The 219,225-nt window shown below is 68.8% G+C and carries 217 protein-coding genes, 3 tRNA genes and 1 pseudogene (1 of these 221 running past the window's edge); 109 read left to right on the plus strand and 112 right to left on the minus strand.

Annotated features, from left to right (window positions below):
* Window positions 1-94 precede the first annotated feature (94 nt).
* The 4 genes from N177_RS20710 (at window position 95) to N177_RS15155 (ending at window position 5,826) form a co-directional block, all read left to right on the plus strand.
* Window positions 95-1,852 (plus strand): right-handed parallel beta-helix repeat-containing protein, encoded by a 1,758-nt coding sequence (locus N177_RS20710; RefSeq protein ID WP_023433255.1) that lies wholly within the window; start codon window positions 95-97, stop codon window positions 1,850-1,852.
* 272 nt (window positions 1,853-2,124) lie between these two features.
* Entirely contained in the window at window positions 2,125-3,906 is a 1,782-nt protein-coding gene (locus tag N177_RS15145; RefSeq protein WP_023433256.1) for a type I secretion system permease/ATPase, read from the plus strand.
* 26 nt (window positions 3,907-3,932) lie between these two features.
* Window positions 3,933-5,234, plus strand: a complete 1,302-nt coding sequence (locus N177_RS15150) for an HlyD family type I secretion periplasmic adaptor subunit (RefSeq protein ID WP_023433257.1) — start codon at window positions 3,933-3,935, stop codon at window positions 5,232-5,234.
* A 187-nt stretch (window positions 5,235-5,421) separates the two neighbouring features.
* Window positions 5,422-5,826, plus strand: a complete 405-nt coding sequence (locus N177_RS15155; protein ID WP_023433258.1) for a GFA family protein — start codon at window positions 5,422-5,424, stop codon at window positions 5,824-5,826.
* Window positions 5,827-5,839: 13 nt separating this feature from the next.
* Here N177_RS15155 and N177_RS15160 read toward each other — a convergent pair.
* From N177_RS15160 to N177_RS15210, 11 genes and pseudogenes are all read right to left on the minus strand, one after another.
* Window positions 5,840-6,295: pseudogene (locus tag N177_RS15160) on the minus strand (adenylate/guanylate cyclase domain-containing protein); the annotation flags it as partial.
* 47 nt (window positions 6,296-6,342) lie between these two features.
* The gene (locus tag N177_RS15165; RefSeq protein ID WP_023433260.1) at window positions 6,343-7,608 is read right to left on the minus strand and encodes a DUF763 domain-containing protein; all 1,266 of its coding nucleotides are present in this window, start codon (window positions 7,606-7,608) and stop codon (window positions 6,343-6,345) included.
* Between the two features lie 81 nt (window positions 7,609-7,689).
* A complete protein-coding gene (gene ppsA, locus N177_RS15170; RefSeq protein ID WP_023433261.1) occupies window positions 7,690-10,200 on the minus strand; it encodes a phosphoenolpyruvate synthase in 2,511 nt (836 codons plus the stop codon).
* A gap of 144 nt (window positions 10,201-10,344) precedes the next feature.
* A complete protein-coding gene (locus tag N177_RS15175; protein ID WP_023433262.1) occupies window positions 10,345-13,824 on the minus strand; it encodes a molybdopterin cofactor-binding domain-containing protein in 3,480 nt (1,159 codons plus the stop codon).
* Window positions 13,821-14,312: a (2Fe-2S)-binding protein gene (locus tag N177_RS15180; protein WP_023433263.1), complete on the minus strand. Its 492-nt coding sequence runs from the start codon at window positions 14,310-14,312 to the stop codon at window positions 13,821-13,823. The genes N177_RS15175 and N177_RS15180 overlap by 4 nt, the downstream gene beginning before the upstream one ends.
* Window positions 14,313-14,318: 6 nt before the next feature.
* The gene (locus tag N177_RS15185; protein WP_023433264.1) at window positions 14,319-15,032 is read right to left on the minus strand and encodes an ABC transporter ATP-binding protein; all 714 of its coding nucleotides are present in this window, start codon (window positions 15,030-15,032) and stop codon (window positions 14,319-14,321) included.
* On the minus strand, window positions 15,029-15,811 hold the full coding sequence (locus N177_RS15190; protein WP_023433265.1) for an ABC transporter ATP-binding protein: 783 nt from the start codon (window positions 15,809-15,811) through the stop codon (window positions 15,029-15,031). The genes N177_RS15185 and N177_RS15190 overlap by 4 nt, the downstream gene beginning before the upstream one ends.
* Window positions 15,811-17,709 carry an ABC transporter permease gene (locus N177_RS15195; protein WP_023433266.1) on the minus strand — a complete coding sequence of 633 codons (1,899 nt, stop codon included), beginning with the start codon at window positions 17,707-17,709 and terminating at the stop codon, window positions 15,811-15,813. The genes N177_RS15190 and N177_RS15195 overlap by 1 nt, the downstream gene beginning before the upstream one ends.
* A gap of 45 nt (window positions 17,710-17,754) precedes the next feature.
* Entirely contained in the window at window positions 17,755-18,954 is a 1,200-nt protein-coding gene (locus N177_RS15200) for an ABC transporter substrate-binding protein (protein WP_040486019.1), read from the minus strand.
* A 241-nt stretch (window positions 18,955-19,195) separates the two neighbouring features.
* Window positions 19,196-19,666 (minus strand): MarR family winged helix-turn-helix transcriptional regulator, encoded by a 471-nt coding sequence (locus N177_RS15205; RefSeq protein ID WP_023433268.1) that lies wholly within the window; start codon window positions 19,664-19,666, stop codon window positions 19,196-19,198.
* A 49-nt stretch (window positions 19,667-19,715) separates the two neighbouring features.
* Complete coding sequence (locus N177_RS15210) at window positions 19,716-20,489, minus strand: ferredoxin--NADP reductase (protein WP_040486020.1); 774 nt, start codon at window positions 20,487-20,489, stop codon at window positions 19,716-19,718.
* A gap of 215 nt (window positions 20,490-20,704) precedes the next feature.
* On the opposite strand from N177_RS15210, the gene N177_RS15215 reads away from it, so the two are divergent.
* Window positions 20,705-21,904 (plus strand): amidohydrolase family protein, encoded by a 1,200-nt coding sequence (locus tag N177_RS15215; protein WP_023433270.1) that lies wholly within the window; start codon window positions 20,705-20,707, stop codon window positions 21,902-21,904.
* 36 nt (window positions 21,905-21,940) lie between these two features.
* Here N177_RS15215 and N177_RS15220 read toward each other — a convergent pair whose 3' ends face one another.
* The 4 genes from N177_RS15220 to N177_RS15235 are packed head-to-tail and all read right to left on the minus strand — an operon-like array spanning window position 21,941 to window position 25,476.
* Window positions 21,941-22,525, minus strand: a complete 585-nt coding sequence (locus N177_RS15220; protein WP_023433271.1) for an amino acid synthesis family protein — start codon at window positions 22,523-22,525, stop codon at window positions 21,941-21,943.
* Entirely contained in the window at window positions 22,522-23,103 is a 582-nt protein-coding gene (locus tag N177_RS15225) for an amino acid synthesis family protein (protein ID WP_023433272.1), read from the minus strand. Before N177_RS15225 ends, N177_RS15220 begins: the two co-directional genes overlap by 4 nt.
* Before the next feature lie 17 nt (window positions 23,104-23,120).
* Complete coding sequence (locus N177_RS15230) at window positions 23,121-23,993, minus strand: UPF0280 family protein (protein ID WP_023433273.1); 873 nt, start codon at window positions 23,991-23,993, stop codon at window positions 23,121-23,123.
* Window positions 23,986-25,476: a hypothetical protein gene (locus N177_RS15235; RefSeq protein ID WP_023433274.1), complete on the minus strand. Its 1,491-nt coding sequence runs from the start codon at window positions 25,474-25,476 to the stop codon at window positions 23,986-23,988. Before N177_RS15235 ends, N177_RS15230 begins: the two co-directional genes overlap by 8 nt.
* A gap of 235 nt (window positions 25,477-25,711) precedes the next feature.
* Here N177_RS15235 and N177_RS15240 point away from each other — a divergent pair, with 235 nt between their 5' ends.
* From N177_RS15240 to N177_RS15250, 3 genes are all read left to right on the plus strand, one after another.
* Entirely contained in the window at window positions 25,712-26,116 is a 405-nt protein-coding gene (locus tag N177_RS15240) for an Hsp20/alpha crystallin family protein (RefSeq protein ID WP_023433275.1), read from the plus strand.
* Between the two features lie 11 nt (window positions 26,117-26,127).
* Complete coding sequence (gene lon / locus N177_RS15245; protein ID WP_023433276.1) at window positions 26,128-28,527, plus strand: endopeptidase La; 2,400 nt, start codon at window positions 26,128-26,130, stop codon at window positions 28,525-28,527.
* Between the two features lie 269 nt (window positions 28,528-28,796).
* Window positions 28,797-28,871 (plus strand) — tRNA-Val (locus tag N177_RS15250).
* 125 nt (window positions 28,872-28,996) lie between these two features.
* Here N177_RS15250 and N177_RS15255 read toward each other — a convergent pair.
* The 4 genes from N177_RS15255 to N177_RS15270 form a co-directional block, all read right to left on the minus strand.
* A complete protein-coding gene (locus N177_RS15255; protein ID WP_023433277.1) occupies window positions 28,997-30,667 on the minus strand; it encodes an amidohydrolase in 1,671 nt (556 codons plus the stop codon).
* Window positions 30,668-30,725: 58 nt separating this feature from the next.
* Complete coding sequence (locus N177_RS15260; protein ID WP_023433278.1) at window positions 30,726-31,115, minus strand: DUF423 domain-containing protein; 390 nt, start codon at window positions 31,113-31,115, stop codon at window positions 30,726-30,728.
* Between the two features lie 67 nt (window positions 31,116-31,182).
* Complete coding sequence (locus N177_RS15265) at window positions 31,183-34,317, minus strand: efflux RND transporter permease subunit (RefSeq protein ID WP_023433279.1); 3,135 nt, start codon at window positions 34,315-34,317, stop codon at window positions 31,183-31,185.
* Window positions 34,314-35,468, minus strand: a complete 1,155-nt coding sequence (locus tag N177_RS15270; protein WP_023433280.1) for an efflux RND transporter periplasmic adaptor subunit — start codon at window positions 35,466-35,468, stop codon at window positions 34,314-34,316. The genes N177_RS15265 and N177_RS15270 overlap by 4 nt, the downstream gene beginning before the upstream one ends.
* A gap of 301 nt (window positions 35,469-35,769) precedes the next feature.
* Between N177_RS15270 and N177_RS15275 the strand changes: the two genes are divergently transcribed.
* Together N177_RS15275 and N177_RS15280 are read left to right on the plus strand one after the other, a co-directional pair.
* Window positions 35,770-36,300, plus strand: a complete 531-nt coding sequence (locus N177_RS15275; protein WP_023433281.1) for a putative pterin-binding protein — start codon at window positions 35,770-35,772, stop codon at window positions 36,298-36,300.
* Between the two features lie 230 nt (window positions 36,301-36,530).
* On the plus strand, window positions 36,531-38,684 hold the full coding sequence (locus tag N177_RS15280) for a putative bifunctional diguanylate cyclase/phosphodiesterase (protein WP_160170937.1): 2,154 nt from the start codon (window positions 36,531-36,533) through the stop codon (window positions 38,682-38,684).
* Between the two features lie 3 nt (window positions 38,685-38,687).
* Here N177_RS15280 and N177_RS15285 read toward each other — a convergent pair whose 3' ends face one another.
* On the minus strand, window positions 38,688-39,863 hold the full coding sequence (locus N177_RS15285; RefSeq protein ID WP_023433283.1) for a putative sulfate/molybdate transporter: 1,176 nt from the start codon (window positions 39,861-39,863) through the stop codon (window positions 38,688-38,690).
* Window positions 39,864-40,061: 198 nt separating this feature from the next.
* Complete coding sequence (locus tag N177_RS15290) at window positions 40,062-40,466, minus strand: response regulator (RefSeq protein ID WP_023433284.1); 405 nt, start codon at window positions 40,464-40,466, stop codon at window positions 40,062-40,064.
* 266 nt (window positions 40,467-40,732) lie between these two features.
* Here N177_RS15290 and ykgO point away from each other — a divergent pair, with 266 nt between their 5' ends.
* The 3 genes from ykgO to N177_RS15305 all read left to right on the plus strand — a co-directional run bounded on the left by ykgO (window position 40,733) and on the right by N177_RS15305 (window position 42,596).
* A complete protein-coding gene (ykgO, locus tag N177_RS15295; protein ID WP_040486026.1) occupies window positions 40,733-40,858 on the plus strand; it encodes a type B 50S ribosomal protein L36 in 126 nt (41 codons plus the stop codon).
* A 123-nt stretch (window positions 40,859-40,981) separates the two neighbouring features.
* Complete coding sequence (locus tag N177_RS21455; RefSeq protein ID WP_023433286.1) at window positions 40,982-41,590, plus strand: tetratricopeptide repeat protein; 609 nt, start codon at window positions 40,982-40,984, stop codon at window positions 41,588-41,590.
* A 13-nt stretch (window positions 41,591-41,603) separates the two neighbouring features.
* The gene (locus tag N177_RS15305; RefSeq protein WP_023433287.1) at window positions 41,604-42,596 is read left to right on the plus strand and encodes an alpha/beta fold hydrolase; all 993 of its coding nucleotides are present in this window, start codon (window positions 41,604-41,606) and stop codon (window positions 42,594-42,596) included.
* A 3-nt stretch (window positions 42,597-42,599) separates the two neighbouring features.
* Here the strand turns inward: N177_RS15305 and pyk are convergent, their stop codons facing one another.
* From pyk to N177_RS15325, 4 genes are read right to left on the minus strand one after another with little or no spacing between them, the layout of a single operon-like run.
* The gene (gene pyk / locus N177_RS15310) at window positions 42,600-44,030 is read right to left on the minus strand and encodes a pyruvate kinase (protein WP_023433288.1); all 1,431 of its coding nucleotides are present in this window, start codon (window positions 44,028-44,030) and stop codon (window positions 42,600-42,602) included.
* Entirely contained in the window at window positions 44,027-44,497 is a 471-nt protein-coding gene (locus N177_RS15315; protein WP_051402419.1) for a DUF1036 domain-containing protein, read from the minus strand. The genes pyk and N177_RS15315 overlap by 4 nt, the downstream gene beginning before the upstream one ends.
* A complete protein-coding gene (locus tag N177_RS15320) occupies window positions 44,494-45,834 on the minus strand; it encodes a glycerate kinase type-2 family protein (RefSeq protein ID WP_023433290.1) in 1,341 nt (446 codons plus the stop codon). The genes N177_RS15315 and N177_RS15320 overlap by 4 nt, the downstream gene beginning before the upstream one ends.
* Entirely contained in the window at window positions 45,831-46,778 is a 948-nt protein-coding gene (locus N177_RS15325) for a DMT family transporter (protein ID WP_023433291.1), read from the minus strand. The genes N177_RS15320 and N177_RS15325 overlap by 4 nt, the downstream gene beginning before the upstream one ends.
* A gap of 109 nt (window positions 46,779-46,887) precedes the next feature.
* On the opposite strand from N177_RS15325, the gene N177_RS15330 reads away from it, so the two are divergent.
* The 3 genes from N177_RS15330 to N177_RS15340 all read left to right on the plus strand — a co-directional run bounded on the left by N177_RS15330 (window position 46,888) and on the right by N177_RS15340 (window position 48,428).
* Window positions 46,888-47,715, plus strand: coding sequence for an N-formylglutamate amidohydrolase (locus N177_RS15330; RefSeq protein WP_023433292.1), 828 nt, complete (start codon window positions 46,888-46,890; stop codon window positions 47,713-47,715).
* Between the two features lie 17 nt (window positions 47,716-47,732).
* Window positions 47,733-48,038: a DUF1244 domain-containing protein gene (locus tag N177_RS15335; RefSeq protein ID WP_023433293.1), complete on the plus strand. Its 306-nt coding sequence runs from the start codon at window positions 47,733-47,735 to the stop codon at window positions 48,036-48,038.
* A 135-nt stretch (window positions 48,039-48,173) separates the two neighbouring features.
* The gene (locus tag N177_RS15340) at window positions 48,174-48,428 is read left to right on the plus strand and encodes a DUF2312 domain-containing protein (protein WP_023433294.1); all 255 of its coding nucleotides are present in this window, start codon (window positions 48,174-48,176) and stop codon (window positions 48,426-48,428) included.
* 108 nt (window positions 48,429-48,536) lie between these two features.
* On the opposite strand, the gene mepK is transcribed toward N177_RS15340, so the two are convergent.
* From mepK to N177_RS15355, 3 genes are all read right to left on the minus strand, one after another.
* Entirely contained in the window at window positions 48,537-50,138 is a 1,602-nt protein-coding gene (mepK, locus tag N177_RS15345; RefSeq protein ID WP_051402420.1) for a peptidoglycan L,D-endopeptidase MepK, read from the minus strand.
* Between the two features lie 194 nt (window positions 50,139-50,332).
* The gene (locus N177_RS15350; protein ID WP_023433296.1) at window positions 50,333-51,985 is read right to left on the minus strand and encodes a L,D-transpeptidase family protein; all 1,653 of its coding nucleotides are present in this window, start codon (window positions 51,983-51,985) and stop codon (window positions 50,333-50,335) included.
* An 80-nt stretch (window positions 51,986-52,065) separates the two neighbouring features.
* Window positions 52,066-53,556 carry a sigma-54-dependent transcriptional regulator gene (locus N177_RS15355; protein WP_023433297.1) on the minus strand — a complete coding sequence of 497 codons (1,491 nt, stop codon included), beginning with the start codon at window positions 53,554-53,556 and terminating at the stop codon, window positions 52,066-52,068.
* Window positions 53,557-53,744: 188 nt separating this feature from the next.
* Here N177_RS15355 and N177_RS15360 point away from each other — a divergent pair, with 188 nt between their 5' ends.
* The 4 genes from N177_RS15360 to N177_RS15375 all read left to right on the plus strand — a co-directional run bounded on the left by N177_RS15360 (window position 53,745) and on the right by N177_RS15375 (window position 58,565).
* Complete coding sequence (locus N177_RS15360; RefSeq protein ID WP_425280800.1) at window positions 53,745-55,583, plus strand: M3 family oligoendopeptidase; 1,839 nt, start codon at window positions 53,745-53,747, stop codon at window positions 55,581-55,583.
* Window positions 55,584-55,653: 70 nt separating this feature from the next.
* Complete coding sequence (locus tag N177_RS15365; RefSeq protein ID WP_023433299.1) at window positions 55,654-56,595, plus strand: heme-dependent oxidative N-demethylase family protein; 942 nt, start codon at window positions 55,654-55,656, stop codon at window positions 56,593-56,595.
* Window positions 56,596-56,629: 34 nt separating this feature from the next.
* Complete coding sequence (locus N177_RS15370) at window positions 56,630-58,012, plus strand: ABC1 kinase family protein (RefSeq protein WP_040486036.1); 1,383 nt, start codon at window positions 56,630-56,632, stop codon at window positions 58,010-58,012.
* A gap of 82 nt (window positions 58,013-58,094) precedes the next feature.
* Window positions 58,095-58,565: a pyridoxamine 5'-phosphate oxidase family protein gene (locus N177_RS15375; protein ID WP_023433301.1), complete on the plus strand. Its 471-nt coding sequence runs from the start codon at window positions 58,095-58,097 to the stop codon at window positions 58,563-58,565.
* Between the two features lie 6 nt (window positions 58,566-58,571).
* Here the strand turns inward: N177_RS15375 and N177_RS15380 are convergent, their stop codons facing one another.
* Window positions 58,572-59,189, minus strand: coding sequence for a glutathione S-transferase family protein (locus tag N177_RS15380; protein ID WP_023433302.1), 618 nt, complete (start codon window positions 59,187-59,189; stop codon window positions 58,572-58,574).
* A gap of 199 nt (window positions 59,190-59,388) precedes the next feature.
* On the opposite strand from N177_RS15380, the gene N177_RS21125 reads away from it, so the two are divergent.
* From N177_RS21125 to N177_RS15400, 5 genes are all read left to right on the plus strand, one after another.
* Window positions 59,389-59,523: an aa3-type cytochrome c oxidase subunit IV gene (locus N177_RS21125; RefSeq protein ID WP_023433304.1), complete on the plus strand. Its 135-nt coding sequence runs from the start codon at window positions 59,389-59,391 to the stop codon at window positions 59,521-59,523.
* A gap of 93 nt (window positions 59,524-59,616) precedes the next feature.
* Window positions 59,617-60,759, plus strand: coding sequence for a Re/Si-specific NAD(P)(+) transhydrogenase subunit alpha (locus N177_RS15385; protein ID WP_023433305.1), 1,143 nt, complete (start codon window positions 59,617-59,619; stop codon window positions 60,757-60,759).
* On the plus strand, window positions 60,759-61,208 hold the full coding sequence (locus N177_RS15390) for an NAD(P) transhydrogenase subunit alpha part 2 (protein ID WP_040485931.1): 450 nt from the start codon (window positions 60,759-60,761) through the stop codon (window positions 61,206-61,208). Before N177_RS15385 ends, N177_RS15390 begins: the two co-directional genes overlap by 1 nt.
* A gap of 12 nt (window positions 61,209-61,220) precedes the next feature.
* The gene (locus N177_RS15395) at window positions 61,221-62,621 is read left to right on the plus strand and encodes an NAD(P)(+) transhydrogenase (Re/Si-specific) subunit beta (RefSeq protein WP_023433307.1); all 1,401 of its coding nucleotides are present in this window, start codon (window positions 61,221-61,223) and stop codon (window positions 62,619-62,621) included.
* Window positions 62,618-63,439: a hypothetical protein gene (locus N177_RS15400; RefSeq protein WP_023433308.1), complete on the plus strand. Its 822-nt coding sequence runs from the start codon at window positions 62,618-62,620 to the stop codon at window positions 63,437-63,439. The genes N177_RS15395 and N177_RS15400 overlap by 4 nt, the downstream gene beginning before the upstream one ends.
* Window positions 63,440-63,448: 9 nt before the next feature.
* On the opposite strand, the gene N177_RS15405 is transcribed toward N177_RS15400, so the two are convergent.
* The 4 genes from N177_RS15405 to purE form a co-directional block, all read right to left on the minus strand.
* Window positions 63,449-64,306 (minus strand): tetratricopeptide repeat protein, encoded by an 858-nt coding sequence (locus N177_RS15405; protein ID WP_023433309.1) that lies wholly within the window; start codon window positions 64,304-64,306, stop codon window positions 63,449-63,451.
* A gap of 201 nt (window positions 64,307-64,507) precedes the next feature.
* Window positions 64,508-64,780, minus strand: a complete 273-nt coding sequence (rpsU, locus tag N177_RS15410; RefSeq protein ID WP_244444303.1) for a 30S ribosomal protein S21 — start codon at window positions 64,778-64,780, stop codon at window positions 64,508-64,510.
* Between the two features lie 122 nt (window positions 64,781-64,902).
* Window positions 64,903-66,009 (minus strand): 5-(carboxyamino)imidazole ribonucleotide synthase, encoded by a 1,107-nt coding sequence (locus N177_RS15415; RefSeq protein ID WP_023433311.1) that lies wholly within the window; start codon window positions 66,007-66,009, stop codon window positions 64,903-64,905.
* A 6-nt stretch (window positions 66,010-66,015) separates the two neighbouring features.
* Window positions 66,016-66,480, minus strand: a complete 465-nt coding sequence (gene purE, locus N177_RS15420) for a 5-(carboxyamino)imidazole ribonucleotide mutase (RefSeq protein ID WP_040486038.1) — start codon at window positions 66,478-66,480, stop codon at window positions 66,016-66,018.
* Window positions 66,481-66,613: 133 nt separating this feature from the next.
* Between purE and N177_RS15425 the strand changes: the two genes are divergently transcribed.
* Window positions 66,614-67,234, plus strand: coding sequence for a GGDEF domain-containing protein (locus tag N177_RS15425; protein ID WP_023433313.1), 621 nt, complete (start codon window positions 66,614-66,616; stop codon window positions 67,232-67,234).
* 42 nt (window positions 67,235-67,276) lie between these two features.
* Here the strand turns inward: N177_RS15425 and N177_RS15430 are convergent, their stop codons facing one another.
* The gene (locus N177_RS15430) at window positions 67,277-67,495 is read right to left on the minus strand and encodes a YdcH family protein (protein ID WP_023433314.1); all 219 of its coding nucleotides are present in this window, start codon (window positions 67,493-67,495) and stop codon (window positions 67,277-67,279) included.
* 172 nt (window positions 67,496-67,667) lie between these two features.
* On the opposite strand from N177_RS15430, the gene N177_RS15435 reads away from it, so the two are divergent.
* Both N177_RS15435 and N177_RS15440 read left to right on the plus strand, forming a co-directional pair.
* Window positions 67,668-67,850 (plus strand): YdcH family protein, encoded by a 183-nt coding sequence (locus N177_RS15435; protein WP_040485932.1) that lies wholly within the window; start codon window positions 67,668-67,670, stop codon window positions 67,848-67,850.
* Between the two features lie 82 nt (window positions 67,851-67,932).
* Complete coding sequence (locus N177_RS15440) at window positions 67,933-68,787, plus strand: class I SAM-dependent methyltransferase (protein WP_023433316.1); 855 nt, start codon at window positions 67,933-67,935, stop codon at window positions 68,785-68,787.
* Window positions 68,788-68,834: 47 nt separating this feature from the next.
* Here the strand turns inward: N177_RS15440 and N177_RS15445 are convergent, their stop codons facing one another.
* Complete coding sequence (locus tag N177_RS15445; RefSeq protein ID WP_023433317.1) at window positions 68,835-70,457, minus strand: acyl-CoA synthetase; 1,623 nt, start codon at window positions 70,455-70,457, stop codon at window positions 68,835-68,837.
* Between the two features lie 177 nt (window positions 70,458-70,634).
* Here N177_RS15445 and N177_RS15450 point away from each other — a divergent pair, with 177 nt between their 5' ends.
* Complete coding sequence (locus tag N177_RS15450) at window positions 70,635-71,243, plus strand: carbonic anhydrase (RefSeq protein ID WP_023433318.1); 609 nt, start codon at window positions 70,635-70,637, stop codon at window positions 71,241-71,243.
* Between the two features lie 13 nt (window positions 71,244-71,256).
* On the opposite strand, the gene N177_RS15455 is transcribed toward N177_RS15450, so the two are convergent.
* Together N177_RS15455 and N177_RS15460 are read right to left on the minus strand one after the other, a co-directional pair.
* A complete protein-coding gene (locus N177_RS15455; protein WP_023433319.1) occupies window positions 71,257-72,009 on the minus strand; it encodes a sulfite exporter TauE/SafE family protein in 753 nt (250 codons plus the stop codon).
* A 166-nt stretch (window positions 72,010-72,175) separates the two neighbouring features.
* Window positions 72,176-72,856 carry a FadR/GntR family transcriptional regulator gene (locus tag N177_RS15460; protein WP_023433320.1) on the minus strand — a complete coding sequence of 227 codons (681 nt, stop codon included), beginning with the start codon at window positions 72,854-72,856 and terminating at the stop codon, window positions 72,176-72,178.
* A 198-nt stretch (window positions 72,857-73,054) separates the two neighbouring features.
* Between N177_RS15460 and N177_RS15465 the strand changes: the two genes are divergently transcribed.
* The 7 genes from N177_RS15465 (at window position 73,055) to cysN (ending at window position 80,425) form a co-directional block, all read left to right on the plus strand.
* The gene (locus tag N177_RS15465; protein WP_040485933.1) at window positions 73,055-74,059 is read left to right on the plus strand and encodes an ABC transporter substrate-binding protein; all 1,005 of its coding nucleotides are present in this window, start codon (window positions 73,055-73,057) and stop codon (window positions 74,057-74,059) included.
* Window positions 74,060-74,127: 68 nt separating this feature from the next.
* Entirely contained in the window at window positions 74,128-74,964 is an 837-nt protein-coding gene (locus N177_RS15470) for an ABC transporter permease (RefSeq protein ID WP_051402421.1), read from the plus strand.
* Window positions 74,965-74,966: 2 nt separating this feature from the next.
* On the plus strand, window positions 74,967-75,776 hold the full coding sequence (locus N177_RS15475) for an ABC transporter ATP-binding protein (RefSeq protein WP_023433323.1): 810 nt from the start codon (window positions 74,967-74,969) through the stop codon (window positions 75,774-75,776).
* Between the two features lie 4 nt (window positions 75,777-75,780).
* Window positions 75,781-76,536 (plus strand): ABC transporter permease, encoded by a 756-nt coding sequence (locus tag N177_RS15480; RefSeq protein ID WP_023433324.1) that lies wholly within the window; start codon window positions 75,781-75,783, stop codon window positions 76,534-76,536.
* Entirely contained in the window at window positions 76,536-77,270 is a 735-nt protein-coding gene (locus N177_RS15485) for a fumarylacetoacetate hydrolase family protein (protein ID WP_023433325.1), read from the plus strand. Before N177_RS15480 ends, N177_RS15485 begins: the two co-directional genes overlap by 1 nt.
* A gap of 345 nt (window positions 77,271-77,615) precedes the next feature.
* A complete protein-coding gene (cysD, locus tag N177_RS15490) occupies window positions 77,616-78,524 on the plus strand; it encodes a sulfate adenylyltransferase subunit CysD (protein ID WP_023433326.1) in 909 nt (302 codons plus the stop codon).
* Window positions 78,524-80,425 (plus strand): sulfate adenylyltransferase subunit CysN, encoded by a 1,902-nt coding sequence (gene cysN, locus N177_RS15495; protein ID WP_040485935.1) that lies wholly within the window; start codon window positions 78,524-78,526, stop codon window positions 80,423-80,425. The genes cysD and cysN overlap by 1 nt, the downstream gene beginning before the upstream one ends.
* A 90-nt stretch (window positions 80,426-80,515) precedes the next feature.
* Here cysN and N177_RS15500 read toward each other — a convergent pair whose 3' ends face one another.
* The 7 genes from N177_RS15500 to N177_RS15520 all read right to left on the minus strand — a co-directional run bounded on the left by N177_RS15500 (window position 80,516) and on the right by N177_RS15520 (window position 86,649).
* Complete coding sequence (locus N177_RS15500; RefSeq protein WP_425280801.1) at window positions 80,516-81,763, minus strand: DUF1501 domain-containing protein; 1,248 nt, start codon at window positions 81,761-81,763, stop codon at window positions 80,516-80,518.
* Entirely contained in the window at window positions 81,763-83,103 is a 1,341-nt protein-coding gene (locus N177_RS15505) for a DUF1800 domain-containing protein (RefSeq protein WP_040485936.1), read from the minus strand. Before N177_RS15505 ends, N177_RS15500 begins: the two co-directional genes overlap by 1 nt.
* 135 nt (window positions 83,104-83,238) lie before the next feature.
* Window positions 83,239-83,315, minus strand: a tRNA-Ile gene (locus N177_RS21460).
* Window positions 83,316-83,398: 83 nt separating this feature from the next.
* Complete coding sequence (locus N177_RS15510; RefSeq protein ID WP_023433330.1) at window positions 83,399-84,835, minus strand: TrkH family potassium uptake protein; 1,437 nt, start codon at window positions 84,833-84,835, stop codon at window positions 83,399-83,401.
* A 115-nt stretch (window positions 84,836-84,950) separates the two neighbouring features.
* Entirely contained in the window at window positions 84,951-85,109 is a 159-nt protein-coding gene (locus N177_RS21465; RefSeq protein WP_023433331.1) for a hypothetical protein, read from the minus strand.
* An 82-nt stretch (window positions 85,110-85,191) separates the two neighbouring features.
* Window positions 85,192-86,157 (minus strand): lytic transglycosylase domain-containing protein, encoded by a 966-nt coding sequence (locus N177_RS15515; protein ID WP_023433332.1) that lies wholly within the window; start codon window positions 86,155-86,157, stop codon window positions 85,192-85,194.
* Between the two features lie 12 nt (window positions 86,158-86,169).
* Window positions 86,170-86,649: a YbaK/EbsC family protein gene (locus N177_RS15520; protein ID WP_051402452.1), complete on the minus strand. Its 480-nt coding sequence runs from the start codon at window positions 86,647-86,649 to the stop codon at window positions 86,170-86,172.
* Between the two features lie 104 nt (window positions 86,650-86,753).
* Here N177_RS15520 and N177_RS15525 point away from each other — a divergent pair, with 104 nt between their 5' ends.
* Entirely contained in the window at window positions 86,754-87,419 is a 666-nt protein-coding gene (locus tag N177_RS15525) for a hypothetical protein (protein ID WP_023433335.1), read from the plus strand.
* On the opposite strand, the gene pdxR is transcribed toward N177_RS15525, so the two are convergent.
* A complete protein-coding gene (gene pdxR / locus N177_RS15530; RefSeq protein WP_023433336.1) occupies window positions 87,398-88,888 on the minus strand; it encodes a MocR-like pyridoxine biosynthesis transcription factor PdxR in 1,491 nt (496 codons plus the stop codon). The two genes, N177_RS15525 and pdxR, sit on opposite strands and share 22 nt — an antisense overlap.
* Before the next feature lie 81 nt (window positions 88,889-88,969).
* Here pdxR and N177_RS15535 point away from each other — a divergent pair, with 81 nt between their 5' ends.
* Entirely contained in the window at window positions 88,970-89,644 is a 675-nt protein-coding gene (locus N177_RS15535) for a pyridoxamine 5'-phosphate oxidase family protein (protein WP_040486046.1), read from the plus strand.
* 25 nt (window positions 89,645-89,669) lie between these two features.
* Here the strand turns inward: N177_RS15535 and N177_RS15540 are convergent, their stop codons facing one another.
* Window positions 89,670-90,602 (minus strand): metallophosphoesterase family protein, encoded by a 933-nt coding sequence (locus tag N177_RS15540; protein ID WP_023433338.1) that lies wholly within the window; start codon window positions 90,600-90,602, stop codon window positions 89,670-89,672.
* A gap of 385 nt (window positions 90,603-90,987) precedes the next feature.
* On the opposite strand from N177_RS15540, the gene N177_RS15545 reads away from it, so the two are divergent.
* On the plus strand, window positions 90,988-91,440 hold the full coding sequence (locus tag N177_RS15545) for an NUDIX domain-containing protein (RefSeq protein ID WP_341872337.1): 453 nt from the start codon (window positions 90,988-90,990) through the stop codon (window positions 91,438-91,440).
* 2 nt (window positions 91,441-91,442) lie between these two features.
* Here the strand turns inward: N177_RS15545 and N177_RS15550 are convergent, their stop codons facing one another.
* Window positions 91,443-92,423, minus strand: a complete 981-nt coding sequence (locus N177_RS15550; protein ID WP_023433340.1) for a glutathione S-transferase family protein — start codon at window positions 92,421-92,423, stop codon at window positions 91,443-91,445.
* Between the two features lie 38 nt (window positions 92,424-92,461).
* Window positions 92,462-93,061 (minus strand): NAD(P)H:quinone oxidoreductase, encoded by a 600-nt coding sequence (gene wrbA / locus N177_RS15555; RefSeq protein ID WP_023433341.1) that lies wholly within the window; start codon window positions 93,059-93,061, stop codon window positions 92,462-92,464.
* Between the two features lie 119 nt (window positions 93,062-93,180).
* Between wrbA and N177_RS15560 the strand changes: the two genes are divergently transcribed.
* Both N177_RS15560 and N177_RS15565 read left to right on the plus strand, forming a co-directional pair.
* The gene (locus N177_RS15560; RefSeq protein ID WP_040485939.1) at window positions 93,181-94,116 is read left to right on the plus strand and encodes a LysR family transcriptional regulator; all 936 of its coding nucleotides are present in this window, start codon (window positions 93,181-93,183) and stop codon (window positions 94,114-94,116) included.
* A 273-nt stretch (window positions 94,117-94,389) separates the two neighbouring features.
* On the plus strand, window positions 94,390-94,992 hold the full coding sequence (locus N177_RS15565; protein WP_081718591.1) for a GNAT family N-acetyltransferase: 603 nt from the start codon (window positions 94,390-94,392) through the stop codon (window positions 94,990-94,992).
* Here the strand turns inward: N177_RS15565 and N177_RS15570 are convergent.
* From N177_RS15570 to N177_RS15585, 4 genes are read right to left on the minus strand one after another with little or no spacing between them, the layout of a single operon-like run.
* Window positions 94,894-96,981, minus strand: coding sequence for a threonine dehydrogenase (locus tag N177_RS15570; protein WP_023433343.1), 2,088 nt, complete (start codon window positions 96,979-96,981; stop codon window positions 94,894-94,896). The two genes, N177_RS15565 and N177_RS15570, sit on opposite strands and share 99 nt — an antisense overlap.
* 9 nt (window positions 96,982-96,990) lie before the next feature.
* Window positions 96,991-99,792, minus strand: coding sequence for a DUF4159 domain-containing protein (locus N177_RS15575; RefSeq protein WP_023433344.1), 2,802 nt, complete (start codon window positions 99,790-99,792; stop codon window positions 96,991-96,993).
* On the minus strand, window positions 99,789-100,706 hold the full coding sequence (locus N177_RS15580) for a DUF58 domain-containing protein (RefSeq protein ID WP_023433345.1): 918 nt from the start codon (window positions 100,704-100,706) through the stop codon (window positions 99,789-99,791). Before N177_RS15580 ends, N177_RS15575 begins: the two co-directional genes overlap by 4 nt.
* A gap of 5 nt (window positions 100,707-100,711) precedes the next feature.
* Window positions 100,712-101,707: an AAA family ATPase gene (locus tag N177_RS15585; RefSeq protein ID WP_023433346.1), complete on the minus strand. Its 996-nt coding sequence runs from the start codon at window positions 101,705-101,707 to the stop codon at window positions 100,712-100,714.
* 158 nt (window positions 101,708-101,865) lie between these two features.
* Here N177_RS15585 and N177_RS15590 point away from each other — a divergent pair, with 158 nt between their 5' ends.
* From N177_RS15590 to N177_RS15605, 4 genes are read left to right on the plus strand one after another with little or no spacing between them, the layout of a single operon-like run.
* Window positions 101,866-102,471 carry a DUF1285 domain-containing protein gene (locus tag N177_RS15590; RefSeq protein WP_023433347.1) on the plus strand — a complete coding sequence of 202 codons (606 nt, stop codon included), beginning with the start codon at window positions 101,866-101,868 and terminating at the stop codon, window positions 102,469-102,471.
* Entirely contained in the window at window positions 102,468-103,154 is a 687-nt protein-coding gene (locus tag N177_RS15595; RefSeq protein ID WP_023433348.1) for a CoA pyrophosphatase, read from the plus strand. Before N177_RS15590 ends, N177_RS15595 begins: the two co-directional genes overlap by 4 nt.
* Window positions 103,151-103,414: a DUF6111 family protein gene (locus N177_RS15600; RefSeq protein ID WP_040485940.1), complete on the plus strand. Its 264-nt coding sequence runs from the start codon at window positions 103,151-103,153 to the stop codon at window positions 103,412-103,414. Before N177_RS15595 ends, N177_RS15600 begins: the two co-directional genes overlap by 4 nt.
* A complete protein-coding gene (locus N177_RS15605) occupies window positions 103,411-104,646 on the plus strand; it encodes a CCA tRNA nucleotidyltransferase (RefSeq protein WP_023433350.1) in 1,236 nt (411 codons plus the stop codon). The genes N177_RS15600 and N177_RS15605 overlap by 4 nt, the downstream gene beginning before the upstream one ends.
* Before the next feature lie 4 nt (window positions 104,647-104,650).
* Here the strand turns inward: N177_RS15605 and hemF are convergent, their stop codons facing one another.
* Window positions 104,651-105,532: an oxygen-dependent coproporphyrinogen oxidase gene (gene hemF / locus N177_RS15610; RefSeq protein WP_023433351.1), complete on the minus strand. Its 882-nt coding sequence runs from the start codon at window positions 105,530-105,532 to the stop codon at window positions 104,651-104,653.
* A gap of 131 nt (window positions 105,533-105,663) precedes the next feature.
* On the opposite strand from hemF, the gene N177_RS15615 reads away from it, so the two are divergent.
* The 3 genes from N177_RS15615 to N177_RS15625 all read left to right on the plus strand — a co-directional run bounded on the left by N177_RS15615 (window position 105,664) and on the right by N177_RS15625 (window position 109,333).
* The gene (locus N177_RS15615; RefSeq protein WP_023433352.1) at window positions 105,664-107,517 is read left to right on the plus strand and encodes an ABC transporter ATP-binding protein; all 1,854 of its coding nucleotides are present in this window, start codon (window positions 105,664-105,666) and stop codon (window positions 107,515-107,517) included.
* 74 nt (window positions 107,518-107,591) lie between these two features.
* Window positions 107,592-108,530 (plus strand): diacylglycerol/lipid kinase family protein, encoded by a 939-nt coding sequence (locus N177_RS15620; protein ID WP_023433353.1) that lies wholly within the window; start codon window positions 107,592-107,594, stop codon window positions 108,528-108,530.
* Complete coding sequence (locus N177_RS15625) at window positions 108,527-109,333, plus strand: metallophosphoesterase family protein (protein WP_023433354.1); 807 nt, start codon at window positions 108,527-108,529, stop codon at window positions 109,331-109,333. Before N177_RS15620 ends, N177_RS15625 begins: the two co-directional genes overlap by 4 nt.
* Here N177_RS15625 and N177_RS15630 read toward each other — a convergent pair.
* Entirely contained in the window at window positions 109,267-109,767 is a 501-nt protein-coding gene (locus N177_RS15630) for a tRNA (cytidine(34)-2'-O)-methyltransferase (RefSeq protein WP_051402422.1), read from the minus strand. The two genes, N177_RS15625 and N177_RS15630, sit on opposite strands and share 67 nt — an antisense overlap.
* 179 nt (window positions 109,768-109,946) lie before the next feature.
* Here N177_RS15630 and petA point away from each other — a divergent pair, with 179 nt between their 5' ends.
* From petA to N177_RS15655, 5 genes are all read left to right on the plus strand, one after another.
* Window positions 109,947-110,513, plus strand: coding sequence for a ubiquinol-cytochrome c reductase iron-sulfur subunit (gene petA, locus N177_RS15635; RefSeq protein ID WP_200863417.1), 567 nt, complete (start codon window positions 109,947-109,949; stop codon window positions 110,511-110,513).
* An 18-nt stretch (window positions 110,514-110,531) separates the two neighbouring features.
* Window positions 110,532-111,812 carry a cytochrome b gene (locus tag N177_RS15640; RefSeq protein ID WP_023433356.1) on the plus strand — a complete coding sequence of 427 codons (1,281 nt, stop codon included), beginning with the start codon at window positions 110,532-110,534 and terminating at the stop codon, window positions 111,810-111,812.
* 14 nt (window positions 111,813-111,826) lie between these two features.
* A complete protein-coding gene (locus N177_RS15645) occupies window positions 111,827-112,621 on the plus strand; it encodes a cytochrome c1 (RefSeq protein WP_023433357.1) in 795 nt (264 codons plus the stop codon).
* Between the two features lie 80 nt (window positions 112,622-112,701).
* On the plus strand, window positions 112,702-113,577 hold the full coding sequence (locus tag N177_RS15650; protein ID WP_023433358.1) for an S-methyl-5'-thioadenosine phosphorylase: 876 nt from the start codon (window positions 112,702-112,704) through the stop codon (window positions 113,575-113,577).
* A 53-nt stretch (window positions 113,578-113,630) separates the two neighbouring features.
* Window positions 113,631-114,653: a sodium:calcium antiporter gene (locus tag N177_RS15655; protein ID WP_023433359.1), complete on the plus strand. Its 1,023-nt coding sequence runs from the start codon at window positions 113,631-113,633 to the stop codon at window positions 114,651-114,653.
* A 6-nt stretch (window positions 114,654-114,659) separates the two neighbouring features.
* On the opposite strand, the gene N177_RS15660 is transcribed toward N177_RS15655, so the two are convergent.
* A complete protein-coding gene (locus N177_RS15660; RefSeq protein WP_023433360.1) occupies window positions 114,660-114,866 on the minus strand; it encodes a hypothetical protein in 207 nt (68 codons plus the stop codon).
* 149 nt (window positions 114,867-115,015) lie between these two features.
* On the opposite strand from N177_RS15660, the gene N177_RS15665 reads away from it, so the two are divergent.
* Window positions 115,016-115,882, plus strand: a complete 867-nt coding sequence (locus N177_RS15665; protein WP_051402423.1) for a VOC family protein — start codon at window positions 115,016-115,018, stop codon at window positions 115,880-115,882.
* Here N177_RS15665 and N177_RS15670 read toward each other — a convergent pair.
* The 5 genes from N177_RS15670 to N177_RS15690 all read right to left on the minus strand — a co-directional run bounded on the left by N177_RS15670 (window position 115,877) and on the right by N177_RS15690 (window position 119,438).
* Window positions 115,877-116,368, minus strand: coding sequence for a hotdog family protein (locus tag N177_RS15670; protein WP_023433362.1), 492 nt, complete (start codon window positions 116,366-116,368; stop codon window positions 115,877-115,879). The genes N177_RS15665 and N177_RS15670 overlap by 6 nt on opposite strands.
* Window positions 116,365-116,823 carry a MaoC family dehydratase gene (locus tag N177_RS15675; RefSeq protein WP_023433363.1) on the minus strand — a complete coding sequence of 153 codons (459 nt, stop codon included), beginning with the start codon at window positions 116,821-116,823 and terminating at the stop codon, window positions 116,365-116,367. Before N177_RS15675 ends, N177_RS15670 begins: the two co-directional genes overlap by 4 nt.
* 14 nt (window positions 116,824-116,837) lie before the next feature.
* Window positions 116,838-117,935: a redox-regulated ATPase YchF gene (gene ychF / locus N177_RS15680; RefSeq protein WP_023433364.1), complete on the minus strand. Its 1,098-nt coding sequence runs from the start codon at window positions 117,933-117,935 to the stop codon at window positions 116,838-116,840.
* A gap of 83 nt (window positions 117,936-118,018) precedes the next feature.
* A complete protein-coding gene (pth, locus tag N177_RS15685; RefSeq protein ID WP_023433365.1) occupies window positions 118,019-118,729 on the minus strand; it encodes an aminoacyl-tRNA hydrolase in 711 nt (236 codons plus the stop codon).
* Between the two features lie 31 nt (window positions 118,730-118,760).
* Window positions 118,761-119,438: a 50S ribosomal protein L25/general stress protein Ctc gene (locus tag N177_RS15690; RefSeq protein ID WP_023433366.1), complete on the minus strand. Its 678-nt coding sequence runs from the start codon at window positions 119,436-119,438 to the stop codon at window positions 118,761-118,763.
* A gap of 168 nt (window positions 119,439-119,606) precedes the next feature.
* On the opposite strand from N177_RS15690, the gene N177_RS15695 reads away from it, so the two are divergent.
* Window positions 119,607-120,227: a glutathione S-transferase family protein gene (locus tag N177_RS15695; RefSeq protein WP_023433367.1), complete on the plus strand. Its 621-nt coding sequence runs from the start codon at window positions 119,607-119,609 to the stop codon at window positions 120,225-120,227.
* Here the strand turns inward: N177_RS15695 and N177_RS15700 are convergent.
* From N177_RS15700 to N177_RS15715, 4 genes are all read right to left on the minus strand, one after another.
* Window positions 120,224-120,832 (minus strand): hemerythrin domain-containing protein, encoded by a 609-nt coding sequence (locus N177_RS15700; RefSeq protein ID WP_023433368.1) that lies wholly within the window; start codon window positions 120,830-120,832, stop codon window positions 120,224-120,226. The two genes, N177_RS15695 and N177_RS15700, sit on opposite strands and share 4 nt — an antisense overlap.
* A 9-nt stretch (window positions 120,833-120,841) precedes the next feature.
* Window positions 120,842-121,066: a dodecin gene (locus N177_RS15705; protein WP_023433369.1), complete on the minus strand. Its 225-nt coding sequence runs from the start codon at window positions 121,064-121,066 to the stop codon at window positions 120,842-120,844.
* 78 nt (window positions 121,067-121,144) lie between these two features.
* Entirely contained in the window at window positions 121,145-122,032 is an 888-nt protein-coding gene (locus N177_RS15710; protein WP_040486054.1) for a cation diffusion facilitator family transporter, read from the minus strand.
* Between the two features lie 96 nt (window positions 122,033-122,128).
* Window positions 122,129-123,061, minus strand: coding sequence for a ribose-phosphate pyrophosphokinase (locus tag N177_RS15715; RefSeq protein ID WP_023433371.1), 933 nt, complete (start codon window positions 123,059-123,061; stop codon window positions 122,129-122,131).
* Between the two features lie 250 nt (window positions 123,062-123,311).
* Here N177_RS15715 and N177_RS20715 point away from each other — a divergent pair, with 250 nt between their 5' ends.
* Window positions 123,312-123,800: a hypothetical protein gene (locus N177_RS20715; protein ID WP_023433372.1), complete on the plus strand. Its 489-nt coding sequence runs from the start codon at window positions 123,312-123,314 to the stop codon at window positions 123,798-123,800.
* Here the strand turns inward: N177_RS20715 and N177_RS20720 are convergent.
* The 8 genes from N177_RS20720 to N177_RS15755 form a co-directional block, all read right to left on the minus strand.
* On the minus strand, window positions 123,790-124,851 hold the full coding sequence (locus tag N177_RS20720; protein ID WP_152527943.1) for a hypothetical protein: 1,062 nt from the start codon (window positions 124,849-124,851) through the stop codon (window positions 123,790-123,792). The genes N177_RS20715 and N177_RS20720 overlap by 11 nt on opposite strands.
* 71 nt (window positions 124,852-124,922) lie before the next feature.
* Entirely contained in the window at window positions 124,923-126,074 is a 1,152-nt protein-coding gene (locus N177_RS15730; protein ID WP_023433374.1) for a M24 family metallopeptidase, read from the minus strand.
* A gap of 8 nt (window positions 126,075-126,082) precedes the next feature.
* Window positions 126,083-126,871 carry a peptidoglycan editing factor PgeF gene (pgeF, locus tag N177_RS15735; RefSeq protein ID WP_023433375.1) on the minus strand — a complete coding sequence of 263 codons (789 nt, stop codon included), beginning with the start codon at window positions 126,869-126,871 and terminating at the stop codon, window positions 126,083-126,085.
* A 60-nt stretch (window positions 126,872-126,931) separates the two neighbouring features.
* Window positions 126,932-128,002 (minus strand): class I SAM-dependent methyltransferase, encoded by a 1,071-nt coding sequence (locus tag N177_RS15740; RefSeq protein ID WP_023433376.1) that lies wholly within the window; start codon window positions 128,000-128,002, stop codon window positions 126,932-126,934.
* Entirely contained in the window at window positions 127,999-128,853 is an 855-nt protein-coding gene (gene lgt / locus N177_RS15745; RefSeq protein WP_023433377.1) for a prolipoprotein diacylglyceryl transferase, read from the minus strand. Before lgt ends, N177_RS15740 begins: the two co-directional genes overlap by 4 nt.
* Window positions 128,854-128,934: 81 nt before the next feature.
* Window positions 128,935-129,813: an aldose 1-epimerase family protein gene (locus N177_RS15750; protein WP_023433378.1), complete on the minus strand. Its 879-nt coding sequence runs from the start codon at window positions 129,811-129,813 to the stop codon at window positions 128,935-128,937.
* Window positions 129,814-129,844: 31 nt separating this feature from the next.
* Complete coding sequence (locus N177_RS22260; protein ID WP_023433379.1) at window positions 129,845-129,979, minus strand: hypothetical protein; 135 nt, start codon at window positions 129,977-129,979, stop codon at window positions 129,845-129,847.
* 84 nt (window positions 129,980-130,063) lie between these two features.
* Window positions 130,064-130,720, minus strand: a complete 657-nt coding sequence (locus tag N177_RS15755) for an MBL fold metallo-hydrolase (RefSeq protein WP_023433380.1) — start codon at window positions 130,718-130,720, stop codon at window positions 130,064-130,066.
* Window positions 130,721-130,836: 116 nt separating this feature from the next.
* On the opposite strand from N177_RS15755, the gene N177_RS15760 reads away from it, so the two are divergent.
* Together N177_RS15760 and N177_RS15765 are read left to right on the plus strand one after the other, a co-directional pair.
* Entirely contained in the window at window positions 130,837-131,187 is a 351-nt protein-coding gene (locus N177_RS15760) for a cupin domain-containing protein (RefSeq protein WP_023433381.1), read from the plus strand.
* Window positions 131,188-131,224: 37 nt separating this feature from the next.
* A complete protein-coding gene (locus N177_RS15765; RefSeq protein WP_023433382.1) occupies window positions 131,225-131,440 on the plus strand; it encodes a cold-shock protein in 216 nt (71 codons plus the stop codon).
* 349 nt (window positions 131,441-131,789) lie between these two features.
* Here N177_RS15765 and N177_RS15770 read toward each other — a convergent pair whose 3' ends face one another.
* The 4 genes from N177_RS15770 to N177_RS15785 all read right to left on the minus strand — a co-directional run bounded on the left by N177_RS15770 (window position 131,790) and on the right by N177_RS15785 (window position 135,071).
* Window positions 131,790-132,980 carry a type III PLP-dependent enzyme domain-containing protein gene (locus N177_RS15770; RefSeq protein WP_425280804.1) on the minus strand — a complete coding sequence of 397 codons (1,191 nt, stop codon included), beginning with the start codon at window positions 132,978-132,980 and terminating at the stop codon, window positions 131,790-131,792.
* Window positions 132,981-133,183: 203 nt separating this feature from the next.
* A complete protein-coding gene (locus N177_RS15775; RefSeq protein WP_040486059.1) occupies window positions 133,184-133,843 on the minus strand; it encodes a ribonuclease T2 family protein in 660 nt (219 codons plus the stop codon).
* Window positions 133,844-133,851: 8 nt separating this feature from the next.
* A complete protein-coding gene (locus N177_RS15780) occupies window positions 133,852-134,313 on the minus strand; it encodes a hypothetical protein (protein WP_152527944.1) in 462 nt (153 codons plus the stop codon).
* A gap of 89 nt (window positions 134,314-134,402) precedes the next feature.
* Window positions 134,403-135,071, minus strand: coding sequence for an outer membrane protein (locus tag N177_RS15785; protein ID WP_023433386.1), 669 nt, complete (start codon window positions 135,069-135,071; stop codon window positions 134,403-134,405).
* Between the two features lie 363 nt (window positions 135,072-135,434).
* Here N177_RS15785 and uvrC point away from each other — a divergent pair, with 363 nt between their 5' ends.
* From uvrC to N177_RS15810, 5 genes are all read left to right on the plus strand, one after another.
* Complete coding sequence (gene uvrC, locus N177_RS15790) at window positions 135,435-137,336, plus strand: excinuclease ABC subunit UvrC (RefSeq protein ID WP_040485941.1); 1,902 nt, start codon at window positions 135,435-135,437, stop codon at window positions 137,334-137,336.
* A 72-nt stretch (window positions 137,337-137,408) separates the two neighbouring features.
* Entirely contained in the window at window positions 137,409-138,020 is a 612-nt protein-coding gene (gene pgsA, locus N177_RS15795; protein ID WP_023433388.1) for a CDP-diacylglycerol--glycerol-3-phosphate 3-phosphatidyltransferase, read from the plus strand.
* Window positions 138,017-138,268 carry a molybdopterin converting factor subunit 1 gene (gene moaD / locus N177_RS15800; protein WP_023433389.1) on the plus strand — a complete coding sequence of 84 codons (252 nt, stop codon included), beginning with the start codon at window positions 138,017-138,019 and terminating at the stop codon, window positions 138,266-138,268. Before pgsA ends, moaD begins: the two co-directional genes overlap by 4 nt.
* 1 nt (window position 138,269) lies before the next feature.
* Window positions 138,270-138,740, plus strand: a complete 471-nt coding sequence (locus tag N177_RS15805; protein ID WP_023433390.1) for a molybdenum cofactor biosynthesis protein MoaE — start codon at window positions 138,270-138,272, stop codon at window positions 138,738-138,740.
* Window positions 138,741-138,888: 148 nt separating this feature from the next.
* Window positions 138,889-140,100: a multidrug effflux MFS transporter gene (locus N177_RS15810; protein WP_040485942.1), complete on the plus strand. Its 1,212-nt coding sequence runs from the start codon at window positions 138,889-138,891 to the stop codon at window positions 140,098-140,100.
* 58 nt (window positions 140,101-140,158) lie between these two features.
* Here the strand turns inward: N177_RS15810 and N177_RS15815 are convergent, their stop codons facing one another.
* Window positions 140,159-141,064 carry a branched-chain amino acid aminotransferase gene (locus N177_RS15815; protein WP_023433392.1) on the minus strand — a complete coding sequence of 302 codons (906 nt, stop codon included), beginning with the start codon at window positions 141,062-141,064 and terminating at the stop codon, window positions 140,159-140,161.
* Between the two features lie 191 nt (window positions 141,065-141,255).
* On the opposite strand from N177_RS15815, the gene N177_RS15820 reads away from it, so the two are divergent.
* The 4 genes from N177_RS15820 to N177_RS15835 all read left to right on the plus strand — a co-directional run bounded on the left by N177_RS15820 (window position 141,256) and on the right by N177_RS15835 (window position 145,176).
* Window positions 141,256-141,816: a MarR family winged helix-turn-helix transcriptional regulator gene (locus N177_RS15820; protein WP_023433393.1), complete on the plus strand. Its 561-nt coding sequence runs from the start codon at window positions 141,256-141,258 to the stop codon at window positions 141,814-141,816.
* Window positions 141,813-142,535 carry a response regulator gene (locus tag N177_RS15825; RefSeq protein ID WP_023433394.1) on the plus strand — a complete coding sequence of 241 codons (723 nt, stop codon included), beginning with the start codon at window positions 141,813-141,815 and terminating at the stop codon, window positions 142,533-142,535. Before N177_RS15820 ends, N177_RS15825 begins: the two co-directional genes overlap by 4 nt.
* Window positions 142,535-143,911, plus strand: a complete 1,377-nt coding sequence (locus tag N177_RS15830; protein ID WP_023433395.1) for an ATP-binding protein — start codon at window positions 142,535-142,537, stop codon at window positions 143,909-143,911. The genes N177_RS15825 and N177_RS15830 overlap by 1 nt, the downstream gene beginning before the upstream one ends.
* 77 nt (window positions 143,912-143,988) lie before the next feature.
* Window positions 143,989-145,176, plus strand: coding sequence for an MFS transporter (locus tag N177_RS15835; RefSeq protein ID WP_023433396.1), 1,188 nt, complete (start codon window positions 143,989-143,991; stop codon window positions 145,174-145,176).
* A gap of 7 nt (window positions 145,177-145,183) precedes the next feature.
* On the opposite strand, the gene N177_RS15840 is transcribed toward N177_RS15835, so the two are convergent.
* The 7 genes from N177_RS15840 to N177_RS15870 all read right to left on the minus strand — a co-directional run bounded on the left by N177_RS15840 (window position 145,184) and on the right by N177_RS15870 (window position 149,812).
* Complete coding sequence (locus N177_RS15840) at window positions 145,184-145,540, minus strand: tRNA-binding protein (RefSeq protein WP_023433397.1); 357 nt, start codon at window positions 145,538-145,540, stop codon at window positions 145,184-145,186.
* 38 nt (window positions 145,541-145,578) lie between these two features.
* Window positions 145,579-146,292: a TetR family transcriptional regulator gene (locus N177_RS15845; protein WP_051402425.1), complete on the minus strand. Its 714-nt coding sequence runs from the start codon at window positions 146,290-146,292 to the stop codon at window positions 145,579-145,581.
* A 44-nt stretch (window positions 146,293-146,336) separates the two neighbouring features.
* Window positions 146,337-147,161 (minus strand): pyrroline-5-carboxylate reductase, encoded by an 825-nt coding sequence (gene proC / locus N177_RS15850; protein WP_023433399.1) that lies wholly within the window; start codon window positions 147,159-147,161, stop codon window positions 146,337-146,339.
* Window positions 147,158-147,655, minus strand: coding sequence for a type III secretion system chaperone family protein (locus tag N177_RS15855; protein ID WP_023433400.1), 498 nt, complete (start codon window positions 147,653-147,655; stop codon window positions 147,158-147,160). Before N177_RS15855 ends, proC begins: the two co-directional genes overlap by 4 nt.
* Before the next feature lie 300 nt (window positions 147,656-147,955).
* The gene (locus N177_RS15860; RefSeq protein WP_040485943.1) at window positions 147,956-148,249 is read right to left on the minus strand and encodes an accessory factor UbiK family protein; all 294 of its coding nucleotides are present in this window, start codon (window positions 148,247-148,249) and stop codon (window positions 147,956-147,958) included.
* Between the two features lie 131 nt (window positions 148,250-148,380).
* A complete protein-coding gene (locus N177_RS15865; protein ID WP_040485944.1) occupies window positions 148,381-148,812 on the minus strand; it encodes a hypothetical protein in 432 nt (143 codons plus the stop codon).
* Between the two features lie 79 nt (window positions 148,813-148,891).
* Window positions 148,892-149,812, minus strand: a complete 921-nt coding sequence (locus tag N177_RS15870) for a DUF305 domain-containing protein (RefSeq protein WP_023433403.1) — start codon at window positions 149,810-149,812, stop codon at window positions 148,892-148,894.
* 254 nt (window positions 149,813-150,066) lie between these two features.
* Between N177_RS15870 and N177_RS15875 the strand changes: the two genes are divergently transcribed.
* A complete protein-coding gene (locus tag N177_RS15875) occupies window positions 150,067-151,194 on the plus strand; it encodes an S-(hydroxymethyl)glutathione dehydrogenase/class III alcohol dehydrogenase (RefSeq protein ID WP_023430621.1) in 1,128 nt (375 codons plus the stop codon).
* A 50-nt stretch (window positions 151,195-151,244) separates the two neighbouring features.
* Here the strand turns inward: N177_RS15875 and N177_RS15880 are convergent, their stop codons facing one another.
* The 5 genes from N177_RS15880 to pcaH all read right to left on the minus strand — a co-directional run bounded on the left by N177_RS15880 (window position 151,245) and on the right by pcaH (window position 156,761).
* Window positions 151,245-152,216 (minus strand): 2-hydroxyacid dehydrogenase, encoded by a 972-nt coding sequence (locus N177_RS15880; protein ID WP_023433404.1) that lies wholly within the window; start codon window positions 152,214-152,216, stop codon window positions 151,245-151,247.
* Window positions 152,217-152,262: 46 nt separating this feature from the next.
* Complete coding sequence (ggt, locus tag N177_RS15885) at window positions 152,263-154,014, minus strand: gamma-glutamyltransferase (RefSeq protein WP_023433405.1); 1,752 nt, start codon at window positions 154,012-154,014, stop codon at window positions 152,263-152,265.
* Window positions 154,015-154,262: 248 nt separating this feature from the next.
* Entirely contained in the window at window positions 154,263-155,333 is a 1,071-nt protein-coding gene (locus N177_RS15890) for an FUSC family protein (protein WP_023433406.1), read from the minus strand.
* Between the two features lie 113 nt (window positions 155,334-155,446).
* Window positions 155,447-156,034 carry a protocatechuate 3,4-dioxygenase subunit alpha gene (gene pcaG / locus N177_RS15895; protein ID WP_023433407.1) on the minus strand — a complete coding sequence of 196 codons (588 nt, stop codon included), beginning with the start codon at window positions 156,032-156,034 and terminating at the stop codon, window positions 155,447-155,449.
* Window position 156,035: 1 nt separating this feature from the next.
* Entirely contained in the window at window positions 156,036-156,761 is a 726-nt protein-coding gene (gene pcaH, locus N177_RS15900; protein ID WP_023433408.1) for a protocatechuate 3,4-dioxygenase subunit beta, read from the minus strand.
* A 607-nt stretch (window positions 156,762-157,368) separates the two neighbouring features.
* On the opposite strand from pcaH, the gene N177_RS15905 reads away from it, so the two are divergent.
* Complete coding sequence (locus tag N177_RS15905; protein WP_023433410.1) at window positions 157,369-158,670, plus strand: porin; 1,302 nt, start codon at window positions 157,369-157,371, stop codon at window positions 158,668-158,670.
* Between the two features lie 186 nt (window positions 158,671-158,856).
* On the opposite strand, the gene N177_RS15910 is transcribed toward N177_RS15905, so the two are convergent.
* A complete protein-coding gene (locus tag N177_RS15910; protein WP_023433411.1) occupies window positions 158,857-159,756 on the minus strand; it encodes an alpha/beta fold hydrolase in 900 nt (299 codons plus the stop codon).
* A complete protein-coding gene (locus tag N177_RS15915; protein WP_023433412.1) occupies window positions 159,756-162,185 on the minus strand; it encodes a lytic transglycosylase domain-containing protein in 2,430 nt (809 codons plus the stop codon). The genes N177_RS15910 and N177_RS15915 overlap by 1 nt, the downstream gene beginning before the upstream one ends.
* Before the next feature lie 186 nt (window positions 162,186-162,371).
* Here N177_RS15915 and dapA point away from each other — a divergent pair, with 186 nt between their 5' ends.
* Together dapA and smpB are read left to right on the plus strand one after the other, a co-directional pair.
* Window positions 162,372-163,253: a 4-hydroxy-tetrahydrodipicolinate synthase gene (dapA, locus tag N177_RS15920; protein ID WP_023433413.1), complete on the plus strand. Its 882-nt coding sequence runs from the start codon at window positions 162,372-162,374 to the stop codon at window positions 163,251-163,253.
* Between the two features lie 14 nt (window positions 163,254-163,267).
* Complete coding sequence (smpB, locus tag N177_RS15925) at window positions 163,268-163,741, plus strand: SsrA-binding protein SmpB (protein ID WP_023433414.1); 474 nt, start codon at window positions 163,268-163,270, stop codon at window positions 163,739-163,741.
* A gap of 54 nt (window positions 163,742-163,795) precedes the next feature.
* Here smpB and map read toward each other — a convergent pair whose 3' ends face one another.
* From map to N177_RS15945, 4 genes are all read right to left on the minus strand, one after another.
* Window positions 163,796-164,545, minus strand: coding sequence for a type I methionyl aminopeptidase (gene map, locus N177_RS15930; RefSeq protein WP_023433415.1), 750 nt, complete (start codon window positions 164,543-164,545; stop codon window positions 163,796-163,798).
* Between the two features lie 13 nt (window positions 164,546-164,558).
* Window positions 164,559-165,209, minus strand: coding sequence for a uracil-DNA glycosylase (locus N177_RS15935; RefSeq protein ID WP_023433416.1), 651 nt, complete (start codon window positions 165,207-165,209; stop codon window positions 164,559-164,561).
* Window positions 165,210-165,217: 8 nt separating this feature from the next.
* Window positions 165,218-165,835: a LabA-like NYN domain-containing protein gene (locus N177_RS15940; protein ID WP_023433417.1), complete on the minus strand. Its 618-nt coding sequence runs from the start codon at window positions 165,833-165,835 to the stop codon at window positions 165,218-165,220.
* A 126-nt stretch (window positions 165,836-165,961) separates the two neighbouring features.
* Complete coding sequence (locus tag N177_RS15945; protein ID WP_023433418.1) at window positions 165,962-166,813, minus strand: DUF2189 domain-containing protein; 852 nt, start codon at window positions 166,811-166,813, stop codon at window positions 165,962-165,964.
* A 117-nt stretch (window positions 166,814-166,930) separates the two neighbouring features.
* Here N177_RS15945 and rpoZ point away from each other — a divergent pair, with 117 nt between their 5' ends.
* The 11 genes from rpoZ to N177_RS16000 all read left to right on the plus strand — a co-directional run bounded on the left by rpoZ (window position 166,931) and on the right by N177_RS16000 (window position 176,158).
* Window positions 166,931-167,308, plus strand: coding sequence for a DNA-directed RNA polymerase subunit omega (gene rpoZ / locus N177_RS15950; protein ID WP_023433419.1), 378 nt, complete (start codon window positions 166,931-166,933; stop codon window positions 167,306-167,308).
* Window positions 167,309-167,398: 90 nt separating this feature from the next.
* On the plus strand, window positions 167,399-169,606 hold the full coding sequence (locus N177_RS15955) for a RelA/SpoT family protein (RefSeq protein WP_023433420.1): 2,208 nt from the start codon (window positions 167,399-167,401) through the stop codon (window positions 169,604-169,606).
* Between the two features lie 10 nt (window positions 169,607-169,616).
* Window positions 169,617-170,204 carry an orotate phosphoribosyltransferase gene (gene pyrE, locus N177_RS15960; protein WP_023433421.1) on the plus strand — a complete coding sequence of 196 codons (588 nt, stop codon included), beginning with the start codon at window positions 169,617-169,619 and terminating at the stop codon, window positions 170,202-170,204.
* A 169-nt stretch (window positions 170,205-170,373) separates the two neighbouring features.
* On the plus strand, window positions 170,374-170,874 hold the full coding sequence (locus N177_RS15965; RefSeq protein ID WP_023433422.1) for a DUF2062 domain-containing protein: 501 nt from the start codon (window positions 170,374-170,376) through the stop codon (window positions 170,872-170,874).
* Window positions 170,871-171,644, plus strand: a complete 774-nt coding sequence (locus N177_RS15970; RefSeq protein ID WP_040485947.1) for a pyridoxine 5'-phosphate synthase — start codon at window positions 170,871-170,873, stop codon at window positions 171,642-171,644. The genes N177_RS15965 and N177_RS15970 overlap by 4 nt, the downstream gene beginning before the upstream one ends.
* A 16-nt stretch (window positions 171,645-171,660) precedes the next feature.
* A complete protein-coding gene (gene acpS, locus N177_RS15975) occupies window positions 171,661-172,062 on the plus strand; it encodes a holo-ACP synthase (RefSeq protein WP_023433424.1) in 402 nt (133 codons plus the stop codon).
* Window positions 172,063-172,161: 99 nt separating this feature from the next.
* The gene (gene lepB, locus N177_RS15980; protein ID WP_040486067.1) at window positions 172,162-172,920 is read left to right on the plus strand and encodes a signal peptidase I; all 759 of its coding nucleotides are present in this window, start codon (window positions 172,162-172,164) and stop codon (window positions 172,918-172,920) included.
* A complete protein-coding gene (rnc, locus tag N177_RS15985) occupies window positions 172,917-173,615 on the plus strand; it encodes a ribonuclease III (protein ID WP_040485948.1) in 699 nt (232 codons plus the stop codon). Before lepB ends, rnc begins: the two co-directional genes overlap by 4 nt.
* Window positions 173,612-174,568, plus strand: a complete 957-nt coding sequence (gene era / locus N177_RS15990) for a GTPase Era (RefSeq protein WP_040485949.1) — start codon at window positions 173,612-173,614, stop codon at window positions 174,566-174,568. The genes rnc and era overlap by 4 nt, the downstream gene beginning before the upstream one ends.
* A gap of 21 nt (window positions 174,569-174,589) precedes the next feature.
* Complete coding sequence (gene recO, locus N177_RS15995) at window positions 174,590-175,306, plus strand: DNA repair protein RecO (protein WP_023433428.1); 717 nt, start codon at window positions 174,590-174,592, stop codon at window positions 175,304-175,306.
* A 114-nt stretch (window positions 175,307-175,420) separates the two neighbouring features.
* On the plus strand, window positions 175,421-176,158 hold the full coding sequence (locus tag N177_RS16000; RefSeq protein ID WP_023433430.1) for a DUF1236 domain-containing protein: 738 nt from the start codon (window positions 175,421-175,423) through the stop codon (window positions 176,156-176,158).
* A gap of 210 nt (window positions 176,159-176,368) precedes the next feature.
* On the opposite strand, the gene N177_RS16005 is transcribed toward N177_RS16000, so the two are convergent.
* Window positions 176,369-176,581, minus strand: a complete 213-nt coding sequence (locus N177_RS16005; protein WP_040485950.1) for a cold-shock protein — start codon at window positions 176,579-176,581, stop codon at window positions 176,369-176,371.
* Window positions 176,582-177,326: 745 nt separating this feature from the next.
* On the opposite strand from N177_RS16005, the gene parC reads away from it, so the two are divergent.
* Window positions 177,327-179,579 carry a DNA topoisomerase IV subunit A gene (parC, locus tag N177_RS16010; protein ID WP_023433432.1) on the plus strand — a complete coding sequence of 751 codons (2,253 nt, stop codon included), beginning with the start codon at window positions 177,327-177,329 and terminating at the stop codon, window positions 179,577-179,579.
* A gap of 56 nt (window positions 179,580-179,635) precedes the next feature.
* On the opposite strand, the gene N177_RS16015 is transcribed toward parC, so the two are convergent.
* Window positions 179,636-180,244, minus strand: a complete 609-nt coding sequence (locus N177_RS16015) for a GNAT family N-acetyltransferase (RefSeq protein WP_040485951.1) — start codon at window positions 180,242-180,244, stop codon at window positions 179,636-179,638.
* 233 nt (window positions 180,245-180,477) lie between these two features.
* Here N177_RS16015 and N177_RS16020 point away from each other — a divergent pair, with 233 nt between their 5' ends.
* Window positions 180,478-180,900 carry an EamA family transporter gene (locus tag N177_RS16020; protein ID WP_023433435.1) on the plus strand — a complete coding sequence of 141 codons (423 nt, stop codon included), beginning with the start codon at window positions 180,478-180,480 and terminating at the stop codon, window positions 180,898-180,900.
* Between the two features lie 38 nt (window positions 180,901-180,938).
* On the opposite strand, the gene N177_RS16025 is transcribed toward N177_RS16020, so the two are convergent.
* The 3 genes from N177_RS16025 to hemB form a co-directional block, all read right to left on the minus strand.
* Window positions 180,939-181,700 (minus strand): arginyltransferase, encoded by a 762-nt coding sequence (locus tag N177_RS16025; protein WP_023433436.1) that lies wholly within the window; start codon window positions 181,698-181,700, stop codon window positions 180,939-180,941.
* 70 nt (window positions 181,701-181,770) lie between these two features.
* Window positions 181,771-183,021 (minus strand): threonine ammonia-lyase, encoded by a 1,251-nt coding sequence (locus N177_RS16030; protein ID WP_023433437.1) that lies wholly within the window; start codon window positions 183,019-183,021, stop codon window positions 181,771-181,773.
* 4 nt (window positions 183,022-183,025) lie between these two features.
* Window positions 183,026-184,081, minus strand: coding sequence for a porphobilinogen synthase (gene hemB / locus N177_RS16035; protein WP_023433438.1), 1,056 nt, complete (start codon window positions 184,079-184,081; stop codon window positions 183,026-183,028).
* 163 nt (window positions 184,082-184,244) lie between these two features.
* Between hemB and N177_RS16040 the strand changes: the two genes are divergently transcribed.
* The 3 genes from N177_RS16040 to ldtR all read left to right on the plus strand — a co-directional run bounded on the left by N177_RS16040 (window position 184,245) and on the right by ldtR (window position 186,455).
* Window positions 184,245-185,285, plus strand: coding sequence for an enoyl-CoA hydratase/isomerase family protein (locus tag N177_RS16040; RefSeq protein WP_023433440.1), 1,041 nt, complete (start codon window positions 184,245-184,247; stop codon window positions 185,283-185,285).
* Entirely contained in the window at window positions 185,285-185,713 is a 429-nt protein-coding gene (locus tag N177_RS16045) for a DUF6163 family protein (RefSeq protein ID WP_023433441.1), read from the plus strand. Before N177_RS16040 ends, N177_RS16045 begins: the two co-directional genes overlap by 1 nt.
* Window positions 185,714-185,948: 235 nt before the next feature.
* Window positions 185,949-186,455, plus strand: coding sequence for a transcriptional regulator LdtR (gene ldtR, locus N177_RS16050; RefSeq protein ID WP_051402458.1), 507 nt, complete (start codon window positions 185,949-185,951; stop codon window positions 186,453-186,455).
* Window positions 186,456-186,539: 84 nt separating this feature from the next.
* Here the strand turns inward: ldtR and N177_RS16055 are convergent, their stop codons facing one another.
* From N177_RS16055 to N177_RS16070, 4 genes are read right to left on the minus strand one after another with little or no spacing between them, the layout of a single operon-like run.
* Window positions 186,540-187,442: a cytochrome c oxidase assembly protein gene (locus N177_RS16055; protein ID WP_081718596.1), complete on the minus strand. Its 903-nt coding sequence runs from the start codon at window positions 187,440-187,442 to the stop codon at window positions 186,540-186,542.
* Window positions 187,443-187,481: 39 nt separating this feature from the next.
* Window positions 187,482-187,841, minus strand: a complete 360-nt coding sequence (locus N177_RS16060) for a hypothetical protein (RefSeq protein WP_023433444.1) — start codon at window positions 187,839-187,841, stop codon at window positions 187,482-187,484.
* Window positions 187,838-190,348 (minus strand): cytochrome c oxidase subunit I, encoded by a 2,511-nt coding sequence (gene ctaD / locus N177_RS16065; RefSeq protein ID WP_023433445.1) that lies wholly within the window; start codon window positions 190,346-190,348, stop codon window positions 187,838-187,840. The genes N177_RS16060 and ctaD overlap by 4 nt, the downstream gene beginning before the upstream one ends.
* Window positions 190,345-191,265, minus strand: coding sequence for a cytochrome c oxidase subunit II (locus N177_RS16070; protein WP_023433446.1), 921 nt, complete (start codon window positions 191,263-191,265; stop codon window positions 190,345-190,347). The genes ctaD and N177_RS16070 overlap by 4 nt, the downstream gene beginning before the upstream one ends.
* 111 nt (window positions 191,266-191,376) lie before the next feature.
* Between N177_RS16070 and N177_RS16075 the strand changes: the two genes are divergently transcribed.
* On the plus strand, window positions 191,377-191,895 hold the full coding sequence (locus tag N177_RS16075; protein ID WP_023433447.1) for a DUF2231 domain-containing protein: 519 nt from the start codon (window positions 191,377-191,379) through the stop codon (window positions 191,893-191,895).
* Between the two features lie 2 nt (window positions 191,896-191,897).
* On the opposite strand, the gene N177_RS16080 is transcribed toward N177_RS16075, so the two are convergent.
* The gene (locus N177_RS16080; RefSeq protein ID WP_023433448.1) at window positions 191,898-192,320 is read right to left on the minus strand and encodes a CopD family protein; all 423 of its coding nucleotides are present in this window, start codon (window positions 192,318-192,320) and stop codon (window positions 191,898-191,900) included.
* Window positions 192,321-192,732: 412 nt separating this feature from the next.
* On the opposite strand from N177_RS16080, the gene N177_RS16085 reads away from it, so the two are divergent.
* The 12 genes from N177_RS16085 (at window position 192,733) to N177_RS16135 (ending at window position 203,820) form a co-directional block, all read left to right on the plus strand.
* Window positions 192,733-193,992, plus strand: a complete 1,260-nt coding sequence (locus tag N177_RS16085; RefSeq protein WP_425280805.1) for a L,D-transpeptidase family protein — start codon at window positions 192,733-192,735, stop codon at window positions 193,990-193,992.
* A complete protein-coding gene (locus N177_RS16090; protein WP_023433450.1) occupies window positions 193,992-194,255 on the plus strand; it encodes a DUF6898 family protein in 264 nt (87 codons plus the stop codon). The genes N177_RS16085 and N177_RS16090 overlap by 1 nt, the downstream gene beginning before the upstream one ends.
* 221 nt (window positions 194,256-194,476) lie before the next feature.
* Window positions 194,477-195,781 carry a serine hydroxymethyltransferase gene (glyA, locus tag N177_RS16095; RefSeq protein ID WP_023433451.1) on the plus strand — a complete coding sequence of 435 codons (1,305 nt, stop codon included), beginning with the start codon at window positions 194,477-194,479 and terminating at the stop codon, window positions 195,779-195,781.
* Between the two features lie 33 nt (window positions 195,782-195,814).
* Window positions 195,815-196,297: a transcriptional regulator NrdR gene (nrdR, locus tag N177_RS16100; RefSeq protein ID WP_023433452.1), complete on the plus strand. Its 483-nt coding sequence runs from the start codon at window positions 195,815-195,817 to the stop codon at window positions 196,295-196,297.
* 14 nt (window positions 196,298-196,311) lie between these two features.
* Window positions 196,312-197,457 (plus strand): bifunctional diaminohydroxyphosphoribosylaminopyrimidine deaminase/5-amino-6-(5-phosphoribosylamino)uracil reductase RibD, encoded by a 1,146-nt coding sequence (gene ribD / locus N177_RS16105; RefSeq protein ID WP_023433453.1) that lies wholly within the window; start codon window positions 196,312-196,314, stop codon window positions 197,455-197,457.
* A gap of 6 nt (window positions 197,458-197,463) precedes the next feature.
* On the plus strand, window positions 197,464-198,069 hold the full coding sequence (locus N177_RS16110) for a riboflavin synthase (RefSeq protein ID WP_023433454.1): 606 nt from the start codon (window positions 197,464-197,466) through the stop codon (window positions 198,067-198,069).
* Window positions 198,070-198,071: 2 nt separating this feature from the next.
* A complete protein-coding gene (ribH, locus tag N177_RS16115; protein ID WP_023433455.1) occupies window positions 198,072-198,533 on the plus strand; it encodes a 6,7-dimethyl-8-ribityllumazine synthase in 462 nt (153 codons plus the stop codon).
* The gene (gene nusB, locus N177_RS16120; RefSeq protein ID WP_040485952.1) at window positions 198,533-199,036 is read left to right on the plus strand and encodes a transcription antitermination factor NusB; all 504 of its coding nucleotides are present in this window, start codon (window positions 198,533-198,535) and stop codon (window positions 199,034-199,036) included. Before ribH ends, nusB begins: the two co-directional genes overlap by 1 nt.
* 2 nt (window positions 199,037-199,038) lie before the next feature.
* Complete coding sequence (gene thiL / locus N177_RS16125; RefSeq protein ID WP_023433457.1) at window positions 199,039-200,022, plus strand: thiamine-phosphate kinase; 984 nt, start codon at window positions 199,039-199,041, stop codon at window positions 200,020-200,022.
* 89 nt (window positions 200,023-200,111) lie between these two features.
* Window positions 200,112-200,288 (plus strand): hypothetical protein, encoded by a 177-nt coding sequence (locus N177_RS21920; protein ID WP_023433458.1) that lies wholly within the window; start codon window positions 200,112-200,114, stop codon window positions 200,286-200,288.
* A 16-nt stretch (window positions 200,289-200,304) separates the two neighbouring features.
* A complete protein-coding gene (locus tag N177_RS16130) occupies window positions 200,305-201,519 on the plus strand; it encodes an MFS transporter (protein WP_023433459.1) in 1,215 nt (404 codons plus the stop codon).
* A 180-nt stretch (window positions 201,520-201,699) separates the two neighbouring features.
* Window positions 201,700-203,820 carry a sodium-translocating pyrophosphatase gene (locus N177_RS16135; RefSeq protein WP_023433460.1) on the plus strand — a complete coding sequence of 707 codons (2,121 nt, stop codon included), beginning with the start codon at window positions 201,700-201,702 and terminating at the stop codon, window positions 203,818-203,820.
* Between the two features lie 79 nt (window positions 203,821-203,899).
* Here the strand turns inward: N177_RS16135 and N177_RS16140 are convergent, their stop codons facing one another.
* Entirely contained in the window at window positions 203,900-204,367 is a 468-nt protein-coding gene (locus N177_RS16140) for an outer membrane protein assembly factor BamE (RefSeq protein ID WP_023433461.1), read from the minus strand.
* A gap of 123 nt (window positions 204,368-204,490) precedes the next feature.
* On the opposite strand from N177_RS16140, the gene N177_RS16145 reads away from it, so the two are divergent.
* The 6 genes from N177_RS16145 to N177_RS21130 all read left to right on the plus strand — a co-directional run bounded on the left by N177_RS16145 (window position 204,491) and on the right by N177_RS21130 (window position 208,827).
* The gene (locus N177_RS16145) at window positions 204,491-205,012 is read left to right on the plus strand and encodes a ubiquinol-cytochrome C chaperone family protein (protein WP_023433462.1); all 522 of its coding nucleotides are present in this window, start codon (window positions 204,491-204,493) and stop codon (window positions 205,010-205,012) included.
* A gap of 10 nt (window positions 205,013-205,022) precedes the next feature.
* Complete coding sequence (locus N177_RS16150) at window positions 205,023-205,568, plus strand: YceD family protein (protein WP_023433463.1); 546 nt, start codon at window positions 205,023-205,025, stop codon at window positions 205,566-205,568.
* A 126-nt stretch (window positions 205,569-205,694) separates the two neighbouring features.
* A complete protein-coding gene (plsX, locus tag N177_RS16155; protein WP_023433464.1) occupies window positions 205,695-206,762 on the plus strand; it encodes a phosphate acyltransferase PlsX in 1,068 nt (355 codons plus the stop codon).
* Window positions 206,759-207,736 carry a beta-ketoacyl-ACP synthase III gene (locus N177_RS16160; protein ID WP_023433465.1) on the plus strand — a complete coding sequence of 326 codons (978 nt, stop codon included), beginning with the start codon at window positions 206,759-206,761 and terminating at the stop codon, window positions 207,734-207,736. Before plsX ends, N177_RS16160 begins: the two co-directional genes overlap by 4 nt.
* A gap of 102 nt (window positions 207,737-207,838) precedes the next feature.
* Window positions 207,839-208,168 carry an integration host factor subunit alpha gene (locus tag N177_RS16165; RefSeq protein WP_023433466.1) on the plus strand — a complete coding sequence of 110 codons (330 nt, stop codon included), beginning with the start codon at window positions 207,839-207,841 and terminating at the stop codon, window positions 208,166-208,168.
* Window positions 208,165-208,827 (plus strand): MerR family transcriptional regulator, encoded by a 663-nt coding sequence (locus N177_RS21130; RefSeq protein ID WP_023433467.1) that lies wholly within the window; start codon window positions 208,165-208,167, stop codon window positions 208,825-208,827. Before N177_RS16165 ends, N177_RS21130 begins: the two co-directional genes overlap by 4 nt.
* Before the next feature lie 147 nt (window positions 208,828-208,974).
* Here N177_RS21130 and N177_RS16175 read toward each other — a convergent pair whose 3' ends face one another.
* Complete coding sequence (locus N177_RS16175; RefSeq protein WP_023433468.1) at window positions 208,975-210,867, minus strand: methyl-accepting chemotaxis protein; 1,893 nt, start codon at window positions 210,865-210,867, stop codon at window positions 208,975-208,977.
* A gap of 227 nt (window positions 210,868-211,094) precedes the next feature.
* Between N177_RS16175 and N177_RS16180 the strand changes: the two genes are divergently transcribed.
* Together N177_RS16180 and N177_RS16185 are read left to right on the plus strand one after the other, a co-directional pair.
* Window positions 211,095-211,172, plus strand: a tRNA-Pro gene (locus N177_RS16180).
* A 172-nt stretch (window positions 211,173-211,344) separates the two neighbouring features.
* Window positions 211,345-211,578 carry a hypothetical protein gene (locus tag N177_RS16185; RefSeq protein WP_023433469.1) on the plus strand — a complete coding sequence of 78 codons (234 nt, stop codon included), beginning with the start codon at window positions 211,345-211,347 and terminating at the stop codon, window positions 211,576-211,578.
* Here the strand turns inward: N177_RS16185 and N177_RS16190 are convergent, their stop codons facing one another.
* The 4 genes from N177_RS16190 to N177_RS16205 all read right to left on the minus strand — a co-directional run bounded on the left by N177_RS16190 (window position 211,579) and on the right by N177_RS16205 (window position 216,120).
* Entirely contained in the window at window positions 211,579-212,799 is a 1,221-nt protein-coding gene (locus tag N177_RS16190; RefSeq protein WP_023433470.1) for an O-antigen ligase family protein, read from the minus strand.
* Window positions 212,796-214,343, minus strand: coding sequence for an undecaprenyl-phosphate glucose phosphotransferase (locus N177_RS16195; protein ID WP_023433471.1), 1,548 nt, complete (start codon window positions 214,341-214,343; stop codon window positions 212,796-212,798). The genes N177_RS16190 and N177_RS16195 overlap by 4 nt, the downstream gene beginning before the upstream one ends.
* A gap of 78 nt (window positions 214,344-214,421) precedes the next feature.
* The gene (locus N177_RS16200) at window positions 214,422-215,534 is read right to left on the minus strand and encodes a glycosyltransferase family 4 protein (protein WP_244444293.1); all 1,113 of its coding nucleotides are present in this window, start codon (window positions 215,532-215,534) and stop codon (window positions 214,422-214,424) included.
* 25 nt (window positions 215,535-215,559) lie between these two features.
* Window positions 215,560-216,120, minus strand: a complete 561-nt coding sequence (locus N177_RS16205) for a polysaccharide biosynthesis/export family protein (RefSeq protein WP_023433473.1) — start codon at window positions 216,118-216,120, stop codon at window positions 215,560-215,562.
* A 133-nt stretch (window positions 216,121-216,253) separates the two neighbouring features.
* On the opposite strand from N177_RS16205, the gene N177_RS16210 reads away from it, so the two are divergent.
* Window positions 216,254-218,386 carry a GumC family protein gene (locus tag N177_RS16210; RefSeq protein WP_023433474.1) on the plus strand — a complete coding sequence of 711 codons (2,133 nt, stop codon included), beginning with the start codon at window positions 216,254-216,256 and terminating at the stop codon, window positions 218,384-218,386.
* A 9-nt stretch (window positions 218,387-218,395) separates the two neighbouring features.
* On the opposite strand, the gene N177_RS16215 is transcribed toward N177_RS16210, so the two are convergent.
* Window positions 218,396-219,225, minus strand: the 3' portion of a protein-coding gene (locus N177_RS16215) for a GNAT family N-acetyltransferase (protein ID WP_160170938.1). 331 nt of this gene lie beyond the right edge of the window; the window shows 830 of its 1,161 coding nt (coding positions 332-1,161); the start codon falls outside the window, past its right edge; it ends in the stop codon at window positions 218,396-218,398.

Below are 219,225 nucleotides of genomic sequence, written 5' to 3' on the forward strand. Positions count from 1 at the left end.
TATTGAAGGTCTTGACATTGACGGGCCTGTATACATCAACGGAGACAATGTAACACTGCAGAATTGCCGAATCACCTCCACCGATTTCTATGTTGTGAAGGTCGGGTCGGGTGCGAGCGGCGTCGTCGTTCAAGACTGTGAAATCAACGGTGTCGGCACCGGCAACGACGGATCGAGCGGCATCGCCGGCCAGGGAACTTTTCTCCGCAACAACATCTACAACGTGGAGAACGGCATCTCGGTCCAGGGCGACGGCTCGGTGATCGAAGGCAACTACATCCACGACCTGAAGGCTTCCGGATCACCCCACTACGACGGAATCCAGATCCACGGTGCGTCAGACACCGAGATCCGCGGCAACACGATCATCAACGATCACGGGCAGACGTCGGCCGTCTTCATCCAGAACGAGTTCGGACCCGTCGACGGCGTCACGGTCGATGGGAACCTGCTCGTCGGCGGAGGCTACACCGTCTACTCCGACGGCACGCGAGACGGCGGCCCCATCACGAACGTCTCGTTCACGAACAACCACATGGGCGAGGGCCAGTGGGGCTACACCTACTTCTACGAGAACCGGCCGGTCTACGAGGGCAACACGAACGACGGCCATGAACTCGTCAGCACGCTGGACGATCAGCCGACCCCGAGACCGGAGCCGGAGCCGGAGCCGGAGCCCGAGCCGCGACCGGAGCCGGAGCCGGAGCCGGAGCCCGAGCCGAGGCCGGAGCCCGAGCCGGAACCGGAGCCGAGGGACGGCTACCCGCACGCCGGGAACACGGGAGTTCCGGACGGCGTGACGCTCACCCCTTCCGGCGACATCAGCGTCAACGAGCCGGGGGTCGTGCTCGACGGTCTCGACATCCGCGGCACCGTCTACATCAACGCCGACAACGTGACGCTGCAGAACAGCAAGGTCACGTCCAGCGACTTCTACGTCGTCAAGATCGCCGACGGGGTCACCGGTGCGGTGGTCCAGGACTGCGAGATCGACGGTACCGGAACGGGTAACGGGGGATCGAGCGGCATCGGGGGGCAGGGGACGTTCCTGCGCAACAACATCCACAACGTGGAGAACGGCATCTCCGTCCAGGGCGACGGCGCGGTCATTCAGGGCAACTACATCCACGACCTGAAGGCGTCGGGATCTCCCCACTACGACGGCATCCAGATCCACGGCGCGTCGGACATCGACATCAGCGGCAACACGATCATCAACGATCACGGGCAGACGGCCGCGGTGTTCATCCAGAACCACTTCGGTCCCGTGGACAACGTATCGGTCGACGACAACATCCTCGTCGGCGGAGGCTACACCGTCTACTCCGACGGCACGCGCGACGGCGGCCCCATCACGAACGTCTCGTTCACGAACAACCATATGGGCGAGGGGCAGTGGGGCTACACCTACTTCTACGAAAACGATCCCGTGTACGAGGGCAACACGAACGACGGGCACGACCTTGTCGCTCGTTTGGGCAGCGATCCGCTGACGGAGCCGGATGTGCAACCCGGACCCCAGCCCGATTTCCCCGAGCACAGGCCCGAGCCGGAGCCTGAGCCCGAATCGGAGCCGGACTTGCAGCCGACGCCCGACGTGGAAGTCAGTGATCGCGACACCGGAAGATCGTGGTGGGAGAACTGGCAGCGGGGCGACGATGCCTTCTGGCGGGACGGCAAGCACGGCCGCTGGAGCAACGACGACGCCGACACGGCATCCACGACGGAAACGGCCGACGTGTCGAGCCGAACGTTGGCGGACAGCCTGGAAGGTTACCGCTCCGACTGGTGGGAAGACTACAGCACGTGGGTCGGCGACCAGGGCAGCCACGGCGACTTCGGGCACGCGTGACCTGAACGTCGCGCCCCTTGTGGCGCAAGGTTGAAGCAGCGCTGCCGCGGCAAGCCGCGGCAGCGCACGACAATCCGGATTCGTCGCGAGACGTGGAAGCACTCGCCACTGCGGGTGTGACAGGAAAGACGGGTATGGCAAAGCCGCACAGCATGCTCATCAGGGGGACGGCGTGGCTCCCTGCTCCGTGGAAGACCTCGCTTCTGCAACACAGTCTTTCGGCCTTCGACACCATGACAAGAGGGACCCGTCGTGGACTGGCGGCGGGGCCGGTGGCCGGCGATCAGGACCCGCTGGCAGGGTGTCGGCGCGGGCTTCTCGCCGCGGGGGGCTTCTCGCTCGCCCTCAATCTGCTGATGCTCACGGTGCCGCTCTACATGACCTCGGTCTATGACCGCGTCCTGTCGTCGAGGAGCGGAGAGACGTTGCTGATGCTGACCCTTGTGGCGGTCGGTGCACTCGCTCTCGCCGGCCTCCTGGAGGCGGTTCGCCAAATCGTGCTCATGCGGACCGGGGCCCGGCTCGAAGCCGCGCTCGGCGAGCGGCTCCTGCACATCTCGCTGAGTTCTCCTGCCGGCAACGAAAGCGAGCCCCAGGGGCTTCGCGACCTGTCGCAGCTTCGGCAATTCCTTTCCTCTCCGACCGTCTGTGCCGTCTTCGACGCGCCGGTCGCGCCATTGTTCATGGCGCTCCTGTTCATCATCCATCCCCATCTGGGTTGGATCACCCTCGCCGCTTCCGTCCTGTTGCTCGCGGTGTCCTATGCGAACCGGCAACTCACGAAGCATCCCCTCTCCGAAGCGGCACAGTCCGGCTCGGCGGCCCTGCAGCGAGCGCAGGTGCAAGCACGCAACGCTGACGTCATCCGTGCCATGGGGATGACCGGCAGCAGCGTCGGCTCCTGGTGGCGGGAGAATGCGGTCTCCCTGAGCTCGGCGGACCGGGCCGGCGTGACGAATGCGAGCCTGAGCGGCCTCTCGCGCTTCCTGCGCCTGATCCTGCAGATCTCGATCCTGGGTTACGGGGCGCTGCTCGTCCTCACGCACAGCACGATGAGCGCCGGCATCATCTTCGCGGCCTCGATCATATCGGCGAGGGCGCTCGCGCCGGTCGACCAGATCGTCGGCGGATGGAAGAGCTTCGTTGCCGCCGGCCATTCATGGCGCCGGATCAAGGCAATTCTCGAGGGGACACCCGAGCCCGAGGCCCGAATGAAGCTGCCGGTTCCCGACGGCAGCGTCGCCGTCGAGAAGCTGATCCATGCTCCCGCGACCGGTGGCGAGCCCATCATCAAGGGCATCTCCTTCGAGATCGAGCCCGGGGAGGTCGTCGGCGTGATCGGCCCGAGCGGTGCAGGCAAGTCGACCCTCGCACGCCTCCTCGTCGGCGCGCTGCAGCCGACCCAGGGGCTCGTGAGGATCGGTGGCGACGACCTGCGTCATTGGGCGCCTGACGCATTAGGCCCCCATGTCGGCTACGTGCCGCAGGACGTCGAGCTCTTCCCGACCACGATCGCCTGCAACATCGCTCGCATGGATCCCAATCCTGATGCCGACGAGGTTGTCACGGCTGCGCGGCTGGCGGGATGCCACAAGCTGATCCAGCGCATGCGCGATGGATATGAGACCGTGATCGGGCCATCCGGGCAGGTGCTTTCGGGGGGGCAACGCCAGCGGGTCGCGCTGGCGAGGGCGCTATACGGCCGCCCCCGCGTCGTCGTTCTCGACGAGCCGAACGCGTCACTGGACGGGGAGGGGGAGCATGCCCTCGTCACCGCCCTGCAGGCGTGTCGCGAGGCCGGCATCACCTGCATCGTCATCACGCAACGACCCAATGTCGTACCGGCGCTTACCCAGCTTCTGGTCCTTCGCGAGGGCCGTATCGAGGATTTTGGTCCGAAGGAGGACGTGCTGAGGCGGCAGATGCGGCGCAAGGCGACGGACGGTGCGGGAACCGGGGCAAGAGTGGAGCCCCGGGCAGCCAGCAACCTGTCTCCTGTTCCCGCCGAGGCGGCCCCGCCCGTCATGGGGCGGCCGGCGGCCTCCGCATCATGAAGCATTCAGGAAAGGGACCATCGCGGATGAGGGCCGACAGTGTGAGCACCGGGATCGTGCGGCCGGTGATGGTCGGAGCAGTGGCGCTCGTCGTCGGGTTCGGCGGGTTCGGCACATGGGCGGCGGTTGCCCCGATCGAGGGAGCAGTGATGGCTTCGGGCAAGGTGACCGCGGCCGGCCGGAACAAGGTCATCCAGCATCTCGAGGGCGGAATCGTCGAGGAGATCGTCACAGAGGAAGGCATGCGCGTCGAAGCGGGGGATCCGCTGGTGGTCCTCGACCGCACGGCGGCCGAGGCAACGAAGAACCGTCTGCAGGCGCAACTCGACGTCCTCGCCGCTCTCGAGGCGCGCGCCCTCGCGGAGCGCGACGGGCTCGAAGAGATACGCTTCCCCGAGGCGCTGCTCGAGCGGGGACGATCGGGCGAGGTCGAGCAGGTCATAGCCGACCAGAGCGCCGAGTTTCTCGCGCGGCTCGAGAAGTACACGGCGGAGCTGAACATCCTCGGCCAGCAGGTTGCGGCACTCGGGGAGCAGATCGCCGGCCTGGAGGCGCAGAAGGAGGCGGTCGGCATCCAGCTGACCCTGATCCAGGAAGAGAAGTCGGACACCGAGGGACTGCTTGAGAAGGGGCTCGCTCGCAAGACGCGGGTTCTCGAACTCAAGCGCGCGGAAGCGGAGCTGATCGGGCGCCGGGGTCAGCTGATCTCGGGGATGGCCGAGGCGCGCCAGAAGGTCGCCGAAAGCGAACAGGAGATACAGCGCCTCAAGGTCTCGCGGCTGGAGGAGGCGACCAGGAGCTTGGGCGAAGTGCGCCTGCAGCGCGCGGACCTTTCGGAGCGACTGCGGGCAGCGCAGGCCGTGCTCGACCGTATCGTGCTGCGCGCTCCGGTGGCCGGAACCGTCATGAACGTGACGAAGTACAACCCCGGTGCCGTGATCACTCCCGGGGAGGCGGTCATGGAACTGGTGCCCCGCAGCCGGGATCTCGTGGTGGAGGCTCGCGTCCGTCCAAGCGACATCGACCAGATCGGTATCGGACAGGCGGCCCGCCTCTCCTTCTCTGCGCTCGACCGCCGGGAGGTGCCGCCGGCGCCCGGGGAGGTCATTCATATCTCGGCCGACAGCCTGACGGACGACCGCACCGGGGAGCCGTATTATCTCGTTCGCCTCCGGCTCGATCCTCAGCCGTTGCCGGGGTTCGACCCGGAGAAGGTCGGCCCGGGGCAGCCCGTCGAAGTGTTCATCACGACCAGCCCCCGCACCTTCCTCGCCTACATCGCCGAACCGATCACGAAGACCATCAGGCGAGCGATGCGCGAAAGCTGACGATCCGGGTTCCAAGAGCCGCCCCGGTCGGCCGGCTCAGCCGGGAGCGGCTCTTCGCCTACCAGTCGGCCGGTTGAGCGGCACCCGCCGTCCTTCCGCATCTCGTGCGGCCTGCCCCCGGCCGATCCTGACGGGATGCTGGCAGGAGGACTGGCGTAGATGTCCTCGATCGACCGGGAGACGCGCCATGAGGAAGACCTATCGCGGCAGCTGCCACTGCGGGGCGGTGCGCTACGAGGCCGAGATCGACCTCGAGGCGGGCACCAGCCGGTGCAACTGCTCGATCTGCACGAAGACCCGCGAGTGGGCCGCGATCGTGAAGCCCGCGGATTTCCGGCTGCTGTCGGGGGAGGAGATGCTCACCTCCTACACCTTCGCGACGATGAGCAACCACCACCTCTTCTGCGCCCGCTGCGGCGTCCATCCGTTCGGGCGCGGCCATGTCGAGGAGATCGTCGGCGACTACGTCGCGGTCCAGGTCGCGACGCTCGACGACGTGACGCCCGAGGAGCTGGCGGCGCTGCCGATCCGCTACATGAACGGCCGCGACGACGCCTGGTGGGAGCCTCCGAAGGTCACGGCCCATCTCTGAGGCGACATCAGGATTCCCGGGAAGTCGGCGCCCGGCCGCCCGCCGCGGTGAAGACCGGGACCGGCTCCCGCCGGCCCTTCACGGTCACGGAGCCGAGCTCCACGAGCGCGAACCGGTCCTTCACGCGATGCGCCGTCTCCTCGCCGAGGATCAGGTCGACCCCGTGGAGACGCGTCTGCCCCTCGAGCCTCGCGGCGAGGTTCACCGCGTCGCCGAGCGCGGTGTAGTCGAAGCGCATGTCGGAGCCCATGTTGCCGACGACGCAGGTGCCGGTGTTGATGCCGACGCCGATCGCGATCCGCGGCGCCGGCACGCCCGTCGTCTCCGCCTCCGCGGCCAGCTCCTCGTTCAGGCGGCCGACGGCGGCCACCATGGCGAGGCCCGCCTCGACGGCGTGCGCCGCGTGGTCGGGGTCGTCGAGCGGGGCGTTCCAGAAGGCCATCACGCAGTCGCCGATATATTTGTCGATCGGCTCGTGCGGATCGCCTTCATCGCCCTGCTCGTCGCGATCGCGGCCTACCTGCCGCTTCTCATCGCCTCCTGAGCCTCGTCCGAAGCCCAGCCGAAGACCGTTCGGCCGCCATAGGCGGGAGAGTTCGCCCGCTCCTCGGCGATGTGGGCCTGAAGCGAGGGCCCCCTCGCGTGCCGCTCGAGCCGTCGCGCCTCGGCGTCGAGCCGGCGGATCGCGGAGAGCTCCTCGCTCTCGCCGAGCTTCGCCTTTCTCACGGCCTGCTTCATGACCGTGATCGTCTGGTCGTAGACCTTCAGCGGCACGGGGTAGGGGTGGCCGTCCTTGCCGCCATGGGCGAGCGAGAAGCGGGCGGGGTCGCTGAACCGGCACGGCGTCCCGTGCACCACCTCCGCGACCATCGCCAGCGCCCGCACCGTGCGCGCGCCGACGCCGCCGGTCATCAGGAGGTCGGGGAAGTCGACGGGGCCCCGCTCGGCGGCGGCCGCGAGCGCGCCGTGCAGGCGCCGCAGCACCACGTCGCCCTCCCTGAGGTCGTGGCGGTCCGGCATCACGAGGTGGGGCAACAGCTCCTGCTGTGGCGGCTCCGGCGCGGCGGCGGCGCGACCGTCGAGCCGGGCGAATTCCGCGGCTATGCCGTCGGGCCCTATCCCCCCGAGAAGGTCGAGCTGCGCCTTCCGCGACGCCGCGGCCCTCCGGTCGGTGAGGTTGATCACCTCGCCGCCGCTCCGCCCCTCGATCGCGCTGTGCGGCTGGTCGACGAAGTCCGTCAGGCCCTCCGACAGCCAGTGGTAGCGCCGTGCCTGGCGCCTCGCGTCGCTCATGCCCTGCTGGATCACGACCCATTTGCCGTCATCCGCCACGACGAAGCCGTGGAGATAGAGGTCGAACCCGTCCTGCACCGCCGCGCTGTCGACCTTCGCGACGAGCCGGCTCGCCTTCGCCAGCGCGTCGCCGTCGACGCCGGTGCGCTGGCCGACGGAAGCGAGCTCCGCCGGCGTCTGCCGCGAGTGCCTGCCGCGGCCGCCGCAGACATGGATGCCGAGCTCCCTCTCCAGCGGCTTCAGGCCCTTCTTCAGGGCCGAGATCACCGTGGTGGTCACACCGGAAGAGTGCCAGTCCATGCCGATCACGGCGCCGAAGGACTGGAACCAGAAGGGGTGCGACAGGCGGCGCAGGAACTCGTCGCGGCCATATTCGAGGACGATCGCCTCCGTCATCACGCCGGCAAGCCGGTTCATCCGGCCCGCGAGCCACGCGGGCACGCGACCGCCATGCAGCGGCAGGTCGGCGCTGCCGGATCTCTGCGCCATGTCTCGCGCTCCCAGTGCCTCGGAACGCCGATGTTCTACCTATGTTCGGTGGGCGGTCAACCCGAAGCCGGCAGGCTCCCCTCAGACGCGCTCGTCCCAGTGGACGGCCGGCGGGTCGCTCGCCGGGAAGCTCTCCTCGATCGCCTCGTCGAGCATCTCCTCGCGGTGCTTCAGCACCTCCTCCGGCACGGTCCCCGCGCCGCGCCGCCCGTCGGCCTCCGCCTTGGCGACCCGGCGCTTCACCTCCACGAAGCTGTCCGGGCTCACCGACATGGAGTCGATGCCGCACTCGACGAGGAACTCGGCGAACTCGGGATGGTCGCTCGGCGCCTGGCCGCACAGGCCCACCTTCGCGCCTGCCTCGTGGGCGGCTGCGATGACGTTGCGGATCATCCATTTCACCGCCTCGTCCTGCTCGTCGAAGAGGTCGGCGAGCTCGCCCGAGTCGCGGTCGACGCCGAGCGTCAGCTGCGTCAGGTCGTTCGAGCCGATCGAGAAGCCGTCGAAGCGCTTCGCGAACTCCTTCGCCAGGATCACGTTCGACGGGATCTCGCACATCACGTAGACCTTGAGGCCGTCGGTTCCGCGGGCGAGGCCGTTCTCGGCCATCACCTCGAGCACCCGGTCGGCCTCCTTCGTCGAGCGGCAGAACGGGATCATGACGACCACGTTCGTGAAGCCCATCTCCTTGCGCACCCGCTCGATTGCTCGGCATTCGAGCGCGAAGCCCTCCCGGTAGCGCGGCGAGTAATATCGCGACGCGCCGCGGAAGCCGAGCATCGGGTTCTCTTCCTTCGGCTCGAACTCGGCGCCGCCGACCAGGTTCGCGTACTCGTTCGTCTTGAAGTCGCTCATCCGCACTATGACGTCGCTCGGGTGCTGCGAGGCGGCGATGCTTGCGAGCGCGCGCGCCAGCCGGTCGACGAAATATTCCGTCTTGTCGGCATATCCTGCCGTCAGCTCGGCGATCTCCGCCTTCGCGGCCTCGTCCTTCAGGCTCCCGAAGCGCACGAGCGCCATCGGGTGGACCTTGATGTGGTTGTTGACGACGAACTCCATCCGCGCGAGCCCGACGCCGTCGGCCGGCAATTGCCACCAGCGGAAGCAGGCCGCGGGGTTCGCGAGGTTGAGCATCACCCTCGTGCGGGTCTCCGGCACCCCGGTCAGGTCGACGTCCTCGACCGTGACATCCGCCGTGCCCTCGTAGACGAAGCCCTCGTCTCCTTCCGCGCAGGAGACCGTCACCTCCTGCTCGTCGGCGAGGAGCTCGGTCGCGTTGCCGGTGCCGACGACGGCCGGCAGTCCGAGCTCGCGGCTGACGATGGCGGCATGAGAGGTCCGCCCGCCATGGTCGGTCACGATCGCGGTGGCCCGCTTCATGATCGGCACCCAGTCCGGATCGGTGGTCGAGGTCACCAGCACCGAGCCGTCGACGAAGCGGCCGATGTCCCTCGCGTGGTCGATCACGCAGACCCGGCCGGAGACGATCGCATCGCCGATCGAATGGCCGGTGACGAGCGTCCGCCCCTTGCCGGAGATCGTGTAGCTCTTCAATGCGCCGGCCTCGCGGCGCGACTGCACCGTCTCGGGCCGCGCCTGCACGATGAAGAGCTCGCCCGTCTCGCCGTCCTTCGCCCACTCCATGTCCATGGGCAGGCCGTAATGCGCCTCGATCGTCACCGCCCAGCGGGCGAGCGTCAGGATGTCCTCGTCCTCGAGCACGAAGGCGGCGCGCTCGGCCTTCGAGGTCGGCACGTTCTTCGTCGGGCCCTCGCCACCGGTCGCGTAGACCATCTTGATCGCCTTCGCGCCCTTCTTCTTGCCGACGATGGGCTTCAGGGCCGGATCGGCGAGGAGGGGCTTGAACACGACGTATTCGTCCGGGTCGACGGCGCCCTGCACCACGTTCTCGCCGAGGCCGAAGGCGGCGTTGATGAGCACGACCTTGTCGAAGCCCGTCTCGGTGTCGAGCGAGAACATGACGCCCGAGCCGCCGAGATCGGAGCGCACCATGAGCTGCACGCCGACCGAGAGCGCGACCTTCATGTGGTCGAAGCCCTTCGCCACGCGGTAGCTGATCGCGCGGTCGGTGAAGAGCGAGGCGTAGCAGCGGCGGCAGGCGTCGAGAAGCTGCGCTTCGCCGCGGATGTTCAGATAGGTCTCCTGCTGGCCCGCGAAGCTCGCGTCAGGCAGGTCCTCGGCCGTCGCCGACGAGCGCACGGCGACGTCGGCCTGCGGCTTGTCCGCGCGCCGGCAGAGCTCCCGGTAGGACGCGGCGATCTCCTCGGCGATGTCGGCGGGAAACTCGCCGCGCAATATGGCGCGGCGGATCGTCTGGCCGGCCTCCTGCAGCGTGACCCGGCCCTTCGAGAAGTCGTCGAGCTCCGCACCGATCGTCTCGACGAGGCCGTTTTCGGCGAGGTAGCGGCGGAAGGCGTCGGCCGTCGTCGCGAAGCCGTCCGGCACCTTCACGCCCTTCGCCTGCAGGTTCGCCACCATCTCGCCGAGCGAGGAGTTCTTGCCGCCGACGCTCGCGACGTCGCCGCGCTTCAGCTTCTCGAACCAGATCACGGAAGGAGTGTGGGTCGCCATGTCGAGCCTCCTGCGGCCATGTCTCGCGGGATCTGGCGAGCGGCTTCGCCGCCCGGGCCGTGAAGACGAGGGATAATCGGGCGGGACGGAGGGGGCATTGACCGCGATCAAGCTCGAGCGGGCCCAGCTCCATTCGGCCCTCGACTAACCGCCGCGAATGTGCCCCACCGCGTCTTCCAGCCCCTCCCAGGCGGGCCTGTCCGGCGCGAAACGGGCGCGGACATAGGCCGCGATCTCGGCGATCTGGCCGTTCGAGTAGGCGCCCGCATAGGACGGCATCGAGCCCGACAGGGGGCGCGGCGGCAGGGGAATGCCCTCGAGCAGCACGCGGATCAGGTTGTCCGGGCGGTCCGAATGGACGCTCGAGTTGAGCGCGAGCGGGATCGCCGGGGCGTCCGGCGCGGCGAGCGCGTCCGCTCCGTGGCAGATCGCGCAGGCATTCTCGAACAGCCGCGCGCCGGCCTCGTGCCCCTCGACGAGGCGGGCATGGCTTTCGCTCGCGAGGCGGGCGGCGAGGGAGGCGAGGTCGCCGTCGGCGGGAGCATCGTTCAGCGAGCCGAGATACGTCGCCATCGCGCGTATGTCTTTGTCCGGGAGCTCCCGCAGCTCCTCGATCACCGGCGCCATCGGCCCGGCGGCCGAGCCGTGATGCGGCGACCAACCGTCGCGGAGATACTGGTAGAGCGCGTTCTCCGTCCACGAGACGGGGCTCTTCGACAGCGCGGTGAGGGCAGGGGCCTCCCAGCCCTCGGCCATGCCGCCGGCGAGGTGCAGGCGTCCCGTCTTCTCCGCGCCGAGCGCGTTGCGCGGGCTGTGGCAGCCGCTGCAGTGGCCGAGGCCTTCCACGAGATAGCGGCCACGGTTCCACGCTTCGCTGCGCGCCGGGTCGGGCTCGAGCGTGCCGGGGCGGTGGAAGAGCGCGTTCCAGCCCGCCATCGCGGCGCGCAGGTTGAACGGAAAGGCGAGGCGGCTTTCCGGCACCTCGGCCCGCACCGGCGCCTGCGACATGAGATACGCGTAGAGCGCCTGCATGTCGGCGTCGCTCGTCCGCGCGAAGCTCGTATAGGGGAAGGCCGGGTAGAGGTGGTGGCCGTCGCGCGAGATGCCCTTGCGCATCGCGCGTTCGAAGGCGGTGTAGGACCACGCGCCGATGCCGGTCTCGGCGTCCGGCGTGATGTTCGTGGCGTAGACCGTGCCGAACGGCGTCTCGATGCCGCGCCCGCCGGCATTGATGGCGCCACCTTCAGCCGTGTGGCAGACCGCACAGGCGCCCAGGCTCGCGAGCTGCCGCCCGCGCTCGATCGTGGCGGCGGACCAGACCGACGGGTCGGGCGGAGCGATGCGGGCGATGGGCGTGTGCCAGCTCCACGCGACCGCGGCGGTCGTTAGCGCGGCGGCGGCCGCCGTCGTCAACTGGCCGAGGAGGCGGCGGCGCGGGCGCGATGGAGCCTTCGCGGGCGGGGGCAGGGCGGTGCCTTCTAGCCCCGCGCGGATGCGCTCGGGCGTGAAGGGCAGCTCGCGGAAGCGCACGCCGGTCGCGTCGTAGATCGCGTTGGCGATCGCCGCCGCGCTCGGCACCGACGCCGATTCACCGACGCCGAGCGGCGGCTCCGACTGCCGCGGCATCATCACGACCTCGATGCGCGGCAGCTCCGGGAAATTCAGGACCGGATAGGAGCCCCAGTCCTTCGTCGCGACGGCGGTGTCGGAGAACGCGACCTTCTCCTTCATGACCCGGCTGACCGACTGCACGACATTGCCGTGGATCTGGTGCTTCACGCCGGCCGGGTTGATCATCATGCCGGAATCCTGCCCGGCGACGACCCGCTCGATCACCACCTCGCCGGTGCGCCGGTTCACTGCGACTTCCGCCACCCAGGCGGCCTGCGCGGCCGCGGTGCCCGGGAAGGTGCCGTGCACGTAGACGGCGTAGGCGAAGCCCTGGCCGTAGGCGATCTCGCCCTCGGCGACGAGGCGAGGCGCGGTGCGCGGCGCCCAGCCGGCCCGTTCCGCCGTCTCCTTCACCAGTTCCTTCGCCCGCTCGTCCTGAAGGTATCGCAGGCGGTACTCGACAGGGTCGACGCCGGCCTCCGCGGCCAGCTCGTCGACATAGCTCTCATGCGCGAAGCTGTTCGGCATGGCGGACACGCCGCGCATCCACGCCGCGCGCACGATCGGCGCCATGTCGTGCACGACGACGCGCATGTCGTCATAGGCGTAGGGCGGGATCGCCGTGCGGTCGCCCATGTCGGAGGGCTGCGGATCGGCCTTCACGACCCCCGTCAGCAGGAGCGCGAGGTTCGGGCCCCGGTTCGAGGGATAGCGCGTCTCGAAGTCGTAGCCCGAAGGCGAGCCGTCGGCGGCGATGCCGCCGCGCACCTCCATCAGCTGCGCCGCGCCCTTCGGCTCCCAGGCGTGCTCCTGCTCGCGGGAAAGCTGAACGCGCACCGGCCGTCCCACCGCCCGCGACAGGAGCGCCGCGTCGCCGCCGACGTCGTCCATGCAGGTGCGGCCGTAGCAGCCCGCGGCCTCGTGGCGGCGGATGTCGATCCGGTGCTCCGGGATCTCCAGGAGCCGCGAAAGGTCGGCCCGCAGCATGTGTGGGTTCTGCGTGCCCGACCACAGTGTCAGCCCGTCGCCCTGCCAGTGAGCGACGGAGCAGGAGGGCCCGATCGGCCCGTGCAGGTGGTAGGGCCAGACATAGCGCCGCTCGAGCCGCTTCGCCGCGCCGTCGATCGCCGCGTCGACGTCGCCCCTGTCGATCAGCGTGCGCGGCGTCGACGGGTTGCTGGTCAGCGCGTTCGGCACGTCGCCGAGGTCGGGCAAAGGCGGCGGCTCGCGCCATGCGACCTTCAGCGCCCGCATCGCGCGCTCGGCGTCGTCCTCGCGCTCCGCGACGATGCCGACGAAGTCGCGGATCACGACGACCGCGACGATGCCGGGGATGTGGGCGATCGAGCCCTCGTCGACGGAGATCAGGCTGTTGCCGACGAAGTCGCCCGTGTCGCGGCCGGCATAAGGCGGCCGCACGACGCGGCCGTGCAGCATCCCGTCGACGCGCACGTCGTGGACGTAGGTGATTTGCGCGGTCGCCTTGCCCGGCAGGTCGAGGCGCTTGTGCGGCGTGCCGACGATCCTGTGCTCGGCGACGGGCTTCACCGCCACGTCGGCCGACAGCTCGAGCTCGATCGTCTCCTCGCCGATCAGCGCGCCGTAGCCGATCCGCCGGTCGCCGCCGGCCACGAAGACCTCGCCGTTCTCGACCTGCAGCTCCTCGGGCGCGGCGTTGAAGGCGCGGGCGGCGCGGGCGAGCAGCGCGTGGCGGGCCTGCGCGGCGGCGTTGCGCAGCGGCACGGCGGCTATCTGGATCGATTCGCTCGCGATCGTCGGGCCCTGGTCGGGCGTGCGCGAGGTGTCGCCGAGCACCATCTCGACGTCGGCGGGATCGACGTCGAGCTCCTCCGCGACGATCTGCGCGAGCGCCGTCCGGAGGCCCGTGCCGAGGTCGACATGGCCGTTATAGGCGCTGACGCGGCCGTCGCCAGTGATACGCAGATACGTCTCGCGGCCGAGCCGTCCCGCGCCGGTGACGACGAGCGCTCCCCCGGAGCGGACGCCCGTCATGTCGGCGCGACCTCGGTGGTCTCGACCGCCCGCGCAACCGCCCGCAGGATCTCCACATGCGTGCCGCAGCGGCAGAGATTGTGGCGCAGCGCCGCGCGAATCTCCTGTTCGCTCGGGCGGGGGGTGCGGGCGAGCAGCGCCTTCACGCTCATGATCATGCCGTTCGTGCAGTAGCCGCACTGGGCGGCCTCCTCCGCGATGAAGGCGGCCTGCACGGGGTCGGGCGCCTCCGGCGTGCCGAGCCCCTCGAGCGTCACGATGCGCCGCCCCTCCATCTGCGCCACCGGCAGCACGCAGGCGCGCCGCGCGACGCCCTCGACGAGCACCATGCAGGCGCCGCACTGGGCGAGGCCGCAGCCATATTTCGGGCCGTTGAGCCCGAGGTCGTTGCGCAGCACGTGGAGGAGCGGCGTCTCCGGCGCGGCCTCGACCTCATGCCAGCCGCCGTTGACGCTCAGCCTGAAGGCGGCCCTCGCCGACGCGCGCATGGGCCTCTAGACCGCGAGATACTGGTTACGCACGGCCTCGTCGGCCTCGAGCTCCGCCATCGAGCCCTGGAAGCGGATCCGGCCCTTCTCGAGGATGTAGGCGCGGTCGCAGATCAGCCGGGCGAAATGCAGGTTCTGCTCGGAGATCACGATGCTCAGCCCCTCGCGCTTCATCGTGACGATCGCGTCGGCCATCTGCTCGATGATCTTCGGCGCGAGCCCCTCCGAGGGCTCGTCGAGCAGGATGAGCGACGGGTTGCCCATCAGCGTGCGCGCGATCGTCAGCATCTGCTGCTCGCCGCCGCTCATCTGGCCGCCGGGCCGCCGGCGCATCTCGGCGAGGTTCGGGAAGAGCGCGTAGAGCCGCTCGGGCGTCCAGGTCGTCACGCCCTCGCGCGGCCGCTGCTGGCCGACCGTCAGGTTCTCCTCCACGGTCAGCTCCGTGAAGATCCGCCGGTCCTCCGGCACGTAGCCGAGGCCCAGCCGGGCGATCTCGTAGGTCGGCAGCGTCTCGATGCGGGTGTCGCGGAAGCTGATCTCGCCCTCGCGCCTGGCCATCAGGCCCATCAGCGAGCGCAGCGTCGTCGACTTGCCGGCGCCGTTGCGGCCGAGCAGCGCCACGACCTCGCCCGGCGCCACGTCGAACCCCACCTCGAACAGGATCTGCGCGGGACCGTAGAAGCTGTCGAGATCGCGCACCCTGAGGCCGGCGCCCGTCATGTCGTCACCTTCGTCTTCGCCTGGTCGTAGACGAGGCCCTCGCCGAGATAGGTGGCGCGGACCTGCGGGTTGTGGCGCACCTCCTCGGGGTCCCCCTCGGCGATCAGTTCGCCGCGGTTCAACACCATCAGCCGGTCGGCGTGGGCGAAGACCACGTCCATGTCGTGCTCGGTGAAGAGCACGCCGATATTGCGCTCGCGCGCGATGCGGCCCGTGAGCGCCATCAGCTCGACGCGCTCGCGCGGCGCCATCCCCGCCGCCGGCTCGTCCATCAGGAGGAGCTTGGGGTCGTTCGCGAGCGCGATCGCGAGCTCGAGCCGCTTCACGTCGCCGTAGGCCATCTCGGCGCAGGGGCGGTCGGCATGGCTCGCCATGCCGATGAGCTCGAGGATCTCGTCGGCCTTGCCGCTCTCCATCTGCCTCGCCTGCCGCCAGAACACGTTCGTGCGGTTCTCGTGCGAGAGGAGCGCCATCTGCACGTTCTCGCGGACCGTCATCGACGAGAAGACGGCGGCCACCTGGAAGGTGCGGCCGACGCCGAGTCGCCAGATCTGGCGCGGCGACATGCCTGCCGTGTCCTGCCCGTCGATGAAGATGCGGCCGCCGGACGGCTCGATCTGGCCATTGACCATGTTGAAGCAGGTCGACTTGCCGGCGCCGTTCGGGCCGATCAGCGCCAGGATCTCACCCGGCACGAGGGTGAAGCTCACATCCTTCACCGCCTGCACGCCGCCATAGGCTTTCGACAGGCTCTCGACGCGGAGGAGGGGCTCGGCCATCACGCGCCCTCCGATCCGGCGACGGCGGCCTCGCGGCCCGCGGGGCCGGCGCCGCGCCGCCGGAAGAGGGGGCCGCCCACGAGGTCTGAGATCGAGCCGACGATGCCCTTCGGGAAGGCGACGACGAGGACGACGATGAGCCCGCCCAGCACGAGCCGCGACAGGTCGGTCTGGCTCATCAGCCAGATCGAGGCGGCGGTGTAGACGATCGCGCCGACGACCGAGCCCGACACCGTGGCGATGCCGCCCAGCAGCACCATGACGAGGCCGTCGACGGATTGCGGGATCGACAGCGCGTCGGGGAAGATGCTGCCCTTCAGGAAGGCGAAGAGGGCGCCCGCGAGCCCGGCGAACGCGCCGGCGACGGCGAAGGCCGCGTATTGCACGCGCTGCCGGCTGAAGCCGATCGCGCTCGCCCGAAGCGTCGAATCCCGCACCCCCCGGAGCGCGTAGCCGAAGGGCGAGAAGACGAGCATCCTCAGCGCCGCGACGGAGAAGACGGCAACCGCCAGCGTCAGCCAGTAATAGGTGGCGGGGCTCGAGGCCCAGCCGGAGGGCCAGACGCCGAGTATGCCGTTGTCGCCGCCGGTGACGGGCACCCACTGGAAGGCGATCGACCAGAGGATCTGCGCGAAGGCGAGCGTCAGCATCGCGAAGTAGACGCCCGACAGGCGCACGCAGAACCAGCCGAAGACGAGCGCCCCGACGAGACCCGTGAGCGGCGCGATCAGGAGGGCAGCCTCCATCGGCGCGCCGAGCCACTTCACCGCCATGGCGGCGCCGTAGGCGCCGAGGCCGAAATAGGCGGCGTGCCCGAAGGAATCGAGCCCGCCGGTCGACATCAGGAACTGCAGGCTGACGGCGAAGATCACCGCGATCATCATCTCGGCACCGACGAAGAGGCCGTAGGTGCCGAGCCAGAACGGCAGGAGCGCGGCGATCGCCACCACGATCGCGGCGCCGATCCGCGCCTCCCGCGACCATGGCTGCCAAGGCCGGACCGTTACGCCGGCGCTCTTGTGGCCCGCGACGACCGGCTTGCCGAGGAAGCCCCAGGGCCGGATGACGAGCACCACCGCCATGCAGAGGAAGATGAGCACGAGCGAGATCGAGGGGAAGATGAGGATGCCGAAAGCGTTCAGGAGCGAGACGAGGATCGCCGCCAGGAAGGCGCCGGTGATCGAGCCGAGCCCGCCGATGACGGTGATCACGAAGACCTCGACGATGATCGACAGGTCCATGTGATGCGACACCGCCGTGCGCGGGATCTGCAGCGCCCCGCCGAGCGCGGCGAGGAAGATGCCGAGGGTGAAGACGCCGGTGAAGAGCCACTTCTGGTTGACGCCGAGCGCCGCCACCATGTCGCGGTCCTGCGTGGCCGCCCGCACCAGCACGCCCCACCTCGTCCGGTGCATCAGGAGCCACAGGCCCAAGAGCACGATCGGTCCGAGCGCGATCAGCAATATGTCGTAGGTCGGCAGCGGCCGCCCCATCACGAGTATCGCGCCCTCGAGCCCCGGCGCGCGCGGGCCGACGAGATCCTCCGGCCCCCAGACGAGGAGCACGATGTCCTCGACCATCAGCGTCACGCCGAAGGTCGCGAGCAGCTGGAAGAGCTCCGGCGCCTGGTAGATGCGGCGCAGGAGCACCATCTCGAGCAGCGCGCCCATCACGGCGACGACGGCCGCCGCGATGAGGATCGCCGCCCAGAAGCCGACCGCGCCGTCCAGCGTGCGGGTCAGCGTGAAGGCCATGTAGGCGCCCAGCATGTAGAAGGCGCCGTGGGCGAAGTTGACGATCCGGGTGACCCCGAAGATCAGCGAGAGGCCGGACGCCGCCAGGAACAGCGACGCCGCGTTGGCGAGGCCCGCCAGGAACTGCACCACGTAGAGGGACATCGATGGGTCTCGCCGTCGCGTTTCGCCGTGATCTCGGTCAGCCCCTTATTGCGGCCGCAGCTCCTGCACCCGCTCGTCGGAGGGCAGGTAGTCGGCGCCGTCCTTGTAGGTGAAGTCGACCATGACGCCCTTGCCGTCGCGCACCGCGGTGGTGCCGACATAGGCGCCGAGCGTCGCCTGGTGGTCGATGCCGCGCAGCGTGATCGGGCCGAAGGGCGTGTCCATCTCGAGGTCCTTCGCCGCGGCGATCAGGTCCTCGGCGTCCGTCGACTCCGCCTTCTTCAGGATCTCCCCGATCATCTTGAGCTCGATATAGCCGACGAGCGAGCCGAGCCGGGGATAGTCGTCGAACTTCGCCTGGTAGGCGTCGACGAAGGCCTGGTGCTCGGGCGTGTCGATGTCGTACCAGGGGTAGCCCGTGACGATCCAGCCCTCGGGCGCCTCGGCGCCGAGCGGGTCGAGATATTCGGGCTCGCCCGTCAGGAAGCTGACGACGTCACGGTCCTGGAAGAGGCCGCGGGTCGTGCCTTCGCGCACGAGCTGCACGAGGTCCGGGCCGAAGGTCACGTTCAGGATCGCCTCGGGCTCGGCCGCGTCGATCGCCTGGCTGACGGAGCCCGCGTCAATTTTTCCGAGCGGCGGCCACTGCTCCGCGACGAACTCGACGTCCGGCTTCAGCTCCTGAAGCCGCTCCTTGAAGACCGCGACGGCGGACTGGCCGTACTCGTAGTTCGGCGCGATCGTCGCCCATTTCGTGGCGTCGAGCTTCGCGGCCTCCTCGGCGAGCATCGAGGCCTGCATGTAGTTCGAGGGCCTGAGGCGGAACGTGTACTCGTTGCCCTGGCTCCAGACCATGGCGTCCGTCAGCGGCTCGCCGGCGAGGAAGAAGACGCGGCGCTGCTTGGCGTAGTCGGCGAGGGCGAGGCCGACATTCGAGAAGAAGCCGCCCGTCAGGAGCACCACGCCCTCGCGGGCGACGAGCTCGTTCGCGGCGGTCACGGCGTCGCCCGGCTTGCCGCCGTCGTCCTTCGAGATCACGACGAGCTCGTCGCCGTTGATCCCGCCGTCGGCGTTGATCTCCTCCACAGCGAGCTGCCAGCCCTTCCGGTAGGGCTCGGTGAAGGCGGGGAGGGCGGAGTAGGAGTTGATCTCGCCGATCTTGATCTCGGCCGCCGAAACCGGTGCGGCGAGCGCGCTGCCGAGGAGAATGGCCGTCAGTCCGAAGCGTGCGAACGTCTTGAACATCGAGAGCCCCATGTCGATGAGCCCGGTCTGGCGCCGGGCGTCGCGTTGCGGAGACGACGCGATGCGTCGTCAGCGGAAACCGAGCCGTCGCCGTTAGTATACAAATGACCTGGCGAGAGCCGTCAAGCCTACCGATTGACCAGCCGAATCTTTGTGCAAGTGCGAAAGCTTCGTGCTGCGCCTGCGGAAAGGGTCTTCCGCTCCGGCAAGTGCAGCATGAACAGCCGCCCGTGGCCAGAGGTCATCGCAGCTGTTTCAGGAGCTCGATGAGGGTCTTCCGCTGCTGGGGGGAAAGCGGGGCGAGCGTCGCCTCGGTGACGGCGAAGGCTCGCGCCGACCGCTCCTCGAAATAGGCGCGGCCCTCGGGGGAGAGCGAGATGAGCAGGCGCCGGCGGTCGTCGGGATCGGGGCGGGAGGCGAGGAAAGCGCGCAGCTGCAGGCGGTGGACGACGCCCTTGATCGTGGCGACGTCCATCGCGGTGAGGCGGCCGAGCAGGTTCTGCGAGCACTCGCCGATCTCGGCGAGCTTCGCCAGGACCGCCCATTGGGTGGGCGTGAGGTCGTTCTCGAAGGTCTCCGCGAAGAGCGCGGTGTGGCGCTGCTGCACCTGCCTCAGGAGAAAGCCCACCTGTTCGTCGAGGCTGTAGCTCTTCCGGTCGACCGGCCCGCCATCCTTCACCTTCGCCCGCACCTCCGCCTCGACTCGCTTCACTCTAGCGGAGGTTCCGGACGCGTGTCTCGCCGGGCCGGCCGCAACGCCGTCAGCGCTCCGCGAACGCCTTCTCAATGACATACTGGCCGGGCTCGCCATGGCTGCCTTCCCGGAAGTTGCGGGACTCCAGCAGCGTCTGCGTGTCCTTCAGCATCGCGGGGCTGCCGCAGATCATGACGCGGTCGTGCGCCGGGTCGAGATCGTCGAGCTCGAGGTCCTGGAACAGCCGGCCGCTCTCGATGAGATCCGTGATGCGGCCGCGGTTGCGGTAGGGCTCGCGCGTGACCGTCGGGTAGTAGACGAGCTTCTCGCGGATATACTCGCCGAGGTACTCGTGATCCGGCAGCTCCTTCAGGATGCGGTCCTGGAAGGCGAGCTCGGCCACCTCGCGGGTGCCGTGGACGAGAACGATCTTGTCGAACCGCTCATAGGCCTCCGGGTCCTTGATGACGCTCAGGAAGGGCGCCAGGCCGGTGCCGGTGGAGAGGAGATAGAGGTTGCGGCCGGGCTCGAGGCTGTCCTGCACGAGGGTGCCCGTCGGCTTGCGGCCGACGATGATCGTGTCGCCGTCCTTGATGTTCTGCAGGCGCGACGTCAGCGGGCCGTCCGGCACCTTGATCGAGAAGAACTCGAGCGTCTCCTCGTGGTTCGCGCTGGCGATCGAGTAGGCGCGCAGCAGCGGCTTGCCCTCGACCGGCAGGCCGATCATCACGAACTGTCCGTTCAGGAAGCGGAACGTCGGATCGCGCGTCGTCTTGAAGCTGAAGAGCGTGTCCGTCCAGTGACGAACGTCGAGAACTTTTTCCTCAAAGAAGGCCGCCATGAGCACCACCGTTGGAACAATTTTGCGTTCGTTATGGGTTTCCCGCCGCGTCGGGTCAAGGAGCAGGCCGCACTCGACGCGCAAAAAAATGCGCGTCCCGCGGCGCTCCCTCGCCGCTTGAACATATAGGTCGTTTGTGTACGAATGACTAGTGGCGGAACGCCGCTTTTGTCAATCCGCGCCGATGGCGCCGCGCAGGAGGAGTTTCGAAGCCCATGGCCCAGGATGCCCAGACCTCGGTCGATCCCGATCACAAGCTCGTCATCCGGAATATCGGGCTCCTGCTCTCGGGCGACATCGCAAACCCGGTCCTCGACGCCGACGCGGTCGTCGCGATCGGCGGCCGGATCGCGGGCATCGGCCGCGCCAAGGATCTCGACCTCGAGCACGCCCACACCGTCGTCGACGCGAACGGCACCGTCGTCGCGCCCGGCCTGATCGACAGCCACGTCCATCCCGTCGCGGGCGACTGGACGCCGCGCCAGAGCCAGCTCAACTGGATCGAGAGCACGCTGCACGGCGGCGTCACGACGATGATCTCGGCCGGCGAGGTGCATACGCCGGGCCGGCCGAAGGACGTCGCGGGCCTGAAAGCCATGGCGATCTTCGCGCACAAGGCGTTCGCGAATTTCCGTCCGCACGGGGTGAAGGTGCTGGCCGGCGCGCCGGTGATCGAGCCGGAGCTCGAGGAGCACGATTTTCAGGAGATGGCGGCCGCGGGCGTCCACCTCCTGGGCGAGGTGGGCCTCGGCGCGGTGAAGGACGGACCCACGGGCCGGAAGATGGTCGACTGGGCGAGGAAGCACGGCTTCAACTCGACGATCCACACCGGCGGGCCGTCGATCCCGGGCTCGGGCCTCATCGACGCCGATGTCGTGCTCGAGGTCGATCCCGACGTCGTCGGCCACATCAACGGCGGCCACACCGCGCTGCCGGACGGCCAGATCCGCTGCATCTGCGAGGGCTGCAAGCGCGGCCTCGAGCTCGTCCACAACGGCAACGAGCGCGCCGCGCTCTATGCCCTGCGCACCGCAAAGGAGATGGGCGACCTCCACCGCGTGATCCTGGGCACCGACGGGCCGGCGGGCTCCGGCGTCCAGCCGCTCGGCATCGCGCGCATGGTCTCGATGCTCTCCTCCCTCGGCGAGGTGCCGGCCGAGATCGCCTTCTGCTTCGCGACCGGCAACACGGCGCGGCTCAGGGCGCTCGACACGGGGCTGATCGAGGTCGGCAGGGCGGCCGACTTCGTGATCATGGACAGGGCCCAGCACACGGCCGGCCGGACCTTCCTCGAATCGATCGGCCTCGGCGACCTGCCCGGCATCGGCATGACGATCATCGACGGCCTCGTGCGCACGACCCGCAGCCGCAACACGCCGCCGGCCGAGAAGCTGCCGAGCGTCGTCGTAGGGTAACCCGCGGCCCCGGGAGAGGGCCGCGGGCCAGGCAGCTCAGCGCAGGCCGTCCTCGCCCTTGATCTCGCCGGTCGTCAGGCCGCCGACGCGGGGCAGGGGGCGGCCGGAATCGGTGACGGCGATCGCGACCATGATCTCGTTCGCCCGCGGCGCGTCGGCGATCTGCACCTCCATCCCGTCGAAATGGCTGCGGACATAGGCCGCGTCCTTGTGGCCGAGCGGGATGTCGAGGACGGTGCCGAGGCCCCCGCGCTTCTTCGTCGAGGGGATGAGCGCCGCGCCCTTGCCGAGCACCTTGCGCACCGGCGCGCCCATCTTCGGGTGCAGGATCGCGGCGGCATGCTCGAGCTCGCCGTTCTCGCCGACGGCCGCCGACTTGCCGTAGCTCTCGGCCCGTTCGCCCGGGATGCCGAGCGCCGCGACGGCCCGCTCCGTCAGGAGCGCGCCCAATTCCTCGCCGATCTCCATGAGAGGCGTGAGGTCCTCGACGTAACTGCCCGCGAACGGGTTCTCGATCACCGCGACGGCGGCGGCGCGCCTCGTCGGCGGGTCGATCGGCCGTCCCATCTCCATGCAGAGATCCTCGACGACCGTCATGATCTTGCGGATCTTCGCCTTCATCGCAGGCCGTCCTCCCCCTTCACGTCCGCGGCGGCGAGGCCGCCCATCCGGTGATGCACGCGCGGGCCTGTCGCCATGGCGAGCACGAAGACGAGCTCGTCGGCCTTCGGCCCGTCCGGCAGGCCGACCTCGATCGCGTCGAAGTGGCTGCGCACGTAGGAGGCGTTGATGTGCGTCAGCGGCACGTCGAGCCTCGTGCCGGGGCCGCCGACCTTCTTTGTCGACGGCACGATCGCCTTCGCCCCTCCCAGGACCTCGCGCATCGCGTAGCCCCCGGGTGCGTGCCAGAGGGCGCCGTGCTCGAGCTCGCCCGCCGCCCCGACGATCGAGCCCTTGCCATAGCTCTCGACCGCCGCGACGCCGCCCATCGCCTCCACGAGACGCTGCGCCATCTCCAGGCCGAGCGGCTTCAGGTCCTCCATGAAGGAGGCGACGTCCTCGACATAGCGCCCGGCGAACGGGTTCCGGATCGCGACGAGGATCGCGCCGCGCTTCAGCGGCGTCTCGGGCGGCGGCCCGCCTTCGTGGAACACCTCCTCGACGGTGAGCATGCGCTTGCGCACGACGACATCGGGCATCTCTTCTCGTCCTCCCTTCAGGAAAGCAGTCTCGGCATCGCGCCGGCGATCACGGTCCGGCCGGCGAGGTGGAGCGCTGCGGCGCGGATCCTCCCCGGCGCCACGAACTCTTCCGCCAGACGTCGCCCCGTGTCGAGCGCGGCGGCCACCTCGTCGGGCTCGAGCGGCCCGACCTCGACCGTCACCGGACGCTCCCCGAGGTCTGAATCCGGCTGCAGCTCGCGCGCGGGCTTGCGCGTCACCGCCGGGTGGCCCGGCAGGTCGACCGCGTTCGCGATCACGGTCGCGGCGGCGTCGGCTTCGGCGGCGGTCGCCGCAAGGACGGTGACGGCGTCGGCGATGCCGAGCGAGAAGCTGCGGCCGCGCCGGCCGCTCGTGGCGATGCCGCGAACCCCGTCCCCGGCGCGGATCTCGCTCCTGCCGAAGAGGCCCGGCCGCTCGGGCCGGTCGACGAGGCCGACACGGAACGTCTCGCCGGGGACCAAGTGCAGCGCGATGTCGCCGCCATTGTTGACATAGGCGCGGGCGAGCGGCGCGGCCTCGATCATCGCGCTCAGGATCTCGTCGGCGACGGAGCCCGCGACGGCCGCCATCGGCGTGATGAAGCCGTCGGACGCGTAGGGGAGGACGGCGGCGTGCATGCGCTTGCCGACGGGATGGTCGGGCACAGCGCCGCAGGCGCTGCGCAGGAGGGGCAGTTCGAGGCACAGCCCGTCGAGCAGGCCGTGCAGGCGCTTCGTGGCGGCGCGATAGGCGGCTTTCACGGCGTCCGCCTCGCCCGAGGCCTCGACGATCAGGTCGATCGGCCCGTCCTGCAGGTGCAGGCGCCGTCCGTCGGGCAGGAGGGCTGCCTGCGGCGTCCGCTCGGGCCTGGGCGCCGGCTCAGCCACCGAGCCACGGCGGGCTGCTCGGCCCGAAGGGCCAGGGATTGCCCGCGATGTGCGGCACGTGCCGCCGGCTGTCGCCCGTCAGCGCGGCGAGGGGCCGGACATGGTCCATGTGGCCGCCCAGCGCCTCGTAGTCGGACAGGCGCAGCGTGAACTCGATCGGCGCCACGAGGGCGGGCGTCGGCACGTAGCCGAAGGAATTCTCCGGCAGCCTGGTCACGTCGACCATGAAGGTGATGCCGCCGCCGGGCCAGACATAGACGGGCGCGCCGCCGCAGGTCACGCGCGTCAGCGACTCCTTGACCGAGCGGGTGAGGCGGACCGGGTTCTCCGTCACGCCGGCGCGCAAGGAACCGCCGGCGCCGCCGATGAACACGACGGTCGAGAGCGCCGGCTCGCAGTTCTCGGAGATCCGCTCCACCGGCTCGATCAGGTTCGCGGGCATCTCCTTCTCGATCGGCCTCAGCGCCTCGTCGAGCTCGTAGTAAGCGGCGTTCTCGCCGGTCGTCGAGACCATCAGCAGGCGCAGCCCGGGATAGGCGACCTTCGCGTCGAAGGGCCCCAGGATCTCGAGCGGGTCGGAGATGTTCGTGCCGCCCCATCCGGTGCCGGGCTCGGCGACCTGGAAGTAGCGGCCGGGCGTCGAGCGGCGGCCCTTCATCTTGATGCCGGTCGGCGGGATGTCGAGGAGCTTGCCGGCCTGGTGCTCGGAGAGGACGCCGGTGATGTGGTCGTCGACGACGACCACCTCGTCGACCTTGCCGTGCCACTGCTTGGCGAAGATGCCGATCGTCGCCGAGCCGCAGCCGACGCGCATCCGGTGCTCCGTCTGCCCGTTCACGACCGGTGGCTTGCCGGCCTGCACGACGACCGAGGCGCCCTCGTCGATCGCCAGCTCCACGGGCCTGCCGTTGCAGAGGTCGAGCAGCGCCTGGCAGGTGACGCGGCCCTCCTTCTTGGATCCGCCGGTCAAATGGTGGACGCCGCCGAGCGAGAGCATCTGCGAGCCGTACTCGCCGCTCGTCACGTGGCCGATCATCTCGCCCTCGACCCGCACGGGCTTCGTCTCCGGCCCGATATAGCGGTCGGTGTCGATCTTCACCTTCACGCCGCAGTAGCTGAAGATGCCCTCGGTCACGACCGTCACCATGTCGACGCCCTCGACCGCGGCCGAGACGATGAAGGGGGCGGGCTTGTAGTCGGGATAGGTCGTGCCGGCGCCGATCGCGGTCACGAAACGGTCGGCGCGGGGCATGATGTCGCCGTCCCACTCCTCGGCGGGCTCGTTGAAGGCGACGACGTCGCCGCCCTGCGTGAGCGTGCGCTCGAGGAGGACATGCGGGTCGACCCGCACCAGCTCGCCGTCGTGATTGGCGTAGCGGTCGCAGGCGCCGACCGCGCCCGGCTTGATGTAGCACATCACCGGGCAGGCATCGCAGCGGATCTTGTCGTCGGCCTTGGCCGCAGCAGTCGGTTCGGGGGCCATGACGGGCACTCTGCCGATCTCGAATTACGTTTGTACGCTAACAATATGCCGCTGCCGGAGCCTGTCAACGCGCTTTCGTGCGTTGCGTGCCGTCGCTCCGGCACGGCCCGGTCTGGCTCCGCACGTAGGGCCATGCCTCCACGGCGCGGCCGGCACCTCTGGCGCGGCCCCTGCATTGTGGCACCGGAGCAACCATATAGCACGCAACGCAACAACCCGACCGCGAGGAGCACAGATGGCGAGGGATCGCGCGAACTGGATGCTGGCGGAAGCGCTCGAATCGCTCGCCAGGGCGGAGCGCATGCAGCAGCAGTTCTTCCAGCTCCGGGCCGCCGGCGGCGCCCGCGCACCCGCCTGGGAGCCGCCGATCGACATGATCGAGACGGATCGCGAGGTGATCGTGCACGTGGCCCTGCCGGGGGTCGACCCGGAGAAGATCGAGGCGCGCATCGAGGACGGCGTCCTCGTCGTCGCGGGGCACCGGGTGCTCCCGCCCGAGCTGAGGAACGCCGTGATCCACCGGCTCGAGCTGCCGCAGGGCCGCTTCGAGCGGCGCATTCCGCTGCCGCCCGGCCGCTACGCCGTGCGCCACGGCGCCGGGAACGGCTGCCTCGTGTTCACCCTGACGAAGGCCCGCTAGGAGGCCGAACCATGTCCGATACGAACGATTTTAACAGACCGAACGGCGGCGAGGCGGCCGCGGGCGCGCAGAACGGGCCGAAGATCCCCTCCGACGCGCTGATCGTGCTGCCGGTGCGCAACATGGTGCTCTTCCCCGGCATCGTCGCGCCGCTCACGATCGGCCGGCCGGCCTCGGTCGCGGCTGTCCAGCAGGCGGTGCGCGAGGAGCGGCCGATCGCCGTCGTGCTCCAGCGCGACCCGGAGGTGAACGAGCCGAAGCCCGCTGACCTCCACAGGGTGGCGACGCTAGCCAACATCGTGCGCTACATCACCGCGCCCGACGGCACGCATCACGTCGTCTGCCAGGGCGTCAGCCGCGTGCGTCTTCTCGACTTCCTGCCGGGCGCGCCGTTCCCGGCCGCCTTCTTCCGGCAGATCGACGAACCAGATGCGACGCCGCCTGAGGTCGAGGCGCGGTTCCTGAACCTGCAGCGCCAGGCGGTCGAGGCGCTGGAGCTCCTGCCGCAGGCGCCGCAGGAGCTCGTCCAGGCGGTGCAGAACGTCGATTCCGCCTCCGCCCTCGCGGATCTCTCGGCGGCCTACATGGACCTGAAGCCCGAGGAGAAGCAGGAGATCCTCGAGACGGTCGACCTGCCGGCTCGGATGGACAAGGTCTCGCGCCTGCTTTCGGGGCGGATCGAGGTGCTGCGCCTGTCGCAGGAGATCGGCCGCCAGACGAAGCAGGCCTTCGACGAGCGCCAGCGCGAGGCGGTGCTGCGCGAGCAGATGGCCGCCATCCAGCGCCAGCTCGGCGAAGGCGACGGCAAGGGCGAGGAGGTGGCCGAGCTCCAGGCGAAGATCGACGAAGCCGGCATGCCGAAGGAGGTCGAGGAACAGGCGAGGAAGGAGCTCCGCCGCTACGAGCGCATGCCGGAGGCTGCCGGCGAGGCGGGCATGATCCGCACCTATCTCGACTGGTTGATCGAGCTGCCGTGGAAGGAGCCCGAGCCGAAGACGATCGACATCCAGGAGGCGCGCCGGATCCTCGACGAGGACCATTTCGGCCTCGAGAAGATCAAGAAGCGGATCGTCGAATTCCTCGCCGTGCGCAAGCTCGCCCCGAGCGGCAAGGCGCCGATCCTGTGCTTCGTCGGCCCGCCCGGCGTCGGCAAGACCTCGCTCGGCCAGTCGATCGCCCGCGCGATGGGCCGCGAGTTCGTGCGCGTCTCCCTCGGCGGCGTGCATGACGAGGCGGAGATCCGCGGCCACCGGCGCACCTATGTCGGCGCGCTGCCGGGCAACATCATCCAGGGCATCCGGAAGGCAAAGTCGCGCGACTGCGTGATGATGCTCGACGAGATCGACAAGATGGGCCGCGGCATCCAGGGCGACCCGTCGGCGGCGATGCTCGAGGTGCTCGACCCCGAGCAGAACTCCACGTTCCGGGACAACTATCTGGGCGTGCCCTACGACCTGTCGCGCGTCGTGTTCATCGCCACGGCGAACATGCTCGACACCATTCCCGGCCCGCTTCTCGACCGGATGGAGATCATCTCGCTCGCCGGCTACACGGAGGCCGAGAAGCTCGAGATCGCGAAGCGCTACCTCGTGCGCCGGCAGCTCGAGGCGAACGGGCTGAAGGCGGAGCAGGCGGAGATCGAGGACGAGGCGCTGCGCCGGATCATCCGCGGCTATACCCGCGAGGCCGGCGTCCGCAATGCCGAGCGCGAGATCGGCCGGGCGCTCCGCCACGCGGCGGTCCGGATTGCGGAAGGGGAGACCGGCCATGTGCGAATCTCGTCCGCCGACCTCGAGGCGATCCTCGGGCCGGTGCGCTTCGAGAACGAGGTCGCCATGCGCACGAGCGTGCCGGGCGTGGCGACGGGCCTCGCCTGGACGCCCGTCGGCGGCGACATCCTGTTCATCGAGGCGACCAGGGCGCCGGGCAAGGGCTCGCTCATCCTGACGGGACAGCTCGGCGACGTGATGCGCGAGAGCGCGCAGGCCGCGATGACGCTCGTGAAGAGCAGGGCCGACGACCTCGGCGTCGATCCCGCGGTCTTCGAGAAGAGCGACATCCACGTCCACGTGCCGGCCGGCGCGACGCCGAAGGACGGCCCGAGCGCCGGCGTGGCGATGTTCACCGCGCTCGTCTCGCTGCTGACGAACCGCACGGTGAGGAGCGACACGGCGATGACGGGCGAGATCTCGCTCCGGGGCCTCGTCCTGCCGGTCGGCGGCATCAAGGAGAAGGTGGTGGCCGCCGCCGCCGCCGGTCTCACGCGCGTCATGCTGCCGGCGCGCAACAGGCGCGACTTCGAGGAGATCCCCGAGGACGCCCGCAACCGCCTCGAGTTCGTCTGGCTCGAGCGGGTCGACCAGGCGATCGAGGCGGCGCTCGAGGAACCTCGCAAGGCGGCCGCGGAGTGACAGAAGGCGCGGCCGGGGCGGGAAGCCCGCTCCGGCCCTTTCGCCCCACCGTCCGCGCTGCCTCCGTAGGGGCAGGGCGGAGAGGCGGCCCGCGACCTTGCGATCGGCACTTGCGTGGCCCTTCGGGGGGCGATATATCGACACCGCTTCCGGACGGGCGCCCGTGCCCGCCGGTCGCTGCACAGCGGCGACGTGACGGTACGTTGACAACGCCGCCCGGGTGTGGTGCTAAGCAGCTTCGCTGGCCGACGACGGCAAGGCGGAATTCAGGGCGTATAGCTCAGCGGGAGAGCGCCTCGTTGACATCGAGGAGGTCCGTGGTTCAATCCCACGTACGCCCACCATTCTTCCCCCCGCGATCCACATCTTTTCCACAGGCGAGCTCCGCCGCCGGTGACCGTGCGCCGGCCGGCGTCGCATGTCCCGGCCGAGCCGGACGCGGCGACATGTGCCGCCGCGCCCCGATCTCTCACGCCTGGTAGGTGATGCGCCCGTCGCAGATCGTCGTCACCGGCCGAATCTCGTGCAGGGTCTCGACCGGCGCCTGCTCCACGTCGCCCGAGAGCACGACGAGGTCGGCGAGGTAGCCCGGCGCGAGCTTGCCCTTGCGGTCCTCCATGAACTCCACCCAGGCGCTCTCGCGCGTGTAGGAGGCGAGCGCCTCGTGCAGGGTCGGCCGGTGGTCGGGCAGGCCTTCCTTCCACGGCTTGCGGTTCAGCGCCTCGCGGATCGCGTGCATCGGATCGATCGGCGAGACCGGCCAGTCGGTCGCGAACACCATGCGTGCGCCGCCGTCCTTCAACGTCTTCCAGGCGTAGGCATAGGGCCATTTCGCCTCGCCGATGCGCGACACCGTCGGCTGCAGCGGCAGTCCGGCGGAGCCGGGCGGGTGCACCGGCTGCACGGACGCCACGACGCCGAGCGAGCCTAACCGGCTCACGTCGTCCGGATGCACGACCTCGATATGCTCGATGCGGTGGCGCGAATCCCGGTTGCCATTCGCCTCCCGGACCGCTTCGTAGCCGTCGAGCACCATGCGGACCGCGCCGTCGCCGATCGCGTGCACGGCGATCTGCAGGCCGCGGCGGTCGGCCTCCGTCGCCAGCCGGTCGAAATGCTCCTGCTGGAACAGCGGCTCGCCCTTCCAGCCCGGTCGATCCGCGTAATCGTCGAGCATCACGGCCGTCCAGGAATCGAGGACGCCGTCCATGAAGACCTTCACGAAGTCCGACCGCAGCATGTCGTCGGCGAAGCGCTCCCGCCACGCCACCGCCTTCTCCAGGTCCTCGAGCGGCGTGAAGTTCTTCATGTGCAGCGGCACGCGCACGCGGGCCTTCAGTTCGCCCTGGCGATGCAACTCCTCGAGCAGCTCGAGGAGATAGAGGTTGCCGTCCATGTTCTGGATCGAGGTGATCCCGTGCCGTGCGCAATAGGCGAGGCCGTCTCTGAGGACCTGCAGGTCGCGCTCGCGCTCGGCAGGCGAGGGCGCGGGATCGGGCTCGCCGCCCGTGTCGAGGCCCAGCCGTTCGCGTCCGCCGGTCTCGCTCAGCCGGGCGACGGGCATGATCGCCGGCGGCTCGCGCAGCTCGCCCGCGGCGAGGCCGTCCTCGCCCATGACGATCTCGCTGCCGACGCCGACGTCGCGGCCCTTCAGGATGCCGCCAGCCTCCAGGGCCGCGGTGTTCGCCCAGGCGGTGTGATGGTCGGGCGCGTACATGATGAAAGGCCGGTCCGGGAGGATGCGGTCGAGATGGTGCCGCGTCACCGGCTCGCTGTCGGACAGGATCGTGTAGTCGGCCGACTGGCCGATCAGCAGGCGCTCGTCGGGATGCGCCGTCGCATAGTCCGTCACCGCCCGGCTCAGCGCCTCGAAGCCGTGCACCCCGTGGAGGTGGAGGTGGGGAAGCTCCGCCGCGCCGGTGAAGAGGTGCATATGCGCCTCGTTGAACCCCGGCAGCACGGTCTGGCCGCCGGCGTCGAGGCGGCGCGTGTCCGGCCCGGCCAGCGCGGCGATCTCCTCGTCCGAGCCAACGGCGACGATGCGGTTGCCGGAGATCGCGACAGCCTCCGCCCTCGGCGTCTCGTCGTCCATCGTGATGACGCGCGCATTGGTGACGACGAGATCGGCTGGGGTGGTCATCCGGTTGCTCCTCGGAGGATTGCGGAAGATCCTTTCTCCTCCGCGAGGCGGCTGCCGGTCAATCGCTCCCGGTGCGGCCGCGCCGGCCGAGAAGGCCGCCTACGCCGAGGGCGAGCCAGCCGACGATCATCGTCGAGCCGCCATAGGGGGCGGTGCCCCAGAGGAGCTTCGTCCCGGCCAGCGCGCGCATGGCGAGGTCGCCGGAGAAGAGCGCCGCACCGAGGAGCATCGCGGCCGCCGCGACCGTCATGAGGCCCCGCGCGGCGCCGGTCCCCCGCGCCGCCAGGGCGAGGGTCGCGACGGCGCCGGCGGCGTGGAGGATCAGGAACTGGGCCCCGAGCGCCAGCACCTCCCCACCGGCCGCATGGGTCGCGATCGCCGCGAGGGCGACGCCGGCTGCACCCTCTATTCCGGCGAGAAAGGTCAGCAGTCGCGAGAGGAGGGGCATCGGACGGCTCCCGTTGAGGCACTTTCCGACGTGATATCGCGCCGCCGCCGTCTTGCCCAACGGGCGCTCACTCGGCCGGCTGCGGCCGAGCGTCGCTCTTTCCGCCGGTCACTCCGCCGCTTTCGCCGAGCGCCGCGTTGAGCCGCTTCTCGATCGCACCGCGCGGCTTGGAGTAGCCGGCCAGGAGGTCGTAGAGCACCGGCGTCAGGAAGAGCGTGAGGAAGGAGGCGAGGGCGAAGCCGCCGATGATGACGAGGCCGATCGTCGTGCGCGCCTCCGCCCCGGCGCCGGTCGAGATGGCGAGGGGCAGGGCGCCGAGCAGCGTCGAGATCACCGTCATCATGATGGGCCTGAGCCGCAGCACCGACCCCTCCAGAATCGCCTCGCGGACCGTCATGCCCTCGTCGCGCAGCTGGTTCGCGAACTCGACGATGAGGATGCCGTTCTTCGCCACGAGCCCGACGAGCAGAACGAGCCCCACCTGGCTGTAGATGTTGAGGGAGATTCCGGTCAGCAGGAGCGTCAGGAACGCGCCCGATACCGCGAGCGGCACGGAGAGCAGGATCACGACCGGGTGGATGAAGCTCTCGAACTGGGCGGCCAGGACGAGATAGACGATCAGCAACGCCAGCGCGAAGACGATCTCCACGCCTTGCGAGGTCTCGAGGAACTCCTTCGCCTGACCGCTGAAGCTGATCGTCGCCCCGCCCGGCAATTCCGCGTCGGCGATCTGCCGCACGATGTCGATCGCCTGGCCGAGGTCGGTGCCCTCGGCGAGACCTGCCTGGATCTCGACGGACGGCAGGCGGTTGTGCCGGTTCAGGGCGGCGGCGGACGCGCGTTCCTGAAGCTCGATCAGGCCACTGAGCGGCACGAGCTCGCCGGAGTCCGGCGCGCGGACGAAGACGCTCGCAAGGTCGGCCGGCGTGCTGCGATGTTCCTCCCGCGCCTGCAGCATCACGGGATACTGGCGTCCGCGGTCGGTGTACTCCGTCACCTCCGCCGAGGCGAAGAGCGTCTGCAGCGCCTCGGAGATCGTGCGCACGTCGATTCCGAGGTCGCGTGCCCGATCCCGGTCGACCGTGACGTTGAAGCCCGGCTGGTTCTCCTGGAAGTCGCGCTCGACATCCGTCAGGCGCTCGTCGGCGCGCATCCGCTCCTCGAGGGTGGCGCTCCAGGCCTCGACCTCGTCGAAGTTCGGGCCGCCCACGACGACGCGGAGCGGATTGCTGGCGCCGCGCAGGCCGAGACCAGCGGGTGCGATGGGGAAGGCGCGCGCGTCCGTGATCGCGCCGAGCTTCGGCCGCAGCTCCGAGATGATGTCCTGCACGTTCCGCTCGCGCTCCGCCCAGGGCGGCAGGCGAACCACGACGAAGGCACGGCGGAGCTCGCCCCACCGGCCGACGATCGAGATCAGGGCCGTCGCGGTGCCGTCGTCGAGATAGGGTCTGAGCACCTCCTCCACCTGGCGCGTCGCCCGGTCGGTGTAGGCGAGATTGGAGCCCTGGGGCGCCGTGATCGACACGAAGAAGACGCCGCGATCCTCCTGCGGCGTCAGCTCCTTCGGCAGGCGCTGGTACAGCTCTACGGAGGTTGCGCCGATCACGGCGGCGATCGCGATTACGAGATAGGGAGCCGCGAGGGCGCCGCGGAGGAGACGCCGGTAGATCGCGTTCGTGAGCGCCGTCACGCGGTCGACCAGACGCTCGAGCAGCCCTCGCTCGGGCGTGTCGCGCAGGAGCGCGGCGCAGAGGACGGGTGTCAGCGAGAGGGCGACGAAGGTCGAAACGGCGACCGCTATGGCGAGGATGAGGCCGAACTCGGAGAACAGCCGCCCGACCTGGCCCTGGAGGAATGAGATCGGGACGAAGACCGCGATCAGCGTCGCGGAGGTGGCCAGGATCGCGAAGGTCACCTGCCGCGATCCCAGCGCGCTCGCGACGAGCCGGTCCTCGCCCTCTTCGATCCGCCGCTGGATGTTCTCGAGGACCACGATCGCGTCGTCGACGACGAGGCCGATCGCCAGGATCAGCGCGAACAGCGTGAGGATGTTGATCGAGAAGCCGAAGAGCGCGATCCCGGCGCAGGCGCCGATCAGGGCGATGGGGATCGTCACGGCCGGCACGATCGTCGCCCGGAAGGAGGCGAGGAAGGCGAAGATCACCGCGACGACGAGGACGACGGCTATGCCGAGGGTCTTCAGGACCTCGGCGATCGAGTTCCTGATATAGACGGCGTCGTCGTTCGACACTTCGAGCGACATGCCCTCCGGCAGGTTCGCCCGAACCGCCTCGATCTCGGTGCGGACGGCGTTGGAGATGTCGACCGTGTTCGACTGCGACTGCGGCAGGATGCCGAGGCCGAGGGCCGTCCGGAAGTTGCCGCGGAAGGTCGAATCGTCGTTCTCGACGCCGCGCTCGATCTCGGCGACATCGCCGAGCAGGACCGGATAGCCGTCGATCGTCTTGACGGTCAGCCGGCTGAACTCCTCCGGGGTCGAGAGCCGCGTGGCGGTCCGGACCTGGAACTGTCGCCCCGCCGTTTCGATCCGGCCGGCCGGAAGCTCGACATTGTTGTCACGCAAGGCCGCGGAAATATCCCCGACGGTCACGTCGCGCGCCGCCATCGCCTCGCGGTCGAGCCACAGCCGCATGGCGAAGGCGCGCTCGCCGTACAGGTTGACGTCGGCCACCCCGTCCACGGTCGCCAGACGATCGACGAGGTACCGGCTCGCATAGTCGCTCAGCTCGGGCGGCGTCATCCGGTCGCTCGTCAGCGTGAGCCACACGACCGGGCTCGACTGGTCGTTGTTCTTGCGGACGCGCGGCTGGTCGGCGCTGTCGGGGAGCTGGTTGACGACGCGCGAAACCGCGGCACGCACGTCGTTCGCCGCCTGGTCGATGTCGCGTCCGGCGGAGAACTCGATGACGGTACGGTTCGAGCCGCGCTCGCTCTCGGACGATATCGTCTCGACGCCCGCAATACCGGCGATTGCGCCCTCGATGACGGTCGTGATCTGGGCGTCGACGACCTCCGGAGCGGCGCCGGAGTAGCCGACGCTGACGGTGATCTGGGCCGATTCGGTCTCCGGCAGCTCCCGGACCGGGACCGTCAGGAGAGCGGACAGGCCGCCGACGATGATGAGAAGGCTCACGACGGTGGCGAAAACCGGCCGGCGCAGGCTGAGCTCCGAAAGAGTCATCCCGACCTCGCGGCCGTTTCTCCGGCACCGTCGCTGGCTTCCTTCAGCCGGATCTGCGCCCCGTCCTGCAGTCCCTGCATGCCGCTCGTCACGATCGAAGCCTCGGCCTGAAGACCTTCCAGGACCTCGACGTGCCCGTCGCGCCAGATCCCCGTGCGGATGCGCCGCTTCTCCGCCTGATTGCCCGCGACGGTGAAGACGTAGTTGGAATCGCCCTCGCTGATCACCGCCTCCTCCGGAACCGTGATCGCCTGGCGCTCCTCGAGCACGAGCTGGATCGACATGAACATTCCGGTGCGCAGGGAGCCGTCCTCGTTGGGGATCGTCGCGCGGACGCGGAAGGCGCGAGACCGCGGCGAGATGCGCGCATCGACTTCGCTCACCTGGCCTTCGAAGCTCCGTGAGCCGTAGGCACGGCTCGTCACGACGACCGGCATGCCTCGCCTCACACGCGGAAAGAACAGCTCCGGCACCGAGAAGGTGACCTCCACCTCCGACAGGTCGTCGAGCGAGGTGATGGTGGTGCCGGTGTCGACCCGCTGGCCCGTCGTCACCTCGACGAGGCCGGTCGTGCCGGCAAACGGGGCCACGACGCGCCGGTCCTCGATTTCGTTCTCGGCCCGATCGACCGCGGCCTCGGCGCGCAGCATCGTCGCCCGGGCCTCCTCGAGCCGTGCCTCCGGAGCGTAGTTCCCCTGCTGGAGTGCCTGCGCCCGCTCGAAGGCCTGCTGCGCTTCGGCAAGTGTGGCTTGCGCTTCCTTGAGCTGCGCCTGTTGCGCCCGGTCGTCGAGCTGAACCAGAAGCTCGCCCGCCTCGACCTCCTGCCCGGCCCTGAAGGCTATCTCGACGACGCGGCCCGCCGCCATCGGCACGATCTCGACGGCCTGCACCCCTTCGACGGTTCCCACCGCCTCGGCCGTTTCACGGACGACGGAGCTGCCCGGCCGTGTGGTCGCCACGAGGGTCGTGCGGCCGACGGGGCCGCCACTGCCCCGCGCATCGGCCTTCTCGGGCGCGAGGTGATCGAGAACCGCGCCGCTCCCGAACAGCCCCGCGGCCGCTCCGGCGGCAACGCACACGAGAATGACCAGGAGTCGGAGGATACCCGGACGTCGTTCCTGTTCCTTTGGCAGATCCTGCCGGCTGGTCATTCGAACTCCGTTGGGGGTGCGTTTGGTGGATTGGATGGCGCGCCCGGCCCTATTCGTGAGCCTAGTATAGACCGGAACGGGGGCACGCGCAGGCCGGACCAGGCAGTGACGGGATTGTGAAGTGAGCGAGGGTGGACCCTCCGATGTGTCGGGGCGCCGGCCAAGCTCTTGGGCATCGAGCGTCTGCCTGCCGAAGGATCCGTCCTCGGCTGCGCCAGATCCTGGAAAGTCAAAATTTACGCTGTCGGAGTGTCCGGACGTTTCTTCAGCATGCGGAAACCCGCGGGAGCCGCATTAGAGGGTGATCGAGGTGTCGGTCCTGCAGGCAGGGGAGGTCCACATGCGCGCGGCAAAATTGGCGAGAATCGCGTTTGCGGCGGCCGTCATTTTCATTTCTCTCGGCGATGTTTCGCAAGTGGAGGCGAACGCCGCGACTGTCCGGATCGAGAATCCGCGCCAGAACGAAACCCTGGTGCTCGGCGTCCATGAGCTCAAATCCCTCGGTTGGGAAAGCCTGACCACCGCGACACCGTGGGACCAGAAGGTCGTCTCCTTCGGGGGAGTGCCGCTGGCGAAGGTGCTGCGCTATGCCGGCGTCAGGTCGGACATCGTCCAGGCCATCGCGCTGAACGACTACCGGGCAGATCTCGACGTCTCGAAGGCCGAGAGCTGGGATGCCTTCCTTGCGTGCGAGATCGACGGCATGCCGATCTCCGTGCGCGAGAAGGGGCCCTGCTGGATCGTGTTCCCGTGGTCACGCCGCCCCGAGCTCGTGAACGGCGATGTCATGGCCGTGTCTGTTTGGCAGCTTCACGTCCTTCGGGCGCAGTAGCGGGCGCCGGCGCGGTCGAATGAATATCAGGCCCCTCGTCTACACGGTCCTGCTGAGCCTGCTCGTCCTGCTCGGCACCGTCGTCATGCGCAATGCCTCGCTCGAAGACACCACCCGTGCCGAGGCGGAGCGCTACGAGGCGGCGACGGCCTGGCCCGTGCTGCAGGCGCGGGTCGAGGTCTCTCGCTTCCGCGAGGCCTTCGCGAGGCACGTTGTCGGCGATCCCTGCCGTGCCTTGGGCCGACGTCCAGATGCGCTTCGACATTCTCTGGAGCCGCGTCCCGCTGCTCGACACCGAACTCATGCTGCCGATCGACATCGGGGGCACGACGGTCGGCACGGTGCGCGGACGGGCCGAGGAGGTTCTGAGCCGCATCGACGACTGGCTGCAGCCCCTTCCCGACGCCTGGGGCAGGATGGACCTTCTGGCCGAGGTCGACGCCGAACTCGAGCCGCTCGAGACGGATCTTCAAACCCTGCTCGTCGGATTTCAGGTCGAGCGCCATCGCCTCTACGAGAAGACCCGCAGCGGCATCATGAGCCTGGGCCGGCAACACTCCATGACGGTCGGCGGCTTCTTCATCGTCACGTTGATGCTCCTGACGATGTCGCTGCTCGAGGCGCGAATCGCCCGGAAGGCCGAGCGGCGTTTCCGCCACTTCGCGACCAGTGCCTCCGACATATTGTGGGAAACCGATGCCGCTCTGGTGATGTCGTTCGTCTCCGAGGGCGGGCGGTGCGGCCGGCAATCCGGCGGCGACGGGAGCGGCACGGGCGCCCGCTTCTGCTTTCCGCGCTGGGATGCGCTGACCAGTGCCGAGACGCAGACGCGCGAGTGGGCGCAGCACCTCCGCGACCTGTCCTTGCAGAGGCCGTTCCGGGACTTTCGTCGTCGCGTGCGCACGGCGGACGGAGACGTGCTGACCTGGCACGTCTCCGCCGTGCCGGTCTTCGATCGCGCGGGGCGCTTCAGGGGATATCGCGGTGTTGCCACCGACATCACGGCGAAGCTCGAGCAGGAGGAGCGCATCCGCTTTCTTGCGGAGCACGACCCGATGACCGGGCTCGTGAACCGGGCGGCGTTCCAGTCCAGGCTCTGGGCGATGGTGGATTGTGCGCGGGAGCGGCGGGGGAGCTGTGTCCTCCTGGTCGCGGATCTCGACGGCTTCAAGGAGATCAACGATCACCATGGCCACGACACAGGTGATGCCGTCCTGTGCATTGTCGGTGCCAGGCTGCGGGAAGCGGCCCCCGCCGGAGCAGTCGCGGCCCGGGTGGGAGGTGACGAATTCGCCTTGGCCTTTCCCATCGACGGAAGGGACGGCGCGGAGGTGGATGCCCTCGCCCGGGTCATCATGGCCTGCGTGGGCCGGCCGGCCTTCGTGAATGGCAGGGAGCTGTCGATCAGCGGCTGCGGCGGCGTCTCGATCTACCCTCGCGACGGGCAGGCCATCGACAAGCTCCTGAAGGCGGCCGACCTCGCCCTCTACTGCGCCAAGCGCGACGGACCGGGCTCGCTGCGCCTCTTCGATCGGACGCTCCTGGAGGAGGCCGAAAGGCGGTGGCAGATCGAGCGCGCGCTGCGGCTGGCGGTCGCAACGTCACGGATCGAAGTGCATTACCAGCCCATCGTCCGGCTGGCCGACCGGCGGGTGCTCGCGCTCGAGGCTCTCGCCCGGTGGACCGATCCGCAACTCGGTCCGATATCGCCGGCGATCTTCATACCGATTGCCGAGGAATCGAGCCTCATCAACCAGATCGGGAAGGCCGTCCTCATGCAGGCATGTTGCGATGCAGCCGCGTGGGATGGCGCGCTCGCGGGTGCCTGCGTTTCCGTCAACCTGTCGCCGGCGCAGTTCCGGAGCGAGATCGCCACCGTCGTCGAACAGGCGCTGGTGATCTCCGGCCTGGACCCCTCGCGCCTGATCCTGGAGATCACGGAAACCGTCCTGATGCAGGACAGCGGAACGACCCTGCAGACCCTGAATCAATTGTCGGAGAAGGGGGTGGGGCTCGCGATCGACGATTTCGGCGCGGGATACACGAGCCTCGCCTACCTCAAGAAGTTCCCGGTCCACAAGATCAAGCTCGACCGCAGCTTCGTGAGCGATCTCGAGGATAGCGAGGACAGCCGCCTCATCGTGGAGGCGATGATCAGGCTCGCCCACGTGCTCGGTCTGCAGACGGTGGCCGAGGGCGTGGAGACGGAGGCCCAGCTGGCCTTTCTCGAAAGGCTCGGCTGCGACGAGGTGCAGGGCTACCTACTCGGAAGGCCGGGGCCGCTGGATCGGATCCTCGCGGCCCGGCTGCGCGCCGCGGCGAACGACCTCGCGCGGTCGCCGGTCGCGCCGCCGGTGCGCGAGGTCGGGCTGGCGCAGACGTGAGCCTCAGAGGCCGGTGCGGCCGGCCGCGCGGTCGCGGCGCAGGCGGACGAGCGTGTCCGTCAGCTTCTCGGTCAGGATGCCGCCGGCGAGGCCCCAGGCGGCGTCCAGGAAGAGCGTGAGCGCCGCTGCGACGGCGATGGTCGGCCAACAGCGGGGCCTGGCGTCGAACAGACGCTTCGACGTGGCGAGGTCGGCGCCGGCGAAGGCGAGAAGCGCACCGAGGACAGCCATCGGCATCGCGGCGACAGCGGTCACGATCTGCGCCCCGAAGACGACGAGCAGGACGAGAATTCCGACGCCGAGCGCGACCGGGGCGAGGCCGCTGCGCGCACCGAAGCGCCACTGCGCCTGAAGGCCGCCCGCCCCGTGGCACATCGGAAGGGCACCGAAGGGCGCGAGGAGCAGGTTGAAGATCCCGGTGGTCAGCGACAGGTTGCGCTCGTTCGCGCGGTGGGCGCGGACGCCGAAGAGGTCGCGCGAGAGCGCGGCGGTCAGGATCACGGCGTTCGTCAGCGTGAGGGCGAGCTGCGGGAGCACGGCGAGCGTCATGGCGCTCCAGATCTCGGCCGGGGAGGGCAGCGGAGGCATGCCCCACACCTGGCTGGCGGTGGTCGTCGCTTCGCCCTGCGGGAACAGTATGCCCCAGGTGACCGCCCCGACGACCAGCACCGCGGCGGACGGCACCCGTGGCCAGCGCAGCGCCGCCATCAGGAATGCGACGCTCGCCGCCGCCAGCCACGGCATGCCGGCCATCAGCGTCAGCCCGATCGAGATCATGGCCAGGCCGAGGCCGAGCTGCAGGCCCGTCGTCACGGACTGCGGGACGAGCCGGGCGAGCCGGACCGCGAGCCCGCTCGCGCCGAGAACGAGCATCGTCCCGCCGATGGCCACTCCGGCGGTCAGCACCTCGGCAGGCGACAGGCCGCCGGTCATCACCACGGCGCCGACGGCCTTCATCGGCTGAACCGCGATCGGAATGCCGTAGAACAGGCCGGTCGCGATCAGGAACACGGCGAACCCGCCAAAGACCCCGACGGCGCTCAGCCCGCCGATCGTGGCGGCGCCGAGGGCGTAGGGAAGCAGCGTCCCGAGGTCGCCGAACGCGCCTCCGAGGTCGCCCGGCAGGCTGCGGCGCCTATGGCGTTCCGTCGCATCCGTTCTGCTGCGTCCAAAGGCCATTCGCGGTTCCGGTTGATCCAGGCAGCCTCCCTCCAGACAGCCTCGGCTGCGTGAGCTTCCCATAGATGGCGACGCCTGTATGCACCAGCATCCAGGCGCCCGCATTCATTATCATTATGGGGCCCGGAGTTATCATTATAGGGCCCGGAGCTCCCGGTGACGACCGCTGGAGCGGGGCGCGAGCCGGCTTCGAGCGGGTCAGGCGTGCTGGGGCCGCGACCGCTGAAGCACCTTCTCGAGTTCCCGCCGCATCAGGTGCGGCATCATCGGCTTGCTGAAGATCTTCGCGTCCGGGTGACCCTGGCGAAGCTCGGGCAGTTCTCCCTGCGCGGTGACGAAGAAGAACGGGACTCCCCGGGCGGCGAGCTCGGCGGCGACGGGGAGGGAGGTGCCGTCGCCGATGCGAAAATCGAGAATCGCGCAGTCGAAGTGACCGGCGCGGATGAGGTGGAGCGCCTTCCGGGCCGTGGCCGCCATCTCGACGTCACCGCCGGCGCGCTCGAACTCGTCAGCCATGTCGAGGGCGAGCAGAATCTCGTCTTCCACGAGAAGAATGTGCTGTCCCGCGAGACAATCGATCGGGAACTCTTCGAGCTGAACCATTGCCGCATCCTCCGCATCCGAAAAATGAACGGCAGTACGGAAAATTTGTTCAAAATGCCGCGCGACTCCCCGCCGGCGTGGTTACCCATCGGTAAACGACGGCTTGGCCCGCGACGCCGATGCCCAGCCGTTGACACAGAGCGGGGGCGCAGCTAGCTTCCGGCCTCTGAACAGGACGGGCCGGTGCCACGTGGTCGCCGGCCCTTTCGTTGCGAGGGATGTTCCCGGAGGAAGATCCCGCCGCCTTCGATCTCGGAAGACATGTCATGAAGATCAAGAACTCGCTCAAGTCGTTGATCAAGCGGCACCGTGGCAACCGTGTGGTGCGCCGCAAGGGCCGTATCTACGTGATCAACAAGCAGAACCGCCGCTTCAAGGCCCGCCAGGGCTGACGGCCACCCGCGGCTGCATCACGGTGCTTTGAGCCGGCCGGCTCGGGCCGCGCCGGCACCGGCGTTGACGGTCTCCCGTCGCTGTTCCATCTATATTCCAATGGATGTCAGCGGTGAGATGCCATGCTTCGTCGTGTCGTCGACAGACTGAAACGCGCCTCGCGCCTCGCCGCGGCTGCGATCGTCGCCGTCAGCGCCATTGGCGGCGTCGTCTTCGCCGCGCCGGCCGACAGCCGGGTTTCGCGGGATGACCTGCCCGAAGTCGAGCTTCTGCTCGATCGCCTGTCCGAGTCTGCCTCGCCCGAAGGCGCGGGCCGGATCGAGCGGCGGATCCTCGCGAACTGGTCGAGGTCGGGCAGCGACACGGTCGATCTCCTGATGAACCGGGCGGCCGAGGCCATGGCCGCCAAGGAGCACGATCGCGCCCTTCTGTACCTAGACCGCGTGGTGACGATTGCGCCGGGATATGCCGAGGGCTGGAACCGGCGCGCCACCCTCCACTACCTGCGTAATGACTATGCCAGGTCGCTGAACGACATCGGCCGCGTTCTGGCGCTTCAGCCGCGCCATTTCGGCGCCCTGAACGGGCTTGGGCTCGTCCTCGACGAGCTCGACCAGGACGGCCCCGCCCTCGAAGCCTTCCGGCGGGCGCTCGACGTGCATCCATACCTCGACGGCGCGGAGGAGCGGGTCAACCGCCTCTCGAAGAGCGTCGACGGCCTGCCGATCTGAGTACCGACACTTCGTGACCTCTTCCCACATTCTGCTCGTCGCGGCGGCGGTCGCCGCCGCTTTCGTCGTGCTTCTGGGCTGGAGCGCGCTGCGCGCGCGGGCCATCGCCAGACGCTATCCTCCGACCGGCCGGTTTCTGGACCTGCCCGACGGCACGTCGCTCCATTTCGAGGAGCGCGGGCCCGCCGACGGCCCGGCGGTGCTCTACCTGCACGGCGCCTCGGGCAGCCTGCTCGATCCCTTCACGGCCTTTCCGCCGGACGGGTTGTCGGCCTTCCGATTCGTCTCGGTCGACCGCCCCGGCGCGGGGTGGAGCAGCCGGCCGGCGGGCAAGGCCGTCGCGCATCCCGACGAGCAGGCGGACCGGGTCGTGAGGGTGCTGGACGAGCTCGGGATCGAGAAGGCCGCGATCATCGGGCACTCGCTCGGCGCGGCGACGGCACTGCAGATCGCCCTGCGCCATCCCTCCCGCACGAGAGCGCTCATGCTGCTCGGGCCCGCCAGCCATCCCTGGCCGGGGGGAATCCGCTGGTACTACAGGCTCGCGGCCACGCCTGTCCTGGGCCCGATCTTCGTCCGCACGATCGTCATACCCGTGGCCGAGCGTATCCTGCCCCGCGTCGTCGCGAACACGTTCCGGCCGGGCCGGCAGACGCCGGACTACGCCGAGCGGGCCGCCGTGCCTCTGACGCTCCGGCCCGCCGCCTTCCGTTCCACCTCGCAGGATCTCGCGGTCCTCAAGGATTTCGTGGAGAGGGCGAGGGGAGACTACCCTCGCATCGCGGTGCCGACGGTCATCGTCCAGGGCGACCGCGATCAGACGGTCGCCCCATGGCTGCACGCCGAAGCCCTGGCGCAGGAGATTCCGAACGCCCGCCTCGTCTGGCTGGAGGGGGTGGGGCACATGCCGCACCACGCGTGCCCGGATCTCGTCCTCCGGGAGCTTTGGGCGATCGCCGTGCCGCCGGCCGCCGATGCGGCGGCTCGGCGCGAGGCCGGGGCCTGATCCTCAGTCGCCGATGTCTTCGTCGCCGACGAAGGCGATGCGCAGCATGTTCGTGGCGCCGGGCGTGCCGAAGGGGACGCCCGCCATGATGATGACCCGGTCACCGATCCGGGCGACCTTCTCCTGGAACAGGATGCGGCAGGCGCGACGCACCATGTCGCTCTCGTCCCTGGCATCGTCCGTCAGAACGCAGTGAACGCCCCAGACCACGGCGAGCCGACGGGCGGTCGAGACGTTCGGCGTGAGCGCGACGATGGCCCGCAGCGGGCGTTCCCGGGCGCTGCGGAGCGCGGTCGCGCCAGAGGAGGTCCAGCAGACGACCGCGGCCAGGTTGAGCGTCTCCGCGGCCGAGCGTGCGGCGGCCGAGATCGCGTCGGCACCGGTCGCTTCGGGCGTCGCGCGCTGGGCGTGGATGATGCCACGGTAGTTGGCGTCGCTTTCGACGTGGCGGGCGATCGAGTCCATCATCGTCACGGCCTCGACGGGAAACTCGCCCACTGCGGACTCCGCCGACAGCATCACTGCGTCGGCGCCCTCGAACACGGCGGTCGCGACGTCGGACACCTCGGCGCGCGTCGGGACGGGCGCCGAGATCATCGATTCGAGCATCTGCGTCGCCACGACCACCGGCTTGCCGGCATAGCGGCAGGCGCGCGTAAGCCGCTTCTGCAGTCCGGGGACCCTCTCCAGCGGCAGCTCGACGCCGAGATCGCCGCGGGCGACCATCAGGCTGTCCGAAAGCTCTAGGATCTCGTCCAGCCGCTCGATCGCCGCCGGCTTCTCCATCTTCACCATGATGGAGGCGCGTCCGCGCGTGATCTTGCGCGCCTCGGCGACGTCCTCGGGGCGCTGGACGAAGGAAAGGGCGATCCAGTCGACGCCGATGTTGAGCGCCGCCTCGAGGTCGTTGCGGTCCTTCTCCGTCAGGGCCGGGATCGGGAGGACCGTGTCGGGCAGGTTGATGCCCTTCCGGTCGGAGATCCGGCCGCCGACGCGCACGATGCCCTCGACGTGATCGGGACCCGTCTCCGTCACCTCGATGCGCACGCGCCCGTCGTTGAGGAGCACCATGTGCCCCACCTCGAGCGCGTCGAAGATCGCACGCATCGGCACGCCGACACGGCTGTTGTCGCCGGGCTCCTCCGACTGGTCGAGCCTGAAGGTCTGCCCGACCTCGAGCACCGTCTCTCCGCTCGCGAAGGTGCCGAGCCGGAGCTTCGGCCCCTGCAGGTCGGCGAGGATGCCGATCGGCCGGTTCTTCGCATGCTCGACCGCACGGATGCGGCCGTGGAGCTCGCGCAGGAACTCGTGCGAGGTGTGGCTCATGTTGATGCGGAAGACGTCCACGCCCGCATCGAACAGGCGCTCGAGCATCTCCCGGCTCTGCGACGCCGGACCGAGCGTCGCGACGATCTTCGTGCGGCGAGCCCTCATCGGGCGGCGCTGGCTTCGATGGCGGGGTCGGTCAGCTGGACCGTCCAGCTCGACTGCTCGAGAGTGTCGATCTCGAAGAAACCGGTCTGGAAATAGCCCCGGTCCTCGCAGCGGTCGATACCTCTGATCGTGAACATCTGGTCCTGGGTGCACATGAACGCAGCGCCGCTCCATTCGCCGCCTTGGTCGTAATCGATCGCGTAGAGGTAGTAGTACCGGGCGGCGAGGCTGCCCTGAAGGAGCGTTTCGCAGGCATTCGCCTCGACGTTCCACCACCCCTCGGTCGCCCAGCCCTTGGCGTCCTTGTAGCCGATCGCGATGCCGACCCGGCTCGGTGTGGTGTTGCAGATCCTGAAGTCCGCCTCCGCCTTCGTCGGGCCGAGGTAGGCGAGGGAGAAGACGAAAGCCGGCACGGCCAAGGCCGCGAGGCGCCCGCAGCATTGTGATCGAACGTTGTTCTCAGTCATGATCCCGCGTCGGTCTGCTGGCCCCCGGGCGCAAGTTGATCGCCGTTGCCGCCCGTGTCAACGAGCACGGCACGGAAGTCATTCACGTTGGTGCGGGTGGGGCCGCAGGTCAGGAGATCGCCGAGGCCCTCGAAGAACGTGGTGGAATCGTTGCGCGCCAAGTGGTCGGCGGCGTCGAGCCCAGCCTCTCGGGCCCTTTCCAGCGTGTCGGGGAAGACGAAGGCGCCGGCCGGATCGTCGTCGGCGCCGCTGCCGCCGTCGGCGCCGTCCGTGTCCGCCGCGAGGGCGGAGACGCCCGGCTGGCCGTCGAGCGCGATGGCGAGGCCGAGCGCGAATTCCTGATTCGGTCCGCCCCGGCCGCCGCCGGCGATCGTCACGGTCAGCTCTCCCCCCGACAGCAGTACCGTCGGCTTCGCGCCTTCCCGGACGAGATTGATCGCCTGCCGCGCGTGGTCGCGGCCGACGTCGCGGGCCTCGCCCTCGAGGTCGGCGCCGAGGCTCGTCGTCTCCCACCCGCGCTCGCGCGCAAGCCGGGCTGCCGCCTCGAGCGCCAGATTGGGTGCCGCGACCAGCCGGTACTCCGCCTTGGCGAGGCGAGGATCGCCCGGTCCCGGCCGGTCCTGCGCCGACTCGAGCGCGGCTGCGATCGCCGGCTGCGGCTCGATCGCGTAACGGTTGAGGATGCGTAGCGCTTCCGCCGGATCGCCCGGGTCCGCCACGGTGGGGCCGGAGGCGATGGCCAGCGGGTCGTCGTGCGGGACGTCGGAGATCGCGAGCGTGAGCACGCGGGCGGGATGCGCGGCGGCTGCCAGACGGCCGCCCTTGATGCGCGACAGGCTGCGGCGAACCGTGTTGATCTCGGAGATCGTGGCTCCACTGCGCAGGAGGAGCCGCGTCAGCTCCTGCTTGTCGGACAGCGACACGCCGATCGGGGGAGCGATCCAGAGCGCCGAGCCGCCGCCCGAGAGGAGAACGAGGACGAGGTCGTCCTCGCCCGCGCTCGCCGCGAGCTCGAGCGCGGCCACGGCCGCCGCCACGCCGTTGCGGTCGGGCACGGGGTGGGCTGCCTCGACCATCGTCACGACGCGGGTGGGGCCGGCATAGCCGTAGCGGGTCACGCCGACCCCCTCGATGCGCTCGGGGGCGAGACCGAGGACGTCGAGATAGTGCCGCTCGGCCGCCTCCACCATCGCGCCCGCCGCCTTGCCGGCCGCCAGGATGATCAGCCGCCCCTGCGGCGGCTCGGGAAGATGGGGCGGCAGGCAGACGTCGGGATGGGCGGCGGCAACGGCCGCGTCGTAGAGCTCACGAAGGAAGCCGCGGGATTTTTCGTTCATTGGGCGGTTCTTCTCCTTTCGCGCGTCCTTCCGCGCGGCCGCGCGATCCAGATGCCGGCGAAGATCGAGAGGCTCCCGCAGATCTGCAGGAGGGTGAGGTGCTCGCCGAGGACGAGCCAGCCGAGCGCCGCCGCGGCGACGCCTTCGACGAAGATGACGAGCGACGAGAACGCGGCGGGCAGGTGGCCCAGCGCGAAGGCGAGGAGGCCCTGGCCGCCGGCGTGGCTGACGAGCGCCAGGGCGAGAAGCGCCGCGGCGCCTTGCAGGGTCGCGGGAAAGAGCGTCGCCTCCGTCATGAGGGCGAGGATCAGGAGACCCGCCGCCGTGACGACGCTGGAGCCGAAGAGCAGCGCCCCGGTCGACACGCGCGCCCGCGCCGGCCGCACAGCCAGGATGTAGGCGCCGAAGAAGAGGGCCGTGACGAGGCCGAAGGCGTCGCCGAGCAGGTGGTCGGGGGCGAAGCGGTAGCTCGATCCCAGCAGGAAGGCCGCGCCGACGATGCCGAGCGCGAGCCCCGCCCAGATCTCGCGGCCCACCGTCTCGCGCAGCAGGAGCCACGCACCGAGCACCACCATCACCGGCGCGAGGGCGGCGAGGAAGGTGGCGTTGGCGACGGTCGTGTTCATGATGGCGAGGTGCCAGAAGGCGAGGTCGCCGACGAAGAAGAGGCCGGCGAGCGCCACGAGCGGCGGCATCGCGAGGAGCCGCCGCGGCAAGGCGCGGAGCCTCAGGCGCTCCTCCCACATCATCCAGGCCGCCAGGAAGGGCAGGGCGAGCGCGACGCGCCAGAAGGCGCTGGCGAAGGGCCCGACATCTGCCAGCCGGACGAAGACGGGCGAGGCGCCCATGGCCACGGCGCCGACGGCGACCGCCAGAAAGGCGGCGCCCGTCCGTCCCGTGCCGCCCTGCGGCGCGGTGGCCTCGGTTCCCGTCGCTTCGACCATGCATCCCCGCAAGCTGCCGGGGTGCATTGCCCGGCACGGCGCGATAGTCCTATAAGACGCGCATTCGTAGGGCAGCCCGGCTGCCCCGTCACGAAGAATTCAAGGCGAAATGGTCATCAGGCAAGACGCGTGTGGAGAAAGCGCCACGTCGGCGCGTGTGGAAGAGAGCGACTTCCAGCCCTTCGAGGTGATCGAGGGGCGAGCCGACACGCCGTATCTCCTGCTCTGCGATCACGCATCGAACAGCCTGCCGGCGGAGTACGGCACGCTCGGCCTGACGGAGAGCGAGCTCGAGCGGCATATCGGCTACGACATCGGCGCCGAGGCGGTGACACGGATGCTGGCCGGCCGACTGGGTTGCCCCGCGGTGATGAGTCGGTTCTCGCGGCTCCTGATCGATCCCAATCGGGGCGCCGACGACCCGACGCTGATCATGCGATTGTCGGACGGCGCCGTGGTGCCGGGGAATGCGAGGGTCGGCGAGGCGGAGCGGCAGCGCCGCATCGAGCGCTACTACGAGCCCTATCACCGGGCGGTCGACGGCGCGATCAACGCCGCGATCGCGGCGGGACGGCCGCCGGCGCTCGTGTCGATCCACAGCTTCACACCTCTCTGGCGAGGCGTGCGCCGGCCGTGGGAGATCGGCATCCTGTGGGACGGCGATCCGCGCCTGCCCGTGCCGATGATCGACATGCTGTCGCGCGACGCTGCCCTGACCGTCGGCGACAACGAGCCCTACAGCGGCAGGCTGAAGGGCGACACCATGTACCGGCACGGCACCTGCCGCGGGCTGGCGCACGCCCTGGTCGAGCTGCGCCAGGACCTGATCGCCGACGAGGCCGGCGCCGCGCACTGGGCTGGCCTTCTGGGGGATCTCCTTGACGCGCTGGCCGGCACGCCGCACCTCAACGAGATACACCTGTCGCAGGCCGCGTGACGCGAGGAGACTTCACCATGACGGACAAGATCGACGAAAAGACCCGGACGGAGCTCGAGGCTGCCGCCTTCAGGCGTCTCGTCGCGCATCTGCGCGAGCGCACGGACGTGCAGAACATCGACCTGATGAACCTCGGTGGCTTCTGCCGGAACTGCCTCTCGAACTGGTACCGCGAGGCGGCCGAGGAACGCGGCCTTTCCATGACGAAGGACGAGTCGCGGGAGGTCGTCTACGGCATGCCCTACGAGGAGTGGAAGGCGAAGCACCAGAGCGAGGCGACGCCCGAGCAGCAGGAACAGTTCAAGACCTCGCATCGCCACTGAGGCAAGGCTTCATCCACGCATCCGCGGCGTCGGGCACGGTCATGCGCCGCCCATCCCGCGACGCGCGCTTTTCGCCCCAAACCCAGAGACCCGCCGCCGAGAGGGCGGCCGCATGACAACTATCGAGAGGACCAGATGGTCGAAGACCTCACGGACAGCGGTGTCGCCGCAGAAGAACTGAAGCAGCTCATCGAGCGCATCGAGCGCCTCGAGGAGGAGAAGAAGGGCATCGCGGACGACATCAAGGAGGTCTACGCCGAGGCCAAGGGGCGCGGCTTCGACACGAAGGCGATGCGGACGCTCGTTCGCCTGCGGGCGAAGCCGCCGCAGGAGCGGGAGGAGGAAGAGGCGATCCTCGAGCTCTACAAGCAGGCGCTCGGCCTCGGCTGACGCCCGCGGCCCGGTCGGGCGGCCCTATCTTCATCCGACGCACAAAGAGAAGGCCGGGCGCGACCCTCGCGCCCGGCCTTCTCGTTCCTCCAGGGAGAGGGAAGCTCGCTACCGCCTGCCGGCCAGCGCGATCGTCTTGACCGCAAGGTGGTTGATCGGCGCGCCCTTGAAGCCGTTCGCGTAGTCGAGCGGGCCGCGCGGCACGAAGCGGTTGTCGACGAAATGGCTCGCCCTCTCGAACAGCGGCTCGAGGTCGCGCTGGTCCGGATGGCGAAGGCCGAGCCCGTTGCCGGTGCGCCAGACCGTCGCGCTGGTCGCCACCGCGTCGATCGCCTTCACGCTGAGGTCCATCGGCACGAGCTTGACGCTCGTCGTCAGCGTGCCGTTCGTGAACGTGCGGTCGAAGGGCAGGTCGCGCCTGGCGTCGGCACCGGCCGGCGCGAGCGCCGTCACGATGTTCGGCTCGATCCGGGCGGGCTGTCGGGGCGTCGCCGCGGAGGTGATGAGAGGACGCTCGGGCGGCATGATGGCCGCAACGAGGACGGAGTCGACCTTGGGAGGCTCCGGCGGCATCGGCACGTCGAGCTTCGCCGCGACCGCCGCGGGCTCGGGCTGCTCGGCCGCCTCGAGAGCGGGCTCCATGGCCGGCCGTGCGACCGGCATCGGAACGTTGGCGGCGAGAACGACGGGCGCCGAAGCGGCCTCTGCGGGTTCGGCCGCCGCGGCCGCCGGGGCAGGGCGCTCCGGCCGGGCGGGCGGAAGCGGTGCATTGGCCGCGGCCACCTGCATCGCAGCCGGCTCCTGTCGGGGTGCCGCTGCGGGTGCCGCCGGCGCGGCGGCGACCTGAGTCCGCTGCGGCGCGGGCCGCGCGGCGGGCGCCCGGCCCGTCGCCTGCTCCTCGTCGTCCTCCTCGCCGGCGTTGCCGAAGAGCGAGGCGAAGAAGTTGCGGCCGCCGGACGCGCGGACCGGCGCAGCCGGATCGTCGCTCGACCTGCGCCCGCCGCCGAGCGCCGCGAAGAGGCCGCGCGACTGGGTTTGACCGCTGGACGTGCCGCCGCCGCTCTTGCGGCGCTCGGCCTCGGCGAGCGCCACCTGGTAGCCGTCCATCGGGCGCCCGTCGCTCGGGATGTGCAGGGTCTTCCCGTCCGGGAACACCTTCGCGAGCTGCTGGCGCGACATGCGCGGCCAGTGGCGCACGCTGCCGGTGTCGAGATGGATGAAAGGCGAACCCGAGGTGGGGTAGAAGCCGACGCCGCCCACCTGCTCGCGGAGACCCGCCGCCCGAAGCTGCGTCAGGTTCACGCCGGGGAGGAAGAAGTCGAGGGCCCGGCCCCGCATGTGCTGGCTCTGCTGCGCGACGCCGCTCGACCGGGAGCGCAGCGCCGCGTTGGTCACCGGCGAGCGGTAGCCGGACAGCACGTGCACGGGGGCGTTCGTGCCGAGCTTCCGGCGGACGTCCCAGATGAGGTCCATCAGCGCGGGGTCCATGTTGGTGGCTTCGTTGCGCCGCCAGTCGCGGAGAATGTAGTTGATCTTCTTGAGGGCCGCCTGATCGTACCTGCCGTTACGCTTGTACGTCACGGTCAGCGTCTCACCCGTGTGCATCTGCTTGAAGGTGAGCGTGCGGTCTTCCGCTGCGGCTGGGGTGCTGAAGGCTCCTGACAAGACAAGCAGGAGCGCCAGTCCGCTCAGCGCGGTCGCGAGGCGCATCGGCAAGTTCGCTTCCCCCGATTGGCAGGCCTGTCGGCCGGCCCTGTCCGACGGTGTGTCACCAAGGGCACTGTTAGCGCAGCACCCTCATCTCGGACGGATCCTTTACCCGTATTGGTTAAGGCAACGTTGCCACAAGGTTACAATTTCGCGGCGAAACTTTGACCCGACTCGGGGGGGCAGCACAAGTCTCGTCAGCCTGTGGCGCCGAGAAGACGCTTCATCTCCCGGTCGTAGCCGTAGATGTCGCTCCAGCGTTTCATCGTGCCTTCGGGCCCTGCCCAGACCGTGAAGTAGCTCAGATGCACGGGGATGTGGCGCTCGAGCGAGCGGGCCTGGTTGCGGCCGCCGATCATGCCCCGGACCGTGTCGCCGCTGAGCTTGGGCTCCTCGGACAGGAGAGCGTCGGCGAATGCGAGGGGGTCGTCCACCCTCACGCAGCCGTGGCTCAGGGCGCGGTCGGAGCGCGAGAACAGGTTCCGGTTCGGCGTGTCGTGCAGGTAGACGGCGTGCTTGTTCGGGAACATGAACTTCACGTTGCCCAGCGCGTTCGCCTCGCCCGGAACCTGCCGGAAGCGGAACGGCATGTTGCCGGGGCTCACGCGCGACCAGTCGACGCGGACGGGATCGATGAGCTGCGACTTGCCGTCGCCCGTGTAGAGCACCTGGATGCCGCGGCGGTCGAAGAAGTAGGGGTCGCGACGGATCTCGGGCAGCATTTCCTTGACCGCGATCGAGGACGGAACGTTCCAGTACGGGTTGACGTCGACATACTCGATCTCGTCGCTGAAGAGCGGCGTGCGGTTCGTCTGTGTCCCGACGATGACCCGCGTCTCGAAGGTCTCCCTGCCGTCCTGCAGGATGCGGAGCTTGAACTCGGGGATGTTGACGAAGACGTGGTGCCGGCCGAGATCGCGCGGCAGCCAGCGCCAGCGCTCCATGTTGGCGACGATGTCGGCGCTCGTGAGCGAGGTCGACGCATTCAGCATCTCGCGGGTCCGCGGGCCGACGATGCCGTCGACCGTCATGCCATGTTCCTTCTGGAAGGCGCGCACGGCGGCAGCGAGCTCGGGCTCGTAGACTCGATCGTCCGTCCCGGCACGGGCCGCGACGCCGAGGCGCTCGCGAAGGGCGGGCACGGCTTCGTCCCGCATGCCGAGGCGCAGGCTGGGGCCGTCGGGGATCGGGCGCGACGGCTCGACGGACCCCGTGTACTGGCGCAGCTCGCGCAGCCGCTCCCGGAGGGCGGCGAACTGCGGATGCTGCGGGTTCTGCGCGTCGAGGAGCGACACGATGTCGTCGCTCGACGCGAGCTCCCGGAGAAAGATCCCGGCATCGAAGGGGTCGGGCGTCGCCGACACGAAGTCGCCGAGGGTGGACGGCACGAGCCGCCCCTGCCGCGCCTCTCTGGCGAAGCGCACCGCGAGCAGCGTGAGCTCGACCTCGCTCGCGGCGAGGTCGAGCGCCGCGGCCGTGGAAAGGGGCAGCCTCGCCTCGTAGGCCAGCGGGTCGAGCCCGTCGTCGCCCGCCTCCGCCAGACGCCGCGCGAGCTCCCGCGCGCCGCGCTTGAAGCCGTGATCGCCGATCCAGACCGGGGCGAAGTCGCGCGCCTCGTAGAAGGCCTGCACCGCCTTGGCATCGGCGAGGAGCCGGCCGCTGCGCTTGGCCGCCGTGTCGGCCAGCGCCGTCTCGATCAGCGACGAAACGGGCTGGCCTGCCGGGGCCGCCGCGACGCCGGTGGCGCCGCCCGTGGTCTGGCCGGGATGGGCGAGCGGCTGCGCGTTCGCACCGGTCGTGGCGATGGCACCGATGGCGAGAAGCGTCAGGGCGAGGCGTGTCTTCGTCATGAGGTCCTGCTGGTCCGGCGCACGAATCGCCCGAAATGGTACCGACCCGCGCGCGTCGACTGGAAACAAATGCCCGCGATCTACTCCGCCGCGTCGAGGCCGAGCTCCCGCACGCGACGATAGAGGGTCGATCGACCTATGCCGAGCCGCCGCGCGACCTCGCTCATCCGGCCTCGATAATGCTCGAGCGCGAAGCGGATGATGTCGGCCTCCACGTCCGAAAGCGGCCGCATCTCGCCGTCCTCGTCGAGGAGCCCCACCCGCGGGCCCGCGAGGTCCTGCGGCTGCGCCGGCGACTGGTGGGCGCCCCAGCCCCGCCGCCCCGCCACCGCCATGCGCTGTGCGGTCTCGCGCAGTTGCGCGGTCGCGATATCGTCCGGCTCCAGATCCGGCACCTGCGCGGCGATCTGGGGGAAGGCCTCGATCCCGACCTCCGGTCCGTCGGCCAGCACGACGGCGCGGAACACGGCATTCTCGAGCTGTCGCACGTTTCCGGGCCAGCGGTGGCGCATCAGGAGCTCGATCGCTCGCGGGCTGACCCCGTCTATCCGCTTGCCTTCTTCCGCCGCGAAACGGGTGGCGAAGTGCTGGACGAGGCTCGGTATGTCCTCCGGCCGCTCGCGCAAGGGAGGGATCATGATCGGGAATACGTTCAGCCGGTAATACAGGTCCTCGCGGAAGGCACCCTGCTGGACGATCTCGATCATCGAGCGGTTGGTGGCGGAGATGAGGCGGAAGTCGGTCTTGACCGGCTTGCGTGCGCCGACGGGGTCTACCTCGCCCTCCTGCAGCGCCCGCAGGAGCTTCACCTGGGCATCCGGCGGCAGTTCGCTCACCTCGTCCAGGAACAGAGTTCCGCCGTCGGCCTCGACGAACTTGCCGATCCTGCGCTCGGTCGCGCCGGTGAAGGCGCCTCTCTCGTGCCCGAACAGGGTGCTCTCGACGAGGTTCTCCGGGATGGCTCCGCAATTGACGGCGACGAACGGCTTGCCGGCGCGGTTGCTGGACCCCTGGATCGCACGCGCGATGACCTCCTTGCCGACCCCGCTCTCTCCCTCGAGGATGATCGGGATGTTCGAGGCGGCCGCGCGTTCGCCGAGCTCGATGACCCGCCGCATGGTGGGGCTTCTCGTGATCAGGTCGCGGAAGGTGAGGCGCCCCTCCGCCTTGCGCTGGATGCGGACGATCTCCCCCTGCAGCGCGTTGACCTTGAGCGCGTTCCTGATCGAGACCTCGAGCCGCTCGGGGCTGATCGGCTTCACCACGAAGTCGGCGGCGCCGGCGCGCATGGCCGAGACCACCGTGTCGATGCCGCCATGGGCGGTCTGCACGATCACGGGCGGTCGAGAGTCGAAGGCCTGCAGCCTTTCCAGAACCTCGAGGCCGCCGAGACCGGGCATGACGAGGTCGAGTATCAGGAGGTCGACGTCGCCCGCGTCGTGCGACAGCATGGAGAGCGCCTGCTCGCCATCCTCCGCCACGGACGAGCGGAATCCGAGCCGTCGCACCGCGCTGTCGAGAATCCGCCGCTGAACGGGGTCGTCGTCGACAATGAGGATGCGTTCGGCCATCAATCTCCCCGATGAATTCGCGTGAAGGCGATTGTCGGCGAGCAGCGCCGGCCCCACATCCTTCCGGTCGATCGGTAAAGGTCTTCTTAAGCAATTCCGCCACGACCGGACCCGGGACCTCTGCCGGGGCGACTTTCTCGCCGATCACCCGCCGAGCTGCTAGAAGCGAAGCGACGGTCCGAACAGGAATGATGTTGAGATCCATGAGCGAAGCCACCGCCGCCATCCAGCCCCGCCGAACCGCCCCCGACCTCGGGGCGCTGCCGGAGTGGAACCTCGACGACCTCTATCCGGCGATGGATTCAGACGAGGTGAAGCGCGATCTCGCGCGGTCGCTCGACGAATCGGTCGCGTTCGAGGAGCGGTGGAAGGGCAGGCTCGACGGCCTTCTCGACACCGAGACCGGCGCCGCCGAACTCGCCGGCGCCATCCGCGAGTTCGAGGCCCTGCAGGACCTTCTGGGGCGCCTCATCTCCTATGCTGGGCTGCAGCACGCCCTGCAGGTGAGCGATCCCGCGCGGGCCAAGTTCTACGGCGACGTGCAGGAGAAGCTGACGAACGCCGGGCTCCATCTCCTGTTCTTCCCGCTCGAGCTGAACCGCATCTCCGACGAGCGCATCGAGGCGGCGATGGCGGACCCCGAGCTCGCCCACTACCGGCCGTGGATCGAGGACGAGCGCAAGGAGAGGCCCTACCAGCTCGAGGACAGGCTGGAGCAGCTCTTCCACGAGAAGTCCGTGACCGGCCGTGGCGCCTGGAACAGGCTCTTCGACGAGACGATGGCGGGCCTGCGGTTCGACGTCGACGGCGAGGAACTGCCGCTCGAGCCGACCCTCAACCTGCTGCAGGATCCCGAGGAGGCGACGCGCCGCAAGGCGGCGGAGGCGATGGTGCGGACCTTCCGCGAGCACCTGCCGACCTTCGCGCTGATCACGAACACGCTCGCCAAGGACAAGGAGATCTCCGACCGCTGGCGCGGCTTCAAGGACGTGGCGGATTCGCGCCATCTCGCGAACCGCGTCGAGCGCGAGGTCGTCGATGCCCTCGTGACGAGCGTGCGCGAGGCCTATCCGCGCCTCTCACACCGCTACTATGCCCTGAAGGCGAGGTGGTTCGGCAAGGACAGGCTCGAGTTCTGGGACCGCAACGCACCCCTGCCGAAGGCCCCGCAGAAGACCTATCGCTGGGAGGAGGCGCGCGACACCGTGCTCTCGGCATATGCGGGATTCGATCCGCAGATGGCCGACATCGCGAAGCCCTTCTTCGAGAAGGGCTGGATCGACGCGCCCACCAAGCCCGGCAAGTCCCCCGGCGCCTTCGCCCACCCCACCGTGCCGAGCGCGCACCCTTACGTGCTCCTGAACTACCAGGGGCGCCCGCGGGACGTGATGACGCTCGCCCACGAGCTCGGCCACGGCGTTCACCAGGTGCTCGCTGCCCCGCAGGGCCCGCTGATGGCGCCGACGCCGCTGACGCTCGCGGAGACCGCCAGCGTCTTCGGCGAGATGCTGACCTTCCGCGCGATCCTGTCGCGGGCCGAGCCGGCCGAGCGCAAGGCGCTCATCGCCGCGAAGGTCGAGGACATGCTGAACACCGTGGTGCGGCAGATCGCCTTCTACGTGTTCGAGCGGAAGCTGCATGAGGCGCGCCGCCAGGAGGAGGTCCCCGCCGAGGAGATCAACCGCATGTGGATGGAGGTCCAGGCGGAAAGCCTCGGCCCCGCGATCAATCTCGGCGACGGCTACGAGACCTTCTGGGCCTACGTGCCGCATTTCATCCACTCGCCGTTCTACGTCTACGCCTACGCGTTCGGCGACTGCCTCGTGAACTCGCTCTACGCGATCTACCAGGAGAGCGAGGACGGCTTCGCGCAGCGCTACTTCGAGATGCTGAAGGCCGGCGGCTCGAAGCACCATTCGGAGCTGCTCGCGCCGTTCGGCCTCGATGCGGCGGAACCGGCCTTCTGGTCGAAGGGCCTGACGGTGATCGAGGGCCTGATCGACGAGTTGGAGGCGCTCGAGGAATAGCGGCCTTGCGCTTCACCGGCGGATTCCGGCTCAATGGGGCATCCCATGTCCGCCCCGACGGAGTCCGCAGTTGGCTGAAGCGCTTGCCTATACCCCCTATGACGGTTCCCGCCGGCCCTTCTCGATCGGCCTGAAGCCGCTCGATCTGGGCCGGTGGATCGAGCCGGACGGGCATCTCGTGCGGCATCTGCGCGAGAAGGAGCGTCTGCTGGCCGAGCGCCCGGAAGTCGTCTTCGCGGCGGAAGACGGGACCGAGGCGGCGCAGGCCGAGACTCTCGATCTCCTCGCGGGGCATCTCGAGACGTGCTTTCCGGACCTCTACGGGCGTGACGGGAAATCCCTCACGGTTCCATCGGCCGGCGTCAGGGTCGCGCTCGGCGACGACGACGAGCCGGCGCTGATGCGAGCGGCACGTCTGGTGCAGGAGGATCTCGTTCTGATGCGGGCGGGGGATGGGGGCTACCGGCTCGCCGCCGCGGCGCTCTGCTTTCCCTCCGCCTGGTCGCTCCGCGAGAAGTTCGGCCAGACCCTCGACGGCGTCCACGAGCACGTGCCGGGCTACAAGGAGCGGCTCGGCGTCCGCATGAACAGGATCTTCGAGACCTTGAAGGTCGACATGCCGACATGGCGGATCAACTGGTCGCTCTATGCCGACGACCAGTTGCACCACCCGGAGTCCAAGTCGCGGCCGCGCGACTGGTTCTCCGCCGGCGACGGATCGGACGCCTTCGTGCGGGTGGAGCGGCAGACGCTGCGCCGCCTTCCGCGCTCCGGGGATATCCTGTTCACGATCAAGATCTACGTCGACCCGGTTGCCGCCTTCCGCTCCCACCCGGACGGCGCGGCGCTCGCGGAAGGGCTGCGGCGCGACATACTGGCGCTCGACGAGGGAGAGCTTCGCTACAAGGCCCTGATCCAGGATCGCGACCGGATCGCCGGGATGCTCGAGCGGCTGGCCCACGAGCTGCGTCAGGCCGGCCCGGTGCAAGAGGCCGTCTCGAACCCTATCTAGAGGCGGTCACACATCTCACCCGGTGCCGCCCTTCATGTCCGAACGAGACGACGAACGTAACCGCTTCTCGGCCCGTGCCCTGCGCTACGCCCGCGTCGGCACGAATGTCGGAGGGAATGTCGCCCGCCTCGGGGCGTCGCGCCTCATGGGCGTCAAGGGCAACGACGCCCAGAACGCGGCCGCCCTCGCGGCGGCCCTCGGCGGCCTCAAGGGGCCGGCGATGAAGGTCGTCCAGCTGCTCGCGAATATCCCGGACGTGCTGCCGCCGGAATACTCGGCCGAGTTCGCGAAGCTGCAGGCCTCCGCGCCGCCCATGGGCTATCCGTTCGTGAAGCGCCGCATGGTGAGCGAGCTCGGCTCGGACTGGCGCCAGCGCTTCGCGGAGTTCAGCCGGGACTCGGCCGCCTCCGCCTCCCTCGGGCAGGTCCACAAGGCGCGCGACCACGAGGGCCGGGCGCTTGCCGCGAAGCTTCAGTATCCCGACATGGCCTCGGCGGTGGAGGCGGACCTGCGCCAGCTCGGCATGCTGTTGCAGGTCCAGCGGCGGATCAGCCCGGAGATCGACGCCCGCGAGGCGGTGGTCGAGCTCGGCGAGCGCCTGCGCGAGGAGCTCGACTACAAGCGGGAGGCGTCCCACATCCGCCTCTACGCGGAGATCCTGAAGGACCACGACCAGATCCGCGTGCCGGGTGTTCACGAGCAGCTCTCGACGAAGCGCCTTCTTGTCATGGACTGGCTCGAGGGGAGGCCGCTCTCTGGCTACGAGGGCGCGGACCAGGAAACCCGCAACTTCCTCTCGGAATGCCTCTTCCGGGCCTGGTGGTATCCCTTCGCCCACTACGCGGTGATCCATGGCGACCCGCATATGGGGAACTACACCGTCTTCGAGGAGGCGGGCGCGGTCCGGGGCATCAACCTGCTCGACTACGGCTGCATCCGCATCTTCCCGCCGAGCTTCATCCAGGGCGTCATCGACCTCTACGAGGGCCTGAAGACGGACGACCGCGAGCGCATCGTCCATGCCTACCGCACCTGGGGCTTCAAGAGCCTCGACAACGAGCTCGTCGACATCCTCAACATCTGGGCCCGCTTCATCTACGGGCCGATGCTCGAGGACCGGGTGCGCGTGCTCGCGAACGATGTCGGCGCGGCGGAGTATGGCCGGCGCGAGGCGTTCCGGGTGAAGCAGGAGCTGAAGCGGAAGGGGCCGGTGACGATCCCGCGGGAATTCGTCTTCATGGACCGGGCCGCGGTCGGGCTCGGCGGCGTCTTCCTGCGGATGAAGTGCGAGTTGAACTTCTACCGCCTCTTCAACGAGACGATAGAAGGCTTCGATCTCGCTGCCGTCGCGGATCGCCAGCGCGGGGCGCTCGAGCGTGCGCAGGTGCCGACGCCCGACTTCCTCAGGCCCATGTGAGGGAACCCCTCTTCGAGCCCTCGGGTTGAGTGGGCCAACCGGCGCGAGCCCGCGCCGAGCCCAGCGTCAACGGAGAGAGCCTATGACGGATAAGATCGACCATGTCTGGGAGATCATGGAGAAGGGACATGTCTGCATGCTCGTCACCCGCGACGGGGGTGAGCTGCGCGCCCGGCCGATGGGCGCGATGCCTCGCCGCGACGAGCACGTCGTCTGGTTCGTGACCGACATCCGCGCCCACAAGGACGAGGAGCTGCGGGCCGACCCCTCCGCCTGCATCACCTTCGAATCCGGTTCGACCTACCTCTCCGTCTCCGGCCATGCCGAAGTGATGCGCGACGAGGCGAAGATGAAGGAAATCTGGAGCGTCGCCGTGGACGCCTGGTTTCCGGACGGGCCCGAAGACCCCAATGCCGTGCTCCTGAAGTTCACCCCGCACGAGGCGGAATACTGGGAAGGGCCGGGCCGGATCGTGGCCGGGCTCAAGATGGCGATGGCGAGCATTCGGGACACCCCTCCCGATCTCGGCGAGAACAAGAAGGTCTCGATGTAGGTCGGCTCAGCCGTCGTAGGGCGAGGCGAGGAACTCCGGCAGCGCCTCCGCCCGTTCCGCCAGACGTGCGATCGCCGGATGGTCTGCGGCCGGCAGCGGGTCCGGCAGCATCCTCTGGTGGAACGTCCAGGCGATCGCGGTCGTGATATCCGCCTGCATCGGTTCGGCGCCGAAGAGCCAAGGCTGTGCCGGCGTCACCTCCGTCTCGAGCATCGCCAGCGCGTTGCGCACCTGCCCGCGGACGCGGTCGAGCCAAGGCTCGTGCCGCTTCTCCTCGGGCCTGAGCGTGCGCTCGTAGACGATCTGCACCGTCTTGTCGCAGGCGGCGAGGGCGAGGCCCAGGATGCGCTGCGACCGTGCATGCGAGGCGATGCCGTCCGGATGGAGGGCACGCCCTTCGGGGGCGAGACGCGCGATGTGCTCGAGGATGAGGGTGGAGTCCATGAGGACGATCCCCTCGTCCGTCACGAGCGTCGGCGCCTTCACCAGCGGATTGATCTCGCCGAACTCCTCGAAGTTGCGGAAGACCGACAGCGACTCGTGCTCGTAGGCGAGGCCGAGCGCGTTGAGTGTCACCGCCACGCGCCGCACGTAGGGCGAGTCGAGCATTCCTATCAGGCGCATCCCCGGATCGTCTCCTGATCGCTGCGTGCATGGGCGGCCGACGAGCGGGCCGTCACGCAGAGTAGCGTCTCGCGGCGCGTCCGGCGCAAGGGGGATTTCGACTGTCGAAATAGCCTCGGCGCCTCCGCCGGGCCGGCGTTGCCCTGTGCCGGCCGCCTGCTATAAGTCCGCATTCCATTACCAATCCTGGAGAGGGACGATGGCCGACGAGACCCGCAGCCACAACGACATGACCGACCACGTCAACACCTATGACACGTTCATCTGGCTGACGAAGTGGAGCACCATCATCGTCGTCGTCATCCTGATCCTGATGGCGTTCTTTCTGCTCTGAGCCTGTTGCCCTGTGGTATACCAGTGTGCCAATCTCTGGCGCATAACAACGATCTCGTGAACGACGTGACCCAAGGGGAGGGGTTGGCCTGGCATGAAGATAGCCGTGCCGACGGAACGGGCAGAAGGTGAGCCGCGCGTCGCGGCCAGTCCCGACACGGTGAAGAAGTTCCTCGGCCTCGGGGCCGAGGTGGTGGTGCAGAGCGGCGCGGGCACGCATTCGCGCTTCGTCGATGCCGCCTACGAGGAGGCCGGCGCGAAGATCGCCGACGGCGCGGAAGCCACTCTGAAGGACGCCGATCTCGTCCTCAAGGTGCGCCGGCCGGAGGGCGAGGAGCTCGGCCTCTTCAAGAACGGTGCCGCGGTGCTCGCCCTCATGGACCCTTACGGGCACGAGGAGGAGCTGAAGCGCGTCGGCGAGGCGGGCATCGTCGCCTTCGCGATGGAGCTGATGCCGCGCATCACCCGCGCACAGGTCATGGACGTCCTCTCGAGCCAGGCGAACCTCGCGGGCTATCGAGCGGTCATCGATGCCGCGGGCGCGTTCGACCGGGCCTTCCCGATGATGATGACGGCGGCCGGCACGGTTCCGGCGGCGCGGGTCTTCGTGATGGGCGCCGGCGTGGCGGGCCTTCAGGCGATCGCCACGGCCCGCCGTCTCGGCGCCGCCGTGTCGGCCACCGACGTGCGCCCGGCGGCGAAGGAGCAGGTGGAATCGCTCGGCGGCAAGTTCATCGCCGTCGAGGACGAGGAGTTCAAGGCCGCGGAGACGGCCGGCGGCTACGCGAAGGAGATGTCCAAGGAGTATCAGGCCAAGCAGGCCGAGCTCGTGGCGAGCCACATCGCCAAGCAGGACATCGTCATCACGACGGCGCTCATTCCCGGCCGTCCGGCGCCGCGGCTCATCTCGAAGGAGATGGTCGCCTCGATGAAGCCCGGCTCCGTGATCATCGACCTGGCGGTCGAGCGCGGCGGGAACGTCGAGGGCGCGAAGCCCGGCGAGACCGTCGAGGAAGGCGGCGTGAAGATCATCGGCCATCTCAACGTGCCGGGGCGCATCTCCGGCAGCGCTTCGAGCCTCTACGCGCGCAACCTCTTCGCCTTTGCCGAGACGCTGATCGACAAGGAGGCGAAGGCGCTGAAGATAAACTGGGAGGATGAACTGGTGAAGGCGACGGCCCTGACCCGGGACGGTGCGGTCATCCATCCGAATTTCGCACCGAAGGGAGGGGAATGATGGCAGGCACGTCCGACGCGCTCCTGAACCAGGCGGAGTACACCGCCGATCTCGCCCGTCAGGCGGCGGAAGCTGCCGAGGCGCATGCCGAGGCCATGGCCGCCGGCGTCAGCGGGGTCGCTCACGCCGCGGGCATGGAGATCGACCCGTTCGTCTTCCGCTTCGCGATCTTCGTCCTCGCCTGCTTCGTCGGCTACTACGTCGTCTGGAGCGTGACCCCGGCGCTGCACACGCCGCTGATGTCGGTCACGAACGCGATCTCGTCCGTCATCGTCGTCGGCGCCATCCTGGCGGTCGGCGTCGAAGCGGTCGATGCCGTCGCCGCGGACGGGACCGGCTGGGCCACCGCCTTCGGCTTCTTCGCGCTCGTGCTTGCGTCCGTGAACATATTCGGCGGCTTCCTCGTCACACAGCGCATGCTCGCCATGTACAAGAAGAAGACGAAGTAAGGGGCGCCAGCAATGTTGTCAGCAGATTTCACGGCGCTCCTGTACCTCGTGTCGGGCGTCCTCTTCATCCTCGCGCTGCGCGGGCTTTCGAGCCCCGAGACGTCGCGGCAGGGCAACCACTTCGGCATGGCGGGCATGGGGATCGCCATTGTCACCACGCTGTTCCTCGCCGGTCCGTCGACCTTCTCCTCCTGGGCGCTGATCATCCTCGGCATCGCCCTCGGCGGCACCGTGGGCGCGGTGGTCGCCAAGCGGATTCCCATGACGGCGATGCCGCAGCTCGTCGCGGCATTCCACTCGCTGGTCGGCCTCGCGGCCGTTCTTGTGGCGGCCGCAGCGCTCTATGCGCCGCAGGCCTTCGGCATCGGACAGCCGGGAACCATCCACGGCGCGAGCCTCATCGAGATGTCGATCGGTGTCGCCATCGGCGCGCTCACCTTCACCGGCTCGATCATCGCGTTCCTGAAGCTGGACGGCCGCATGAGCGGCGCGCCGATCCTGCTCCCGTCGCGCCATGTCATCAATCTCGGCCTGGCGGGTCTCCTGCTCGTGCTGGTGATCGTGTTCGTCACGAACGAGAGCCACACGCTGTTCTGGATCATCACGCTGATCGCGCTCGCGCTCGGCGTCCTGATGATCATCCCGATCGGCGGCGCCGACATGCCGGTCGTCGTGTCGATGCTCAACTCCTACTCGGGCTGGGCGGCGGCAGGCATCGGCTTCACCCTCGGCAACACCGCGCTCATCATCACCGGCGCGCTCGTCGGGTCCTCGGGTGCCATCCTCTCGTACATCATGTGCAAGGGCATGAACCGCTCGTTCATCTCGGTCATCCTCGGCGGCTTCGGTGGCGACACGGTCGTTGCCGGCGGCGGTGGCGGCGAGCAGCGGCCCGTGAAGCAGGGCTCGGCCGAGGACGCGGCGTTCCTCATGAAGAACGCCAGCCGCGTCATCATCGTGCCGGGCTACGGCATGGCGGTGGCCCAGGCGCAGCACACGCTGCGCGAGATGGTCGACCTGCTGAAGGAGGAGGGCGTCGAGGTGAAATACGCCATCCATCCCGTCGCCGGCCGCATGCCGGGCCACATGAACGTGCTCCTGGCCGAGGCGAACGTGCCCTACGACGAGGTGTTCGAGCTCGAGGACATCAACTCCGAGTTCTCGCAGACCGACGTCGCCTTCGTCATCGGCGCGAACGACGTGACGAACCCGGCGGCCCGCGACGATCCGCAGAGCTCGATCTACGGCATGCCGATCCTCGACGTCGACAAGGCGAACACCTGCCTCTTCGTGAAGCGCTCGCTCGGCTCCGGCTATGCCGGCATCGACAACGAGCTGTTCTACAAGGACAACACGATGATGCTCTTCGGCGACGCCAAGAAGATGGTCGAGGAGATCGTGAAGGCGCTTTGAGCGCCTTCGTTCTCCCCGTCGACGAGATCGACCCGGTCGGCTTCGCGCTTTCCTATCCGTTCGCGCGACCGGCCGGGTCCTTCGTTTTCGGCCCCGGCGATGCGGGCGTCGCGGCGGCCCTGCGTGTCGAGGTGGCAGCGAAGAGGACCGGCGAGGCGGCCGGCCTCGAAGTGCCTCTCGCGACCCTGACGGCGGATGTCGGGGGAGAGCAGGTGGAGTTCGCCGACCGCGTTCCCGTGCTCGCCTCGGGCAGCAACGCGGCGCCCTCGCAGCTTGCCCGCAAGTTCGGCTCGATGAGCATCCCTCCGATCCCGGTGGTGGAGGTGGTGGCCGAGGGCCTCGCCAGTGTCTATTCCGCCCACGTCGCCCGCTACGGCTCGATCGCGGCGACCCTGGCGCCCTGCGACGGCGTCCGCTCCCGGCTGCACCTGCTGTTCGTCCCGGCCTGCGCACTGGAGCACCTGAACCGGACCGAATCCGTCGGCAGCAACTACATGCTGTGCGAACTGACGGGGGCGCGCCTGCCGGTCGGCAGCTCCGTCGTCGCTCCGCTCGCCTACATTTCCCGTCGGGGGCCAGCCCGAGTCGACGGGATGCCACGGGCCTTGCCTGGGACGGCGGACGAGGGGCTGCCCGAGGCGACGCAGGCGGAGATGCAGGCGTCGCTTCAGCGGGAGTTGGGCGAGCGCGGGGAGCTGAACGGCTTCGTCGCGCGCCTCATCCGCGAAGACGCGTTCAGGGCGCGCGCAACCGATTTTCTGGCGTCCACGACCGAACGCATCGTTCCGGGCGGAACGAAGATCCTCGCCGGCGGATGACGCCGTCGGTCAGGTGGCCGAACCGTACTGGCTGAGACGCCGCTTGCCTTCGTTGGCGGGGCCGTAGCTCGGGTTGATCATGCTCGACTGGTTGTACGAGGAGAACGCCTCGCCCGGACGGTTCAGCCGCTCGAGCGCCTGCCCCCGATGGGCCCATGCCTCCGCATACTCGGGATGGATCTGCACGGCGCGATCGAAATCCTCGAGCGCGTCCTCCGCCTGACCGAGCGCCAGCCGCGAGATGCCTCGCCCGTTATAGGGCTCGGCGGCGTTCGGGTTGAGGTTGATGGCCGACTTGAAATCTTCCACGGCGTCGGCGTGCATGCCCTGCGCCTGATAGATCAGGCCGCGGTTGTGGTAGCTCTGGGAGTTGTCGGGGTCGACCTCGATCGCCCGGTCGAAATCGGCGAGCGCGAACTGGAACTGGCCGTTCTTCCGGTACAGGTTGCCGCGCTGGACGTAGGCCGGCGCATAGGTCGGATCGATCGAGAGCGCCTGGTTGTAATCCTGCAGCGCAGCCTGATCGTTGCCCATCAGACGGTAGACGAGCCCGCGGTTCGAGTAGGCCTGGTGGAATTGCGGGTTCATCTGGATCGCGCGATTGAAGTCCTCGAGCGCTTCCTGATAGCGGCCGGCACGTCCGAGGGCGGTCCCTCGCACGTTGTAGGCGCCGGGATCGTTCGGGTTGCGCTCGATGATTGCGGTCAGCGACTCGATATTGGCCGAAGACGCCACCCCGAACCCCTCGGTGGGGGCGCTCGGCAGGCTCTGGCAGGCGGCCAGCCCGAGGGAAAGGGCCAAGGCCAGGGGCAGGCCGCGCGTCAGCAAGGTGGCGCGCACGGGGGGCAGGCTGGAGAATACCGTCATGGGTCTTCGGGTCTCGTCACTTTCTTCCAGTGGGGCGACGACGGGTCTTGGCGCTCGTCGCCGTCACCTGTTCAGGATCATCCCTTCCTCGGCGGACGTTCCCGGACAGAGGAAGTCGATCTCGGGACTTCTGAAGCGGGGCGGAGATCCTGCAAAGAGGATCCCGCTCCACGGACCCCCCGGCCCAGTTGGAACCCGGGTTCAGCGGGTGCGCTTGCCCGGCAGCAGGCCTTCGCGCTGGGCGCGCTTGCGTGCCAGCTTGCGGGCGCGGCGCAGGCCCTCGGCCTTCTCGCGGGCCCGCTTCTCGGACGGCTTCTCGTAGAAATTGCGCAGCTTCATCTCGCGGAAGATGCCTTCGCGTTGCATCTTCTTCTTCAGCGCCTTCAGCGCCTGGTCGACGTTGTTCTCACGGACGATGACTTGCACACGTTCACCTTTCTTGCACGAGAGCCAGAGCTTGCGAGAAACAAAAATGCGGAGCGAGGCGTCCCGCGCCCCACCCCGACGTTTGACCGGCCACGGCGTGAGTCCGCGACTCGGATCAGGCCGCGGAACCTATCAGAAACGCTGCGTCAAGTCCATGTGGCGCGATTGCCTCAGCCGCCGGATTCGAGCGTCCCGAGCGGCAGGATGCGGGTCGCATGGCCCATCTTCCGGCCCGGTCGGACCTCGCTCTTGCCGTAGAGATGAAGCGCGAGCCCCGTCTCCGCGGCGAGCGCGGGCCAGGCGTCGGCATCCGCGCCGATCAGATTGGCCATGACGGCGTCGGAGTGGCGGGCCGTGGAGGGAAGGGGCCAGTCCGCCACGGCGCGGATATGTGCCTCGAACTGGCTCGCGATGCAGCCGTCCTGCGTCCAGTGGCCGGTGTTGTGCACGCGGGGCGCCAACTCGTTGACGAGCAGGCGCTCCCCTCCGTCGGCCTCGGTGACGAACATTTCGATGCCCATCACGCCGACATGCTCGAGCGCCTCCATGATCCGCCGGGCGATAGAGAGAGCTTCCTCGGCGGTCGCCTTCGCCAGCCGGGCGGGGGCGCGGCTCTCGACCAGGATGCCGCCTTCATGGCGGTTCTCCGCCACGTCGTAGGCCGCGAAGCTCCCGTCGCCGCCCCGCACGCCGATCACCGAGACCTCGCGGAGGAAGGGAACGCGCTCTTCGAGGATGGCCGGTGCCGCGCCGACCACGCGCCAGGCCGCCGCGGCGTCCAGATGCTCGTCGAGCCGCGCCTGCCCCTTGCCGTCATATCCGAAGCGGCGCGACTTGAGCACGGCGTTGCGCCCGAGGCGCCCTGCAGCACTCTGTATGTCTCCCGGACCTTCGATCAGCGCCCAGGCGGCCGTGGGGATCCGAAGCCGGTCGAGCAGCTCCTTCTCCTGGCCGCGATCCTGGCAGACGGCGAGAGAGGTGGCGGAGGGACAGACCCGCGTCAGCGCTTCCAGGACTTCCACCGCCCGTGCCGGCACGTTCTCGAACTCGAACGTGACGACGTCGCAAGCCTCCGCGAAACGGCGAAGCGCGGCCTCGTCCTCATAGGCCGCGACATGGGCTGCCGAGGCCACCTGGAAGGCCGGGCTGCCCGGATCGGGGCACAGCACCTCGGTGCGGAAGCCGAGCTCGGCCGCCGCGATCGCCAGCATTCGGCCGAGCTGTCCACCGCCCAGGATGCCGACGGTGGAGCCGGGGGGAAGGGGCTTGAGTGACATGTGAACCTAGACCTCCTCGACCGGGCGCTCCGCCACCTGGTCGCGTTGCGCGTCCCGCCAGCGGTCGAGGCGGGCGGCGAGCCCCTCGTCGGTGAGCGCGAGAACCGCCGCGGCCAGGAGGGCCGCGTTCACGGCGCCTGCGCGCCCGATCGCCAGCGTGCCGACCGGAATTCCGGCCGGCATCTGCACGATCGAGTGGAGGCTGTCCACGCCCGACAGGGCCTTCGACTGGATCGGGACGCCGAAGACGGGCAGGGGCGTGAGCGCCGCCGTCATGCCCGGAAGGTGCGCGGCGCCGCCGGCGCCGGCGATGATGATCTTGAAGCCCTCTCGCCGCGCGCCGCGCGCGAAATCGTACAGTCGGTCCGGCGTGCGGTGCGCCGAGACGATGCGCACATCGTGCGTGATCTCCAGCGTTTCGAGGGTTTCCGCCGCGTGTCGCATGGTCTCCCAGTCGGACTGGCTGCCCATGATGATGGCGACGGGCGGCGTTGCGTCTTTCACGGCGGTCTCCTAAAGAACCGTCGCCGAATCATATTGATTACTAACAGATTCACGACGATTGCTGATACGCTGACGTGGCGGAGTGTAGAGGGATGCCCGCATGGGAGAAGGCAGGAATCCTTCGCGTGCAGAAGATGAATCACTCGCCCGCGTCAGTGGGCTGGTCGATTTCGGCCTCGAGCTGCGGGACGAGAACGAACGGCTCCGCCTGGAGCTCGAGCATGCACGCGCACGGATACTGGAACTCGAAGCGCTGGTCGAGCGTGATTCGCTGGCGCCGGTCTACAACCGGCGCGGCCTCATGCGCGAACTCGACAAGGCGATCGCGCATTGCCGGCGGTACGGCGAGAAGGCCGTGGTCTTCTATGTCGATCTCGACCGGTTCAAGTCGATCAACGACGAGCATGGCCACGGCGCAGGCGACCGCGTGATCGAGTGCGTCGGGGAGGTTCTGGCGCGAGCGACGCGCCTGTCCGACACCGTCGCGCGGGTCGGCGGCGACGAGTTCGTCCTGATCCTCCGCCACATCACGCTGCCGACGGCCCGCACGAAGGCGGATTCGCTGAAGCGGATCGTGGCGGACCTCTCCATCGCCTACGAGGGAGTCCGGCTGTCCGCCACGGCTTCGATCGGCGTGGCCGAGCTCAGTGAGGACGACACGCCTCAGAGCATCCTCACGCGCGCGGATGCCGCGATGTACGCCGAGAAGCGCGCGCCATAGGCGGGAGGAGCCGCCGCCGCGGGTGCGCCGCAGCCGCTACGCTCAGGCGATGATGTCGGGGGTCAGCTTGTCCTCGAGATGCGAGATCTTGTCCTTCAGCATCAGCTTCTGTTTCTTCAGCCGCTTGATGCGAAGGGCATCCGCGACAGGAGCGCCTTCGAGCGCCCTGATGGCGTGGTCGAGGTCACGGTGCTCCTGCTGGAGCGTGATCAGCCTCTCGCGGAGGATCTCCTCGTCGTCCGCGACCTCGTCTCCGGTCATGTGCCCCTCTTGTATCGCCACATTCGGGCGCAACATATCACAACAGGTGCGCTGAACCGCAGAGGCGGCGAGGGCACCCGGCACGGCCCCGCGGCGCGCCGCTTCTTGTCGACTCGCTAACGGCCCCGTGTCAAACTCATGACGTCGGAACACGACGTAGAGGAGACCACTCATGTCGTTGCAGTCGCACCTTCACGAACTCGAGCAGAAGCATCGAAACCTCGATCAGGCGATCCTTCAGGAGATGGCGCATCCCAGTGCGGACGATGCGCGCGTTCGCGAACTCAAGAAGCAAAAGCTCCTGCTCAAGCAGAAGATCGAGCGACTGCGGGCCGAGACGGTGTCGGTCCACTGAGCCGACGAAAGCGGCGATAGAAGAGATTTGACGGCCTTGGGCGCCCCCCGATCGGGGGCGCCTTTTTCAATGGGGGTGCGACGTGTCGAGCGGCGGCAACTCGGACCAGTGGGAGTACTGGAACGCCTCGGGCGGCCGGATCTGGGGCGATCAGGCCCGGGACCTGGATGCCCTCCTCGAGGCCGTGACGCGGATAATCCTCCAGGTCGCCGCGCCACGCCCCGGCGAGCACGTGCTCGATATCGGCTGCGGCGCGGGGGCGTCGACCCTCGCACTGGCACGTGCAGTCGGATCTCGGGGACGCGTGGTCGGCGTTGACCTCTCCTCCCAGCTTCTCGGCCATGCCGAGCGCCGCCGGCGAGCGGCGGGGCTAGACCATGTGGCGTTCGAGATCGCCGACGCGCAGACCCATCCCTTCGAGCCGGAGGCCTTCGACCTGTTGGCTTCCAGGTTCGGGGTGATGTTCTTTTCCGATCCGGTCTCGGCCTTCCGCAACCTGGCCACCGCCCTGCGGCCCGCCGGCCGCGTCGCCTTCGCCGCCTGGGCGGGAGGCGACGAGAATCCCTGGTTCTCGATCCCGCAGCGGATCGCGGAGGATCGGCTCGGCAAGGTCGAGCCCTCGCCCCCGCTGGCCCCGGGACCTCTGGCCTTCCGCGACATCGATCAGGTCGTCGGCCTCCTGGAGGCAGCGGGCCTTGCGGAGTGCAGGGGGGAGGCGGTTCCAGTCGATCTCCATCATCCGGGCGGCCTGGAGGCGGTCGTGGACCTGACGACGAAGGTGGGCCCGACATCGCGCCTCATGCGGGAGAAGGGCGGCACCGAGGCCGATCTCGCAGCCATGCGCGAGCGGATCCGGTCTTCCTTCGCGCGATACGACTCCGCCGATGGCTTCCGCATCCCCGCCGTCGTCAACATGTTCCAGGCGAGGCGCCCATAGCCCTCGGCGGCGGGCGCAGCTCCGACCGGCTGCCGCCGCTGCCGGCTTCAAGCGTCCTTCGCCATCTCCCGCAGCACGTATTTCTGCACCTTGCCGGTCGAGGTCTTCGGCAGCTCCGTGAAGACGACGTGGCGCGGGCACTTGAAGTGGGCGAGGCGGTCGCGGCACCAGGCGATCACCTCGTCCGCTGTCAGCTCCTCGCCCGGTCTCGTCTCGACGAAGGCGCAGGGCGTCTCGCCCCATTTGTCGTCGGGCTTGGCGACGACGGCGACGGCCGACACCTTCGGGTGCTTGTAGATCGCATCCTCCACCTCGATCGAGGATATGTTCTCGCCGCCGGATATGATGATGTCCTTCGAGCGGTCCTTGAGCTGCACGTAGCCGTCGGGGTGCATCACGCCGAGGTCGCCCGAATGGAACCAGCCGCCGCGGAACGCCTCTTCCGTGGCAGCCTCGTTCTTCAGGTAGCCCTTCATCACGACATTGCCGCGGAACATGACCTCGCCGAGCGTCGCGCCATCGGCCGGCACCGGCTCCATCGTCTCGGCGTCACGGACGGAGAGACCCTCGAGCGCCACGTAGCGCACGCCCTGCCGGGCCTTCTTCGCCGCCTGCGCGGCGCCGTCGAGCGCGCTCCACTCGGCCTTCCAGTCGTTCACGACGGCCGGTCCGTAGGTCTCCGTGAGGCCGTAGAGGTGCGTGACGTTGAAGCCGTTCTCCGCCATCGCCGCAAGGACGGCCTCGGGAGGCGGGGCCGCCGCCGTGAAGAACTCCACCGTCCGGTCGAGGCGGCGCTTCTTGTCGGCCGGCGTGGAGAGGATCGTGGACATGACGATCGGCGCGCCGCAGAGATGCGTCACCGAGTGGTCTGCGAGCGCGTCCCAGATCGCCTGCTGGCGCACCGAGCGCAGGCAGACATGCGTGCCCGCGATCACCGACATCGTCCACGGAAAGCACCAGCCGTTGCAGTGGAACATCGGCAGCGTCCAGAGATAGACGGAGTGCTTGCCCATGCCGCCGGTGATCACGTTGCCCTGCGCGAGGAGCGCGGCGCCGCGATGGTGGTAGACGACGCCCTTCGGGTTGCCGGTGGTGCCCGAGGTGTAGTTGAGGCTGATCGCGTCCCACTCGTCGTCGGGCATCAGCCACTCGTATGCCTCGTCGCCCTCGGCGAGGAGTTCCTCGTACCCGATCGCGCCCAGCCGCTCGCCCTCCTGCGGAAACTCCGGGTCGTCATAGTCGACGACGAGCGGGCGCACCTTCGCCTGTTCGAGCGCCGCCTTGACGGTGGGCGCGAACTCGCGATCGGTGATCAGAACCTTCGTCTCGGCATGGTCGAGGATGAAGGCGATGATCGCGGCGTCGAGCCTCGTGTTCAGCGTGTTCAGCACACCGCCGCACATCGGCACGCCGTAATGGGCCTCGAGCATCGGCGGGGTGTTGGCGAGCATCACCGAGACCGTGTCGTTCCTGCCGACGCCGCGCCTTTCGAGTGCGCTCGCGAGCTTGCGGGCCCGGGCGTAGAACTCCCGGTAGCTGCGCCTTGCTGTGCCGTGCACGATCGCCGTCTGGTCGGGAAAGACGCGGCCCGCGCGGTCGAGGAAGCTCAGCGGGGTGAGCGGCTGGAAGTTCGCCGGCCTCCTGTCGAGGCCGGAATCGTACTTGGTCATCGGGCGCTTTCCTCGCTTGGTCTCGTTGGTGAGACGCTAGCCGGGCGGCGGGATCACGACAATGCGTCGCAAGGCGCATGCCCTCGCGACGGCGCTCCGGATTGCGCGCGGGACTCGATCCGCGCCGACGGCTTTGCCATATAGTTGGAAGCCCATTCACAACATGTGCGAGAGCCGATGCACCGTCTGATCGAAGGTTACCGCCGCTTCCGCGCCGAACGCTGGCCGACCGAGCGCGACCGTTACGAGAAGCTCGCCCTCTACGGGCAGCGTCCCGAGACCCTCGTCATCGGCTGCTCGGATTCGCGCGTCGACCCGCAGACGGTGTTCGGGGCCGGGCCGGGCGAGCTCTTCGTCGTGCGCAACGTCGCGGCGATCGTGCCGCCCTACGAGACGGGGACGGGACATCACGGGACGAGCGCGGCTCTGGAGTATGGCGTCCGCGTCCTGGAGGTGAAGCGCATCGTCGTCCTCGGCCATGCCCAGTGCGGGGGTGTGAGGGCGATCGTCGAGGGCGCTCCCGACAGCGCGGCCGACTTCATCAAGCCATGGCTGCAGCTGGCTGCGCCGGCGCTGCAGGCGATCCCGGAAGGCCTCGATCACGCCGAGGTTATCCACCGCTGCGAGCACGAGGTCGTGCGCCTCTCGATGAGCAACCTCCTGAGCTTCCCCTGGATCAAGGACGCCGTGGATGCCGGCCGGCTCGAGATCGAAGGATTCTCCTTCGGTGTCGCCAACGGGGCGCTGCAGAGATTCGACGGCGAGCGCTTCGTGTCGGTCGACTGAGGCAGTCCGACGCTCAGAGGAAGGCGAGCACGCCGTCCCAGGTGAGCTTCACGCTGGCCAGGAAGATCCCGGCATAGGCGATCCGGTAGAATGTCCGGGGATCGACGATGCGCACGAGGTAGACCCCCGCGCGCGTCGCGAGCGGAGCCAGCGGAAGCAGCACGAGCGAAGCCGTCAGCGTTTCCTGGGTGTACTGCCCGAGCTCCAGGTAGGGCAGGAGCTTCAGCACGTTCACGACGAAGAAGAAGATCGCGGCCGTTCCCGCCAGCAGGCGCGGCTCGAGCCGCAGCGGGGTCGCATACATGTGGAACGGCGGTCCGCCGGCATGGCTCACGAAGCTCGTGAAGCCGGAGACCATGCCCCAGAACCGGCCGAGCCACGGCCTTTGAGGCTGGGCGGGCCGCTTGCGGCCGCCGAAGACGTAGTTCGCGGTGAAGGCGAGGCCGACCAGCCCCAGGAGAAGGCGCACCTGGTCCGGCGTGATCCAGCTCGCCGTGATCCAGCCCAGCGCGACGCCCGCGACCGCTCCGGGCAGCATGATGAGCAGCGTGCGCCTGTCGAACGTTCCCCAGTAGGAATAGAGCGCGACCGCGTCCATCAGCACGAGGACCGGGAGGAGAATGGCGGCGGCCGTGAGCGGGCTCATCACGAGCGCCATGATCGGCACGGCGAGCTGTGACAGGGGGCCGCCGAACCCGCCCTTGCCGAGCCCGTAGAGCACGATGGCGGGAAGGGCCACGAGGTAGAAGTCGAGATTCGAGATCATCGGGGGAGAGACGCCAGGAGGGATGGCCGCCAGGTCGCAAGGCCACTGCCCAAGCTAGCCCAAGTTCTCCGGGGACGGAATCGCGAAGTGGTCAGAAGAGCATGCCGATCGCGGCGCCTGAGCCGCGCGTGGCCGCGATCGGGTATCGGGGCCGGCGGCTCTCCGGCTACTCCGCTGCGACGCGCGTTTCGAGGAGGTTCCGCTCAACGGTCCTGAGATGCGCCAGCATCGCCTGGGCCGCGCCGTCGAGGTCGCGTTCGGCGATCGCGGCGACGATGCGGTCGTGCTCGGCGAAGGAGTGGTGGTTCTCCGGCGGGCGTGTCGGATTGGCCCTCAGGCGGCCCCAGACGACCGTGCGGCGCACGCGGTTCAACGCGTCGAACAGAGCGAGGAGGAGCCTGTTCTGCGTCGACTCCGCGATGACGCGGTGAAGCTGGTTGTCGAAGAACTCGTACTGCCGCCAGGTGTCCGCCGAACGCATGCTCTGGATGCAGCGGCCCATCGCGGCGACGTCGGCAGAGGTGGCGTTGAGCGCCGCCTCCCGCGCGATCATCGGCTCGACGAGGAGCCTCGTCCGCATGACCTCCGCGGGATTGGTGCGGCTTTCGACATCCCCGAAGGAGAGGACCTCCTCTTCCGGCTTCACCCCCACGAAGGTGCCCTTGCCGACGTGGCGCCAAAGGTGCCCTTCGTCCTCCAGCACCGCCAGTGCCTTGCGAAGATCGCCACGCGAGACGCCCAACTGCTCCGCGAGCTCACGCTCGGCCGGGAGCCGTGTGTTCGCGGGAAGGTCCTGCTGCGCCAGATAGGCCCTCAGCTGGACCAGAGCTCCCACATGTTCGTCCATCGCTGTCCGTGACCAATTCCCGAATTGGCAACGTTCATGCGCCTCGCGGGTGCCCTCTGTCAATGGAATTGATCTTGACCAATGCCTGCGAGTTTCCTAACCAATTTGATGATGGGTCGGAATGGCGGCAGAGAACCGCAGATGCCCATCGGGCCGGCGCAGAGCCGGTCCCACGAGATACGCAAGGGAGATGCCCAGATGTTTGGTTTCACGCGTAGAGCAGTGGCCGGGGCGATCGCCGCCGGCATGGTGATGGGGGCCGCGGCACTGCCCGGGGCTGCGCCGGCGCAAGCCCAGGGGGATCCGATCAGCATCGCGTTCGGCGACATCGCCAGCGTGGAGAGCCTGAACCTCCTGATCGCGATCGAGCGGGTGAAGGAGCGCGGGGTTCCGGTCGAGGTGACGTTCTTCAACTCCGAGGACGTCGCTGCGCAGGCAGTCGTCTCGGGGCAGGCCGATATCGGCATCGGCGCGCCCTACGCCTTCATCCAGAACTCCGGCGCGCCGGTCCGCATGTTCTACCGGATGAGCCGCCTCCTGTTCTTCCCCGTCGTGAACTCCGAGGTCTATTCGGGCTGGCAGGACCTCGACGGCGAGGAGGTGACGGTCCACTCGCGCGGCTCCGGCACCGAGGCGCTGATGCGGCTGATGGAGAGCCGGGAGGGCATCAGCTACTCGAACGTCTCCTACATCCCCGGTTCGGAGGTGCGCGCCGGCGCGATGCTGCAGGGGCGGATCAACGCCACGATCGTCGATGCGGCCGCTTTCCGTCTCCTTCAGGAGCAGGGCGGCGACAAGTTCCAGCGGCTGCCGCTCGAGGGCGTCGACGCGACCGACGAGGCGCTTTACGCCAACCAGCAGTTCCTCGAGGAGCGGGCCGAGGACGTCGCCGTTCTCGTCGAGGAGCTCCTGAAGACGTGGCAGGAGATCGACGAGAACCCGGAGGTCGTCGTCGAACTGCGTGAGCAGTACGACCTTCTGCCCGACCTGCCGGAGGCGGCCGCGGCCGACGCGGGCCCGTACTACGTCGAGGCCGTCGAGGGCGACGTCTACCCGACCGACGGCGGGTCGCCCGACGTCGTCCAGCAGGACCTCGAGTTCCTGGCGGCGGCCGGTCAGGTCGAGGCGAGCGACGCGGATCCCGAGGACTACTGGGACTTCGGCCCGCTCGAGCGCGCCAAGGGCAATCTGGGCCAGAACTGAAGCTCGAACCCACAGGCCGGGGGCGGAGCGGTGCGTGAAGCACCGATCCGCCCCCATCGGAGATCGGGATGTTGTCAGCAAATACGACTGCCCAGAAGCTGACGGGAGACAGCCAGCCGCAACACGCGGCCCCGGGCCTCATGGCCCGGATAGGCGACAGGCCGGTGCTTTGGCGCGTGCTGTCGCTCGCCCTCTTCTGCGCGGTGTGGGAGGTGGGCGCCCGCGCGAGCGGTAACTTCGCCTTCCCCTCGTTCAGCCAGACCCTGTTCGCCTTCCTCGAGATGATCGGCGACGGCTCGCTGTTCTGGGCCTACGGGCGCACGCTCGAGCCGCTCGTCATCGGTGTCACCTTCTCGCTCCTCGTCGGCATCGGGACGGGAGTGGCGATGGGCCTGCGGCGGGACGTCGAATGGCTGACGCTGCCGGTGTTCATCGTCATGCAGGCGGCCCCGATGGCCGCGCTGATCCCGCTCGTCACCTTCGTCTACGGCATCGGCCTCGCATCCAAGGTCGTCGCGGTCGTCATGCTCTCGCTGCCGGTCATCGCGATGAACAGCTACAAGGCCGTCCGCAACACGAGCCCCTCGCTCACCGCGATGTGCCACTCCTTCCAGGGGAGCCGCTGGCAGCAGATTTCGAAGGTGATCCTGCCCGAGGCGAGCCCGATGATCTTCGCCGGCGTTCGGCTCGGCGTGGCCGAGGGCTTCTCCGGCGTCGTGCTGGCGGAGCTTCTGATCACGCCGACCGGCATCGGCGACCTCATCACCTATCACCGCTCTATCGCCAACTTCGACAGCATGTACGCGGTGATCGTCTCGATCGTCGTGTTCGCCGTCGTCACCGTCACCCTTCTGCAGCTTCTCGAGACGGCGCTGTTCCGGCCCGACAAGCGGAGATCCAAATGACAATGGCCGAACCCATCGTGGCGGCGCCCGAGCGGCGCGCTGCCTCGGATGTCGCTGCCCCCATCGTCGAGGTCAGGGGCGTCCACAAGATCTACAACGGCGACGTCGTCGCGCTGAAGGACATCAACCTGTCCTTCGAGGAGGGCCGGCTGACGAGCCTCCTCGGCCCCTCCGGCTGCGGCAAGACGACGCTCCTGAAGATCATAGCCGGGCTGCTCGAGCCGACGGCCGGCGAAGTCATGGTCAAGGGGCGGAAGATCACGGGGCCGGGCCCCGAGCGCGCCTTCGTCTTCCAGGACTTCGCGCTGATGCCGTGGGCCACCGTCCTGCGCAACGCCGCCTTCGGGCTCGAGCTTCGGGGCGTGCCGGCGAAGGAGCGCAACGAGACCGCCCGCCACTATGTCGAGGAGGTCGGGCTCAAGGGCTTCGAGGAGAAGTATCCCCACGAGCTCTCGGGCGGCATGCGCCAGCGCGTCGGCCTCGCCCGGGCCCTGGCGGTGAACGCGGACGTTCTGCTCATGGACGAGCCGTTCTCCGCGGTCGACGAGCAGACGCGCCGCAAGTTCCAGGAGGACCTGATCCGGCTGCGGGAGGTCGAGAACAAGACGTTCCTCTTCGTCACGCACTCGATCGAGGAGGCTGTCTACGTCTCCGACCGGATCATCCTGCTCTCGCCCCGTCCGGGCCGGGTGAACAACGTCATCGACCTCGACATCCGCCGTGGCGACGATCCCGAGGCCATCCGTCGCGACCCGAACTACCTCGACACGGTCGAGGAGATCTGGCGCGGCATCAAACAGTACCTGGATTGATCAGATGACGATCTACGGCTACCGCATCCCGATGATGGCCTCGCTCATCGTGTGGTGCATTCTCTGGGAGATCGTCGGGCGGCTGGACCTGCTGCTCCTCTTCCCGCCGTTCAGCGACGTGCTGGTGGCGCTGGGCGACGTGGTGAACTCGCGGAGCTTCGCGAGCGCCGTGTCGATCACGCTTTATTCCTACGCCTGGGGGCTCGGTCTCGCGATCGTCTTCGGCGTCGCCCTCGGCTTTCTCATGGGCACGGTTCCCGTGGCGGACCGGCTCCTGAACATGTGGGTCAACGTGTTCCTGTCCGCGCCGCTGTCGGCCCTCGTGCCGGTGATCATGATCCTGTTCGGCATGGGAGCGCCGACGGTCATCGTGACGGTCTTCATGTTCGCGGTGTGGATCATCGCCCTCGATACGAGGGCGGGCGTCCTGCACGTCCCCGCATCTCTTCTCGAGATGGCCCGTTCCTTCGGTGCGAGCCGCTGGACCACGACGTGGAAGATCGTCCTCTGGGCTGCGATGCCCGAGATCCTGGCCGGCATACGTCTCGGGGTGATCCGGGGCGTGAAGGGCGTCGTGATCGGACAGCTGCTCGTCTCGATCATCGGGGTGGGGGCGCTGTTCACGACCTACTCCAACAACTTCCTGATGGAGCATTTCTGGGCGCTGACGCTGATCCTCTTCGCGTTCGCCCTGACCGTCGGGCAACTCATCGCGCTTCTCGAGGCGCGCATCGACTACTACGCAGGAGCAAGAAGCTGATGTCTTTGAAGAGCACCGTCCTCAGCGCCGTGGGCGTGGGTGCAACGAATTACGTGTTCGAGCCGCAGGCGGTCCCGACGCTGCCGGTCCGCGGCACCGACCTTCTGTTCCCCGTGCACCGCATCTATTGCGTCGGCCGGAACTACGCCGCCCACGCCGTCGAGATGGGGCACGATCCCGACAAGGAGCCCCCCTTCTTCTTCCAGAAGAACCCCGACAACCTCGTCGTCGGCGACGACGTCGTCTTCCCCTATCCCTCCGAGACGAGCGACGTCCACTTCGAGATCGAGATGAACGTCGCGCTGAAGTCCGGCGGCACGAACATCCCCGTCGAGCGGGCGATGGACCACGTCTACGGCTACGGCGTCGGTCTCGACATGACGCGCCGCGACCTGCAGGGCGAGGCGAAGAAGCTCGGCCGCCCGTGGGAAGTCGGCAAGGCGTTCGAGGCGTCCGCCCCGTCCACGCCGCTCGTCACGGCCGAGGAGATCGGCCACCCGGCGAAGGGCGCGGTCTGGCTCAAGGTCAACGGCGAGATGCGCCAGCAGGGCGATCTCGAGCAGATGATCTGGAAGGTGCCGGAGATGATCTCCTACCTCTCGAAGCTGTTCGAGCTCAAGGCGGGCGACGTCATCATGTCCGGGACGCCGGCCGGGGTCGGCCCCTGCAAGCGCGGCGACGTTCTGGAGGGGCACGTCGACGGCGTCGGCGATCTCCGGGTGACCGTTGCCTGATCGACCGGGCCCGCATGACCACTGCCAGAAGGCGGGCCCTCGGGTCCGCCTTTTTCGCGACGAGGCGGCAGCGCGGTCGCAAAGACCCGGCGGGTCCCGAGCCCCCCTTGCGGGATGGCCTTCTGCTTCAGCGGCCGGGCATAGTGTTGCCGAAAACGTGTTGGATGAGGGAAGGGGATTGTCGCCTTCGCGCTTGCGGAAGATCGCGGTCCCGAGGCCTTGTGCGGGTCGGTCGATTGGTCTATCGCAGGCGCCGACCTTCCCGTGCGGGAAGTTCTTTTCGTCCACGCCGCCGTGGCTGCGCCCCGCTCCTTCGGGTGGGGTGAGAAATCTATAGGACTGCAGATGTCATCCGAGCGATTTTCGCATCTCAGGCGCCTCGAGGCGGAGTCGATCCGCATCATGCGCGAGGTCGCCGCGGAGTTCCGCAACCCGGTCATGCTCTATTCGATCGGCAAGGACTCCTCGGTCATGCTTCACCTCGCCATGAAGGCGTTCTACCCCTCGAAGCCGCCGTTCCCGCTGCTTCACGTCGACACGACGTGGAAGTTCCGGGAGATGATCCGCTTCCGCGACGACACGGCGAAGAGCCTCGGCCTCGACCTGATCGTTCACACGAACGAGGAGGGCCGGTCGCAGGGGATCAATCCCTTCGACCACGGCTCGTCGCACTACACCCACATCATGAAGACCGAAGCGCTGAAGCAGGCCCTCACGAAGTACGGCTTCGACGCGGCCTTCGGCGGTGCGAGGCGCGACGAGGAGAAGAGCCGCGCGAAGGAGCGCATCTTCTCGTTCCGCACGCAGAGCCATGCCTGGGATCCGAAGAACCAGCGGCCGGAACTCTGGAACCTCTACAACACGCGGGTCAACAAGGGCGAGTCGATCCGGGTCTTCCCGCTGTCGAACTGGACCGAGCTCGACATCTGGCAGTACATCCTCGCCGAGGACATCCCGATCGTGCCGCTCTACTTCGCTGCGGAGCGGCCGATCGTGAATCGCGACGGGACGCTCGTGATGGTCGACGACGAGCGGCTGCCGCTTCATGATGGCGAGACCCCCGAGATGATGATGGTGCGCTTCAGGACGCTCGGCTGCTACCCGCTGACGGGCGCGATCGAGAGCCCGGCGACCTCGCTGCAGGAGATCGTCGGCGAGATGCTGATCGCGAGGACCTCGGAGCGCTCGGGGCGGCTCATCGACAGCGACGAGGCGGCCTCGATGGAGAAGAAGAAGCGCGAGGGGTACTTCTGATGAGCGAAGCCATGTCGAATGTCGCCCTCGTCAGCGACTACCTCGCGGAGCAGGAGAACAAGTCGCTTCTCCGCTTCATCACCTGCGGCTCCGTCGACGACGGCAAGTCGACCCTGATCGGCCGGCTGCTCTACGATTCCAAGCTCATCTTCGAGGATCAGCTCGCGGCCCTCACACGCGACAGCCGCAAGCACGGCACCGTCGGGGAGGACATCGACTTCGCCCTCCTCGTGGACGGGCTCGAGGCCGAGCGCGAGCAGGGCATCACGATCGACGTCGCGTACCGCTTCTTCACGACCGAGGCGCGCAAGTTCATCGTGGCCGACACGCCGGGGCACGAGCAGTACACGCGCAACATGGCGACGGGCGCCTCCAACGCGGAGCTCGCCGTTATCCTCGTCGACGCCCGCTACGGCGTCCTGCCGCAAACGAGGCGCCATTCCTTCATCGTCTCGCTCGTCGGCATCAAGCACGTGATCCTGGCGATCAACAAGATCGACCTCGTCGATCACAGCCAGGAGGTGTTCGAGCGGATCTCGGCCGATTACCGCGAGTTCGCCTCGTCCTTCGGCTTCGAGACGCTGGTGCCGATCCCGATCTCCGCGCGCTATGGCGACAACGTCTTCGAGCGCTCGGCGAAGATGCCGTGGTACGACGGGCCGACGCTGAAGGAGCAGCTCGAGACGGTCAACGTCGTCGACGACCTCGAGCACAAGCCGTTCCGGATGGTCGTGCAGTGGGTCAACCGCCCGAACCTCGATTTTCGCGGGTTCTCCGGCACGATCGCCACGGGTTCGATCAAGCCGGGCGACGAGATCATCGTGGCGAAGTCCGGCCGGACGTCGAAGGTCAAGTCGATCGTCACCTATGACGGGAAGCTGGCAGAAGCCTTCGCGCGCCAGGCGGTGACGATCCAGCTCGAGGACGAGATCGACATCTCGCGCGGCGACGTTCTGGCGAAGCCGTCGCAGCGCCCGGAGGTGGCGGACCAGTTCGCGGCGCAGCTGATCTGGATGCAGGACGGCCAGGACCTCATGCCCGGTCGCCCGTATCTCCTGAAATGCGGCGCGAAGAGCGTGACGGCCACCGTCACAGAGCTCAAGTACAAGGTCGACATCAACAATTTCGACCATCTGGCCGCGAAGACGCTCCACCTCAACGAGGTGGCGATGGTGAACCTGTCGCTCGCCGAGCCCATTCCCTTCGATCCGTACGACGAGAACCACGAGACGGGCTCGTTCGTCCTGATCGACCGGCTGACGAACCAGACGGTCGGCGCGGGCATGATCCAGTTCGCGCTCAGGCGTGCCTCGAACGTGCACCTGCAGGCGCTCGACGTCGACAAGGTGGCCCGTGCGCGTCTGAAGGCCCAGAAGCCCGCGATCCTGTGGTTCACCGGCCTCTCCGGCGCCGGCAAGTCGACGATCGCGAACCTCGTCGAGAAGAAGCTCAACGGCGGTGGTCAGCACACATATGTCCTGGACGGCGACAACGTCCGCCACGGGCTGAACCGTGACCTCGGCTTCACCGACGTCGACCGCGTCGAGAACATCCGCCGCGTGGCCGAGGCTGCAAAGCTCTTCGTCGATGCGGGGCTGATCGTGCTCGTCTCGTTCATCTCGCCCTTCCGCTCGGAGCGGCGCCTCGCGCGGGAGCTCGTGGAGGAAGGCGAGTTCATCGAGATCCACGTCGACACACCGCTGTCGCTCGCGGAGGAGCGGGATCCGAAGGGCCTCTACCAGAAGGCCCGTGCCGGGCAGATCAAGAACTTCACCGGCATCGACAGTCCCTACGAGTTGCCGGAGAATGCGGAGCTGACCCTGAACACCGCCGAGCATACGGCGGAGGAACTGGCCGAGGCCGTCGTGAAGCACCTCCGCGACAACGGGTACGTCTCGTAGGACCAGCTACGTCTGGTCACGCGAACGGGGCTGCGGCGGGCGATGGCCCGCCGCCGTCATTTTCAGGCGACGTCCTTGGTGGTGCGCCGGTCAGACGATGAGGCCGTCGAGCGGTTTCAGGCCGATGCTGTCGGGGAAGATCCTCGTGGCGAGCGTGCGCTGATCGATCCCGAGGTGGTCGCGCAGGACGCCCTTCAGGACGGCGCGGAGATCGGTCGTCGGCTGCAGGTCGCGCTCCTCGTAGAGGTCCCGGGTCCGCAGGCCCGGCCAATCCGCGATCACGCGGCCTCCCTTGACGGCGCCTCCCATCAGGAAGGCGGTCGTCGCAGTGCCGTGATCGGTTCCCTTGTTGCCGTTCGCGCGCGCCGTGCGGCCGAATTCCGTGACGACGGCGACCACCGTCTGGCTCCAGACGGCGCTCAATTGCCCCGCCAAGGCGTCGAGCGAGGAGTCGAGAGCGTCGAGAAGCACGGCCAGACGGCCGTCCGCCGCGCCCTCTGCGGCGTGGGTATCCCACCCGTCGTAGCTGATCGCCGCCAGTCGCGGCCCGTCGTCCTCCGCGATGAGCCGGCCGGATCCCTCCGCCAGCGCGATGAAGGAGGAGGCGAGCCCGTTGCGTCGCTTCTCCCCGGCATCATCCATCGGCACGCCCATGGCCAACTCGTCGAGCTCGACCCCCGCCGTGAATACGCGGGACAGTTCGGCATCCGTCTCGCCGTAGAGCGATGCCAGGCGCTGCACGGTATCGGACCCGGCCTGCTTCATCGAAGGGGGGCTCCAGGTGAGCACCGGGGCGTCGCCGCGCAGGATGAGCGGCACCGTGGCGCCGACGGCGAGGCCCTGCGTCGGCCTGGCCCGATCTCCCGCAGGCAATGCCGCAGCCACGCGGTTCAGCCACCCGTCCTGGCTGCCGCGCGGGCCGACGAGGCCGCTTTCGAGCACGTCCTGACCGTCGAAGTGGGACCGCTCGCGGTAGGGCGTCGCCGCCGCGTGGACGATCAGGGCCTCGCCCTTGCGCATGCGCCGATGGAGCTTCGGCATGGCGTCGTTCAGGGCGAACAGATCGTCGAGGGGCAGGATCTCGCTGCCGTCGGCGCCGAGGGCGAGGTCGCCGCGCAGCGCCGCATAGTCGCGGTCGCCGACCGGGGGCACGGCCGCCAGCCCGTCCATCGCACCCCTCAGGATCACGAGGACAAAGCGCGGATCCGCCGTGCCGGCGAAGCCTGCACGGGGCATGTTGGCCCAGGCCACCAGGGAGCCGGCGCCCGCCAGGAAGGCACGGCGGCTGGGGCAGAGGCGAGCGTCCTGTGCGAGGAATGAGGGAACAGACATCGGCATCACCTGCGCTGGAATTCCGGGCTCATGAGAAGTAGTGCGAGACCCTGCTCGGTCGTCTCCGCGCGTGAGATGCTCTGGGATGTCGCCATCGACATCGAAGCGCCCAGCACCTCCTCCGCCACCCCGCGGGGATCGAGCGCACGGCTTCTGCCCGCGATCGCCTGCGCGATGTCGAGGCGCGTGGTCAGGGCGTCGGGAGCGAGCCATTCGGCGCTGTCATCGGGGAAGCCGGCGGGCGAGGGCGGGTTCCACAGCGGTTGGCCGAGGAGGTTCAGCACACGCTGGCAGAACGGGGCGGGGGCGTTGAAATCGACAGCGCGAATGGTCGCCCACAGGAACTCCTGAGGGGGGCGCAATTTGCTCGGCGGAAGGTCCCAGGCCTCGTCGGAGTGAAGCAGCGTCGCGTAGACGCTGCGCAAATCGCCGTCGCTGTCGAGAAAGCTGTCGGTCAGCGCCTCGACCAGCCGTGGCGGAGGCGCGTCGGAGACGAAATGCCGGGCGAGCTTGGTGGCGACGTGGCGCGCGGTCGCGGGCTGGCGGGCGAGATCCCTCAGAGCCGCCACGCCTTGTTCCTCGCCGTCGTCGGGATATCGCGTGCCCATGAGCACCTGGGGCCCCGGCTCGTGCGTGGGTGCCTTGAAGGTGAACCGGCCGAAGCGCTCCGGATACTTCGCATCCGCCCCGAGCGACCAGCCCGTGAGGATCTTCGCCAGCGCGATCACGTCGTCCTGGGTGTATCCGCCCGTCACTCCCACGGTGTGAAGCTCGAGGATCTCGCGGGCGTGGTTCTCGTTCAGCCCGCGCCCGCGCCGGACCCCGAGCCGGCTGTTCGGGCCGACCGAGGTGATGTTGTTGAGGTAGTAGAGCATGGCCGGATGGCGCGTCGCGGCGAGCAGCAGGTCGTCGAAGTGACCGAGCACGTGCGGCCTGATCGCCTCGCGCTCGTAGGCGCCGGCCATGCCGCGCCGGGCGCCCCCGCGGAGGTCGACGGCGAAATGGTTCGTCCAGAACCCGACGATCCGCTCCACGAAGCCGGTGTCCACGCGGCGGATCCGCCGGACACGGGCCTCGACCTCGTCGAAATAGATCGCTCTGGCGACGTTCTTCGGCGCGCCCTCCGGTGGTTCCTTGCCCTCCTTGCGCCGCCGCGCCTCCTCGCGCACCGCGAGCCAGGCCTCCCGGCTGTCCAAAAGGCTCGGATCGTTCATGAGCGCCGCGCGCGGACGGTCGATTTCGGCGAGCAGGAGCGTTCGAACGTCGCCTTGCCCTCTCGTCTCCGCGTTCCCCCTCATGCCGAGACCGAACCGCGCCAGGGCGCGTGATGCATCACTTGGAGCCATGCCACCTCGCTGGAACGGCGCCCGAGCGCCGAATGAAGGGAGCTTCAGGATAACGCGGAGCTCGTGGCGGAGTTGTGGCTGCACCCGTCCCAGGGCACGCGGTGACCGCGGCAAGACGCGCAGAGGTGCTGTGTTTGGAGGCCCGGCCCCGGGGTCGAACCGGGGCTGGCCGGCGTTGCATCGCCGTCGGGTGGCCGCTCCCCCACCGGGCCGTCTACGCCACCGACGATAGCCGGCCGAGCCGGATCACGGAAGCGTGATCTTACCTGTCGGTTAACGCGGGTGGGCCGCAGTCTCAGCGGCGCCAGAACTCGGGATCGAGGAGAAGCAGCATCGTGAAGAGCTCCAGTCGCCCGAGGAGCATCGCAAAGGCGAGGATCCACTTGGCGGAGTCGGGCACCTCCTGGAAGTTGCCGGAGGGACCGATGATCTCGCCGAGCCCCGGGCCGACATTGCCGAGGGCCGTTGCTGCCCCGCTCAGCGCGCTGACGATGTCGAGCCCGGTAGCGGCCAGCAGTAGCGTCACGACCACGACACTGGCGAAGTACGTCGTGAGGAAGAGCAGAACCGAGGGCGGCACGTCCTCTGGAATGCGCTGCCCGGAATAGCGCAACGGGATGAGACGGTTGGGCCGGGCGAGCCGCCCGAGATGGGCCCTGAGAACGCGCCACAGGATCTGGAAGCGATAGATCTTGATCGCTCCGGTGGTGGAGCCGCTGCACCCGCCGATGAACGTCAGAAGAAAGAACAGACCGACCGCCGCGGCGCCCCAGAGCGTATAGTCGCTGCTCGCGTAGCCCGTCGTGGTGGTGATCGAGACGACGTTGAACGCGGCCAGCCGCAAGGCCTCGAGCGGCGGCAGGTCGTGCGTTCGGACGAGCCACAACGCCAGCAGGATCGACACGACGACGATCAGTTGCAGGAAGGTGCGGATCTGCGGGTCGCGCCACAGGGAGACCTGCTCTCCCTTTACCAGCTTGATGTAGGCCACGAAGGGGAGGGCTCCCGCCAGCATGAAGATCGTGGCCGTCCAGTGCAGGAGGGGCGGCTCGAAGTGACCGAAGGAGGCGTCGTAATTGGCGAACCCGCCCGTGGAGAGGGTGGTCATCGCGTGGCAGATGGCATCGAAGAAAGACATCCCGCCGATCTTGTAGAGCGCGGCGCATGCCGCCGTCAGCGAGATGTAGGTCAAGCCGATGAACTGCACGAGCTGGACGGGTCGGGGGACGATCTTCTCGGACCGGTCGGAGCTTTCCGTGTGGAAGAGCTGCATGCCGCCGACACGCAGGAACGGCAGGACGATGATGGCCGTGACGACGATGCCGACGCCGCCGATCCATTGCAGCAGCGCACGCCAGAACAGCAGGCCCGGCGGGAGTAGCTCGAGATCCGAGAGCACGGTCGAGCCGGTGGTGGTGAAGCCCGAGACGGCTTCGAAGAACGCGTCGTGATAGTTGAGGCCGAGCCCCAGGAACGGGAGGGCGGAGAAGGCGGAGAGCGATATCCAGACCGAGGTGGTCACGATGAAGGCGGTCTGCATTCGCAGCGCGCTCTCCACCGGCCGCCTCGCAGCGAGTGCGATCAGCGTGCCGAGCGACCAGGTGACGAGCGCGCTGACGGCGAAGATCGACCAGTCCTCGTTGCCGATGACGACGTCGATCAGCGCCGGCACGAGCATGGTCACGCCCAAGCCGGCCAGCAGGAGCCCGTTGACATAGAAGATGATGGACATTCGTGGGCCTCTTCGCGACCCGAAGCCTCTAGCACGGTCTCGTGCGCGGGCGAACGGCTACTCGCCGTGGGAGGCACCGCGTCGCATGGCCGCGACGCTTTGATCACACTTCGGTTCAGAGAACCGCGAAGAGCAGGACGAGAACGACCATCCCCACGAGGCCCGCGAGGAAGATCGCGCGCCGCTGCCGGCTCCGCAGGATGATCGTGCCCTGCCTCACACTCTCGGCCGAATAGGTCTTCTCGACGTCCTCGCGGTTCGGCCGCTCGCTCATGTCCGTCTCCTCGATCTGTGGTGACGGGAACGGCCCCGCGGACGCCTCTGTTCCGTGCGTCGTCCTCGCCGGCCGCCGTCGCTCACCGGTTCCTCTGCACGAGGCAGTTGCCGCCGTTCGCTCGAAGCCTGCCACAGATGCGTTCCGCCTCGTCGCGGCTCTCCGCCGGCGCCTGAACCTGGTAGAACCGGCGCGGGCCGCGGCCGGGGACCCGGCCCGTCACCACCATCGGCTCGACGTCGCCGAGAATGGACGCATGGCGTTGCTGCTGACGCCGGTAGCCGGCCATCGCGACGTCGAGCGAGTGGTTGCCGGCGAGCTGAACGCCCCATGGGGTCGTCCGGGAGGTGCCGGTGGCCTTCTCGGCCGTCAGCTGGCCGCGCCCCGAGGCGATCTTCAGGCAGTCGTCGGCGGGGTCGAGGACGGCCTGTTCCTGTTCCTGTTGCTCCTCCTCCGCGTCCTCGGCCTGCGCCTGGGGCAGCCAGTCCTCGGGGCCGCGCCCGGTGATCTTCCAGACGTAATTGCGGGTCTCGAGCGGCAGGCCGCGGTCCCCCGCGACGAAGCCCAGGACGCGGTTCTCCCCGGCATTGTAGGCCGCCGCCGCGAGGCCGAGGTTGCCGAACCGGTCGCGCAGGTCGGACAGGTAGTGCGCGGAGGCCGTGATGGCCGTGGCGGGGTCGAACGGGTCGACGAGGCCGCGAAGATCGGCCGTGCCGCGCATGAACTGCGCGATGCCTTCCGCGCCCTTCGGGCTCACGGCCCGAGGATTGAAGCTGCTCTCCGTCTGGATCAGCCTGGCGAAGAAGCCGATCGGCAGGTCGTGCTGTTCGGCGGCGGCCTCGACGAGATCGCACAGCGTCTCCCTCGACTGCGGCTCTGGCCGGTCTACCTCCCCGGCCTCGGCGTCCCCGTCGGGGGCCGTCGGCGGGTGCGGCGAAAGCCGAACCTCGGCGGGCGCATCCCCCGGCGCGGCGTCTTCTTGCGTCTGGCCGGGGACGACGGCCATGAGCGTGAGGACCACCGTGGCGACCGCCATGCGCGTCGACATATGCGCCGCTCCTCAGGCGGTCAGGCCGGCCGCCCGCGCCTCGCAGGCGCGCAGCAGGTCGGCGGGTGCGACGGCGAACACGCAATGGGGCGTGCCCGCAGCCGCCCAGACGACGGGGTGATCGAGCAGCGACCGGTCCATCAGCGTCTGCATCTGCGTCTCGTGGCCGAGCGGGGGGACACCCCCGATGGCGTATCCGGTGAGCTCGCGGACCGTCCTGCCGTCGGCCCGTCGCAGGCCCTCTCCGACCTCGCGCTCGACGGTCGGCTCGTCGACGCGGTCGGCGCCCGAGACGAGCAGCAGAAGCGGAGTCTCGCTCTCGCTTCCGACGAAGACGAGAGACTTGACGATCTGGGCGACCGAGCAGCCGCAGGCCAGGGCTGCCTCCTCGGCGGTCCGCGCAGACACGTCGTGCACCACGACCTCGATCTCCAGCCCACGCGCGAGGGCTCGGCGGCGGAAGCGTTCGGCACTGGCGGGCAATTCGGTCATGCGCGGAGGGTAGTGCCGGAGCGGGCGCGACGGAAGCAGCAAGCCTCGCCGGGCGTGCGGCAAACATGGTAAACAGCGCGTTAACCAATGCGAGGTCGCCCCACATGCTCGAAGAACAGGATCGTCAGACGACGCCGCAGGACACGCCGCAGCGCGAGGACAAGGCAGGCCCGGCGGTCAATGGAGAGGCGGCCGTGGCCAAGTCGCGCCTGCAGGACGCGATTCGGCGGGCCAGGCTCAACGAGGCGGAGCGGTCGGACGTGATACTCGAGCTTCGCGAGGCCGAGGCCGCGCGGCTCGAGATGCTGCACGCCTCGCTCCGCGACCTCTTCGACGAGATCCCGCCGGGCACCGATCTTCTCGAGTGCTCGCTCGTCGCGAGGTCTCCGCCACGGCTGTGGATCGACGTGATCGCGTATGTCGTGATGGGTCGCGACAAGCGCACCTACCGCTTCGTGAAGGAGACCCGCTACGGCCCGAAGATCATCCTCGAGAGCACCAATCTCGATGAGGTCAACCAGGCGGTCACGGACTACGTCGCCCACCGGCTTCTCGAGCGGGCACGGGCCCTCGACAGCGACACGACGGAGCCTCGCGTCGCGCCTGCCGCCGAACGTCCGGCAGCCGAGCCTGTGCCGGTGCAGAGCATGCCGGTGCAGCGCCGTCGCGGGCCCGGCTGGTTCAGCCTGTTCGTCGCACTCTTGTTCGGGGCGCTGTTGGGCGCGGGAGGGTTGTTCGCCTACGGCTACTACCTCGTGAGCTTCGGCTGAACGCGGGGTTGCTGCGCATCGAGCGCGCGTTCGAGGCTCCGGATGCCGGCCTCGATCTGGGACGCGGTGGCCCCCGCGAAGCCGATCACGAGGCCGGGCCGGGGCGCGGCGTCGAGGTAGCAGGCGCTGAGAGGCGAGACGGCGAAGCCGTCGCGCTGCATCGCCATCGCGACCTCCGCGTCGTCGACGGGGGCCCTGAATGCCACCGTGAGCTGGACGTTCCCGGTCGGCCGATCGACCTCGATCCGGTCGCCGAACCGGCTGACGAGCGCTCGGTGGAGTGCTGACCCGCGCTCCTCGTAGACAGTGCGGATGCGGCGTAGGTGGGCCTGATAGTGCCCGCCGTCGATGAAGTCGGCGATGGCGAGCTGCGCATGCACGTTGGCGAGCCGGCCCGTGCTGCGGAAGAGCTCGGTGAGATCACGCGCCAGAGCCTTGGGGACCACGCAATAGGCCGTCCTCAGCCCCGGCAGGAGGGTCTTCGCGAAGGTGCCGAGGTAGATGACCTGCTCCGACTGGGCGAGACCATGCAGGGCCGAGATGGGTCTGCCCTCGAAGAGGAACTCGCTGTCATAGTCGTCCTCGAGAACCATCGCGCCGACGCTCCTCGCGTGAGCGAGGAGGGAGAGCCGTCGCGCGAGGGTCATACGCGCGCCCGTGGGGTACTGGTGCGACGGCGTGACGTAGATGAGCCGCGCGGCGTCCTCGCTCTTCATCCGTTCGACATTCGCGCCCTCGGCATCGACCGGCAGCCCCGACAGCGCCAGTCCCGCCCCCGAGAAGGCGGCACGTGCTCCGAGATAGCCCGGGTCCTCGATCCAGACGCGCTCGCCCGGATCGCAGAGCGCCTCGGCCAGTCCCGACAGGGCGCCCTGCGTGGAGGCGACGACGAGGATCTGGTCCGGCTCGGCCTCCACGCCTCGCGCCGCGGCGAGATAGCTCGCGAGGATCTCGCGCAGCTGCGGCACGCCGCCGGTCCGGTCGTAGTGGAGAACCGCGGATCGCTCGCGCATCACGGCGCGGCGGAGGCAGCGCGCCCATAGCTCGAAGGGGAAGAGATCGGTCGCCGGCGCTCCCGGCTGGAGCAGCCCCGGATGGCGGGCCCATGCTCGGCCCCTGGTGTCGTCGGCCTTGAGCCGACCCCGCACCGAGAGAGACGGTGGCGGCGGTGACGTGGCCGACCGAGGCGCTTCCCCCTCCGGAGGGACCCGCGCCGCCACGATCGGGGCCGAGCGACCGGTGATGTCGACGATGCTCTCGCCTTTCAGGAGGTCGTAGGCCGCATTCACCGTGTTGCGGGAGACGTCGAGCGTGGCAGCCAGGCGTCGGCTGGAGGGAAGCCTGTGGCCGGGCCGCAGGGTTCCCTCGGCCACCGCCTGGCGCAGCGACCTGTAGATCTGCTCCGGCAGCGGCACGGCCGAACTTCTGTCCAGCAGGACCTGCCCCTCCTGCAGTATTGGTACTTCCATTTTCGTCGATCTGGCTCTTCTCGGGAACCAGAGTGTGCGTCATGGATCGGCGGAAGGCCATAGCCGAGGATGGAGAACGAGATGAACGTCATGTCGAAGGCCGAGCGGGAGAGGATCCCGCCCCACGCGCGAATCCGGAACGCGAAGCGGGGAAGCTATGACCGCGAGCAGGTGTGGGCGGTACTCGACAAGGGGCTCGTCGCGCATGTCGGCTTCATCGATGCCGGTCGCCCGATGGTGATCCCCATGATCTACGCGAGGCGCGGCGACACGCTCTACATCCACGGCGCGAGCTCGACCCGCATCATCCGCAAGGTGGGCGAGACGGCGCCGCTGTCGCTCACGGTCACGCTGATCGATGGCCTGGTGGTCGCGCGGGCGGCCTTCCACAACTCCGTCAACTACCGCTGCGCGATCGTCCACGGCCAGGCCCGGCACGTCACGGACCCGGACGAACTGGACGAGGCGCTGACGCTCCTGACGGACCATCTGCTGCCGGGACGCTGGGCCGAGAGCCGGCCGGTGTCGGCGAAGGAACGGAAGGCGACGGGCGTGCTGGCGCTCGAGGTCGAGGAGGCGGCGACGAAGGTGCGGACGGGAGGGCCGGTCGACGACGAGGAGGACTACACCCTGCCGATCTGGGCGGGAGTCGTTCCGGTCGTCACGGCGCTGGGGCAGCCGCTCGACGACGGGCGACTGGCCGAAGGCGCGCAGGTGCCGCCTTCGATCGCCGCCAGCCGCGGCCGGTTCCTGTAGGCGCTGCCGTCGCTGCCGCGGACGCTCAGCCGACCACTGCGTGGCCGTCGCGCCAGAGGGGGCGCCGCTGCGTCTCGGAGATCGCCTCGTCCTCGAATCCGCGCACCGACATCGTGCAGTTCCAGCCGTGACGGCCGCGGTCGATCTCGTAGACGTTGTAAGCGGCCGCCGGCTTTCCGCCGAACGCCAGAGCCGAGGCGGACGGCACGCCGATGACGGGCACGGGCTCGCGCGGGCTCTCGATGTGCCGCACGGTGCTCGTGTGGTCGTGGCCGTGCAGCACGAGCTCGGCCCCGAGGCGGCCCACCATCTCCACGAAATGCTTGCCGTCGAGCAGCCGGCGGTAACGGTCGCCCTGGGTGCGCAGCGGGGGATGATGGATCAGGACGACGCGGAAGAGATCCGCGGATCGCAGCTCCGCAAGCATCGTCTCGAGCCGTTCGAGCTGCGAGGAGCCGATCTTGCCGGTGGCGAGGAAGGGAGCGGTGGCGACGGCGGAGGAGACGCCGACGAGAGCGAGCGGCCCGCGTCGCCTGAGATAGGGAAAGCGCGCCATGCTTTCGTCGGGATCGGCGCCGTCGCCCGTCATGTATTCCCGCCACGCACGCCGCGTCGCAGGAACGGCACCGCGTGTGTAGGCGTCGTGGTTGCCGGGCACGAGGGAGACGTGGTCGCCGTGGCCGATCTCGTTCAGCCACTCGCGGCACGCAGTCCACTCCGCCCGCGAGGATACGATCGTCAGGTCCCCCGTCACGGCGATATGGTCCGGTGCCTCGCGCTCGAGATCCCCTGTCAGGACGTCGAGCACCTCGCGGCGGTGCACGTCGCGACGGCTGCGACGCCAGTTCGTCCAGCCGACGAGGCGCTGGCTGAACAAGAGCTCCCGTCGACGCGGACGGCGCGAGGGCGGAATGTGAGGGTCGGAAAGATGAGCGAGACGATACATCACCGCTGGCATCTAGCGCGCCTCGGTGCGAAATGACAGACGGAACCAGGCGCGAGGGCCGGATCGTCCGCTCCCGAGCAACCCTTAGTTGCTGGAGAAGGTCATCAGCGTCGCGGCGATGCGTGCATTGCCGAGGTCGATCGCGGGACGCCAGATGTAGCCGGGGCGCCGCGAGCGGAACAAGAAGGAGAACATCGGAGATTCCAGAGGTCATAGAAACGGGAAGCGCCGCATCGTCGAGACGCGCGGCGCTGGATGCGATCTTCTACCAGCCTGCCCAGGAGGCGGGCAGATGCCCGCGCGCTGGGCAGACCTGCGCGCCGCTCATGCCGTTCGGTAAGCCTATGTCAACGGGATGTGTCGTTCCGGCCGCCGGCCTCCGCGGAAGCGGGCGGTGGTGAGGCCGTTGACGCGCCGCCTGGCGCAGACCTACTGGCGATGGTCACGCGGCCTCACGATGGGCGTCCGCGTCGCCGTGCTGGACGGCAGGTACGTGTTTCTCGTCCGCCACACCTACACGTCCGGCTGGCACCTGCCGGGGGGCGGCATCGAGCGGGGCGAGACCGCCCGGCAGGCGCTCGAGCGCGAGCTGATGGAGGAGGCGGGCATCCGGCTCGACGAGGAGCCGAGGCTGCACGGGGTGTTCCTGAACGAGGCGACATTTCCCGGAGACCACGTGCTCACCTTCGTGGGAGAGGCCTGGACGCAGGTGGAAGTGCCGTACCCGTCGAAGGAGATCGCCGAAGCCGGCTTCTTTCCGGCGGACGGGCTCCCCGCCGGCACCACGCCCGGCACCCGCCGCCGCATCATGGAGATCGTCGATGCCGCCCCTCCGGCGGCTCACTGGTAGCCTCAGGCCGCCTTCAGGCGCTCCCGCCCATGGGGCTCGTGCAGGTCGATCTGCGGACCCACCGGCACGATGCCCGTCGGGTTGATCGTGCGGTGGCTCGCATAGTAGTGGCCCTTGATGTGGTCGAAGCGCACCGTCTCCTCGATGCCCGGAACCTGATAGAGTTCACGGAGATAGCCGGAAAGGTTCGGGTAATCCGCGATGCGCTTCAGGTTGCACTTGAAGTGGCCGTGATAGACGGGATCGAAGCGGACGAGCGTGGTGAAGAGGCGCCAATCCGCCTCCGTCAGCTGTTCGCCCGCCAGGTAGCGGCTCTGGCCGAGCAGCCTGTCGAGATCCTCCAGCGTCGCGAAGAGATCCGCGAACGCTTCCTCGTAGGCCTCCTGTTCCGTCGCGAACCCCGCCTTGTAGACCCCGTTGTTCACGGAGTGGTAGACGCGCTCGTTCACCTCGTCGATGCGGCCGCGGAGATGCTCGGGATAGAGGTCGAGAGCCGGATTCTCCGCGAAGGCGTCGAAGGCCGTGTTCAGCATGCGGATGATCTCGGAGGACTCGTTCGAGACGATCGTGCCGCGCTTCTTGTCCCACAGGGTGGGCACGGTCACGCGGCCCGTGTAGTCGGGCTTGGCCCTGAGATAGATCTCGTAGAGCCGCCTCGCCCCGAAGAGCGGGTCGGGGTGCTCGTCGTCGAAGACCCAGCCCTCGTCGAGCATCAGCCAGTCGACCGGGCTGAAGCTGACGACGTTCTCGAGCCCCTTGAGCTTGCGCACGATCAGGGTGCGGTGCGCCCACGGGCAGGCGTAGGAGACGTAGAGATGGTAGCGCCCGGGCTCCGCCGCGAACCCGTCCGTGCCGCTCGGGCCCGCCGAGCCGTCGGCGGTGACCCAGTTGCGAAAGACCGAGTCCTCGCGCTTGAAGCGGCCACCCGTCTTGTCGGTGTCGTACCACTTGTCCTGCCAGTTTCCGTCGACGAGTAGGCCCATCTCGAAAGTCTCCCTGTTCGCGTCGAGTGCCGGCGCCGTCAGCCGTGCATCTTCTTCGTGATCTCGGCCACGTGGCGGCCCTGGAATCGGCACTGGGCGAGCTCGTTCTCGGAAACGTCGCGGCTTCCGTCGGAGTTCGACAGCGCTCCCGCGCCGTAGGGCGAGCCGCCGCGGGGCTGGGTGATGTCGGAGATCTCCGGGCACGAGTAGGGCAGGCCGACGATCACCATGCCCTGGTGGAGTAGCGTGACATGGAAGGACGTGATGGTCGTCTCGTTGCCGCCGCCGACGCCGGTGGAGGTGAAGACCGAGCCGACCTTGCCGATGAGCGCGCCCGAGGCCCAGTGCTTGCCGGTCTGGTCGAGGAAGTTGCGCATCTGCGAGGTCATCATCCCGAAGCGGGTCGGCGTGCCGAAGATGATCGCGTCGTAGTCGGGCAACTCGTCGATCGTCGCGAGGGGAGCCTCCTGCTCGACCTTCATGTGGGCGGCCCGCATCTGCTCCTCCGTCATGAGCTCGGGCACGCGCTTGACGACGATTTCGGCGCCTTCGACCGAACGCGCGCCTTCCGCGACGGCGTGCGCCATCTTCTCGATATGGCCCCAGCTCGAATGGTAGAGGACGAGGATCTTCGGCATTTCGTGTCTCCAATAAGTGGCTGCGGCCGCACGCCGCCTGAACCGGGTAGAGAGGTAGAGGTTGCGCGGCCCGGAAAAAGCCCGTGCAATGCGAAGGGATTGTTGACCGAAGGGGAACGATGGGACGGTTGGCCGAGATCGAGGCGTTCGTGAAGATCGTCGAGGCGGGCGGCGTGGGGGCGGCGGCGGAGCGCCTCGACATCGCGAAATCCGTCGTGAGCCGGCGGCTGCGCGACCTCGAGGCGCGGCTCGGCGTCCGCCTTCTCCAGCGGACGACGCGCCGGATCAGCCTAACGGAGGTCGGACGCGCCTACCACGAGCGGTGTCTGCGCATCCTGGCCGATCTCGAGGAAGCCGACCAGGCGGCGACGCAGGAGCATGGCACGCTGCGCGGACGTCTCAGGGTCGCCGCTCCGCTGACCTTCGGCATCATGCATCTGGGGCCCGCGATTCCGGCCTTCCTCGAGGCGAACCCGGAGATGTCGATCGAGCTTGACCTGAACGACCGCAGGCACGACCTGGTCGACGAGGGATTCGACCTGGCGGTCCGGATCGGAAAGCTCGAGGACTCGAGCCTCATCGCGCGGAAGCTCGCCCGCGTCCGCAATGTCGCGTGTGCAAGTCCCGCCTATCTCGCCCGCCACGGCCGGCCGGAGCGGCCCGAGGACCTCGTGAACCACTCTGGCCTCAGATACACGAACGTGCCCGAGCGACGCTCCTGGACGTGGCTCGACGGCGAGGGGCAGGAGCGTTCGGTCTCGGTCCCGTTCCGGTTTGCCGCCAATAACGGGGAGATCCTGGTGACGGCCGCGGAGGCGGGGCTGGGAATCATGGTCCATCCCGTCTTCATCGTTCACCGGGCCATCGAGGAAGGGCGACTGGAGGTGGTCCTGCCCGACGTGGAGTGGAGGGAGATCTCCGCCTACGCCGTCTGGCCGCAAGGCCAGCAGCTCTCGGCCAAGGTGCGCGCGTTCGTGGACTTCCTGGCCGAGCGCTTCGGGGATCCTCCCTACTGGGAGCGGTGCCTCGACAAGAGCAACGGGCGCGCGACCTGACGCAGTTCTGCAACGGCCGATACCGGCGGGCGGTCGCGTGCAAAAGCGGGTGGCGGCCCCCTGAACATCATGCTATTCCTCTCGCGTCTCCACCAGTTCGGGGTGCAGGTTCTGATGAATCACGCACAACAGATGCGACGAGTTTTTTGGTGCACGCCCATTGTGCGCCGTCTCGCCGCGCGCCCGAGCCGGCCTCGCTCCTTCCTACGGTAGAGCGCACGGGGCCTTCGCTGACGGGCGCTGCCGAAAGAAAGCAACGCCCAGGGAAGACCCATGACGACCCCTTCGAAGTCCTTCATAATCCGTCCGGAACACCCGTCCGACACCGGCCCGATCGAGGCGCTTGCCGCGGAAGCCTTCGGCCCCGGCCGCTTCGCGAAGACGGCCTATCGCCTGCGCGAGGGTGCCGAGGCCATCGAGCCTCTCTGTCTCGTCGCCGAGCTCGACGGCGAGCTGATCGGATCGATCCGCCTGTCCGCGATCATGATCGGAGATAGCCCGGCCCTGCTGCTCGGCCCGCTCGTCGTGCGTCCGGCGGAGAAGGGGCGCGGTTACGGGATCGCCCTCATGCAGACGGCGCTCGACCGCGCGCGGGAGCTCGGCCACCGGCTCGTGATTCTCGTCGGGGACCTCCCGTACTACTCGCGTGTCGGGTTCGGCCACGTTCCGTTCGGACGGGTGAAGCTGCCGGGCCCGGTGGATCCGCGCCGCCTGCTCTACCTGGAGCTCGCCGAGGGGGCCTTCGACGGCGTGTCCGGCGAGGCGAGGGCCGCGTCCCTAGCGCCCCTCGCGGAACCAGGTCCCCGCGAGGGCGGCGAGCAGCAGGAGAAGCCCGAGAATTCCGCTCATGACCGGAAGCGTATGAACGCCGTGTAGGATCGAATCCTCACTGCGCCTCAACCCCATCCAGTCGCTCCCCGAGGCGCTGTTGCCGGCTCTCACGGGCAGGATCCGCGGCAGGCTCGGGGTGTCCCCCGGATCCTCGGCAAGACGGTAGACGCCGCCTCCGGTCTGCTCGGCGAGAGGCGACAGCTTCTCCTGGGTGGAGAGCACCTCCGCAAACTCCTTGGGGTTTGCGGGGCCGACGCTGGCCACGGTGCGCAGGTCTCCCTGCACGACGCGGTAGAGGCCCTGCTGCTCGGCCTCGACCGCGACCCGCCAGCGCCCGGGCTCCGCCTGCGTCATCTCGAGCGTCTCCTCGATGTCGCTCGGGCGGGTGAGCGTGGCCTCTGGAACGCTCTCCTCCATCGTCTGCCGCTCGATGACGAGGCGATCGCCCTCCTGGTAGGCGCGCAGCGCCTCCTCTTCCAGGTCCGTCTCCTTCATGAGCCAGTGCGACAGCCGGCGCAGAAGCGGCACGTACGGGCCGCCGCCCTCGAAGCCGCGGGCCCACAGCCAGGCGTGGTCGGAGAGCATGAGGGCGATGCGCCCTTCGCCCTGGCGGGCCGTGACGAGGAGAGGCATCTCCTCCGCGCCCGTCATGAGGGTGCGGGTCTCGCCCGCCGGGTTCGCCTCGACGAGGCGGAACCACTCGCTCCAGTCACCGACCGTCGCGCCGGCCGGAACGAGGTCGCGCGTGATCGGATGGCGCTGCCCCTCGATCGACAATGCGGCCCTGTAGGGCTCCTCGACGACCCGTCCGCTCGGCTGCGCAGGCAGGACCGAGGCGAGGGGAGTGCGGAAGAGGCTCACGTTCTCGGCGTATTCCGGTCCGGAGGCCACGAGCACCGCCCCGCCGTCCTCCACATAACGCGCGATGTTGTCGTAGTAGAGGATCGGCAGGACGCCGCGGCTCTGATAGCGGTCGAATATGATCAGGTCGAACTGGTCGATCTTCTCCGAGAACAGCTCCCGCGTCGGGAAGGCGATGAGCGAGAGCTCCGAGATCGGCGTGCCGTCCTGCTTCTCCGGCGGACGCAGAATGGTGAAGTGCACGAGGTCGACGGAGGCGTCCGATTTCAGGATGTTGCGCCATGTCCGTTCGCCCGCATGCGGGGATCCCGAGACGAGGAGGACGCGCAGCGTGTCGCGGATGCCCTCCACCGAGATGACGCCGCGGTTGTTCTGATCCGTCAGCTCGCCTTCGAGCGGCGCCGCCTCGATCTCGATCAGGTTCTTGCCGCCGTGGGCGATCTCGACCGGCACCGTCACGTTGTCGCCCGGCGTCACGTTCATCGTGCGCAGAAGCTCGCCGTCGCGGCGGATCTGCACTTCGACGCGGGTGCCGGGTCCCGGCTCGGGCGCGGCGGGCCCCACGTCCTCGACGTGGAACGTGATCGGCTTCTCTTCCCCGACGATGCCGAAGCGCGGGGTGGAGTTCAGGACCACGCGGCGGTCGGACTCCTGCTCGTGGCCCGTGACGAGGACATGGACCGGCGCGTTGAAGCCGAGCTCCGCGGCGTCGGCGGGGATGTCGTGCACCTGCCCGTCCGTGACGAGCACGGTGCCGCCGACACGTCCCTCCGGCACGTCGGCCAGAGCCTGCTCCAGAACGCCGAAGAGATGGGTCCCGTCGGTCCCGGCGCTGTCGGCGGCGACTTCGCGCACCTCGAACCCGCCGAGGCGCTCGATGCGCTCGCGGAGGCCGGCCACCGCGGCGTCGGTCTGGCCCTCCCGTTCGCCGAAGCCCTGGCTCGCGCTGCGGTCGGTGACGATCGTCACGACCGCCGGCACGGTCTCCCGATCCTCCTGGCGCAGCGACGGCACCGCGAGTGCGAGAAGGAGCAGGCCCCCCGCGAGCGCGCGCAGCCAGGCGCCGGGCGTGCGCCGGAACAGGCCCACGAGCGCGACGACGGCGACGGCGACCGCAAGGCCGGCCAGCAGCCGGTCGTCGATCATGGGGGAGAAGCTCAGCGACCAGTCCATCGGGCGTCTCTACTGTCCCAGTCGTTCGAGGAGGGCTGGCAGGTGGACCTGGTCGGCCTTGTAGTTGCCGGTGAGCGCGTACATCACGACGTTGATGCCGGCCCTGTAGGCCATCTCGCGCTGCCAGTTGCCGTCGGGCACGACTGGGTAGAGCGGCTGTCCGCGCGGGTCGATCGCCCAGGCGCCCGCCATGTCGTTTGCAGTGATCAGGATCGGCGAGACGCCGTCGGCGGCCCGCACCGGCCGGCCCGTCTGCCCGTCGTCCGGCAGCGAGGCTTCGACCCACATCTCACCGTCGTCCCAGCGGCCCGGAAAGCCCTGTACGAGGTAGAAGGTCTTCGTCAGAACGTGGTCGGGCGGCACGGGCTCGAGTTCGGGTATGTCGAGACCGCTCAGCATCTCCCGGAGCTTCGCCATGCCGGGACCGGTGCCCGACGCAGCGGAGGTCAGGGCATCGCGGGTGTCGAAGAGCACCGTGCCGCCCTGCTTCATGAAGGCGTCGACCTTCGCCATCGCCTCCTCCGACGGAGGCGAGCCCTCATGGTCCATCGGCCAGTAGATCAGCGGAAAGAAGGCGAGATCGTCGCGCTCGACGTCGACGCCGATCGGCGCTCCGGGTTCGAGCGCGGTGCGTGCGGCGAGCATCTCGCTCAGGCCCTGCAGGCCGGCCTCGCTCGTCCGGTCGACCTCCGAATTGCCGGTGACGACGTAGGCGAGGCTCGTCTCGAGGCTCGCTCTCATCGCGAAGCTGCGGTCGCCCTGCTGGGCCGCGAGGGGGGAGGGCGTGAGGACCGGAGAGAGCGCAAGCAACACGAGCGCCGCGGTCGCCCCGCCCCTGGCGGCCCGGCGCGCGAGGGCGCCACTCATGGCGAGCATGATCAATCCATCCACGATGAAGAGGGCGAGGGCGGCCGCGAGGAGCCAGGGCGCCAGCGTGCGCGGGTCGCGGTCGGGATATGCGGCCGCGGGCACGCCTGCGAGGTCCAGCGGTCCGAACTCGCTCTCGTCGCTCACGAGGTTGATCGCCCGCACCGCATCCTGCTCGCCGTACCAGCCCGGCGGATGTGCCGCGTTCGGGCGGGCGGTCCCCAGATCGGCCTGGGCGATCGGTCGCGCGGACGGCGGAGGATCGACGAGCCTGCCCTCGGCGTCGAGCGTGCGGAAGGGCCGCAGGACCCCTCCCGGTGCGAGCTCGCCTCCTGCGGCCGCAGGATCCCCTTGTGCCGGCCCAGCCAGCTCCTGCAGGCGGCGGAGCATTTCGACGAAGACGCCGGACAGGGGAAGGTTCGACCAGGCTGCGTCGGCGGTGACGTGGAAGAGCACAATCCACCCCTCGCCCTCGCGCCGTGCGGTGACGAGTGGCGTGCCGTCGGCGAGGCTCGCCCAGGTGTGGTCGACGAGCTCGCCGGACGGCTCCGCCAGGATCTGCCGCTCGATGCGAACGTCCGGAGGGATCTCGAGCCCCGCGAAGGGAGAGCCCTCTTCGAACGGCGCCATTGCCTGAGGCTCCGACCAGGACAGGGTGCCTCCCAGTTCCCTGCCGCTGCCCCGCAAGGGCACCGGCAGCAGCGCATCGCTCTCGCCGCCGGCGAGACGTGGCCCGGCGAAACGCACGAGCACACCGCCGTCGCCGATCCACTCGGAAAGCTCGCGCTCGGTGCTGCCGATGAGCGTGCCGACATCCGTCAGGATCATCATCGACACCCCGGAGCCGAGGAGAGCCTCGATGGCGTCCGGGACATTGGCGCCACCCGCAGGGCGGAGGTCGGCATAGGGCTCGAGCGCCCGCTCCACGTAGTAGAGGGGGGACAGCAGCGGTTGCGCGCGGTCGCGGGCCTCGCCGCTGACGAGGCCGATGACCCGTCTGCGCCAGCGGTCGTCGAGAAGCTCGACCGCGCCCGGCTGAGCCTGCCCGAGCACCGCCACGCGCGCGATCTCGTTCCGGAGGTCCCTCGGCAGGTCGACGGAAGCCTCGCCGGACAGGCTGCCTTCCCCGAAACTGACGAGGGCGCGGACCATCTCCCGCCCCCTGAGATCATAGGCCGCGACGGCGGCCGGCGCAGCATCCGCAGCAGAGGCACGCAGCACCTGCACGGTGAGCGCTTCGGCCTCTCCGCGCACGCCGCCGATCGCCAGCGGCAGCTCGTCGCCGCTCGGGGAGAGGACGCTGACGCCGCCTGGAGCTTCCAACGCGGCGAGCCGGTCGGCGAGCTCGCTGCCGGCTCCGTGATCGATGCCGTCCGTGAGCCAGACGATCTGCTGGAGACGCCCTTCGGAGACCGCTCGCGCCAGCTCGTCGAGCCTGCGGGCGCGGTCCGGCGCATGCGGCTGCGGCTCCAGGCCCTCGAGGCGGTCGGCCACGATCACGGCCGCGTCGGCGGCGGGTAGTGCGTCGTCGGATGCCGTCGCGGCGAGAATGACCGGCCGCGACTCCTGGTCGGCCGCCTCCAGGAGGTTCCGGGCGGCAGCCTGGATGCGTGGCCAGTGCGGGGTCGAGGCCCAGCCGTTGTCGATCATGACGGCGAGCGTGCCTTCGCCCGCGCCGGTCGCCGGCGGCGGGTCGAGCGTCGGCCGCGCCAGGGCCAGGATGATGAGCGCCGCGATCACGAGACGCAGGAGGACGAGCCACCAGGGCGTCGTCGACCGCGTGTCCTCCTGCCGCTCGAGCTCCGCCAGGATGCTCGTCGGCGGAAAGGCGACGCGGCGCGGCCGGGGCGGCACGAAGCGCAGCAGCCACCAGATCGCCGGCAGGGCGACGAGGCCGAGGAGCAGCCAGGGCTGCAGGAAACCGATGGAGAGGCCGGGGATCATCGCGACAGCCCCGTGCTGGCGGCCGTCAGCCGCGCCTGCAGGGCGAGCAGCGCCTCCTGGGCCGGCCGGTCCGTGTGGTGGACGAGGTGGCTCCAGCCGAGCGTCTTCGACAGCTGCCGCAGCCGCTGTCGCCTAGCCTGGAGGCGCTCGCGATAGGCCTCGCGCAGCTCCTGCGCCCGGCCGGCGAGATAGGTCTGCCCCGTCTCGGGATCCTGAAACTCGGTGCGGCCGCTGAACGGAAAGGTCTCCTCGGCCGGATCGAGAACCTCGAGGAGATGGCCGCGGACACGGCCTGCGCCCATCGCGCGCAGGCGCGCCTCGATGTCGTCGATCGGGGAGAGGAAGTCGCTGATCAGGACGGCATCGGACAGCGGCCTGAAGAGCGTCGGCTCCGGCAGGTCGTCCTCGGCGAGCGGTGCGTGCGCGAGCGCTTCGGCGGCGCGCTCCGCCGCGTCGGGTCTGCCGGTGATGCGTGTGACGCCGGCGATCGCCACGCGCTCGCCGCCCCTCACCATCAGATCGAGGGTCGCGAGGGCCAGGACGATCGCGCGCTCGATCTTGCGCTGTGGCGCGAGCCCGCTCCCGAACAGCATCGACTGCGACCGGTCGAGGTGCACCTGCACCGTGTGGGCCGCCTCCCACTCCTTCTCCCTCACGTAGAGGTGGTGGTCGCGCGCCGAGCGCCGCCAGTCGACGCGCGAGGCCGGCTCGCCCGACTGGAAGTGACGGAACTGCCAGAAGGCTTCGCCAGGTCCGGGCCGGCGGCGGCCGTGCAACCCTTGCGAGACATTCGCCGAAACCCGCCGCGCCTCCATGACGAGATACGGCATCCGCGCGGCGATCTGACTCGCCTGCCGCAGGAGGCCCGTGGCCGGCGGCGGGGTGAGATCGAGGTCTGGGCGGGCGATGGCCAACGCGGCTAACCGATGCGGGCCGTGAGCCGGTCGATGACCTCGCCGATCGACATGCCGTCGGCGCGCGCGGCGAAGCTGAGCGCCATGCGGTGCTGCAGAACGGGCTTCGCCATCGCGACGACGTCGTCGACGGAGGGGGAGAGCCGACCCTGCACCAGCGCGCGGGCCCTGACGGTCAGCATCAGCGCCTGGCTCGCGCGCGGCCCGGGGCCCCAGCCGACCGTCTCGTCGATCTCGCGGTCGCCGTGCCCGGGCCGGCCGGTGCGCACGAGGTTCAGGATCGCGTCGACCACCGATTGACCGACCGGGATCTGCCGGACCAGCGCCTGGGCCTCCATCAACTCGTCAGCCGACATCACGGGCTTCGCCACGTCCGCGTCGAGACCCGTCGTCGCCACGAGCATGCGGCGCTCCGACTCGAGGTCCGGATACTCGACGTCGACCTGTGTCAGGAAGCGGTCGAGCTGGGCTTCGGGCAGCGGGTAGGTGCCTTCCTGCTCGAGCGGGTTCTGCGTGGCCAGAACATGGAACGGCCGGGGCAGGTCGTGGCGCTGTCCGGCGACCGTCACGTGGTGCTCCTGCATCGCCTGCAGGAGTGCCGATTGCGTGCGGGGGCTCGCCCGGTTGATCTCGTCGGCCATCAGGAGCTGCGTGAACACGGGCCCGCGGATGAAGCGGAAGGCGCGGCTTCCGCCCGCCGCCTCCTCGAGCACCTCGGAGCCTAGAATGTCCGACGGCATGAGGTCCGGGGTGAACTGCACCCGCGCCGTGCCGAGGCCGAGCACGGTTCCGAGCGTCTCGACGAGCTTCGTCTTCGCGAGGCCCGGCACGCCGATCAGCAGCGCGTGCCCTCCCGCGAGGAGGGTGACGAGCGCGGTCTCGACCACCGTCTCCTGGCCGAAGATGACCCGTCCGATCTCCTCCCGCGTCCTGCGCAGGTGGTCGGTCGTCAGGTCGGCGCGTGCGACGATGTCTTCGTCAGCTTGATTGATCGTGGTCATGTGCTCGACTATATGGCGGGCGGCGTCCGTGGGGACGGGGCGGAGCCTCACATGTGTGTGAGTCCTGCGCCCCACAACAAGGGCAGTGCGACGTTTTCCGAGCCAGATCAAGGCTTCGCCAGCTTTCGTCGATTACCGCTCGCGAGGTGGGCAGAACTATGACCGGCAGGAACGACACCCATGCGGCGCCGGACCGTGGGAGCACGCCAGGCGGCCTGGCCGCTCTCGAGGCGGCGGCTCGGGAGGCCGGCCGGCGCGGCGCGCCACCGGTCGAGCGCTGGAACCCCGACTACTGCGGCGATCTCGACATCCGGATCGCCGCCGACGGCAGCTGGCACTATCTCGGCACGCCGATCGGCCGGCAGCGTCTGGTCAGGCTCTTCGCCTCCGTGCTGCGCAGGGACGAGGACGGCCGCACCTATCTGGTGACCCCGGTCGAGAAGATCGGCATCACCGTCGACGACGCGCCGTTCCTGGCGGTGGAGATGGCGGTCGAGGGCGAGGGCAAGGCGCAAAGCGTCTCGTTCCGGACGAATGTCGACGACGTCGTGACCGTGAGCGCGGACCATCCGCTGCGCTTCGTGGCGGAGCCGGGCACGGGAGGGATCAAGCCGTACGTCCTGGTGAGGGGGCGTCTCGAGGCGCTCGTGACACGGGCGCTGCTCTACGACCTCGCGGAGCTGGCGGTCGAGGCTGAGGGCCACGGGGGTCCCGGCATCTGGAGCGAAGGCGCGTTCTTTCCGATGCGTGGCGCGGTCGCATGAGCACGAGCGTCGAGCCGCGCATCGGCCACGAGCGGACGGTCTTCGCGGCATCCGAATTCCGCCGGCTTGCCGGTCTCCATCTGCTGGATGAGCCGTCGGCGGCGGCGAGCGACCTGTCGCTGCCGGCCGAGCGCGGCGATCACGACCTGAACCCGGATCTCGCCGCGGAGGTATACGGGGAGGGCCCCTCCCGCCTCGCGGCCGTGCTCGTGCCGCTCGTGCCGCGCGAGGATGGTCTCGCCGTCATCCTGACGCGGCGCACCGAGCATCTTTCGAGCCACGCCGGGCAGATCGCCTTTCCCGGCGGCAAGGTCGAGAAGGGCGATCAGGGGCCGCTCCAGGCCGCGCTGCGGGAGACGCGCGAGGAGATCGGCATCGCGTCGGACCGGATCGAGCCTCTCGGCTATCTCGACACCTACCAGACGAGGAGCGGCTTCCGGATCGTGCCGGTCGTCGCCTTCGTCGATCCCCATGCCGAGCTGGTGCCGGATCCGGGCGAGGTGGCCGCGGCCTTCGAGGTTCCGCTGTCGTTCCTGATGACGCCGGCGAACCACCGGCGCGACAGCCGCGAGTGGCGCAGCCGGCGCCGGTACTTCTACGCCATGCCGTTCCGCGAGCATCACATCTGGGGTGTGACCGCCGGCATCATCCGCAATCTCTACGAGCGGGTCTACGGCCGATGATACGTGCGATCTGGTTCCATGTGGCGCTCTTTCTGGCGCCGTTCGTGGTCTATGCGTTCTACCTCTACTTCTCGCACCGGGACCCTCTCGCCCGCGAGGCCTGGGAGACCCGCGCGACCTGGTGGCTCACGGCGGTGGGGCTCGTGCTGCTCATCGGCTCGATCCTCCTCGTGTCGGCCTTCCGTGGCGCAACCCCCGACCGGACATACGTACCGCCCCGCTTCGAGGACGGCCGCGTCGTCCCCGGTCACTTCGAGTGAGGCCACGTCGCGCGGAGTTCGACTGGCTCCGCCGCGAGCCGCTCCGCACGCTCCTGGCCATCCTGAATGGAGACGGCATCGAGACGCGCGTCGTCGGGGGCGCGGTGCGCGACGCCCTGATCGGGCGAGAGATCGGCGATGTCGACCTCGCCACCACCGGGCTGCCCGAGGAGATCGCGAGGCGGGCGACGCTGGCGGGCTTCAGGCCGGTGCCGACGGGGCTGGAGCATGGCACCGTCACCGTCGTCGCCGACGGTCGCGCCTTCGAGGTGACGACACTGCGCCATGACGTCGAGACCGATGGCAGGCGCGCCGTCGTCCGGTTCGGCAACGACTGGGAGGAGGATGCCCGGCGTCGCGACTTCACGATGAACGCGCTCTACGTGGAGGCCGACGGGACGATCCAGGATCCGCTCGGCGGCTGCGAGGACGCCCTCGCCGGACGGGTGCGCTTCATCGGCGAGGCCGAGCGCCGCATCGCCGAAGATCATCTGCGGATCCTCCGCTTCTTCCGCTTCCACGCCGGGTACGGGCAGGGCGACCCTCAGCCGGCCGACCTCGCCGCCTGCGTGCGCCTGCGGCTCACCCTCCTGAGGCTCTCGGCGGAACGGGTGAGGCAGGAGATGCTGAGGCTGCTCGTCCCCCCGCGCGCCGCGGCCGCCCTCCGCGTCATGAGTGAGACGGGCATCCTGCAGATCGTGATTGGGGGCGTCGACAGGCTGCCGGCCTTCGAGCGCCTGGCGCGTCTCGAAGAGACGCTGGACGAGGCTGCCGAACCGGTCCGGCGCCTGGGCGCCCTGGCGGTGATCGTCGAGGAGGACGCCTCGCGCCTGTTCGACCGGCTGCGCCTGTCCAAGGTCGAGAGCCGGCGGCTCCTCGCCATGGCGGAAGCGCGCCCGCGCCTCAAGTCCCCGGCGGACGAGGCCCCGGCGAAGGAGGTTCTCTACCGGAACGGCCCGGAGCTCTACGCCGACATCGTCCGCCACGCCGCCGCGAGCGAGGCGCGGGACGCCGACGCCCTCGCCGGGTGGCACGACCTCGTGCGCCTTCCGCAACGCTGGACGGCACCGGCCTTTCCGCTCAATGGCGGCGACGTGGCGGCGCTCGGCGCCAGGGGACGCGAGATCGGCCAGACGCTGAAGGCGCTGGAAGCGGCCTGGATCGCCGGCGGCTTCTCTGGCGGGCGGGAGCACTGGCTGGCAAGGGCCGCCGAACTCCTGCCGCGCGGCTGACGCCTCACGGCCAGCGGGCCAGCGGCGGCATCGACGACAGGATCGAGGCGACGTTGCCGCCGGTCTTCAAGCCGAACACCGTGCCGCGGTCGTAGAGCAGGTTGAACTCCACGTAGCGGCCGCGCCGGACGAGCTGCTCCTCGCGATCTTCGGGGGCCCACGGCGTGGCGAAGTTGCGGCGCACGATCTCGGGATAGACCTCGAGGAAGGCGCGGCCGACATCCTGGGTGAAGGCGAAGTCCGCGTTCCAGTCTCCGGTATCGACATAGTCGTAGAAGATGCCGCCGACGCCCCGGGGCTCGTTGCGGTGCTTGAGCCAGAAGTACCGGTCGCACCAGTCGCGATACTCCTCGAAGGCGCGATCGTTCTTCTCGCAAGCCCGGCGCAGCGCCGCGTGGAAGTCGATCGTGTCCGGGTCTTCCCGGGTCCTGCGACGGTCGAGCACCGGCGTGAGGTCCGCTCCGCCACCGAACCAGGCCTTCGACGTGACGACGAAGCGGGTGTTCATGTGGACCGCGGGCACGTTCGGGTTCCACAGATGCGCGATCAGCGAGATGCCGCTCGCCCAGAAGCGGGGGTCCTCTTCCGATCCGGGGATCTGACCGCGGAAGTCTGGACTGAACTCGCCGTGCACGGTCGAGCAGTGCACGCCGACCTTCTCGAAGAGGCGCCCGGTCATGCTCGACATGATGCCGCCCCCGCCCGGCGCGCCGGAGTGATCGGTCCTGTTCCAGGGTGTGCGCAGGAAGCGGCCGGCCTGGCCGTCGCCACCGGCCAGCTCCGCTGGCACCTCGTCCTCCAACGCCTCGAAGGCGTCACAGATCCGGTCGCGCAGGCTCTCGAACCAGCGCCGTGCCGTCTCCTGTCTCTGCGTCAGTTCGTCCATGATCGCCTTCCGAACGCCCGTGCTCTGGCCACGCGATCTAAGGCCGATCGTCCCTCGCGTCCACTTTCGCCGCCGCTCGCACCGGATTGGCCATTGGCTGGGGGCGCCGCGCGACTATCTAATGCGCGGTCATGGCAGTCTTCTCCTGGTTCGCAAACCTCCTCGATCCGTTCAGGCCGACACCGGTGGTGAGGCCGCCGGAGACGGCGCTCGCCTTCTACCTGCACTTCCTGAGGCCGGTGAAGGGCGTGCTCGTCGCGGTCCTGATCGCGTCCTTCGTGGCGGCGATCGCCGAGATGGCGCTCTACGTGTTCCTCGCCGACCTGCTCGACCGCGTCACGGGAGCGGATCCGGCGACCTTCTTCCAGGACAACTGGCTCGTTCTGACGGGGATGGCGATCGTCGTTCTCGTGATCAGGCCGATCGGCGTGCTCTCCGCCCGGGGGCTGATGGCCATCACGCTGACGCCGGGCCTCACCAACATGGTCCGCTGGCAGAACTACCGCTACGTCCTGCGGCAGAGCATATCGTTCTTCCAGAACGACTTCGCCGGCCGGGTCGCCCAGAAGGTCATGCAGACGGGCCACGCTCTGCGCGAGACCGTGGTGAACCTGATCGACGGGGTGTGGACGCTCGTCATCTATCTCGCCGGCACGCTCGCGCTCTTCGCCGGCATCAGTCCCTGGCTCGCGGTGCCGATCCTCGCCTGGATGATCGGCTACATCGCGACGATCTACTGGCTCGTGCCGCCGGTGCGGCAGCGCTCGGCCGCCTTGTCGGAGGCCAATTCGGCGCTGTCCGGCCGCATCGTCGACGGCTACACGAACATCATGGCCGTGAAGTCGTTCGCGCACGCGGAGCGCGAGGACGCCTTCGCTCTCGAAGGGTTCCAGCGCCATCTCGAAGCGTTCCGCACCCTGTCGCGCACCATCGTCACGATGACGGTGTCGCTCACGCTCATGAACGGCTTCCTGATCTTCGCGGTCGCCGCCCTCTCGCTATGGCTCTGGTCGCGCGGGCTGGCGACCGTCGGCGACATCGCGCTCGCCAACGGGCTCGTGATCCGTCTCAACCAGATGTCGGGCTGGATCCTGCGCACCATCACCTCGCTCTTCGAGAATGTCGGGACGGTGCAGAACGGGATGGAGACGATCAGCCGTCCGAACATGATCGAGGACGCGCCGGAGGCGCGGCCCCTCGAAGTCACGCGAGGAGAGATCCGCTTCGAGCGTGTGAGCTTCGGCTATGGTCGCGAGGACGGCGTCATCGAGGACCTGACGCTCACCGTGCGACCGGGCGAGCGGGTAGGGCTCGTCGGCCGCTCCGGCGCCGGCAAGTCGACGCTCGCCCATCTTCTCCTGCGCTTCCACGATCTCGAGGGCGGCTGCATCCTGATCGACCGGCAGGACATCTCGGAGGTCACGCAGGACAGCCTGCGCGCGCAGATCGGCATGGTGACGCAGGACACGGCGCTCCTCCACCGCTCGCTCCGCGACAATGTCCGCTACGGCCGTCCCGACGCCGCGGAGGAGGAAATTCTCGGCGCGGTGGCGGATGCCCATGCCGGCGACTTCCTGAACGACCTGATCGATCCGCGGGGCCGCACGGGGCTCGACGCGTTCGTCGGCGAGCGGGGCGTCAAGCTGTCCGGCGGCCAGCGCCAGCGCATCGCCATCGCCCGTGCGCTCCTGAAGGACGCGCCGATCCTGGTGCTCGACGAGGCGACCTCCGCCCTCGACTCGGAGGTCGAGGCGGCGATCCAGGCGAGCTTGGAGGACCTGATGGCGGGCAAGACGGTGATCGCGATCGCGCACCGCCTGTCGACGATCGCGCGGATGGACCGGCTCGTCGTGATGGATCACGGACGCATCGTCGAGAGCGGCACGCATGACGAGCTCGTCGCCGCGGGCGGCCTCTATGCCTCCCTCTGGGCCAGGCAGTCCGGCGGGTTCCTGCCGGAACAGTCGAACGAGGCGGCCGAGTAGTCGAGTTCGGACCTTCTACCGCCGCGGCGCGTTCTCATCGGATCGTGGTGGGGCTACGTACCGGGATCGCGTGAATGCGCTTCATCGCCGTCATCAATCGTGAGGCCGGCGGGGTCCGGAGGACGGGCGTCCGCCGGCTGGAAGAGATGGCGGAGGAGACGCTCGGGCACCAGCTCGTCGGCCTCGAGAGCGCGCGCGGCCGTGTCTTCCCGAGCGCCGTCACCGCGGCCCTGGCTCAGCGGCCCGACGGGCTGATCGCCATCGGCGGCGACGGCACGGCCCGCACCGTTGCCGGCTATGCCATCACCGCCGGCGTGCCCGTCACTTTCGCGCCCGCGGGAACCATGAACCTGCTGCCGCGCCGGCTCTGGGGCGAGCGCGAGATCGAGGAGGTTCTGGCGGCGATCGCGGCCGGCGAGTTCTGCCTCGACGCCCTGCCGGTGGCGATGATCGAGGGAGAGCCCTTCTTCGTGGCGGCCGCGTTCGGGCTCGTGCCCGCGTTCGGCCGGATCCGCGAGCATCACCGGCTCGCCAGGAGCTGGCGGCGGCGGCTCGGTGCCCTGCTGCAAGGCCTGGCGCTCGGCCGGCGCGTCTTCCGCCCGAACGTGATGTTCCGCAGCGAATCCCGCCGCACGATGCGGACCCCGGCCCTGATCGTCACGGTGGGTGATGCCGATCAGCTCTATCCCTGGCGCGGCGTCGACGCGGGCATCGGCGGGTTCGAGTGCGTCAGCCTCCGCCTCGAAGGCTGGATGGACGTGCTTCAACTGGCGGGCAAGACGCTCCTTCGTCGCGATTGGAGGGACGACGAGAGGATCGAATCGTTCTCGGCACGGCGCATCGTCGTGTCCGGGCGAGGCCGCCGGCTGTGGATGATGGTGGACGGCGAGCCTCTGTGGCGGGATCCCCCGGTGCGACTGCGCTTCTCCTCGTCCCCGATGCAGGTGATGGCCTCGACCGATTCGCCGCTGGCGAAGGCGAGGCACTCGGTGAACGAGAGCGAGGGCTCTTGAAGCGGATCCTGCACATTTCCGATCTCCACCTGCCGGCGAGGCGCGAGGGGCAGGTGGCGGCGCTGGCCGACGCCGTCGCGCGGTTGCGGGCCGATCTCCTCGTCGTGAGCGGCGATCTGACCCGCCGCGGGTCGCGGAAGGAGTTCGCGGCGGCCGCCGAGTTCCTGTCGGCCCTGCCGAAGCCGCAGCTCGTCATCCCGGGGAATCACGACGTGCCGCTGTTTCCGCTGACGCGGATGACGAGGCCCTTCCGGCGGTACCGCAAGGCGCTGACCGAGGATCTGGCCCCGCTCCACGTGGATGACGAGATCGCCGTTGCGGGGCTCAACACCTCCCGGGGGGTGCAGGCGCGGCTCGACTGGTCGCTGGGGCGCATCAGCGGCCGCGCCGTCCGCCGCGCCACGGAGCGGCTGTCGGCCGTGCCGACCGACCGGACCCGCATCGCCGTTACGCACCACCCGCTGGCGCCCGACATCGCCGATCTCCGCCGCTCGCAGGTCCGCGGCGCCGCGAGCGCCGTCACGTCGCTGGCGCTGGCGGGTGTCGGCATCATGCTGCATGGGCACCTGCATCGGCCTCGCGTGGACGTGGTCGATGTGGCTTCGCGAAAGGTCGTGATGGTCGGCGCCACCACGGCTCTGTCCGATCGCGAGCGCGGCGGAGGCAGCGGCTTCAACGTTCTCGATATCGTCGACGGCGTGCTGACGGTCGCGGAATCGCGCTGGAACGGGACGAGCTACGAGCTCGAGCCGCCGCGGCCCGTTCCGGTCGGCGCTTCGCCGGTCGTCGCCCAGCCTGTCTGACGCATCGCTTCACCGACCACGAGCGCCGCGGCCATCGCGATGTTGAGCGACCGCAGGCCGGGGCGCATCGGCACGACCACTCTCGCATCCGCGCGCTCGTGGACGCGCAGGGGCACGCCCGCCCCTTCGCTGCCGAGCAGCAGCACGTCCCCGCGGCGATAGGCGAAATCGAGATGAGGCGTGCTGCCGCGGGTGGTCAGGAGCACGATGCGGTCGCAAGCCGCGCGGCAGCTGCCCTCGAAGGCGTCGAAATCGACATGCCGGCGCACGGCGACATGATCGAGATAGTCCATGCCCGCCCGGCGGAAGCTCCTCTCCGACCAGGGAAAGCCCGCCGGCTCGATGATGTCCACGGCCAAGCCGAGGCAGGCGGCGAGACGCAGGATCGTCCCCGTGTTCTGTGGAATGTCGGGTTCGTAGAGAGCGAGCCGCATGTGGACTTTCAACCGCAGTGCTACCGCTTTGCGACAAATGGAACCGCCCTCTCCTGCATTGCTGGACAACGCGAGGCAAGAGTGCAAAAAGGACCGACGCCGCCGCCCGGCGGTCACGCCCGCGCTGCGTCCCGAGGAGGAGGGGGGCGGGCGAATTCTCGGGGACTCTACTTGGGGAATTGGACGTGGCCCATACCCACACGGACGCGGAAGAACCGACACGTCGGGACTTCCTCTACATCGCGACCGGCGCGGTCGCAGCCGTCGGCGCCGCCGCCGCACTGTGGCCCTTCATCGATCAGATGAATCCCGATGCCGGTGTCCAGGCTCTCGCCTCGATCGAGGTCGATCTGAGCGCGGTCGAAGTCGGACAGGCGATCACTGTCATGTGGCGCGGCAAGCCGGTCTTCATCCGTCATCGCACGGAGGGGGAGATTCAGGAGGCCGACGAGGTTCCGCTCTCGGATCTGCCCGATCCCGTCGCCCGCAACGAGAACGTGGCCGCCGACGCCCCGGCGACGGACGCCAACCGGGCGGAGAAGCCCGAGTTCCTGATCATGATCGGGATCTGCACGCATCTCGGCTGCGTGCCTCTCGGTGAATCCGGCGATTATGACGGCTGGTTCTGCCCCTGCCACGGGTCTCACTACGACACGGCGGGCCGCATCCGCAGGGGGCCGGCCCCGCGCAACCTCGATGTGCCGGTGTACGCCTACACGTCCGACACCACCGTGCAGATCGGCTAGCGGCGAGGGCAGGAAACAATGAGCGGTCATCACCCCACATCCGAACTCGAACATCCGGTCGCCCGCTGGCTCGACAGCCGGCTGCCGATCATCAGCGCCATGAAGGCGCAGTTCATCGACTTCCCGACGCCTAAGAACCTGAACTACTTCTGGACATTCGGCGGCATCCTGATGCTGATGCTCGTCGTCCAGATCATCTCGGGCGTCGTTCTGGCCATGCACTACACGCCGCATGTCGACCGCGCTTTCGAAAGCGTCGAGATGATCATGCGCGACGTGAACTATGGCTGGCTGATCCGCTACATCCACGCGAACGGCGCGTCGATGTTCTTCGTGGCGGTCTACATCCACCTCGCACGCGGACTCTATTACGGCTCCTACAAGGCGCCCCGCGAAGTGCTGTGGGGGATCGGCGTCATCATTCTCATCCTCATGATGGCCATCGCCTTCATGGGCTACGTCCTGCCCTGGGGCCAGATGTCCTTCTGGGGCGCCACCGTGATCACGAACCTGTTCAGCGCGATCCCGCTGGTCGGCGCGCCGATCGTCGAGTGGCTGTGGGGCGGCTTCGCGGTCGGAAACCCGACCCTCAACCGCTTCTTCTCGCTGCACTATCTCCTGCCCTTCGTGCTCGCGGGCCTCGTGTTCCTGCACGTCTGGGCGCTGCACGTCCCGGGCAACAACAACCCGACGGGCGTGCCGGTGAAGACGCCGAAGGACGCCATTCCCTTCCATCCGTACTACACGGTGAAGGACGGCTTCGCGATCGTCTGCTTCATCATCTTCTTCGCCTTCTGGGTGTTCTACGCCCCTAACTATCTCGGCCACGCCGACAACTACATCCCGGCCAACCCGCTGGTGACGCCCGCTCACATCGTTCCGGAATGGTACCTGCTTCCGTTCTACGCGATCCTGCGCGCGATCCCCTCGAAGCTCGGTGGCGTCATCGCGATGTTCGCGGCGCTGATCGTGCTGTTCTTCCTGCCCTGGCTCGACACGTCCAGGGTCCGCTCGGGCGCCTTCCGGCCGATGTTCAAGGTGTTCTTCTGGATCTTCGTCGCGGCCTGCATCGGCCTCGGCTATCTCGGCGCACAGCCGGCGGAAGGGATCTACATCGTCTTCGCCCGCATTCTGACGATCTACTACTTCGCCCACTTCCTCGTCGTTCTGCCGCTGCTCGGCATCTTCGAGACGCCGCGGCCGTTGCCGAATTCCATCTCGGAGGCGGTTCTGAAGGGGCAAGGCGGGAGTGCCACGGTCCCGGCCGGGGCTGCGTCCGCACCCGAGAAGAGGGGGTGAAAGTGAGGGGATTCATGTTCAAGACGAAGGCCGGCGTGAACGCGCTCGTCCTCGCGGCGGCCCTCTCCGTCGGCGGCGCCCAGTTGGCGCACGCCGCGGAGGCCGATTTCGAGCTGAAGAACGTCGACTTCTCCTTCGAGGGCCCGTTCGGGACCTTCGACCGGGGCCAGCTGCAGCGCGGCTACAAGGTCTACGTGGAATCCTGCGCGGGCTGCCACGGCATCGACTACCTCGCCTTCCGCAACCTCGGCGAGCCGGGCGGGCCGGAGTTCAGCGAGGACGTGGTCAGCGTCCTGGCCGAGGAGTTCCCGCGCCAGGTGACGGACGGGCCGGACGAGACGGGCGAGATGTTCGAGCGTCCCGGCACGCCGCCCGATCGCCTTCCGCCGCCGTTCCCGAACGAGGCCGCCGCGCGCGCCGCGAATGGCGGTGCATATCCGCCGGACCTCTCGGTCATCGCCAAGGCGCGTGCCGGTGGCCCGGACTACATCTACTCCATCCTCACGGGATACGAGGAGCCGCCAGCGGACGTCGAGATGCGGCCGGGCCAGTATTACAACGCCTACTTCCCCGGTCACGCGATCGGCATGCCGCCCCCCCTCGACGACGGCCTCGTGAGCTTCGACGACGGTGCGCCCGAGACGCTCGACCAGTACGCGAAGGACGTCTCGGCGTTCCTGATGTGGACGGCGGAGCCGAAGCTGGAGGCACGGCGGCGCCTCGGCTTCGAGGTGATGGTGTTCCTCATCATCTTCGCCGGCATGATGTACTTCTCGTACAAGAAGCTGTGGCGCGACGTGGAGCATTGATCCGGCCTCCCGGTCGGACGCACCGATTGCAAAGGGGCCCGTCGGGCCCCTTTTTGTTGTCTTTCCGAGGAGGTTTCCGCATGACCAGGGCAGTGTTGGGCATCATCGGCGGGTCGGGGCTCTACGACCTGCCCGGCCTCGTGAACGCCCGGTGGGAGAGGATCGCCGGTCCCTGGGGAGAGCCGTCCGACGAGCTGCACCGCGGCGAGGTCGACGGGCTCGAGATCGTGTTCCTGCCGCGCCACGGTAGGGGCCACGCGATCCCGCCCTCGGAGATCAACTACCGTGCCAATATCGACGCGCTGAAGCGGGCGGGGGTGACGGACCTCGTGTCGATATCCGCCTGCGGTTCGCTGCGGGAGGAGCTTTCGCCCGGGACCTTCGTCCTGTGCGACCAGTTCATCGACCGGACCTTCGCCCGCGAGAAGAGCTTCTTCGGGAAGGGTTGCGTGGCGCACGTGTCGTTCGGCTTTCCCACGAGCCCGGCTCTCAGCGGGCACGTGGCGCAGGCGGCCGAGGCGGAAGGGATCCCGCTCAGGCGGGGGGGCACCCACATCGTGATGGAGGGCCCGCAGTTCTCCACCCTGGCGGAATCGAACCTCTACCGGTCATGGGGCTGCGACGTGATAGGCATGACGAACATGCCCGAGGCGAAGCTCGCCCGTGAGGCGGAGCTTTCCTACGCCTCCGTCGCGATGGTCACGGATTACGACTGCTGGAACTCGGAGCACGGCGACGTCGACGTCCCCACGATCCTCAAGGTCGTGCGCGAGAACGCATCCAAGGCGCGCCGTCTCGTCCTCCGGCTCGCGCGCGACCTGCCGCGGGACCACGAGCCGTGTCCCAAGGGGTCGGACCGGGCACTCGATACGGCCATCGTCACGCCACCCGAGGCGCGCGACCCCGAGCTCGTCGCCAGGCTCGATGCCGTCGCGGGGAGGGTGCTTCGCGGCTGAGGCGGCGGCCGCGGATACGTGAACCATGACAGGCCTGACACGTTCAGTCGGGCATGCTCCTGCTGATCGATCTTCCCGTCGCCGCGACGGTCGCCATCTTTCTTGCCGCGGCCGCGCTGGTCACCTTCGCCGGCACCCGGCTTTCGCCCGTGGCCGACGAACTGGCGGATCATACCGGCCTCGGCGAGGTGGTCGCCGGGGCTCTCTTCGTCGGAATCTCCACCTCGCTGCCAGGCATCCTCACCTCCGTCCTGACTGCCGCAGCCGACTACCCCTCGCTGTCGATCGGCAACGCGCTCGGCAGCCTGACGGCGCAAACCATGTTTCTCGCGATCGCGGACATGGCGTATCGCCGGGCGAATCTCGAACACGCCGCCGCGACGGTGACGGGGCTCGCGCAGGGCGTCCTGTTCATGGCGCTCCTCTGCGTGCCGCTCTTCGCGGCCTCCTTCCCGCTGCCGGTGTTGGGAATAGACGTGGCGACGCTCGTGATGATCGGCGGCTACGCGCTCGGCCTGCGGCTCCTGACCGGCATCAAGAAGGAGCCGATGTGGGTGCCGGTCGAGACTTCCGAGACGGCGGAGGAGGAATCGGAGCCTGACGAAAGCGGCAGCTCCGCGAAGGAGTGCTGGAAGCGGTTCTTCCTCTACTCGGGACTGACGGCGGCGGGAGGGTACTTCATCGCCGTGTCCGGCGTGGCGCTCGTCCGGCAGAGCGGCATGTCGGAGACGGCTGTCGGCACGATCTTCACGGGCGTCGCGACCTCGCTGCCCGAGCTCGTCACCGCGGTCATGGCCGTCCGGATCGGCGCCGTCAGCCTCGCCGTCGGGGATGTTCTCGGAGGCAACGCGTTCGACGTGCTCTTCCTGGGCGTCGCCGACCTCTTCTACGGCGGATCGATCTATGCCGAGTTCAGCGCCCAGGACCGCTCGACCGCACTGATTGCCCAGACGATGACCGGAATCATCATACTCGGGATGCTGCGACGGGAGAGGAACGGCCCGGGCGGCATCGGCTTCGAGAGCGTCATCGTCCTGGGCCTCTACGCCGTCTCCGTCGCAGTCGTCGCCTTCTGAAGACGGTCAGGGGAGGTGGAAGCCTCCGCCACCGAACATCATGCCCATGCCGCCGAAGATGCCGGCGAAGAGCATCATCAGGAACGAGATGATGAAGGACACGATGATGGCGGCGGGAATGGCGGCAAGGCTCCACTTGATGAAGATCATCACGAGCCGGACGAACGGGATGTCGATGTCCGTGATCGTGATGCGTTCAGAGTGCTCGGCCATGTGATCGGCTCCTGTGACTGTCGAATCCTCCCGCGACTCTTGGGGGATTGGGAGCGTTCCGGCAACGCAGTTTTCCTCCCGGTCCGCCTGAAGCGAACCGTCTCGCATGCTTATCTTCCCGGTAGACACGCAAGGGAAAGGACCAGGAGATGGTCGAAGTCAGAGATCGGGTGGCCGCCTCGTGGCGCCCGGAAGACGAGGCCCGCACGCGCATCGGCGCGGTCGGGCTGAAAGTTCGGGATCTGGACCGGCTCGTCTCGTTCTACCGCGACGCCATCGGCCTCGATGTGGTGGACACACGGCCGGGCGAGGCAGTTCTCGGCGCAGGCGACGAAGCGCTTCTCCATCTGGCGGAGGACAGGGACGCCCGTCTCGACGACCCGCGGGAGGCGGGCCTCTTCCACACCGCCTTCCTGCTGCCCGACCGTGCGGCTCTCGGGCGCTGGCTACGCCACGCGGGCGACACGGGTCTGCAGCTTGAGGGCGCGTCCGACCACCTCGTGAGCGAGGCGGTCTATCTTTCGGATCCCGAGGGCAACGGCATCGAAATCTATGCAGACAGGCGGCCGGAGGAGTGGCAGTGGAGCGAGGGCAGGGTGGGGATGGAGACGCTGCCTCTCGACGTCGCCTCGCTCCTGGCCGCCGCGCTGGGCTCGTGGACGGGCATGCCGGCGGGCGCCACCATCGGGCATATCCATCTGCGGGTGGGCACGCTGGATGACGCGGTGCGCTTCTATGGCGACGGGCTGGGCTTCGAGGTCGTCGCCGAGTATCCAGGCGCGCGCTTCCTGTCGCGCCAGAACTATCACCACCACATCGGAACCAACATATGGCGCAGCCGCGGGAGCGGCCGCCGCGACGGGAGCCGGACGGGACTCGAGTGGTTTTCGATCGTGCTGGACCCCGAGGGCTTCGACGCTCTTGGAGCGAAGCTCGGCAAGCCGACGGGCGGCCACTACGAGGTGGAGGACCCCTGGGGGACGCGCGTCAGGCTCTCGCGGACGCCCGCCTCATGAGCGGGTCGCGAGGGGTTCCCGCCGCTCCAGCATGAAGGAGCCGAGGAAGCTCATGGCGAGGGCACCGTCGGCCTTTCGCGCCTCGACGCGAAAGCTGACGAGGCCCCAGCCGGGGTGCCGCTCGAGATCGCGCGTGCCGACGACCGTGTTGCGGTAGGTGACCTCGTCGCCGGGAAAGACCGGCAGCTTCCAGACGAGTTCGTCGAAGCCGGGGGACGGGCCGATCCTTGGCGGGCGCTGTCCCGAGGCCGCCGCCGTCCGCATCTGGCGCTCGATGTAGCGGACGTTGTGCTTCATCCAGGCGCAGGTCGTGTGCCAGCCGCTGGCGCAGAGTCCGCCGAACTGGCTGTCCCTGCCGCCCTCTTCGGTGAGGTGGAAGCGCTGCGGGTCGTACTTCCGGGCGAAGTCCACGATCTCGTCCGCCGTGAACAAATGCGGGCCGATCTCGTAGGCCTCGCCGATCTCGATGTCCTCGAAGAACTTCATCCGGCCACCACCGCGGGTTCCCGGCGCTCGAACATGATCATGCAAACCAGCGTCATCACGAGGTCGCCGTGCTGGTTCACGGCCTCGCCTGCCACCTTGACGAAGCCAATGGTCGGCCTCGACGCGGAGCCCCGCGTCTCGACGATCCTGACACGCATCGAGAGCGTGTCGCCGGGGCGCACCGGCTTCTTCCAGCGCAACTGCTCGACGCCGGGCGATCCCATCGACCTCGCATCGTGGAGGAGGTTGTCGCAGAGCTGCCGCATCCACAGGCAGACGGTCTGCCAGCCGCTGGCGATCAGCCCGTCGAAGAGCCGGTCCGCCGCGCCTCCCGCGTTCGTGTGCATCGGCTGGGGGTCCCACTCGCGCGCGAAGGCGACGATGTCCGCCTCGCTGAGGCTGACTGCCCCGAGGTCGAACGTGTCGCCCTCCCGAAGATCCTCGAAGCTGCGCATGCTCGAGGCCCGGCTCAGTTGGCGAAGCGGAAATGCATGACGTCGCCGTCGCGCACGACGTAGTCCTTGCCCTCGAGCCGCATCTTGCCCGCGTCCTTCGCGCCCGTCTCGCCTTTGCAGGCGAGGTAGTCGTCATAGGCGATCGTCTCGGCGCGGATGAAGCCCTTCTCGAAGTCGGTGTGGATCTCGCCGGCCGCCTGCGGCGCCTTCTTGCCGTTCTCGATCGTCCAGGCCCGGGTCTCCTTGGGGCCGACGGTGAAGAAGGTCACGAGGTGCAGGAGCTCGTATCCCGCCCGGATGAGACGGTCGAGGCCCGGCTCCTCGAGCCCCAGAGTGTCGAGATACTCGCGGCGCTCGTCCCTCGGGAGGAGGGCGATCTCGGCCTCGATCTTCGCGGAGACGACGACGATCCCGGCGCCTTCGGCTTCGGCCTTCGCCTTCACCCGCTCGGAATGGGCATTGCCGGTCGCCGCCTCGCCCTCGTCGACGTTGCAGACGTAGAGCACCGGCTTCGATGTCAGCAGGTTCAGGGCCTCGAAGGCTTTGCGCTCCTCCTCGTCGATCTCCGCCATGCGCGCGGGCTTGCCGTCCCGCAGGACGACGAGCGTGCGCTCGATGAGCTCGACCGTCGCCTTCGCCTCCTTGTCGCCGCCCTTGGCGCGCTTCTCGAGGCCGGCCACCCGCTTCTCGAGGCTCTCGAGGTCGGCGAGCATCAGCTCCGTCTCGATCGTCTCCGCGTCGGCGATCGGATCGACGCGTCCCTCCACGTGGGTGACGTCGGGATCCTCGAAGCAGCGCAGCACGAAGGCGATCGCGTCGACCTCGCGGATATGGGCGAGGAACTGATTGCCGAGACCCTCGCCCTTCGAGGCGCCGCGGACGAGGCCGGCGATGTCGACGAAGGTCAGCCGCGTCGGGATGATCTCCTTCGAGCCCGCGATCTGGCTGAGTTCCTTCAGCCGGGGATCCGGCACGGCGACCTCGCCGACATTCGGCTCGATCGTGCAGAAGGGATAGTTGGCGGCCTGGGCGGCCGCCGTCTCGGTGAGCGCGTTGAAGAGGGTCGACTTGCCCACGTTGGGCAGGCCCACGATGCCGCACTTGAAACCCATTGAAGATCCTCCGGCCGCGTCTCGAGGGCCGCTTGTGGCAGGTGTCTGTTGTGGTGGTCGGCGGAACGGGCGCGAACGCGCCGTCAGTCCCTCCGGCCGCCGGTCAGCTTGCGCAGCGCCTCCGCGAACGGGTTCGGCGCAGGTTCGGATGGCCCGACTGAGGCGCGGGGCGGGGTCGGCGTGAACTCCGGCGCGGACGGCTCCTTCTGCGGCTTGTCCTTAGCCGGCTTCGTCTTGCTCGCGACCTTGTTCATGAAGCCCGGGTCGTCACCCTTCGCGAGCAGACCGGCCGCGTCGGACACTGCCTCCAGCATCGGCTCGAGCCAGGCCTTGCGCTCCTCCTTCGCGAAGTCGCTGAGCACGTGGGCGTGCACGAGCTCCTTCACGCCGGGATGGCCGATACCGAGGCGCACGCGGCGAAAATCCGCCCCGATATGTGAGGTGATCGAGCGAAGGCCGTTGTGCCCCGCAGCACCGCCGCCCGTCTTCGTGCGGAGCTTGCCGGGTGCGAGGTCGAGCTCGTCGTGAAAGACCACGACCTCGTCCGGCTGGAGCTTCAGCCAGCGCATGGCCTCGCCGACCGACTGGCCGGACTCGTTCATGTAGGTCATCGGCTTGAGGAGCGTGACCTTGATGCCGGCCACGTGGCCCTCGGTGGCCTCGCCCTGGAAACGGCGGCGCCATGGCGGAAAGCGATGCCGCTCCGCCATGGCGTCGACAGCCATGAAGCCGATATTGTGCCGGTTTCCCTCGTAGCGAGGCCCCGGATTGCCGAGGCCGACGAAAAGCACCATCGGTCTCGTCCTTCGCGCCTATCGAGGGCGATCAGCCCTCGTTCGCCTCTTCGTCGCCGGGCTCCACGCCCTCGACGGTCTCGGCGTTCTGCTCGATCACCTCGGTCTCGGGCGTCTCCTCGGATTCCTCCTCGGTCGGCGCGACCGTCGGTGCCGCGATGGTGGCGACCGTGAAGTCGCGGTCGGTGATCGTCGGCTCGACGTTCGCCGGCAGCTTGATCGCGGAGATGTGGATCGAATCGCCGATGGCGAGGCCGGTCAGGTCGGCCGTGATCGCGTCCGGGATCGAGTCCGCGGGGCAGGAGAGCTCCACCTCGTGGCGCACGATGTTCAGCACGCCCCCTTCACGCAGGCCGGGGCAGTCGTCCTCGTTGACGAAGCTCACCGGCACGGCGACGTCGACGCGCGTGTCCTTCGAGATGCGCAGGAAGTCGACGTGGACGGGGGTCTCGCGGACCGGGTCGAGCTGGACGTCGCGCGGCAGGCAGCGCGTCTTCTTGCCGCCGACCTCGATCTCGAAGGTCGTCGTGAGGAAGTGCCCCGTGTTCAGGAGCTTCTTGATCAGGCGCTCTTCGATCTGGATCGGCTCGGGCGCCTTCTTGTCGCCGTAGATCACGGCGGGCGTCATGCCCTGGCGGCGTGCGGTACGGGCGGCCCCCTTGCCGACCTTCTCGCGCGCCGTGGCGGGAAGCGCAACGGTCGCGGTCATGCTAGTCTCCTCGAAATTGAAAAGGCGCCGGCCTCAGGCCGACGCGCGGCCCGTCTCCTCCAGGGGTGCGGACGGGAACGGCGCGCTTATACCGCGCCCGGCCGGAGATGACAACGCCAAGCGGACCCGCCATTCTGCCCCTCGAGACGGCGACTAGCAGGAGGCGAGATGATCGAGGTCTGGGGGCGGGTCACGTCCATCAACGTGCAGAAGGTGATGTGGACCGCGGCCGAACTGGGGCTCGAGTGGCGCCGCCACGACGTCGGCGGCGCGTGGGGCGGAACGACGGAACCGTCCTTCGTCGCGATGAACCCCAACCGCCTCGTGCCCGTCCTGCGCGACGGCGACACGCTCGTCTGGGAATCCCACGCCTGCGTCCGCTACCTCGCGGCGACATACGGCTCGGATGCCCTCTGGCCATCGGAGCCCGGCGCCCGCGCGGCGGCCGACATGTGGATGGAGTGGGCGTCGACGACCCTCATCCCCGCGCTCGGTCCGACCTTCATCCAGCTCGTGCGCACGAAGCCGGAGGCGCGCGATCTCTCCCTGCTCCAGGCATCCATGAAGCGCACGGCCGAGGCCTTCGCCATGCTGGACGCCCACCTCCGCGACAGGGACTTCGTGGCCGGCGATCGGCTGACGATGGGCGACGTGCCGGTGGGGTGCGCGACGTACCGCTACCTGAACCTGAACATCGAGAGGCCGGAGCTCCCTGATCTCGCGCGATGGTACCGCACGCTCTGCGCGCGGCCCGCCTTCCGGACGCATGTCATGGTGCCGCTGGTCTAGAAGCCCGTCTCGCCGCGCTCGATGAGGAGGGGAATGATCAGGTCCTCCTCGTCGTCGAGGTGGAGAACGAGCGTCCTGCCGAGGCCCTCGTAGGACTCGCGAAACCGCTCCATCTCGCCGTGGAAGGCGAGGGGGTCGGACGCCGGCTGTTGCAGGACGCGGTTGGCGATCGCCACGATCTCCCCGATCGCGTGGTGGAGCGCCTCGTGGTCGTTGTCGAGGATGTCGAAGCCGCGCGCGAGGCCGGGCTCGGCGCGCCGGAAGACCGGGAAGTAGTGGTGGTCCTCGACCGCGTGGTGGTTCTCGAGCTCCCCGAGATAGAGGTTCAGCTGGCGCGCGAGCCACGGCTTGAAGGCCTCCGCGCCGAGCCTCTCGATCACCGCCCTGTCGCTGCCGTCGCGGATGACCTTGTCGAGCTTGCGGAACGCGTCGTGGCGGTCGAGCCAGAACCGGGCGACCTCGCCGAGGCCGGGATTCGCGGGCCATCCCTCGCGCGGGTGCCTGCGGGCGAGGACCAGAAGCTCCTCGTCGAGCCGGCGAGGTTGCCCCTGTCTCGTCGGCAGGGCCTCCTCGACCGGCGTCGGACGATCGTCCTCGCGCGTCACGCTTGAGCCTCAGTCGGCGACGTCGGGGCCGTCGAGGGTAAAGCCGAGCTTCAGCTTCACCTGGTAGTGGTGGACGGCGCCGTTCTCGATATGGCCGCGCGTCTCCACCACCTCGAACCACCGCAGGTGCTTCAGTGTCTGTGAGGCGCGGGCCACGGCCCGCTCGATCGCGTCCTCGATGCTCTTCTCCGACGAGCCGACGATCTCCACGACCTTGTAGACATGATCGGACATGGCACTGACCTCGCTGGTGTTCGTGAGTGGGCCCTGTGAACTGGGCCGGCCGTGCGGCCCGTCAAGGGGCGGGAGCCTCTAGAGCACGAGCACGCCCTGCTGCTTCGCCTTGTGCGCCGGCTCGACGTGGATCGAGATCATCGCCTCTTCCATCTCTTCACGCAGGGCGCTCTCCACCTTGTCGCAGATCTCGTGTGCCTGCTCGACCGTCATGTCCGAGGGCACGACGAGATGGAACTCGATGAACGTCATGCGGCCGGCGTGGCGGGTGCGCAGGTCGTGGGCCTCTTGGGCGCCGCCGGCATTCTCGGAGATGAGCTGGCGGATCCTCTCCAGCGTCTCCGGCGCCGGCGCGGCGTCCATCAGGCCGCCGACCGATTCCTTCATGACCTGCCAGCCCGTCCAGAGCACGTTGAGCGAGACGAGCGCGGCCAGGAGCGGGTCGAGAAGCAGGAAACCCGTCAGCGGCACGAGCGCGAGGCCCGCGAGGACGCCGATGGAGGTGACGACGTCGGCCATCAGGTGGCGCCCGTCGGCCGTCACGGCAGGCGAGCTCCAGCGCCGGCCCCGGGTGATGAGATACCGCGCCCACAGGAGGTTGATGATCGTCGCGAGAGCGTTGAGGGCCATGCCCTCGACCGGCGCGTCGATCGGCGTGGGGTTCAGGAACCCGAGATAGGCCTCGCGCATGATGGAGAGCGCCGCGAGGACGATGAGCACGCCCTCGATCACCGCGGAGAAATACTCTGCCTTGTGGTGACCGTAGGGGTGATCGGAATCGGCAGGCTTCGAGGCGTAGTGCAGCGCCACGAGGGCGGCGAAGGCGGCCGCGACGTTGATGATGCTCTCGAGCGCATCGGAGTAGAGCGCGATGGAGCCCGTGATCCACCAGGCCGCCGTCTTCAGCAGAAGCACGACGATCCCGATGAAGACGCTGCACCAGGCGGCACGGATAGCACGCCTCATCGGCATGGGCTCACGGCTCCATCCTCGCGAGTATCTTCACGCCGGGTCGCTTGGACGGCCGGCCGTTCCATCAATGCGTAAGGCGCCCCGGCGCGATCAGTCGAAGAGGCTCGAAACCGATTCCTCGGTGGCCGTGCGCCGCATGGCCTCGCCCATCAGGGGTGCGATCGAGAGAACCCTGATGTTGTGCGAGACGCGCACGGCCTCGGTGGCCTGGATGGAGTCGGTGATCACGAGCTCGTTGATCTGCGAGGCCGAGATGCGGGCGACCGCGCCGCCCGACAGCACGCCGTGGGTGATGTAGGCATGCACCGACGTCGCGCCCTTCTGCATCAGAGCGGCCGCGGCGTTGCAGAGAGTGCCGCCCGAATCGACGATATCGTCGACGAGGATGCACGCGCGCCCCTGGACGTCGCCGATGATGTTCATGACCTCCGACTCGCCCGGCCGCTCGCGCCGCTTGTCGACAATGGCGAGCGGTGCGTCGATGCGCTTGGCGAGGCCGCGCGCGCGCACGACGCCGCCGACATCAGGCGAGACGACCATCAGCTTCGAGGTGTCGAAGCGTTCCTTGATGTCGCGCACCATCACCGGGGCCGCGAAGAGGTTGTCGGTCGGAATGTCGAAGAAGCCCTGGATCTGCCCGGCGTGGAGGTCGAGGGTCATCACCCGGTCGGCGCCCGCATGGGTGATCAGGTTGGCGACGAGCTTCGCCGAGATCGGCGTCCGCGGCCCGGGCTTCCGGTCCTGGCGGGCATAGCCGTAATAGGGAATGACGGCGGTGACGCGCCTGGCCGATGCCCGCTTCAGCGCGTCGAGCAGGATCAGGAGCTCCATCAGGTTGTCGTTCGCCGGGAAGGACGTCGACTGCAGGATGAAGACATCCTCGCCGCGCACGTTCTCCTGGATCTCTACGAAGACTTCCATGTCGGCGAAGCGCCGGACCACGCAGCGGGTGAGGGGCGTGCTGAGATGGGCCGCGATGGCTTCCGCCAGGGCGCGGTTGGAGTTGCCGGCGACGAGCTTCATGGGGCTCCTCGATCTCCTTCTTGGGCGGATCGAAGCGGGAGGAAACGGGTCGGCCGTCCGCCGACGTTTCGCAGCTTCTAACAAGGCACGGGCGCGGTGCAAAGGGGCCGCTTGCCACGCGGTGAACAAACCGCCGAATCTCCGCTTCCGATCCGCTCACCGCAAGCCCCCGTTCTGCTTGACGAAGCTCGGAAACCCAGCGCTCATCCGTCGATCGGGAGCGGGGGGCTCCCCGGACATGGAGATATGAGTGAAGGGGATTCTTGTTGCGGCCATCCTGGCCGGCGCAACGGCGGGGTGCGTCACGACGGAGCAGGCGAACCAGGCGATCCAGATGCAGTGGACCGGCCAGCCGAGCGATGCGTTCTTCTCGGCATACGGACCTCCGGTGAGCGAGTATCGCCTCAACGACGGCGGCACGCTCTACACCTGGCGGGGCGGCGAGACGCAGCGCAACGTTCCGCCCGTCTATCGCCAGATGACGGAGGAGGAGAAGAAGCGTCAGCCCGCCCAGCAGACCATCATCAACGTCAACACCTACGGCTCCCCGAACTGGACGCCCCCGCCTCCGCCGGGGCAGGTGCTCGTCTCGCCGGGCCGCTACGAATATCTGGGCTGCGAGGCGCAGATCGCGACGGACCGGCAGGGAATCATCACGAGCATCCGGACCAGCAAGGATTCCGACGGCGAGGGCCTCGCCTTCTCGCGCTGCGCGGAGGTCTTCGGGGTCAGGGGGTAGCGCGATGGGGGGATCCGTCCGCGTCTATCGCCCCGTCACGAGGCCGTGGAGGCCGTGGACGGCGGCCATCGCGGCGCGTCCGGCCTCCATCCCCCCAGCCCGGAGCGATGTCGCCCGCGGGCAGCTCGCGAACCTGACGGATGGTTCCAAGCGGCCGGCCGTCCGCTGCGGCGATCGACCAGATGATGGCGACGGTGCGCCCGGTGGCCACCTCCGGGCCGACCGTCGCCTCGCCCTCGACGAGCACGTCGGCCTCCGCCCTCGATGCGGCGGGGGTCAGGCCCGCCCGCTGCATCTGCGCGAGCATGGCCTCCGCGAGGGCCCGTGCCGCCGGCGCGTCGAGCCCCGAGATCCCGGTGATGAAGATTGTGGCCCCGGGCGCAGGCTTCGCAAAGGCATGCGCCGGTTCCGCCGAGGGTGCGGCGTAGCCGTGCGCCGCCGCGATACGCTGGGTGGTCGCGACACCGATCTCTGCGGCGGGCGTCTGCGGCTCCGGCACGCCTGCGCGCGACTGCTGTTGCTGCTGTGCCATGGCCGACCCCTCGGTCTTCGGAGCGCCTGCCGTGACGGGCGCACCGCTGCCGAGCCAGGCGGAGACCTGCTCGACCGTCCTCCGGGCGATCGCGTCCAGGGCGGCGTCGGTCACGGTCTGCCACGGATCCGGAAGGGCTGCGGGCAGGCGCTCCTCTCCCTCGATCCGGTGAACGCGTGGCCCGGCATCCGCGAAGACGTCCCAGACGAAGGCGACGACGGTCTGTTTGCCTTCGGACCGCGCCGTGACGTAGCCCTTGAGGCGAAACTCCACCCCTTCCGTGTCGCGACCCACCACGTTCAGGCCCGTCTCCGCCGCATGCGTTCCGAGCGCGGTGGCGAATGTGGCGGTCCGGTCGGCCGGCAGGCCGGTGATCGGCTCGAAGGCGACGGCCTTGCGGGCAGGCGCCTCGGCCGTGGCGACGGTAGCCGGGGCCATCGGCTCGGCCACGATCGTGGGGCCGCAGCCAGCCACCGCCAGCACGAGAAGCAATACGGCGAGTACCCGAGCGACCGGCATGGAATGTCCCACGGTTTTCAGCTTCCTGCGGAGGGGGCACGTCTCCGGCGCGCGCGCCGCGTCTGGTATCGCTATTTCACGATGAGGTCCAGCGGCGCGCGGGTCAGAGGCTCGCTGCCCCCCTGCGTGACGAGCGACGTGCGCCCGAGGGTCATCGCGGTCCCCGAATCGGAGTCCATGATGATCATGTGCGCGAACATCACCATGCCAGATTCGAGGACCCACGGGTTGTCCTCGTAGAACATCGGACGGTCCATCCAGCACGGGGTGAACGTCGTCCCGAGCGAGTAGCCGCAGGCGTTCAGCCGGTGCTCCGACAGGCCGTGCGCATCGAGCACGCGGGCATGCGCCGCGAAGACCTCGCCCGCGGTGCTGCCGGGGCGGATGGCCGCCTCGACCGCTGCGAGAGCCTCCCGGGCCGCCGCATGAAGGGCGACGTGCCTCGGGGTTGCTTCTCCGGTGCAGACCGTCCGCATGAGCGCCACGTGGTAGTGGCGGAAGACCCCGGCGAACTCGAGCGTGATCTGGTCCTTCTCGGACAGCCTCTTCCGGCCGGACTTGTAGCGGCAGAGAAGGGCGTCGGCCCCGGAGCCGATGATGAACTCGTTGCCGGGATAGTCCCCGCCGCCCTCGAACACCGCGCCCTGCATCGCGGCGAGGATGCGTCCCTCGTCGGCGCCTGCGCGGATTTCGGCGAGGCCCGCCTCGTCGGCCGCGTCGGCGAGCCGCCCGGCTTCACGCACACAGGCGATCTCGGCGGCCGACTTCACGGCGCGCAGCCGCATCACGAGGTCGGAGGCGTCGACGAGCGTGGCGAAGCCTTCGAATGCTGCGTCCACGGCCTTCCCGTTCGCGGCGGTCAGGCCCTGCGTGTCGTACTCGATGCCGAGCCGGCCCGCGGAGAACCCGAGGTCGCGGACCATCTCCTTCAGCTGGCCGGCGGGCGTGGCGCCGGCGCGGTCGGTCCAGATCCTGATGTCGGCGATGTTGGAGGTGTGCCGGGCCTGCCGCAGGTCGGCCGATCGGGTGAGCAGCGCCATGCGCCCGTCGGTGCCCACAAAGAGGCACTGGAAGAAGCAGAAGCCGAACGTGTCGTAGCCGGTCAGCCAGTGCATCGAGTTCTGGTTGAAGAGAAGGATGCCGTCGAGCTCCGCCTCCGCCAGCGCGTGGAGCAGGCGATGCCGCCGGTCCTCGAACTCGCTCGCGTCGAAATGCAGTGCCATCTCGTGCGTCAGCCTCTCGTTTCGTCGCGGCCGTCGAGCGGGTGCAGCGCGATGGCCGAGATCAGCCGGCCATAGTCGGCCTCCTGCGCGTGCGTCGCGCGGCGGTAGGAGAAGAACTCTTCGTCGGCGTAGGTGCAGCGGCCGAGGTCGGTGACGTTCGACAGGCCGATGCGCCCCAGCCGGGCGACGATATAGGCCGGCAGGTCGAAATGCGGCTTGCCGCCTTCCACGAGCTCGTCGAAGAAGGGCTCGCTGTCGGGATCCTCCTCCATGAAGCGCGCCCGGAACTCGCGGCCGACCTCGTAGGCTTCCCGGGAGATCGTCGGGCCCACCACGGCGACGATCCGGTCGGCCTCGGCGCCGAGCCGCTCCATCGCCTCGACGGTCATGTCGAGCACGCCGGACAGCGCGCCGCGCCACCCGGCATGGGCGGCGCCGACGACGCGCGCCGCAGGGTCGGCGAACAGAACAGGGCCGCAGTCGGCGGTGGAGACGCCGATGGCGATCCGTTCGAGCCGCGTCACGACGGCGTCGGCCTTGGGCCCCTCGCCGTGCGGCCACGGCTCCTCGACGACCTTCACGTCGGCGGAGTGGAACTGGTGGGGCGTGACGAGCTGGTGCACCCGTACCCCGAGCGCCGCGGCGACGCGCGCGCGATTCTGGATGACGTTCGCCGGGTCGTCCTTCGAGCCGAGGCCCACGTTCAGGCTGTCGTAGATGCCGGTCGAGACGCCCCCGTGGCGGGTGAAGAAGCCGTGCCGGATGCCCGGCAGCGCGAGCGCCTCGCTCTCGATCATGCGTGTTCTCCCGATGGCGGGCGGCCGCTTCGCCCGAAGGCTCGAAGGTGTGCCGGGAGGCTAGGCAATGTCAAACGGCTGCGGTGTCGCCGTGCCGGGGGTCACGAGGGCCAGGACCTTGAAGAGATCGCCCATCGCGCCGACACCGGTCAGCCGCTCGAGAGCCAGCCCAAGATCGCCCGCGTCGGCCCCTCCCTTGCGCAGCCTCTCGGCGCGGGCGCCGATGCCGAGGGCCGTCAGGAAGCTGCCCTGCGCGAGGGGGCCGTGGCTGTCGGCGCCTGCGGCCCGAGCGGCCTCGGCGAGCGCGCCGAAATCGACATGGGCGGTGAGGTCCGCTTCGCCCGGGGCCGCCAGAGGATCGGCCGGCCGCTTGCCCTTCAGCGCCTGGAGCGTGTCTCCCGGAGCGGCGGCGCGGTAGCCGTAGTCGATGACGAGGCCGGCACCCGGAGCGTCCGCCATGCGGCGGCCGATGGCGGTGGCGACGGCGCGAGCGGCCTCGCAGATCTCGGCGATCGCGCCTTCGGGGGCGATCGCGAAGGCCGGGCCGAGATCGGCCTCCACCGGCTCGGCGTCGACGAAGGCCAGGCCGCCTTCCGGGGCGAAGGCGACCCGCCGTTCGCGCCAGCTCTCGCCGCGGCGCACGAGATGCCGGATAGGCAGGGCGTCGAACAGCTCGTTCGCGACGAGAAGCGTCGCGCCCGCCGGCACCTCGTCCAGCGTCTCGTGCCACTCGACGGGCAATCCGGAGAGGCGATCCGCCTGCTGTGCGCGCAGGCGGGGGCTCGTCTCGACGAGGTGGATGCGGGCGGCGTCCCGCAGGCCCGGCACGAGCGCGAAGGTGCGCCAGATGTCGGCCGTCAGCGTGCCGCGTCCGGGACCGAGCTCAACTAGGGCGACGGGGGAGGGTGATCCGAGCACCGTCCACATATGCGCGAGCCATGCGCCGACGATCTCGCCGAACATCTGGCTCACCTCCGGCGCGGTGGTGAAGTCGCCCGACTGGCCGATCGCCGGGCGGCTCATGTAGTAGCCGTGCTCCGGGTGGCCGAGGGCGAGCGCCATGTAGCGGTCGAGCCGCATCGGGCCGTTGAGGTCGATCTCCCCGTGGATGAGCTCTTCCAGCCTGTTCACGGATAAGCCGACCCGGCGGTCGGGCGGGGCGGTCGCCTGAGCGCCGCGGCGGCGACGGCGAGTCCCACGAGGATCATCGGGATCGACAGGAGCATGCCCATGGTGAGGCCGCCCCAGAGGAAGCCGAGCTGCGGGTCGGGCTCGCGGAAGAACTCCGAGACGGTGCGACCGAGGCCGTAGCCTGCGAGGAAGAGACCGGTCGTCAGCCATGGCCGCGAGAGCGAGCGGTAGGCCCAGACGCAAGCCGCGAGGACGGCGAACAGGAGAAGTCCCTCGAGGGCGGCCTCGTAGAGCTGGCTCGGATGACGCGGCTCGGGGCCGGCGAAGGGAAAGACCACCGCCCACGGCACGTCGGCCGGCCTGCCCCAGAGCTCGCCGTTGATGAAGTTCGCGATGCGCCCGAGGAAGAGCCCGGCCGGCGCCGCCGCGGCCGCGCAGTCCGACAGCGCGGACAGCGGAATGCCGCGGGCCCGGGTGAACAGGACGAGGGCGACGGCGACGCCGAGGAAACCGCCGTGGAAGGACATGCCACCCTGCCACACCGCCAGGGCCTCCACCGGGAATTGGAGATAGTGCGGCAGGTTGTAGAAGAGGACGTAGCCGAGCCGTCCACCGAGGACGACGCCGAGCGTGCCCCAGACGATGATGTCGTCGACGTCGCGGCGCTGAAGCGGCGCGGAGGCGCCGGGCGTCGCGCTCCACAGCCTGTCGGTCTTCACGAGCTGGAGCATGTACCACCAGGCGAAGAGCAGCGCCGTCACGTAGGCGAGCGCATACCACCTGATGGCGAACGGCCCGATCGAGATGGCGACGGGGTCGATCGCGGGGAAGGGCATGACGAAAATGGGCATCGGCGGGGCCGGCTCGCTGTGGTTGGAGGCGGCGGGACGGTGTGGGGCGGGGCCCGGCTTGTCAAGGGAGCGGCGGCGCCCTCAGAGCGTGACGCGCCAGACGAAGTCGCGGCTCGCTCCGGGTGGCACTATGAGGATGCCTGGCTTCTCAGCGAACTCGCCGTCCCAGTCGACGGGGCTCGCCATCGAAAACCACGGCTCGATGCAGACGAAGGCCGCGCCGCCGGGTTTCGCCCAGATGCCGAGGTCCTTGTAGCCCTCCCAGCCGACGGTGATGGCCCGGATCTCCTGCCCATCGGGCCCCCGTGCGGCGTAGCGCACGCTGCGGCTTCCGACCGCCGGCATCACCAGGGCATCGCGCTCGAACAGGCTTTCGGCGAGGGGCAGCGTGGTGCCGTCGAACGGAAGGGGCTTGGGGTCCGCCAGCAGGCTGTCCCGAACCGACAGGGCCTGGCCTGTCTCCCGGCTCTCGAAGACGACGACATGCGCCTCCTTCGGCACGCCGTCGACGAGGGGCCAGCGGAAGCCCGGATGGGCGCCGACACCACAGGGCAGAGCCTCCGATCCCGTGTTCGTGACCCGTGTGGTCACCGACAGCGTTCCGCCGTCCGCCTCGTAGATCATCTCGAGCACGAAGGGGAACGGGTAGCGGGCGAGCGTCTGCGGGCTCTCCGTGAGCCGCAGGGAGGCGCGGCCCTCGGAGCGCTCCGTCCATCGAAATCGACAGTCGCGGGCGAAGCCGTGCTGCCCCAGCGAATACGCCTTGCCGCGGTGGCGCAGCGTGTCGTCCTTCAGGCGGCCGACGACGGGGAAGAGGAGGGGCGCATGGCGCGGCCATTCCGGCCCCGCCTGCCACAGGAGCTCCCGGCCTTCGGGGTCCCGGAGGCCGATGAGCTCCCCGCCTGCGGCCGTCACGGTGGCGGACAGGCCGGGGGCCAAGACCGTGTGGCGGTCCGTCATACGGGCCCGGTTCCTCGCATCATCCGCCCGCTCAGTGCCCCGCGGGGCCGCTCGTCAGGAAGTGGCGGGCAAGGCCCAGGACGATGAGGATCAGGACGGCGATCGCGAGCCAGGTGCCGAATCCGTATCCGTAGAACGTGCCGCCGCTCAGGATGTACTCGATCATCACTCTCTCTCCCGGATGTCTTGGCGATAGTTCATCCTATCGCGCCCGGCCGGGGTTTTGGAGCCTCGGTTGGACGCTGCTGCGTCACGCGAGCCGCGCATTGTCGCCGACGAAGGGATTGTTCACCCGCTCCTCGCCGAACATGCCCCCCGGCCCGTGGCCGCACAGGAACTGGATGTCGTCGCCGAGCGGGAAGAGCTTGTTGCGGATCGAGTGCAGGAGCGCCTCCGGATCGCCGCCCGGGAGGTCGGTCCGCCCCACCGAGCCGTTGAACAGGACGTCGCCGACGATGGCGAAGCGCGCCTTCTTGTGGACGAAGACGACCGAACCGGGGCTGTGGCCGGGGCAATGCAGGATGTCGAAGGTCTCCCCCGCCATCTCGATCGTCTCGCCCTCCGACAGCCATTGGTCGGGCGTGACGTTGCGGACGCCCGAGATGCCGTACTGGATGCCCTGCATCTCGAGCCGCTCGAGGAGCGGGCGGTCGGCCTGGTGGGGCCCGTAGATCTTCAGGCCTTTCGCCTGGCGCATCTCGGCCGCGCCGCCGGCATGGTCGATGTGGCCATGGGTCAGCACGATCTTCTCCGGCTCGACACGCAGCTCCTGAAGTGTCGCGTCGATCCGGGCGAGATCACCGCCGGGATCGATGACGACGCCCTTCCTCGTCTCTTCGTCGAAGAGGATCGTGCAGTTCTGCTGAATCGGAGTGACGACGACGATCGCCGCGTTCAATTTCGCCATGCGAAGCTTCCTGTCAAAAACTCGCCCCTTTGCTAGTCGAAGCCTCGCGGCGAGGGAAGGGCGGGGCGCGCACCGTGCGCCGTCCCGCGCGGATCCGGCCGGGGAGTGGAGGCGACATGGACTTCTTCCGCATCATAGACGCCGAGAGCGTGAAGCCTGAGGCGGGGGCGCCCGCGGCCGAGCGGATCGAAGAGGGCAGCCCGCGCACGACCACCTGGGTCGCCTCGGAGACCCCTGACGGGAAGACCATCGCGGGCATGTGGGAAGCGACGCCGGGGCGGTGGCGGGTCGAGTACGACGAGTGGGAGAGCTGCACCATTCTCTCCGGCATCTCGATCGTCCGCTCAAGCGGGGGCGCCGAGCGCACCGTGCGCGCCGGCGACAGCTTCGTGATCGAACCGGGCTTCAGAGGCACGTGGGAGGTCGTGGAAACGACACGAAAGGTGTTCACGGTGAGGCTGCCCTGAGCGGCAGGGAAGCGGGAGCGGACGAGGACGGCGAGAGATGCGGCAGACCGGGACGGTGAAGTTCTTCAACCAGGCCAAGGGCTTCGGCTTCATCCAGCCGGACGACGGCACGAGCGACGTCTTCGTCCATGTCTCCGACGTCGAGAAGTCGGGCCTTCCCGTCGTCGACCAGGGCATGCGGATCTCGTTCGAGGTGATGCCCGACAAGCGCGGCAAGGGGCCGAAGGCGATCAACCTGCAGATCGCGAGCTGACCTTGCGGGACACCGGCGTCGCCTGTGCTATCCTGTTCCGGATGGGATAGGAGCGCGCCTCGCACTCTTCGGACTGCTGTCGGCCGGCCTTGCCTCGGCAGCCGCGGCGAACACGGTCTTGCCCGGAAGCGGGCCCGAGGCGGGAAGCGCCTCGAGGCCGTGCAGCTGCCGATCCGCCGGACGCGACTACCTGCTCGGCGCGACGACCTGCATCAGGGGCCGGGTGGCGCGGTGCAGGCTCGTCCTCAACAACACGTCTTGGGACATCGGCGAGGCTCCGTGCCCGGTGTCGCTCCTGCCGGATCTGGCTCCCGACACTCCCCTTGCGCGTCAGCGGTGATCCCGGTCGTCAGCCGGTCGCCCGGAAGGGCTGCTCCACCTCGACGAACGTGTCGGGGTAGAGGCCGTTGAAGTCGGTCCTGAGGGAGAGCGAATAGGCGCCGATATGGCCCACCTCGATCCAGTCGCCGGTGGAGACCGTCTCGGGCAGCCAGAAGGGCCGGGTCAGGATGTCGACGGAGTCGCAGGTCGCGCCCATGATGCGGAACGGCGCGAGCGTCCTCGGGTCCCCCTTGGCCGGACGCCGGTCCGGCTCGGGGATCAGGTTCACCGGCAGGGTGAGCTTGCCGGTCCACGCGTCCGACAGGCTCGCCCAGATGCCGTCGTTGATGTAGAGGCGCTGCCCCTTCCGCAGGAGAACCCGAACGAGCACGGAGAAGGCGCGGGCGGCGATCGCGCGTCCCGGCTCGGCGATGACCGGAACGTCGCCGAAGCCGAAGCCCTCGACGGTGCGATTGATGGCCGGCATCAGGAGATTGAGCGGCGGCACGGCGTGGGTGGCCGCCGCCTTCTTCCTGCGATCCTGCGCGTATCGCGCGGGAAACCCGCCCCCGATGTCGAGCGCGGCCAGCGGCACGCCCGCCCGCTGGCGCACCCATTGCGCGGTGCGCAGCGCCTTCTCGTAGGCGTCGGCCTCCTCGATCTGGCTGCCGACGTGGAAGCAGAGGCCCGCCTTCGCGCCGAGCCGGCTCACCCTCTGCAGGAGCTCGACCGCGTGGCCGGGAGCCGCGCCGAACTTGCGCGACAGCTCGTAGACCGCGTGTCCCTTCGTGGCGAGGCGCACGAACAGCGTCAGCTCGTCGATCGGCACGCCGAGCGAACGCGCCTCGCGCAGGATCTTTGCCGCCTCGCCCTCGTGGTCGAGCGCGAAATGGCGGATCCTGTAGGCGGCGAGCGCTTCCCGGATCGCGGATTCCGACTTCACCGGGTGCATGTAGAGCAGCTCCGACGACGGTGCCGCCGCCCGTGCCATGCGGAACTCCGAGGGTGCCGCGACGTCGAATGCCGATATGCCGGTATCGGCGAGCGTGTTGAGCACAAGCGGATGAGGGTTCGTCTTGACGGCGTAGGCGGTCTTGCCGCGGAAGGTCGTCGCGAAGCTCTTCGCGTCCGCGACCAGAGCCGCGGGCCTGAAGAGGTAGACCGGCATATCCGGCCAGAGCGTCTCGACGACGCCGCGCGCGTTGGAGAACTTCGGCAGCCCGCTCCCGCGGATGGCAGGAGGTGCCGTTTTCGTGGGTGCGTCCGTCATGTCCTCCTGCCTGATCTATGTCATCTCGAAGGGCGGCGAGAGCGGCGTCACACCAAGCGACAGGCGCCTCGTCCGTTCCCCGGCCCAGAGCGGGATGAGGAAAAGTGGGGACCGGTTTTCCGCGCGCATCCCGCTCCGAACCGCAACGTGATCTAGCGAGCCGGAATCCCGGGCACGGCGATCGAGCCGACGCGGCAGGATCGCCTGTCGACCTCCGGGCATGGCCGGAAGGCGAGCTGTTTCGTCAGGCAGATGCGGACCTCGTCGAGGCGTTGCCGCTCGCAGGTCACCGCGATGCCGTCCGGACGCAGGCCTGGATTGGCGCGGATGAAAGCCTCCTCGATCGCCTGGGGCGAGCCTGCCGAGCGCTGCATCGCATCAGTCAGCGAGGGCGGGATGGCGATCCGGTTCCAGGCCAGTCGCGCGAGGCGGAAATACCCTTCGGGCGTGAGGCCGGAGCAGCTGCCGTGCTTTTCCCATTCGTGGCGGATCAGCCGCTCGCTCGGCGTGAGGTCGAGACTGTCGCGCACGACCTGTGCCGGCACGCGCTCGGGCCTGGCCTGGCAGTACTCGGGATAGCCTCGCTCATATTGCGGCCACAGCCCGTGGACGATGAATCCGCGCCGGCGGCCGACGCCGCACTGCAGATTGTCGGCCGGAGAAGCCGTCTCGCAATAGGTCGGCGACCAGGAGAGGGAGAGGACGTAGAAGTCGAAGTCGCCGGCCCGGTTGATCACACGGCCCTGTGCGTGTCCCGGAGAGGCCGCGAGCAGGAGCCCGATCGCCGCGGCGAGGAGGGCGATCGGCCGCATGAAACGCACTACGGCCGCAGCATCCGGCATGCCGGAGCGTAGGCCATGTGCTCGTCGAAGCCGGCGACGCAGAACTGCAAGCCCCAACCGACGCCGGCGAAGCCCTGCTCGCTGCGCAGCCAGTAGGTCACGTCGTGCCGTGACCCGTCGGAGAGGTAGGCGGTGGCGTTGCAGTAGCGCGTCGCGATGAGCGGCGGATCCCACTGGTTCGTGGCGACCTCGCGGGCATAGACGACGTCGTTCATCAGGACCGCCGGGCTCCAGTACTCCTTCCGGTTCTGGTTGAACCGCTCGACGATCCGCGCCGCGACCTTGGGGTCGTCGCAGGCTGGCCCGGCCCAGGGGGCCACGCGGTCGGTCGAGTAGAGGAAATCGCGGTTCTCGGTGCCCCAGCCCCAGGCGCCGGCCGGGCCGGCGGCAAGCAGGATCGCCAGGACGGCGACAGGCAGAACCCGGCTCAGGACGTGCATCTCGACCTTCTCCACGACTGTTTGCCGCGGAGAGTGCCGGTGGGGCGTCGGGGGGTCAAGAGCGCCGCGGCCACAGGGGCGCGGCCGTGCTAGCGGAACGTGTAGGTCACGCCGGCGCGGACGGTGTGGCTGTCGAACTCGCTCTTGAAGGGTGTGCCGCCGATCTCGCCCGACTTCGATCCGAGGTCGGTGTAGAGATATTCCGCCCGTGCCGTGAAGTTGTCCGTCAGCGGCATTTCCACGCCTGCACCGAGCGTCCACCCGAATTCGGTGGAGCTGTCGGAGCCGGCAGGGGTCGAAACCTCCACGTCGCCGACCGCGAGACCACCGGTGCCGTAGACCATCGCGCTGTCGAACGCGTAGCCGACGCGGCCGCGGAGCGTCGAGAACCAGTCGTTGTCGCTGGTCACCGGCACACCGGCCACGACCGAGGTCGAATCGCCGGTGGCGAAGTTCACGTCGCCTTCGATGCCGTAGACGAGCCGGTCGGACTGGAACGCGATGCCGCCGATCACGCCGCCGGTGAAGCCCGTTTCCTCGCTGCCGGCGCCGGCCGTCCCGAACACCGTGTCGAAGTTGCTCCACCGCCCGCCGGCGGTCACGCCGACATAGGGGCCGGAAAAGTCGGGTGTCGAGAAGTCGTAGGCGACGGGTGCGGGCGGTGTCACGGGGATGTAGGTGTCTGCGGCACGAGCGTGCCCGGCCGCGGCGAGCACCGCCGCCGCGAGAGCAAGTCGGGCAAACATCCTGGTCTTCATCCGATCCTCCACACCGGTCATCCGGCATGCACCGTACTAAGGTGGCCCCGGTCGCGGGCCGCCACAAGTCCCCGCATCATCTTCGCTCGCATTCGTGAACGAAGCATCCTCCGGATACGGGGCGGATGTCCTCGCGCCCTGTGTAGGAAATGTGGCAGAAGCGGTCGAGGTCCCCTGGGGCCGGTGATCCTGATGTCTCTGTGGGCTTCGGGCCACAGTCGCTGCCGTGCCGCCGTCCCTCGTCCGGCCAGCGAGACTTCCGGTCGGCAAGGCAGACGCCTATCTATGGCGGGGAAGGGCGAGACCCCCCTTCGAACCCCGCAGCCTCGACACCGAAGAGCGACCGGAGCAGGTTCCTTCCGGATGAATGCCGATTCCACATCCGACGCGGCCACGGCGCCCGCCCTCAAGGGGCCGGGCGTGATCGCCGACTTCGTGACCAGGCTTCCGAAGGGCCCGGGCGTCTACCGAATGCTGAACGAGGAGGGCGAGGTCCTCTATGTCGGCAAGGCACGCAACCTGAAGGCGCGCGTCTCGAACTACGCGAGGTTCGGCGGCCAGTCGAACCGTATCGCCCGGATGATCTCCGAGACGGCGGGCATGGAGTTCGTCTCCACCCGCACGGAGACCGAGGCGCTGCTGCTCGAGGCGAACCTGATCAAGCGCCTCAGGCCGCGGTTCAACGTGCTGATGCGCGACGACAAGTCGTTCCCGTACATCCTGATCACCCGCGACCACGAGGCGCCGCAGATCGTGAAGCATCGCGGCGCGCGCAACCGGAAGGGCGACTATTTCGGGCCGTTCGCGTCGGCCGGCGCGGTGAACCGGACGCTGAACGCGTTGCAGCGGGCCTTTCTCCTGCGCTCGTGCACCGACAGCGTCTACGAGAGCCGGACGCGGCCGTGCCTCCTCTTCCAGATCAAGCGCTGCTCCGGGCCGTGCACGGGGGAGATCTCCCCGGCCGACTACGGAAAGCTCGTCGAAGAGGCGGAGGCCTTCCTCTCCGGCAAGTCCGGCGCGGTGCGGCAGGACCTCTCCGAGCTGATGGAGGCTGCGTCCCGCGCCATGGAATTCGAGCGCGCGGCCGTCTATCGCGACCGCCTGTCCGCGCTCAGTCATGTGCAGGGCCACCAGGGCGTCAACCCGAAGGGCGTGGAGGAGGCCGACGTCTTCGCCGTCCACCAGGAGGGCGGGCAGAGCTGCGTCCAGGTCTTCTTCTTCCGCACCGGCCAGAACTGGGGCAATCGCGCCTACTTCCCGAAGGCCGACAAGTCCTTCGGCCCCGAGGAGGTGCTGGAGAGCTTCGTCGCCCAGTTCTACGACGACAAGCAGCCGCCGCGCCTCGTGCTCCTTTCGCATGACCTGGAGGACGAGGCCCTGATGGCCGAGGCGCTCGCGACCCGCGCGGGCCGGAAGGTCGAGGTGGCGACGCCGAAGCGGGGTGAGAAGCGCGAGCTCGTGGAGCACGCGCTGTCGAACGCGAAGGAGGCGCTGGGCCGCCGGCTCGCGGAATCGGCGTCGCAGGGCAGGCTGCTCGACGGCCTTGCCGACACGCTCGGCCTCGAGGGGCGTCCCGAGCGGATCGAGGTCTACGACAACAGCCACATCATGGGCACCAATCCTGTCGGCGCGATGATCGTCATGGGCGAGGAGGGGTTCGCGAAGGGGCAGTACCGGAAATTCAACATCAAATCGGCGGCGCTGACCCCCGGCGACGACTACGCCATGATGCGCGAGGTCCTGACGCGCCGCTTCTCGCGGCTCGTGAAGGAGCGCGAAGAGGGCGTGAGCGACAAGGGGGAGGACGTGCCGGAGCCGGATCTCGTGGTGATCGACGGCGGCCCGGGCCAGCTCGCGGCGGCGCGGGAGGTGATGGTCGAGCTGGGCGTCGACGACATACCCGTGATCTCGGTGGCGAAGGGGCCGGACCGCGATGCCGGGCTCGAGACGTTCCACATGCCGGGCCGGGAGCCCTTCAAGCTGCCGCCCCGCGACCCCGTGCTCTACTTCATCCAGCGCATGCGCGACGAGGCGCACCGATTCGCGATCGGATCCCACCGGGCGCGGCGGAAGAAGGCGATGGGGCAGAACCCGCTCGACGAGATCGCCGGCATCGGCCCGACCCGAAAGCGCGCGCTGCTGCACCATTTCGGCTCTGCGAAGGCCGTGAGCCGGGCGGCGCTGGAGGACCTGCAGGCCGCGCCGGGCATCAGCTCCGCCATGGCCCGGCAGATCTACGATCATTTCCACGAGCGGCGGGATTGAACGCGTGAGCCGTTGCAGTGTTGTCGTGGGCGTGGTGAAAGCTAGCGGTCCGAACCCTACCGGATCTTGATCATGGTGACGAACGAAGCGAGCGGACGTGACGCGAGGTCGAAGTCCCACGCGCTGGCGCTGCCGAACCTCCTGACCTATGGACGCGTCGCCGCGGTGCCGGCGGTGGGGGCGTGCTTCTATATCGACGGCTTCGTCGGCAACTGGATCGCGCTCGGCCTGTTCGTCACGGCCAGCATCACCGACTTCTTCGACGGCTACCTCGCGCGCGCCTGGCAGCAGCAGAGCGCGCTCGGCAGGATGCTCGATCCGATCGCGGACAAGCTGCTCGTCGCGGTGGCGCTGATGACGCTCGTCGCAGACCGCACGATAGGGGCATGGTCGCTGCCGGCGGCGATCGTCATCCTGTCGCGCGAGGTGCTCGTGTCGGGCCTGCGCGAGTTCCTGGCGGAGCTGCACGTGAGCGTGCCGGTCAGCCAGCTCGCCAAGTGGAAGACGACGGCGCAGATGGTGGCGATCGGCGTGTTGCTGGCCGGCCCAGCCGGGGAGGCCGTGATGCCGGGACTGACCTTCATCGGCCGGACGTTGCTTTGGATCTCCGCCATACTCACCATCTACACGGGATGGGACTATCTGAGGGCGGCCATCCGCCACGCCATCGGAGAGGACAGTTGAAGATTCGCTACTTCGCCTGGCTGCGCGAGCGCACCGGCATCGCCGAGGAGGAGGTGAGGGTGCCGGACGAGGTGCAGACCGTGTCCGGGCTCGTCGCCTGGCTGTCGAGCCGCGGCGAGAACTATGCCTATGCCTTCGAGAATCCCGAGATCGTGCGCGTCGCGGTCGATCGGGTGCATGCGAAGGAGGACCGGCCGATCAGCGGCGCCTCCGAGGTCGCCTTCTTCCCGCCGATGACGGGGGGCTGACATGGATGCCGGCCTTCTTCCGCCGTTCCGGGTGCGCATAGCACTCGAACGCTTCGATCCGGCAGCGGAAGTGGCCTGGCTGCATGAGCTCGATGGCGCCGGGGCCGTGGTCTCCTTCACAGGCCTCTGCCGCAGCGAGGCGGGACGGCTCCAGGGGCTCGAGCTCGAGCATTTTCCCGGCATGGCGGAGGAGGAGATCGGTCGCGTGGTCACCGAGGCCTGCGGCCGCTGGCCGCTGCTCGGCGTCCATGCCGTCCACCGGGCGGGGCAGGTACTGGCCGGCGAGGAGATCGTGGTCGTGGGAACCGCCTCCGCGCACCGCCGCGCCGCCTTCGAGGCGGCGGAGTTCGTGATGGACTGGCTGAAGACGAGCGCGCCCTTCTGGAAGCGCGAGATCCTGGAGCACGGCGCCCCCGGCGAGTGGATCGCGGCGAAGGACATTGACGACGAGGCCGCCGAGAGGTGGCGCTGAGTTCCTCGGCCATGTGCTGAGGGCATGGCAGCCTCCGCGTCCTCCTTCCGGCTGGCGCGAGCGTTGTCCGGGGCTATCTTCCCCGTTTCAGAAGCCGCCTCCAGAGAGCGTTCCTAGACTCATGTCGATATTCCGTCCGACCGCAGCCATGCGGTCCGCCCCCGGCTTCCCAGAATTCGTGGCGATGATCGCCAGCATGATGGCGCTCACAGCGCTCTCGATCGACGTCATGCTGCCGGCCCTGCCCCAGATCGAGAGCGAGTTCGACGTCGGGGGGGCGAACAACCAGCAGCTCGTCGTCACGCTCTACGTGCTCGGATTCGCCGCCGGGCAGCTCTTCTACGGGCCGTTGTCCGATCGGTTCGGGCGCAAGCCGGTGCTGCTCGGGGGCCTGCTCCTCTACGCGGCGGCGTCGGTCATGTGCATGCTCGCCCACACGTTCGAGCTCCTTCTCGCCGCGCGCTTCCTCCAGGGCATCGCCAACGCCTCGCCCCGCATCATCGCGATCGCCGTCGTGCGCGACATCTATGGCGGGCGGCGGATGGCGGAGGTCATGTCCTTCGTCATGATGGTGTTCATCATCGTGCCGGTGATCGCGCCGTCGATCGGCGGGGCCTTCCTGATGATCGGCAGCTGGCACCTGATCTTCGGCGCGCTGGCCGTCATCTCGCTGGCCGTGCTCGTCTGGACGACGCTTCGGCTCGGCGAGACGCGGCCGCCCGAGAGCCGCGAGCCCCTCTCGGTCGCGTGGCTGGTGAAGGCGTTCGGCGAGACGCTGTCGAACCGCCAGACCCTCGGCTACACGCTGGCGATCGGGACGATTTTCGGGTCGATGATGAGCTACATCAACTCCGCCCAGCAGGTCTTCATGGAGGTCTATGGCGCGGGCGCCTGGTTTCCGGTGCTGTTCGGCGCCGTGGCGGGGGCGCTCGCGGTGGCCTCCTTCGTCAACAGCCGTCTCGTGGTCCGGGTCGGCATGCGCCGCCTGTCGCATGCGGCCCTGGTCGGCTTCACGGCGACGGCGATCGTCCACCTCGCCGTCTATTTCCTCCTCGGCCCGCCGTCGCTCTGGCTCTTCGTGATCCTGATGGCGATCGGCCTCTTCTGCTTCGGCTTCGTGATGCCGAACTTCAACGCGCTCGCCATGGAGCCGATGGGGCACATCGCGGGCACCGCGTCCTCCTTCGTCGGGGCCGTCATGACGGGACTTGCCGCGGCGCTAGGCTGGTACGTGGGCCAGCACTATGACGGCACGATCGTGCCCCTCGTCACGGGCTTCGCCGCTTTCGGGATCGCGAGCCTGGCGATCGTGGCCTTCACCGAGCGTGGGCGCCTGTTCGGCGTGGGCTCCGGGCAATGAGAAAGGGCGGGAGATCATCTCTCCCGCCCCTCTGAAATGTCGGCCAACCAGATGCCGGTCAGGCGGACGCGGCCATCGGCGACATCTCGGCCCGCGGCTGGACCTCGGCCAGGTAGTCCTCCATCAGCGTCTTCGTGATCTCCCCCGGGACGAAGCCGTAGGGGCCGATCTCGGAGACCGGGGTCACCTCAGCCGCCGTCCCGCAGATGAAGCACTCGGAGAGGTCGTTCATCTCCTCTGGCATGATGTGGCGCTCGATCAGCTCGTAGCCGCGGCGACGGGCGAGATCGATCACCGTGCGGCGCGTGATCCCGTCGAGGAAGCAGTCGGGCGTCGGCGTGTGGATCACGCCGTCCTTCACGAAGAACACGTTGGCGCCTGTCGCCTCCGCCACGTAGCCGCGCCAGTCGAGCATCAGCGCATCGGCGTAACCCTTCCGCTCGGCCGCATGCTTCGACAGCGTGCAGATCATGTAGAGCCCCGCCGCTTTCGACTTGGCGGGCGCGGTCGCCGGATCCGGCCTGCGCCACTGCGCGAGGTCGAGCCGGATGCCCTTCAGCCGCTGCGCCGGGTCGAAGTAGGACGGCCACTCCCAGGCCGCGATGGCGAGGTGGATCGAGTTGTGCTGTGCGGACACGCCCATCATCTCGCTGCCGCGCCAGGCGATCGGCCTGACATAGCCGTCGACGAGGTGGTTCGCGGCCAGGACCTCCTCGCATGCCCTGTTGATATCCTCGACGGAGTAGGGGATGTCGAAGCCGAGGATCTCGGCGGAAGCGCGCAGGCGGCGCGTGTGCTCGTCGAGCTTGAAGATGCGCCCGCCATAGGCGCGCTCGCCCTCGAAGACGGCGCTGGCATAGTGCAGGCCGTGGGTCAGTACGTGGAGCTTCGCGTCCGCCCACGCCACCATCTCGCCATCGAACCAGATGACGCCGTCGCGCTGATCGAAGGGTAGACCGGACATCCCAAAGCTCCTTGTGGTCCCATGTGAATCGGCCTCCGGCCGCGCTTTGCCACCTTACCCGAGTGGGGTATGTTCGCGCTCGAATGGACCGGGCCGCCGCAGATCTTGATCTCGGTTCGCGCGTACCGCGCGCGATGGATTGTTTCGTCGGCAGCCTTGCTTTCGTAACAATCGGAAAAATATATGTCAACATGACTGACATAAATATTGCCGGATCGGGCGCGCTGCAGCGTGCCGGCACCGCCGACGGCGAGGGGGCCGCGGACGAGGTCGACCAGGAGTTGATGCAGCTCGTCGAGCTCCTGTTCTTCGCATACCGCGACTTCATTGGAGATCCCGACGCGATCCTCGACGAGTACGGGTTCGGCCGCGCCCACCACCGGGTGCTGCATTTCGTCAGCCGCAACCCTGGTCTGCGTGTCGCCGATCTGCTGGACATCCTGAAGATCACGAAGCAGAGCCTGGGCCGCGTCCTGAAGCAGCTCGTCGACGAGGGCTTCATCTACCAGGAGGCGGGGCGGAGCGACCGCCGGCAGCGCCTGCTCTACCCGACCCCCGCCGGGGCGGCGCTCGCGTCGCGGCTGGCGCGGCCACAGCTCGAGCGCTTCAAGCGCGCCGTGGCCTCCGCGGGCCTGCAGGACTCCGAGGCCGCGCAGAGGTTCCTGATGTGCGTCGTCAATCCGCAGGAGCGGCAGCGCGTGGCGGCGCTGATGCGCGGCGGCCAGGGCAAGGCGCGGGAGGACGACGCGTGAGCGGCACGCTTCCCGTTGCGCAGGGGGGCGCACCGCCCGACGACGAGGCACCGCACCTCCTCGTCGTCGACGACGACGGCCGCATTCGCAAGCTCCTCTCGCGCTATCTCTCGGGCAACGGCTACCGCGTCACCACGGCCGAGGACGCCGCCGAGGCCCGGCGGCGGATGCAGGGGCTCGTCTTCGATCTCATCGTGCTCGACCTCATGCTGCCCGGCGAGTCGGGCCTCTCCTTCGCCCTCTCGACCCGGCAGGTCTCCGACATTCCGATCCTGATGCTCACGGCCCGCAGCGAGACGGAGCATCGTATCGAGGGGCTGGAGGCGGGGGCGGACGACTATCTGTCGAAGCCGTTCGAGCCGCGCGAGCTCCTGCTGCGCATCGCGAGCGTCCTGCGGCGCCGCAGCGGCGGCGAGGAGCGGGAGGACGGCGAAACGGTCACGTTCGGCCCGTTCCGCTTCCACACCGGCCGCGCCGAGCTCAAGTGCCGGGGGCAACTCGTGCGGCTGACCGAGCGGGAGAGGGAACTGCTCCAGCTCTTCGCCTCGAGACCCCGTGAAACCATCTCCCGGCTGGAGCTGGCCGCGAGCGCCAACGGCAGCGAGCGGGCCGTCGACGTGCAGATGAACAGGCTCAGGCGCAAGATCGAGCTGGATCCCGCCAATCCCGTGCATCTGCAGACGGTCCGCGGGATCGGCTACCGGCTGCAGGTGGATTGATGGCCGTCGGTGCCGACGGGGCGAGCCCCGCGATCCGGGCCCGCCGGCTCTGGCGCCGGCTTGGCCGGGCGCTCTACGACATGATGCCGAAGGGGCTCTATGCCCGCTCGCTCCTGATCATCATCATCCCGATCGTGATCCTGCAGGCCGTGGTCGCCTTCGTGTTCATGGAGCGGCACTGGCAGCGCGTGACGGCCCGCCTCTCGGCAGCGGTGACCGCGAGCATCGCCGGGCTCATCGACGTCTACGAGACGTACCCCGAAGAGCAGGGGCACGACGAACTCGTCCGCATCGCGCGCGAGCATTTCGGCCTCATCGTCTCCTTCCTGCCGGCCGAGCCGCTGCCGCCACCAGGGCCCAAGCCGTTCTTCTCGCTCCTCGACCGCACCCTCAGCGAGGAACTGACCCAGCAGATCGGGAGGCCGTTCTGGATCGACACGGTCGGACGCTCCCGCCTCGTGGAGATCCGGATCGAGCTCGACGACGCGGTCATGCGCGTCTTCGCGCGACGCAGCCTGGCGTCCGTCTCGAACTCGCACATCTTCATTCTCTGGATGGTCGGGGCGTCGCTCATCCTGCTCGGCGTCGCCGTCGTCTTCCTTCGCAACCAGCTCAAGCCGATCGTGCGCCTGGCCGAGGCCGCGGACCGCTTCGGCAAGGGGCGCGACGTGGACGACTTCCGGCCCGGCGGCGCGCGCGAGGTGCGCCAGGCGGCGCACGCCTTCCTGCAGATGAAGCATCGCATCGAGCGGCAGATCGAACAGCGGACGACGATGCTCGCGGGCGTCAGCCACGACCTCAGGACGATCCTCACGCGGTTCAAGCTCGAGCTCAGCTTCTTTCCCGATGTTCCCGAGGCCGAGGAGCTGCGGCGGGACGTGGAAGAGATGCAGCAGATGCTCGAGGACTACATGGCCTTCGCGCGCGGTGACGGAGGGGAGCAGCCGGAGGAGGTCGACGTGCAGGCGCTGCTGGAGTCGCTTCGCGCCATCGCCGAGAGGACGGGCGATCGGGCGACCGTGCGATACACGGGCGCCGCGACGGCCACCCTCAAGCCGAACGCGATGAAACGCTGCCTCGGCAACCTCGTCGCGAACGCCTCGCGGCACGGGAGCGAGATCGCGATCACCGGCATCCGGGGCGCCTCCTGGCTGACCTTCGTCGTCGAGGACGACGGGCCGGGTGTTCCCCCGGAGCTGCGCGAGGATGTCTTCCGCCCGTTTTATCGGGTCGAGAACTCGCGCAACCGCAAGAGCGGCGGGACCGGGCTCGGACTTTCCATCGCCCGCGACGTCGCCCGCAGCCACGGCGGCGAGATCACCCTCGGAGAGAGCGAGATGGGCGGCCTGAAGGTCACGGTCCGGATCCCGGTCTAGGTTGTGCGCCTCTCCGGGTGGTGCAGACCCTCCGCAGCGGATAGGCTTGGCGCTCTCGCACATCGAAGGGTTGTCCGATGCCACCGTCGGCGCTGCTCCTCAACCTCGCGCACTTTCTCGACCACTTCTTCCTTCTGATCTTTCCGACGGCCGTTCTGGCGATCCATCCCGCCTGGGGCATGAGCTACGGCGAGGCGCTCAGCCTCGGCACCCCCGCCTTCGTCGTCTTCGCGCTGGCCACGCCGCTCTCGGGCTGGCTCGGCGACAGGCTCGGTGGCCGGCCCATGATCCTCGCCTTCTTCCTCGGCATCGGCCTTTCGAGCATCGCGACGGGACTGGCCACCGGGCCGGTGACCCTCGCGCTCGGTCTCGCGGCGATCGGCCTCTTCGCCTCGATCTACCACCCCGTCGGGACGGCCATGGTCGTGCGCGTGGCCGTGCGGCGGGGCAGGGCGCTCGGCGTGAACGGCGTCTTCGGCAACATGGGAGTGGCCGCCGCGGCTCTCGTGACGGCCTGGCTCGCGGCTCATATGGGATGGCGCGCGGCCTTCGTTCTGCCGGGCATCCTCAGCTGCGTGGCCGGCCTCGCCTACGCGCTGGTATCTGACGACGTGGGGGCGGAAACGGCGGAGCCGCATCGTACTGGCGGGGGCGACGGCGCACGTGGCGAGCAGGCGAGGGTGCTGCTCGTGGTGGCGGTGAACGCCCTGCTCGGCGGCATCGTCTTCAACGGCGTGACGATCGCGCTGCCGAAGCTCTTCTCGGAGCGTCTGGACGGTGCCGGACTGGCGGCGGTGGGGGCATATGCCTCCCTGGTCTTCGCGCTCGCCGCCTTCACGCAGATACCGGTGGGCCGTCTGCTCGACCGGATCGGCGCGAAGCCGATCCTCGTTTCCCTCGTCGCACTCCAGACCGTATTGCTCGCCCTGGTGTCGACGGTCGAGGGCCCGCTCGTCGTTCTGGCGGCGGTTCCGCTGATGCTCGCCGTGTTCGGCACGATCCCCGTCGGCGTCTGGCTCATCAGCCACTACGTCGCGCCCGACTGGCGGTCGCGCGTCTACTCCGTGCAGTTCCTGCTGTCGCTGGGGGTGGGCGCGGTCGTGGTGCCGGTCCTCGCCTGGACGCACGAGGCGAGCGGCGGCTTTCGGCTCGCCTTCCTGCTCTTTGCGGGGGCCACCGGGGCGGTCCTGGCGACCAGCGCCATGCTGCTGCCGCGAGAGAGCCGTCCTTTGACAGGAGAGACGGCGCGGGCGGAAGGAGCCTGAGGCTCCGTCAGAACAGCCGGCTGCCGTTCGGCACCGGCCGCTCCGGCGTGACGAGCACGACCTCGCCCTTCACGTCCGGGAGGCCGAGCGTCAGAACCTCGGACATGAATGGTCCGATCTGGCGCGGCGGGAAGTTCACCACCGCCATCACCTGCCGTCCGACGAGCTCCTCGGTGTTGTAATGCGCGGTGATCTGGGCGGAGGACTTCTTCACGCCCACATGGCCGCCGAAGTCGATCTTCAGCTTGATCGAGGGCTTCCGCGCCTCGGGGAAGGGCTCGGCCTCGACGATCGTGCCGACGCGGATGTCGACCTTCAGGAAGTCGTCGAACGTGATGGTGTCGCTGGCGGATGCATCGTTCATGGGCCGCGGGTAGCACGCGCCGTCGCGGCCGGCAAGCGTCAGATCCCGGAGCCGGAGCCCTCCTGCTCGGGGTCGAGCGGAGTTCTCGGATCGTAGCGATCTCGCGAGTATCTGCCGCGGCGGCCGATGTCGCCGAACCTGCCGAACATGCGCGATAGACCCTCGGCAAACCCCATGGCCCGCTCGCCTTCACGCAGCCGCCGGTCGAGCGCGACCATCGTCTTGGCCATGCCCGGGTCGTCGTCCTCGAGCCAGACGCGGAGCGTTCGGGCAAAGACGACGGCGAGCCCCTGGGCCCGCAGCGCACCGATCTGTCCGCCCGTGTCCATGCCTGCGGCCTCGAGCGTCCAGGTCATGGAGCGCATGCCCGCATCGCGGAGCCTTATGAGATCCGCCGGGGAGCGGGCGAGGGCATTGGCGATCGATCGCACGGCGGCGCGGTGCGGGCGGAGCGCGTCGAAGCGCGCCATCATCACGTCGAACAGCCGCTCGCGGGGCGGCTCGCCCGACATCTCCGTGTCGATCGTGTCGAGCACCTGCTGGTCCGTGCGGTCGGACAGGGCGACGAGGATGTCGAGCTTGTCCCGGAAGGCGGCGTGGAGCTCTCCGAGAGAGACATGCGCCTCGTGGGCTATGTCGGCGAGGGAGACGTCTTCCCAGGGACGGCGGGCCGCAAGGCCGAGCGCGGCGTCGAGCAGGCGGTCCTTCGGGCTTTGATCTTCCATCACGGTCACGGCGGCTTGCTCTGTCATGACGTCAAATCTAGCCCTTCGGTCGGCGGGGGCAAGCCTTCGACTCACGTCGCGAGCTGGCGCGACCTCGCCGCTGCGGCGGCGACCGCCTCGCGCATCAGGGCGCCCAATCCGTGCTCTTCGCGCATCAGAACGGCGAGGGCGGCAGCCGTCGTGCCGTTGGGGGACGTGACGTTCTCACGCAGCTTCGAGGCCGGAAGCCCGCTCTCGAGCATCAGCGCTCCCGCTCCCGCGACGGTGACGGCGGCCAGCCGGGCGGCCAGATCCTGCGGCAGCCCTTCGGCATGCCCCGCCTCGGCGAGGCACTCGGCGAGATAGAAGGCGTAGGCCGGGCCCGATCCCGAGACGGCGGTCGCCGCGTCGATCAGCTGCTCCTCGTCGACCCATTCCACCACGCCCAGCGACTCCAGGAGCCTCGTGCAGACGCGGCGCCCGTCCTCGTCTACGGCCTGGTTGGCGTGGGCGACGGTCACGCCCTTGCCGATGGCCGCGGGGGTGTTCGGGATCGAGCGGACGATCGGGGTGCCTGTGGGAAAGTGGCGGGCGATGCCCTCGAGCGTGCGGCCCGCGGCGATGGAGATGACGAGCGTCGACGGCGAAGCGAAGGGTGCGATCCTCGCCAGGACATCGTCCATGACCTGCGGCTTGACCGCGAGGACCATCTTGTCCGGAGCAGGGCCCTCGGCGGGATCGGGGTTGAGATGGATGCCCCGCGTCTCCGCCAGCTCGCGGAGACGGTCGCTCGGTTGCGGCTCGATCACGAATGTCAGGTCGGGGTCGAGGCCCCGGGCGATCCATCCCTCGAGCATCGCGCTGCCCATGCGGCCTGCCCCCACCAGGAGGAGGGGGCCGACATCGGCGAGACTCATGCCTCGCCCGCCGTCTCGAACAGGGCGGATTCCAGCGCCTCCTCGGCCGACTTGCCGGCCCAGACGACGAACTGGAAGGACTGGAAATAGCGCTCGCACGCCTCGATCGCCGCGTCGAGCATCATCTGGCACTGCCGCGAGCTCGCCTCGGTGCCTGCGAGCGGCAAAGCGTGGCGGAAGATCACCACGCCTTCCTGCGTCCACAGGTCGAAATGGCCGAGCCACATGAGCTCGTTGATGCGGGTCATGAGATCGACAACCTCCCGGCGCCGGGGCGACGGGACCTTCAGATCGAACGCGCAGGCCAGATGCAGCGCCTCGACCTCGTCCATCCAGGTGAACGAGATGTGGTAGTCGGTCCAGGAGCCGCTCACGCTGATCGTGATCTCGTGGTCGCCGGAGCGGTCGAAAGCCCAGTCGTTGAGCGCAGCGAGGTGCTCGATCGTGTCGACGGGGTTGGCGGCGCGCTCGAGTTCGATCTCCAAGAAGGTCATAACCTGGTCCTTTACGGGTTGGAGGTCGTGATGGCGACGCTCGGGGAGCGGCGCAAGGCGGGACGGGACGAGATGTTCGGGACGTCCCGTCGTGTCGGCCGGCGTAAAGGAAGAGACATTCCCGCGCGGCTGGTCGGGAAGTTCTCTGAACGCGGCGAACTGGAGTCGAATCGCTGCATGATTCAGACTATATCGCGTGCGCGACGGGCTTCGCCACCAGCGTATGTCGGAAGAGCGTTAACAGGCTGTTAACCCTAAGCCCACCGCGTGCCGCAGCGGCAACCGGCCGGTCACCTCGCTTCAGATCGCCGGATCGGAGCTGTCCCCGACCGCAGATCCGGCCGTCGACTGGTGCTTGGCCTCGAGCGCGGCGACGCGCTCCGACAGCCGAACGTTCTCCTCGCGCGCCTTGATGGCCATCTCGCGGGCGGCCTCGAATTCCTCGCGCTGCACGAGGTCGAAGTCACGCAGGACGCGCTCCATCTGGGAGCGCACCATCGTCTCGATTTCCTCACGAACGCCGCGCGCCACACCGGCGGCATCCGTCGCCAGGCGGCCGAGCTCGTCGAAGATCCTGTTTCGGCCGTCACTCATCACGTTACCCTCCAGACATGCGGAAGGCCGGCGCCACGGGGCACCGGACACCGCCGCAACATGGGCCGTCGGCCTTCGTGACGCAAGAGGAGGGGCGGATCGAGCTGTCGATCCTTGCCCGAAGGGACCATTCAGTTCGCGCCGATCGGCGAGTTGCGTCCCTTGTCGGTCTCGCCTGGTTCCACGTCCCGCGCGGCCTCGGCGAACCCCTTGGTCGTCCCGCGCTTCGGGCCACCCTTGTCCATCTCCTGACCCATGACGTCGGCGGCGAACTGGCGCAGGTCGTTCCGGTCGAGATGGCGTTCGCGACGCCCCCTCTCGCGTGCCACGCGCTTCACCGCGTGCGTCAGGATCTGCGAACGCCTGCCGGCCGAGCGCCCGTCACCGCCGCCGTCCGAGCCGTGGCCCCGACGCGCGGCCTCCCGTTCGGCGCGCAGGTCGCGCTCGATGGAGGCGAGCTCCTCGCTGTCGACGTTCTTGACGCCCGGATGCCGTGAGCGCTCCACCAGGGCGGTCTGGCGTTCGTCGAGGTGCTTCGCGTCATCACGGGTGGGATGTCCCATCATCCTCTCCTCTGGTTCGGCAAGTCCGGGATCGGGCCTTTCCACTATCGAAACGTCTCAAGGGACGGCGGGTTTCCTCTCAAGGCAGCTGCCGGTCGCAGCGATAGAACCCGCGGTAGCCGACCGTCAGCCCCTGATCGAGCTCGAAGACGAGGTCCGCCTTCCACTCCTGCCTGCCGTTCTCCGTCTCCGGCTCCTCGTCCGGGAGATGCCGGACCGCCATCGTGACGCCGTCCGCCGCCATGGTCGGGCCCGCGAGGAGGGTGTCGAAGCCGTCGCTCCCTTCGGAGCGGAGGGCGACCAGCTCGCCGTTGAGCTTCATCACGCCCTGCGCCGGTCCGGTCTCGCCCGCTCGCGCGACGAGGATCGGATCGCTCTCGGCGGTGCGGACGAAGTCGCAGCCGGGCGCGCCGGGGGGCACGACGTCGTCCGCCTCGGCCTCCGGCATCGGCTCGGGGTCGAGCGTCGCGATGACGGTGCGGCTCAGCGCCTCCCGGAGGGACGCGACCTCCGGCGGCTCGTCGGCTTCCGTTACCTCGGACGGCTCCGCCCCGCCGTGCTCCTCGATGTCGGCGATGAGATAGCGCATCTCGGCGATCTCGCGCTGCTGCGCCTCGATGATCTCGTCGGCGAGCTTGCGGACGCGAGGATCGGTGATCTCTGCCCGCTCGCTCGTCATGATGGCGATCGAGTGATGCGGGATCATCGCGCGCATGTAGGAGACCTGGCCGACCGTCGCCTGGCTGCGGACGAGCCAGAGGGAGCCCGCGAGAACCACGACGCCGGCGACCATGATCGCCACGTTTGCGGCCCGGTTCGGATACATGGCGAACATGTAGCCCATCATGACGACCGCCATGGCGCCACCCATCAGGATCGCCATGTAGACGCGCGTCTCGCTGAAGAAGATGTGCTCCCAGGCGTAGGTGTTCAGGTACATCAGCCCGAACATCACGATGGTCGAGGTGGCGATCATCGCCGCGAAGCGTCCGTAGGACATCGCAAGGCCTCCTTCGCTTGTTGGGTCTCGATCCCGCCGGGCGCCGCCTCGGGTGGACGTTTCCAGCCGGGTAGCAGGGCCCCCAGGGAGCCGGCGGGACGGAGAGACACCGGGCCAACGGCCGCTGCCTGCCGGAGTTCCGGCAGCTGCGACAGCAGAGCGCCTCCTGTCGGCTTGCATCCCCCGCGCCGCCCTGCAAATCTCCCGGCACGCGAAGGCCGAGAATTTCCAAGACGCTAAGGGAGGAGAGCCGGATGGAGAGCCGTGCTGCGGTGGCGTTCGAGGCTGGCAAGCCTCTGGAGGTGGCGACGGTTCGGCTCGAGGGGCCGAAGGAGGGCGAGGTTCTCGTCGAGATCAAGGCGACGGGGATCTGCCACACGGACGAGTTCACGCGCTCGGGCGCCGATCCCGAGGGGATCTTCCCGGCGATCCTCGGTCACGAGGGTGCGGGCGTGGTGGTCGATGTGGGGCCGGGGGTCCGCAGCCTGCGGAAGGGCGACCACGTGATCCCGCTCTACACGCCGGAGTGCCGCGAGTGCCCGTCTTGCCTGTCGCGCAAGACCAATCTGTGCACGGCGATCCGGACGACGCAGGGGCAGGGGCTGATGCCGGACGGCACCTCGCGCTTCTCGCTCGACGGCAAGCCGATCCACCACTACATGGGCACCTCGACCTTCTCGAACTTCACGGTGCTGCCGGAGATCGCGGTGGCGAAGATCCGCGAGGACGCGCCGTTCGACAAGGTCTGCTACATCGGCTGCGGCGTCACGACGGGGATCGGCGCGGTGATCAACACCGCGAAGGTGGAGGCTGGCGCGACGGCGGTCGTGTTCGGGCTCGGCGGGATCGGGCTCAACGTGATCCAGGGGCTGCGGCTCGCCGGCGCCGACATGATCATCGGTGTCGACCTCAACAACGACAAGAAGGAATGGGGCGAGCGCTTCGGGATGACGCATTTCGTCAACCCGAAGGAGGTGGGCTCCGACCTCGTGCCCCATCTCGTGAACATGACGAAGCGCGGCGCCGACCAGATCGGCGGGGCCGACTACACCTTCGACTGCACCGGCAACGTGACGGTGATGCGCCAGGCGCTCGAATGCGCCCATCGCGGCTGGGGCCAGTCGATCGTCATCGGCGTCGCGCCGGCCGGCGCGGAGATCTCGACCCGGCCGTTCCAGCTCGTGACGGGCCGCGTCTGGAAGGGCACCGCCTTCGGCGGCGCCAGGGGCCGCACCGACGTGCCGAAGATCGTCGAGTGGTACATGGAGGGCAAGATCGAGATCGACCCGATGATCACCCACACGATGCCCCTCGACGACATCAACAAGGGCTTCGACCTCATGCACCACGGCGAATCCATCCGCTCCGTCGTCCTGTTCTGAGACGAGAAGGGGCGGCCATGGGCCGCCCCAGCCTTCCGGTCGGTCGTCGGTCAGACCAGGTGGTCGATCTCCGGCACGGGCTCGCCGGCCGCGACGCGGCGGATGTTCTCGAACATCCGGCTCACCGTCGCGTCGAAATTGTCGGTCGCCTGCGCCGCGATGTGGGGCGTGACGACGACGTTCGGGAGCCCGATCAGCCGGTTGCCGGCCGGCGGCGGCTCGGTGGCGAAGACGTCGACGCCGGCGCCCCTCAGCTTGCCGCTCTCGACCGCGTCGGCGAGATCCTCTTCCACCACGATGCCGCCGCGGGCGGTGTTGATGAGGATCGCCCCGTCCTTCATCGCGGCGAACTGTTCCTTCCCCATCATCCAGCGCGTCTCGGGCGTCAGTGCGCAGTGCAGCGACACGACGTCGGATTCGCGGAGCAGGGTCTGCAGGTCGGCATGCTCGACGCCGAACTCCCGCTCCTCGTCCGCCGGCAGCTTCGTCGGCTTCGTGTAGAGGATGCGGCAGTCGAAGCCCCGCAGCAGCTTCGCGACGTTCTTGCCGATGAAGCCGAGCCCCACGAGCCCGACCGTCTTGCCGGTCAGGAGGAAGGTGCGCGGGCCGACTGCGCCCTTCAGCCATTCGCCGCGCAGCATGCCCTCGTGCCCCGAGACGATGGAGCGCTGCACGGACAGCATGAGGGTGACGGCCGTCTCGGCCACCGCCCGGGCGTTCGATCCCGTCGTGCGCATGACCCGGATGCCGACCTCGCGCGCGGTGTCGATGTCGATCGAATCGTAGCCGACGCCCCATTTGTGGACGCCCTTGAGCCGCGCCGCCGCGCCCGCGCGCATCATGGCCGCGTCCACGGGAAGATCGCCCGTGACGAGAAAGTCCGCTCGCTTCGCCGCCGCCATCTGCTCGGCCGGATCACGGCTGGCGACGGTCTCGAGCGCGAATCCGTCGGGCAAGAGGCCGTGCATCTGCTCGAGGCGCTGGGGCGAGATGGGGTCGAGGACGACGATCAGGTGGCTCATCGGGGCTCCGGGAGAGGGAGGATCTGCGAGAGGCGGATGGCGGCGGTCAGCCGGCCGGCCGGCGCGGCTCGGCGTCCTCGGCTTCACCGCCGGAAGGTGGTACGCGATCCGGCCAGAAACGGACGCCGGGCCGCGCGAGGCCGCCGCCCAGCGCCATGACGGTGCCGTCGGCGCGCCAGCAGGCGGCGCCGGTCATCGTGCCGTCCTGCTCGAAGGCGATCGCGTTCATGCCGCCGCCGATATGCGGCACGACCTTGACCTCGTGGCCGCTGGCCGCCAGAGCCTCTTCGGCGCCGGCTTCGGCATAGGCCTTCTCGATCTCGACCTCCTGGCCCTGCGTCCACAGGCGCGGCGCCTCGACGGCCTCCTGGAGGCCCATCCGATGGTCGACGAGGTTGACGATCGCCTGGAAGGCCGAGGGAAAGATGCGCAAGCCGCCGGGCAGGCCGAGCGCGTAGAGCGGGCGGCCGTCCTTCAGCACCATCATCGGCGCCATCGAAGTCGGCACGCGCTTGCCCGGCGCGACCGAGAGGGCACGGCCGGGATGCGGGTCGAAGTTCGACATGTAGTTGTTCGGGATGAAGCCGGCCTCCGGCACCATGAAGCGGGCGCCGAAGATGCCGTTGATCGTGTGCGTCGCGGTGACGACGTTGCCTTCGCGGTCGGCGACCGTGACATGGGTCGTGTCGCGCGATTCGTAAGGTGCGGTTGCGGTCGGGGCAGGGCCGGCCGAACCGAAATCGATCTGCCGCCGGCACTCCTCCGCGTAAGCTTTCGACGTCAGCCGCTCGACCGGCACGTCGACGAAGTCGGGATCGCCGCTCGTCTTCACCCGGTCGGCGAAGGCGATGCGGATGGCCTCGGCCATCAGGTGCAGCGTGTCCGGCGTCCCGAAGCCCATCGCGCGGACGTCGAAGCCCTCGACGATGTTCAGCATCTGGGTCACGTGCACGCCGGAGGAGGCAGGCGGCGGCGGGCCGACGATCTCGTGGCCGCGATAGGTGCCGACCACCGGCTCGCGTTCCATGACGCGGTAGCTCTCGAGATCCTCCTCGCTGAGCCAACCATCGTCTTCCGTCCCCGCGCGGATGCGGGCGACGAGAGCGCGGCCGAGCTCGCCGCCGTGGAGCGCCGCGGCGCCCTCGCGGGCGATGAGCCTGAGGCTCTCCGCGTAACCCGGCTGGGCGAGGCGCTCGCCGGGCTTCGGCGGCTCGCCGCCCGGCAGGAGGATCGAGGAGATCACGGGGTCGCGCGCCAGGTCCTCGCGCGATTCGCCGATCGCGCCAGCGAGATAGTGGGTGATGGCGAAGCCGCGGGCGGCCAGGCGGATCGCCGGATCGACGACGTCCGCGAAGGGCAGCCTGCCGAAGCGCTGCTGCATCGTCCACCAGCCGAGCAGGTTGCCCGGAACGGCGACGGCGGTCGGGCCGACGGCGCTGCGGCGGCCGACCGTCTCCATGTGGTTCGGCGGCTCGTCCGACACCGGCTCGAAACAGGTCGCATGCGCAGCGCCCGGCGCCGTCGACATCGCGTCGAAGACGAGGTGCCGGCCGTCCGCGAGGCGGAGATGGGAGAGGCCCCCGCCGGCGATGCCGACCATCATCGGCTCGACCACCGTCAGCGCGAGCAGGGAGGCCACCGCCGCGTCGACGGCGTTGCCCCCGGCGCTCAGGATCTCCGCGCCGGCCGCCGTGCCGAGCGGATGGTTCGTCACGACCATGCCGCCGGCACCCGAGGCGGGGCGCTTCTCGCAGGCGAGGTCGACGGGCGAAAGCCGCCGCCAGTCCCGTGCGCTCATCGCCCGACGCTCCCAGGCGAGAGCGTCACCGGCGTTCGGCGGCCGTCGTGGCGCGTGGCGGCGCGGGTCCGGCGGAGGGTGGTCATGAGGCTGCAGCTCGACTTTTGCGGTGCCGCTCGCGGGGCGGTGGGATGAGGGACGACGGGTGTTGAAGCGGCTCCCGATCTTAGGCGCGTTCGCACTCGCCGCAAGATGCGAAGCGGCAGCCGTCGGCGGGCGGCGACTCTTCCCTCGAGGTGGGTGCTGCATCAGGCCGTGACACCGGCGGCGTCGGCCGGGCGGGGGGACAGGATCTCGATGATCTCGATCAGGTGGCGGGCCACCTCGTCGAGGCCGAACAGGAGCGTGCCGAGCGCGCGCTCTGCGGCCGGCGTCCGGCCGCCGGCGAGCGAGCCGCTCAGCGCCTGCACCTGGGCGCGCGCCTCCTCGAGCCGCGCCCGCATCTCGTCGAACTCGGGCCGCGGCCCGCCCTGCGCGAGCGCATCGCCGACGCAGCGAAGCGCGTCCTCCACCGTGTCGAGCACCGTCTGGGAGGCGGTCACGAGGGTCGGGAGACGCTCGGCCGGCAGGTTGAAGGCGTCCTCGATGAGCACCCGCTCGAGAATGATGATGCCGTGCCAGAGCCGTTCGATCCGGCGCAGGAGCTCGAGGATGGGCCTGCCGTTCCTGAGGCGCCGCCGCACCTTCGCGCCGCTCGCCGCGGCACGGGCCGCCTGCATGTGGGAGAGGAACCGGCCGTGCAGGCCCTCCGGGACGCGCCTTTCCCCATCGTTCACCTCCGGATCCAGCACGCAACGGAGAAGCTCTCCGGCCGTAGCGAGCCCCTGCCGTGCCTGCCGCAGCGCCCTGTCGCGACTGCGGTCGGGCCAGACGAGAATCGCGGTGAGGAAGCCGGTGAGGCCACCGAGAATGATCGCGGCGGCGCGTGGCACCGCGTCGTCGAGCGGCGCTTCGCCGGTCGAGGACAGCACGAGGATTGTGCCGGGCACGACGCCGAAGCGGAGGCCGGGCCAGCGGATCGCCAGCGCGTTCACGACGGTCGCCGCGAAGACGAGGCGCAGGAGGACGTAGCCCGTGTCCGGCGGCACCCAGACGGCGACGAGGCCGAGCGCGGTGCCGAGAATCGTCGCGAGGACGCGGAAGCCGGTCGCGAGCATCGTCTCGTCGACGCTCGTCTGGACGACGAGCAGGGTCGAGATCATCGCCCAGGACATGTCATCGAGGCCGAGAAGGTGCATCGCATACCAGGTCAGCGTGCAGGCCACGGCGGTCTGCACGATGATGCGGTAGGCGTCTCGGTGTCTGGCGGTCAGGGACATTGTCTCGAGCGGCTGCGGGGCCCGGTCTGCCGGAGCCTCCGCAGGAGGCAATGTCCGAGGCCGCGCCGCGGTTCGAGGTGGACCGATCGCCGCGGCGGGCTTCCTCGCCGTACCTACATGTCGAGGAAGACCGTCTCCTTCTCGCCCTGCAGATGGATGTCGAGCCGGTAGCCCGGCATGCCGTCGGCGTCGAAACGCCCGGCGATCATCGTTTCCTGCAGCCACGGCGCCCCGGCCGCCTTGAGCACGGGGTCGTCCGCGTTCGCCTCCGCCTCGTCGGCGAAGTAGAGACGTGTGTGCAGATGGATGTTGATCCCCCGCGAGAAGATGAGGATGTCGATGTGCGGCGCCTCGGTGCGGCCGTCCCGGTACGGCACCGGGCCCGGCTTCACCGTCTCGAACCACCACCGGCCCGTGGTCCAGTCGGTCACCGTGCGGCCCCAGCCGAAGAAGCCGTCCTGGCCGTAGCGCCCTTTCGAATCGGCCTGCCAGATCTCCATCATCGCGTCCGTGACCGGCTGGCCGGCCCCGTCGATCAGCAGCCCTTCTATGCGGATGCGGGTGCCGTCCGCGTCGCCCTGCAATATGTGCGGGTTCTCCTGCGTGCGGATCTCCAGTCCGGCCGCCGAGGGCACCGTGCCCAGATGCACGTAGGGCCCGGCGGTCTGCGAGGGCGTCTCCTTCAGTCGCTGGAAAATCATGTCAGTTCCCCTCCGGTCGGTTCTCGAAGAAGGTCGAGCGGCGGCCGCGCAGCACGATGTCGAAGCGGTATGCGAGACAGTCGAACGGCACCATCTCGCCCATGTCGAGCGTGGCGGTGAGACGGTCGGCCAGCGTCGGGTCCGGCAGGGTGTTCACGATCGGGCAGAGCCTGATCAGCGGGTCGCCCTCGAAGTAGAACTGCGAGACGAGGCGCTGGGCGAAGGCGTCGCCGAAGACCGAGAAGTGGATGTGGGCGGGCCGCCAGTCGCTGCCGTGATTGCGCCAGGGATAGGGCCCCGGCTTGATCGTGCGGAAGACATAGTTGCCGTCCTCGTCCGTCATGCAGCGGCCGCAGCCGCCGAAATTCGGGTCGAGAGGCGCGAGGTAGCCGTCGCGGACGTGCCGGTAGCGACCGCCGGCATTCGCCTGCCACACCTCTATCAGCGTGTTCCGGACGGGCCTCGCGTTCTCGTCGAGCACCTTGCCGTAGACGATGATCCGCTCGCCGAGCGCCTCGCCGTCCGTCGCGAAATTGTGGATCAGGTCGTTGTCGAGCGGGTCGAGACGGTCGTGCCCGAACACGGGCCCCGTCCTGTCGCCGATCGACTGCTCCATCGACAGGAGCGGCCTGCGGGGCGAGCGCAGAAATGTCGACTTGTAGGTCGGGGCGAAGGCCGGGGGATGCTGCGCGTGATCCCGCCTCATGAAATCGGCCGGGTCTGCCATCGGCGCCTCCTGCTCGAAGTTTGCGTGGGCCCCGCCGCCGGAGGGGCGGGTGCAGGCGGACCGTCCGGCGGCCTCCCGCTCGTGAGGGGAGCATCCTAGACCTTCGGCGCCGGGTCCAGTTCGATGGAGTGCGGGCGGCGATAAGCCCCCGTTATAGCGGATTGCGCGCCAGACGCGGCCGGCCGGTCTTTCCGCGCCGGCGGTGGCCGGGCCGTGTCCGCAGGCTCGCCGATCTAACCGGCCCGCGAGGCAAGGAAACCAGGGATTCATGTTAACAAGCATGCAAATCCGGCTCCCGCGTTAACCTGCCGTTAACCATGAGGCATGACCCGGAGGTCACAACGTGACGCTTCTGCCACACCCCCTTCTAAACAGGGTTCCCGAGGCCCCGGCGGGAGCGATTGCCGGTTGAACGGGAAGGGGCTTCCGGTACTTTGCCCTCAGCGACACCGGGGACCCGGTTGAGTCGCAAAACGCTCGGCGGTGGGGGGACAGTAATTACCACCACCGGGCGCTTCGCGGGGAAATGGGCAAAACTCCAAGGCAGACCGCCCGGGGGAGTAACCTGGTCCCTTAAGGTGACTATTTGGAGGTCAGGATGAATAACATGAAGAGCTTCTTCCTCGGCTCCGCCTTTGCCGTCGTCGCTGCGACCGGCGCTCAGGCTGCGGATCCGATCCTGTACGACGTGAAGGCTCCCCGTGAGCCCGTCTACCGCTGCGACACGACCGGCTTCTTCGAGATCCCCGGCACGGACGTCTGCCTCAAGATCGGCGGCTTCGCCGCGGCGGTCGCCTACGGCGGCGTCGACTGGGAAGGCGGCGGCACGGTGCCGTTCGCGGTCCGCTACTTCGGGTACACCTACGGCAACACGGCCGAAGGCTTCAACATCTACGCCCGTGGCCGCATCAACTTCGACGCCCGCACGGCGACCGAGTACGGCACGGTCCGCGCGTTCATGGAGTTCGAGGCGAACACGGCCGGCTCGGGCAACACGGGCAACGCGCTCAACACCCGCCACGCCTACGTTCAGTTCGGCAACTGGACCTTCGGTAAGACGAACTCCGTCTTCACCGACGGCTCGGTCGGCCCGGACGGCACGGATCCCTTCACGATCCTCGGCACGAACACGACCCGCATCAACCAGATCCGCTACACGCAGGCCTTCGGCAACGGCATGTCGGTCTCGGTGTCGCTGGAAGACTCGCAGTGGGCCGGTGGCTCGAGCTACTACCGCGCGTATGATCCGGACGGCTTCCGCGTTCCGGCCGGTGTCGCGGTCGTCGACAACGACTGGCCGGTCGTCGTCGCCGGTCTGAAGTATGCGGGCGACTGGGGTTCGGCGCACCTCGCCGGCGCCATCGGTCGCAACGAGATCGAGGGCTTCTACGAGCCGCTCGGCCTCGACTTCGAAGAGGACGAGATCGGCTGGGCGATCACGGCCAGCCTGTCGGTCAACGTGCCGTCGGTCGGCGAGGATACCTCGGTCAACCTGAAGGGCATCTACACCGACGGCCTGTCGCGCTATGCCGGCCCGAACGCTCTCGGCCGCGCCACCAGCTACGGCGTCGGCTGGTGCGACGCTGGTCTGGACTCCATCTGCCTCGACAGCGACATTCAGGTCTGGTCGGTGCTCGGCTTCCTGCACCACTCCTTCAGCGACCGCGTCGCCGGTGAGATCGGTGCGTCCTACCAGAACACGCAGGCGGATCGTTACTTCTTCATCGACGACGAGGCCCGCAACCTCGACGTCGACGCCTGGGAAGTCTTCGCGAACGTGTCCTGGACCCCGGTCAGCCGCACGACGTTCATCGCGGACGTCCACTACGGCAACATCAGCCAGGACTTCTTCAACCCGGACAACGACCAGGCTCTGGCGTTCGGCGTGGAAGTCATCCGGTCGTTCTGATGACCTGAAGATGGATCCGGCTCCGGCCGGACCCATCGCCTGACCAGGAATCCCCGGCGGTTCGTCCGCCGGGGCTTCTTTCGTTTAGAGGGGGGTGTGGCACGGGCCAGAGGGGCGAGGGATGCGCCGGTCCGCGCACGGGCGTCGTGAGGCAAGGGTGTGCGCCGGCCGTCTGCGGGCCGCTGATCAGGCCGGTCGGTCGACTTCGTCCAGCAGCGTCTCGATGGCGGCGAACTCCGCCGGCGTGGCGAGCGGGGCCGGATGGCCGACATCCGGCACGGTGAGCGCGCGGACACCATGGCGACGCCCGAGCATCGCGCCGACCGTCGCCTGCGACAGGAGCGCGGAGTTCGCGCCGCGCAGCACGAGCACGGGGCCCGAAGCGGCGAGCGCGTCGAACTGCGGCCACATGGCCGGCAACGAGACGTCCTCGGGCAGGTCGCGCAGCGGCGTGGCGAGCCTTTCGTCGTAGGGAGCGGCCGGTCGCCCGTCGCGCTCGACATAGGTGCGCGCCGCCATGGCCGCCCATCCCGCCTCGTCCACATGCGGAAAGTCCGCGCCATAGACGGAGCGGAGGCGGTGTGCCGCGTCGGCCCAATCCGAGGGCGCACGTGTCGCGGCGAGGGCGGCGCCGATCTTGCGCAAGCCGGAGATCTCGAGCACGGGGCCGATGTCGTTCAGCACCGCGCCGGCGACGAGCTCGGGCCGCGTCGCCGCGAGCTGCATCGTCACGAGGCCTCCTCGGGACGTGCCTATGAGGACGGCATGGTCGATTCCGAGAGCGGCGAGGGCTTCGATCACGTCCTGCGTCTCGCGAAGGACGTTGTAGTTCGCGGCGTCGGCATCGTGGTCCGAGCGGCCGCGGCCGCGGAAATCGATCGTCACCACGCGCCGCGAGGACTGCTCATGCCGGGTGAAGTGCCGTGCGAGGGCCTCGAAATCGCGGCCGTCCCGCGTCAGGCCGGGAAGGCAGACCAGAGGAGCCCGCGGTGCGGCATCGCGCGGGCGGTGATCGCGAACGAAGAGGCGCAGCCCGTCGCCGGCCCTGACGAAGCGCTCGATCGTCTCGACCCGGTCATCTGCCATCAGCGGGAAAGGCCGGCCTCTGTCGGCGCAGGAAGGGTGGAGGTCTCTCGCGCCTCCTGAATCGGCGCGGCGGCGCGGGCGCCGAGGTCCTCGGCGATGCGCAGGCCCCCATCGCCCAGCCGCGCCCGGTAGACCTGCATGCCTTCCATCACCCGCTGCACGTAGTTGCGGGTCTCGCCGTAGGGGATGAACTCCACCCAGTCGACGGGATCGATCTCGCCCTTGCGCGGGTCGCCGAAGCGGCGGTTCCACTCGTAGATCCGCCCTCCGCCGGCATTGTAGGCCGCGAAGACCATCGGGTAGGAGCCTTCGAACCGCTCCATGAGCTGCCCGAGATGCGCGGCGCCGATCATCACGTTGTAGGTCGGGTCCTGGGTGAGGCGGGATTCGTGGTAGGCCTGACCGTAGGCCTGCGCGGTCATCCGCGCCGTCGCCGGCATGAGCTGCATCAGCCCCTGCGCCCCGGCATGGCTGCGGGCGGTCGCGTTGAAGACGCTCTCCTGCCGCGCGATCGCGTAGACGAGGGCGGGATCGACCGGCGCACCGATGACCGGGTAGGCCGGCAGTCCGTCGGTCGTGAAGGAATAGTACTCCGTCGGGTCGCCGGCATAGGTGCCGAGCTTGCCGATCGCGAGAGTGGTGGAGGGAAGCTTGAGCTCGTGGGCGAGCTCGGCAACTCCGACGCGGATGGCGGTCGACCGGGTTTCACGCGCGAGCGACGTCATCAGCTGCGTGGCGAGGCTTTCATGGCCGAGCTGCCACAACAGCCTGATCGCCTTCACCGGCTCCTGCGTCTCGGCGTGGCGGAGCGCGGCGTGGGCGATGAGCGGCTTATGGGCACCGGGCAGGGAGTCCACGCCGAGCCGCTCGAGGGCGAGCTGGCCGTAATAGGTGGAGAAGTGCTCGCCGGCCTTGCGGTAATGCTCGGCCGCCTTTGTCCGGTCGCCGTTCGCCTCGTGCGCGCGGCCGAGCCAGTACTCGCCGCGGGAGACGCTGATGGGAAGGGACACGACGCTCAGCGCCTCGGCGAAATGCCCGATCGCGTCCGCCGGCCTGTCGAGGAAGCGCAGCGCGATCCAGCCCGCCTGCCACTCGGCGTCCGACCGCTCGGCCGGCGACTGGGCCGCATGCTTCAGCGTCAGCGCGTAGGCTTCCTTCGCGCGGCCGCGCTCCAGGAGCCAGCGGGAGGCGAGCTTCTGTTCGAGCCACCATTCGTCCGGCGCCGCCAGCGCGTCCTCGTCGGCGGGCGCCTTCATGAGGATGCGGCCGGCTTCCTCTTCCTCGCCGGCGCGACGCGCAAGGCGCGCCTTCGCGAACAGGGCGACCGGCTGCTCGCCGAGCTTCTTCGGCAGCTTGTCCAGGGCCTCCTGCGCCTTCTTGTCGCCCTGGAGAGCCTTCGCCGCCGCCTCCACCAGCTTCTGGTCGTCGCCCTTCAGCCGCTTCGCCAGCGATAGCGCGTCGCGCAATTCGCTCGTGTAGACCATGCGCACCGCGCGGGCCCGGTGATCGGCCTCCGTCAGGAGCTCGCCCAGCCGCTCGTCGACGAGCTTCTCCTCCGCCGCGGTCAGCTTCGTGCTGCGCCAGAGCTCCGCCGCGACCGTTCGGGCCTCGTTCCGCCGTCCCTGCGCCATGTGCGCCTGGGCGAGCGCGAGCCGACCGAGATTCGTCTCGGGCGGGCGTCCCGCAAAGACCTCCATGACGTCTCCGGGAGCCGCCTTCTGGGAGAAGAGCGCGACCTCGAAGCGCCTCTCGATCAGGTCGCGCGAGGGCCACTCCGGATGCTCGTCGAGAAAGCTGCGGATGCGGCGCCAGGGCGCGTGGCTCGAGGCGTCCCTCACGTACAGGAACTCGACGAGGCTCTGCGCGGCGGGGTCGTCGAGGCGCTCCTTGCCGGCCAGGGCGTCGGAGAAGCGTTTCGCGAAGAGGTCGCTCAGCACGGCCGACACCCGTTGCGCCGTCGCGCGATCGACGACCGGGCGGAGGCGCCAGGGCAAGTCGTCGTCGGCCGGCCGCAGGCGCGGCATCGGGTGGCCCTCGAGGCTGGCCACCGGGGCGGGGGCCTCGGCCTCGTCTGCGTCAGCCGCCCGCGGGGACACCGGCGGAAGGGGAATCGCCGCCGCGGCCTCCTCGGTGGAGACGGCGTCCTCCGCGACCTCGTTCTCCTCCGGAGCCGGGGTGGCGGCCATCTCCTCCTCGGGCGTGGCGCCTTCGTCGTCGCCCTCCGAGGCCGTCGCCTCGTCCGAAGGGGGTGTCGCCGCCTCCGTCTTCGCGACCTCTTCGGCCCCGGGACGCGCGTCTTCGCCCGCCCTCTCGCTGGCCGAGGCAGGTGTCGAGCCGCTCCACCCGGAGTGGAGCAGCGGTGCTGCCGAAATTGCCGCGCAGGCCATCACGGCCGTCGCGCCGGCGCGCAACAGACGATAGTTGTGCATAAGCGAGAACGATCGCCCCGAATGGTTGACAAAGCAATACTGTCGGCCTGTTGAGGCGACATCGTGACAACGCTCGCCTCGCGTCATGCGGCCTTGTTCAGCTTGAGCCCAGTTTCTATGTTGGCCGCCTGCCGCGAGGCGTTTTCTTGAGGGCGGCCGCAGCCGTTCCGTCGACGAGGGTTATTCATGTTCAGAGGTTCGATTACGGCACTGATCACGCCGTTTCGGGATGGCGAGGTCGATGCCGAGGCTTTCCAGGCCTTCGTCGAGTGGCAGATCGCGGAGGGCAGTCACGGTGTGGTGCCGGTCGGCACGACCGGCGAGTCGCCGACGCTGAGCCATGACGAGCACAAGCGGGTCGTGGAGCTGTGCGTCGAGGTGGCGGCGGGCCGCGTGCCCGTGATCGCCGGCGCCGGGTCGAACAACACCGCCGAGGCGATCGATCTCGGCCAGCACGCCAAGCAGGCCGGCGCGGATGCGATCCTCGTCGTCACGCCCTACTACAACAAGCCCGGCCAGGAGGGGCTGTACCGCCACTACAAGGCGATTCACGATGCGGTCGACCTGCCGCTGATCATCTACAACATTCCGCCGCGCAGCGTGATCGACATGTCGGTCGAGACGATGGCGCGCCTGTCGAAGGACTGCCCGAACATCGTCGGGGTGAAGGACGCGACGGCGAATCTCGCCCGCGTCAGCCTGCAGCGGCAGGCCTCCGGCAAGGAGTTCATCCAGCTCTCGGGCGAGGACCCGACGGCGCTCGGCTTCATGGCGCATGGCGGGGTCGGCTGCATCTCGGTCACGTCCAACGTCGCGCCGCGTCTTTGCGCGGAGTTCCAGGAGGCCTGCCTCGCCGGCGACTACGCCAAGGCGCTGGAGATGCAGGACCGCCTCATGCCGCTTCACCGGGCGCTGTTCTTGGAAACGAACCCGGCGCCGACCAAGTATGCCGTGTCGCTCCTCGGCAAGTGCGCGGCGGATGTCCGCCTGCCCATCGTGGAGGTGACGGAGCCGACCCGCCTCGAGGTCCGCGCCGCGATGGTGCATGCGGGCCTCCTGAACAGTTGAGAGAGTGAAGAGTCATGGCCCCTCGTGGAGCCCCCGCGCGCAGGATCGTGTCGGAGAACCGGCGCGCCCGCTTCGACTACGAGCTGCAGGACACGTTCGAGGCCGGCATCGCCCTGACCGGCACGGAGGTGAAGTCGCTGCGCGGCGGCAAGGCGAGCCTCGCCGAATCCTATGCCGGCGAGTCCGGCGGCGAGATGTGGCTCTTCAACGCCAACATCCCCGAGTATGGCCCGGCGAACCGCTTCAACCACGAGCCGAAGCGGCCGCGGAAGCTGTTGCTGCACAAGCGCGAGATCGGCCGCCTGATGGGGGCGGTCAACAAGGAGGGCATGACGGTCGTGCCCCTGAAGCTCTATTTCGACCCGCGCGGCATGGCGAAGCTCGAGATCGCCGTCGCCAGGGGCAAGAAGCAGCACGACAAGCGGCAGGCGATGAAGGAGCGCAGCTGGCAGCGCGACAAGGCGCGCATCCTCAAGGAGAACAACTGAGCGGCGCGAGCCGGTTCAGTCGGGACGCACGTACAGGGCGCCCGGGACTGCGGTTCAGCCCGGGAGGGTGACGATGACCGCCCCTTGGTCCGTCGCGACCACGGTGTGCTCATACTGCACGACCGGCGCGGACGGCTCGCTGTAGAGCGTCCAGTCGTCTTCGCCGTCCCGAGCCCACATTCCGCCACGGGACAGGAACGGCTCGACGGTCAGCACCAGTCCCTTGTGCATCCGACGTCTCTCGCCCTTGTCGGGCCAGGTCGCGACCTCCTCGGGATACTCGTGAAGAGCCCGGCCGACGCCGTGACTGGCGAGGTTCCGGATCAAGGTGTAACCGCGCTTCTCGGCGAAGCGGCCGATGGCGTTGCCGATGCCAGCCAGCGGCCGGCCGCTGCCGACCTGCGCGATGCCGATCTGCATCGCACGCTTTCCGTCGCGGCACAGCCGATCGAGCGGGGGTCGGACCGGCTCCAGGCGGAACGTGGCGCCGGTATCCGCGAAATAGCCGTTCTTCGAGGCTGAGACGTCGAGATTGACGAGATCGCCGGCGGCGAGGATCCGGCTGCCGGGGACGCCATGCGCGATCTCTTCGTTCACGCTGATGCAGGTCGCGCCGGGGAAGTCATAGGTGGATTCCGGCGCCGAAACCGCACCTTCGCGCTCCAGGAACTCGCGGCCGATCTCGTCCAGCTCTCTCGTCGTCATGCCGGGCTCCATCGCCCCTGCCATGGTGTGCATGGTCTTGGCGACGATGCGGCCGATCGCTTTCAACCCGTCCAGCTCATCCTGGTTCGTGATCGTCATTCCGTGTGTCGTCTCATGTCTCGTCGACGCCGAGATCCGCACGCACGCCGGCGAAGACGGCTTGGAACATCTCGGGCGTCAGCCGGCCCGTCTGCGTGTTGTAGCGCGAGCAGTGATAGGTGTCGCGGATGACGAAGCGGCCGGCCTCGTGCCTGGCATTGTGGCCGAAGGGGAAATCCCCACGGCGCAGGCCCAGCGCCGTGAGGCCCGTGTCGTGGGCGATCCGGCCCATCATCACGACGACCCGCAGGTTCTCCATCTCCGCGATCGCCGGCACGAGGAACTGCCGGCAGGTCTTGATCTCGGCGCCCGTCGGCTTGTTCTCTGGCGGCACGCAGCGCACACCGTTGACGATCCTGCAGTCGACGAGCTCGAACCCGTCGTCGGGTCTCCCGAGATATCTGCCGCGGGCGAAGCCGTAGCGGGGCAGCGTGTCGTAGAGGAGGTCGCCGGCATAGTCGCCGGTGAAGGGCCGGCCGGTGCAGTTGGCGCCCTTCAGGCCGGGCGCGAGCCCGACGATCAGCACGCGCGCGTCGACTGGGCCGAAGCTCGGCACCGGCGCGTTGAAGCAACCGGGCAGGCGCTCGCGGTTGCGCTCGCGGAACTCGACGAGGCGCGGGCAGAGCGGGCAGTCGCGCCCGGGTTCGTAGGCGGCGAGCGACATGGCGGCGTTCAGCGGTCGAAGAACTCCTCGAGGTCGTCCGCCGGCTCCGCGGGCCGGTAGGTGCGCTCGCTCGCCTCGCGCCGCGCCGCGCGTTCCGCCGGGTCCCGGCCGATCTGCTTCACGAGCTTGGCGATGTCGATGAAGTGATCGGCCTGGCGCCTGAGCTCGTCCGCGATCATCGGCGGCTGGACCGAGACGGTCGAGACGACGCTGACGCGCTTGCCCTTGCGCTGGATCGCCTCGACGAGGGAGCGGAAGTCGCCGTCGCCCGAGAACAGCACCATGTGGTCGATGTGCTCGGCCATCTCCATCGCGTCGACGGCGAGCTCGATGTCCATGTTGCCCTTCACCTTGCGGCGGCCGCTGGCGTCGGTGAACTCCTTCATCGGCTTCGTGACGACGGTATAGCCGTTGTAGTCGAGCCAGTCGATGAGCGGGCGGATGGAGGAATACTCCTGATCGTCCGCGAGCGCCGTGTAGTAGAAGGCGCGGACGAGATAGCCCTGCTCGTCGAACAGGCCGAGCAGGCGGCGATAGTCGATGTCGAAATTCAGCGAGCGGGCAGTGGCATAAAGATTTGCGCCGTCGATGAAGACGGCAATGCGTTCGTTGGGCGTGAACTTCATGGGAAACCTCTCGCGGGGAGGCGGTTATGCGGCCCGCGTGAAAATGTGGTTGAGGCGCCGGCAATGGAATGGCGCACGCTATCGGCACGTCGGCGATTTCCGGCAAGCAAGCCGGTAGCGGGGTGGCTAAGCCGCGCGATGTGCCGTGTCAACGCCTTCGGCCCGCACCTCTCCCGGCTCCTCCCATCGGACGACCCGGCGGTAGAGATGCCAACTCGTGTGGCCGAAGAGTGGCAGGGCGAGAATCAGGCCGAGGAGCGCCGGGAGGATGGCGAGGAAGGTGAGGACGGCGACGAGGACGCCGTAGAGGAGCATCGGAACCGGGTTCGCCCGGACTGCCCGCCAGCTCGTCGCGATCGCGGTGACGAAATTCGTGTCGCGGTCGAGGAGCATTGGATAGGCCAGAACGGTCGAGGCGTAGACGCCCACGGCGAATATGGCGCCGACGGCGTTGCCGAGCGCGAGGAAGAGGAGGCCGTGTGTCGTGGTGAAGAGCTCGCTGAGGAACTCGCCGGCTTCCATCCTCGTCAGGCCGAAGAAGCTCAGGAACAGGGCCGCCGCCACGTCGATCCAGATGATGAAGACGAAGAGGTTGAGCATTGGCATCCAGCCGAGGCTCCGGGCGCCGGGGCCGAGCACCGTGCCCAGCACCTCTCGCCAGGACAGTCGATCCACCGTTTCGAGCCGCCGGCTGACGTCGTAGAGGGCGATTGCCGCGAACGGTCCGAGGAGCGTGAAGCCCGCAGCCAGCGGATAGGCGAGGAAGAGGAGGTCGGCCAGTGCCACGAGGGCATATATGAACCAGCCGCCGGCGACGAAGAGTAGGCCGATCGCGGCTCCCAGGACCGGGGCGCGGCGCAGGTCCCGCATCCCCAGCACCAGGACGGCGCCGACTTCCGCGACCCCGATGCTGGCGATGGCGGGATCGCCCTTCCGCATTTTCGAGGCGGCCACCCCGCGGATCGCGTCTTCCGTCATCTCTTCCCCATCCGCATGCCTCGCCGGAGACGGTCGCCTGTCGCGCCCTTGCGTCACCAGTGCCGACCGCGTATATCGGCCAATAACCCACTCCATCGCCTGAAGGAGCCGACTGTCATGGCGCGCGTGACGGTAGAAGATTGTGTTGACAAGGTCGAGAACCGCTTCGAGCTGGTTCTGCTGGCTTCCCATCGCTCGCGGATGCTCTCGAATGGCGCGCCGCTGACGGTGGATCGCGACAACGACAAGAACGCGGTCGTCGCCCTGCGCGAGATCGCGGACGAGACCGTTTCGCCCGAGGATCTGCGCGAGGAGCTCATCCACTCGCTGCAGCGCTATGTGGAAGTCGACGAGCCCGAGCCCGAGCCCACGGCGCTTCCTGCGGCCGCCGGCGGCGACACGGGCGAGGACGACAGCGTGCAGTTCGATCGCATGTCCGAGGAGGACCTCCTGAGGGGGCTCGAAGGCCTGACGCCTCCCGAAGACCGGGAGTGATCCGCGCGGGCGATGAAGGGGCTCGCATACGGGTTGCGCGCCCCGTCTTCCTGGACTTGACGATTCGATCTGCCGCCGGGTGAACCCTCGATGATGCGGCAGTATGAGCTTGTCGAACGCGTCACCGCGTACGACCCTGATGCCGACGAGAACCTCCTGAACCGGGCTTATGTCTATGCGATGAAGGCGCATGGACTGCAGAAGCGCGCCTCGGGCGACCCCTATTTCTCGCATCCCCTCGAAGTTGCCGCGATCCTGACGGACCTGAAGCTCGACGACGCAACGATCGCGGCGGCGCTCCTGCACGACACGATCGAGGATACCGACACCACCCGCGACGAGATCGACCGGCTGTTCGGCAAGGAGATCGGCGCGCTGGTCGACGGTCTGACGAAGATGAAGAAGCTCGACCTCGTGTCCAAGCGGGTCGAGCAGGCCGAGAACCTGCGCAAGTTCATGCTGGCGATCTCGAAGGACGTGCGCGTCCTTCTGGTGAAGCTCGCCGATCGCCTGCACAACATGCGCACGCTGGAATACGTGCCCGAGGCGAAGCGCAACCGCATCGCCGAGGAGACGATGGATCTCTACGCGCCGCTTGCCGGCCGCATGGGCATCCAGTGGATGCGCGAGGAGCTCGAGGAGCTCGCCTTCCGGCAGCTTCAGCCCGAGGCCTACCAGATGATCGTGAACCGTCTGGCGGCTTCGCGGGAGGCGAATGCCGCGGCGATCGCCGAGATCGAGGTGGCGCTGAAGGACAAGCTCGGGCAGCAGGGCATCAAGGCGCAGGTGACGGGGCGGGAGAAGCGCCCGTTCTCGATCTTCCGGAAGATGGAGCAGAAGAAGCTCTCCTTCGAGCAGCTCTCCGACATCATCGGGTTCCGCGTCGTGGTCGACACCGTTGCGGACTGCTACCAGGCCCTCGGCATCGTCAACACGACCTGGCGAATGGTGCCCGGCCGGTACAAGGACTACATCTCGACGCCGAAGCAGAACGACTACCGCTCCATCCACACGACCGTCATCGGCCCCGGGCACAGGCGCGTCGAGCTGCAGATCCGCACCTACGGCATGAACGAGGTGGCCGAGTACGGCATCGCCGCGCATCCCCTCTACAAGGACGGGATCGAGGTCAAGACCGGCAATCGGATGGCCGCCGAGAGCGGCGCCTACCGCTGGCTCAGGCGCCTCATGGAGATGCTGGCCGAAGGCAACACGCCCGAGGAGTTCCTCGAGCACACGAAGCTCGAGCTGTTCCAGGACCAGGTTTTCTGCTTCACGCCGAAGGGGCGGCTGATCGCACTGCCGCGGGGGGCGACGGCGATCGACTTCGCCTATGCCGTCCACACCGACGTCGGGAACACGGCGATCGGCAGCAAGATCAACGGCCGGCACGCCCCGCTGATCGGTGCGCTGTCGAACGGCGACGAGGTGGAGATCCTCACGTCGCCCGGCCAGACGCCGTCCGCCGCCTGGGAAGGGATCGCCATCACCGGCAAGGCCCGCTCGGCCATCCGGCGGGCCACCAGGGAAGCGACCCGGAGACAGTACAGCGGCCTCGGCCGGCAGATCGTGCAGCGCGTGTTCGACAGGGCGGGCAAGCCGTATTCCGACGAGCGACTAGGCACCTGCCTCAGGCGCCTCGCCCAGGCGAGCGTGGAGGATGCGCTGGCCGCCGTCGGCCGCGGCGACCTGCCGGCCGGCGACGTTCTGAAGGCGGTCCACCCCGATTACCAGGAAGCACGTCACCAGCACTCCTCCGCGACGGGCAACGAGGCCGGCTGGTTCGGCATCGAGCGGGCGGTGGGACTCAAGTTCCATGTGCCCGAGGAGAGCGACGGGCGCGCGAACCCGATCCCGATCCGCGGTGTCCAGGGCGACCTGCCGGTGAAGTTCTCCCCCGAGGGCGGAGCCGTTCCGGGAGACCGTATCGTCGGCATCTTCACGCCGGGCGAAGGGATCACGATCTATCCGATCCAGTCGCCGGAGCTTCAGAAGTTCGACGAGTTTCCCGAGCGCTGGATCGACGTCCGCTGGGACATCGACGACGAGTTCCCGGAGCGGTTTCCCGCGCAGATCAAGATCGGCGCGCGCAACGAGCCGGGATCGCTCGGACGCATCGCCAAGATCATCGGCGAGAACGACGCGAATATCGACAACGTGAAGATGGTGAAGCGCGGGGAGGACTTCCACGACATGGTCATCGACGTGGAGGTCTGGGACGTGAAGCACCTGAACTCGATCATCTCGCTCCTGAAGGGCGACAGGGTGGTCAATTCCGTGACTCGGGTGAATGGCTGAAGGGGGCGACGTGGAACGGGAAGAGGTCTTGCGCGAGTTTCGCGACGCGGGGGCCCTGCTCGAGGGGCATTTCATCCTCTCGTCGGGGCGGCACAGCCCGAAATATCTCCAGTGCGCGCGGGTCATGATGGACGCGCGGCGCGGGGCCCGGCTGTGCTCGGCACTGGCCGAGAAGATCCGCGCGGCCGGCCTCGGCCCGTTCGATCTCGTCGTCTCTCCGGCGATGGGCGGCGTCGTGGTGGGTTACGAGATGGGCCGGCAGCTCGGCGTGCCGGCCGTCTTCATGGAGCGGGTCGAGGGACGGTTCACGCTGCGCCGCGGCTTCGCGATCGAGCCCGGCGCGCGCTGCCTGATGATGGAGGACATCGTCACGACGGGCCTTTCCTCGCGCGAGACGATCGAGGCGATCGAGGCCGCCGGCGGTCGCACGACGGCGGCGGCGTGCCTCATCGACAGGTCCGGCGGCAAGGCCGATCTCGGCGTGCCGCTCGTCCCGCTTGCGGCGCTCGAGATCCCGACCTACGCCCCGGACGAGGTGCCGCAGGATCTCGCGGCGACCGAGGCGGTCAAGCCAGGCAGCCGTTTCCTCAAGGCCTGACGGAGGGCCGGAATTTTAACATCTTTGTCGCTGATAGTGTCGTTCCCGCCCGAAATGGCGTCGACCCACCCGACCTGAACCCGACATGCTATTTGCCCGCCGCACCAAGCCACAATTCTGGGAGAGGTTCCGCGTCGCCGTCTGGCCCCGCCGGAGCTGGGGACGCTCCATGCGCTACATCCAGAAGCGGGTGCTGCGCATGACCGGCAGCCCGCACGCCGTGGCCGCCGGCTTCGCCTCGGGCGTCTTCGCCTCGTGCACGCCGCTCGTCGGCTTCCACTTCATCCTCGGGGCGGTTGTCGCCTACATCACCCGCGGCAACCTGCTGGCTTCGGCACTCGGCACGGCGATCGGCAATCCGCTGACCTTTCCGTTCATCTGGGCCGGCACGTACCGGGTCGGCAGCTGGATGCTCGGCCTCGAGGGGGAGGGGCCCTCGCCGGCGAGGCTCGCCGGGGGGCTCTTCAACGAATCGCTCGACACGATGTGGCCGCTCCTGAAGCCGATGCTGGTGGCCGGCGTGCCGATCGGCGTGATCGCCTGGTTCGTCTTCTATTTCCCCGTGCGGCGAGCCGTGCGAATCTACCAGGAGAACCGCAAGCGCCGCGTGCTTGACAGACTGCACGAGCGACGTCTCCTGAAGGCGCAATCGGTGAGAGGTGAAGCGTGAGCGAGCGTGCGAGGTCCGGGTTGCGGCTCGGCGTGAACATCGACCATGTGGCGACCATCCGCAACGCGCGCGGCGGCCGTCATCCCGATCCCGTGCGGGCGGCGCACGCGGCCGTCGACGCTGGCGCGGACGGTATCACCGCGCATCTGCGCGAGGATCGGCGCCATATCAGCGACGACGACATCGCGCGGCTGAGGGCGGAGATCACGAAGCCGCTGAACCTCGAGATGGCTGCGACGCCGGAGATGGTGGAGATCGCGCTCCGGCATCTGCCGCACGCGGTCTGCCTCGTTCCCGAGCGGCGCGAGGAGCGCACGACGGAGGGCGGCCTCGACGTGGCGGGGCAGGAGCGACAGCTCTTCCCGTTCATCTCGCAGCTCGCCGGCGCCGGCATGCGCGTCTCGCTCTTCATCGAGGCCGACGAGCGGCAGATCGAGGCCGCGGCGCGCTCCGAGGCGGCGGTCGTCGAGCTCCACACGGGCGCCTATTGCGATCATGCCGCCACCGCAGACGGGCCTGCCCGCGAGCGCGAGCTGGAGAAGCTGCGCCGTGGCGCGGCGTTCGCGGCAGAGGCCGGGCTCGAGGTCCATGCGGGGCATGGGCTGACATTCGAGACGGTGGGGCCGGTGGCGGCGATGCCCCAGATCGTCGAGCTCAATATCGGCCACTTCCTCATCGGCGAGGCGATCTTCGGAGGGCTCGACTCCGCGATACGGCGCATGCGCACGATGATGGACCGGGCGCGCGAGGAGCGCCGCGCCGCATCCTGACAGGAACCCGCACCGCATGATCCTCGGCATCGGCAACGACATCATCGACATCCGCCGGGTGGAGAAGACGCTCGAGCGCTACGGCGACCGCTTCGTCCAGCGTATCTTCACGGAGGTGGAGCAGAGGAAGTCGGACCGCCGGCGCCTGCGCGCCGCCTCCTACGCGAAGCGGTACGCGGCCAAGGAAGCCTGCTCCAAGGCGCTCGGCACGGGCTTCCGGAGCGGCGTCTACTGGCGTGACCTCGGCGTCGTGAACCTGCCGAGCGGCCGTCCCACGATGCAGCTCACCGGCGGGGCGGCGGAGCGCCTGAAGGCCATGGTGCCGGACGGGCACGAGGCCGACATCCAGCTGACCATCACCGACGACTGGCCCATGGCCCAGGCGCTCGTCATCATCCAGGCGCTGCCGCGTCGGTGACGGGACGGGCGACCATCGACCGCGCCTGCCTCGATTGCGGGGCTGGAACGAAGCCGCTATAGCAACGGCCAACCCGCCCGCGTGCCGGACATCAGAAACATGAATGTCATGACCGACAAGAAGTCGAAAGAGGAGGGCGGGTTCGGCGAAACCGTCCGCGTCATCATCCAGGCCCTGCTCCTGGCGCTGGTCGTGCGCACCTTCCTCTTCCAGCCGTTCAACATCCCCTCCGGCTCGATGATGTCGACGCTTCTGATCGGCGACTATCTCTTCGTGTCCAAGTATGCGTACGGCTACAGCCGGCATTCCTTCCCGTTCGGGCTGCCGCCGTTTGAAGGCCGCGTCTGGGAGGGCGAGCCGGAGCGTGGCGACGTCGTCGTCTTCAAGCTGCCGCGCGATTCCAAGACCGACTACATCAAGCGGGTGATCGGTCTTCCCGGTGACGAGGTGCAGGTCCGCGAGGGCCTCGTCTACATCAATGGCGACGAGGTGCCGCGCGAGCGGGTGGACGACTATGTAGCGATCGACCCCAGCGGCCGGGTGACGCGGGTTCCGCGCTACCGGGAGACGCTGCCGAACGGCAAGAGCTACGAGGTGCTCGACCTGACGCCGAACGGGTTGAGCGACAACACCGATGTTTATCAGGTGCCCGAGGGGCACTATTTCATGATGGGCGACAACCGCGACAACTCGACCGACAGCCGGGTGCTGAGCGCGGTCGGCTACGTGCCCTTCGACAATCTCGTCGGTCGGGCCGAGCTCGTGTTCTTCTCGATCGACGAGGACACCAGCATCTGGGAGTTCTGGAAATGGCCGACGAGCGTTCGGTGGGGACGCCTGTTTTCGACGGTGGAATGACCGCACGTGGCGACCTCGCCGCGCTCACCGAACGACTGGGCCACGCGTTCTCAGACCCCGAGCTCCTGGTGCGCGCGCTGACGCATGCCAGCGTCCAGGGAGGCGGCGAGACCTATCAGCGCCTCGAGTTCCTGGGCGACAGGGTCCTGGGCCTGGTCGTCGCCGACGCGCTGTTCCGGATGTATCCGAAGGCGGACGAGGGGGAGCTTTCCCCCCGCTTCACGCGGCTCGTCCGGCGGGAGACCTGCGCCGAGGTGGCGCGGGAGGCGGATCTTGGCCGCCACATCCGGCTGGGGCCGGGCGAGAGCACGTCCGGCGGGCGAACCAAGGATGCGATCCTGGCCGACGTGTGCGAGGCCGTGATGGGCGCGCTCTACGTCGACGGCGGCCTCGAGGCCGCGCGCGGCTTCATCGAGCGCTACTGGGGCGACCGCCTCGCCCAGAAGGTGGAGCGGCTGAAGGACGCGAAGACGGCGCTGCAGGAATGGGCGCATTCGCAGGGGCATCAGCGCACGCCGGCCTACCGGGAGGTGGAGCGCGCGGGTCCCGATCACGCGCCCGTCTTCACGGTCGAGGTGCAGGTGGAGGGCGTCAGGCCCGCAACGGGCCAGGGCTCGTCTAAGCGCATCGCGGAACAGAGCGCGGCAGAGGCGATGCTGGTCCGCGAACGGGTATGGAAGGGCGCGAAGCCATGACGGATCAGACGGATTCCCAGCAGCCGGAGGCGAACACGCCGGACGATCCGGAGCACGGCGACAGGCGCTGCGGCTTCGCGGCTCTTATCGGTGCGCCGAACGCGGGCAAGTCGACGCTCCTGAACCAGCTCGTCGGCGAGAAGGTCTCGATCGTCACCCACAAGGTGCAGACGACGCGCACGCTGGTGCGCGGCATCGCCATGCACGGCAACTCGCAGGTGATCTTCGTCGACACGCCCGGCATCTTCCGGCCGCGGCGGCGGCTCGACAGCGCGATGCTGAAGACGGCGTGGAGCGGCGCCAAGGACGCCGATCTCGTCGTGCTCCTGATCGACGTGCGCAAGGCCCGCGAGCCGGAGACGATGGAGATACTCGAGCGTCTCGCCGACGTGCCGATTCCCCGGCTCCTCTGCCTCAACAAGATCGACACGGTGAAGCGCGACACGCTCCTCGAGATCGTCGCGCGGCTGAACGCCCAGCTCAAGTTCGAGGCGACCTTCATGATCTCGGCCTTGACGGGAGACGGCTGCGCCGACCTGCTCGAGGCGGTGGCGAAGGCGATGCCTCCCGGGCCCTGGCTCTATCCCGAGGACCAGGTCTCGGACTACCCCGTGAAGCAGCTCGCGGCCGAGATCACGCGGGAGAAGCTCTTCATTCGCCTCCACGAGGAGCTGCCCTACGAGTCGATGGTCGAGACGGAGCAGTGGAAGCCGCTGAAGGACGGGTCGCTTCGCGTCGAGCAGGTGATCTATGTCGCCCGCGACAGCCAGCGCGGCATCGTCCTCGGCAAGAAGGGTCAGATGATCAAGGAGATCGGCGCGCAGTCTCGCAGGGAGCTCGAGGAGATCCTGGAGCGGAAGGTGCACCTCTTCCTCTTCGTGAAGGTGCGGGAGAAGTGGAGCGACGATCCCGAGCGCTACCGCGAGATGGGACTGGAGTTTCCCACGGACTGACGGTCGAGGTGCCGTTCGCGCATGGAATGGAGCGATGAGGGCGTCATCCTCGGCGTGAGACGCCACGGCGAGAGTTCCGCGGTCGTGGAGGTCTTCACCCGCGGCCGCGGCCGGCACATGGGACTCGTGCGTGGCGGCCGGTCAAAGCGCATGCAGGCCGTCCTCCAGCCGGGAAACGCCGTCACGGCTGTCTGGCGAGCGCGGCTCGATGAGCATCTGGGCCTCTTCGCGCTCGAGCTGGAAGAGGGACATGCCGCGACGCTGATGCAGAGCTCGCACGCGCTCTACGGCTTCGCGGTGGCGGCCGCCCATCTGCGGCTCCTGCCGGAGCGTGATCCGCATGAGGGGCTGCACGACGCCTTCCGCCATCTCGTGTTGCAATTGCCCCGCAAGCGGCAGGGAGCGGCGGATCTCGCGAGGTTCGAACTGCTGCTCCTCGCCGAGTTCGGCTTCGGCCTCGACCTCACGTCGTGCGCGGTGACGGGCACCGTCGAGGACCTGGTCTGGGTATCGCCGCGCTCGGGTCGTGCCGTGAGCCGCGAGGCCGGGCAAGCCTATGCCGACCGTCTCCTGAAGCTGCCGCGCTTCCTCCTCGACGAGGAAGCGGCTGCCGTCTCCGCCGCGGATGTGTCCGATGCCTTCCGCCTGACCGGCTTCTTCCTCGGCCGGCACGTCCTCGAGCCGCGGGGCCTGTGTCTGCCTCCGGAGCGGGCCCGGCTCATCGGATCTCTCGACTGATCATCTGCGATTGCGGCGACATACCGGCAAACGAGGGGTCTTTCCGCGGCCGCAGGAACGGCATCTTCCAGGCGCCGTTCATGGCGCATCCGATGTTGCGGAAGGAGTAGGAAGATGAACCGTTCGATCTTGCTCGGGACCTTGGCGGCCGTGGCCGCCTCTGCCCTCCCGGTCGCCGCCCAGGCGGAGTCCGCGTACACGACCTCTGCCCTGAACGTCCGCGCCGGGCCCGGCCCGGAATATCCCATCGTGACCGCTCTTCCCGTGGACGCGGACGTCGAGATCTATGCCTGTCTCGAAGGACGGACCTGGTGCGACGTGACGGCGGCTTCGGCGCGCGGCTGGGTCTCCGGCGAGAGCCTCGCCTATTCGAGCGACGGCGCGATCGTCGCCGAGGCGCGGGTCGAAGTGCCGGTGGCGAGCTACGACACGGCCACGTACTGGGACCAGTACTACGCGGATCGAGACTTCTATGCGCAGCGGGACCAGTTCGCCGGCCAGACGACCGTCACGACGCGCAGCGGGCAGTCGGGCGAGGGCGCCCTGGCCGGAGCGGCCACGGGGGCGACCGCAGGCGCCATCGTCGGCGGACCGGTCGGCGCGGCGATCGGCGGTGCCGCCGGCGCGCTGACGGGGGCAGCGCTCGAGCCGCCGGAAACCGTCACCACCTATGTGACGCGGAACCGTGTCGAGCCGGTGGTGATCGAGCGGCAGGTGGAGGTAGGTGTCGCGCTGCCGGATCGCGTGGTCCTGCACCGGGTGCCCGACTACGAGTACCAGTACACCTACGTGAACGACCGCCCCGTGCTCGTCGATCCCGGCACCCGCCAGGTCGTCTACGTCATGCGCTGAGCGAGACGCTCGCGTCGGCGCCGCCGCTCCCGAGGCGGCGCCTCCAGATATGCAAAAGCCGCCGGCTGGGCCCGGCGGCTTCGTTCATCATGCCGCACGCACGGCATCAGGCATTGCATCCCGCGCGTGGACGCGGGTGACACCTCCGAGATGGCGGCGTCCGGTGCAGGGGCCCAGGGCGAGTGGCGAGCCTCGCGTGGGCCCGCACGATCAGCCCGTGACGCGCAGGTTGTCGGCAGCTTCCTTGCCGCTGCGACGGTCGGTGACCAACTCGTACTCGATCTTCTGGCCTTCCTGGAGTTCCGTCAGGCCGGCCCGCTGCACGGCGCTGATATGGACGAAGGCGTCCTTGCCACCCGAGTCCGGCTGGATGAAGCCATAGCCCTTCTGGGTGTTAAACCACTTCACGGTTCCCCTAGCCATGGGAGACCCTTTCTCAAGTCCAAAGTGTTGTTCGAAGCCCGCTCGCGCGAGCCGTTGCCGTCATCGATGTGCGGGGAAGGAGCTCTCTTGCAGCAGGCCGTCTCGGTGGAAGCGGCGCAAAGTCGTCCGTGCCGTTGATCGATACGCCTTCATTTATGCGAGGCTCTTCATGGGCTGGCAAGCGGAAAATGGAGCTGAACGCGCACGCGCAAGTACCCCTTCGGCCGCTTGTGCGCCAACTCCTGCCGGCCTCAGTCATTGTGCAAACCGTGGCGGGTAACGGCGTCGGACCCACTCGTCTCGCGGGTGCCGACGACTTGTCGGAAGTCGATCCGGCGGCTGACTGCAACAACGTCGAAGGACTCCCTTGCCGGGGCTCTTGCTCGGCGTCGGGATGCCGGGGGTGCCCCCTCGCGCGCTGCACATAAGTTCGGCATGCCGCACGTTGCGTCAGGGGGTGCGAATCTGCATTCTATTTCTTGTCGTCAACAGCAGAAAGGAGGTGATCCAGTGTCTCATTGTCTTACGCCGCGTGCTTCGGCTGCACTGACCTGGATTCGTGCCTCTGCAGGAATCCGCGCTGCCTGATCTCGCAGGCATCGCACCGGTCTTGGAGCCCGCTCCGCGGACCGACAATGGAAGGGTCGTCGCTTGCGGCGGCCCTTCGTCGGTCCCAGGGGGTGACCTTGCGGAGTTGATCGTTTCCGCACTCCCCCTCGCTCGCCCATTGAGCTAGAAGGCGCATATGAGCGACCATGTTCTTCCCGAGGGTGGGGTCGAGCCGATCGACCTGAAGTCGGCGCTCGAAGAGCGCTACCTCTCCTATGCCCTGTCGACCATCATGCACCGCGCGCTGCCGGACGTGCGCGACGGGCTGAAGCCCGTGCACCGGCGGCTGCTATACGCGATGCGCCTGCTGAAGCTCGATCCCGACGCGGGCTTCAAGAAGTGCGCCCGCGTCGTCGGCGACGTCATGGGTAAGTTCCACCCCCACGGCGACCAGGCGATCTACGACGCGATGGTGCGTCTCGCGCAGGACTTCTCCGTGCGCTACCCGCTCGTCGACGGGCAGGGCAATTTCGGCAATATCGACGGCGATAGCGCCGCGGCCATGCGCTACACCGAGGCGCGGCTGACCGAGGTGGCGCAGCTCCTGCTCGAGGGCATCGACGAGGACGCCGTCGACTTCCGCGAGACCTATGACGGCGAGGAGCGCGAGCCGGTCGTCCTGCCGGGCGCCCTCCCGAACCTCCTCGCCAACGGCTCGGCCGGTATCGCCGTCGGCATGGCGACGAACATCCCGCCGCACAATGCGGCCGAGCTGTGCGAGGCGGCGCTCCACCTCATCAAGCACCCCAACGCCCGCGTCGAGAAGCTGCTCGACATGGTGAAGGGCCCCGACCTGCCGACCGGCGGAACGATCGTCGACGGGCGCGAGGCGATCACGGAGGCCTACCGGACGGGACGCGGCTCGTTCCGGGTGCGGGCGAAGTGGGAGAAGGAGGACACGGGACGCGGCACCTGGGCGATCGTCGTCACCGAGATCCCCTATCAGGTGCAGAAGAGCCGCCTGATCGAGCGCATCGCGGAGCTTCTGACCTCACGCAAGCTGCCGCTGCTCGCGGATGTGCGAGACGAGTCGACGGAGGACGTGCGCGTGGTTCTCGAGCCGCGGTCGCGGACCGTGGAGCCCGAGCTTCTGATGGCCTCGCTATTCCGGCTCACGGATCTCGAGGCGAAGATCCCGCTCAACATGAACGTCCTGACCGACGGCCGCGTGCCGCGGGTCCTCGGCCTCGTCGAGGTGCTGCGGCACTGGCTCGACCACCGGCGCGAGGTGCTTCTACGGCGCACCCACCACCGGCTCGGCAAGATCGCGCACCGGCTCGAGGTCCTGGGCGGCTACCTCATCGCCTACCTGAACCTCGACGAGGTGATCCGCATCATCCGCGAGGAGGACGAGCCGAAGCAGGAGCTGATGCGCACCTTCTCGCTGAGCGACGTTCAGGCGGAAGCGATCCTGAACATGCGCCTGCGCTCGCTGCGGAAGCTCGAGGAGATGGAGATCCGGACCGAGCACGACCGCCTCTCCGCCGAGCAGGTGGAGCTTCAGGAGCTCGTGGCCTCCGAGGACAGGCAGTGGCGGCGTGTCGGGGAGGAGGTCAGGTCGATCCGCGACCGCTTCGGTCCCGGCACCGAGCTCGGCCGCCGCAGGACCGTGATCCTCGACGAGGCGGAGGCACCGTTCTCCGAGCTCGCGGCGGAGCTGAAGGAAGCCCTGATCGAGAAGGAGCCGGTGACGGTGATCCTCTCCGAGAAGGGCTGGATCCGCGCGCTGAAGGGCCACGTCGCGGACCTCTCGAGCGTGGCCTTCAAGACCGGCGACAGCCTGAAGTTCGCGATCCGCTGCCAGACGACCGACAAGATCCTGCTCTTCGCCACCGACGGCCGGTTCTTCACGCTCGGCGCCGACAAGCTGCCGGGCGGCCGGGGGCACGGCGAGCCGTTACGGCTGATGGTCGATCTCGGCGAGAGCCAGGACATCGTCACCGCCTTCGTGCACGAGCCCAAGCGCAAGCTGATCGTGGTGGCCACCGACGGCCGCGGCTTCGTCGTGCCGGAGAAGGAGGTCGTGGCGATGAAGCGGACGGGCCGGCAGGTGCTGAACGTGACGGCGCCGGACGAGGCGAAGATCTGCGCGCCGGCCGCAGGCGATACGGTCGCCGTCGTCGGCGAGAACCGCAAGCTCCTCGTCTTCCCGCTCGCCCAGGTGCCGGAGATGACGCGCGGCAAGGGCGTGCGCCTGCAGCGCTACAAGGATGGCGGCTTGGCCGACCTCAAGGTGTTCCGGTCCGAGGACGGGCTGACCTGGCTCGATTCCTCCGGCCGCACCTGGACGGTGAGCGATCTCGTGGAGTGGAGGGGCGATCGCGCCCAGGCCGGGCGCATGGCGCCGAAGGGCTTCCCCCGCACGAACAGGTTCGGCGCGAAGGAGTAGGAGCGATCGGTGCCGCTGGCGTGGCCGCCGTCTGCTGCAACGCACGGCGCTCCGGCTCAGGCCAGGACGCTCTTCGTCATCAGGAGCACGTCCTCGTCGTGGTGCGGCGGGCAGGGGTGCAGGATCACGGGCGTGCGGTCGACGATGCGGAAGCCGAACCGCTCGTAGAGGCGGACGGCGCCGGCGTTCTGCGAGTAGACCTGGATGCTCGTTTCGGGCGCTTCGGCATGCCGGGCTGAGGCTTCCGCCGCCCGCAGGAGCTTTGCGCCGATCCCCAGTCCACGGCGGTCCGGCAGCACCGCGACCGCGTTGACGTAGAATGTGCCCACCGCGCGGTGCTCGAGCTCGACGAACGGACGGATCGGAGCGGGCAGCGATGCCACCTCCCGCCGTTCCTCGTCCGAAGGCTCGGGGATGACGTAGCCCAGCATCATGCCGACAGGCGTGCCGCGGAATTCGGCGACGGTAGCGTTGCGATAGGAGAACCCGCCGGTCTCGCGGCAGGCGCGCTCCGTGCCGTAATCCAGCGGCGACTGCCCGGGAGCGGCCCCTTGCGACCATAGCCAGCTCGGAATGCCCTCGCCGGCGATGTCGATCAGTCTTGCGAGCAGCCGCGCGTCCTCGCGCACGGCAGCGCGCAGGCTCACCGTATCCTGGGTCGCCATGGTCGGACTCCTTCTGTCGCCCTCGGCGATGTTCCGAAGGCTCCCCCATCCTAGCCGGCCCGCATCCGGCGCATCAGGGGCGGAGGTGCCGCGAGCGGGGCGTATGTGCCAGACGGGCGAGGACCAGCGCCGCCGGGCCGAAGGGGGCCGCTTCCAGCGGTCGTGGAAGGACGGTAGGCTCGGCGGACTCGGCACGGTGGAACGTGTCGTGACGTGCGCGTGAAGGGACCGGAATGACCTGGCAGGTCTGGGCGCTTCTTTCGGCGGGCTTCGCGGCGCTGACGGCGATATTCGCGAAGGTGGGCGTCGAGAACGTCAACGCCGACTTCGCGACGCTCGTCAGGACGGCCGTGATCCTCCTCGCCCTCCTGGTGATCGTGGGGGCGACCAGGCAGTTCCAGGCGCTTTCGTCCATCTCGCCGAGGAGCTACGCCTTCCTGCTCCTCTCCGGCCTCGCGACCGGCGCGTCATGGATCTGCTACTTCCGCGCGCTGAAGCTCGGCGACGCGGCACGCGTGCAGCCGATCGACAAGCTGAGCGTCGTGCTCGTCGCCGTCTTCGGCGTCGTCTTCCTCGGCGAGGAGCTGAGCCTGCCGAACTGGATCGGCGTCGTCATGATTGCCGGCGGGGCGATGCTGGTGGCCTACAGGGGGTAGGGCGGGGCGCCAGACGCCGCCGCGGGACTTTCTTCGCGCTACTCCCCGTCGAGCGTGTCGACGCGGGTCCAGCCCTCGGGCATCAGGTGCTCCTGCGGCAGGAACTTCGACTTGTAGCCCATCTTCGGCGAGCCCTTCACCCAGTAGCCGAGATAGACGTAAGGAAGCCCCAGGCGCCGCGCGCGTTCGATGTGGTCGAGAATCATGAACGTGCCGAGGCTCCGTTCGGCAAGCTCCGGGTCGTAGAAGGAGTAGACCATCGAGAGGCCGTCGGAGAGGCGGTCGGTGAGCGCCACGGCCAGGACCGGCCCCTCGCCGCGTCCCGTGATGAACGTGTCCGGGCCGATCCTGCGATACTCCACGACCTCGGTGTCGACATAGGTGTCCTCGACCATCATCGCGTAGTCGAGAACGCTCATGTCGGCCATGCCGCCCTCGGCGTGGCGCGCGTCGAGATAATCCCGGAAGAGCGAGTACTGCTCCGCCGTCGGGCGCGGCTGGAACGCCTGTCCCAGGATGTCCTTGTTGCGGTTGAGGACGCGGCGGTGGGAGCGCGACGGCTCGAACGCGTCCACCATGATGCGCACCGACACGCAGGCCCGGCAACGGTCGCAGGCCGGCCGGTAGGCGATGTTCTGGCTGCGCCGGAAGCCGCCCTGGGTGAGGATGTCGTTGAGCGGGGATGCCTTGTCGCCGACGAGGTGGGTGAAGACCTTGCGCTCGTACTTGTTGGGCAGATACGGGCACGCCGTCGGCGCCGTCAGGTAGAATTGCGGTGTGCTTCGCGGGAGTTCGCTCACGTGGAAGCCTCGAAGATTGGGTCCGCCCTCGCACCACAAGATAGCGCAGGCGCACCCGCTCCGGGAGGGGTCAGGAGACCGCGGCGGTGAACGGATCGATATAGCTCACCGACATCCCCGCCGCCTTCAATGCGCCGACGAGCCGCTCGGCGTGCGCCTTGTCACGGGTCTCGAGCGCGAGGTCGATCGTCACCCGCATCGCCGGCACGTTCAGGAGCATGCGGTGGTGCGAAACCTCGAGGATGTTCGCCTTCTCGCGGCCGATGATCTCCGTCACGCGGGCGAGCTCGCCCGGACGGTCGCGCACCGTCACCCGCAGACCCACCACCTGGTCGGCCCTCTCGAGCGCGCGCACGGTGATGGCCGAGAGGAGACGGGGATCGATGTTGCCGCCCGTGAGGATGAGACCCACCCGGCGGCCCGCGAAACGCTCCGGCTGCGCAGAGAGGGCCGCGAGCGAGGCGGCGCCGGCGCCCTCGGCGAGCGTGTGCTGCTGGACGAGGAAGGCGTAGATGGCGCCCTCGATATGGTCTTCCTCGACGGTGACGACGTCGCTCACGAGGTGACGCGCGATCTCGACCGCCGTGGCCGAGACGTTCTTGACGGCGATGCCCTCGGCCAGCGTGTCGCCGCCGCATTGCGCGGCCTCGCCCCTGAGCGCGGCGACCATCGAGGGAAAGCCCGCGACCTCCACGCCGATGATCTCGATGTCCGGGTTGATGGCCTTCGCGGCCACCGCGACCCCCGAGATGAGCCCGCCGCCGCCGACCGGCACGACGATGCAGTCGAGCTCCGGCGCGGCGGCCAGCATCTCGATGCCGACCGTGCCCTGGCCCGCCATCACCAGCGGGTCGTCATACGGGTGGACGAGCGTCAGCCCCTCGGCCTCCATGAGCGCGCGGACCGCTTCCTGGCACTCGGCGATCGTCTCGCCCTCGAGCTTGACCCTCGCGCCGTACGCTTCGGTGCGCGCGACCTTCACCGACGGCGTCGTCACGGGCATGACGATCGTCGCCGGCACGCCGAGCTCGCTCGATCGGAAGGCCACGGCCTGCGCATGGTTGCCGGCCGACAGCGTGACGACGCCACGGCGGCGCTCGTCCTCGGTGAGGTGCAGGAGGCGGTTCGCGGCCCCGCGGTCCTTGAAGGAGCCCGTCGCCTGGAGCGTCTCGTACTTGACGAAGACGCTCGCGCCCGTCGCGGCGGAGAGGCGTGGCGAAGGGAGGGTGGGCGTCCGGATGACGAGGCCGTCGATCGCGGCGGAGGCGGCGCGCACGTCGTCGAATGAGACCGGCAGCGCGGCGGTCAGATCTGTCTGCATGGCGTCAGGTCCGGTCGTTCAGGAGACGCGCGGCATCGAGCGCGAAGTAGGTGAGGATGCCGTCGGCGCCCGCCCGCTTGAAGCACGTGAGTGTCTCGAGGACGATGCGGTCGTGGTCGAGCCAGCCGTTCTGGAAGGCGGCCGCGAGCATCGCGTACTCGCCGGACACCTGGTAGGCGAAGGTCGGCATGGCGAAGGTGTCCTTCAGCCGCCTGAGGATGTCGAGATACGGCATCCCGGGCTTCACCATGAGCATGTCGGCGCCTTCCGCGATGTCGAGCTCGGCCTCCCGGATCGCCTCGTCGGAATTCGCCGGATCCATCTGGTAGGTGCGCTTGTCGCCGCGCAGCGCCGAGGCCGAGCCGATCGCGTCGCGGAACGGGCCGTAATAGCCCGAGGCGTACTTGGCCGTGTACGACATGATCTGCGTCTCGTGGAGCCCGCACTCCTCGAGCGCTTCCCGGATGGCCGCCACGCGCCCGTCCATCATGTCGGAGGGTGCCACCACGTCGGCACCGGCCTCCGCCTGGACCTGGGCCTGACGGGCGAGCACCTCGACCGTCTCGTCGTTGAGGATGCAGCCGTCCCTGATCAGGCCGTCATGCCCGTGGCTCGTGTAAGGATCGAGCGCGACGTCGGTGATGATGCCGATTTCCGGCACGGCGTCCTTGATGGCGCGCACGGTGCGGCAGACGAGGTTGTCGGCGTTCAGGGCCTCGCTGCCGCGCTCGTCGCGCAGCGAGGCCGTGGTGTAGGGGAAGACCGCCACCGCGGGCACGCCGAGCCCGGCGGCTTCCTTCACCGCCTTCACCGCCTCGTCGATCGAATGGCGGAAGACCGAGGGCATGGAGGCTACGGGCTCGCGGACACCTTTGCCTTCCGTCACGAAGAACGGCCAGATGAGGTCGGAGGGCGACAGCTCGTGCTCGCGCACGAGGCGCCGCACCCAGTCGGCACGCCTGTTTCGCCGCGGCCGGACATGGCGGGTGACGCGCGCGGGCGCCTGCTCCTCCTGGCTCGTCGCCGCAACATGATGATGGTCCGCGCGCCGCGCTTCCACTTCCGGCCTCTCCTCTTCCGCTCTCTTGAGATGCGCCGCACGCTAGCACGCGAGGCACCGACGCCGGAAGGCGGCGCGACCCGCCGGGTGCCGCAGGAGGGCCGTCCTTGACGGGCCCCGGCGATTCTGCACCTTCTCGGGGTCACGGGAGGCAGCCGCACCCATGGACGAACCCCACATTCTCTTCGAACGCCGTGGCGTCGCCGGCATCGTCACGCTGAACCGCCCGAAGGCGCTGCACGCGCTCACGGGGGAGATGTGCAGGGCGATGCGGGCGGCTCTGGAGGAGTGGGCGCGGGACGAGGGGGTGCGCCTCGTGGTCGTGCGCGCGACGGGCGAGCGTGCCTTCTGTGCGGGCGGCGACATCCGCGCCACCTACGAGCTCGGCCGGGCAGGGCATCCTGGCGCGCTCGATCTCTTCCGGGAGGAGTATCGCAACAACGCCGCCGTGAAGCGCTTCCCGAAGCCCTATGTCGCGCTGATCGACGGCGTCGTGATGGGCGGCGGAGCGGGCATCTGCGTCCACGGCTCCCACCGCCTCGGCGGCGAGCGCACGCTCTTCGCCATGCCCGAGACGGGTATCGGCCTCTTTCCAGACGTGGGCGCCACCTTCTTCCTGCCGCGCATGCCGGGGAAGCTCGGCACCTATCTCGCCCTGACCGGGGCCCGCCTCGGACAGGCCGACGCGCTTTATTGCGGCGCTCTCACACACGCCGTGCCGGCGGCCGCCTTCGTGGCCCTGCTCGACGAGCTGGCGGAGCGCGGCGAGGTCGAGGCGGTGGTCGAGGAATTCGCCAGGCCTGCGCCCGAGGCGCCGCTCTCCCATCAAATGGCCACGATCGAGCGCTGCTTTGCCGCCGACACCGTGGAGGAGATTCTCCGGCGTCTCGACGCGGACGGCAACGACGCCTTCGCGGCAGGGGCCGCCGGCGCGATCCGCAAGCGCAGTCCGACGAGCCTGAAGCTCGCTTTGCGTCTCGTTCGCATGGGGGCGGATATGGACTTCGAGACATGCATGCGGACGGAGTTCCGCGTGACCAGCCGCCTCCTTCGAGGCCACGACTTCTATGAAGGCATTCGCGCCGTGCTGATCGACAAGGACAACGCTCCAGCCTGGAGCCCCGCGACCCTGGACGAGGTGTCGGAGGACGAGCTCGACCGGCACTTCGCGCCGTTGCCCGATGGCGAACTGCCGCTGCCCTGATGGCGATGCGAACCATCCGTCTTCCCCGCAGGGGCAAGCTTTCACCCGCCGGCATCCTGCTGTGGTACATGCGGGCGCTGGCCGTCTACTACTTCGTCAGCGGGCTCAACCACTGGGCGATGATCATCGGCCTGACGGGGGACTTCGGGGCGGCGCCGACGCACTGGCAGGTCGCACACATCTATTTCGCCGTCGTCGAACTCGCAGCCGCGCTCGGCCTCTGGTTCGGAGCTTCCTGGGGTGTCGCCGCGTGGCTGTTCTGCGCGGTGGCCGAGCTCGTGATGATGAACGGCTTCACGGAGCTCTTCGGCCAGAGCTGGCCGACGACCGTGTTCCACGCCGGCACGATCCTCGTCTATATCGGTCTGGCCTGGTGGTCGGGCTCGCCGGGCAACACCGGCGAGGTTCTGCGCCTGCCCGAGGATTAGCGCGGGCGGGTCCGGAGGCAATCCCCGCGGCCGCGGGGATGGTAACCGCGAAGTTGATGTTCCCGATATGACCCGCACCGCTTGGAGCGAACAGTAAACTATTAGAAAATCTGCACTTTATCGAAATTTAAGGCTGCCTTTTAAACCGCTCTTAGCGGCCTCGGCCTATTCTCTGTCTCAACGGTGGGAAAAACCACCACAGGGCACGTTGAACAGAGAGGCTTGAGACATGGGCATGGCTGTCGCCGGTGCGCGCACTCACGAGACCGAAGCCAACGAAGAGGAGCTTCGGCCCCACTACATGGAGGCGCTGACGCTGGTCGAGCGCCTCCACCGTCGGCTGCTGGACGTGATCAAGGACGAGTTCGACCGGCGCGGTCGCAACGATGTCAACAGCGTCCAGGCGCTTCTTCTCTACAATATCGGCGACTCCGAGGTGACCGCGAGCGAGCTCAGGACCCGCGGCTACTATCTCGGGTCGAACGTCTCGTACAACCTGAAGAAACTGGTCGAGGGCGGCTACATCCACCACCAGCGCTCGACGGTCGACCGGCGCGCGGTCCGCATCAGCCTGACCGAAAAGGGGCAGGAGGTGCACGACATCGTCGACATGGTCTACCGGCGGCACCTCTACTCGATGGAGAAGGTCGGGGGCCTGGGCGTCAGCGACTTCCAGACGCTCAACCGATCGCTCCAGAAGCTCGAGCGGTTCTGGACGGACCAGATCCTCTACCGTCTCTGACGGCGAGGCCGAGATGCTGACGGCCGGCTGCCGTCGCGGGTCCCTCTTCTGGGCCCCGCGAGGAGCCGGCCTTCAGCCGTTCGGTCAGCGCCCCTGCGAACCCGCCGTCGGGATTGCGATCTCCGGAGCATGTTCGATCGGCGCGGCCTCGTCGCTCAGGATCCGCCAGGCGAGGAGGACGATGACGAGGAGATAGAGCGCGCCGCCGACCACCCACATGACGAGGCCGGCGATCTGCTGGTCGTCGAGCGGCGAAAGCTGCCAGGCTTCCGCTCCGGCGGATAGCAGCGGATAGAAGCTCTGCGGCGCGAAGGTGAGGATGGCGCCCAGCAGGCCGGTATGCGCCGCCGTCGCGAGGAGCGAAAGCGCCGCCTGCGCCCGCCGCTTCGGCGCGTTGAGGTGCTCGCTCCAGAACCACACGGACGCGACGACGACGAGCGCGAACATCGCGAGATGCGCCGTCGGATCGAGGAGGACGGTCTCGTAGACGGTCGGGGCGTGCCAGAGCCAGACGAGCGCGCCATATGCGACGGCCGCGAGGCCCATCCACCGCCCGCCTGTGATGCTGCCTGCCCGGAAGCCTGCGGCCCGCGCCATCGCCTCGCCGGGCCGTGCGAGTGCGATCAGGGCCGGCGCGACGATCGTGAGCAGCATGAACTGCGCCATGTGCGCGGACACGAGCGTCGCCGCGAGCCGGCAGAGCGGCGAGACGAGGGCGACGACGAGCACGCCCCATCCGGCGAGGAACGCCGCCGTCCGCCCGTCCGCCCTGCGGTGGCCGAGGAGGAACAGCGCCAGCGCGACGAGAAGCGGCACCACCACCCAGGGAGAGAAGCTCCAGGCCTGCCACACCTCGCCAGGCCGCAGCACCGTCGCGAGGCAGAGTTCGAGGAGGCCGGGCGGCTCCGCCTGAGCAAGGGCGGGAAGAGGCGCCAGCGCCGCTGCCGCCGTCAGGCCGGCCGTGGCGATCATCCGATGTCCTCTCATGTGCGGTCTCCTTCGGTCAGTCTTCCGGATGCCGACGCCTCAGCCGCATGGCGGCAGGACGAGGATCGGCGCACCGAACCAGATCAGCGCGAGCGCGGCCGTGACGTTGACGATATGCGATAGTCGCGCCAGCACGATCTCGCCTGTTTCCTCGGGCCTTCGCCGGCTCTGCCCGATCGCCTTCCACTCCAGAACGCCGATCGCACCGAGGTGGATCAGCCACACGACGACGAGCAGGACGGTGAGGCCGGGCAGCCCGAGAATGTCGGGCAGGGTCGCGGCGGAGTGGCAGAAATAGCCTTGGACGGCATAGAGGACCGCGAAAGCTGCCGCCCACACGATCCAGCCGGAGAGGGCGAAGAGCAGGCGCCAGCCGCCGGTGATCGCTCTCGTGCTCATGACGGCAGCACCGCAGGAACGATGAACATGGCGATCCCGATGATGACGGCCGCGACGGCCGTGTAGCCCCACCACAGGCTCGCGATGCGTGTCTCGAGGCTGCGGACGGGAGAGACGTAGCCCCACGCGCAGCGCGTGGCGACGAAGGCGGAGATGATGCCGCCGACCAGGGCATGCAACGCGCCATAGCCGGCGAGTGCCGCGATGCCCGCCGCATAGGCATGGGCGGTGAGATCCTCGAGCCCGACCCAGGGAATCGCCACGAAGGCCGCCGCGGCGGCGAAGCCGCCGAAATAGCTCACGACGAGCCCGATCGCCCGCATGCCCTCACGTCCGGCCTCGTTGGCCAGCCGCGCGGCGCGCGCGCCGAGATAGCCGACGAGGCAGCCGCCTATGGCGAGGGCGGGGAGGAGCGGGCTCACCTCCAGCACGAAGGGAGGCGGCCAGTTCGGCGCGATCGTCTTCAGGTAGATGAAGCCGAAGATCAGCGACGCGAAGAGGTGCGCGTCCGCGACCAGCGTGAAGACGAGGCCCCACCATCCAGGTGCCTGCGGCAGGCCGGTGTGGGTGGGCAGGAGGTCGCCCTTCGGGCTGGCCGCGACGGGGACGGGGTCCGTCTTCGCACCGTTCGCCCAGGCCCAGGCGAGATAGACGCAGAGGGATAGCCCCGCGCCGACAGCCGCCATCCAGTAGACCTTGAGCAGGAAGGAGGCGAAGAAGATCGCCGTCGTCAGCCCGGCGATCAGCGGCAGGTATGTCGGTCCCGGCAGGAGGATGATGTAGTGCGGCCGGCCGCTCACCACGTCGACCGCCAGCGTCTCCCGCCAGCCGTTGCGCACCTCGCCGAGATAGTGCTTCCCGGCGGCGATCTCGCGGCCGAGATCCGGCTGGTTCCAGAGGGGATTGGGCCCCGTGATCTCCGGCTGGCTGCCGAAATTGTAGGTCGGCGACGGGATCGGCATCGCCCAGTCGAGCGTGTCGGCCTTCCAGGGGTTGCGCGGCGAGAGGCGGCCGAGGCGCCAGTAGATCAGCATGTCCATGAGAAACATCGCGAAGCCGATCGACAGGATGAAGCCACCGACCGACGAGACGAGGTTCGGGATGTCCCAGCCGAGCCCCGCCTCGTAGGTGTAGACCCGCCGGGGCATGCCGCGCAGGCCCGTCAGGTGCATGATGAAGAAGGTCAGGTTGAAGCCGATGAAGATGAACCAGAAGGCGTAGACGCCGAGCTTGCCCGACGGCGCGCGGCCGCTGACATGCGGAAGCCAGTAATAGGCCGCGGCGAGCATCGGAAAGACGAGCCCGCCGACCAGCACGTAGTGCATGTGCGCGACGACGAAATGCGTGTCGTGGACCTGCCAGTCGAACGGCACGAGCGCCACCATCACCCCGGTCAGCCCGCCCATGACGAAGACGATCAGGAACCCGAAGAGGTAGAGCATCGGCAGCTTCATCGCCGGTCGGCCGGCGAAGAGCGTCGCGATCCAGGCGAAGAACTGCACGCCCGTCGGGACCGCGACGAGCATGCTGGCGGCCGAGAAGAAGGCGAGGCCGAGATGCGGGATGCCCACCGTGTACATGTGGTGGACCCAGAGGCCGAAGCTGATGACCCCGGTCGCGACGATGGCCGCCACGATCATCGTGTAGCCGATGATCGGATGGCGGGCGAGCGGCGGGACCATCGTCGAGATCAGCGCCGCCCCGGGAAGGAAGATGATGTAGACCTCCGGATGGCCGAACAGCCAGAAAAGGTGCTGCCAGAGGATCGAGTCGCCGCCCCGCGCCGGGTCGAAGAAGGGCAGGCCGAAGGCGCGCTCGAGTTCGAGCAGGATCGAGCCGAGGATCAGCGGCGGGAATCCCGCGATGATCATGAAGGCCGTCACCAGCAGGTACCACCCGAAGAGCGGCATCCAGATGAGCTTCATCCCCGCCGTCCGCACCTTCAGAATCGTCACGACGATCTCGACGCCGATGGAAATGGCGGAGATCTCGACGAAGGTGATGCCGAGGAGCCAGATGTCGGAGCGGATGCCTGGCGAGTAGGGCTCGCTCGACAGCGGCGTGTACATGAACCAGCCGCTGTCGGGCCCGTGGCCGAGGAGCACCGCCAGGAGCACGATCGACCCGCCGAACAGGTAGCACCAGAAGCCGTAGGCCGAGAGCCTCGGGAAGGCGAGGTCGCGGGAGCCCAGAAGCTTCGGCAGGAGGTAGAGCGTGAAGCCCTCGATCAGCGGGATCGCGAACAGGAACATCATGAGTGTCCCGTGCGCGGTGAAGATCTGGTTGTAGATGTCGGGCCCGATGAAGTCGTTCGTCGCCGTGGCGAGCTGGGCCCGGATCAGCATCGACAGGATGCCTGCGACCACGAAGAAGAACAGGCTCGCGACGATGAACCGCAAGCCCACCGTCGTGTGATTGACTGCGGAGAGCTGTCCGAGGCCTGGCGGGGTTCCGAAGACCTTGGAAAGGCGGGCGTGGCGTTCCACGGCTTCCGTCTCGCTCTTCATCGGCCGCGCTCCTCGAGGAAGGCGGCGATCGCCTCGATCGTCTCTGGTTCAAGGTGATGGAAGGTGGGCATCAGGTTGCCGGGCTTGAGCGACTGGTGGGAGGAGAGCCACGTCCGCAGCCCTTCCGGGCCGTTGGCGATCGCGCCGGCTCCCAGGAAGGCGCGTTGGGAGAGGCCGGCGAGGCTCGGGCCTGGATCGGCTGCCGGTTGCGTCGCGTCGAGGCTGTGGCAGGCACTGCAGTTCTCGGCGAAGGCGGCGGCGCCGGCTCCGGCTCCCGCGTCGGCCCCCTCTGCGGAGCCGCCGCCGAGCCGCTCGAGATGGTCGAGATGGCCGTCGCCCTCGTGGGCGACGAGGCGCAGCACCATGCCGGCGTGCTGGAGGCCGCAGAACTCCGAACACTGGCCGCGATAGGTGCCGGGTTCGTCGGCCTCGATCCGCACGACATTGGTGTAGCCGGGCACGGCGTCGATCTTCGGGCCCATGCGCGGGATCCAGAAACTGTGGATGACGTCGGCGCTCGTGACGTGGACGTCTACGGGGCGGCCCGCCGGCACGTGGATCTCGTTCGCGTCGATCAGCGTCGCGCCGCCTTCTTGCGGGTAACGGATCTCCCACCACCACTGGTGGCCGACGACCTCGATCCGGTAGGGCTCGCGGCTGTCGCCGCGCGGCAGCAGCGCCTCGCCGAGCCACAGGCCGTAGACGAGGAGAGCGAGGACGGTGAGGGTCGGCCACGCGATCCCGCCGACGAGGATGAACGCCGTCAGCCCCTTGCCGGCGTGCCATGGCCGGCTGCTGGCGGCATAGAGCCCCAGGACGATCATGATCGCCAGGACGACGAGGGCGCCCCAGAACATCACCCACCAGATGTCGGCCACCGCGCCGGCCCCGCGACTGGCAGGCTCGAGGATCGACATCGGCCCGCCCGTGCAACCCGCCAGGGGAACCGCGAGCAAGATCGCCAGATTTACCGAGCGAGGGAAAGCCGCGCCAACCCCGCGGCAGCGCCGGCGAAAGGCAGGAAACACATGGAAATCTTCAAGGAGACGACGAGCAAGGGCACGGGCACGAAGATCGCCCTGCTCGAACATCCGCTGCACCCGATGACCGTGACGTTCCCGATCGCCTTCGTGATCTCGCTGCTGCCGAGCGACATCGCGTATCTCTATCTCGGCGACCCGTTCTGGGCGCGCGTCTCGCTCTGGCTTGCGGGGGCAGGCGCCTTCAGCGCGATGATCGCGGGCGTCGTCGGGACGGGCGAGCTGCTGTCCGTCTCGGCCATCCGCCGTCGCGCGGCCGCCTGGAACCACTTCGTCGCGGCGGTGGTGATGATCTCGGTCGTCTGGGCGAACTGGGTGATGCGCCTGCCCGACCACGAAGCCGCGATCTACCCGTGGGGCATCGCGCTGTCCGCTCTGGGCGCGCTTCTGGTGGCCCTCGCCGGCTGGCTGGGCGGTGATCTTGTGTTCGAGCATCTCGTGGGGACGGGAGAGGAAACCGAGGAGGAAGAGGAGGCGGACGCGGAGGCGGCCGAGCAGAGGGCGTGAGCTCATATCGGCTTCCCCAGCACCATCACGAGGATGCCTGGGATCAGCAGCGCCGGCACGACCATCAGGGCGCGCTGGGCAGCGGGAGACCACATCGCCGGCCCGCTGCGCAGCTTGTCGACCATGTGCCCGCACAGGATGTGGAAGCCCATCATCATGCCAACCAGCGTCAGCTTGACGACGAGCCAGCCGCCATACGCGTCGTTCACATAGATGAGAGCGCCGCCCGACACGATCGCCAGGATGGCGGCAGGGGATGTCACGCCGAGATAGGTTAGGCGCGTCATCAGGCGGAGGCGGCGGAAATGCTCCCCCGTCCTCACGTGGTGGGCGGCGAACAGGCCCGGCAGGTAGAAGAGCCCCGCCGCCCAGATCAGGATCGTCGAGACGTGAATGGCCTTGAGCCAGACCGTAGCGGCTTCCAATGCTCCAACGCCCCCTGCCTGCGACACCACCAGCGTGCTTCGGAAACTATGGCACTCGCGCGTCCTATCAACCGCTCGCGTTGTCGGTCGCCGTACGCTCCGCGGATCCGCCAGGCGCGGGCCGGCCGCGGTGTCGGTTGCCCGGAACGGGCGAGTGCGTCATCCTTGCAACGGCTTGAATCAACCGAGATCACCGGAAGATAGCATCTTCGCGAGCGCCTTAATCAGGCCACCATCCATTGCTGTTCGTTAACCAGCGCATGGTACGGATCGAACAGCCCGAGCCAGGTGTGGCGCAGGACCTTCGATCCTGCTGGTCAAGTTTCAATGGTCTCCTCAGGTGGTAACGAGAAAAATGACGAAGACATTCTCGCGCGCGACCGTCCTGTTCGTGTCTGTGGTCGCCTGCGGCATGGCCGCGGCGCCGGCTGCTGCGCAGAGCGGCTTCGGATCATGGCTGGGCGGCAACCGCAATGCCGCCCCCGCGCAGCCCGTCGGCGTGGCGCAGGCCTTCGACACGGGGGCGGCCGAGTGGAGCGATCGCTTCGATCCGGCCTCCGCGAGCACCTATGCCACGGCGGACGCGAGGCAACCCACGCTGAGCCCACGCACCGCCGGCTCCATTCAGCAGGCCATCCTGAACTATCGCCAGATCGCCTATAATGGTGGCTGGGGCAGGGTCCCCGGCGACCAGGTGCTGCGCGTCGGCGTGAAGAGCCCGAATGTCGCGGCACTGCGCCAGCGCCTGATCGGGAGCGGAGACCTGCACGCCTCGGCCGGTCTCGCCGACACGTTCGACTCCTACGTCGATGCGGCAGTGAAGCGCTTCCAGAAGCGGCACGGCCTGCTGGCGGACGGCATCGTCGGCGGCTCCACGCTCGAGGCGATGAACGTGTCGGTCGAGGAGCGCATCCAGCAGCTCGAGATGAACCTCGTCCGCGTGCACTCGATGGGCGGCGATCTCGGCGAGCGCTACGTCCTCGTGAACATCCCCGCCGCCGAGGTCGAGGCGGTCGAGAACGGCTACGTGGCAGGGCGCTACACGGCGGTCGTCGGCAAGCCCGATCGCGCGTCCCCGATCCTCACCGACCAGATCGACTACATCAGCTTCAACCCCTTCTGGACGGTGCCGAAGAGCATCATCCGCAAGGACATCATTCCGCAGATGCAGAAGGATCCGGAGTACCTGACGAATTACCGGATCCGCATCTATGACGGGCGCGGCAACGAGATCGATCCGAAGTCGGTCGACTGGTATTCCGACGAGGCCGTGGCGTACATGCTGCGGCAGGATCCGGGCGACTTCAACTCGCTCGGGTCGATCCGGATCAACTTCCCGAACGAGCATTCCGTCTATCTGCACGACACGCCGCAGACGAGCCTGTTCGGCACGAACGACCGCTTTCACTCCTCCGGCTGCGTGCGGGTGCAGAACGTGCGCCACCTCGTCTCCTGGCTGCTCGCCCCGAACGGCGAGGACTGGAGCCGCAACCGCATCGACGGCGCCGTCCGCAGCGGCGAGTATGCCGACGTGACGCTGAAGTACCGCACGCCGATCTACTTCTCCTACATCACGGCCTGGGCCGACGATTCCGGCACCGTGCAGTTCCGTCCCGACATCTACGACCGCGACGGCAACCAGTCCGCCACGGTCGCGACGACGAACGGCTGATGAACCGCGGGAGCGGGCGCCCTCCCGCCGGAGACGCGCCCGCCACCGGCGAGATCTACCTCGAGTACCAGGTGCTCGGGGGGCAGATGAGGGTGGCGGCGATCGACGCCGCCACGGGGCATGAGGTGACGCTGGTCGTGCCTCCGAACCTTCCCGAGGCCGACATCGTCCGCCTCGCCCGCCGGAAGCTCGAGATGCGCCGCGCATCGCGTCCGGACAAGCCTGAGCCATCTGCCCCGGGATCGCGAGGGCGCCTCGCCTGAGGCTGCACCGCCTGTCGCGAGCGGCCATCCACCTCCGACGATTTTCGGCTGAGCCCCTGATCCGCAAGCATTATCTGCGGTGATACGGGTCTCTGGTATACCAGGCTTGTGTTTGCTCCCGTCTCGCCCGTATTGTATTGGGATGGCCGGCGGCGATGGTCCGCCGAAGCCAGTGCCGCCGGCCGCCGCGAACGGCGCCGCTACTTGGCGAAAGGGAGAACATGTCCGTCACAGAGCAAGTCGACAGCGCCACCAGGACCTTCTTCGAGGGAAGCCTGGCGGACACCGATCCGGAGATCATGCGGGCGATCAGGGGCGAGCTCTCGCGGCAGCGCGACGAGATCGAGCTGATCGCGTCGGAGAACATCGTTTCCCGCGCCGTCATGGAGGCGCAGGGGTCGGTTCTCACGAACAAGTATGCCGAGGGCTATCCCGGCCGCCGCTACTATGGCGGCTGCCAGTGGGTCGACGTGGCGGAGGAGCTGGCGCGCGACCGCGCGAAGAAGCTCTTCGGCTGCGAGTTCGTCAACGTGCAGCCCCACTCGGGCGCACAGGCGAACGCCGCCGTCTTCATGGCGCTGCTGTCGCCCGGCGACAAGTTCATGGGGCTGAGCCTCGCGGCCGGCGGTCACCTGACGCATGGCGCCCCCGTCTCGATGTCCGGCAAGTGGTTCAATCCCGTCGCCTATCCGGTGCGCGAGGACGACCAGCAGATCGACTACGACGAGATGGCGCGCATCGCCCGCGAGGAGAAGCCGAAGCTCATCATCGCCGGCGGCTCTGCCTACCCGCGGACGCTCGACTTCGCCCGCTTCCGCGAGATCGCCGATTCGGTCGGGGCCTTCCTGATGGTCGACATGGCCCATATCGCCGGGCTCGTCGCGGCGGGCGCTCATCCGAGCCCGATCCCGCACGCTCACGTCGTCACCACCACCACGCACAAGACCCTGCGCGGGCCTCGCGGCGGCATGGTGCTGACGAATGACGGCGACATCGCCAAGAAGATCAACTCGGCGGTGTTCCCGGGCCTTCAGGGCGGCCCGCTGATGCACGTCATCGCGGCGAAGGCGGTCGCGTTCGGCGAGGCGCTGCAGCCGGAGTTCAAGGCCTATTCGCGCCAGATCATCGAGAACGCGCGCGTCCTCGCCGGCTCGCTGAGCGAGGCGGGGCTCGACCTCGTCGCCGGCGGCACCGACACGCATCTCATGCTTGTCGATCTCAGGCCGTTCTCGATCACCGGCAAGGCCGCGGAGGCAGCCCTCAGCCGGGCCCACATCACCTGCAACAAGAACGGCATCCCCTTCGACCCCGAGAAGCCCGCCGTCACGTCCGGTATTCGCCTCGGCACGCCGGCCGGCACGACGCGCGGCTTCGGCGCGGCGGAGTTCCGGCACATCGGCGAGCTGATCGGCCAGACGCTGACGGGCTTGCGCGAGTCGGGCGAAGAGGGCAACGAGAAGGTCGAGGCAGAAGTCCGCGATCAGGTGATCGAACTGTGCAGGCGGTTCCCCATCTATCCGGACTGAGGGCCTGACGCCCAACCGTTCGGAGATACGGCCATGCGCTGTCCCTATTGCGGGTCGCTCGCCACCCAGGTGAAGGACTCCCGTCCCGCAGAGGACAGCGCCGCGATCAGGCGCCGCCGCGTCTGCCCGGACTGCGGCGGCCGCTTCACGACGTTCGAGCGCGTGCAGCTTCGCGAGCTCACTGTCGCGAAGCGCTCGGGACGGCGGGTGCCGTTCGACCGCGACAAGCTGATGCGGTCGGTGCAGATCGCCCTGCGCAAGCGGCCCGTCGAGCAGGAGCGCGTCGAGAGGCTCGTCAGCGGCATCGTGCGCCGGCTCGAGAGCTCGGGCGAAAGCGAGGTCGCGACCGACCAGATCGGCAAGCTCGTCATGGAGGGCCTGCGGTCGCTCGACGACGTCGCCTATGTCCGCTACGCCTCCGTTTACAAGAACTTCCGCGAGGCTAAGGACTTCGAGGAGTTTCTTGGCGAATTGTCCGAGCCGGGCGAGCCGGTCGAGGACGAGCCGGACCTCTAGCTCTCCGCACTCTGATGGGCCCCGCAGATTCCGACAGCGTCAACGATGCGCGGTTCCTCGCCGCCGCCATCCGGCTCGGCTCCCGCTGGCGCGGCGATGCGGGGCCGAACCCCGCCGTCGGTGCGCTCGTCGTGCGCGATGACGGCGACGGGCCGGTGGTCGTCGGGCGCGGCGCGACCGCACGCGGCGGACGACCCCACGCGGAGACGATCGCGCTCCAGGAGGCCGGCGAGACGGCGAGGGGGGCCACGCTCTACGTGTCTCTCGAGCCATGTTCCCATTGGGGACGCACGCCTCCGTGCTCCGGCCGTATCGTCGAGGCGGGCATAGCCCGCGTCGTGAGCGCGCTCGATGATCCCGACCCCCGGGTCGGCGGGCGCGGCCATGCGATGATGCGCGAGGCGGGTATCGAGGTGTCGGTCGGTCTCCTGGCAGACGAGGCCGAGCGGGCCAACAGGGGTTTCCTGACGCGGATCCGGCACGGACGCCCCGCCGTGACGCTGAAGATGGCCGTCAGCGCCGACGGCATGATCGCGGGGGCGAACGGTCGCACGGTCGCGATCACCGGCGCCGACGCGCTCGCAAGCTCTCATATGCTGAGGGCCAGCCACGACGCGATCCTGATCGGCATCGGCACCGCGCTCGCCGACGACCCTCGGCTGACCTGCCGGCTTCCGGGCATGGCCGACCGGTCTCCCGTCCGCGTGCTGCTCGACGGGACCTTGCGCCTGCCGCCGCAGGCGAGGCTTCTGGAGGGTGCGCCGGGGGTGCCGCTCATCGTGTTCGCGAGACCCGACGCCTCGCCCGAGGCGGAGGCGCGCCTCGCTGCGCGCGGGGCGGAGGTTCGGCGGGTGGCGTGCGACGCGGCGGGGCACCCCGACCTCCGCGAGGTGTTGCGCACGCTGGCGGAACGCGAATTGGGCCGGGTCCTCGTCGAGGGCGGCGCGGCCGTGTATCGTTCGGTGCTCGCCGCGGAGGTCGCGGACGAGGTGGTGGTCTTCCGCTCGCCCGACGCGCTCGGCGCGGACGGCATGGCTGCGCTCGCACCGCCGGGGCTTGCTCAATTCGAGGAGGTCGCTAAATACAGGCGGCTCTCGACCTCAGCGCGCGGTCGCGACCTCATGACCCATTACGAGCGCGCCGTCTCTCTCCAAGAGTAGCCGATCATGTTCACCGGTCTCGTCAGCGATGTGGGAGCCGTCGTCGCGCGCCACGAGGCGGGCGACGTCGCCCGCTTCACGATCGCCTGCCGGTATCCCGCATCGGACATCGGTCTCGGCGCCTCGATCGCCTGCGACGGCTGCTGCCTGACCGCGACCGCCGTCCGCGAGGACGGCGAGGGCGCAACGGAGTTCGAGGTCGACGTGTCTCCGGAGACCCTGCGACTGACGACGCTCGGGGACTGGCGCGTGGGAACCCGCGTGAACCTCGAGCGCTCCCTCAGGGTGGGCGACGAGCTCGGCGGCCACATCGTTTCAGGTCATGTCGACGGCGTGGCCGTGCTCGCGGAGAGGGTGGACGACGGAGAGACCTCGCGCTTCACCTTCGAGGCGCCGCCGGAACTCGCGCGGTTCATTGCGGCGAAGGGGTCGGTGGCCCTCAACGGCACCTCGCTGACGGTGAACGGCGTGGAAGGCGCGCGCTTCTGGCTCACCCTCATTCCGCACACCCTCGCCGCGACGACGTGGGGCGGCATGCGGGACGGAGACGGGGCGAACCTGGAAATCGACATGCTCGCGCGATATGTGGCGCGGCTTCGGGAAATGGAGTGAACATGGACGGCACAGGGCCGAGGGTCCTCGTCATCGAGGCCCGCTTCTATCCGGAACTGGCGGACGAGCTCTACGCGGGGGCGGCCGACGTGCTGTCCGCCTACGACGCGCAGATCGAGCGCGTCACCGTGCCCGGCGTGCTCGAGATCCCGGCGGCGCTCGCCTATGCGATCGAAGGCACGAGCGGCGAGTTCGACCGCGGCTACAACGCCTTCGTCCTGCTCGGCTGCGTCATCAGGGGCGAGACGAGCCACTACGACATCGTTGCGGGCGAGTCGGCCCGCGCCGTGATGGATCTTGCGGTGAAGCATCGCCTCTGCCTCGGGAACGGCATCCTGACGGTGGAGGACAGCGAGCAGGCATGGGAGCGCGCCGACCGCCGCAAGAAGGACAAGGGCGGAGCGGCCGCGCGCGCCGCGCTCGACATGATGTCGGTGCGGGCGAGCCTGATCGGTGACGACTGATGGCTGACGAGCCCCGAAAGGACAAACCTGGCCAGCGACGCCCGAACCGGAGGAGCGCGGCGCGTCTCGTCGCGGTGCAGGCGCTCTACCAGATGGACGTGGGCGGTCGCGATCTCCTCGAGACGCTGGCGGAGTTCGAGAGCAGGCGCCTCGCCGACGAGGTCGCCGAGGACGAGATGGTGCCGCCGGACGTGAACTTCCTCCGGGACCTCCTGCGCGGCGTCGTCGCCGAGCAGCGGAAAGTCGACGCGGAGGTGAACCGCGTGCTGGCGGAGGGGTGGCCGCTCAAGCGTCTCGACGTCACGCTTCGCGCCATCCTTCGGGCCGCCGGGTACGAGCTGCTGATGCGGCGCGACGTGCCCGTTCGCGCGATCATCTCCGAGTATGTCGACATCGCACGCGCGTTCTTCGAGGAGGGCGAGGAGCCGTCCTTCGCGAACGCCGTGCTCGACACGCTGGGCCGCCGCATCCGGGCCGACGAGTTTCCGGCCGGTCGGGCGTGAGTATGGCGGCCGTCGACGAGCACGAGCTGATCTCCCGCTTCTTCCGGCCGCTCGCCGGCCGCGCCGGCACCTTCGATCTGACGGACGATGCCGCGAGCCTCGCGCCGCCGGACGGCTGCGATCTCGTGCTGACGAAGGACGGCATCGCCGCCGGCTACCACTTCCTGCCGGACGAAACGCCGGGCAACATCGCCCGCAAGGCCTTGCGGGTGAACCTCTCCGACCTCGCCGCGAAGGGCGCCCGGCCGCTCGGCTACCTCATGCTCCTGGGTCTCGGCGCCCGCTGGGAAGAGGCGTGGCTGTCGGAGTTCACGGCCGCACTGGCCGCCGATCAGTCGACCTACGGGATCGACCTCCTGGGCGGGGACACGATTCGCGCAGACGGCCTCGTCGTCTCGATCACGGCGATCGGGACCGTCCCGAAGGGCGCGATGGTGCGTCGAAGCGGGGCGCGGCCCGGAGACCGGATCTACGTCACCGGCACGATCGGTGACGCGGCACTGGGCCTTCTCGCCGCCACCGCGGACAGCCGGCTCGGTCACCTCGACGAGGGGCACCGCCGGCATCTCCTCGACCGCTACAGCGTGCCGCAGCCGCGGACCGGACTGGCCGACGCGCTCCGCCGTCACGCCACCGCCGCCCTGGACGTCTCCGACGGTCTCGCGGGCGATCTCGACAAGCTCTGCAAGGTCTCCGGCGTCGGCGCCGCCGTCGATCTCGATCACGTTCCGCTCTCGCCGGCGGTTCGTGCCGCCGCGGCGCAGGATCCCGCGATGCTGGAGCTCGCGGTGACCGGCGGGGACGACTACGAGATCCTCTGTGCCATCCCCCCGGAGGCATCAGAGGCGTTCGAGAAGGTTGCCACCGACGCAGGCACCCCGGTCACGGCGATCGGCGAGATCCGCGACGGGGAGGGCCCCGCGATGTTCCATCGTGGCGGCACGCCGAGCGGGTTCTCCAGGCGCTCCTTCAGCCACACGGGCTGAGCGCGGCAGGTGCGCGGAACTACGGCTTGTCCAGCCTATTCCCGTGGCGTAGCGTCGCCGCCCCGAGGCCGAATAGCGGACAGCCGATCATGCCAATCCTGATCTTCATCCTCCTTGTCATCCTGGTCGCGCAGATCGGCTTCTGGGACACGTTCGCAGCCGTGCTGGGGGCCGTCGGCGTCATGATCCTGCTCGTCCTCCTGCTGGTCCTGATCCTCGCCCTGACGGGGACCTGGCTCCTGCGCCGCGGCCGTCGGCGATTCTGAGGTCGGGTCCGCCGCCTTGGACGCAACCCACGCCGCCGCCGGCGACCGGCTCGCCAGGCGCAACGCGCTCATTCTCTCGCTCGGGCAGGCCCTCGGCGGTTCCCAGGCAACCGTCATCATCGCGACCGGCGGCATCGTCGGCGCGACGATCGCCCCTGTGACGGCGTGGGCCACGCTGCCGATCTCGGCCTTCGTCGTCGGCCAGGCGCTGGCGACGGCCCCGGCGTCGCTGCTGCAGCGCCGGATCGGCCGACGCGCGGGCTTCATCTTCGGCGCGGGGCTCGGCTTCCTCGGCGGGGTCCTGTGCGTCGCGGGCCTCGTGCTCGCACATTTCTGGCTCTTCTGCCTCGGAACGCTCTTCGCGGGTTTCTACGGCGGCCACATCCAGCTCTACCGCTTCGCCGCCGCGGACACGGCCAGCGACGCGTTCCGGCCTCGGGCCATCTCGTGGGTCCTCGCCGGCGGCGTCGCCGCGGCGATCGTGGGGCCACAACTCGTGATCTTCACGCGCGACATGTTCGCGCCCTACAGCCTCGCCGGACCGTTCGCGGCCGTGGCGCTCCTCGCTGTCGTGGCGGCCGGGATCCTGACCTTCCTGCGCATTCCGCTGCCGCCGAAGGCCGGACCGGGTGGCGGATCGACCGGGACGCCGATGAGCGAGATCCTGCGGCAGCCGCGATTCGTGGTCGCGGTGCTGTGCGGCATGGCGACCTATGCCCTGATGACCCTCGTCATGACGGCTGCTCCGCTCGCCATGCTGGGCTGCGGCTTCGGTGTCGGCGAGGCGGCGCTCGGCATCCAGTGGCACGCGCTCGCGATGTTCGCGCCGAGCTTCGTGACCGGGCGGCTGATCTCCCGTTTCGGCAAGCCCCGCATCATCGCCGCCGGTCTTCTGCTGCTCGCCGGCTGCGGCGCGGTGGCGCTCGCCGGTATCGAGCTCGCGCATTTCTGGGGAGCGCTGGTTCTCCTCGGCTTCGGCTGGAACCTGGGCTTTATCGGCGCGACGGCGATGGTGACGGACTGCCACCGCCCCGAGGAGCGCAACAAAGTGCAGGGCTTCAACGACGTCTGCGTCTTCGGCTGCGTGGCGCTTTCTTCCTTCCTTTCGGGAAGCCTGCTCGATGTCTACGGGTGGGAGAGCGTTAATCTTGCGGTTTTTCCTGCTGTAATCGCTTGCCTGGGGCTGCTTGGCTGGCTCATGCTGCTGGAGCGGCGCAGTATCGCTGCGTAACGGCCGGGCGATCCACCAGCGTCCGCCGCCGCTCGCCCGGCAGAAGCGGGTGGCGCGCGGAAGGCTCGCCCCGGTCCGCGAAGGGCATCGATAGGGGGGATCGAGGTTCGGGCGACAGCCCGGACGGAGAAGACGCGCCGCAACAAGCCAGCTCAAACCATAAAACGGGACTGCTGACCCATGTCTATGACACTCTGGGTGATCGTCGCCTGCGGAGCTTTATCCATCGTCTACGGCGTCTGGGCGATCCAGTCGGTCATGGCGGCCGATGCGGGCAACCAGCGCATGCAGGAGATAGCCGGCGCCATTCAGGAGGGGGCGCAGGCCTACCTCACGCGCCAATACACGACGATCGGCATCGTCGGCGTCGTGATCTTCGCGCTCGTCGCCTGGTTCCTCTCGTTCACGGCCGCGATCGGCTTCGCGCTCGGCGCGATACTCTCGGCCGCCGCCGGGTTCATCGGCATGCTCGTCTCCGTGAGGGCGAACGTGCGCACGACCCAGGCCGCGAGCCGCAGCCTCGCCGCCGGCCTGTCCATCGCCTTCCGCGCCGGAGCGGTCACGGGGCTTCTCGTCGCCGGCCTCGCGCTCCTCGGCGTGGCGGCCTATTTCCTGATCCTCACCTCGTTCGTCGGCTACGAGCCAAATGACCGCACGGTCATCGACGCGCTCGTGGCGCTCGGCTTCGGCGCGTCGCTGATCTCGATCTTCGCGAGGCTCGGCGGCGGCATCTTCACGAAGGGCGCCGACGTGGGCGGCGATCTCGTCGGCAAGGTCGAGGCGGGGATCCCAGAGGACGACCCGCGGAACGCCGCGACGATCGCGGACAATGTCGGCGACAATGTCGGCGACTGCGCGGGCATGGCGGCCGACCTCTTCGAGACCTACGCGGTGACCGTCGTCGCGACGATGGTGCTCGCGTCGATCTACTTCGTCGGCACCGACTTCCTGGCATCCGCCATGCTCTATCCGCTGGCGATCGGCGCCGCCTGCGTCGTGACCTCGATCGTCGGCACGTTCTTCGTCCGCCTCGGCTCGACCGGCTCGATCATGGGGGCCCTCTACAAGGGCTTCATCGCCACCGGTGTGCTCTCGGCGATCGTGCTCTGGCCCGTCACCATGCTGCTCTTCGGCATGGACACGGAGTTCGAGACGGTGCGCGGTGTGACGATGACGGGCTGGGACCTCTACTGGTGCGGCATCGCCGGCCTCGTCGTCACGGCCGTGATCATCGTCATCACGGAATACTACACCGGCACCAACTACCGGCCCGTGCGCTCGATCGCGAACTCCTCGGTGAGCGGCCACGGCACGAACGTGATCCAGGGCCTCGCCGTGTCGATGGAGGCGACCGCCTTGCCGGCGATCGTGATCATCGCCGGCATCGTCGTGACCTACCAGCTCGCGGGGCTCTTCGGCATCGCCGTGGCGGTGACGACGATGCTCGCGCTCGCCGGCGTCGTGGTGGCCCTCGATGCTTTCGGGCCGGTGACCGACAATGCCGGCGGCATCGCCGAGATGGCGGATCTGCCCGCCGACGTCCGCGGCACGACGGATGCTCTCGACGCGGTCGGCAACACGACGAAGGCGGTGACAAAGGGCTACGCCATCGGATCGGCGGGTCTCGGCGCGCTCGTCCTGTTCGCCGCCTATACGGAGGACCTGACCTACTTCATGTCGGACACCGCGCGGTTCCCGTACTTCGAAGGGGTCGAGCCGAACTTCTCCCTGCAGAACCCTTACGTCGTCGTCGGGCTCTTCTTCGGCGGGCTCCTGCCGTATCTGTTCGGCTCGATGGGCATGATGGCCGTCGGACGGGCGGCCGGATCGATCGTCGAGGAGGTGCGTCGCCAGTTCCGGGAGAACCCCGGCATCATGGAAGGCACTGTCAGGCCGAACTACACCCGGGCCGTCGATCTTCTGACGAAGGCGGCGATCCGGGAGATGATCGTCCCCTCGCTTCTGCCCGTCCTCTCGCCGATCGTCGTCTATTTCGCCGTCGAGGCGATCGCCGGGCGGTCGGCCGCGTTCTCCGCCCTCGGCGCCATGCTGCTCGGCGTCATCGTGACCGGGCTCTTCGTCGCGATCTCCATGACGGCCGGAGGCGGGGCCTGGGACAATGCGAAGAAGTACATCGAGGACGGCCACTTCGGTGGCAAGGGATCGGAAGCCCACAAGGCCGCGGTGACCGGCGACACGGTCGGCGATCCCTACAAGGACACGGCCGGTCCGGCGGTCAACCCGATGATCAAGATCACGAACATCGTCGCGCTCCTGCTGCTCGCCGTCCTGGCCCACTGACGTCGGGCGCAATCCAAGAAGAAAGCCCCGCGAGACATCTCTCGCGGGGCTTTTCCTGTCTAGGCCGGAAAACTCGGGATCAGTCGACGACCTCTCCGACAGCGGAGGAGAAGATCTGCCGCAGAAGCGTGACCTCGGCACCCGTCGTGGGTGTGGTGCGGCCGATGAAGTCCACGACCTGCCCGTCCTCGAGACCGTAATTCGCGATGTTCTCGACGATGCCGGCGTCGTCGAAATAGATGGCGAGGACCCGCTGGTCGACGATCTTCGGGGCGAGGAACGCGGTGGTCTCGGAGGTCTGCGAGATGTAGTACCAGACCTCGTTGCCGAAGGTCGCCGTCGTCGACGGCGTGCCGAGCGCGAAGCGGACCTGCTCCTGGCTCGACCCCACCGGCACCTGGTCAAGCGCCGTCTGCGAAAGTATGTAGCCGTGCTTCGTCGTGCGGGTGAAGGATTCGCAACCGCCCAGCGCGAGGGGCAGGATGGCGGCCGCAGCCGCCGCGACGCCGAACCACCGCGCCCGGGCGTGCCGTCGATCTGGGGTCATGTGCACCTTGTGAGCAGCCATGTCGTCAGCCAGTGTGCGATTTCAGGTCAAGTCACCTACATTGCGGATCGGGACATTGCAAACGAAAGCCGACCGCGACGGGAGGAACCCAGGATAATCCGGATGCTTCAGCGACTCTTCCGCCCCGCCGCCCGTGACGCCGCCCGGCCGCTCTACGATGCCGTGGTGGCCCAGGCGCGACAGCCAGTCTTCTATGCCGAGATCGGTGTGCCCGACACGCCGGAAGGGCGCTACGACCTCATCGTCCTGCATGTGATCCTGGTCTTGCGCCGCCTGCGGGCGGAAGGAGAGGACGGGCGCCGCTTCGGGCAGCATCTCTTCGACACGCTTTTCCGCGACATGGATCGCAGCCTGCGCGAGATGGGCGTGGGCGATCTTATCGTGCCGAAGCGGATCCGGAAGATGGGTGAGGCGTTCTACGGACGCGCCGGGCGCTACGAGCCCGCTCTGGAGGCCCGCGACGAGGCGGCACTTGCAGAGGGAATCGCCGCAAACATCCTGGGCCGCGATCCGGACGCCCAGGCAAGGCGGCTCGCGCAGTATGCACTTGCGGCCGAAGCGACGCTTCGGGATGCCGCCTACGACGACCTGCGCCGGGGCGAGCTCGCCTGGCCGACAGCTTGAGGAGCCGAGGATGCCCCAGGACACCCTTCCGTTCAGCCACGCGGTCCGCCGCGACGAGGTCCCGGAGGGCGGGCTCGACCTCGAGCTGGTGCCGTCGGCTGCACAACGGCAAGCTCTGGCGACGTTCCTGTCCGTACCCGCGGTCGAATCGCTGAAGGCGAGCCTGCATGTCACGCGCCACGGCAAGGCCGGCCTTCGCGTTCGAGGCCATGTCGCGGGCGAGGTGGTGCAGACCTGTGTCGTGACGCTCGAGCCGGTCTCCGAACCGATCGACGAGGCCATCGACACGATCTACGCGCCCGAGGGAAGCCCGGTGCTGCATGTCGAGCTGACACCCGAGGAACTCGCCTCCGAGGAATCCGACCTCGAGCCGATGGTGGGCGGCTCGATCGATGTGGGCGGGCTCGTGATCGAGCACGTGGCGATCGGGCTCTCGCCATACCCCCGCAAGGCCGGAGTCGAGTTCGAGGCCGTGGCCGAAGCGGGCGACGAACCGAAAGAGCCTTCGCCTTTCTCGTCGCTGGCGCGGTTGAAGGACGGCGAGACGCGGGAGTAGCCATCGGTCCGGCGCCCGGTGCAGAAACCGGTTGAGTCCTGTCGTTCGTCCGCTATTGTCCCGCCACTCCGAGAGAGGCTTCCTCATTGAAAGCCATTCCCTTTTTTCTGCACTTTGCCGAGCCGGATGTCGCGCAACGTTAGAATCTCCGTCGATGCCATGGGCGGCGACCACGGCCCAACGGTCGTGATCCCCGGCGCCGCGATGCTGCGCGAGCGCTATCCCGACTCGAGCTTCGTGTTCTTCGGTGATCGCGCGCAGATCGAGCCGGTGCTTTCACGCCATGCCGAGTTGAAGGCCGTCTCCGAAGTTGCCCACACCGACGTCGCCGTCGCGATGGACGCCAAGCCCAGCCAGGCACTGCGGCAGGGCCGCCGGACCTCGTCGATGTGGCTGGCGCTGGAGGCGGTGCGGGACGGCCGCTGCGACTTCGCGGTCTCGGCCGGGAACACCGGCGCGCTCATGGCGATGTCGAAGTTCTGCCTGAAGATGATGCCCGGCATCGAGCGTCCCGCCATCGCGGCGATCTGGCCGACCTTGCGGGGGGAGAGCATCGTTCTCGACGTCGGGGCGACGATCGGCGCGACGCCGGCGCAGCTCGTCGACTTCGCCGTGATGGGCGGCGCGATGGCGCGTGCCCTCTTCGGGCTCGAACGGCCCACCGTCGGGCTCCTCAATGTCGGTGTGGAGGAGGTCAAGGGGCTCGAATATGTGCGCGTTGCCGGCAAGATCCTGAGGGAAGGCGATTTCCCCCTCGATTATCACGGTTTCGTGGAGGGCGACGACATCGGCAAGGGAACCGTCGACGTCGTCGTCACCGAGGGGTTCAGCGGCAACATTGCCCTGAAGACCGCCGAGGGAACCGCTCGCCAGGTCTCGACCTATCTGAGGGCGGCCCTGAAACGCAGCCTCCTGAGCCGGCTGGGCTTCCTGCTCGCCTCCGGTGCGCTGAAGACAGTAAGCGAGAAAATGAACCCGAACCGAGCGAATGGCGGGGTGTTCCTGGGCCTCGACGGGATCGTCATCAAGAGCCATGGCGGCGCCGATGCCGAGGGCGTGGCCGCGGCGATCTCCGTTGGCCGCGATATGGCGATCAACGAGCTCCAGGCGAAGATCGCGGCCGGCATCGAGCTGGCCCGGGCGATGGACGGAAGCGTGGCGGACGACATGGCCGGCGCGGCGGTGGCGACGTGAAGAAGACGCGCTCGATCGTGACCGGCACGGGCTCCTTCCTGCCCGAGCGCGTGCTGACGAACGCCGACCTCGCCAAGATCGTCGAAACCTCCGACGAGTGGATCACCCAGCGCACGGGCATCGAGGAGCGGCATATAGCGGGCGAGGGGGAGTTTACCTCCCATCTGGCGCTGAAGGCTGCGCGAGCCGCCCTGGAGAGCGCGGGCCGCACGGAAGCCGACATCGACCTGATCGTCCTCGCCACCGCGACGCCCGACAACACCTTCCCCGCGACTGCGGTTGCCGTGCAGGACATGCTGGGCATGCATCACGGCATGGCCTTCGACATGCAGGCGGTGTGCTCCGGCTTCGTCTATGCGATGGCCACCGCCGATCTCTTCATCACGGCCGGGCGCGCGCGCCGCGCTCTGGTGATCGGGGCGGAGACCTTCTCGCGCATCCTCGACTGGCAGGACAGAACGACCTGCGTCTTGTTCGGCGATGGCGCCGGCGCGGTGGTCCTCGAATCGTCCGAGGAGGAGGATGGTCCGCAAGGTCGTGGCATCCTCGGCAGCCAGCTCCGCTCGGAAGGACAGCACAAGTCGAAGCTCTATGTGGACGGCGGCCCCGGCTCGACCGGCACGGTCGGGCATCTGCGGATGGAGGGACGGGACGTCTTCCGTCACGCCGTCGGCATGGTGTCCGACGTCATCGACGGCGTCCTCAGTGAGGTCGGCCTGACGCCGGACGATATCGACTGGTTCGTGCCGCATCAGGCCAACAAGCGCATCATCGATGCCACGGCCCGCAAATTCGGTTGGCCGGACGAGAAGGTGGTCGCCACGATCGCGAAGCACGGCAACACATCGGCCGCTTCGATACCGCTGGCGCTCGACGTGGCGTGCCGTGACGGCCGCATTTCCAAGGGCGACATCGTCATGCTCGAGGCCATGGGCGGCGGTTTCACCTGGGGCGCGGTGGTCGTGAGATGGTAACCCGCCGCCGGCGCGGTTGACCGTCTCAGAACATGGATCTAGCGTTGCGCGCGGTGAATTTTGCGGATGACCGCGGTGCACGAGGGGGCGGAGCCTGAGCCGATGGGTGAACGGACTGTCACGCGCGCGGATCTGGCCGAAGCCGTCTACCAGAGGGTGGGGCTTTCGAGGACGGAATCCTCGGAGCTCGTCGAGATGGTGCTCTCCGAGATCTCGGATTGCCTGGAGGAGGGGGAGACGGTGAAGCTCTCCTCCTTCGGCTCGTTCGTCGTCCGCGACAAGGGTGAGCGGGTCGGCCGGAACCCGAAGACCGGGGAGGAAGTGCCGATCGAGCCACGCCGCGTTCTCGTGTTCAAGCCGAGCGCCGTTCTGAAGCAGCGCATCAACGAGTCGCTGGTGAACGGGCAGAACGGCGACGCGACCGAACGATGAGCGAGAAGGCCCCCGAGGCATTCCGCACGATCAGCGAGGTCGCCGAGGAGCTCGATCTGCCGCAGCACGTGCTGCGCTTCTGGGAGACGCGGTTCTCGCAGATCCGCCCGATGAAGCGGGGCGGCGGGCGGCGCTACTATCGGCCCGAGGATCTCGATCTCCTGAAGGGGATCAAGCAGATCCTCTACGGCGAGGGCTACACGATCAAGGGCGCCCAGCGGATCCTGAAGGAACGGGGCGTTCGGCACGTCGCCGCGATCGGACGCGGCGAGGACCCTGACGCCGTCCACGAGGTGCAGCCCCCGCCCACGCTGCGCGTCGGGCCCACGGATCCGCTGTCAGAGTACGCACCGAAGAAGCTGCGCCAGCACGTCGAGCCCCCGCTCGCCGAGACGGTGGAGCCCGAGCAGGATCCGGAGGATCCGGCCGAATTCGCGGGCGAGGAGCACGAGGCCGACCTCGATGTGGAGGAGCCGGCCCCCGAGGATGCCGACCCCGCCTGGGAGACCGACGAGGACGAGCTGCCGGAGCCGCCCGTCGCTGCAACGGCCCGGGCCCCGCTCGACGCGGAGGCGGTGAGGGCTCTCCGGGCCGTCTTGCGCGAGTTGCAGGACTGCCGCCGTATCCTGCAGGACCTTCGGCGCGAGGCCGACCTCTAGATCACGGTGATTTCTGGTCGATTCGAGCAGAAATCATGAACGCGGCCGTTTCCAGCGGTTTGGAGCGGGATGCGGGCGGGAAACCGGTTCCCGCTTTTCCTCATCCCGCTCAGGGTCGGCACGGCCCGCCACCGGTTCGCTTCGGCCTTAAAACTCCTCCCAGCCCTGGTCCTCGTTGGCGGGCTCCATGCGGAGCGCGGCGTTGCCGTGCGTGGCCGGGCGCCGGGCCGGCCGTGCGGGCGCCGGGCGCCGCGCCTCTGCCGGCTCTGCGCCATGCGCCCTCTGGGCCTCGCCCGTCAGGCGGAAGCGCGAGACGAGGCGGACGAGCTCGCCCGTCTCGTTCGACAGCGTGTGCGAGGCCGCCGTCTGCTGTTCGACCATCGCCGCGTTCTGCTGCGTCACCTGGTCCATCTGGTTGACGGCGGTGTTGACCTCCGCAAGGCCGGTCGCCTGCTCCTGCGCCGAGGCCGAGATGTCGCGCACGATGGCGTTGATCTCGGCGACCTGCGCGGCGATCTCCTTCAGCGCCTCGCCGGTGCGGGCGACGAGGTCGACGCCCTGGTCGACCTGCGCGGTCGAGTTGTCGATCAGGCCCTTGATCTCCTTCGCCGCCTCGGCCGAGCGCTGGGCGAGCGCCCGCACCTCGCTCGCGACGACCGCGAAGCCCTTGCCGGCGTCGCCCGCCCGCGCCGCCTCGACGCCCGCGTTCAGCGCCAGCAGGTTCGTCTGGAAGGCGATCTCGTCGATCACGCCGATGATCTGCGAGATCTCCTTCGAGGACGCCTCGATGCCGCTCATCGCCTTCACCGCGTCGCCGACCACCGCGCCGGACTGCTCGGCGAGCGACGTCGTGCGGCCGACCACGTCGCGGGCGTGACCGGCCCCGTCCGCCGTGCGCTTCACGGTCGCCGTGATCTCGTCGAGGGCGGCCGCCGTCTCTTCGAGGCTCGCCGCCTGCTGCTCGGTGCGCCGCGACAGGTCGTCGGAGGCCTGGCTGATCTCGCCCGTGCCCGAGCGGATCGCCGTCGTCGAGGCCGCGATCGTGCGCATCGCCTCCTCGAGCTGCGCCATCGCGCCGTTGAAGTCCGCCTTCAGCTGCTCGTAATTCGCCGGGAAGGCGCGCGCGATCCGGTAGCCGAGATCGCCGTCGGACAGCCGCGACAGGCCGCGGCCGATCTCGCCGACCACGATCTCCTGCTCCTCGGAGGCCGCGCGCCGGCTCTCCTCGGACGCCGCCCGCTCGCTCTCGGCCTCCCGCCGCCGCTCCGCTGCCTCAGCCTCCACACGCAGCTTCTCCACGGCCGCCTGCTTCAGCCGGGAGACGGCAGCGGCCATGTGGCCGACGTCGTCCGAGCGCTCGAGGCCCGGGATGGAAACCTGAGTGTCGCCGTCCGCCACCCGGTCTATCGCGCGGGCGAGACCCTGAAGCGGTGCGAACATGCGCCGCGCGAGCCAGAGGGCCGCCGCCGCCATCAGGAGCAGGACGGTGGCGCTGATGCCCGCCATCTTCCAGGCCAGCGCGTCGACCGGTGCGAAGAACTCGTCCTGCGGGATGCCGACGTAAAGCACGCCCACCGTCTCGCCGGCGGCGTTCTTGATCGGGTCGTAGGCCGTGAAGAAGCTCGTGCCGAGGATGTCGGCCTCGCCGCGATAAGGCTCGCCCCGGACGAAGAGGGCGTCGTGCACGGCTCCCGGGGCAAGCTGCGTCCCCACGGCGCGCGACCCGTCGGGCTTCTTCACATTGGTGGACACGCGCGTGTCGCCCATGAAGATCGTGGCGGTGCCGCCGACGAGCTCCTTCACGCGGTCCACCGGCTCGTAGAAGCCGTTCAGGGCGGTGCTGCCCGCATAGAACGTCCCGTTCGCCACCCGGAAGTCGCGGCCATAGCCGCGCAGCACGTCCCATGCGACGGCCATGTTCGCCGCCTGGGTGCGCGTGGCCCGCTCCGCAGCCTCGCCGCGCATCGTGTAGTAAGCCGTCGCCTGTGCCGCGAGACCCAGCATCGTCAGTGCCGCGACCATCATGATCGAGATCTTCATCGGCAACGACGGATTCAGTTTCTTGATGACGTCTCGCAAAAGCCCCCAGCCCCCAGCTGCAAGTTGTTCGGATGACGGTGCGACTGACGTCCCACCGATGACTTGCATCCGGTCTTGCACCGGATCCGGTTTCGGAATCTCTAAATTTGCGGCCCGGCGGTGCGAGCCCTGTCCGCCCCTTGCGCGGCGCGCGATGGCGGGTTAATCACACTCCGCCCGATGGGCATCGGAGTGTGGCGCAGCCCGGTTAGCGCACTGGTCTGGGGGACCAGGGGTCGCAGGTTCAAATCCTGCCACTCCGACCATCGCTTTTCCCGCCGAGAACGCATATTTCGTGAGCGCCGAGGCCTTGCGCCTCCGCAGATGCGCCATCCCGGCACGCGGTGTGCCGCGGCGGGTCGTCTTTCGCTAAAACCTGCACTAAATTGACCCGGCGAGGTTTAACTCGAGACAAGATCCGGGTGACATTGTGCGGGCATGAAGGTTCTGCGGCTGATTCTCCCGATTCTCACCTGCTACGCGGCGGACCTCGTCGTGTTCGACGGGCAGTATTTCGGTCGATTCGCCATGCAGTTCGAGGCCGTCGCCGCGGCCAACTCGCTGACCGGCGCGGGTTCGGCCTTCGCGGGCGCGTGGCGCCCGCCGGATCCCGGGGCCTATCTCAGCGAGGCCGGCCTGTGCCGGATCGATAAGGCCCGCTTCGCCTGCTGATCAGGGGGCGCGCCGATAGGCGTGCGTCGCGGCGATGAGGCCCCAGAGACATCCCACCACCAGGAAGTAGTGACGCCAGTGGTCGGTGTCGATGACGGCGCTGAGCAGGGCGAGAGGCAGGAACGTCGAGTAGGCGACGATCGTGTGGCGCTGCCACGGGGTCGGCACGAAGACGGCACGCGCCCCGAGTATGATCGTCGAAATGACGAGGGCGTAGTAGGCGAGCGCACCGCCCCAGCCGAAGGACATCAGCGCGTTGAGATAGGTGTTGTGGGGGTCTTCGGGAAAGTGCTTCGCGAACTGCAGCGGCCCTATGCCCAGAGGCTTCTCGAGGGCGAGGGCGAAGCCCCGCTCCCACCGCCCGAAGCGCCCTTCGTGGCCGGTGTCGTATTGCTGCGTGAGCTGGGCCCGCTCGGAGAACAGGGCCTGGACCTTCGGCACGGACAGAGCCGCGCCGAGCGCAGCCACGAGCGCCATCGCGCCGACGGCGATCACGATCAGCACCCTCAGCCGGGCGAAGATCGAGTGCGACAAGGCGAAGGTGAAGAAGGCGAGAAGCGCGCATGAGAGCACGAGGTGCCCCCAGGCGCCGCGCGAGAAGCTGAAGAAGACGGCCGCCACGATCGGCAGCATGAGCACCGCCCGCCACATCGCCTGGCGTAGGCTTCCCCGGAGGGCGCCGTCGGCAAGGAACAGGAACGGCAGGATGAGGAAGGGCCCGAGGACGTTCGGATCCTTGAAGGTGCCTCGCGCGCGACCGTACAGCACGAAGAGATCGGCCCCGCCGACGCCGAAATAGCCGAGCGTGCCGGTGATGGCCGGCACCATGGCCGCGGCCACGTAGGCCCAGCCGATGACGGCGAAGTTCTCCTCCGGCAGCTCCGCCACGAAGCTCGCATAGAGTATGGAGGTGCCGACGAGGAAGGCCGAGACGGCCATCCATGTCACGCCGTCCTTCAGCGGCTCGGTCTGCAGCATCGCCGGAATGCCGAAGGCGATGTAGGCCAGGAGCAGGAAGGTCATCGGCCAGAGTCGCGGGTGGATCCTGAGCCCTGTTCCGAAACAGACTGCGATCGCCACGAAGGCCACGAGTTCGTGGGGCGACGGCTCGACATAGACGATGCCCCCGGCCATGACCATGGCGGCCATGACGAAACGCCTGGCGGAGAACGCCAGGCGCGAGAGCGAGAAATGCGGCTCGGCTGTGCGGGCGACGCTCAATAGGCTCCCTCGCGCTTCATGAGCAGGGAGAACGGCGTCATCGCCAGGATGTAGAGATCGAGCATCAGCGACCAGTTCTCGATGTAATAGAGATCGTGCTCGACGCGATGCTGGATCTTCTCCTGCGTGTCGGTCTCGCCGCGCCAGCCGTTGATCTGCGCCCAGCCGGTGATGCCCGGCTTCACACGGTGCCGCGCGAAATACCCGTCGACGACTTCGTCATAGAGCCGGTTCGCCGCCTTCGCCTGCAGGGCATGGGGGCGCGGTCCGACGAGCGAGAGCTCGCCGCGCATCACGTTGAAGAGCTGGGGAAGCTCGTCGAGGCTCGTCTTGCGGATGAATCGGCCGACGCGGGTCACGCGCGGGTCGCCCTTCGTGACGAGCCTCGTCGCCGTCGCGTCGCACTGGTCGACATACATCGACCGGAACTTGAAGACGGGAATGAGCTCGTTGTTGAAGCCGTAGCGATTCTGCCGGAACAGGACCGGCCCCCGGCTGTCGAGCCTGATCGCGACGGCGACGGCCACCATGACGGGGAGGGCGAGGAGGATCGCGAGGCCGCCGAGGCCATAGTCGAGGCAGGCCTTCTTGACGCGGTTCCAGTCCGCCACCGGCCGGTCCGCGATGTCGAGGAAGGGCACGGTGCCGATATAGGAATAGGCGCGCGGGCTCAGCCGCAGGTCGTTCGTATGGGCGCTCAGCCGAATGTCGACCGGCAGGACCCAGAGCTCCTTCAGCATCTGAAGGACGCGCCGCTCCGCGGTGATCGGCAGCGAGACGATGAGAAGGTCGACCCGTGTGCGGCGCGCGAACTCGACGAGCTGATGCACCGTGCCGAGCTTGGGATAGCCGCGCACGATGGGCGGCGAGCGGTCGTCCGAGCGGTCGTCGAAGATGCCGCAGATGCGGATGTCGTTGTCGGGATCCTTCGTGAGCGCCGCGATCAGATCCCCGGCGCTGCTTCCGCCGCCGACGATGACCGCGCGGCGCACGAGCCGGCCGCTGCGCGTCCAGTGGCGCACGAGCTGCAGGACGCCGACGCGGAAGGCGATGAGGGCGGCGAGGCCCGTGAAGAACCAGGCGAGCAGCCAGGCCCGCGAGAACAGGACGCCATGCCTCGTCATGAAGAGGGCGAGGGCGATCAGGCCGAACACGCCCGCCCAGACCGCGATGAGGCGGCCGCCGTTCCGGAAGAGCTGGCGGAAAGCGCCCGCGGAATAGCAGCCCATGGTCTGGAAGCCGACGACGGCCGCGACGGAGCCGCCGAGTATCAGCGGAACATACGCGACGCTGAAGCCGTCGCGCGGCACGACCAGCACCGCCTGCAGGAGGGCGCCGCAGCACACGAGAATGACGAACTCGAGCGTGCGGACGAGGCCCGCGAAGACGACGGGCGAAATCGCGTCCGCCACCGGCTCCCGAGCGATCGCTTCGGCCAGCGCGCTGAGGCCCGTGGGCCTTGCGGCGGGTGAAGCATCAATGGCCGGCGTGGTATCGGTTCCCGGGGCCGCCGCCTGGCCGGCGTTTGCCTGACCTTGTTCCATCGTCTGCGCTCCTATTCGTGCCCTGTCTCCGGGGGCAGCGATCGGATCGCGATTTACCAGCCAATGATCTCGGAAGACTTAAACCGATATTGGAGACATGGCCTCCGCATAGGCCGAGAGGACGTCGTCGGTCATGCGTGACAGCGAGAACTGGTCCCTTATGCGGGCCCGCAGTTGCACGGCGTCCCGGGCCATCTCCTCTGGCGCGTCGAGCGCGCGCGCCATGGCTCGTGCCAGGGCCTGCGGATCCCGTGCCGGCACCAGCCGGTCGGCCAGCGGGCCGAAGATCTCTGCGACGCCGCCGACATCGGTCGCGATCGTCGGGACACCCGCCGCTCCGGCCTCGAGCACGATGTAGGGAAGCGATTCCGCGCGCGACGGCACGACGAGACACCGCGCGAGAGGAAAGAACTCGCGCGCCGGACGTGCGCCGGGAAAGGCGACGTGATCCCCCAGGCCAAGGATCGTCGCTTCCCGCCGGAAGGCCGCGGCGTCGGGCCCGTCACCGCCGATGACGGCGCGCACCTGCCGTCCCTCGCCGTGCAGCAGGGCAAGAGCTCTCAGGAGCTCCGAGACGCCCTTGAGCTGGCGAAGCTCGCCGACGAAGAGGAACTCGAGCGCGTCCTCCGCGGGCGAGACCGGCTCGAAGTCGCTCTCCGGCAGGCCGTTATGGACCACGCGGGCCCGGCCGTGCGTGGAGCCGACCTTGCGCTCGAAGACACGCTGGCCGTAGGCGCTCTCGAACAGGAACGCCTCGGTCCTCCGGGCGAGGAAGCGCTCGGCCTCGAGATAGATGAGCCCGACGGGACTGGAGCGACTGTAGTGCAGGCTTCCGCCGTGGGGCGTATAGACCCGTGCGGGAGGCGCCGGTGTGGCCAGCCTCGCATAGGTCCCCCCCTTCGCGCCGTGTCCGTGCACGATGTCCGGTGCGACCTCGATGAGATGCGCCTTCACCGCGCGCAGGGCACGGAGGTCGCCGATGCCCGCCTGTCGCGGCATCGGCACCCTGCGCACGCCGAGCGTCAGGTCGGCGGCGAGAGCGTCGAGCTTCGCTTCGGCGGTAGCCCCGCCTGTCGCGGCGCCGGCGATCACGCCGACGGCGTGGCCTCGCGCCTCCTGCTCCCGGGCAAGGTCCTGGACGTGGCGAAAGAGGCCGCCGACCGGCGCACGGAAGCAGTGAATGATGCGCAACGGTCCCTCCGGGATGCGCATCAGCTCAGAACCAGCGCTCTAGGACGCGGATCGTGTCGCCCGGCAACACCGGATAGTCGATCGGCACGCGCGCTTCCATCACCACGCCGTCCACGACGCGCGAGATCTCGATCTGGCGCTCGACGGCGCGTGGCGTGAATCCGCCGGCGATCGCGACGGCACGGCGCCCCGTCAGTTCGTCGACATAGGTGAACTTCCCGGGGTTGCGCACTTCGCCGAGGATGAAGAAGGGACGATAGGTCTCGACCTGCACCGACACCGACGGATTTCGCAGATAGCCCCCCGCCAGGGCGGACGTGACCGCCCGCTCGATCTCCTGCGGCGTGCGGCCCTGCGCGGGGATCGTTCCGACGAGCGGCATGGAGATGTTGCCGACCGCATCGACGAGGTAGCTGTTCGTCAGCCCCTCCTGTCCGAACACGACGACGCGAAGCTGGTCGCCGGAACCCAGCCGGTAGGGATCCGAGAGGCTCGCCGCGAAGCGGTCGTCGATCCTGGTTTGCCCGGCGCAACCTGCGAGCGCGGTGGCGAGCAGGACGCAGAGCATGAGGATGCGTGCGGACATGCGGGGCCCCTGGAAGACCGTCTAGAAGAGAGGTTTCAAGTATCTGAACAGGGTTAACAAAAGGCTGAGGGGGGCGCTTAACCCAAAAGTTACCGTGATGGTCTGTGATCGGCGGACCAGAGGGAAGTAGCTCATGCGTGCGCCGATCAACACACAGCCCACGAGGGACGAGGAGCTTGCCGCCGGACTGACGGCAGCCGGGCTCCTCGCCAGTGTCTGGCGCCGCCGTGCCTGCGTGATCGTCCCGCTGGTGGTCGTCCTCGCCCTGACGATCGGCTGGCTTGCCCTTCAGACGCCGCTCTACCGCTCGTCTGCCAAGCTCCTGGTGGAGAACCAGGAGACGGTCTACACCCGGCCGCAGAACGTGACGTCGAGCGAGCGCAGTATCCTCGACCAGGAGGCGATCCGCAGCCAGGTCCAGCTGATTCTGGCAGGAGACCTGAGCCGTACCGTGATCCGGCGATTGAACCTCGCGCAGAACCCGGAATTCGCTCCCTCCGGAGGCCCTATCCGGGCGATCATGCGCTCGGTCGGCCTCGGCTCCGAGCGTGAGGCGGCCGAGGACCAGTTGCTCGAAGCGTTCTATGACCGGTTGACCGTCTACCAGATCGACCAGTCGCGGGTCATCGCGATCGAGTTCTCCGCTGCCAATCCGCTTCTGGCCGCGCAAGTGGCGAACGCTGTCGCCGAGGAATATCTCGAGATGCAGCGGGCGGCGAAGCGTGACACGACGCGCGAGGCGAGCCTGTGGCTCGACGCACAGATCGAGCAGCTTCGGCAGCGCGTCGGAGACGCCGAGACGTCGGTGGAGCGCTACCGGGCGGAGCACAGCCTGTTCGGCTCTCTGCCGAGCGGAGACACCACGGCGCGGACCCTGTCCGGTCAGCAGCTCTCCGAGCTCGCGACGCAGCTCGCGAGCGCACGCGCCGACAAGAGCTCGGCCGATGCGCGCGCCCGCCTGTTGCGCCAGCAACTCCAGTCGGGCCGGCCCGTCGAAGCCGCCGACGTGACGAACTCTCCCTTGATCCAGGGCCTGGTCGGCGAGGCCGTGCGGCTGCGCTCGGAAATCGCCGAGCTGTCGAGCACGCTAGGGCCCCGGCATCCGCGCATGCTGGAGCTGAGCTCTCAGCTCGGCGACCTCAGGAGCCAGATCCGCGACGAGATCGCCAAGATCGTTCGCTCGCTCGAGGCGGATGCGGTCGTCGCGGCAGAGCGCGAGCGGGACCTTCTGTCGGAGCTCGAGGGGCTGAAGGTCCAATCGGCCGAAGCGAACTCCCGGGAGGTCGAGCTGAGGGCGCTCGAGCGCGAGGCGAAGGCGCAGCGCGATCTCCTGGAGTCGATGCTCGCGCGCTACCGCGAGGCGAGCACCCGCGATACGCTGCAATCGCTTCCCGCCGATGCCCGTATCATCTCGCGCGCGGCTCCCGCCTCCGATCCCTACTTCCCGAAGCCGGCCGTCACCCTGATCGCCGTGACCGTCGCGACGCTCGTGCTCGCCGTCGGGGCGATCCTGGCCATCGAGCTCGTGAGGCTTGCGGGCCTCGAGCACGCGGGGCCCGGCGGGCCGGCCAGTCCCGGAGGACGCGGGCGGCGCAGCGACCACGGCGTCGTCGCGCTGCGCCCCGAGCGGGTCGGAACCTCGTCGTCGGGTGTGGCGGCCGCAGGGCATGGCAACCTCACCGCGCTCTGCGACCTGGTGGCGGGCGACGGGTCGGGCCTGCCACGCCTCGTGCTCGTCGCAGGCACGGGCGCGCCGGACGACGAGGCGGCCTTCGCCATGTCGCTCGCGCGGGGCGTCTCGGCCCGAGGGTTCCGCGTCGTGCTGCTCGACACGGGCTTTGGCCTGGGACGGTTCGCGAATGTCATCGGTGGCGACAGGCCGGGCCTGCGGGAGCTCGTCGACGGCGAGCGGGCCTTCGGGGAGGTGCTGTTCCGCGATCCCCGCAGCCGCGCGCATGTCCTGCCCGCGGGCAGGGGCCTCGCCCCGCAGGTGGATGCAGCGCGCCGCGGCACGGACCTCGTGCTCGGGGCGCTGGCGGACACCTACGACATTGTCCTCATGCTGCACCCCGCGGGAGCAGCCCTGCCGGAGTTCAGCGAGAAGGCCCCGGATGCGGCGCTGCTCGTGGTCTCTGCCGCGCAGCCGCAGGAGAACGTGGGGGCGCTGCGCGACCGGATCCTCAAGACGGGTCTCGAGGCCGTCACCGTCGTTTCGCTCTCCCCAACGACGGATGCCGGCGGGGAGGGTGACGCGCTGGCGGCGTGAGGAGCGGGCTCAGGCGATGCCGAGCCGGTGGAGGAGGGCCATCGCGCCGTCGGAGCGCTTGATGTGCCGCTTCGCGAATGTGAAGACCGCTTCGCTGCAACTCACGGGCAGGCCGCGGGTGCTCAAGGCGAGATGGGTCTCGAAAAGCTCGTCGACGGTCGGGCACCAGCTCAGCTTGTAGGTTGCGTCGCCGGTCCCGAGGTCGAAGCCCTTCAGCCCCTTGCGGCATGCGAGTTCGATCACGTCGCGCAGCACGATCTCGCCCGGATGATTGGCCGCGAGAGCCGGATCGAACGAGTTCATGAGGCCCGACAGGCGCTTGCCGTCGTTCACGCCGGCCCACGTCGCCGCGACCCGGTCCCCGGCCTGCAGCCAGTAGATGTCGAGAAGGGGGTGTACCGTGCCGAGGCTGCGATGGCCGAGGTCGCGCAGGAAGTCGTCGACGCCCTGGCGCTCGAACACGTTCGGTGCCCCGCTCTCGGCCATCCGCAGGCGCTTCTGATGCATGAACACGTCGATCAGCGCGTCGACTTCCTCATGCGTCGAAGGCTGCATGATGGTGCAGCTGCCGCAGTCCTCGGTGATCTTGCGCTCGGAGCGGCGGAGCTTCTTCCGGGTCGGTCCGCTGCGGAGTGCGGCGTAGAGATCCTCGAAGGACCTCCCGTCGATCTCGAGCGAATAGGCGCTGCTCGGTGCCGGCTGATGGGGCAGCTCGAGAAGCGGGTTCCTTTGACCGCCCCAGCTATAGGGCTGATTGATCAGCGAGAGCGCGTCGACCTTCCGTTCGTCCCGCAGAGCCGCCAGGCACCGCGTGACGGCGTTCAGGTCCGGGCGGGCGA

Source organism: Lutibaculum baratangense AMV1, from assembly GCF_000496075.1.
GTDB lineage: Bacteria > Pseudomonadota > Alphaproteobacteria > Rhizobiales > Tepidamorphaceae > Lutibaculum > Lutibaculum baratangense.

What these genes read in the sequence shown, in the direction of transcription:
- N177_RS15520 (WP_051402452.1), bottom strand. Translation starts at nt 86,649, where the DNA reads ATGACCGAATTGCCCGCCAGTGCCGAACGCTTCCGCCGCCGAGCCCTC.
- N177_RS15470 (WP_051402421.1), top strand. Translation starts at nt 74,128, where the DNA reads ATGTTGTCAGCAAATACGACTGCCCAGAAGCTGACGGGAGACAGCCAG.
- N177_RS15270 (WP_023433280.1), bottom strand. Translation starts at nt 35,468, where the DNA reads ATGACCAGCCGGCAGGATCTGCCAAAGGAACAGGAACGACGTCCGGGT.
- N177_RS15445 (WP_023433317.1), bottom strand. Translation starts at nt 70,457, where the DNA reads ATGACCAAGTACGATTCCGGCCTCGACAGGAGGCCGGCGAACTTCCAG.
- N177_RS15450 (WP_023433318.1), top strand. Translation starts at nt 70,635, where the DNA reads ATGCACCGTCTGATCGAAGGTTACCGCCGCTTCCGCGCCGAACGCTGG.
- N177_RS15585 (WP_023433346.1), bottom strand. Translation starts at nt 101,707, where the DNA reads ATGACCACGATCAATCAAGCTGACGAAGACATCGTCGCACGCGCCGAC.
- parC (WP_023433432.1), top strand. Translation starts at nt 177,327, where the DNA reads ATGAGCGACCATGTTCTTCCCGAGGGTGGGGTCGAGCCGATCGACCTG.
- N177_RS15220 (WP_023433271.1), bottom strand. Translation starts at nt 22,525, where the DNA reads ATGAAGGCGAAGATCCGCAAGATCATGACGGTCGTCGAGGATCTCTGC.
- N177_RS15385 (WP_023433305.1), top strand. Translation starts at nt 59,617, where the DNA reads ATGAAGATAGCCGTGCCGACGGAACGGGCAGAAGGTGAGCCGCGCGTC.
- N177_RS15820 (WP_023433393.1), top strand. Translation starts at nt 141,256, where the DNA reads ATGACTGACATAAATATTGCCGGATCGGGCGCGCTGCAGCGTGCCGGC.
- era (WP_040485949.1), top strand. Translation starts at nt 173,612, where the DNA reads ATGACGGATCAGACGGATTCCCAGCAGCCGGAGGCGAACACGCCGGAC.
- N177_RS22260 (WP_023433379.1), bottom strand. Translation starts at nt 129,979, where the DNA reads ATGATCGAGTACATCCTGAGCGGCGGCACGTTCTACGGATACGGATTC.
- N177_RS15285 (WP_023433283.1), bottom strand. Translation starts at nt 39,863, where the DNA reads ATGGCCTTTGGACGCAGCAGAACGGATGCGACGGAACGCCATAGGCGC.
- smpB (WP_023433414.1), top strand. Translation starts at nt 163,268, where the DNA reads ATGGCCCCTCGTGGAGCCCCCGCGCGCAGGATCGTGTCGGAGAACCGG.
- N177_RS15355 (WP_023433297.1), bottom strand. Translation starts at nt 53,556, where the DNA reads ATGGCCGAACGCATCCTCATTGTCGACGACGACCCCGTTCAGCGGCGG.
- N177_RS15630 (WP_051402422.1), bottom strand. Translation starts at nt 109,767, where the DNA reads ATGCGGCTCGCTCTCTACGAACCCGACATTCCACAGAACACGGGGACG.
- N177_RS15210 (WP_040486020.1), bottom strand. Translation starts at nt 20,489, where the DNA reads ATGGCGGCCTTCTTTGAGGAAAAAGTTCTCGACGTTCGTCACTGGACG.
- pcaG (WP_023433407.1), bottom strand. Translation starts at nt 156,034, where the DNA reads ATGATTTTCCAGCGACTGAAGGAGACGCCCTCGCAGACCGCCGGGCCC.
- N177_RS15255 (WP_023433277.1), bottom strand. Translation starts at nt 30,667, where the DNA reads ATGACCACCCCAGCCGATCTCGTCGTCACCAATGCGCGCGTCATCACG.
- N177_RS15290 (WP_023433284.1), bottom strand. Translation starts at nt 40,466, where the DNA reads ATGGTTCAGCTCGAAGAGTTCCCGATCGATTGTCTCGCGGGACAGCAC.
- N177_RS15750 (WP_023433378.1), bottom strand. Translation starts at nt 129,813, where the DNA reads ATGACGGACCGCCACACGGTCTTGGCCCCCGGCCTGTCCGCCACCGTG.
- N177_RS15785 (WP_023433386.1), bottom strand. Translation starts at nt 135,071, where the DNA reads ATGAAGACCAGGATGTTTGCCCGACTTGCTCTCGCGGCGGCGGTGCTC.
- wrbA (WP_023433341.1), bottom strand. Translation starts at nt 93,061, where the DNA reads ATGCCGAAGATCCTCGTCCTCTACCATTCGAGCTGGGGCCATATCGAG.
- N177_RS15575 (WP_023433344.1), bottom strand. Translation starts at nt 99,792, where the DNA reads ATGATCCCCGGCCTCTCCATCGGTTTCCTGCAGCCCTGGCTGCTCCTC.
- N177_RS16000 (WP_023433430.1), top strand. Translation starts at nt 175,421, where the DNA reads ATGAACCGTTCGATCTTGCTCGGGACCTTGGCGGCCGTGGCCGCCTCT.
- N177_RS15860 (WP_040485943.1), bottom strand. Translation starts at nt 148,249, where the DNA reads ATGAGTGACGGCCGAAACAGGATCTTCGACGAGCTCGGCCGCCTGGCG.
- rpoZ (WP_023433419.1), top strand. Translation starts at nt 166,931, where the DNA reads ATGGCGCGCGTGACGGTAGAAGATTGTGTTGACAAGGTCGAGAACCGC.
- N177_RS15225 (WP_023433272.1), bottom strand. Translation starts at nt 23,103, where the DNA reads ATGCCCGATGTCGTCGTGCGCAAGCGCATGCTCACCGTCGAGGAGGTG.
- N177_RS15535 (WP_040486046.1), top strand. Translation starts at nt 88,970, where the DNA reads ATGAACGTCATGTCGAAGGCCGAGCGGGAGAGGATCCCGCCCCACGCG.
- N177_RS15865 (WP_040485944.1), bottom strand. Translation starts at nt 148,812, where the DNA reads ATGGGACATCCCACCCGTGATGACGCGAAGCACCTCGACGAACGCCAG.
- N177_RS16110 (WP_023433454.1), top strand. Translation starts at nt 197,464, where the DNA reads ATGTTCACCGGTCTCGTCAGCGATGTGGGAGCCGTCGTCGCGCGCCAC.
- N177_RS15435 (WP_040485932.1), top strand. Translation starts at nt 67,668, where the DNA reads ATGTCGTTGCAGTCGCACCTTCACGAACTCGAGCAGAAGCATCGAAAC.
- N177_RS15510 (WP_023433330.1), bottom strand. Translation starts at nt 84,835, where the DNA reads ATGTCCATCATCTTCTATGTCAACGGGCTCCTGCTGGCCGGCTTGGGC.
- N177_RS15665 (WP_051402423.1), top strand. Translation starts at nt 115,016, where the DNA reads ATGGTCGAAGTCAGAGATCGGGTGGCCGCCTCGTGGCGCCCGGAAGAC.
- N177_RS15320 (WP_023433290.1), bottom strand. Translation starts at nt 45,834, where the DNA reads ATGAACGAAAAATCCCGCGGCTTCCTTCGTGAGCTCTACGACGCGGCC.
- N177_RS15340 (WP_023433294.1), top strand. Translation starts at nt 48,174, where the DNA reads ATGGTCGAAGACCTCACGGACAGCGGTGTCGCCGCAGAAGAACTGAAG.
- N177_RS15615 (WP_023433352.1), top strand. Translation starts at nt 105,664, where the DNA reads ATGGCAGTCTTCTCCTGGTTCGCAAACCTCCTCGATCCGTTCAGGCCG.
- N177_RS15870 (WP_023433403.1), bottom strand. Translation starts at nt 149,812, where the DNA reads ATGTCCTACGGACGCTTCGCGGCGATGATCGCCACCTCGACCATCGTG.
- N177_RS15175 (WP_023433262.1), bottom strand. Translation starts at nt 13,824, where the DNA reads ATGACGGGCGTCCGCTCCGGGGGAGCGCTCGTCGTCACCGGCGCGGGA.
- ribH (WP_023433455.1), top strand. Translation starts at nt 198,072, where the DNA reads ATGGACGGCACAGGGCCGAGGGTCCTCGTCATCGAGGCCCGCTTCTAT.
- N177_RS15815 (WP_023433392.1), bottom strand. Translation starts at nt 141,064, where the DNA reads ATGTCCGGTCTACCCTTCGATCAGCGCGACGGCGTCATCTGGTTCGAT.
- recO (WP_023433428.1), top strand. Translation starts at nt 174,590, where the DNA reads ATGGAATGGAGCGATGAGGGCGTCATCCTCGGCGTGAGACGCCACGGC.
- N177_RS15830 (WP_023433395.1), top strand. Translation starts at nt 142,535, where the DNA reads ATGGCCGTCGGTGCCGACGGGGCGAGCCCCGCGATCCGGGCCCGCCGG.
- glyA (WP_023433451.1), top strand. Translation starts at nt 194,477, where the DNA reads ATGTCCGTCACAGAGCAAGTCGACAGCGCCACCAGGACCTTCTTCGAG.
- N177_RS15715 (WP_023433371.1), bottom strand. Translation starts at nt 123,061, where the DNA reads ATGAAGCTCGTCGCCGGCAACTCCAACCGCGCCCTGGCGGAAGCCATC.
- ykgO (WP_040486026.1), top strand. Translation starts at nt 40,733, where the DNA reads ATGAAGATCAAGAACTCGCTCAAGTCGTTGATCAAGCGGCACCGTGGC.
- N177_RS16070 (WP_023433446.1), bottom strand. Translation starts at nt 191,265, where the DNA reads ATGTCGATCCTCGAGCCTGCCAGTCGCGGGGCCGGCGCGGTGGCCGAC.
- N177_RS21465 (WP_023433331.1), bottom strand. Translation starts at nt 85,109, where the DNA reads ATGAGCGAGCGGCCGAACCGCGAGGACGTCGAGAAGACCTATTCGGCC.
- N177_RS15755 (WP_023433380.1), bottom strand. Translation starts at nt 130,720, where the DNA reads ATGGCGAAATTGAACGCGGCGATCGTCGTCGTCACTCCGATTCAGCAG.
- N177_RS16090 (WP_023433450.1), top strand. Translation starts at nt 193,992, where the DNA reads ATGAACCGCGGGAGCGGGCGCCCTCCCGCCGGAGACGCGCCCGCCACC.
- N177_RS16055 (WP_081718596.1), bottom strand. Translation starts at nt 187,442, where the DNA reads ATGAGAGGACATCGGATGATCGCCACGGCCGGCCTGACGGCGGCAGCG.
- N177_RS15675 (WP_023433363.1), bottom strand. Translation starts at nt 116,823, where the DNA reads ATGCGCAGCTTCGAGGATCTTCGGGAGGGCGACACGTTCGACCTCGGG.
- N177_RS15235 (WP_023433274.1), bottom strand. Translation starts at nt 25,476, where the DNA reads ATGGCCCCCGAACCGACTGCTGCGGCCAAGGCCGACGACAAGATCCGC.
- N177_RS15185 (WP_023433264.1), bottom strand. Translation starts at nt 15,032, where the DNA reads ATGACGGGCGCCGGCCTCAGGGTGCGCGATCTCGACAGCTTCTACGGT.
- N177_RS15325 (WP_023433291.1), bottom strand. Translation starts at nt 46,778, where the DNA reads ATGGTCGAAGCGACGGGAACCGAGGCCACCGCGCCGCAGGGCGGCACG.
- N177_RS15775 (WP_040486059.1), bottom strand. Translation starts at nt 133,843, where the DNA reads ATGCGGCCGATCGCCCTCCTCGCCGCGGCGATCGGGCTCCTGCTCGCG.
- N177_RS15475 (WP_023433323.1), top strand. Translation starts at nt 74,967, where the DNA reads ATGGCCGAACCCATCGTGGCGGCGCCCGAGCGGCGCGCTGCCTCGGAT.
- N177_RS15650 (WP_023433358.1), top strand. Translation starts at nt 112,702, where the DNA reads ATGACCAGGGCAGTGTTGGGCATCATCGGCGGGTCGGGGCTCTACGAC.
- N177_RS15165 (WP_023433260.1), bottom strand. Translation starts at nt 7,608, where the DNA reads ATGGCGCAGAGATCCGGCAGCGCCGACCTGCCGCTGCATGGCGGTCGC.
- N177_RS15200 (WP_040486019.1), bottom strand. Translation starts at nt 18,954, where the DNA reads ATGTTCAAGACGTTCGCACGCTTCGGACTGACGGCCATTCTCCTCGGC.
- N177_RS15430 (WP_023433314.1), bottom strand. Translation starts at nt 67,495, where the DNA reads ATGACCGGAGACGAGGTCGCGGACGACGAGGAGATCCTCCGCGAGAGG.
- N177_RS15455 (WP_023433319.1), bottom strand. Translation starts at nt 72,009, where the DNA reads ATGATCTCGAATCTCGACTTCTACCTCGTGGCCCTTCCCGCCATCGTG.
- hemF (WP_023433351.1), bottom strand. Translation starts at nt 105,532, where the DNA reads ATGGACGAACTGACGCAGAGACAGGAGACGGCACGGCGCTGGTTCGAG.
- N177_RS15565 (WP_081718591.1), top strand. Translation starts at nt 94,390, where the DNA reads ATGACGACCCCTTCGAAGTCCTTCATAATCCGTCCGGAACACCCGTCC.
- N177_RS15875 (WP_023430621.1), top strand. Translation starts at nt 150,067, where the DNA reads ATGGAGAGCCGTGCTGCGGTGGCGTTCGAGGCTGGCAAGCCTCTGGAG.
- N177_RS15730 (WP_023433374.1), bottom strand. Translation starts at nt 126,074, where the DNA reads ATGGCACTGCATTTCGACGCGAGCGAGTTCGAGGACCGGCGGCATCGC.
- N177_RS15935 (WP_023433416.1), bottom strand. Translation starts at nt 165,209, where the DNA reads ATGTCGCTCGCCGCCTACGAACCCGGGCGCGACTGCCCGCTCTGCCCG.
- N177_RS15505 (WP_040485936.1), bottom strand. Translation starts at nt 83,103, where the DNA reads ATGGCTCCAAGTGATGCATCACGCGCCCTGGCGCGGTTCGGTCTCGGC.
- N177_RS15670 (WP_023433362.1), bottom strand. Translation starts at nt 116,368, where the DNA reads ATGAAGTTCTTCGAGGACATCGAGATCGGCGAGGCCTACGAGATCGGC.
- N177_RS15335 (WP_023433293.1), top strand. Translation starts at nt 47,733, where the DNA reads ATGACGGACAAGATCGACGAAAAGACCCGGACGGAGCTCGAGGCTGCC.
- cysN (WP_040485935.1), top strand. Translation starts at nt 78,524, where the DNA reads ATGAGCGAAGCCATGTCGAATGTCGCCCTCGTCAGCGACTACCTCGCG.
- N177_RS15550 (WP_023433340.1), bottom strand. Translation starts at nt 92,423, where the DNA reads ATGGGCCTACTCGTCGACGGAAACTGGCAGGACAAGTGGTACGACACC.
- dapA (WP_023433413.1), top strand. Translation starts at nt 162,372, where the DNA reads ATGTTCAGAGGTTCGATTACGGCACTGATCACGCCGTTTCGGGATGGC.
- N177_RS15570 (WP_023433343.1), bottom strand. Translation starts at nt 96,981, where the DNA reads ATGGACTGGTCGCTGAGCTTCTCCCCCATGATCGACGACCGGCTGCTG.
- N177_RS16145 (WP_023433462.1), top strand. Translation starts at nt 204,491, where the DNA reads ATGCTTCAGCGACTCTTCCGCCCCGCCGCCCGTGACGCCGCCCGGCCG.
- N177_RS16135 (WP_023433460.1), top strand. Translation starts at nt 201,700, where the DNA reads ATGTCTATGACACTCTGGGTGATCGTCGCCTGCGGAGCTTTATCCATC.
- N177_RS15595 (WP_023433348.1), top strand. Translation starts at nt 102,468, where the DNA reads ATGAGCACGAGCGTCGAGCCGCGCATCGGCCACGAGCGGACGGTCTTC.
- N177_RS15190 (WP_023433265.1), bottom strand. Translation starts at nt 15,811, where the DNA reads ATGGCCGAGCCCCTCCTCCGCGTCGAGAGCCTGTCGAAAGCCTATGGC.
- N177_RS15215 (WP_023433270.1), top strand. Translation starts at nt 20,705, where the DNA reads ATGGCCCAGGATGCCCAGACCTCGGTCGATCCCGATCACAAGCTCGTC.
- nusB (WP_040485952.1), top strand. Translation starts at nt 198,533, where the DNA reads ATGGCTGACGAGCCCCGAAAGGACAAACCTGGCCAGCGACGCCCGAAC.
- N177_RS15375 (WP_023433301.1), top strand. Translation starts at nt 58,095, where the DNA reads ATGACGGATAAGATCGACCATGTCTGGGAGATCATGGAGAAGGGACAT.
- ppsA (WP_023433261.1), bottom strand. Translation starts at nt 10,200, where the DNA reads ATGGCGACCCACACTCCTTCCGTGATCTGGTTCGAGAAGCTGAAGCGC.
- N177_RS15195 (WP_023433266.1), bottom strand. Translation starts at nt 17,709, where the DNA reads ATGTCCCTCTACGTGGTGCAGTTCCTGGCGGGCCTCGCCAACGCGGCG.
- N177_RS15945 (WP_023433418.1), bottom strand. Translation starts at nt 166,813, where the DNA reads ATGACGGAAGACGCGATCCGCGGGGTGGCCGCCTCGAAAATGCGGAAG.
- N177_RS21125 (WP_023433304.1), top strand. Translation starts at nt 59,389, where the DNA reads ATGGCCGACGAGACCCGCAGCCACAACGACATGACCGACCACGTCAAC.
- N177_RS16150 (WP_023433463.1), top strand. Translation starts at nt 205,023, where the DNA reads ATGCCCCAGGACACCCTTCCGTTCAGCCACGCGGTCCGCCGCGACGAG.
- pdxR (WP_023433336.1), bottom strand. Translation starts at nt 88,888, where the DNA reads ATGGAAGTACCAATACTGCAGGAGGGGCAGGTCCTGCTGGACAGAAGT.
- N177_RS15415 (WP_023433311.1), bottom strand. Translation starts at nt 66,009, where the DNA reads ATGTCACTCAAGCCCCTTCCCCCCGGCTCCACCGTCGGCATCCTGGGC.
- N177_RS15600 (WP_040485940.1), top strand. Translation starts at nt 103,151, where the DNA reads ATGATACGTGCGATCTGGTTCCATGTGGCGCTCTTTCTGGCGCCGTTC.
- N177_RS15965 (WP_023433422.1), top strand. Translation starts at nt 170,374, where the DNA reads ATGCGCTACATCCAGAAGCGGGTGCTGCGCATGACCGGCAGCCCGCAC.
- N177_RS15890 (WP_023433406.1), bottom strand. Translation starts at nt 155,333, where the DNA reads ATGTCCCTGACCGCCAGACACCGAGACGCCTACCGCATCATCGTGCAG.
- N177_RS15765 (WP_023433382.1), top strand. Translation starts at nt 131,225, where the DNA reads ATGCGGCAGACCGGGACGGTGAAGTTCTTCAACCAGGCCAAGGGCTTC.
- lon (WP_023433276.1), top strand. Translation starts at nt 26,128, where the DNA reads ATGTCCGATACGAACGATTTTAACAGACCGAACGGCGGCGAGGCGGCC.
- N177_RS15560 (WP_040485939.1), top strand. Translation starts at nt 93,181, where the DNA reads ATGGGACGGTTGGCCGAGATCGAGGCGTTCGTGAAGATCGTCGAGGCG.
- N177_RS21920 (WP_023433458.1), top strand. Translation starts at nt 200,112, where the DNA reads ATGCCAATCCTGATCTTCATCCTCCTTGTCATCCTGGTCGCGCAGATC.
- N177_RS15805 (WP_023433390.1), top strand. Translation starts at nt 138,270, where the DNA reads ATGGATGCCGGCCTTCTTCCGCCGTTCCGGGTGCGCATAGCACTCGAA.
- N177_RS15590 (WP_023433347.1), top strand. Translation starts at nt 101,866, where the DNA reads ATGACCGGCAGGAACGACACCCATGCGGCGCCGGACCGTGGGAGCACG.
- nrdR (WP_023433452.1), top strand. Translation starts at nt 195,815, where the DNA reads ATGCGCTGTCCCTATTGCGGGTCGCTCGCCACCCAGGTGAAGGACTCC.
- N177_RS16140 (WP_023433461.1), bottom strand. Translation starts at nt 204,367, where the DNA reads ATGACCCCAGATCGACGGCACGCCCGGGCGCGGTGGTTCGGCGTCGCG.
- plsX (WP_023433464.1), top strand. Translation starts at nt 205,695, where the DNA reads ATGTCGCGCAACGTTAGAATCTCCGTCGATGCCATGGGCGGCGACCAC.
- N177_RS21455 (WP_023433286.1), top strand. Translation starts at nt 40,982, where the DNA reads ATGCTTCGTCGTGTCGTCGACAGACTGAAACGCGCCTCGCGCCTCGCC.
- N177_RS16060 (WP_023433444.1), bottom strand. Translation starts at nt 187,841, where the DNA reads ATGAGCACGAGAGCGATCACCGGCGGCTGGCGCCTGCTCTTCGCCCTC.
- purE (WP_040486038.1), bottom strand. Translation starts at nt 66,480, where the DNA reads ATGGGCAGCCAGTCCGACTGGGAGACCATGCGACACGCGGCGGAAACC.
- N177_RS15760 (WP_023433381.1), top strand. Translation starts at nt 130,837, where the DNA reads ATGGACTTCTTCCGCATCATAGACGCCGAGAGCGTGAAGCCTGAGGCG.
- N177_RS15370 (WP_040486036.1), top strand. Translation starts at nt 56,630, where the DNA reads ATGTCCGAACGAGACGACGAACGTAACCGCTTCTCGGCCCGTGCCCTG.
- N177_RS15405 (WP_023433309.1), bottom strand. Translation starts at nt 64,306, where the DNA reads ATGACGGTATTCTCCAGCCTGCCCCCCGTGCGCGCCACCTTGCTGACG.
- N177_RS15350 (WP_023433296.1), bottom strand. Translation starts at nt 51,985, where the DNA reads ATGACGAAGACACGCCTCGCCCTGACGCTTCTCGCCATCGGTGCCATC.
- N177_RS15265 (WP_023433279.1), bottom strand. Translation starts at nt 34,317, where the DNA reads ATGACTCTTTCGGAGCTCAGCCTGCGCCGGCCGGTTTTCGCCACCGTC.
- N177_RS15910 (WP_023433411.1), bottom strand. Translation starts at nt 159,756, where the DNA reads ATGGCAGATGACCGGGTCGAGACGATCGAGCGCTTCGTCAGGGCCGGC.
- ggt (WP_023433405.1), bottom strand. Translation starts at nt 154,014, where the DNA reads ATGAGCGCACGGGACTGGCGGCGGCTTTCGCCCGTCGACCTCGCCTGC.
- N177_RS15640 (WP_023433356.1), top strand. Translation starts at nt 110,532, where the DNA reads ATGAGCGGTCATCACCCCACATCCGAACTCGAACATCCGGTCGCCCGC.
- N177_RS15525 (WP_023433335.1), top strand. Translation starts at nt 86,754, where the DNA reads ATGCTCGAAGAACAGGATCGTCAGACGACGCCGCAGGACACGCCGCAG.
- N177_RS15845 (WP_051402425.1), bottom strand. Translation starts at nt 146,292, where the DNA reads ATGACAGAGCAAGCCGCCGTGACCGTGATGGAAGATCAAAGCCCGAAG.
- N177_RS15240 (WP_023433275.1), top strand. Translation starts at nt 25,712, where the DNA reads ATGGCGAGGGATCGCGCGAACTGGATGCTGGCGGAAGCGCTCGAATCG.
- N177_RS15155 (WP_023433258.1), top strand. Translation starts at nt 5,422, where the DNA reads ATGAGGAAGACCTATCGCGGCAGCTGCCACTGCGGGGCGGTGCGCTAC.
- N177_RS15180 (WP_023433263.1), bottom strand. Translation starts at nt 14,312, where the DNA reads ATGCGCGCGTCGGCGAGGGCCGCCTTCAGGCTGAGCGTCAACGGCGGC.
- ldtR (WP_051402458.1), top strand. Translation starts at nt 185,949, where the DNA reads ATGGCTGTCGCCGGTGCGCGCACTCACGAGACCGAAGCCAACGAAGAG.
- map (WP_023433415.1), bottom strand. Translation starts at nt 164,545, where the DNA reads ATGACGATCACGAACCAGGATGAGCTGGACGGGTTGAAAGCGATCGGC.
- N177_RS16175 (WP_023433468.1), bottom strand. Translation starts at nt 210,867, where the DNA reads ATGAAGATCTCGATCATGATGGTCGCGGCACTGACGATGCTGGGTCTC.
- pgeF (WP_023433375.1), bottom strand. Translation starts at nt 126,871, where the DNA reads ATGATCGAGAGCGAGGCGCTCGCGCTGCCGGGCATCCGGCACGGCTTC.
- pcaH (WP_023433408.1), bottom strand. Translation starts at nt 156,761, where the DNA reads ATGGCAGACCCGGCCGATTTCATGAGGCGGGATCACGCGCAGCATCCC.
- N177_RS16005 (WP_040485950.1), bottom strand. Translation starts at nt 176,581, where the DNA reads ATGGCTAGGGGAACCGTGAAGTGGTTTAACACCCAGAAGGGCTATGGC.
- N177_RS15380 (WP_023433302.1), bottom strand. Translation starts at nt 59,189, where the DNA reads ATGCGCCTGATAGGAATGCTCGACTCGCCCTACGTGCGGCGCGTGGCG.
- ctaD (WP_023433445.1), bottom strand. Translation starts at nt 190,348, where the DNA reads ATGAAGAGCGAGACGGAAGCCGTGGAACGCCACGCCCGCCTTTCCAAG.
- N177_RS16075 (WP_023433447.1), top strand. Translation starts at nt 191,377, where the DNA reads ATGGAAATCTTCAAGGAGACGACGAGCAAGGGCACGGGCACGAAGATC.
- N177_RS16165 (WP_023433466.1), top strand. Translation starts at nt 207,839, where the DNA reads ATGGGTGAACGGACTGTCACGCGCGCGGATCTGGCCGAAGCCGTCTAC.
- N177_RS15460 (WP_023433320.1), bottom strand. Translation starts at nt 72,856, where the DNA reads ATGGACGAACATGTGGGAGCTCTGGTCCAGCTGAGGGCCTATCTGGCG.
- N177_RS15465 (WP_040485933.1), top strand. Translation starts at nt 73,055, where the DNA reads ATGTTTGGTTTCACGCGTAGAGCAGTGGCCGGGGCGATCGCCGCCGGC.
- N177_RS16015 (WP_040485951.1), bottom strand. Translation starts at nt 180,244, where the DNA reads ATGGCGACCCAGGATACGGTGAGCCTGCGCGCTGCCGTGCGCGAGGAC.
- N177_RS15645 (WP_023433357.1), top strand. Translation starts at nt 111,827, where the DNA reads ATGTTCAAGACGAAGGCCGGCGTGAACGCGCTCGTCCTCGCGGCGGCC.
- acpS (WP_023433424.1), top strand. Translation starts at nt 171,661, where the DNA reads ATGATCCTCGGCATCGGCAACGACATCATCGACATCCGCCGGGTGGAG.
- N177_RS15620 (WP_023433353.1), top strand. Translation starts at nt 107,592, where the DNA reads ATGCGCTTCATCGCCGTCATCAATCGTGAGGCCGGCGGGGTCCGGAGG.
- N177_RS15315 (WP_051402419.1), bottom strand. Translation starts at nt 44,497, where the DNA reads ATGACTGAGAACAACGTTCGATCACAATGCTGCGGGCGCCTCGCGGCC.
- cysD (WP_023433326.1), top strand. Translation starts at nt 77,616, where the DNA reads ATGTCATCCGAGCGATTTTCGCATCTCAGGCGCCTCGAGGCGGAGTCG.
- N177_RS15855 (WP_023433400.1), bottom strand. Translation starts at nt 147,655, where the DNA reads ATGACCTTCTTGGAGATCGAACTCGAGCGCGCCGCCAACCCCGTCGAC.
- lgt (WP_023433377.1), bottom strand. Translation starts at nt 128,853, where the DNA reads ATGCCCATTTTCGTCATGCCCTTCCCCGCGATCGACCCCGTCGCCATC.
- uvrC (WP_040485941.1), top strand. Translation starts at nt 135,435, where the DNA reads ATGAATGCCGATTCCACATCCGACGCGGCCACGGCGCCCGCCCTCAAG.
- pth (WP_023433365.1), bottom strand. Translation starts at nt 118,729, where the DNA reads ATGGTGCTTTTCGTCGGCCTCGGCAATCCGGGGCCTCGCTACGAGGGA.
- pgsA (WP_023433388.1), top strand. Translation starts at nt 137,409, where the DNA reads ATGGTGACGAACGAAGCGAGCGGACGTGACGCGAGGTCGAAGTCCCAC.
- N177_RS15695 (WP_023433367.1), top strand. Translation starts at nt 119,607, where the DNA reads ATGATCGAGGTCTGGGGGCGGGTCACGTCCATCAACGTGCAGAAGGTG.
- N177_RS15655 (WP_023433359.1), top strand. Translation starts at nt 113,631, where the DNA reads ATGCTCCTGCTGATCGATCTTCCCGTCGCCGCGACGGTCGCCATCTTT.
- N177_RS15915 (WP_023433412.1), bottom strand. Translation starts at nt 162,185, where the DNA reads ATGCACAACTATCGTCTGTTGCGCGCCGGCGCGACGGCCGTGATGGCC.
- N177_RS16040 (WP_023433440.1), top strand. Translation starts at nt 184,245, where the DNA reads ATGGACGAACCCCACATTCTCTTCGAACGCCGTGGCGTCGCCGGCATC.
- rnc (WP_040485948.1), top strand. Translation starts at nt 172,917, where the DNA reads ATGACCGCACGTGGCGACCTCGCCGCGCTCACCGAACGACTGGGCCAC.
- lepB (WP_040486067.1), top strand. Translation starts at nt 172,162, where the DNA reads ATGAATGTCATGACCGACAAGAAGTCGAAAGAGGAGGGCGGGTTCGGC.
- N177_RS15880 (WP_023433404.1), bottom strand. Translation starts at nt 152,216, where the DNA reads ATGAGCCACCTGATCGTCGTCCTCGACCCCATCTCGCCCCAGCGCCTC.
- N177_RS15515 (WP_023433332.1), bottom strand. Translation starts at nt 86,157, where the DNA reads ATGTCGACGCGCATGGCGGTCGCCACGGTGGTCCTCACGCTCATGGCC.
- ychF (WP_023433364.1), bottom strand. Translation starts at nt 117,935, where the DNA reads ATGGGTTTCAAGTGCGGCATCGTGGGCCTGCCCAACGTGGGCAAGTCG.
- N177_RS16195 (WP_023433471.1), bottom strand. Translation starts at nt 214,343, where the DNA reads ATGGAACAAGGTCAGGCAAACGCCGGCCAGGCGGCGGCCCCGGGAACC.
- N177_RS15150 (WP_023433257.1), top strand. Translation starts at nt 3,933, where the DNA reads ATGAGGGCCGACAGTGTGAGCACCGGGATCGTGCGGCCGGTGATGGTC.
- N177_RS15540 (WP_023433338.1), bottom strand. Translation starts at nt 90,602, where the DNA reads ATGCCAGCGGTGATGTATCGTCTCGCTCATCTTTCCGACCCTCACATT.
- N177_RS15480 (WP_023433324.1), top strand. Translation starts at nt 75,781, where the DNA reads ATGACGATCTACGGCTACCGCATCCCGATGATGGCCTCGCTCATCGTG.
- N177_RS20720 (WP_152527943.1), bottom strand. Translation starts at nt 124,851, where the DNA reads ATGCCGGTCGCTCGGGTACTCGCCGTATTGCTTCTCGTGCTGGCGGTG.
- N177_RS15660 (WP_023433360.1), bottom strand. Translation starts at nt 114,866, where the DNA reads ATGGCCGAGCACTCTGAACGCATCACGATCACGGACATCGACATCCCG.
- N177_RS16210 (WP_023433474.1), top strand. Translation starts at nt 216,254, where the DNA reads ATGCGTGCGCCGATCAACACACAGCCCACGAGGGACGAGGAGCTTGCC.
- N177_RS15395 (WP_023433307.1), top strand. Translation starts at nt 61,221, where the DNA reads ATGTTGTCAGCAGATTTCACGGCGCTCCTGTACCTCGTGTCGGGCGTC.
- thiL (WP_023433457.1), top strand. Translation starts at nt 199,039, where the DNA reads ATGGCGGCCGTCGACGAGCACGAGCTGATCTCCCGCTTCTTCCGGCCG.
- N177_RS15425 (WP_023433313.1), top strand. Translation starts at nt 66,614, where the DNA reads ATGGGAGAAGGCAGGAATCCTTCGCGTGCAGAAGATGAATCACTCGCC.
- N177_RS15710 (WP_040486054.1), bottom strand. Translation starts at nt 122,032, where the DNA reads ATGAGGCGTGCTATCCGTGCCGCCTGGTGCAGCGTCTTCATCGGGATC.
- N177_RS15780 (WP_152527944.1), bottom strand. Translation starts at nt 134,313, where the DNA reads ATGCACGTCCTGAGCCGGGTTCTGCCTGTCGCCGTCCTGGCGATCCTG.
- N177_RS16045 (WP_023433441.1), top strand. Translation starts at nt 185,285, where the DNA reads ATGGCGATGCGAACCATCCGTCTTCCCCGCAGGGGCAAGCTTTCACCC.
- N177_RS21130 (WP_023433467.1), top strand. Translation starts at nt 208,165, where the DNA reads ATGAGCGAGAAGGCCCCCGAGGCATTCCGCACGATCAGCGAGGTCGCC.
- N177_RS15390 (WP_040485931.1), top strand. Translation starts at nt 60,759, where the DNA reads ATGGCAGGCACGTCCGACGCGCTCCTGAACCAGGCGGAGTACACCGCC.
- N177_RS15485 (WP_023433325.1), top strand. Translation starts at nt 76,536, where the DNA reads ATGTCTTTGAAGAGCACCGTCCTCAGCGCCGTGGGCGTGGGTGCAACG.
- proC (WP_023433399.1), bottom strand. Translation starts at nt 147,161, where the DNA reads ATGAGTCTCGCCGATGTCGGCCCCCTCCTCCTGGTGGGGGCAGGCCGC.
- N177_RS16030 (WP_023433437.1), bottom strand. Translation starts at nt 183,021, where the DNA reads ATGCAGACAGATCTGACCGCCGCGCTGCCGGTCTCATTCGACGACGTG.
- N177_RS15955 (WP_023433420.1), top strand. Translation starts at nt 167,399, where the DNA reads ATGATGCGGCAGTATGAGCTTGTCGAACGCGTCACCGCGTACGACCCT.
- N177_RS15940 (WP_023433417.1), bottom strand. Translation starts at nt 165,835, where the DNA reads ATGAAGTTCACGCCCAACGAACGCATTGCCGTCTTCATCGACGGCGCA.
- N177_RS15330 (WP_023433292.1), top strand. Translation starts at nt 46,888, where the DNA reads ATGGTCATCAGGCAAGACGCGTGTGGAGAAAGCGCCACGTCGGCGCGT.
- N177_RS15835 (WP_023433396.1), top strand. Translation starts at nt 143,989, where the DNA reads ATGCCACCGTCGGCGCTGCTCCTCAACCTCGCGCACTTTCTCGACCAC.
- N177_RS15260 (WP_023433278.1), bottom strand. Translation starts at nt 31,115, where the DNA reads ATGCCCCTCCTCTCGCGACTGCTGACCTTTCTCGCCGGAATAGAGGGT.
- N177_RS16185 (WP_023433469.1), top strand. Translation starts at nt 211,345, where the DNA reads ATGAAGGTTCTGCGGCTGATTCTCCCGATTCTCACCTGCTACGCGGCG.
- N177_RS15360 (WP_425280800.1), top strand. Translation starts at nt 53,745, where the DNA reads ATGATGTTGAGATCCATGAGCGAAGCCACCGCCGCCATCCAGCCCCGC.
- N177_RS15690 (WP_023433366.1), bottom strand. Translation starts at nt 119,438, where the DNA reads ATGACCGCGACCGTTGCGCTTCCCGCCACGGCGCGCGAGAAGGTCGGC.
- mepK (WP_051402420.1), bottom strand. Translation starts at nt 50,138, where the DNA reads ATGCGCCTCGCGACCGCGCTGAGCGGACTGGCGCTCCTGCTTGTCTTG.
- N177_RS16205 (WP_023433473.1), bottom strand. Translation starts at nt 216,120, where the DNA reads ATGTCCGCACGCATCCTCATGCTCTGCGTCCTGCTCGCCACCGCGCTC.
- N177_RS15905 (WP_023433410.1), top strand. Translation starts at nt 157,369, where the DNA reads ATGAAGAGCTTCTTCCTCGGCTCCGCCTTTGCCGTCGTCGCTGCGACC.
- N177_RS15705 (WP_023433369.1), bottom strand. Translation starts at nt 121,066, where the DNA reads ATGTCCGATCATGTCTACAAGGTCGTGGAGATCGTCGGCTCGTCGGAG.
- N177_RS15810 (WP_040485942.1), top strand. Translation starts at nt 138,889, where the DNA reads ATGCGGTCCGCCCCCGGCTTCCCAGAATTCGTGGCGATGATCGCCAGC.
- N177_RS15500 (WP_425280801.1), bottom strand. Translation starts at nt 81,763, where the DNA reads ATGCCGATGTCTGTTCCCTCATTCCTCGCACAGGACGCTCGCCTCTGC.
- N177_RS16020 (WP_023433435.1), top strand. Translation starts at nt 180,478, where the DNA reads ATGACCTGGCAGGTCTGGGCGCTTCTTTCGGCGGGCTTCGCGGCGCTG.
- N177_RS15840 (WP_023433397.1), bottom strand. Translation starts at nt 145,540, where the DNA reads ATGAACGATGCATCCGCCAGCGACACCATCACGTTCGACGACTTCCTG.
- ribD (WP_023433453.1), top strand. Translation starts at nt 196,312, where the DNA reads ATGGGCCCCGCAGATTCCGACAGCGTCAACGATGCGCGGTTCCTCGCC.
- N177_RS16085 (WP_425280805.1), top strand. Translation starts at nt 192,733, where the DNA reads ATGGCCGCGGCGCCGGCTGCTGCGCAGAGCGGCTTCGGATCATGGCTG.
- pyk (WP_023433288.1), bottom strand. Translation starts at nt 44,030, where the DNA reads ATGAGGGCTCGCCGCACGAAGATCGTCGCGACGCTCGGTCCGGCGTCG.